The sequence below is a fragment of the Mycobacteroides immunogenum genome, assembly GCF_001605725.1.
GTDB classification, from domain to species: domain Bacteria; phylum Actinomycetota; class Actinomycetes; order Mycobacteriales; family Mycobacteriaceae; genus Mycobacterium; species Mycobacterium immunogenum.
In genome coordinates this window covers 1,998,590-2,225,058 of record NZ_CP011530.1, presented here as the reverse complement: position 1 = coordinate 2,225,058, position 226,469 = coordinate 1,998,590, and the positions used below count along the sequence as shown (strand labels likewise).

The 226,469-nt window shown below is 65.0% G+C and carries 220 protein-coding genes, 1 tRNA gene, 1 other RNA gene, 4 pseudogenes and 1 riboswitch (2 of these 227 running past the window's edge); of the genes and pseudogenes, 92 read left to right on the top strand and 134 right to left on the bottom strand.

The genetic code is table 11. The features are described 5' to 3' along the window. The 6 genes from ABG82_RS11090 to ABG82_RS11060 form a co-directional block, all read right to left on the bottom strand. Window positions 1-1,023 carry the 5' portion of a ThiF family adenylyltransferase gene (locus ABG82_RS11090; protein WP_011768281.1) on the bottom strand. The gene continues 753 nt to the left of window position 1, outside the view, so 1,023 of the gene's 1,776 nt are visible here — the first part of the coding sequence; the start codon lies at window positions 1,021-1,023; the stop codon falls past the left edge of the window. Beyond that, a complete protein-coding gene (locus tag ABG82_RS11085) occupies window positions 1,020-2,033 on the bottom strand; it encodes an SMODS domain-containing nucleotidyltransferase (protein ID WP_005110610.1) in 1,014 nt (337 codons plus the stop codon). The genes ABG82_RS11090 and ABG82_RS11085 overlap by 4 nt, the downstream gene beginning before the upstream one ends. Further along, window positions 2,020-3,135, bottom strand: a complete 1,116-nt coding sequence (locus ABG82_RS11080; RefSeq protein WP_011560565.1) for a CBASS cGAMP-activated phospholipase — start codon at window positions 3,133-3,135, stop codon at window positions 2,020-2,022. The genes ABG82_RS11085 and ABG82_RS11080 overlap by 14 nt, the downstream gene beginning before the upstream one ends. A 177-nt stretch (window positions 3,136-3,312) precedes the next feature. After that, complete coding sequence (locus ABG82_RS11075; RefSeq protein WP_011560566.1) at window positions 3,313-4,056, bottom strand: nucleotidyl transferase AbiEii/AbiGii toxin family protein; 744 nt, start codon at window positions 4,054-4,056, stop codon at window positions 3,313-3,315. Beyond that, window positions 4,053-4,964, bottom strand: coding sequence for a hypothetical protein (locus ABG82_RS28720; RefSeq protein WP_017205323.1), 912 nt, complete (start codon window positions 4,962-4,964; stop codon window positions 4,053-4,055). The genes ABG82_RS11075 and ABG82_RS28720 overlap by 4 nt, the downstream gene beginning before the upstream one ends. Before the next feature lie 614 nt (window positions 4,965-5,578). Next, window positions 5,579-6,741, bottom strand: a protein-coding gene (locus ABG82_RS11060; protein WP_225323256.1) for an IS3 family transposase whose coding sequence is annotated in 2 segments (ribosomal slippage) — window positions 5,579-6,454 and window positions 6,457-6,741 — 1,161 coding nt in all. Because the reading frame shifts where the segments join, the coding sequence is not laid out codon by codon here. A 68-nt stretch (window positions 6,742-6,809) separates the two neighbouring features. Here ABG82_RS11060 and ABG82_RS11050 point away from each other — a divergent pair. Continuing rightward, window positions 6,810-7,253, top strand: a pseudogene (locus tag ABG82_RS11050) (DDE-type integrase/transposase/recombinase); the annotation flags it as partial. A 40-nt stretch (window positions 7,254-7,293) separates the two neighbouring features. Here the strand turns inward: ABG82_RS11050 and ABG82_RS11045 are convergent. The 16 genes and pseudogenes from ABG82_RS11045 to ABG82_RS10970 all read right to left on the bottom strand — a co-directional run bounded on the left by ABG82_RS11045 (window position 7,294) and on the right by ABG82_RS10970 (window position 25,381). Continuing rightward, the gene (locus ABG82_RS11045; protein WP_011856018.1) at window positions 7,294-8,493 is read right to left on the bottom strand and encodes an acyl-CoA dehydrogenase family protein; all 1,200 of its coding nucleotides are present in this window, start codon (window positions 8,491-8,493) and stop codon (window positions 7,294-7,296) included. A gap of 160 nt (window positions 8,494-8,653) precedes the next feature. Continuing rightward, a complete protein-coding gene (locus ABG82_RS11040; protein WP_011560572.1) occupies window positions 8,654-9,760 on the bottom strand; it encodes an NDMA-dependent alcohol dehydrogenase in 1,107 nt (368 codons plus the stop codon). Between the two features lie 148 nt (window positions 9,761-9,908). Continuing rightward, window positions 9,909-10,319, bottom strand: coding sequence for an SCP2 sterol-binding domain-containing protein (locus ABG82_RS11035; RefSeq protein WP_005110592.1), 411 nt, complete (start codon window positions 10,317-10,319; stop codon window positions 9,909-9,911). Window positions 10,320-10,410: 91 nt separating this feature from the next. Further along, window positions 10,411-11,469, bottom strand: coding sequence for a BtrH N-terminal domain-containing protein (locus ABG82_RS11030; protein WP_005086581.1), 1,059 nt, complete (start codon window positions 11,467-11,469; stop codon window positions 10,411-10,413). A gap of 49 nt (window positions 11,470-11,518) precedes the next feature. Then, a complete protein-coding gene (locus ABG82_RS11025) occupies window positions 11,519-12,664 on the bottom strand; it encodes an acyl-CoA dehydrogenase family protein (RefSeq protein ID WP_005086582.1) in 1,146 nt (381 codons plus the stop codon). Between the two features lie 38 nt (window positions 12,665-12,702). Further along, window positions 12,703-14,322: a fatty acid--CoA ligase gene (locus tag ABG82_RS11020; RefSeq protein WP_017205326.1), complete on the bottom strand. Its 1,620-nt coding sequence runs from the start codon at window positions 14,320-14,322 to the stop codon at window positions 12,703-12,705. 26 nt (window positions 14,323-14,348) lie between these two features. Further along, window positions 14,349-15,002, bottom strand: coding sequence for a transglutaminase-like domain-containing protein (locus ABG82_RS11015; protein WP_011560574.1), 654 nt, complete (start codon window positions 15,000-15,002; stop codon window positions 14,349-14,351). Next, window positions 14,999-16,051, bottom strand: a pseudogene (locus ABG82_RS11010) (cytochrome P450); the annotation flags it as partial. The gene ABG82_RS11015 and the pseudogene ABG82_RS11010, both read right to left, overlap by 4 nt. A gap of 30 nt (window positions 16,052-16,081) precedes the next feature. Beyond that, a complete protein-coding gene (locus ABG82_RS11005) occupies window positions 16,082-17,320 on the bottom strand; it encodes an ISL3 family transposase (RefSeq protein ID WP_043080596.1) in 1,239 nt (412 codons plus the stop codon). 123 nt (window positions 17,321-17,443) lie between these two features. Beyond that, window positions 17,444-17,854, bottom strand: a pseudogene (locus ABG82_RS28255) (cytochrome P450); the annotation flags it as partial. 145 nt (window positions 17,855-17,999) lie between these two features. After that, on the bottom strand, window positions 18,000-19,499 hold the full coding sequence (locus tag ABG82_RS10995) for a flavin-containing monooxygenase (RefSeq protein ID WP_017205328.1): 1,500 nt from the start codon (window positions 19,497-19,499) through the stop codon (window positions 18,000-18,002). 76 nt (window positions 19,500-19,575) lie between these two features. Then, a complete protein-coding gene (locus ABG82_RS10990) occupies window positions 19,576-20,541 on the bottom strand; it encodes an alpha/beta hydrolase (RefSeq protein ID WP_012296509.1) in 966 nt (321 codons plus the stop codon). Then, window positions 20,538-22,055: a flavin-containing monooxygenase gene (locus tag ABG82_RS10985; RefSeq protein ID WP_011560579.1), complete on the bottom strand. Its 1,518-nt coding sequence runs from the start codon at window positions 22,053-22,055 to the stop codon at window positions 20,538-20,540. The genes ABG82_RS10990 and ABG82_RS10985 overlap by 4 nt, the downstream gene beginning before the upstream one ends. 44 nt (window positions 22,056-22,099) lie before the next feature. Next, entirely contained in the window at window positions 22,100-23,593 is a 1,494-nt protein-coding gene (locus tag ABG82_RS10980) for a flavin-containing monooxygenase (protein WP_011560580.1), read from the bottom strand. Next, window positions 23,590-24,513 carry a hypothetical protein gene (locus ABG82_RS10975; protein WP_005086594.1) on the bottom strand — a complete coding sequence of 308 codons (924 nt, stop codon included), beginning with the start codon at window positions 24,511-24,513 and terminating at the stop codon, window positions 23,590-23,592. The genes ABG82_RS10980 and ABG82_RS10975 overlap by 4 nt, the downstream gene beginning before the upstream one ends. 13 nt (window positions 24,514-24,526) lie before the next feature. Continuing rightward, window positions 24,527-25,381, bottom strand: coding sequence for an SDR family NAD(P)-dependent oxidoreductase (locus ABG82_RS10970; RefSeq protein ID WP_011560581.1), 855 nt, complete (start codon window positions 25,379-25,381; stop codon window positions 24,527-24,529). 197 nt (window positions 25,382-25,578) lie between these two features. On the opposite strand from ABG82_RS10970, the gene ABG82_RS10965 reads away from it, so the two are divergent. Further along, window positions 25,579-26,142: a TetR/AcrR family transcriptional regulator gene (locus ABG82_RS10965; protein ID WP_005131302.1), complete on the top strand. Its 564-nt coding sequence runs from the start codon at window positions 25,579-25,581 to the stop codon at window positions 26,140-26,142. 181 nt (window positions 26,143-26,323) lie between these two features. Here the strand turns inward: ABG82_RS10965 and ABG82_RS10960 are convergent, their stop codons facing one another. Next, window positions 26,324-27,193: a metal-dependent hydrolase gene (locus tag ABG82_RS10960; RefSeq protein ID WP_011560583.1), complete on the bottom strand. Its 870-nt coding sequence runs from the start codon at window positions 27,191-27,193 to the stop codon at window positions 26,324-26,326. Window positions 27,194-27,262: 69 nt separating this feature from the next. Here ABG82_RS10960 and ABG82_RS10955 point away from each other — a divergent pair, with 69 nt between their 5' ends. The 6 genes from ABG82_RS10955 (at window position 27,263) to ABG82_RS10930 (ending at window position 35,529) form a co-directional block, all read left to right on the top strand. Beyond that, entirely contained in the window at window positions 27,263-27,937 is a 675-nt protein-coding gene (locus ABG82_RS10955; RefSeq protein ID WP_011560584.1) for a TetR/AcrR family transcriptional regulator, read from the top strand. Window positions 27,938-28,280: 343 nt separating this feature from the next. Continuing rightward, entirely contained in the window at window positions 28,281-29,882 is a 1,602-nt protein-coding gene (locus ABG82_RS10950; protein WP_011560585.1) for an acyl-CoA carboxylase subunit beta, read from the top strand. 5 nt (window positions 29,883-29,887) lie between these two features. Further along, window positions 29,888-31,921: an ATP-binding protein gene (locus ABG82_RS10945; RefSeq protein WP_005116476.1), complete on the top strand. Its 2,034-nt coding sequence runs from the start codon at window positions 29,888-29,890 to the stop codon at window positions 31,919-31,921. A gap of 54 nt (window positions 31,922-31,975) precedes the next feature. Beyond that, entirely contained in the window at window positions 31,976-33,136 is a 1,161-nt protein-coding gene (locus tag ABG82_RS10940; RefSeq protein ID WP_062826686.1) for an acyl-CoA dehydrogenase family protein, read from the top strand. 26 nt (window positions 33,137-33,162) lie between these two features. After that, on the top strand, window positions 33,163-34,716 hold the full coding sequence (locus tag ABG82_RS10935; RefSeq protein WP_011560587.1) for an acyl-CoA synthetase: 1,554 nt from the start codon (window positions 33,163-33,165) through the stop codon (window positions 34,714-34,716). 219 nt (window positions 34,717-34,935) lie between these two features. Beyond that, entirely contained in the window at window positions 34,936-35,529 is a 594-nt protein-coding gene (locus ABG82_RS10930; RefSeq protein WP_011560588.1) for a TetR/AcrR family transcriptional regulator, read from the top strand. Here ABG82_RS10930 and ABG82_RS10925 read toward each other — a convergent pair. From ABG82_RS10925 to ABG82_RS10875, 11 genes are all read right to left on the bottom strand, one after another. Then, complete coding sequence (locus tag ABG82_RS10925) at window positions 35,526-37,250, bottom strand: acyclic terpene utilization AtuA family protein (RefSeq protein WP_011560589.1); 1,725 nt, start codon at window positions 37,248-37,250, stop codon at window positions 35,526-35,528. The genes ABG82_RS10930 and ABG82_RS10925 overlap by 4 nt on opposite strands. Beyond that, window positions 37,247-38,059: a TIGR03084 family metal-binding protein gene (locus ABG82_RS10920; RefSeq protein ID WP_011560590.1), complete on the bottom strand. Its 813-nt coding sequence runs from the start codon at window positions 38,057-38,059 to the stop codon at window positions 37,247-37,249. The genes ABG82_RS10925 and ABG82_RS10920 overlap by 4 nt, the downstream gene beginning before the upstream one ends. Window position 38,060: 1 nt before the next feature. After that, window positions 38,061-38,828, bottom strand: a complete 768-nt coding sequence (locus tag ABG82_RS10915) for an enoyl-CoA hydratase/isomerase family protein (RefSeq protein WP_011560591.1) — start codon at window positions 38,826-38,828, stop codon at window positions 38,061-38,063. 43 nt (window positions 38,829-38,871) lie between these two features. Further along, window positions 38,872-39,342 carry a hotdog family protein gene (locus ABG82_RS10910; protein WP_011560592.1) on the bottom strand — a complete coding sequence of 157 codons (471 nt, stop codon included), beginning with the start codon at window positions 39,340-39,342 and terminating at the stop codon, window positions 38,872-38,874. Beyond that, a complete protein-coding gene (locus ABG82_RS10905) occupies window positions 39,339-39,830 on the bottom strand; it encodes an FAS1-like dehydratase domain-containing protein (RefSeq protein ID WP_017205330.1) in 492 nt (163 codons plus the stop codon). Before ABG82_RS10905 ends, ABG82_RS10910 begins: the two co-directional genes overlap by 4 nt. Window positions 39,831-39,862: 32 nt before the next feature. Then, the gene (locus tag ABG82_RS10900; RefSeq protein WP_011560594.1) at window positions 39,863-40,288 is read right to left on the bottom strand and encodes a dihydroxy-acid dehydratase; all 426 of its coding nucleotides are present in this window, start codon (window positions 40,286-40,288) and stop codon (window positions 39,863-39,865) included. Next, complete coding sequence (locus ABG82_RS10895; RefSeq protein ID WP_011560595.1) at window positions 40,285-40,743, bottom strand: FAS1-like dehydratase domain-containing protein; 459 nt, start codon at window positions 40,741-40,743, stop codon at window positions 40,285-40,287. The genes ABG82_RS10900 and ABG82_RS10895 overlap by 4 nt, the downstream gene beginning before the upstream one ends. Continuing rightward, window positions 40,736-41,779, bottom strand: a complete 1,044-nt coding sequence (locus ABG82_RS10890) for an LLM class flavin-dependent oxidoreductase (RefSeq protein ID WP_014382413.1) — start codon at window positions 41,777-41,779, stop codon at window positions 40,736-40,738. Before ABG82_RS10890 ends, ABG82_RS10895 begins: the two co-directional genes overlap by 8 nt. Continuing rightward, entirely contained in the window at window positions 41,776-42,213 is a 438-nt protein-coding gene (locus ABG82_RS10885) for a Zn-ribbon domain-containing OB-fold protein (protein ID WP_011560597.1), read from the bottom strand. Before ABG82_RS10885 ends, ABG82_RS10890 begins: the two co-directional genes overlap by 4 nt. Further along, window positions 42,210-43,376: a thiolase family protein gene (locus ABG82_RS10880; RefSeq protein WP_011560598.1), complete on the bottom strand. Its 1,167-nt coding sequence runs from the start codon at window positions 43,374-43,376 to the stop codon at window positions 42,210-42,212. Before ABG82_RS10880 ends, ABG82_RS10885 begins: the two co-directional genes overlap by 4 nt. A gap of 280 nt (window positions 43,377-43,656) precedes the next feature. Beyond that, window positions 43,657-44,661, bottom strand: a complete 1,005-nt coding sequence (locus ABG82_RS10875) for a helix-turn-helix domain-containing protein (protein WP_011560599.1) — start codon at window positions 44,659-44,661, stop codon at window positions 43,657-43,659. Between the two features lie 114 nt (window positions 44,662-44,775). Here ABG82_RS10875 and ABG82_RS10870 point away from each other — a divergent pair, with 114 nt between their 5' ends. Genes ABG82_RS10870 through ABG82_RS10860 form a run of 3 tightly spaced genes read left to right on the top strand, consistent with a single transcriptional unit; the run spans window position 44,776 to window position 47,711 of the window. Next, the gene (locus ABG82_RS10870) at window positions 44,776-45,096 is read left to right on the top strand and encodes a 2Fe-2S iron-sulfur cluster-binding protein (protein ID WP_011560600.1); all 321 of its coding nucleotides are present in this window, start codon (window positions 44,776-44,778) and stop codon (window positions 45,094-45,096) included. Between the two features lie 30 nt (window positions 45,097-45,126). Beyond that, complete coding sequence (locus ABG82_RS10865) at window positions 45,127-46,515, top strand: cytochrome P450 (RefSeq protein ID WP_017205331.1); 1,389 nt, start codon at window positions 45,127-45,129, stop codon at window positions 46,513-46,515. Further along, window positions 46,512-47,711, top strand: a complete 1,200-nt coding sequence (locus ABG82_RS10860; protein ID WP_011560602.1) for an NAD(P)/FAD-dependent oxidoreductase — start codon at window positions 46,512-46,514, stop codon at window positions 47,709-47,711. Before ABG82_RS10865 ends, ABG82_RS10860 begins: the two co-directional genes overlap by 4 nt. A 16-nt stretch (window positions 47,712-47,727) precedes the next feature. Here the strand turns inward: ABG82_RS10860 and ABG82_RS10855 are convergent, their stop codons facing one another. The 4 genes from ABG82_RS10855 to ABG82_RS10840 all read right to left on the bottom strand — a co-directional run bounded on the left by ABG82_RS10855 (window position 47,728) and on the right by ABG82_RS10840 (window position 50,480). Continuing rightward, the gene (locus ABG82_RS10855; protein WP_005110548.1) at window positions 47,728-48,309 is read right to left on the bottom strand and encodes a TetR/AcrR family transcriptional regulator; all 582 of its coding nucleotides are present in this window, start codon (window positions 48,307-48,309) and stop codon (window positions 47,728-47,730) included. A gap of 90 nt (window positions 48,310-48,399) precedes the next feature. After that, window positions 48,400-49,311 (bottom strand): alpha/beta fold hydrolase, encoded by a 912-nt coding sequence (locus ABG82_RS10850; RefSeq protein ID WP_011560604.1) that lies wholly within the window; start codon window positions 49,309-49,311, stop codon window positions 48,400-48,402. Further along, complete coding sequence (locus ABG82_RS10845; RefSeq protein ID WP_011560605.1) at window positions 49,311-49,748, bottom strand: PaaI family thioesterase; 438 nt, start codon at window positions 49,746-49,748, stop codon at window positions 49,311-49,313. The genes ABG82_RS10850 and ABG82_RS10845 overlap by 1 nt, the downstream gene beginning before the upstream one ends. Window positions 49,749-49,793: 45 nt before the next feature. After that, window positions 49,794-50,480 carry a TetR/AcrR family transcriptional regulator gene (locus tag ABG82_RS10840; protein ID WP_011560606.1) on the bottom strand — a complete coding sequence of 229 codons (687 nt, stop codon included), beginning with the start codon at window positions 50,478-50,480 and terminating at the stop codon, window positions 49,794-49,796. A gap of 51 nt (window positions 50,481-50,531) precedes the next feature. On the opposite strand from ABG82_RS10840, the gene ABG82_RS10835 reads away from it, so the two are divergent. Genes ABG82_RS10835 through ABG82_RS10825 form a run of 3 tightly spaced genes read left to right on the top strand, consistent with a single transcriptional unit; the run spans window position 50,532 to window position 53,736 of the window. Beyond that, window positions 50,532-52,025, top strand: coding sequence for an acetyl-CoA acetyltransferase (locus tag ABG82_RS10835; RefSeq protein WP_024445489.1), 1,494 nt, complete (start codon window positions 50,532-50,534; stop codon window positions 52,023-52,025). Continuing rightward, window positions 52,022-53,122, top strand: coding sequence for a zinc-dependent alcohol dehydrogenase (locus ABG82_RS10830; protein ID WP_017205332.1), 1,101 nt, complete (start codon window positions 52,022-52,024; stop codon window positions 53,120-53,122). Before ABG82_RS10835 ends, ABG82_RS10830 begins: the two co-directional genes overlap by 4 nt. Before the next feature lie 35 nt (window positions 53,123-53,157). Next, window positions 53,158-53,736, top strand: a complete 579-nt coding sequence (locus ABG82_RS10825) for a carboxymuconolactone decarboxylase family protein (RefSeq protein ID WP_014382408.1) — start codon at window positions 53,158-53,160, stop codon at window positions 53,734-53,736. A 192-nt stretch (window positions 53,737-53,928) separates the two neighbouring features. Here ABG82_RS10825 and ABG82_RS29240 read toward each other — a convergent pair whose 3' ends face one another. The 5 genes from ABG82_RS29240 to ABG82_RS10800 all read right to left on the bottom strand — a co-directional run bounded on the left by ABG82_RS29240 (window position 53,929) and on the right by ABG82_RS10800 (window position 58,183). Then, a complete protein-coding gene (locus tag ABG82_RS29240) occupies window positions 53,929-55,560 on the bottom strand; it encodes a PPE family protein (protein WP_043077614.1) in 1,632 nt (543 codons plus the stop codon). Window positions 55,561-55,726: 166 nt separating this feature from the next. Continuing rightward, window positions 55,727-56,323 (bottom strand): M15 family metallopeptidase, encoded by a 597-nt coding sequence (locus tag ABG82_RS10815; protein WP_043077615.1) that lies wholly within the window; start codon window positions 56,321-56,323, stop codon window positions 55,727-55,729. Window positions 56,324-56,340: 17 nt separating this feature from the next. Then, window positions 56,341-56,787, bottom strand: a complete 447-nt coding sequence (locus ABG82_RS10810) for a hypothetical protein (RefSeq protein WP_043077560.1) — start codon at window positions 56,785-56,787, stop codon at window positions 56,341-56,343. Window positions 56,788-56,832: 45 nt separating this feature from the next. Then, window positions 56,833-57,660, bottom strand: a complete 828-nt coding sequence (gene wag31 / locus ABG82_RS10805; protein ID WP_043077561.1) for a DivIVA-like cell division protein Wag31 — start codon at window positions 57,658-57,660, stop codon at window positions 56,833-56,835. 229 nt (window positions 57,661-57,889) lie between these two features. Continuing rightward, complete coding sequence (locus ABG82_RS10800) at window positions 57,890-58,183, bottom strand: YggT family protein (RefSeq protein ID WP_043077616.1); 294 nt, start codon at window positions 58,181-58,183, stop codon at window positions 57,890-57,892. A 209-nt stretch (window positions 58,184-58,392) separates the two neighbouring features. On the opposite strand from ABG82_RS10800, the gene ABG82_RS10795 reads away from it, so the two are divergent. From ABG82_RS10795 to ABG82_RS10785, 3 genes are read left to right on the top strand one after another with little or no spacing between them, the layout of a single operon-like run. Next, a complete protein-coding gene (locus tag ABG82_RS10795; RefSeq protein ID WP_043077562.1) occupies window positions 58,393-58,857 on the top strand; it encodes an SRPBCC family protein in 465 nt (154 codons plus the stop codon). After that, window positions 58,854-59,195: an ArsR/SmtB family transcription factor gene (locus tag ABG82_RS10790; RefSeq protein ID WP_043077563.1), complete on the top strand. Its 342-nt coding sequence runs from the start codon at window positions 58,854-58,856 to the stop codon at window positions 59,193-59,195. Before ABG82_RS10795 ends, ABG82_RS10790 begins: the two co-directional genes overlap by 4 nt. A 23-nt stretch (window positions 59,196-59,218) precedes the next feature. Next, window positions 59,219-59,953 carry a DUF899 domain-containing protein gene (locus ABG82_RS10785; RefSeq protein ID WP_043077564.1) on the top strand — a complete coding sequence of 245 codons (735 nt, stop codon included), beginning with the start codon at window positions 59,219-59,221 and terminating at the stop codon, window positions 59,951-59,953. Window positions 59,954-60,017: 64 nt separating this feature from the next. Here the strand turns inward: ABG82_RS10785 and ABG82_RS10780 are convergent, their stop codons facing one another. From ABG82_RS10780 to ABG82_RS10700, 17 genes are all read right to left on the bottom strand, one after another. Then, window positions 60,018-60,659 (bottom strand): cell division protein SepF, encoded by a 642-nt coding sequence (locus ABG82_RS10780; protein ID WP_043077565.1) that lies wholly within the window; start codon window positions 60,657-60,659, stop codon window positions 60,018-60,020. Between the two features lie 88 nt (window positions 60,660-60,747). After that, entirely contained in the window at window positions 60,748-61,467 is a 720-nt protein-coding gene (locus ABG82_RS10775; RefSeq protein ID WP_043077566.1) for a YggS family pyridoxal phosphate-dependent enzyme, read from the bottom strand. Further along, window positions 61,467-62,174, bottom strand: coding sequence for a peptidoglycan editing factor PgeF (pgeF, locus tag ABG82_RS10770; RefSeq protein WP_043077567.1), 708 nt, complete (start codon window positions 62,172-62,174; stop codon window positions 61,467-61,469). Before pgeF ends, ABG82_RS10775 begins: the two co-directional genes overlap by 1 nt. A gap of 23 nt (window positions 62,175-62,197) precedes the next feature. Beyond that, a complete protein-coding gene (gene ftsZ / locus ABG82_RS10765; protein WP_043077568.1) occupies window positions 62,198-63,361 on the bottom strand; it encodes a cell division protein FtsZ in 1,164 nt (387 codons plus the stop codon). Between the two features lie 209 nt (window positions 63,362-63,570). Continuing rightward, window positions 63,571-64,500 (bottom strand): cell division protein FtsQ/DivIB, encoded by a 930-nt coding sequence (locus tag ABG82_RS10760; RefSeq protein ID WP_043077569.1) that lies wholly within the window; start codon window positions 64,498-64,500, stop codon window positions 63,571-63,573. Then, window positions 64,497-65,969: a UDP-N-acetylmuramate--L-alanine ligase gene (gene murC, locus ABG82_RS10755; protein WP_043077570.1), complete on the bottom strand. Its 1,473-nt coding sequence runs from the start codon at window positions 65,967-65,969 to the stop codon at window positions 64,497-64,499. The genes ABG82_RS10760 and murC overlap by 4 nt, the downstream gene beginning before the upstream one ends. Next, window positions 65,966-67,087 carry an undecaprenyldiphospho-muramoylpentapeptide beta-N-acetylglucosaminyltransferase gene (murG, locus tag ABG82_RS10750; RefSeq protein ID WP_043077571.1) on the bottom strand — a complete coding sequence of 374 codons (1,122 nt, stop codon included), beginning with the start codon at window positions 67,085-67,087 and terminating at the stop codon, window positions 65,966-65,968. The genes murC and murG overlap by 4 nt, the downstream gene beginning before the upstream one ends. Window positions 67,088-67,159: 72 nt before the next feature. Continuing rightward, a complete protein-coding gene (gene ftsW, locus ABG82_RS10745) occupies window positions 67,160-68,755 on the bottom strand; it encodes a putative lipid II flippase FtsW (protein ID WP_043077572.1) in 1,596 nt (531 codons plus the stop codon). Window positions 68,756-68,766: 11 nt separating this feature from the next. Continuing rightward, window positions 68,767-70,224: a UDP-N-acetylmuramoyl-L-alanine--D-glutamate ligase gene (murD, locus tag ABG82_RS10740; protein ID WP_043077573.1), complete on the bottom strand. Its 1,458-nt coding sequence runs from the start codon at window positions 70,222-70,224 to the stop codon at window positions 68,767-68,769. Window positions 70,225-70,230: 6 nt separating this feature from the next. After that, complete coding sequence (mraY, locus tag ABG82_RS10735; RefSeq protein ID WP_043077574.1) at window positions 70,231-71,310, bottom strand: phospho-N-acetylmuramoyl-pentapeptide-transferase; 1,080 nt, start codon at window positions 71,308-71,310, stop codon at window positions 70,231-70,233. Beyond that, window positions 71,307-72,791 carry a UDP-N-acetylmuramoyl-tripeptide--D-alanyl-D-alanine ligase gene (locus ABG82_RS10730; protein WP_043077575.1) on the bottom strand — a complete coding sequence of 495 codons (1,485 nt, stop codon included), beginning with the start codon at window positions 72,789-72,791 and terminating at the stop codon, window positions 71,307-71,309. The genes mraY and ABG82_RS10730 overlap by 4 nt, the downstream gene beginning before the upstream one ends. Continuing rightward, complete coding sequence (locus ABG82_RS10725; RefSeq protein WP_043077576.1) at window positions 72,784-74,334, bottom strand: UDP-N-acetylmuramoyl-L-alanyl-D-glutamate--2,6-diaminopimelate ligase; 1,551 nt, start codon at window positions 74,332-74,334, stop codon at window positions 72,784-72,786. The genes ABG82_RS10730 and ABG82_RS10725 overlap by 8 nt, the downstream gene beginning before the upstream one ends. Window positions 74,335-74,432: 98 nt before the next feature. After that, window positions 74,433-76,361 (bottom strand): peptidoglycan D,D-transpeptidase FtsI family protein, encoded by a 1,929-nt coding sequence (locus ABG82_RS10720; RefSeq protein ID WP_078343470.1) that lies wholly within the window; start codon window positions 76,359-76,361, stop codon window positions 74,433-74,435. Continuing rightward, window positions 76,358-77,350, bottom strand: a complete 993-nt coding sequence (locus ABG82_RS10715; RefSeq protein WP_043077577.1) for a hypothetical protein — start codon at window positions 77,348-77,350, stop codon at window positions 76,358-76,360. The genes ABG82_RS10720 and ABG82_RS10715 overlap by 4 nt, the downstream gene beginning before the upstream one ends. Continuing rightward, window positions 77,347-78,342: a 16S rRNA (cytosine(1402)-N(4))-methyltransferase RsmH gene (rsmH, locus tag ABG82_RS10710; protein WP_043077578.1), complete on the bottom strand. Its 996-nt coding sequence runs from the start codon at window positions 78,340-78,342 to the stop codon at window positions 77,347-77,349. Before rsmH ends, ABG82_RS10715 begins: the two co-directional genes overlap by 4 nt. A 145-nt stretch (window positions 78,343-78,487) precedes the next feature. Then, window positions 78,488-78,919, bottom strand: a complete 432-nt coding sequence (mraZ, locus tag ABG82_RS10705; protein WP_043077579.1) for a division/cell wall cluster transcriptional repressor MraZ — start codon at window positions 78,917-78,919, stop codon at window positions 78,488-78,490. 359 nt (window positions 78,920-79,278) lie between these two features. Continuing rightward, complete coding sequence (locus ABG82_RS10700) at window positions 79,279-79,683, bottom strand: DUF3040 domain-containing protein (protein WP_043077580.1); 405 nt, start codon at window positions 79,681-79,683, stop codon at window positions 79,279-79,281. A gap of 281 nt (window positions 79,684-79,964) precedes the next feature. Between ABG82_RS10700 and ABG82_RS10695 the strand changes: the two genes are divergently transcribed. Both ABG82_RS10695 and ABG82_RS10690 read left to right on the top strand, forming a co-directional pair. Continuing rightward, entirely contained in the window at window positions 79,965-80,627 is a 663-nt protein-coding gene (locus ABG82_RS10695; RefSeq protein WP_043077581.1) for a GNAT family N-acetyltransferase, read from the top strand. A 14-nt stretch (window positions 80,628-80,641) separates the two neighbouring features. Continuing rightward, entirely contained in the window at window positions 80,642-81,304 is a 663-nt protein-coding gene (locus ABG82_RS10690) for an LppM family (lipo)protein (protein ID WP_043077618.1), read from the top strand. Here the strand turns inward: ABG82_RS10690 and metF are convergent. Continuing rightward, on the bottom strand, window positions 81,279-82,259 hold the full coding sequence (gene metF, locus ABG82_RS10685; protein WP_043077582.1) for a methylenetetrahydrofolate reductase [NAD(P)H]: 981 nt from the start codon (window positions 82,257-82,259) through the stop codon (window positions 81,279-81,281). The two genes, ABG82_RS10690 and metF, sit on opposite strands and share 26 nt — an antisense overlap. Window positions 82,260-82,400: 141 nt before the next feature. On the opposite strand from metF, the gene ABG82_RS10680 reads away from it, so the two are divergent. After that, window positions 82,401-83,444 (top strand): polyprenyl synthetase family protein, encoded by a 1,044-nt coding sequence (locus tag ABG82_RS10680; RefSeq protein WP_162269192.1) that lies wholly within the window; start codon window positions 82,401-82,403, stop codon window positions 83,442-83,444. 4 nt (window positions 83,445-83,448) lie between these two features. Next, window positions 83,449-85,002, top strand: coding sequence for an alpha-(1->6)-mannopyranosyltransferase A (locus ABG82_RS10675; protein ID WP_078343472.1), 1,554 nt, complete (start codon window positions 83,449-83,451; stop codon window positions 85,000-85,002). On the opposite strand, the gene ABG82_RS10670 is transcribed toward ABG82_RS10675, so the two are convergent. Then, window positions 84,999-85,403: an Rv2175c family DNA-binding protein gene (locus ABG82_RS10670; protein WP_043077584.1), complete on the bottom strand. Its 405-nt coding sequence runs from the start codon at window positions 85,401-85,403 to the stop codon at window positions 84,999-85,001. The two genes, ABG82_RS10675 and ABG82_RS10670, sit on opposite strands and share 4 nt — an antisense overlap. A gap of 82 nt (window positions 85,404-85,485) precedes the next feature. Here ABG82_RS10670 and ABG82_RS10665 point away from each other — a divergent pair, with 82 nt between their 5' ends. Both ABG82_RS10665 and ABG82_RS10660 read left to right on the top strand, forming a co-directional pair. Then, entirely contained in the window at window positions 85,486-85,926 is a 441-nt protein-coding gene (locus ABG82_RS10665; protein WP_043077585.1) for an SRPBCC family protein, read from the top strand. Between the two features lie 39 nt (window positions 85,927-85,965). Further along, a complete protein-coding gene (locus ABG82_RS10660) occupies window positions 85,966-87,297 on the top strand; it encodes a protein kinase domain-containing protein (RefSeq protein WP_078343473.1) in 1,332 nt (443 codons plus the stop codon). Between the two features lie 8 nt (window positions 87,298-87,305). Here the strand turns inward: ABG82_RS10660 and ABG82_RS10655 are convergent, their stop codons facing one another. The 7 genes from ABG82_RS10655 to ABG82_RS10625 all read right to left on the bottom strand — a co-directional run bounded on the left by ABG82_RS10655 (window position 87,306) and on the right by ABG82_RS10625 (window position 93,654). Next, window positions 87,306-88,694: a class II 3-deoxy-7-phosphoheptulonate synthase gene (locus ABG82_RS10655; protein ID WP_043077586.1), complete on the bottom strand. Its 1,389-nt coding sequence runs from the start codon at window positions 88,692-88,694 to the stop codon at window positions 87,306-87,308. A gap of 19 nt (window positions 88,695-88,713) precedes the next feature. Next, window positions 88,714-89,217 carry a polyadenylate-specific 3'-exoribonuclease AS gene (locus ABG82_RS10650; protein ID WP_043077587.1) on the bottom strand — a complete coding sequence of 168 codons (504 nt, stop codon included), beginning with the start codon at window positions 89,215-89,217 and terminating at the stop codon, window positions 88,714-88,716. Between the two features lie 8 nt (window positions 89,218-89,225). Next, window positions 89,226-90,524, bottom strand: a complete 1,299-nt coding sequence (locus ABG82_RS10645; protein ID WP_043077588.1) for a glycosyltransferase 87 family protein — start codon at window positions 90,522-90,524, stop codon at window positions 89,226-89,228. A 123-nt stretch (window positions 90,525-90,647) separates the two neighbouring features. Further along, on the bottom strand, window positions 90,648-91,391 hold the full coding sequence (locus ABG82_RS10640; RefSeq protein WP_043077621.1) for a lysophospholipid acyltransferase family protein: 744 nt from the start codon (window positions 91,389-91,391) through the stop codon (window positions 90,648-90,650). A gap of 142 nt (window positions 91,392-91,533) precedes the next feature. Next, on the bottom strand, window positions 91,534-91,926 hold the full coding sequence (locus tag ABG82_RS10635) for a hypothetical protein (protein WP_043077622.1): 393 nt from the start codon (window positions 91,924-91,926) through the stop codon (window positions 91,534-91,536). Further along, on the bottom strand, window positions 91,923-93,194 hold the full coding sequence (locus ABG82_RS10630) for an ArsA family ATPase (RefSeq protein WP_043077589.1): 1,272 nt from the start codon (window positions 93,192-93,194) through the stop codon (window positions 91,923-91,925). The genes ABG82_RS10635 and ABG82_RS10630 overlap by 4 nt, the downstream gene beginning before the upstream one ends. Window positions 93,195-93,213: 19 nt before the next feature. After that, window positions 93,214-93,654 carry an SRPBCC family protein gene (locus tag ABG82_RS10625; protein ID WP_043077590.1) on the bottom strand — a complete coding sequence of 147 codons (441 nt, stop codon included), beginning with the start codon at window positions 93,652-93,654 and terminating at the stop codon, window positions 93,214-93,216. 130 nt (window positions 93,655-93,784) lie between these two features. Here ABG82_RS10625 and ABG82_RS10620 point away from each other — a divergent pair. Further along, window positions 93,785-93,992 (top strand): annotated as a pseudogene (locus ABG82_RS10620) (nitroreductase/quinone reductase family protein). 11 nt (window positions 93,993-94,003) lie between these two features. Here ABG82_RS10620 and ABG82_RS10615 read toward each other — a convergent pair. Beyond that, window positions 94,004-94,399, bottom strand: a complete 396-nt coding sequence (locus ABG82_RS10615; RefSeq protein WP_043077591.1) for a polyketide cyclase / dehydrase and lipid transport — start codon at window positions 94,397-94,399, stop codon at window positions 94,004-94,006. Window positions 94,400-94,480: 81 nt separating this feature from the next. Between ABG82_RS10615 and ABG82_RS10610 the strand changes: the two genes are divergently transcribed. Further along, window positions 94,481-96,292: an AMP-dependent synthetase/ligase gene (locus ABG82_RS10610; protein WP_043077592.1), complete on the top strand. Its 1,812-nt coding sequence runs from the start codon at window positions 94,481-94,483 to the stop codon at window positions 96,290-96,292. Here ABG82_RS10610 and ABG82_RS10605 read toward each other — a convergent pair. From ABG82_RS10605 to ABG82_RS10585, 5 genes are all read right to left on the bottom strand, one after another. After that, window positions 96,271-97,005 (bottom strand): class I SAM-dependent methyltransferase, encoded by a 735-nt coding sequence (locus tag ABG82_RS10605; RefSeq protein ID WP_043077593.1) that lies wholly within the window; start codon window positions 97,003-97,005, stop codon window positions 96,271-96,273. The genes ABG82_RS10610 and ABG82_RS10605 overlap by 22 nt on opposite strands. Window positions 97,006-97,014: 9 nt before the next feature. Further along, a complete protein-coding gene (locus ABG82_RS10600) occupies window positions 97,015-98,172 on the bottom strand; it encodes a glycosyltransferase family 4 protein (protein ID WP_043077594.1) in 1,158 nt (385 codons plus the stop codon). Between the two features lie 19 nt (window positions 98,173-98,191). Next, a complete protein-coding gene (locus ABG82_RS10595) occupies window positions 98,192-99,358 on the bottom strand; it encodes a hypothetical protein (RefSeq protein WP_043077595.1) in 1,167 nt (388 codons plus the stop codon). Between the two features lie 23 nt (window positions 99,359-99,381). Next, a complete protein-coding gene (ripC, locus tag ABG82_RS10590) occupies window positions 99,382-100,458 on the bottom strand; it encodes a peptidoglycan hydrolase RipC (RefSeq protein ID WP_043077596.1) in 1,077 nt (358 codons plus the stop codon). 248 nt (window positions 100,459-100,706) lie between these two features. Beyond that, a complete protein-coding gene (locus ABG82_RS10585) occupies window positions 100,707-100,928 on the bottom strand; it encodes a hypothetical protein (RefSeq protein ID WP_043077597.1) in 222 nt (73 codons plus the stop codon). 113 nt (window positions 100,929-101,041) lie between these two features. Here ABG82_RS10585 and ABG82_RS10580 point away from each other — a divergent pair, with 113 nt between their 5' ends. Both ABG82_RS10580 and ABG82_RS10575 read left to right on the top strand, forming a co-directional pair. Further along, window positions 101,042-101,773: a class I SAM-dependent methyltransferase gene (locus ABG82_RS10580; protein ID WP_052510983.1), complete on the top strand. Its 732-nt coding sequence runs from the start codon at window positions 101,042-101,044 to the stop codon at window positions 101,771-101,773. A 37-nt stretch (window positions 101,774-101,810) separates the two neighbouring features. Then, window positions 101,811-103,613, top strand: coding sequence for a DEDD exonuclease domain-containing protein (locus ABG82_RS10575; protein WP_043077599.1), 1,803 nt, complete (start codon window positions 101,811-101,813; stop codon window positions 103,611-103,613). Here the strand turns inward: ABG82_RS10575 and trpD are convergent. Beyond that, window positions 103,582-104,667, bottom strand: coding sequence for an anthranilate phosphoribosyltransferase (gene trpD / locus ABG82_RS10570; RefSeq protein ID WP_407661878.1), 1,086 nt, complete (start codon window positions 104,665-104,667; stop codon window positions 103,582-103,584). The genes ABG82_RS10575 and trpD overlap by 32 nt on opposite strands. 259 nt (window positions 104,668-104,926) lie before the next feature. On the opposite strand from trpD, the gene ctaE reads away from it, so the two are divergent. From ctaE to ABG82_RS10545, 5 genes are all read left to right on the top strand, one after another. After that, window positions 104,927-105,469 carry an aa3-type cytochrome oxidase subunit III gene (gene ctaE / locus ABG82_RS10565; protein ID WP_043077601.1) on the top strand — a complete coding sequence of 181 codons (543 nt, stop codon included), beginning with the start codon at window positions 104,927-104,929 and terminating at the stop codon, window positions 105,467-105,469. A 32-nt stretch (window positions 105,470-105,501) separates the two neighbouring features. After that, window positions 105,502-106,338, top strand: coding sequence for a cytochrome bc1 complex diheme cytochrome c subunit (gene qcrC, locus ABG82_RS10560; protein ID WP_043077623.1), 837 nt, complete (start codon window positions 105,502-105,504; stop codon window positions 106,336-106,338). A 2-nt stretch (window positions 106,339-106,340) separates the two neighbouring features. Continuing rightward, window positions 106,341-107,510: a cytochrome bc1 complex Rieske iron-sulfur subunit gene (gene qcrA, locus ABG82_RS10555; protein ID WP_043077602.1), complete on the top strand. Its 1,170-nt coding sequence runs from the start codon at window positions 106,341-106,343 to the stop codon at window positions 107,508-107,510. Beyond that, window positions 107,507-109,156: a cytochrome bc1 complex cytochrome b subunit gene (gene qcrB / locus ABG82_RS10550; protein WP_054173162.1), complete on the top strand. Its 1,650-nt coding sequence runs from the start codon at window positions 107,507-107,509 to the stop codon at window positions 109,154-109,156. Before qcrA ends, qcrB begins: the two co-directional genes overlap by 4 nt. A 103-nt stretch (window positions 109,157-109,259) precedes the next feature. Then, window positions 109,260-109,700: a PPOX class F420-dependent oxidoreductase gene (locus tag ABG82_RS10545; protein WP_043080588.1), complete on the top strand. Its 441-nt coding sequence runs from the start codon at window positions 109,260-109,262 to the stop codon at window positions 109,698-109,700. A gap of 69 nt (window positions 109,701-109,769) precedes the next feature. Here the strand turns inward: ABG82_RS10545 and ABG82_RS10540 are convergent, their stop codons facing one another. The 4 genes from ABG82_RS10540 to ctaC all read right to left on the bottom strand — a co-directional run bounded on the left by ABG82_RS10540 (window position 109,770) and on the right by ctaC (window position 112,962). Then, window positions 109,770-110,489, bottom strand: a complete 720-nt coding sequence (locus ABG82_RS10540) for a DUF2561 family protein (RefSeq protein ID WP_043080587.1) — start codon at window positions 110,487-110,489, stop codon at window positions 109,770-109,772. Continuing rightward, complete coding sequence (locus ABG82_RS10535) at window positions 110,489-111,241, bottom strand: MmpS family transport accessory protein (protein WP_062826684.1); 753 nt, start codon at window positions 111,239-111,241, stop codon at window positions 110,489-110,491. The genes ABG82_RS10540 and ABG82_RS10535 overlap by 1 nt, the downstream gene beginning before the upstream one ends. Before the next feature lie 236 nt (window positions 111,242-111,477). Then, window positions 111,478-111,897, bottom strand: coding sequence for a cytochrome c oxidase subunit 4 (locus ABG82_RS10530; RefSeq protein WP_043080318.1), 420 nt, complete (start codon window positions 111,895-111,897; stop codon window positions 111,478-111,480). Between the two features lie 15 nt (window positions 111,898-111,912). Beyond that, window positions 111,913-112,962, bottom strand: coding sequence for an aa3-type cytochrome oxidase subunit II (gene ctaC / locus ABG82_RS10525; protein WP_043080319.1), 1,050 nt, complete (start codon window positions 112,960-112,962; stop codon window positions 111,913-111,915). A gap of 160 nt (window positions 112,963-113,122) precedes the next feature. Between ctaC and asnB the strand changes: the two genes are divergently transcribed. Then, complete coding sequence (asnB, locus tag ABG82_RS10520) at window positions 113,123-115,051, top strand: asparagine synthase (glutamine-hydrolyzing) (protein WP_043080320.1); 1,929 nt, start codon at window positions 113,123-113,125, stop codon at window positions 115,049-115,051. On the opposite strand, the gene ABG82_RS10515 is transcribed toward asnB, so the two are convergent. Next, a complete protein-coding gene (locus tag ABG82_RS10515) occupies window positions 115,048-116,019 on the bottom strand; it encodes a carbohydrate kinase family protein (protein ID WP_043080321.1) in 972 nt (323 codons plus the stop codon). The genes asnB and ABG82_RS10515 overlap by 4 nt on opposite strands. A gap of 150 nt (window positions 116,020-116,169) precedes the next feature. On the opposite strand from ABG82_RS10515, the gene ABG82_RS10510 reads away from it, so the two are divergent. After that, window positions 116,170-116,712 (top strand): Rv0361 family membrane protein, encoded by a 543-nt coding sequence (locus ABG82_RS10510; RefSeq protein ID WP_043080322.1) that lies wholly within the window; start codon window positions 116,170-116,172, stop codon window positions 116,710-116,712. A 14-nt stretch (window positions 116,713-116,726) separates the two neighbouring features. Here the strand turns inward: ABG82_RS10510 and ABG82_RS10505 are convergent, their stop codons facing one another. Beyond that, on the bottom strand, window positions 116,727-117,098 hold the full coding sequence (locus tag ABG82_RS10505; protein ID WP_043080323.1) for a HesB/IscA family protein: 372 nt from the start codon (window positions 117,096-117,098) through the stop codon (window positions 116,727-116,729). 90 nt (window positions 117,099-117,188) lie between these two features. Beyond that, on the bottom strand, window positions 117,189-118,250 hold the full coding sequence (locus tag ABG82_RS10500; protein WP_043080324.1) for a glycerate kinase family protein: 1,062 nt from the start codon (window positions 118,248-118,250) through the stop codon (window positions 117,189-117,191). A gap of 22 nt (window positions 118,251-118,272) precedes the next feature. Between ABG82_RS10500 and ABG82_RS10495 the strand changes: the two genes are divergently transcribed. The 5 genes from ABG82_RS10495 to ABG82_RS10475 all read left to right on the top strand — a co-directional run bounded on the left by ABG82_RS10495 (window position 118,273) and on the right by ABG82_RS10475 (window position 123,053). Next, window positions 118,273-118,938 carry a DUF3043 domain-containing protein gene (locus ABG82_RS10495; RefSeq protein ID WP_043080325.1) on the top strand — a complete coding sequence of 222 codons (666 nt, stop codon included), beginning with the start codon at window positions 118,273-118,275 and terminating at the stop codon, window positions 118,936-118,938. Window positions 118,939-118,944: 6 nt separating this feature from the next. Then, window positions 118,945-119,478 carry a bifunctional adenosylcobinamide kinase/adenosylcobinamide-phosphate guanylyltransferase gene (locus tag ABG82_RS10490; protein ID WP_043080326.1) on the top strand — a complete coding sequence of 178 codons (534 nt, stop codon included), beginning with the start codon at window positions 118,945-118,947 and terminating at the stop codon, window positions 119,476-119,478. Further along, on the top strand, window positions 119,475-120,497 hold the full coding sequence (cobT, locus tag ABG82_RS10485; protein WP_043080327.1) for a nicotinate-nucleotide--dimethylbenzimidazole phosphoribosyltransferase: 1,023 nt from the start codon (window positions 119,475-119,477) through the stop codon (window positions 120,495-120,497). The genes ABG82_RS10490 and cobT overlap by 4 nt, the downstream gene beginning before the upstream one ends. Beyond that, window positions 120,494-121,252, top strand: coding sequence for an adenosylcobinamide-GDP ribazoletransferase (locus ABG82_RS10480; RefSeq protein WP_043080328.1), 759 nt, complete (start codon window positions 120,494-120,496; stop codon window positions 121,250-121,252). Before cobT ends, ABG82_RS10480 begins: the two co-directional genes overlap by 4 nt. An 88-nt stretch (window positions 121,253-121,340) precedes the next feature. Then, window positions 121,341-123,053: a metallophosphoesterase gene (locus tag ABG82_RS10475; RefSeq protein ID WP_043080329.1), complete on the top strand. Its 1,713-nt coding sequence runs from the start codon at window positions 121,341-121,343 to the stop codon at window positions 123,051-123,053. On the opposite strand, the gene ABG82_RS10470 is transcribed toward ABG82_RS10475, so the two are convergent. Both ABG82_RS10470 and gcvT read right to left on the bottom strand, forming a co-directional pair. Then, window positions 123,050-124,153 (bottom strand): branched-chain amino acid aminotransferase, encoded by a 1,104-nt coding sequence (locus ABG82_RS10470; RefSeq protein WP_043080330.1) that lies wholly within the window; start codon window positions 124,151-124,153, stop codon window positions 123,050-123,052. The genes ABG82_RS10475 and ABG82_RS10470 overlap by 4 nt on opposite strands. Before the next feature lie 42 nt (window positions 124,154-124,195). Then, on the bottom strand, window positions 124,196-125,299 hold the full coding sequence (gene gcvT, locus ABG82_RS10465) for a glycine cleavage system aminomethyltransferase GcvT (protein ID WP_043080351.1): 1,104 nt from the start codon (window positions 125,297-125,299) through the stop codon (window positions 124,196-124,198). Between the two features lie 83 nt (window positions 125,300-125,382). Between gcvT and ABG82_RS10460 the strand changes: the two genes are divergently transcribed. Next, the gene (locus ABG82_RS10460) at window positions 125,383-126,891 is read left to right on the top strand and encodes a leucyl aminopeptidase (protein WP_043080331.1); all 1,509 of its coding nucleotides are present in this window, start codon (window positions 125,383-125,385) and stop codon (window positions 126,889-126,891) included. Window positions 126,892-126,897: 6 nt separating this feature from the next. On the opposite strand, the gene ABG82_RS10455 is transcribed toward ABG82_RS10460, so the two are convergent. Next, entirely contained in the window at window positions 126,898-127,239 is a 342-nt protein-coding gene (locus tag ABG82_RS10455) for a hypothetical protein (protein WP_043080332.1), read from the bottom strand. 36 nt (window positions 127,240-127,275) lie between these two features. Then, a complete protein-coding gene (locus ABG82_RS10450) occupies window positions 127,276-127,506 on the bottom strand; it encodes a DUF167 domain-containing protein (RefSeq protein ID WP_043080333.1) in 231 nt (76 codons plus the stop codon). 137 nt (window positions 127,507-127,643) lie between these two features. Between ABG82_RS10450 and sucB the strand changes: the two genes are divergently transcribed. Genes sucB through ABG82_RS10425 form a run of 5 tightly spaced genes read left to right on the top strand, consistent with a single transcriptional unit; the run spans window position 127,644 to window position 132,765 of the window. Further along, window positions 127,644-129,392 (top strand): 2-oxoglutarate dehydrogenase, E2 component, dihydrolipoamide succinyltransferase, encoded by a 1,749-nt coding sequence (gene sucB / locus ABG82_RS10445; RefSeq protein WP_043080352.1) that lies wholly within the window; start codon window positions 127,644-127,646, stop codon window positions 129,390-129,392. Between the two features lie 3 nt (window positions 129,393-129,395). Continuing rightward, window positions 129,396-130,298, top strand: coding sequence for a TIGR01777 family oxidoreductase (locus tag ABG82_RS28715; protein ID WP_043080334.1), 903 nt, complete (start codon window positions 129,396-129,398; stop codon window positions 130,296-130,298). 4 nt (window positions 130,299-130,302) lie between these two features. Then, on the top strand, window positions 130,303-130,995 hold the full coding sequence (gene lipB, locus ABG82_RS10435; protein ID WP_043080335.1) for a lipoyl(octanoyl) transferase LipB: 693 nt from the start codon (window positions 130,303-130,305) through the stop codon (window positions 130,993-130,995). Then, window positions 130,992-131,981, top strand: coding sequence for a lipoyl synthase (gene lipA / locus ABG82_RS10430; RefSeq protein ID WP_043080336.1), 990 nt, complete (start codon window positions 130,992-130,994; stop codon window positions 131,979-131,981). Before lipB ends, lipA begins: the two co-directional genes overlap by 4 nt. Before the next feature lie 34 nt (window positions 131,982-132,015). Beyond that, the gene (locus ABG82_RS10425; RefSeq protein ID WP_043080337.1) at window positions 132,016-132,765 is read left to right on the top strand and encodes a DUF4191 domain-containing protein; all 750 of its coding nucleotides are present in this window, start codon (window positions 132,016-132,018) and stop codon (window positions 132,763-132,765) included. Here ABG82_RS10425 and ABG82_RS10420 read toward each other — a convergent pair. Next, on the bottom strand, window positions 132,752-133,972 hold the full coding sequence (locus ABG82_RS10420; RefSeq protein WP_043080338.1) for a cytochrome P450: 1,221 nt from the start codon (window positions 133,970-133,972) through the stop codon (window positions 132,752-132,754). The two genes, ABG82_RS10425 and ABG82_RS10420, sit on opposite strands and share 14 nt — an antisense overlap. Window positions 133,973-134,140: 168 nt before the next feature. Between ABG82_RS10420 and ABG82_RS27665 the strand changes: the two genes are divergently transcribed. After that, the gene (locus ABG82_RS27665; protein ID WP_109475908.1) at window positions 134,141-134,785 is read left to right on the top strand and encodes a TetR/AcrR family transcriptional regulator; all 645 of its coding nucleotides are present in this window, start codon (window positions 134,141-134,143) and stop codon (window positions 134,783-134,785) included. On the opposite strand, the gene ABG82_RS10410 is transcribed toward ABG82_RS27665, so the two are convergent. The 4 genes from ABG82_RS10410 to ABG82_RS10395 form a co-directional block, all read right to left on the bottom strand. Then, on the bottom strand, window positions 134,668-135,930 hold the full coding sequence (locus ABG82_RS10410; RefSeq protein ID WP_043080340.1) for a lysine N(6)-hydroxylase/L-ornithine N(5)-oxygenase family protein: 1,263 nt from the start codon (window positions 135,928-135,930) through the stop codon (window positions 134,668-134,670). The two genes, ABG82_RS27665 and ABG82_RS10410, sit on opposite strands and share 118 nt — an antisense overlap. Window positions 135,931-135,946: 16 nt before the next feature. Then, a complete protein-coding gene (locus ABG82_RS10405) occupies window positions 135,947-136,783 on the bottom strand; it encodes a GNAT family N-acetyltransferase (protein WP_043080341.1) in 837 nt (278 codons plus the stop codon). Window positions 136,784-136,874: 91 nt separating this feature from the next. Beyond that, entirely contained in the window at window positions 136,875-138,269 is a 1,395-nt protein-coding gene (locus tag ABG82_RS10400; protein ID WP_043080342.1) for an MFS transporter, read from the bottom strand. Next, window positions 138,270-138,734 carry an RDD family protein gene (locus tag ABG82_RS10395; protein WP_043080343.1) on the bottom strand — a complete coding sequence of 155 codons (465 nt, stop codon included), beginning with the start codon at window positions 138,732-138,734 and terminating at the stop codon, window positions 138,270-138,272. A 144-nt stretch (window positions 138,735-138,878) separates the two neighbouring features. Between ABG82_RS10395 and glnA (ABG82_RS10390) the strand changes: the two genes are divergently transcribed. The 3 genes from glnA (ABG82_RS10390) to ABG82_RS10380 all read left to right on the top strand — a co-directional run bounded on the left by glnA (ABG82_RS10390) (window position 138,879) and on the right by ABG82_RS10380 (window position 141,425). Continuing rightward, the gene (glnA, locus tag ABG82_RS10390) at window positions 138,879-140,315 is read left to right on the top strand and encodes a type I glutamate--ammonia ligase (RefSeq protein WP_043080344.1); all 1,437 of its coding nucleotides are present in this window, start codon (window positions 138,879-138,881) and stop codon (window positions 140,313-140,315) included. A 239-nt stretch (window positions 140,316-140,554) separates the two neighbouring features. Then, window positions 140,555-140,965 carry a DoxX family protein gene (locus ABG82_RS10385; protein ID WP_043080345.1) on the top strand — a complete coding sequence of 137 codons (411 nt, stop codon included), beginning with the start codon at window positions 140,555-140,557 and terminating at the stop codon, window positions 140,963-140,965. 34 nt (window positions 140,966-140,999) lie between these two features. Next, window positions 141,000-141,425 carry a DoxX family protein gene (locus ABG82_RS10380; protein ID WP_043080346.1) on the top strand — a complete coding sequence of 142 codons (426 nt, stop codon included), beginning with the start codon at window positions 141,000-141,002 and terminating at the stop codon, window positions 141,423-141,425. Here the strand turns inward: ABG82_RS10380 and ABG82_RS10375 are convergent. Beyond that, window positions 141,409-142,350 (bottom strand): endonuclease/exonuclease/phosphatase family protein, encoded by a 942-nt coding sequence (locus ABG82_RS10375; RefSeq protein WP_043080353.1) that lies wholly within the window; start codon window positions 142,348-142,350, stop codon window positions 141,409-141,411. The two genes, ABG82_RS10380 and ABG82_RS10375, sit on opposite strands and share 17 nt — an antisense overlap. A gap of 41 nt (window positions 142,351-142,391) precedes the next feature. Between ABG82_RS10375 and ABG82_RS10370 the strand changes: the two genes are divergently transcribed. After that, the gene (locus ABG82_RS10370; RefSeq protein ID WP_043080354.1) at window positions 142,392-142,895 is read left to right on the top strand and encodes a nuclear transport factor 2 family protein; all 504 of its coding nucleotides are present in this window, start codon (window positions 142,392-142,394) and stop codon (window positions 142,893-142,895) included. 10 nt (window positions 142,896-142,905) lie between these two features. Here ABG82_RS10370 and ABG82_RS10365 read toward each other — a convergent pair whose 3' ends face one another. The 4 genes from ABG82_RS10365 to ABG82_RS10350 all read right to left on the bottom strand — a co-directional run bounded on the left by ABG82_RS10365 (window position 142,906) and on the right by ABG82_RS10350 (window position 145,981). Next, window positions 142,906-144,195, bottom strand: a complete 1,290-nt coding sequence (locus tag ABG82_RS10365) for a sensor histidine kinase (RefSeq protein ID WP_043080347.1) — start codon at window positions 144,193-144,195, stop codon at window positions 142,906-142,908. Then, on the bottom strand, window positions 144,192-144,872 hold the full coding sequence (locus tag ABG82_RS10360) for a response regulator transcription factor (RefSeq protein WP_272937557.1): 681 nt from the start codon (window positions 144,870-144,872) through the stop codon (window positions 144,192-144,194). Before ABG82_RS10360 ends, ABG82_RS10365 begins: the two co-directional genes overlap by 4 nt. Window positions 144,873-144,939: 67 nt before the next feature. Continuing rightward, entirely contained in the window at window positions 144,940-145,503 is a 564-nt protein-coding gene (locus ABG82_RS10355; RefSeq protein WP_043080349.1) for a hemophore-related protein, read from the bottom strand. A 145-nt stretch (window positions 145,504-145,648) separates the two neighbouring features. Next, window positions 145,649-145,981: a hemophore-related protein gene (locus ABG82_RS10350; RefSeq protein ID WP_043080350.1), complete on the bottom strand. Its 333-nt coding sequence runs from the start codon at window positions 145,979-145,981 to the stop codon at window positions 145,649-145,651. 337 nt (window positions 145,982-146,318) lie between these two features. Between ABG82_RS10350 and ABG82_RS10345 the strand changes: the two genes are divergently transcribed. Continuing rightward, complete coding sequence (locus tag ABG82_RS10345) at window positions 146,319-146,534, top strand: DUF1883 domain-containing protein (protein WP_054173182.1); 216 nt, start codon at window positions 146,319-146,321, stop codon at window positions 146,532-146,534. A gap of 618 nt (window positions 146,535-147,152) precedes the next feature. Here ABG82_RS10345 and ABG82_RS10340 read toward each other — a convergent pair. Genes ABG82_RS10340 through ABG82_RS10320 form a run of 5 tightly spaced genes read right to left on the bottom strand, consistent with a single transcriptional unit; the run spans window position 147,153 to window position 155,979 of the window. After that, window positions 147,153-150,131: a bifunctional [glutamine synthetase] adenylyltransferase/[glutamine synthetase]-adenylyl-L-tyrosine phosphorylase gene (locus ABG82_RS10340; protein WP_043079917.1), complete on the bottom strand. Its 2,979-nt coding sequence runs from the start codon at window positions 150,129-150,131 to the stop codon at window positions 147,153-147,155. After that, a complete protein-coding gene (gene glnA / locus ABG82_RS10335; RefSeq protein ID WP_043079916.1) occupies window positions 150,128-151,468 on the bottom strand; it encodes a type I glutamate--ammonia ligase in 1,341 nt (446 codons plus the stop codon). Before glnA (ABG82_RS10335) ends, ABG82_RS10340 begins: the two co-directional genes overlap by 4 nt. Before the next feature lie 19 nt (window positions 151,469-151,487). After that, window positions 151,488-153,017, bottom strand: a complete 1,530-nt coding sequence (locus ABG82_RS10330) for an alpha/beta hydrolase (protein ID WP_043079915.1) — start codon at window positions 153,015-153,017, stop codon at window positions 151,488-151,490. 35 nt (window positions 153,018-153,052) lie between these two features. Continuing rightward, window positions 153,053-154,582 carry an alpha/beta hydrolase gene (locus ABG82_RS10325; RefSeq protein WP_043079914.1) on the bottom strand — a complete coding sequence of 510 codons (1,530 nt, stop codon included), beginning with the start codon at window positions 154,580-154,582 and terminating at the stop codon, window positions 153,053-153,055. Window positions 154,583-154,605: 23 nt separating this feature from the next. Continuing rightward, on the bottom strand, window positions 154,606-155,979 hold the full coding sequence (locus ABG82_RS10320; RefSeq protein ID WP_043079913.1) for a WS/DGAT/MGAT family O-acyltransferase: 1,374 nt from the start codon (window positions 155,977-155,979) through the stop codon (window positions 154,606-154,608). A 180-nt stretch (window positions 155,980-156,159) separates the two neighbouring features. Between ABG82_RS10320 and panB the strand changes: the two genes are divergently transcribed. Then, the gene (gene panB, locus ABG82_RS10315; protein ID WP_043079912.1) at window positions 156,160-157,005 is read left to right on the top strand and encodes a 3-methyl-2-oxobutanoate hydroxymethyltransferase; all 846 of its coding nucleotides are present in this window, start codon (window positions 156,160-156,162) and stop codon (window positions 157,003-157,005) included. Between the two features lie 10 nt (window positions 157,006-157,015). On the opposite strand, the gene ABG82_RS10310 is transcribed toward panB, so the two are convergent. Continuing rightward, a complete protein-coding gene (locus ABG82_RS10310) occupies window positions 157,016-158,818 on the bottom strand; it encodes an AMP-binding protein (protein WP_043079911.1) in 1,803 nt (600 codons plus the stop codon). A gap of 260 nt (window positions 158,819-159,078) precedes the next feature. On the opposite strand from ABG82_RS10310, the gene ABG82_RS10305 reads away from it, so the two are divergent. Next, window positions 159,079-160,530, top strand: a complete 1,452-nt coding sequence (locus ABG82_RS10305) for a CYTH and CHAD domain-containing protein (protein ID WP_043079910.1) — start codon at window positions 159,079-159,081, stop codon at window positions 160,528-160,530. Here the strand turns inward: ABG82_RS10305 and ABG82_RS10300 are convergent, their stop codons facing one another. Together ABG82_RS10300 and rnpB are read right to left on the bottom strand one after the other, a co-directional pair. Then, window positions 160,531-161,955: an RNB domain-containing ribonuclease gene (locus ABG82_RS10300; RefSeq protein ID WP_078343498.1), complete on the bottom strand. Its 1,425-nt coding sequence runs from the start codon at window positions 161,953-161,955 to the stop codon at window positions 160,531-160,533. A 17-nt stretch (window positions 161,956-161,972) separates the two neighbouring features. Beyond that, an RNA gene (rnpB, locus tag ABG82_RS10295) (RNase P RNA component class A) lies at window positions 161,973-162,377 on the bottom strand. 37 nt (window positions 162,378-162,414) lie between these two features. On the opposite strand from rnpB, the gene ABG82_RS10290 reads away from it, so the two are divergent. Then, window positions 162,415-162,798, top strand: coding sequence for a VOC family protein (locus tag ABG82_RS10290; RefSeq protein WP_043079909.1), 384 nt, complete (start codon window positions 162,415-162,417; stop codon window positions 162,796-162,798). Here the strand turns inward: ABG82_RS10290 and mgtA are convergent. Further along, window positions 162,764-165,388 carry a magnesium-translocating P-type ATPase gene (mgtA, locus tag ABG82_RS10285; RefSeq protein ID WP_234708108.1) on the bottom strand — a complete coding sequence of 875 codons (2,625 nt, stop codon included), beginning with the start codon at window positions 165,386-165,388 and terminating at the stop codon, window positions 162,764-162,766. The two genes, ABG82_RS10290 and mgtA, sit on opposite strands and share 35 nt — an antisense overlap. 22 nt (window positions 165,389-165,410) lie before the next feature. Next, window positions 165,411-166,415 carry a VWA domain-containing protein gene (locus ABG82_RS10280; RefSeq protein ID WP_043079907.1) on the bottom strand — a complete coding sequence of 335 codons (1,005 nt, stop codon included), beginning with the start codon at window positions 166,413-166,415 and terminating at the stop codon, window positions 165,411-165,413. 220 nt (window positions 166,416-166,635) lie between these two features. Beyond that, window positions 166,636-166,808, bottom strand: a riboswitch (M-box (ykoK) riboswitch). 86 nt (window positions 166,809-166,894) lie between these two features. Here ABG82_RS10280 and ABG82_RS10275 point away from each other — a divergent pair. From ABG82_RS10275 to ABG82_RS10255, 5 genes are read left to right on the top strand one after another with little or no spacing between them, the layout of a single operon-like run. Then, entirely contained in the window at window positions 166,895-167,812 is a 918-nt protein-coding gene (locus tag ABG82_RS10275) for a DUF4129 domain-containing protein (protein WP_043079906.1), read from the top strand. Beyond that, the gene (locus tag ABG82_RS10270; RefSeq protein ID WP_043079905.1) at window positions 167,809-168,294 is read left to right on the top strand and encodes a hypothetical protein; all 486 of its coding nucleotides are present in this window, start codon (window positions 167,809-167,811) and stop codon (window positions 168,292-168,294) included. The genes ABG82_RS10275 and ABG82_RS10270 overlap by 4 nt, the downstream gene beginning before the upstream one ends. Continuing rightward, the gene (locus ABG82_RS10265) at window positions 168,291-169,253 is read left to right on the top strand and encodes an AAA family ATPase (protein WP_043079904.1); all 963 of its coding nucleotides are present in this window, start codon (window positions 168,291-168,293) and stop codon (window positions 169,251-169,253) included. Before ABG82_RS10270 ends, ABG82_RS10265 begins: the two co-directional genes overlap by 4 nt. Then, window positions 169,250-170,479, top strand: a complete 1,230-nt coding sequence (locus tag ABG82_RS10260; RefSeq protein WP_043079903.1) for a DUF58 domain-containing protein — start codon at window positions 169,250-169,252, stop codon at window positions 170,477-170,479. Before ABG82_RS10265 ends, ABG82_RS10260 begins: the two co-directional genes overlap by 4 nt. Then, window positions 170,476-170,922, top strand: a complete 447-nt coding sequence (locus ABG82_RS10255) for a hypothetical protein (RefSeq protein WP_043079902.1) — start codon at window positions 170,476-170,478, stop codon at window positions 170,920-170,922. Before ABG82_RS10260 ends, ABG82_RS10255 begins: the two co-directional genes overlap by 4 nt. On the opposite strand, the gene ABG82_RS10250 is transcribed toward ABG82_RS10255, so the two are convergent. From ABG82_RS10250 to cobC, 6 genes are all read right to left on the bottom strand, one after another. Beyond that, window positions 170,892-172,088 carry an HNH endonuclease gene (locus tag ABG82_RS10250; RefSeq protein ID WP_043079901.1) on the bottom strand — a complete coding sequence of 399 codons (1,197 nt, stop codon included), beginning with the start codon at window positions 172,086-172,088 and terminating at the stop codon, window positions 170,892-170,894. The genes ABG82_RS10255 and ABG82_RS10250 overlap by 31 nt on opposite strands. 124 nt (window positions 172,089-172,212) lie before the next feature. Then, window positions 172,213-173,016, bottom strand: a complete 804-nt coding sequence (locus ABG82_RS10245) for a HugZ family pyridoxamine 5'-phosphate oxidase (protein WP_043079900.1) — start codon at window positions 173,014-173,016, stop codon at window positions 172,213-172,215. Between the two features lie 9 nt (window positions 173,017-173,025). Next, window positions 173,026-174,129: a bifunctional RNase H/acid phosphatase gene (locus ABG82_RS10240; protein WP_043079926.1), complete on the bottom strand. Its 1,104-nt coding sequence runs from the start codon at window positions 174,127-174,129 to the stop codon at window positions 173,026-173,028. Continuing rightward, entirely contained in the window at window positions 174,126-174,848 is a 723-nt protein-coding gene (locus ABG82_RS10235; protein ID WP_043079899.1) for a zinc ribbon domain-containing protein, read from the bottom strand. Before ABG82_RS10235 ends, ABG82_RS10240 begins: the two co-directional genes overlap by 4 nt. Beyond that, window positions 174,845-175,984, bottom strand: coding sequence for a Nif3-like dinuclear metal center hexameric protein (locus ABG82_RS10230; protein ID WP_043079898.1), 1,140 nt, complete (start codon window positions 175,982-175,984; stop codon window positions 174,845-174,847). Before ABG82_RS10230 ends, ABG82_RS10235 begins: the two co-directional genes overlap by 4 nt. After that, window positions 175,984-177,003: an Rv2231c family pyridoxal phosphate-dependent protein CobC gene (gene cobC / locus ABG82_RS10225; RefSeq protein ID WP_043079897.1), complete on the bottom strand. Its 1,020-nt coding sequence runs from the start codon at window positions 177,001-177,003 to the stop codon at window positions 175,984-175,986. Before cobC ends, ABG82_RS10230 begins: the two co-directional genes overlap by 1 nt. 34 nt (window positions 177,004-177,037) lie before the next feature. On the opposite strand from cobC, the gene ABG82_RS10220 reads away from it, so the two are divergent. Genes ABG82_RS10220 through ABG82_RS10210 form a run of 3 tightly spaced genes read left to right on the top strand, consistent with a single transcriptional unit; the run spans window position 177,038 to window position 178,984 of the window. Further along, the gene (locus tag ABG82_RS10220) at window positions 177,038-177,688 is read left to right on the top strand and encodes an HAD-IA family hydrolase (RefSeq protein ID WP_054173185.1); all 651 of its coding nucleotides are present in this window, start codon (window positions 177,038-177,040) and stop codon (window positions 177,686-177,688) included. After that, window positions 177,681-178,169 carry a low molecular weight protein-tyrosine-phosphatase gene (locus ABG82_RS10215; protein WP_043079896.1) on the top strand — a complete coding sequence of 163 codons (489 nt, stop codon included), beginning with the start codon at window positions 177,681-177,683 and terminating at the stop codon, window positions 178,167-178,169. The genes ABG82_RS10220 and ABG82_RS10215 overlap by 8 nt, the downstream gene beginning before the upstream one ends. Further along, window positions 178,169-178,984 (top strand): SURF1 family cytochrome oxidase biogenesis protein, encoded by an 816-nt coding sequence (locus ABG82_RS10210; RefSeq protein ID WP_043079895.1) that lies wholly within the window; start codon window positions 178,169-178,171, stop codon window positions 178,982-178,984. The genes ABG82_RS10215 and ABG82_RS10210 overlap by 1 nt, the downstream gene beginning before the upstream one ends. Here the strand turns inward: ABG82_RS10210 and ABG82_RS10205 are convergent. Next, complete coding sequence (locus ABG82_RS10205; protein ID WP_043079894.1) at window positions 178,969-179,913, bottom strand: cobalamin biosynthesis protein; 945 nt, start codon at window positions 179,911-179,913, stop codon at window positions 178,969-178,971. The genes ABG82_RS10210 and ABG82_RS10205 overlap by 16 nt on opposite strands. 28 nt (window positions 179,914-179,941) lie before the next feature. Here ABG82_RS10205 and ABG82_RS10200 point away from each other — a divergent pair, with 28 nt between their 5' ends. The 6 genes from ABG82_RS10200 (at window position 179,942) to ABG82_RS10180 (ending at window position 185,411) form a co-directional block, all read left to right on the top strand. Next, window positions 179,942-180,754 carry an oxygenase MpaB family protein gene (locus ABG82_RS10200; RefSeq protein WP_043079893.1) on the top strand — a complete coding sequence of 271 codons (813 nt, stop codon included), beginning with the start codon at window positions 179,942-179,944 and terminating at the stop codon, window positions 180,752-180,754. 37 nt (window positions 180,755-180,791) lie between these two features. Next, a complete protein-coding gene (gene nicT / locus ABG82_RS10195; RefSeq protein ID WP_196770505.1) occupies window positions 180,792-181,835 on the top strand; it encodes a Nickel transporter NicT in 1,044 nt (347 codons plus the stop codon). A 118-nt stretch (window positions 181,836-181,953) separates the two neighbouring features. Further along, window positions 181,954-182,322 carry a hypothetical protein gene (locus ABG82_RS10190; protein ID WP_043079892.1) on the top strand — a complete coding sequence of 123 codons (369 nt, stop codon included), beginning with the start codon at window positions 181,954-181,956 and terminating at the stop codon, window positions 182,320-182,322. Between the two features lie 8 nt (window positions 182,323-182,330). Further along, window positions 182,331-182,888 carry a DUF3558 domain-containing protein gene (locus tag ABG82_RS27660; protein WP_078343478.1) on the top strand — a complete coding sequence of 186 codons (558 nt, stop codon included), beginning with the start codon at window positions 182,331-182,333 and terminating at the stop codon, window positions 182,886-182,888. Between the two features lie 88 nt (window positions 182,889-182,976). After that, window positions 182,977-184,329, top strand: coding sequence for a hypothetical protein (locus ABG82_RS10185; protein ID WP_043079891.1), 1,353 nt, complete (start codon window positions 182,977-182,979; stop codon window positions 184,327-184,329). A gap of 11 nt (window positions 184,330-184,340) precedes the next feature. Then, entirely contained in the window at window positions 184,341-185,411 is a 1,071-nt protein-coding gene (locus ABG82_RS10180) for a DUF2235 domain-containing protein (RefSeq protein ID WP_043079890.1), read from the top strand. On the opposite strand, the gene ABG82_RS10175 is transcribed toward ABG82_RS10180, so the two are convergent. The 3 genes from ABG82_RS10175 to ABG82_RS10165 form a co-directional block, all read right to left on the bottom strand. Beyond that, window positions 185,389-185,985, bottom strand: a complete 597-nt coding sequence (locus tag ABG82_RS10175; protein ID WP_043079923.1) for an LpqN/LpqT family lipoprotein — start codon at window positions 185,983-185,985, stop codon at window positions 185,389-185,391. The genes ABG82_RS10180 and ABG82_RS10175 overlap by 23 nt on opposite strands. 123 nt (window positions 185,986-186,108) lie before the next feature. After that, window positions 186,109-187,386, bottom strand: coding sequence for a hypothetical protein (locus ABG82_RS10170; protein WP_043079889.1), 1,278 nt, complete (start codon window positions 187,384-187,386; stop codon window positions 186,109-186,111). Continuing rightward, entirely contained in the window at window positions 187,386-188,126 is a 741-nt protein-coding gene (locus tag ABG82_RS10165; RefSeq protein WP_043079888.1) for an MspA family porin, read from the bottom strand. The genes ABG82_RS10170 and ABG82_RS10165 overlap by 1 nt, the downstream gene beginning before the upstream one ends. Before the next feature lie 539 nt (window positions 188,127-188,665). On the opposite strand from ABG82_RS10165, the gene ABG82_RS10160 reads away from it, so the two are divergent. Both ABG82_RS10160 and ABG82_RS28245 read left to right on the top strand, forming a co-directional pair. Next, entirely contained in the window at window positions 188,666-189,052 is a 387-nt protein-coding gene (locus tag ABG82_RS10160) for a DUF6319 family protein (protein WP_234708107.1), read from the top strand. Window positions 189,053-189,403: 351 nt separating this feature from the next. Continuing rightward, complete coding sequence (locus ABG82_RS28245) at window positions 189,404-189,925, top strand: hypothetical protein (protein ID WP_054429077.1); 522 nt, start codon at window positions 189,404-189,406, stop codon at window positions 189,923-189,925. Between the two features lie 35 nt (window positions 189,926-189,960). On the opposite strand, the gene ABG82_RS10150 is transcribed toward ABG82_RS28245, so the two are convergent. The 4 genes from ABG82_RS10150 to ABG82_RS10135 all read right to left on the bottom strand — a co-directional run bounded on the left by ABG82_RS10150 (window position 189,961) and on the right by ABG82_RS10135 (window position 191,602). Next, window positions 189,961-190,035 (bottom strand) — tRNA-Val (locus ABG82_RS10150). Window positions 190,036-190,066: 31 nt separating this feature from the next. Further along, a complete protein-coding gene (locus ABG82_RS10145) occupies window positions 190,067-190,528 on the bottom strand; it encodes a peroxiredoxin (RefSeq protein ID WP_043080038.1) in 462 nt (153 codons plus the stop codon). After that, window positions 190,528-190,953: a DUF3052 domain-containing protein gene (locus tag ABG82_RS10140; protein WP_043080039.1), complete on the bottom strand. Its 426-nt coding sequence runs from the start codon at window positions 190,951-190,953 to the stop codon at window positions 190,528-190,530. The genes ABG82_RS10145 and ABG82_RS10140 overlap by 1 nt, the downstream gene beginning before the upstream one ends. A gap of 91 nt (window positions 190,954-191,044) precedes the next feature. Next, window positions 191,045-191,602: a hypothetical protein gene (locus tag ABG82_RS10135; RefSeq protein WP_043080040.1), complete on the bottom strand. Its 558-nt coding sequence runs from the start codon at window positions 191,600-191,602 to the stop codon at window positions 191,045-191,047. Window positions 191,603-191,753: 151 nt separating this feature from the next. Here ABG82_RS10135 and aceE point away from each other — a divergent pair, with 151 nt between their 5' ends. The 9 genes from aceE (at window position 191,754) to ABG82_RS10090 (ending at window position 201,772) form a co-directional block, all read left to right on the top strand. After that, the gene (aceE, locus tag ABG82_RS10130; RefSeq protein ID WP_043080041.1) at window positions 191,754-194,543 is read left to right on the top strand and encodes a pyruvate dehydrogenase (acetyl-transferring), homodimeric type; all 2,790 of its coding nucleotides are present in this window, start codon (window positions 191,754-191,756) and stop codon (window positions 194,541-194,543) included. A gap of 146 nt (window positions 194,544-194,689) precedes the next feature. Beyond that, window positions 194,690-195,130 (top strand): DM13 domain-containing protein, encoded by a 441-nt coding sequence (locus tag ABG82_RS10125; RefSeq protein ID WP_043080042.1) that lies wholly within the window; start codon window positions 194,690-194,692, stop codon window positions 195,128-195,130. Next, entirely contained in the window at window positions 195,127-195,609 is a 483-nt protein-coding gene (locus ABG82_RS10120) for a MauE/DoxX family redox-associated membrane protein (RefSeq protein ID WP_043080043.1), read from the top strand. The genes ABG82_RS10125 and ABG82_RS10120 overlap by 4 nt, the downstream gene beginning before the upstream one ends. After that, window positions 195,599-196,228 (top strand): TetR/AcrR family transcriptional regulator, encoded by a 630-nt coding sequence (locus ABG82_RS10115; protein WP_043080044.1) that lies wholly within the window; start codon window positions 195,599-195,601, stop codon window positions 196,226-196,228. Before ABG82_RS10120 ends, ABG82_RS10115 begins: the two co-directional genes overlap by 11 nt. A gap of 48 nt (window positions 196,229-196,276) precedes the next feature. Beyond that, entirely contained in the window at window positions 196,277-197,557 is a 1,281-nt protein-coding gene (locus tag ABG82_RS10110) for a PucR family transcriptional regulator (RefSeq protein ID WP_043080045.1), read from the top strand. Between the two features lie 159 nt (window positions 197,558-197,716). Then, window positions 197,717-198,637 carry an ACP S-malonyltransferase gene (locus ABG82_RS10105; protein WP_078343482.1) on the top strand — a complete coding sequence of 307 codons (921 nt, stop codon included), beginning with the start codon at window positions 197,717-197,719 and terminating at the stop codon, window positions 198,635-198,637. 124 nt (window positions 198,638-198,761) lie between these two features. Further along, window positions 198,762-199,061, top strand: a complete 300-nt coding sequence (gene acpM / locus ABG82_RS10100; RefSeq protein WP_030095371.1) for a meromycolate extension acyl carrier protein AcpM — start codon at window positions 198,762-198,764, stop codon at window positions 199,059-199,061. A gap of 5 nt (window positions 199,062-199,066) precedes the next feature. Next, window positions 199,067-200,320 (top strand): 3-oxoacyl-ACP synthase KasA, encoded by a 1,254-nt coding sequence (gene kasA / locus ABG82_RS10095; RefSeq protein WP_043080046.1) that lies wholly within the window; start codon window positions 199,067-199,069, stop codon window positions 200,318-200,320. Window positions 200,321-200,350: 30 nt separating this feature from the next. After that, window positions 200,351-201,772 carry an acyl-CoA carboxylase subunit beta gene (locus ABG82_RS10090; protein WP_043080047.1) on the top strand — a complete coding sequence of 474 codons (1,422 nt, stop codon included), beginning with the start codon at window positions 200,351-200,353 and terminating at the stop codon, window positions 201,770-201,772. 27 nt (window positions 201,773-201,799) lie between these two features. On the opposite strand, the gene ABG82_RS10085 is transcribed toward ABG82_RS10090, so the two are convergent. Further along, complete coding sequence (locus tag ABG82_RS10085; protein WP_043080048.1) at window positions 201,800-202,090, bottom strand: hypothetical protein; 291 nt, start codon at window positions 202,088-202,090, stop codon at window positions 201,800-201,802. Between the two features lie 185 nt (window positions 202,091-202,275). Between ABG82_RS10085 and ABG82_RS10080 the strand changes: the two genes are divergently transcribed. From ABG82_RS10080 to ABG82_RS10070, 3 genes are all read left to right on the top strand, one after another. Beyond that, the gene (locus ABG82_RS10080; protein WP_054173184.1) at window positions 202,276-202,518 is read left to right on the top strand and encodes a CsbD family protein; all 243 of its coding nucleotides are present in this window, start codon (window positions 202,276-202,278) and stop codon (window positions 202,516-202,518) included. Between the two features lie 200 nt (window positions 202,519-202,718). Beyond that, entirely contained in the window at window positions 202,719-203,555 is an 837-nt protein-coding gene (locus tag ABG82_RS10075) for an alpha/beta fold hydrolase (RefSeq protein ID WP_043080050.1), read from the top strand. A 59-nt stretch (window positions 203,556-203,614) separates the two neighbouring features. Continuing rightward, a complete protein-coding gene (locus tag ABG82_RS10070; RefSeq protein ID WP_043080051.1) occupies window positions 203,615-204,001 on the top strand; it encodes a DoxX family protein in 387 nt (128 codons plus the stop codon). A 7-nt stretch (window positions 204,002-204,008) separates the two neighbouring features. Here ABG82_RS10070 and ABG82_RS10065 read toward each other — a convergent pair whose 3' ends face one another. Beyond that, the gene (locus ABG82_RS10065; protein ID WP_043080052.1) at window positions 204,009-204,542 is read right to left on the bottom strand and encodes a DUF3145 domain-containing protein; all 534 of its coding nucleotides are present in this window, start codon (window positions 204,540-204,542) and stop codon (window positions 204,009-204,011) included. A 182-nt stretch (window positions 204,543-204,724) separates the two neighbouring features. Next, entirely contained in the window at window positions 204,725-205,543 is an 819-nt protein-coding gene (locus ABG82_RS10060; RefSeq protein ID WP_043080053.1) for a serine hydrolase domain-containing protein, read from the bottom strand. 24 nt (window positions 205,544-205,567) lie between these two features. On the opposite strand from ABG82_RS10060, the gene ABG82_RS10055 reads away from it, so the two are divergent. Then, window positions 205,568-206,656 (top strand): S-(hydroxymethyl)mycothiol dehydrogenase, encoded by a 1,089-nt coding sequence (locus tag ABG82_RS10055; protein ID WP_043080077.1) that lies wholly within the window; start codon window positions 205,568-205,570, stop codon window positions 206,654-206,656. A 12-nt stretch (window positions 206,657-206,668) separates the two neighbouring features. Then, on the top strand, window positions 206,669-208,417 hold the full coding sequence (locus ABG82_RS10050; protein ID WP_043080054.1) for an amidohydrolase: 1,749 nt from the start codon (window positions 206,669-206,671) through the stop codon (window positions 208,415-208,417). A gap of 10 nt (window positions 208,418-208,427) precedes the next feature. On the opposite strand, the gene ABG82_RS10045 is transcribed toward ABG82_RS10050, so the two are convergent. Beyond that, a complete protein-coding gene (locus tag ABG82_RS10045; protein WP_043080055.1) occupies window positions 208,428-209,492 on the bottom strand; it encodes a GGDEF domain-containing protein in 1,065 nt (354 codons plus the stop codon). A 75-nt stretch (window positions 209,493-209,567) separates the two neighbouring features. Here ABG82_RS10045 and ABG82_RS10040 point away from each other — a divergent pair, with 75 nt between their 5' ends. After that, window positions 209,568-210,941 (top strand): styrene monooxygenase/indole monooxygenase family protein, encoded by a 1,374-nt coding sequence (locus ABG82_RS10040; RefSeq protein ID WP_043080056.1) that lies wholly within the window; start codon window positions 209,568-209,570, stop codon window positions 210,939-210,941. Here the strand turns inward: ABG82_RS10040 and ABG82_RS10035 are convergent. Next, window positions 210,938-212,146, bottom strand: a complete 1,209-nt coding sequence (locus ABG82_RS10035) for a lipid-transfer protein (RefSeq protein ID WP_043080057.1) — start codon at window positions 212,144-212,146, stop codon at window positions 210,938-210,940. The genes ABG82_RS10040 and ABG82_RS10035 overlap by 4 nt on opposite strands. Before the next feature lie 22 nt (window positions 212,147-212,168). After that, on the bottom strand, window positions 212,169-213,329 hold the full coding sequence (locus ABG82_RS10030) for an acyl-CoA dehydrogenase family protein (RefSeq protein ID WP_043080058.1): 1,161 nt from the start codon (window positions 213,327-213,329) through the stop codon (window positions 212,169-212,171). An 82-nt stretch (window positions 213,330-213,411) separates the two neighbouring features. Here ABG82_RS10030 and ABG82_RS10025 point away from each other — a divergent pair, with 82 nt between their 5' ends. After that, window positions 213,412-213,996 carry a TetR/AcrR family transcriptional regulator gene (locus tag ABG82_RS10025; protein WP_043080078.1) on the top strand — a complete coding sequence of 195 codons (585 nt, stop codon included), beginning with the start codon at window positions 213,412-213,414 and terminating at the stop codon, window positions 213,994-213,996. Window positions 213,997-214,003: 7 nt separating this feature from the next. Here the strand turns inward: ABG82_RS10025 and ABG82_RS10020 are convergent, their stop codons facing one another. Beyond that, a complete protein-coding gene (locus tag ABG82_RS10020) occupies window positions 214,004-214,516 on the bottom strand; it encodes a MarR family winged helix-turn-helix transcriptional regulator (RefSeq protein ID WP_043080079.1) in 513 nt (170 codons plus the stop codon). 91 nt (window positions 214,517-214,607) lie between these two features. On the opposite strand from ABG82_RS10020, the gene ABG82_RS10015 reads away from it, so the two are divergent. Genes ABG82_RS10015 through ABG82_RS10000 form a run of 4 tightly spaced genes read left to right on the top strand, consistent with a single transcriptional unit; the run spans window position 214,608 to window position 219,446 of the window. Continuing rightward, window positions 214,608-215,585 carry a quinone oxidoreductase family protein gene (locus tag ABG82_RS10015; RefSeq protein ID WP_043080080.1) on the top strand — a complete coding sequence of 326 codons (978 nt, stop codon included), beginning with the start codon at window positions 214,608-214,610 and terminating at the stop codon, window positions 215,583-215,585. A gap of 57 nt (window positions 215,586-215,642) precedes the next feature. After that, complete coding sequence (locus ABG82_RS10010; protein ID WP_043080059.1) at window positions 215,643-218,126, top strand: glycogen/starch/alpha-glucan phosphorylase; 2,484 nt, start codon at window positions 215,643-215,645, stop codon at window positions 218,124-218,126. Between the two features lie 46 nt (window positions 218,127-218,172). After that, a complete protein-coding gene (locus ABG82_RS10005) occupies window positions 218,173-218,799 on the top strand; it encodes a TIGR03086 family metal-binding protein (protein ID WP_043080060.1) in 627 nt (208 codons plus the stop codon). Continuing rightward, window positions 218,796-219,446, top strand: a complete 651-nt coding sequence (locus ABG82_RS10000; RefSeq protein ID WP_043080061.1) for a cysteine hydrolase family protein — start codon at window positions 218,796-218,798, stop codon at window positions 219,444-219,446. The genes ABG82_RS10005 and ABG82_RS10000 overlap by 4 nt, the downstream gene beginning before the upstream one ends. Here ABG82_RS10000 and ABG82_RS09995 read toward each other — a convergent pair. Continuing rightward, the gene (locus ABG82_RS09995; protein ID WP_043080062.1) at window positions 219,420-220,559 is read right to left on the bottom strand and encodes an acyl-CoA dehydrogenase family protein; all 1,140 of its coding nucleotides are present in this window, start codon (window positions 220,557-220,559) and stop codon (window positions 219,420-219,422) included. The two genes, ABG82_RS10000 and ABG82_RS09995, sit on opposite strands and share 27 nt — an antisense overlap. A gap of 99 nt (window positions 220,560-220,658) precedes the next feature. Here ABG82_RS09995 and ABG82_RS09990 point away from each other — a divergent pair, with 99 nt between their 5' ends. Further along, entirely contained in the window at window positions 220,659-220,976 is a 318-nt protein-coding gene (locus ABG82_RS09990) for a hypothetical protein (protein ID WP_043080063.1), read from the top strand. Here ABG82_RS09990 and ABG82_RS09985 read toward each other — a convergent pair. The 4 genes from ABG82_RS09985 to ABG82_RS09970 all read right to left on the bottom strand — a co-directional run bounded on the left by ABG82_RS09985 (window position 220,973) and on the right by ABG82_RS09970 (window position 225,074). Beyond that, entirely contained in the window at window positions 220,973-222,013 is a 1,041-nt protein-coding gene (locus ABG82_RS09985) for a M4 family metallopeptidase (protein WP_043080064.1), read from the bottom strand. The genes ABG82_RS09990 and ABG82_RS09985 overlap by 4 nt on opposite strands. 71 nt (window positions 222,014-222,084) lie before the next feature. Further along, complete coding sequence (locus tag ABG82_RS09980; protein ID WP_043080065.1) at window positions 222,085-222,348, bottom strand: protealysin inhibitor emfourin; 264 nt, start codon at window positions 222,346-222,348, stop codon at window positions 222,085-222,087. Between the two features lie 10 nt (window positions 222,349-222,358). Beyond that, window positions 222,359-223,393 (bottom strand): M4 family metallopeptidase, encoded by a 1,035-nt coding sequence (locus ABG82_RS09975; RefSeq protein ID WP_043080081.1) that lies wholly within the window; start codon window positions 223,391-223,393, stop codon window positions 222,359-222,361. 94 nt (window positions 223,394-223,487) lie between these two features. Further along, window positions 223,488-225,074 (bottom strand): ABC-F family ATP-binding cassette domain-containing protein, encoded by a 1,587-nt coding sequence (locus ABG82_RS09970; protein WP_043080066.1) that lies wholly within the window; start codon window positions 225,072-225,074, stop codon window positions 223,488-223,490. A 189-nt stretch (window positions 225,075-225,263) separates the two neighbouring features. On the opposite strand from ABG82_RS09970, the gene ABG82_RS09965 reads away from it, so the two are divergent. After that, window positions 225,264-226,154, top strand: a complete 891-nt coding sequence (locus ABG82_RS09965) for a hypothetical protein (protein ID WP_043080067.1) — start codon at window positions 225,264-225,266, stop codon at window positions 226,152-226,154. 2 nt (window positions 226,155-226,156) lie between these two features. Here ABG82_RS09965 and ABG82_RS09960 read toward each other — a convergent pair whose 3' ends face one another. Then, window positions 226,157-226,469 carry the 3' end of a hypothetical protein gene (locus tag ABG82_RS09960; RefSeq protein ID WP_043080068.1) on the bottom strand. The gene runs 359 nt beyond the window's last position, so 313 of the gene's 672 nt are visible here — the last part of the coding sequence; the start codon falls outside the window, past its right edge — the gene reads right to left on this strand; its stop codon occupies window positions 226,157-226,159.

Here is a 226,469-nt window from a genome sequence, read left to right as displayed (position 1 = left end):
TTGAAATCCGTTCACGGGGCGGCCGTCGTCGCGGCGGGTTGTCACTTCGGGTCGTTCGTCGGACATCCTGCACCACTCAATCGGGATTTCAGTGTTGATCTTCGCGGGGTCGAGAACAACCCCCACACCCCGTTGCTGCGCGACCTCGCGGAGCGCATTCGCCGTTGGGGTGGGGAGCCGTCCGCCCAAGAGGTGGGGTGGGCCTCCAGCGGGGTGCGGCACGGCGAGGACGAAGTATTGCTCGGCGTCGTGGTGATTTCGTAACGCACTCGCCAGGAGGGCGGTGAGGAACGCCGGCGATTGCGGTGCGATCCGGGGAGCCCGTCCTTCGAGGCGGTCAAGGTAGGGGTCGTCCAGGAGAGCAAGCAGTAGCGCGAATGTGGATGCGGCACCGAACGGCAGCGCGGTGGCCAGGGTAATTACCGGTACGCGATGCCCGGCAGCTCCAGGCGAGTACGTCAGGTCGTATCGGTGCGTTGACCGGGCGATCAGGTGAGCCGTTTGGTGGCGCTTCGCCGGTCCGGGTTCTCGGGTAACGATCGTCGGTGTGTCATGTGCCTGATGCGGCACTCCGCCAACAGCGTGGTACATGGCGGTGGCGGCGTCGAAGTTTCCGGCGGCCGCGTCGACGAGCCAGTCCCAAAGGCGGGTGAGTAGGCCGGCCACACCAAGCGTCGGCTGCCATTCCCGTGAAGGATCCAAATAGATGCATAGTCGTTGACCCGCGAGCACATGGGGGTAGCCGAGAAACCGAGTGTGATCAACGTCGATAGCCGGTAGCGAGTACGAAGAGGGGCGAAGCTGAAGGATGAACTCCTCGGTCTCTTGAAGTTGCAGGCCACCCGGATGATGCGGGATGGCGGCCGTGCGTAGCGAGATGCGGAGCGACGCCTCGCCGCTAGCGTCGAGCGTGGGTCTTCCTCGGACCTGGATTTCGTTGGGACGTTGTTGCGCTAGCGCTTTGAGTTCGGCGAGGAGATGCTTCTGCCAGCCCGTCAGCGTGGGCTGGTGGCGTCTGGTCACCCTGCCCGACCAGAGCGCCCCACTGTTGAGTCCGCGGCAGAGGTGGCTGCTGGAAACTTCGCGCTAGCGGTTGTTGTGGCCGGCGCCTTGAATCCGTCGCCGAAGATGTTCTGCCACAGCTGGACACTGCGGTCTTTGTCTTTCTCCTCGTAGGCCGCTTCGATGTCGGCGGCATGCACGTGGATTCGGTCACGGAAGTAGCTGTAGGTCGCCTGAGCGCTCTCGGGGTCTGGTCCCCACCGGTGGTCGAACGTCACGCCGGAACCGGACGGGTCGGCGATGGAGGGCTTGATCGGGTTCGCTTGCAACCAGGTGTCGAGGTCTTGCACGACATGAAGAAGAGTTGTGGGGACGTTGCTGTAGTAACTCGGGTCCAGGAGCTTGCGCAAGTCTGTTACCTGCTCCCCCAGCATGGTGGTCAGCAGGACTGAACGTGTGCCGGTGAACGAATTCTTGTGATCACGAAGGTATTTCATGAGTCTGATCACTTTGCGTAAGTTCCCGCTGGCGATAGAGTCCTGTTTCTTCATCCAATCGGTGAAACCCTGCGGGTTCGTCAGCTCCCACTCGTTGTCGTCGCGGTTGACGATGACCTCTCGACCGTCGGCCAGGTTGAGGTGAGGGACGATGTCGACGTGCATGGAGTTGGCGTAGACGAGCCGCGCGCAGCGGCACTTACGTGAGTGCGGCATGGTGCCGTAGGTGCTGTGCCGATGCAGGGCTGCGTAGACCTCATCGATGTAGGTCTTGGGGTTGTCGGCCCAGTCCGGGTTCTGGCTCATGTCGAGCATGAAGTCGGCGTCGAACTCGTTGTCACCGACGGGGTTGATGATCGTGCGGTGTGCCCAGGAGCCTTGCGGCGTCTTGCCGGTGATCAGCGCACCGATTTCGACGTCGGCTTTGAGTGCCTTGTAGATGGCTTCGACGCGCTGGTTGAGTAGGTCCAGTTTGAACTGGCTGAGATTGACCGTGTCTTTCAGCAAGACGTTGAAGTGGTCAGCGAGTTGCATTGGGGGCCTCCGTGTGTGAAATGCTGCCCGGATCGTCGCGGTGTCGGCGTCCGTTCACCGGTGTGTATGCGGGCGCCTGGTGGTCAGCGAATTTCGCGGTGTAGCTAGGGCTGAGTTCTCGGCTGACTGAGGCAGCGAGGCCGGCCACGTCCTTTGGGTCCGCCGAGTCCAGTGCGTAGAGGCCGCCGGGCACTAGAGCGTCGAAGCGCGTGTAGTTGGATTTGCCGATCAAGTGTTCGGCGAGGCCCTGTCCGCCACGGCTGCTGGCGTTAAGGATCAGCGGGGCAATCGGTCTTGCCCAGTGTAAGAGTCCGCCGCGGTCCAAGCGCTTGGGGTGATCGGTCAGCTGATCAATGGTGCCGACGTTGAGGACGGTAATCGCGTCGAGAGGAACACCGAGCATGCTGACGGCCTCGGCGATCGCGACGACAGCCGGGTTGTTGGCCCATACTCCGCCGTCAATGAGCCTGTGTCCGTCGACGTACGCCGCGGGGAAGTACAGCGGCGCCGCCGAGGTCGCCAGTGCAACGTCCACCATCGGTATGCGCCAGTCGCGGGTCAGCCGTGTGTGGTGCGGAGTCTTGAAGATGTGCACGGCCCCGCGTTGTACATCCCACGCGGGAATGACGAGTCGCTTCGTGCTGTCGCCAAGGAGTCGGGCTCCGAGGACGCCGGTCAACGCTTGCCGCAGCGCCTCTGCGTCATAGATGGGCGATCTCAGCTGCCGTGGTCGGCGCCATCCTCGCCGCCTCGACGCCGGAAAGACTTTCTCGACCAGTTCTTCGTAGTGGGAGACAATCTCCTTCGGCGTGAGGCCCGCACCGAGACCCAGTGCGACGATGCCGCCCGCCGACGTGCCAGCAATGAGGTCGAAGGAATCGGTGATCCTAACGCCCAGATCCTGCTCCAGACGTGCAAGCACATGCGCAGTGAACAACGCCTTGGCGCCCCCTCCATCGAGAGCGAGGACCTGGAAGCGCTCGGGGCGCGGGCCAGCCGCCTCGCGCTCGGCTGCTGGATAGACCTGCGCGGCGAATTCGCCAGGTCCCGGCGAGGACGTACCATTATCAAGGTTGGCAGGCGTCGCGGGAACTACATCCATGTAACTAGACTACGCCGCTCCGCCGACAACGACCTAGCCGTTATTGCCACCGGCGTGGGGACCCGCGCAGCCAGCAGCCATGTCAATGCTCCGGCTCAGCATTTGCCGGCTCCGTCGAGACCGAAACCGTTTCGCTCGGCGTAGCCGCACGGAAACGAACGACTGTCTGCTGGTGCGTCATCGCGACACGATGGCGACATGGCGCCGGAGCAGCGCCCGCACTCTGGCCGGCACCCTCGTCGGCGGACTGGAGATCATCTGCGCTGCCACACGCGCAGCGTCGCCGCGCTCGCCGGCCTTTGTGATCTTGGGGTCGCCCAGGCGCCACGGCGAAGCGTGGTAATCGGGTTGTGACGCGACGATCTCCAGTAGTGTCTCGATATCCTGGAGGTCACGTTCGGAGTCGCGAACGGTACGTGCCAGCATCTTCAACACGAATGCTGCCTCGACGTCGGGAACCGGAATTTCGAACTCAACCGTGTCGCCGTCGGTGAGTCGGGCTGTGACGGCGACTTCGATCGGCGGTAGGGCGAGCGCCAACCGCAGCCCTGGCGCTCCGTCGAAGGCTCGTTCGCCGATGATCCGCTTGCCTGGTTTGGCTGCGGTGGGAACTAAGAGGTCGACCGCTTGCTCACCCCGCTCGTAGCGGTTGCCGCACTCAGCGGTGTACCCCAGTGCGGTGAGTCGATCGTGGAGGTTCCCGGTGGACGCCACGTTGACGTCGATCCCGGTGTCTGCGTCGGAGGTCAGTCGCGGTATGCCCGACACGTTGTAGACGTGCCGCAGCAGTCGCACCATGTGACCGCCGATGACGCGGTACTCGATGTCGGCAGTGACTGCGGCCACGTCACGCAGTGCACGCATTCCGTTGTCGTCGGCCACCGCAGTGCAGGCGATTTGCACCGATGCTGTTCCGGTCACCGGTGCACGATCCAGTCGCTGAGATGCTGCGGTGCACCGTCGCCAAGATCGGCACCGCCGCTGAGGTCCTGAAGCGCAATCACTGGATCCACAGTGATGATGTCGGAACGCTGCGTATCACGAACCCGCCGCCACCAGGCCGCGGTCGTCCAGACGGTCGGGTCGGCGGGAACCCGCACAGTCAAGGTCGCTTCCTCGGCGGTGGCCTCCACCAAACCGAACTCGGAGAGGTCGACCAGTTCTTTGGCATAGACCAGACCTCTGGTTGGTACCTGCCACGGTCGCAGGACGTCGGCGGCGACCTCGCCGCCAGCAAGGATCGGCACGGTGAGCTCGGCGCCGAGTCGGGTCGCACTGCGCACCTGCTCCACTACCGGATCCATTCCATACCAGTACGTTTCGACAAGTCCGCTGTCCGCAGGTACCAATGCCAGTTTCACCAGGAGCTCCCGGCGCGCAGCCTCGGTCATCGGCGTGTCCGGCAGCGGATCCTTCTCGGTCATTTTGGACACCGCCTGCTGGCTAACTCCGATGGCCGCGGCAATGTCGCGTTGGCGGAGGTGACCGCGCGTAAGCACACAGACCCGTTCAGCCGCCCGCCGCCGCCAGCTGCGCTCGCTGGCGGCGCGGGGCGGCCGTCCTGGTGTTGGCGTTCGGTAGGTTCGCCCGGAGAGCACCAGTTCGCCGGTGCTGCCGACGCTGAGATCCACGTCAGCCTGAGCCAGGAGCGCTGAACGTGCCTCATCTGAGATGGTCTCGCACACCACGAATACGCGGCGGCCTGGATGGCGGCGCACACGACTAAGGACTGCGGCCGGAGATGGCACACGTTCTGCCAGAACCAGGTCCGCTACTACGGCGCGGCCATCGATTCGGTATGTGATGCTGTGTGCATCACCAGTCACCATCCGCACGCCTGCGTCGACCAAGCGGGCAGGAATCGAAGCAGAGAGCACGTCTGTTACTCTACTCAGTGACTACTTGTCAAACAACCTATTGTCGATAAATAGCGTTCTGGTTGTTTGACTTCGACCAACCAGTGGCGTACAAACCGTCCATTGATCCGTCATACGCTGGTGGAGTTTAACGGGCCTAGCGTCGAGGAACCTGAGCAGATAGAGCTACTCTGACGTTTTCGCGGCGACGCCGGTAGCCCAGGCATCGCTGACAGCCGCTGACTCTTAATCAGCGGGTCTGGGGTTCGAAACCCTGACGGCGCACCATGCAAACGCAATGCTCAGGCAGGGTTGTTGTCGTTTCGGAGTGTTTGCTGCCTGTGACAGATGTGACCGATGTGACCGAAAGGTCTCCATATTGTCCCCGCGCTGCGGAAGCAGACCCACCACAGCAAACGGCGCGTCGGCGTGACATGTGAGACCGCCGTCCTAAGGTCGTGCCGTGTCTAATATGCCTCCCGACCCCGATGCATCTGACTCACGCGAGGACGGTGCACCTACCAAAGAGGCCTGTGCCAAGCTCTATCAGGAAGTGGGTCTGCTGCACGATCAGGTGACAATTTCGGTCACGCGGCCTGACTGGCCGTCGTGGTCATGATGGCTTCGTATTCGACGGGGGTCAACCGGCCGAGGGCGCCTTGGCGGCGACGTCGGTGGTAGGTGCGTTCGATCCAAGTGACGATGGCGATCCGCAGCTCCTCTCGGGTGGCCCAGCGGCGGCGGTCGAGGACGTTCTTCTGCAGCAGGCTGAAGAAGCTCTCCATCGCCGCGTTGTCGCCGGCCGCGCCGACACGTCCCATTGAGCCGACCATGCCGTGATGGTGCAGGGCCTGGACGAACTTTCGACTTCGAAACTGCGACCCTCTGTCCGTGTGAACCACGCAGCCGGCGACCACCCCACGGCGGCCGACCGCGTTGCGCAGCGCGGCGGTCGCCAGGCGTGACTTCATTCGGGAGTCGATCGAATAACCCACGATGCGGTTGGAGAATGCATCCTTGATCGCGCAGAGGTAGAGCTTGCCCTCGCCGGTATAATGCTCAGTTATGTCGCTGAGCCACAACATGTTTGGCGTTTCAGCGGTGAAGTCGCGCTGGACCAGATCGTCGTGCACCGGCGGTCCTGGTTTGCCGTTCTTGCCGCGCTTCTTGCCGAACACGCTCCACAACTGCTGCTGTGAGCAGATGCGCCAGGCGGTGCGCTCGGCCATCGGCTCGCCGGCCTCACGGGCCTCCTCGACGAGGTAGCGGTAGCCGAACTCGGGGTCCTCGCCGTGCGCGTCGAACAGGGCGTTGGCGCGGTATGCCTCGACGAGTTCGGCATTGGTGATGGGATTTGCCCGCCAGCGGTAGTAGGGCTGGCGGGCGAGCTTGAGTACCCGGCGCGTCACCGCGACGGGAATCCCGTCGGCGGCGAGCTCACTTACGAGCGGGTAGACCCTTTTCCCGGCAGATTGGCCTGCGACAAGTACGCCGCTGCCCGCCGTAAGACTTCATTCTCTTGTTCCAACAACCGATTTCGGCGTCGTAGCTCGCGCAGATCAGCGGAGTCATTGGTGCTCTTACCTGGCTTGGCGCCCTCGTCGACGTCGGCTTGGCGCATCCACTTGGTCAACGTCATCGGGTGCACGCCGAAATCGGTGGCGATCTGCTCGATCGTCACCCCGTCGTCGCGGTTACGGGCAACGCGGACGACGTCGTCGCGAAATTCACGGGGGTAGGGCCTAGGCACACTGACATCCTTCCAGCCCGCCCGCTTTGGGCAAGCCAACTCAGATGTCACCTATTGGTGCAGCAGACCCGATGATCGTGGGCTGGCGGGTAGCGTCGCACATGCGTACCACCATGGTGCTGGATGCGTTGGAGATGGCTCGTTGGTCACGCGGAAACACATTGCCGGGCTTGACATGTCACTCCGATGCCGGATCGCAATTCACCTCTATCCGCTATGGCGAACGGCTCGCCGAGATCGGAGCGGTCCGCTCGATCGGCACGATCGGAGACAGCTACGATAATGCCCTGGAGACGGTGAACGGCTACTACAAGGCGGAGCTGATCTACGGGCCAGTCCGCACCAGGCCGTGGAAGACCGTCGAGGACGTCGAACTCGCGACCCTGAGCTGGGTGTACTGGCACAACACCAGCCGCTTACACAGCTACCTTAATGACATCCCACCCACCGAGTTCGAAGCCGCGTTCCACGATGCACATGGGACCGACCAACCCCTGGCCGGAATCCAATAACCCGAGCCTCCGGGAAAGTCAGGGCGATTCAATCAAGTAGCTAGAGTCCGATACGTTTGGCGATGACCTCGTTCATGATTTCGTTGGTGCCGCCGCCTATTCCGAGAATTCGGCAATCTCGATAGTGTCTCTCGATCTCAGACTCACGCATGTAGCCCATCCCACCGAAGATCTGAACCGCCTCATTGACCACGTAGTCGCACGCATACACAGCGGTGTTCTTGGCCATCGACACCTCGGCAACGACATCCTCCCCCGCTAGCCACCTCTGCATGACCGCACGGGTGTAGGTGCACGCCACGTCGACCTGTCGAGCCATCTCCGCAAGCTTATGGCGAATGATCTGGCGCCCCGTCAAGGGTCTACCGAACGTTTCACGTTCCCGCGCCCAACTCTTGGCAAGGTCGAGAGCCCGACCCGCCGTCGCGTACGCCTGGACGGCGATGCCGAGCCGTTCAGCCTGAAATTGCTGCATGATCTGCAAAAACCCACTGTTCTCTGCCCCCACCAGGTTGTCAGCCGGTACGCGAACGTCGACGAAAGACAACTCGGCGGTGTCGCTACATCGCCACCCCATCTTGTCTAACCGGCGGGACACTTCGAATCCAGGCGAATTCTTGTCGATCACAAGCAATGAAACTCCACCGTAACCCGGTCCGCCGGTGCGTACCGCCGTAGTAACGAAGTCCGCTCGAACTCCGCTGGTGATGAACGTCTTTGCTCCGTTGACCACGTAGGTGTCCCCCTCGCGCACCGCGCGTGTGCGCAGATTCGCGACATCTGAGCCTGCCCCAGGCTCGGTAACGCCCAGCGAGCCGATCATCTTTCCTGCGAGCGTAGGACGGACATATCGTTGAATCAGGGCGTCGGAGCCATTGGCGGCAATGTGGGGAAGGGCAATGCCATGGGTGAACAAGGCGGCGCAGACGCCAGTGGACCCGCCTGCGGCCAGGATGGCCTCAGTGACCAGTGCAGAGTCAATCGCATTGCCGCCGCTGCCGCCGACTTCTTCCGGGAACCCGATTCTGAGAAGCCCCACCTCGGCAGCATTGAGATGCAGGTCGCGCGGAATCTCACCCACGTGCTCCCATTCCGCTAGCTTCGGCGCGATTTCACGTTCCGAGAAAGACCGCGCCATTTGGCTCAGCGCTCGTCGCTCCGGCGTGGTCCACACCTCCGGGGCGATAGCGAAACGAGCAGCCCCATCCCTGCTTGCCGTGGTCGTGCCAGCGTCCGTCATCTCAGCCTCCCAGAGAATGTGATAGATGATCGATGAGGTGTCTGATGCTTGCCGTCCTCACGACGGGAAAGAAGGACCCGACGCCAACCACCCAAGGGGCCCGGCCGCATGATCTGCAGCAACGCAAGGACATGGAGACCAGCAGTGGGCATGATGCTCTTCAGAACCGGACCAGCCCTCGGATATTTTTTCCTGAACGCATATCCTGGTAGCCCTCATTAATTTGGTCGAGGGAGTATTCGCGGGTGACCAACTCATCGAGCTTCAACAACCCAGCGGAGTACAGCTCGACCAGTCGCGGAATATCGTGCGGCGCATTGGATGAGCCATACAAAGCGCCACGAATCTGCTTCTCGTAAAGCGTCATTTCAAGCAGTGATCCTGAGATCGATGAGTCGTCGGGGTGCCCGATGGCCGTGACCACGACGCGCCCGCGCTTTCCGACCAAGGCCAGCGCTTCCGCGGTGTAGGAGGCCTCAGCCACATCGGTGGTGAGGATGCAGACATCAGCCAGCTTGCCCAGCGTCATATCGCTGACCAGCGACCAAGCTTCATCCATCGAGGCCGCGGTGTGCGTCGCACCGAACCCGCTCGCTTGCTCTCGCTTGAACTTCACCGGATCGACCGCCACAATCGCCAGCGCTCCCGCGATTCGCGCGCCCTGAATCGCATTCATTCCGATTCCGCCCGCTCCCACTACCACGACGGTGTCCCCGGCGCGCACCTCCCCAGTCCGCACCGCAGATCCGTAACCGGTCGTGACGCCGCAACCGATCAAGGCTGCCCGATCCAGGGGGATTCCGCCGTCAATCTTGACCACGGACGCCTGCGGCACCACTGTGTACTCGGAAAACGTCCCGAGCAAACACATCTGCCCGACGTCCTCGCCTCGTGCGTGAAAGCGATAGGTGCCGTCGATCTGCGGTCCCATCATGAGCGCCGCTCCCAACTCACAGAGATTGCCCATGCCGCGCGCGCAGTACGAGCAGCGCCCACACGAGGGAAGGAAGGTCAAGATGACAGAATCACCTTCGGACAGTTCCTCAACCCCTTCGCCGCACTCCACGACTGTGCCAGCACCCTCATGACCCCCCACTACCGGCAATGGGATCGGGAGGTCGCCGGTCACCAGATGTTCGTCGGAATGGCACAAGCCGGTGGCCGCCAGCCGCACGAGGACCTCCCCGGGACCTGGCGGATCCAAATCGACTTCTTCGACCTCCCACTTCTGCTCCAAGCCCCACAAAACAGCCGCACGTGTCTTCATGTTGAAGTCCCTTCTATCGAATTACGCTTCTCGAGTAGTTATCCCGACCGCGCACGGTGGTCGCGCGAACTGTCCTGGATGATCTCCGGGCACATCGCCCAGAGGCCCGCGCCGCTCACCCGGGCCCGGGCGCGGTACCGCACCGACATCACACATTGAGCAGGTCGTGACGCTTGTCGGCCTCAAGGATTGCCCGGTATTCCGGAAAGAGGTTCTTTGCCTGCGGTATGAGCTTGATCAGTTTGGTGACAGGACCTTTCGCTCGTACAGTTCCTTTCGCCATCGCCATGGTCAAGTTCACCTTCCCCAACCAGAACCTGTTGCCGGTATCCGCGGACATGAACAATTCGACATTCGGTGTAACGCCACTGTCCGCGCCGGTCTCTACGACCTTCTCCGGCATATCCACGGTTACTACCGCATCCGGATCGGTGTAGTGGATCCGTAACACCACCCCGGACCCGGCAAGTCTGTTCGCAAGGTCTTCGTTCTCCAAACCTCGTCGAAAGATGCCGGCGAGGTAGCGGTAAACCTCTTCCGCATCAGCGAAGACAGCCATCGTGATTCTCCCTTCCTATGACACAATTCAAAGCGCTCAAATAAATCTGCTGGGTCGCAACCAGTTCGGCTTGCTCCGAAGCAATCAGAACTCATAGGAGTAGATCTCCTGCCTCCCTCAGCGCCTCCGCGAGTCGACGTTCGGCTGTCGGCAATTGCGCAGCCACGGACGCGGCGCCGCTCGCTCTTCGGTGCGGATCTGCACCGCGGTCATAAGCGGCGTGCGCAACCGCGGTCCACAACTCAGATGCGGTCTTTGCAGCCTCCGCTGCTTTAAACGCAGGTTCGAAACTCAACTCTTCAGCGACGCGCCGACATCCACGTGCTTGCAGATCTCGGAACAGACCGCCTCCGGTTCCGGCTTTTTCGATGAAGGCGCTCAGCGCAAACAAGGCTCCGTCGAGGGTGTCGTCGTCAAAGATCTTCGGCCACCGCTTGAGATCCTCCACAAAAGTCGATACCCCTGGTAGCCCACGCACCTGAATTTCACAATCGGAGTCCTCGGTGATCGGCGCGCTCACACACGAACCCTGCATCGCGTCCGCGGACCTACGGAAGGCCGACCGGGCAGCATTGCCGAGATCTGGTGCCGCGCCGGGCCACTCGACTACGTAGGTGGTGTGCCGCGTGGGGACGGGAAATCCCGTCGATGCCCGCGCCTTCCGTAGATTCTCGTAAGGCACGGCTTGAGGTGTATCGCGATCGTTATCGACCACGAAGGCGAGTTCCTCGTCGTCGTCGTACCCTACGATCACGACATCGTGCCGGCTCATACTCAGACGCGTTCTCAGATAGGGCAATTCGGCGATGTCAGTCCACACCATGACCGGCGTACCGGCATCGATCTGTTCGGTCACCCATTTCCACCCGAGATCGGGGTCGTCTGTCGAACGACACTCGAAGCGCGCGCCCAACCGGGTCAAGTATTCGTCTTCGAGGTCCGCGCTGCGTCCAACGAGGTAGATCGGTGGACGTAGGTGGGCCGAGCGAACATACGAGAAGTCGAGGGCCCCGCCGAGAGCAAACACGATGCCTTCGTCCGGGGTGTCATCACCCCAACGGATCCCGGCCCATTCGGTCAAATCCCGAAGAGCCCCCGATCCGCAGTGGCCGCCCATGTCGTGGCGATACGGCACCACCATCGATGCCATCAGTCCTCCTCCTCTAGATGACTAACGTGCGGGCGGCAACTCCTCTGAGTCATAGGGAACGCGAGATGATTTCCTTCATCACCTCGTTCGTGCCGGCATAGATTTTTTGCACGCGCTGATCCACCCACAACCTCGAGATGGGGTACTCGGTCATGTAGCCATATCCGCCGTGAAGCTGCATACAGTCATCGAGTACCTTCATCGCTCGCTCAGTGGTCCACCACTTCGCCATGGCGACGGTCTGCACGTCGAGTTGACCCGCAAGGTGCAGGTCGATGCAGTAGTCGAGGAACACTCGTGCGATGCGCGTTTCTGTCGCGGCTTCAGCCAGCGTGAACTTGGTGTTCTGAAAGCCAAAGACAGGCCGACCGAACGCCTCCCGCTCACGCGTGTACTTGAGCGTCTGCTCCAGGGCAAGTTCCATCGCTGCGACAGCCCCCACCGCGACGATGAGTCGCTCTTGTGGCAGCTGCGTCATCAGCTGAATGAAGCCCTGTCCCTCAGACTGGCCCAGTAGATGCGAGCGCGGAACTCTCACTTCATCGAAGAACAACTCGGAGGTGTCCTGGCCGCGCTGGCCGATTTTGTCGAGAACCTTGCCGCGCCGGAATCCCGCCCGGTCAGCCTCGACAACGATCAAAGAGATGCCCGCAGCGCCCTGGCTCGGATCTGTCTTGGCAACAACGATGATGAGGTCGGCCTGTTGGCCGTTGGTGATGAAAGTCTTGGAGCCGGTGATCACGTACTCGTCACCGTCCAGGAGGGCTTTTGTCTTGACGCTCTGCAGATCGGACCCGGTCCCCGGTTCTGTCATGGCGATCGCCCCGATCATTTCACCGGACGCCATCTTGGGAAGCCACTGCGCGCGCAGCTCTTCAGTCGCGTACTGCAGGATGTAGTGGGCGACGATTCCGCTGTGCAGTCCCGCGCCCCATGAGCTGTCACCTATGCGGGCCTGCTCTTCAAGCACGACCGCTTCGTGCGCGAAAGTGCCACCGCCTCCGCCGTATTCCTCAGGTATAGACATGCAGAGCAGGCCCAGCTCGCCTGCTCGGTTCCACAGTTCTCGGTCGACGTGGTGCTGGTCTGCAAAGCGGTTCGCATGCGGCGCCAATTCGGCCGAGAAGAACTTCGCAGCGAGGTCACGAAGCTCGAGTAATTCGGCATTCATCCAGGGAGAGATTGGTGAGGACATGATTACCTTCCGACTGTTGGAATTCCAGGGATTTGACGTTATGACGTTTCGATTTCGATGAGGTATTCGCCGGCAGAGTGGCGCGCACGGATGACCTTTTTGTCGTACTTTCCGACGCTCGTCCTCGGAATATCGGACACGAAGCTCCATCGCTCGGGAATCCACCATTTGGCGACTTTGTCCGCAAGGAACGATCGGAGTTGGTCAATGTCAACGTCGGTTCCGGGGTGGACGACGACAAGCGCCAACGGCCTTTCCTGCCATTTATCGTCCGCGACGCCGACTACCGCCGCTTCGTACACGGCAGGGTGGCCGATCAGCGTGTTTTCCAGCTCCACCGAGGAGATCCATTCGCCACCTGACTTGATGACGTCTTTCGAGCGGTCGGTCAGTGTCAGATAGCCCTCGGCGTCGATCTTGCCCACATCACCGGTACGCAGCCATCCTTCGTCGAACTTCTCCGTATCGTTGTTTCCGAAATAGGACCCGGTGATCCAGGGACCGCGCGCCTGGATCTCCCCAACTGATTGCCCGTCCCACGGCACGTCTTTCCCGTCGTCGTCCCGCAACCGGATTTCGACACCGCAGATCGGTCGGCCCTGGGATGCGCGCAGCTCCCAGCGCCGCGTCGCGTCGGCTCTGTGAGCCGGACGTGCAACGGTCGCCAACGGAGAGGTTTCGGTCATACCCCAGGCCTGCACAATGGGCACGTCGTACTTCTCTTCGAATGCCCGCATCAACGAAAGCGGAACAGCAGACCCCCCGCACGCGACCAGCCGTAACGAAGAAATGTCCCGCTCAGGGTGCGAATCCAGATATCGGTCGACATCGTTCCAGATCGTCGGCACTGCACCGGCCAAGGTCGGTCTGGTGTCTTCGATGATCGACACCAACGGTTCGGCTTGGAGATACCGGTCAGGCAGTACCAGATCCGCACCGGACATCAACGCTGCGTAAATAAGCCCCCACGCATTGGCGTGAAACATTGGGACGATGGCCAGCACACGGTCGGCCTCGCTGACTGACAAAGCGTTAGCTGTGCAGGCGGTCAGGGAGTGAAGGTACGTCGAACGGTGGCTGTAGACGACGCCTTTGGGATCTCCGGTGGTACCGCTCGTATAACACATGGCCGCGGCGGACAGCTCGTCGAGCTCAGGCCAGTCAAATGATTCTTCTTGGCCGGCAAGCACTTCCTCGTAACGCAGAACGGTCTTCCCGCATCCCTGGAGCGGGGCAAGGTCGCCCTCTCCGGTGACGATGACGGTGTGCACCGACGCCATCGCTGGGAGCGCGCGCGCCAACAACGGGGCAACCGAAGCGTCGACTAGGACGATCTGATCGCTCGCGTGATTGGCGATGTACGCCAGTTGCTCTGGGGCCAAACGAATGTTGAGCGTGTGCAGGACCGCGCCCATGGAGGGAATCGCACAGTAGGCCTCCAGATGTTCCTGGTTGCTCCACTGGAAGGTGGCCACGCGTTGGTCTGCCGTGACGCCAAGACTGCGCAGCGCATTGGCAAGGCGAGCCACTCGCGCCAGCACAATGCGGTAAGGCGTTCTCCGATATCCATTTCCGGTCGGAGTGACGACCTCGCTGTCACCGTGTATGGCTGCCGCATGCTGGACGATCGCCGACACCGTGAGCGGAACATTTTGCATTGTGCTTTGCATCGTGTAGTGCCCTTTCAGGCGAAGAGGTCGGGACGGCTGTTCGGCTGATCGATGAATGTGCCGTAATGCGTTCTCAGTGCTTGCAGGATGTCTGCTAGGGGTAGATCGTCGTAGGCTCCCCGGTCGCGCAGATACTCCATGTGCTGGGTGCCGTCAGCGGTGAAACCATGGAGTAGCGCGTCGCTACGGCCGTCGAATTCGATCGGCGAGACACCGAAGCGTGCGCACAGCTCGCGATTGAACGCCGGGGTGGCCTTTACCCACGCACCGTTGAGGAACATGAGACTGTAGCCGTGGTAGACGAAAACGTCGCTACCACCCATCCGCTCGCGCAATGCCTTGGTCTGGAGGTGGTTTCGGACGTCGGCGAACCCCAGCCGCGCCGGGATTCCCGCCGCTCGGCACGCTGCAGTCAAGAGCACGGCCTTCGGGACGCAGTAGGCCCGTTCTGCGGTCGCGACGGTGCTGGCGCGATACGCGTGCGGGTTGTCGGTCACCGTGTAGGGGTCGTACCAAATGGAGTCACGGACCGCGGTGAAGATGGCGATGGCCTTCTCGGTGTCGCCGCAGGCACCACGGATCGCCGATGACACGAAGTCACGTACCGAATCTTGTTGCCAGTCAAGAAACTCCGTGGGTTCGAGGTAGGGGCTGTGGTCGACGGTCATCGGCGCTTCATCTCCAACGGAAGTCCGTCCACCGGAATGGGCAGCGAGGTGTTGTCCCATCGGACGTGATAGTTCTCCGGAACCTTCCAAGTGAACGAACGCAGCATCCTGTGCAGGATTGCTTTGACTTCGAGCGTCCCGAATTGCATGCCGATGCACTTGTGCGCTCCACCTCCGAACGGAACCCAGGCGAATCGGTGGTGTTGGTCTTCGCGCCGAGGCTCGTCGAAACGTGAGGGATCGAACCGCTCCGGATCACTCCAGATCGTTCGATCGAAGTGATTCACGGCAGGCGTTATAGCGCATAACGTGTTCGAGGGGATGTGATATCCATCGATGGCGACATCTCGAACCGTCTTGCGCATCACCAGCGGAACAGGTGCAAGCAGTCTGAGCGCTTCCTTGATCACGAGGTCGATGACCGTCATCTTCTCCAGGGCCTCGATGTCCGGCAACCCGTCACCGATGGCCGCGGCTTCCGCAGCCGCAGCCTCCTGCCACTGCGGATACTTGGCAAGGAAATAGGTGACCGCTGTGGTGGTGATCGTCGAGGTGTCGTGGGCCGCCATCATCAAGAAGATCATGTGATTCACCACATCCTCGTCGGAAAACCGCTCCCCGTCTTCGGTCGTGGCTTGACAGAGAGCAGCGAACAGATCCTCCGTTTCACCGGCTCGCGCGGCCGGCAGATGCCGGAAGAAGTAGTCCTCCAAAACGCGCCGCCCTTGCACACCAGCGCGGAATCTGGTTCCCGGAAGCGGAGCACGCACAAGGGAACTCGCCGCCCGGACCGTAGCGACGAACGCCTTGTTGACAGCATCGCTCTCGTCCTTGCCGCGGCCGCCCATGAAGACGTCGGTAGCGATGTCGAGGGTGAGTTCCTTCAACAGTGGGTAGATTCGAACCGACGGGCCCACCGGCCACGCAGGCACTGCCGAGCGAACGCATGGCGTTACCTGTTCGACGTATCCGGTCAGGCGCGGACGCGTAAACGCCTCCTGCATGATGCGCCGGTGCATCAAGTGCTCGTCGAAGCTCATGAGCATCAAACGGCTCTATTGCCATGAATGTGGATGACCTCATGTGTGGTATGGGAGTTCGAGGGTCACCGGTCCGCAGACGAGCATGATCATGGCGAGCGCGTTCTCGGCGTTGTGGAAGCCGTAGGCCCTGCGGATGATCAACCGGACCTTGTTGTTGAGCCCTTCGTGGCGGCCGTTGGCCAGTCCGCGCTCCACCGCGGCTTGGATGCCATCGAGGTGTTTGTTGATGGTTCGGCCGACCTTGACGAACTGCGGGATCCGGCACCGCTGCGCCCATGAGCACCATTTCCCGAGCATGTCGGTGACGGTGTCGGCGTCAAGATCCCCGGCGAACACCGCCCGCAGCGATTCCTTCAGTTCGTAGGCGCGGACCAGTGCGCCGCCCTCGCGTTTGAGCTGGGCGAGGGTGGCTTTCTGTGTGTCGGTGAGGGATTCGGGGTTCTTCAGCAGCGCCCAGCGGGCTCCCTTGTAGGTTTTGGCGATCTGCTTGTCCGACAGTTTGCGCGCGGACTGCCATACCTGACGGCGAACGTCGTCGAGGGCGTCGGTGGCTAGTTTGACGACATGGAACGGATCGAAGCAGATCACCGCCTGCGGGGCATGTGCGCGAACGGATTTCGCGAATGCCGGCCCGAGGTCCATCGACACGGCCTCGATCTTCTTCGCGCCATCGGCGGGTAGGGCCGCGGTGAAGAACGCGTCGAGAGTGGCTGCCTTCTTGCCCGGCGCACCCCACACGATTGTGCCGGTGTCGTGGTCGGACACCAAAGTCAAATACTTGTGGTGCTTGCGCCAGGAGATCTCATCGACGCCGATGTCGACCAGCCCGGCCAGCCGGTCGGGGTCCAGTTTCTCGGCCACGACGCGCGAACACATCGCCCCGACGGTGCGCCACGTGACGCGGCAGAACGTCGACACCGTCTTCTTGTCACACTTGGCGGCCAGCCAGACCGCAAGGTCCTCGAAGTCGCGGGTGAACCCCGATCCCGGCCGCGCGAACGGCACTGACTCGGCCAGGACACCGTGCTCGGGGCAGCGCAACCGACGTCGCCGCAGTTTGAGCACACATACCCGCCCACTGAGGTCCAGGTGCCGCCACGCCGAATCCACCATCCGTGTGTCGTAGCGGTGCCGGGTACGGAAATCGCAATGCGGACAGGACATCACCCGCTGTTGCGGGCGCACCCACACCGTCACCTTGTCGCCGCACTCGACGTCGCGGACCGTGGTCTTCGGCAGGTCGAGGACACGGTTGAGTAAAGTGGTCGCGCGCACGGGCAAGCTCCTTGGTACGAGGTGTAGGAGCTTTCGAACCTATGAGCTACCCGTGCGCCCAGACCACTCCGCCACGCGAGACATAGCACACCCCACCCGACCCACATTCATGGCAATAGAGCCCATCAAACCGCGATGGAAGAAGGCGTCGATCAGGAAGGACCAGCCATCCTGAGAGAATGCTTTCGCTTCGCTCGTGAACGCCTCTCGAGTGGCGTCAGGGCCGGCGATGACCACCATCTTGGTGCCGAACGCGCCCATCCACGACACCGAACCCAGACGGTCGTAGCGCTCTCGACTGAAATCCGAGCCGAATCGGATGTAGTCGAGCGTGTGACCTACGAAGGGCAGTCCGGCATCCCCCCGGACGGCTTTCAATCCACTGCCCGCGGGTGCCGGTGCCAGTTCACGAACCGGCCAGTCCCGGCTCCATCGACGCCATCTGTCGTCGACGGCGTGAGGCGCGGGGACCATGATCACAGAGGACAACCGCTCCTTCACGTGGTGCGCAGGTGCGAGAAGGTGATTCGTCATGGTTCCTCCTGGACGCTGGGCCGCTTTGACGGCGTCCACCAGTCTTTACAAAGATGCCATTGATGTCAATATCTAGACATTATTGGCCTAGCGGTTAAGTGCGCGTCTCGTGCCCTTAGTCGGCCAGGCTCGGTTCTGCAGGGTCTCAGACCTTTAGACGCCCGACGTTTCTCAAGACGTAATCGCCGCTGTGCGGCTTCCGGGTAAGGAGTCGATAAACCAAGGTAGGCCCCGGCCAGTTCGTCGGGATTTCCCCGCTCGAGGTTCGATACCAGCTCGCACACAGCGCCCACACCGACCTCCGTAGTCGCCTTCTCAAGCGCGTGTTGTAGCGTTGCGCGCTCTCCGTCCTGACATCGATCGCATGACCCGGATGAGCAGCCACGGCTTTGATGAGCGTTGCGATGTGACGGACTTGTGACTCGATCATGTAGAGGATCGACCCCGAGCCCACATTCGTGTTGGGACCATAAAGCAGGAACAGGTTCGGGAACATGGGGACAGTGATGCCCAGATATGCGTACGCCTGGGTCTTCCACACCTCGGCCAAGGAGACTCCGCGAGAGCCGCGCACGGACATCGGGGCGAGAAAATCGGTGGCGCGAAACCCGGTTCCGTAGATCACGACATCTGCAGGACGAAACTCTCCATCCACGGTCTTGACACCGTTGTCGCAGAGCTCTGCGATAGCCTTCGGCACCAACGACACGCGATCACTCGCGATTGCTGGATAGTAATCATTCGAGAACAGCACTCGCTTGCACCCTGGCGCGTCCGAAGGCATCAATTGCTCGCGCAAAGATGGGCTAGCAACCTGCCGATGTAGGTGGCGGCGCGCGATCGCACCGAGGACGCGTGAGAGGGGCTTCGCGTCGACTAGCGTCACAGCGAGCAACTCGAAAATTAGCCATACCGCGAAACGCTCGAGGCGCAGCGCCATCGGCAATAACTCGCTCACCCTGTCGTGAAGGACTCCATACCTGCTGTCCCACTTCGGCAAGATCCACGGAGCCGTGCGCTGATATAGCGTGACATGCTCCGCCTCCTGGGCGATGTGTGGCACGAATTGGATGGCACTAGCTCCTGTGCCGATGACGGCTACTTGCTTGCCGCGAAGCGAAACCGATCGGTCCCAACGCGCCGAATGAAAGCGCGGCCCCTGGAAGGTGTCTGCGTCGGCAATAACGGGTACGTGGGGCAAGGAGAGCTGACCCACGGCCGAGACGACGACATCGCAGGTTATTGTCTCGTTCGAGTTCGTAACCAGGGTCCAACGCCCTAGCTGGTCATCGAAGGTCATTGCGACAACTTCGGTCTGGGTACGCAGATGCGCGGCCAGTCCGCCACTCTCCACGAGTTGTTGGAGGTACTTGAGTATCTCGGGTTGCTCGGCATATCGCCGTGACCAACGAGGATTGGGCTTGTACGAGAGTGAGTACAACGCTGACGGCACGTCGCAGGCCGCTCCCGGATAGGTGTTGTCACGCCAAACACCCCCGATGTCTGCAGCCTTTTCCAGGATCGTGAAGTTCGTGAACCCGTCCTTCTTCAGCCGGTGGGCCATCGCAACCCCGGCGAAGCCGGCCCCGATGATCACGATCGACGGATCGTATGCGCGACAGGCCGTCGCGAAGTTGCTGCTCATGAGGCAGAGACGACTGACTTCACGCTGCGGCGGTCGAGGTGGTGTAGGTGTAGGAGCATTGCCTGTTCGGACACTTTCACCTGACTTCCGAGGCTTCAAGGAAGCGTCCCGCTCGATGAATCGCGTCTCGGGCTTCGGGAAGAATCCGGAACATAGCCTGGAATACATGGATCTGTCCCCGGTATACCTGGATCTCGACGTGGGATCCAGCTGATTGAAGTCGCTCGGCGAGACGGCGCGAGTCATCGATCAACATTTCTCTCCCGCCCACCTGAATGAGGATCGGCGGCATCGAGGTGAGGTCCGCGTCAAGCACGCTGAGGCGCGGATCTCCGCGATCTGCGCCACCTACGTAGAGGTCAAGAGCGCGCGCCGCTGATTGAGCGGAGGCAAAAGGATCCCGGCGGCGAATTTCACGCGCTCTGGCAAGTTCGCACCTGAGATCCAGGACGGGAGACATCAGCAGCATCGCATCAGGGAGCGGCAATCCAACTGCACGTGCGCCCAAGGCCGTGGCCATCGTGAGCTGACCGCCCGCTGAATCGCCGGCAACCGCGACGGTGCGCTGACAAGAACCCGGGGACCCTCCGCTGGTAAGCCAGCGATACGCATTCAGCGCATCGTCCGCGGCTGCGGGATAGGGATACCGCGGGGCAAGACGATACTTCACTGCGAAGATGGGGCGCCCGCTCGCCGAGGCGAGTTCACCAAGAAGACCGCGGTGCGTCTCCGGCGAGCACATAGAATAGGCGCCGCCGTGGATGTACAGCAAAGGGTTGGCATGCGGATTAATGGCAGGCGTGGTGATCCAGTCCCCACGAACCGGGCCTCCGGCGAATACAGTGTCAACCTTGCGCACTGTGACGCCGCGCCGAGGCCGTGAGGCTACGAGCGCTGTTCGAAGCACGCGATCCATCACCGCAAGTCCGTAGGCGTTTGATGGCATCAGCTGCGCCAGTGGCCGCAGCGTGGTTCGCGAGGACATCGCGACGAGATGACTGGCAAGACTGGGCTGCCAGTCAGGGGCATCCATTCTGGTCACCGGGGACACACCTCTTCGGGCCGATTCTCGAATCGGTAGTCCGAGAGGCGAAAGGTGCGGCTCCGCCAATAGGTCTCCAGAGTCGTTGATGGACGGAGTGGAACGTCACCGTGCCTGTCGAAGTAGTAGCTGTTGGCATTGGAACAGCTCGGCTGCCAGAAAACCTGTCTGTGACGCCGCCTTAGCACTTCGGCGAAATAACGGTCGTTCGCCTCCTTCTTGACCTCCACGCAGTTAGCACCCAGCGCCCGCGCGCGACGAAGACACCGGACGATGTGCCGACTCTGCGCCTCGATGAGCGTGAAGTACGAGGAACCGTTGTAGCCGTACGGGCCGAAGATGTTGAAATGATTCGGAAATCCCGGGACGCTCACCCCTTCGAAGGCCTGCAGTCGATGCTCGTCCCACCATGTAGCCTGCTCCAGCCCGCCGCGTCCCTTCAATACGTAAGTTGGCATGTTGCCCGACTCCATCACTTTGAAGCCGGTGGCCAGGATCAAGACGTCAATGGGATGAGCTTTGCCGTCTCGAGTATGGACGGATGCATGGTCGATATGGGTTATGCCGCTCGTCTCGAGCGAAACGTTGGACCGGTTGTACGTTGCGAGATAGGAATTGTGGAAGCTGGGTCGTTTACAGCCCAACGAGTAGCGCGGAATGAGTTGTTCTCTCGTCGTCGGGTCATGGACCTCACGCCGCATGTACCGCTTTGCGGCGCTCTCCATGACATCGGCGAACGGTATCACCGTATGAAAGTGAGCGGCGATTGGGAAAGTGATTTCCACGAACGCCTGGCTGGCGGTCCGGGTCGCCAATTGTGCCCCCGGCAGGAAATGTAGAAGCCTTCCACCCCACGTCGGTATGGGGAAGTCTGGCTTCGGCAGACAATAAATTGGAGTTCGCTGAAATACCGTCAGACTCTCTGCTTTCTTTGCGACTTCGGGTATCAGTTGCACCGCCGATGCACCGGTACCGATTACTGCAACCCTCTTCCCGCTGAGATCTTTGGCATTGTCCCATCTAGCCGTGTGGAGCGTAACGCCGGCGAAATCTCGCACCCCCTTGATTTCAGGCCACTTTGGCCGACTGAGAACGCCGGAGCAATTTATCACGAAGCGTGCCGTGAACTCCTCACCATTGGCACTGGTCAAATGCCACCGTGTTGCGTTCTCGTCGAAACAAGCCTCGGTAATGGTTGTGTTGAAACGAATATGGTCCCAGAGCCGATACTTTTCAACACATCGCTCGGCATAGGCTTTGAGCTCATTGCCGTGGGCGTACGTGCGCGACCAAGAGGGCCGCATTTCGTATGAGAATTGATAACTGAACGACGGTATATCGACAGCGATACCCGGGTAGGTGTTCCAGTGCCACGTACCACCTACGCCATCGGCGTCATCAACCATCAAGAAGTCGGTAAATCCCGCCTTCATCAAGCTAATGCCAGACCCGATGCCGGAAAATCCAGCTCCTATGATAATTATCTCGTAATTACGGTCGGACTTGCGATCCATTCCTGTATTTCACCGTTCTGACGGTCAGCCCTGCAAACTTGTATTCAGAGTGATTGCGTCAGCTCGACGTGTGTATCGTCGCGCCGGGTTATCACGTAATCATGAGGATCCAAGCGGGATAGTTCTCTCATAAACTGGGTCGCGAAACCTGGGTACATCGTGCCGTTGTAGCCGTCCTCGGTCAAATACCAACTGCTGCACCCCGAATTCCAAGTCGTTCGTCGAAGGCGGCGCTGAATTTCGGAGTGATAGCGGTCCTGACGATCCTCCCTCACATCCAAAGTGCCGATGTCATTTTGCTGAAGGAGCTTGATCGCCTTGACTATATAGTCAATTGCAGCCTCCATATATACGAGCGCCGAGTTGTGGCCTGGCCCGGAATTCGGTCCGAAAGTGAAGAATAAGTTCGGATACCCGGCCACGCTCACGCTCTTGAAGGCAAATGTCCCCTGAGACCATTCATCGCCGAGCTTCCGACCGCCGAGGCCGCTAATCGGGAACGGGGTGCCACGTTTGGCCACATCGAAGCCAGTGGCAAATACGATACAGTCCACTTCGTGCTCGACACCGTCGGCGGTCCGAACACCGTTGGGTGACAATGTGGCGATCGGCCAGCTGATCAGCTTGCAGTTATCCGCCTGTAGCGCAGGGTAATAATCACTGGTCATGAGCATGCGCTTGCATCCAGGCCTGAAATGGGGCGTCAACTGACGTCTCAACCAGGAGTCTTTCACCTGCCGACGGAGATGAGCCTTGGCCGCCAGCTGTATCGCGGACGTCGCGGCGGTGTTCCAGACCATACCCACTGCCATCACTTCGTGGGCCCAAAACCACGCGTCGCGGAGCGCTTGTTCGCTCACCGGCAGGTGTGTGAAGGTCGAACGCGCCCAGGCCGGATGCCTGAAGTTCACCCTGGGCAACACCCAGCCGGGCGTTCTCTGGAAGACTTTGACCGAGGCAGCCGACTTTACGAGCTCGGGAATGATCTGAACCGCGCTCGCGCCTGTCCCGATGACTGCAACCCTCTTACCGCCGAGATCGTAGCCATGGTCCCATCGAGCGCTGTGGATCTTTTTTCCACCGTACGAGTCAATACCCCGAATATCGGGAAAGCTGGCGTTGGCAAGTGGTCCACTGGCCATCACAACTGACCGGGTGTGATACCGCTTTCCATCTGCCGTGTCGGCCATCCAGATGCCGGCACTCTCATCGAATTCCAAGGCAGTCACGTCGGTATCAAACTGGATGAACCGGGCAAGATCGTACTTGTCGACCATATCGTCGATATATTCGAGGATCTCAGCGCTCCCCGAGTAGGTACGAGTCCAGCCCGGATTCGGCTCGAACGAGTAGGAGTAGAGAAGCGAGGGAATATCGCAGGCCGCACCGGGATAAGTATTGTCTCGCCAGGTGCCTCCGACGCGATCTGACCGTTCCAGGATGACGAAGTCATCCGTGCCCTCTTGAAGCAGTCTGATCGCCGCACCGATACCTGCGAACCCGGCGCCGACGATCAACGTCGTCGTGGTGCCTGTCATTTGGCAACCGGTTCGTAGGTCAGTTCGTCCGTCCAGGATGGCGGCCGACCGAAAATCTGAACAGGGAAAACATCGATCGCATTGCCAAGGCGCTGAGACACGAAGTGCAGAGGCTGGGACCGCTTGATGGACGACGACATGTGCGCCTTCAAGATGTGATAGCCGGGCACCCTCCGCGTATGCTCACTGCGATCGCCGACATTGGCATACCGCGTCACTGCGTTGTATAACTTCTCCTCGGACAGACCCATAGCGTTGAGATTCATCAACATGCGCGTCAGGAGCGGGATATACAGCAACGCGCCGGTGAGAATGCGCGGGTCGACAAGAGCACCCGCAGTTTGAATGGCGTGGATTCGCATCGGGCTGGCGCCCAGGTCATTCAAGACCTGGAAGCCAACCGCGAGATGCCTTGATTCGTCGCTGTTGACCTTGTTGAACACCTCCCCGCATACAGGGTCGTCAACCTCATCGAGGAGAAACTTCAGCAGCGCTCCATCGAGCGCAGTCTCCAGTGCCGGAATCGCGGCCCCGATGACGGTCAGGGGCAGGGCTTCCGCATAACGGTCCAGCCATTCGATGACCAGCCGAATATTCTTGTTCGGGACCGGTTTCTCGCCTTCCTCGAGCATGCCCCAGCGACGCATCAAGGCAAGTTCGGCATTGGCGTGACGCTGCTCCTCGGCGTGAAAGTAACGGTAAATGTCTCCGAGCGCTTCGAATGGCGCCTTTGGAGCCATCGCGGCGAAGGCACGTGCTCCAACATGCTCAATCCACACCACGTCGGACATGAATTGCTTGAGTTTGGGACGCTGTTCATCGGTGATCAGTTCCGCGCCAGGGGCGTTCCAATCGATATCGGCAAGAGCCCATTGCTTGTTTTTGATTGTCTCGAGCATGTCACTGTATGCGAAAGCCATTTTCCCTGCTCCTCTACTCGGCTGAATCGTTCCATGAGGCCATGCGCTCCACGAGGCCCAGCGTGCGAGTAAAGGGGCCGGGTAGGGCTCTCTTGAGTTGCCACAAGACTTTGGCATCGAGTTGGGGTACTACATAAATTTGTCCGCGATCGTGCGCGTTCAACGTCGTTCGAGCAACGTGCTGTGGCGAAATGCCGGTCCATTTCATCAGGTTGGCCGCGAGTCTTGCAGCCGCCTCGTCGATTTGAGGATTGTTGACGATGTTCGTCTTCACGAAGGTGGGGCAAAGCACTGTGACGTTGATGTCAGTACCGCTCAGTTCGGCCGCCAATGTCTCCGACAGAGCGAGCACCCCGGCCTTGCTCACGTTGTAAGCCGCCATCCGAGGGGCCGAGCCAAAGCTCGCTGCCGACGCCACATTGATGACTCCGCCATGCCCATTGCTGCGGAGCCGAGGCACAAAAGTCTCGCAGCCGTAGATAACGCCCCAGAGGTTGACAGAAATCGCCGCGTTCCAGTCCTCGATCGACGTCGCGCCGATGCGGTTGCCGCCCGCACCGATTCCGGCGTTGTTGATGACGAGGCTCGCAGCCTTCTCGAACCAGTCTTCGCTCACATCAGCGAGGTTGCGGACCTGCTCAAGATCGGTGACATCGCATTCGATGTCGAAGCCCTCGCCGCCAGCCTGCCTCACCAACTCTGCCGACTCTTTTGCAGTGACGGGATCTTTGTCGGCGCACACCACGCGTCCACCTCGGCGCGCAAGCTCCACGGCGAATGCGCGGCCGATACCGCTTCCTGCGCCCGTGACGACTGCATCGGCGCGGTGCGTTCTGCCTGGTGCGCCGCCGAAGGGCAGCAATCTCATCCGTCTGCCTTTCGGGTCGCGACATGGACGTCTGCTGTGGGGAAACTCTCATCTGGGGGCACCAGCCACCATTGGTGTCGCATGCCACCAGTTTGGTGGTGGAACGAGCACCTTGTCAAGATGGAGAGGTGCGGTCGAGAAACAAGCGCTGGGGTGGTCGGACCGGGGCCGAGCGTCGTGCCGAGCGACGGCAGCAATTGATCGAGGCCGCAACCGAGATTTGGAGTGAGAGCGGTTGGGCCGCGGTCACTATGCGCGGCGTATGCGCCCGCACAGGGCTGAACGATCGATACTTCTACGAGGGCTTCAAGACGCGCGATGAGCTGCTCGTTGCTGCGTGGGATGGCGTCCGCAATGACATGCTCGGCGAGGTCGCCGCGCTCTTCAACGAGCGTGCGAATCGGCCGCCGATCGAAACCATCACCGCGGCGATCACCATCGTGGTCGACCGGATCGCACGCGATCCCGGCCGGGCACGCATCCTCCTCGCTCAGCATGTCGGTAGCTCACCGCTACAAGACCGCCGCGCCGTGGCGCTACAGGAAGCAACGCAGTTGGTCGTTGAGGCAAGCCGGCCACACCTCCGACAAGATGCCGACGAGATAGCCCTTCGCATGGACACCCTGATCGCTGTCGGGGGATTCGTCGAAGTCATCACCGCCTGGCACTCCGGTTTGCTTGCGGTGACCGAGAAAGAAGTGGTCGCGCACACCAGCAGACTTGCTGAAACCCTGGCTCAACGCTATGTCATCAGCGACTGATCGAGGCTCACAACAGGCCAGCCAGCCCCGTGGCGATCGCTGCGAACCGCATTTGCGGGTCCGACCGCCACCTTCACCGGCCACCGAGCACCGAATCCGTGAGTCACCGACGCGTCGCACCCTGTTCGGAAGGAGCGACGCAGGAACGGTGCTCCTGCGTCGCCGCACTTCCGCATCTTTGCTATCCCGACGAAGCGATAACTCGCTGTGAACCGTCTTGGTCGAACAGTTCTTTGCTCCAATGCTCCAGGACCGCGGCGCTGTCCCAATCATCAGGATGGAAACCCGGGCGATTGTAGGAACGGAAACGCCGCAGCGCATCGGCGGTGAACATCGGGGTGCGACTAAAGCGGTACAGACTGCGCACCAGGGTGACCGGGTTATATGAGGCTCTATCAGCGGCCATAGACAAGGCAGTCTGCAGAATGAGCTCGCCGAACAGAATTACTGAAGCGATCCGCATGCCCCGTACACGGGTGCGCTCGGTTGCTCCCACCAGCCGATAGACATCAAAGGCAACCGCTTTGTGCTCCGACTCCTCGAAGGCATGCCACAGCAGAATCGGTCGAACCTCTGTCTGGCCGATGAGCTTCTGGGCGTCTTCGCTGGTAAGAATGATTTCTGCCAGCGTAGCGGTGTAGTGCTCCAACGCGGAGGTCATGGACAGCCGCATTTCCGGCGAAAAGCGCCGTTCCAATCGCTTGATCAAGCGTCCGACATGACGGTCGATTCGCGCGGTCGGATAACCCATGACCTGGAGTCGCTCGTTTAGGAGACGATGCTGGTGTCGATGTGTGGCCTCTTGTCCGATGAAACCCTTGACCGCTGTCTCTAGTTGGGGATCGTCGATGGAACTCTGGAAGTTCCTGACCGAGCGGATGAAGAAATCCTCGCCTTCCGGGAACGTCGCAGAAAGCACCGAGATGAAATGGCTCATCACCAGGTCGCCATCGACAAAATGTTGCCGCTTCGTGGAGGTCGGCATCGGAAACCGAACGCGCCTGGGTTTTGGCAGCACCCGGGTCGGGGTCGGGGCTTGATCGTCCGACATTTGAGGTCCTTCCTCGAAGTTTGGATCTGACTTTATGCCTTGTCAGATAAGACTGCCAGACTGTAGGACATGAGTCCAGCACGTGTCTATGGCGGGCTGTCCGCAACTCAACGCGATGCACAGCGTCGCGTGATGTTGATTGATGCCGCGGTCTCAATCATGGGCACCCACGGAGCTACCGCGTGCACCGTGACCGCCGTGTGTGCGAAATCAGGAGTGACGAGCCGGTACTTCTACCAACAGTTTCGCGATCGAGACGCGCTCTTGCGTGCGGTATTTGCCAAGATCTCCACTACCTTCCAAGCGGTGATAACCAGCGCCATTCCGGACGACACGGTTGCTCCTCAAGAACTGGCTTACGCTCCGATCAAGGCCCTGGTTCAGGTGATCGAGAACGATCCCCGCATGGCCCGCATACTGTTTGTCGAGTCGGGCGCAGAACCCCTCCTTCGGCAGCTGCGAAGCGATCTGATGACCGATTTTGCGGAGCTGGTGCTCAGAGAGGCCCGCTTGCACCTCGATATACCCAGCGATGTGCTCCAAGTCGCAGATCTCGCCGCTACCTACGGTGTCGGGGGCCTGTTCGAGATACTCCGTCGCTGGATAGATGGACAACTGAACCTCTCGACTGAAATGCTCATCGAGCACTGTGCGGGTTTTCTCGGCATTCTCGGCCTGTATACCCTCGGACAGGCGCCTGATCAGGCCGCTCCGCCGCTGGCCAAAGCCGAGGAGACCCGATAGATTCTGGCCGACCGGCGTTATGCACTACTCGGTTGGCTGAAGGGCATGGCGCGACACTGACAATCGCTGCGGGTGTTCACCCGAGATCGCGAACCGTAGACTCCACGCGCGCCGGACGAGGAACTCGATACGACCTCGCACGGGCCCTGTGTGCCGTCCCTCCCCAGTCAATTCCTTCGATCGCTCGATCTGCAGCGAACGCACCGCTTCGATCCTCGCCATTCGACGGAACCACGGCGCGGAACAAATCCGACGCCCGCCTGCGCCGTTGTCACCTGATGTTAATTGCGGCTAACATCAGCGCCTAGTAGATCGACGTCGATGCTCGCCCGGAAGGAAAACTTTGGTACAGGTCCTGCCCGATCGGGTCGACGACACCGCGCCCGGCTATCTCAAGAACCGCGAAGGACTGAGCGCGCAACTCGACACCATCGCGGAGCAACTGGCGCTGGTCAACGGCGGCGGCGGCGCGAAATACGTTGCGCGCCACCGTAAGCGGGGCAAGCTGCTTGTCCGCGAGCGCATCGAGCTGATGCTCGACCCCGACACGGCGTTCCTCGAACTATGCCCCTTCGCCGCCTGGGGCAGTAAGTTCCCCGTCGGCGGTAGCGTGGTGGTAGGCATCGGCGTGGTCGAGGGCATCGAGTCGATGATCATCGCCCACGACCCCACCGTCCGCGGCGGCGCATCGAACCCTTATACCTTCCGCAAGGTGTTCCGCGGCATGGCCATCGCGCGGGAGAACCGACTGCCCATCATCAACATCGTCGAATCTGGCGGCGCCGACCTGCCCACACAGGCAGAGATCTTCGTGCCCGGCGGACAGCTGTTCCACGACTTGACCCAGCACAGCGCAGCGGGGCTGCCGACACTGGCCCTGGTCTTCGGCAACTCGACCGCGGGAGGTGCGTACGTCCCGGGCATGTGCGACTACGTCGTGATGGTGCGCAACCGTTCCAAGGTGTTCCTCGGCGGTCCGCCGCTGGTCAAGATGGCCACGGGCGAGGTCTCCGATGACGAGTCGCTCGGCGGCGCCGACATGCACGCCCGCACCTCGGGGCTGGCCGATTACATGGCCGAGGACGAGCAGGATGCGATCCGCATCGGCCGTCGCATCATGGCGCGGCTCAACTGGCGGAAGAACGGCCCCGGACCCACCACGCCGCCGCACCCACCGGTGCACGACCCCGATCAGCTGCTCGGCATCGCGTCGGTCGATCCGAAGGTGCCCTTCGACCCCCGCGACGTCATCGCCCGAGTGGTCGACGGCTCGGCCTTCGACGAGTTCAAACCTCTCTACGGCACGTCACTCGTCACCGGCTGGGCCTCGATCCACGGCTTCCCGGTCGGCATCCTCGCAAACGCACGGGGCATCCTGTTCAGTGAGGAGGCCGAGAAAGGTTCGCAGTTCATCCAACTGGCAAATCAGATCGACACCCCCCTCATCTTCCTGCAGAACACCACCGGTTTCATGGTCGGTGCCGAGTACGAACAGGGCGGCATCATCAAGGACGGCGCCAAGATGATCAACGCCGTATCAAACAGCACGGTCCCCCACGTGACCATCACCATGGGTGCGTCCTACGGTGCCGGGAACTACGGCATGTGCGGGCGATCGTACTCACCGCGTTTCCTATTCGCTTGGCCTAACTCGAAGTCGGCCGTGATGGGTCCGGCGCAACTGGCCGGAGTGCTGTCCATCGTGGCGCGCGAGTCCGCCGCCGACCGCGGGCTGCCCTTCGACGAGCAGGCCGACGCCCAGATGCGCGCCGCCGTCGAGGAACAGATCGAGCGCGAATCCGTCGCACTGGCCAACAGCGGCCGACTTTACGACGACGGGATCATCGATCCCCGCGATACGCGGACCGTTCTCGGGTTCTGCCTGTCGGTGATCCACAACGGCGAGGTCCGTGGCCAGCGTGGCTACGGCGTGTTCCGGATGTGATGGCGATGCCCAAGATCCGCAAGGTCCTGGTCGCCAACCGTGGCGAGATCGCGCGGCGGGTGTTCCGCACTTGCCGCGATCTCGGGATCGCCACCGTCGCGGTCTATTCCGACGCCGACGCCGACGCGTGGCACGTCGCCGACGCCGACGAGGCCGTGCACCTTCCCGGCTCGTCTGCCGCCGAGACCTACCTCGACATCCACCGGATCATCGCCGCTGCCTCGCTCACCGGCGCGGACGCAGTACACCCCGGCTACGGCTTCCTTTCGGAAAACGCCGGGTTCGCGCGCGCCTGTGCCGCCGCCGACCTCGTCTTCATCGGTCCGCCGCCCGGGGCGATCGACGCGATGGGCTCGAAGCTGCAGGCCAAGAAGACGATGTCCGACGCGGGGGTGCCTGTGCTGCCCGGTGGCGACACGACGGGGCTATCGGCCGAGCAGCTGGCGAAGCTGGCCGCCGACGTCGGCTACCCCGTGCTGGTCAAGGCCAGCGCCGGCGGCGGTGGCCGAGGCATGCGCATTGTCGCGTCGCCGGACGAGCTCGACGAAGCGGTCACCTCCGCTTCGCGTGAGGCCGCCGCCGCGTTCGCCGACGGCACCGTCTTCCTCGAGCGTTACGTCCAGCGCCCACGCCACGTCGAGATCCAGATCATGGCCGACACGCACGGAAACGTCGTCTCTCTGTTCGAGCGCGAGTGCTCCGTGCAGCGTCGACACCAGAAGGTGATCGAGGAGGCGCCGTCACCGGTCGTCGACGACGCGTTGCGCGCTCGGATGAGCGAGGCCGCCATCGCCGCCGCGCGCGCCGTCGGCTACGTAGGCGCCGGGACGGTCGAGTTCGTCTACGACGCCGCTCAGGATGGCAAAGCCGACTCCTTCGCCTTCCTAGAGATGAACACCCGGCTGCAGGTCGAGCACCCGGTTACCGAGCTGATCACCGGCCTCGACCTGGTGCGTGCCCAGCTGCTCGTAGCCATGGGCCGCCCGCTGCCTGAGGAGATGCACAACCCGCGAATTCGCGGTCACGCGGTCGAGGCCCGGCTGTGCGCCGAGGATCCGGCCGATGACTACCGGCCCTGTACCGGCACCCTGCGCACCTTGGATGTCCCGGCGCTTGCCGGCGTGCGGGTTGACTCGGGTTTTCGTGCCGGTTCGGTCATCAGTCATTACTACGATTCGCTGCTGGCCAAGGTCATCGCGTGGGCACCAACGCGCGACGAGGCACTTGCCAGCCTCTCGGCGGCGCTGGCCGGCGCCCGTATTCACGGCGTGACCACCAATCGCAACCTGCTTGTTCGCGTCCTGCGCCATGACGAGTTCGCCGGGCGGGGCACCGACACTGGGTTCCTTGACCGACACGACGTCGCCCAACTCGGCGCTGCCCTCCCAGACACGCAGTCCGAGCGCCTGCACGCCGTCGCGGCGACCGTGGCCGGGGTGGCCGCGCGGCGTGCCGTCGCAACTCTGCAGGCCACGTTGCCCGCCGGCTGGCGCAACAACCCTTCGCAGCCGCAGACCACAACCTGGCAGACCCAGGGCGGGCGCGAAGTGCGCGTCGGGTACACGTTAGGTTCGACAGGGACCTGCCTGCAGGTCGACGACGAGCCGTTGGCCGACGTCGAGGTTGTCGAGGGCAGTAGCGAGCGGGTGGTGCTGCGCGTCGACGGGGTGCGCCGCACTTATGATGTCGTCCTCGACGGCGATGTTGCCCACCTCGACTCGGTCGCCGGCTACTCCGCCCTGCGGCTGGCGCCACGCTTCGTCGACCCGAGCACTCTGAACCCGCCCGGGTCGCTCACCGCGCCGATGCCGGGCTCGGTGATCCGACTACCGGTCGCCGAGGGCGAGACGGTGTCAGCCGGTCAAACGCTCGTCGTCCTGGAGGCGATGAAGATGGAGCACACCGTCGCGAGCCCGATCGACGGGGTGCTGAGCGCCCTGCCGGTCCAGGTCGGCCATCAGGTCTCGAGCGGTGACGTCCTCGCCGTGGTCGAGGCGGTGGACGGCGGTGAAGTGGCGTCGGACGCCACGGAGCTCTAATGAAGCCGGCGCGCTCCCGATCGGTGGCGCGTCGATACCGATGTGAGGAGTGTCATGGAATTGCACGAGACAGAGGAACGTCAGGACCTGCGCAAGGCGGTCGCCGAGATCGCCAAGGACTTCGGACACGAGTACTACCTGGAAAAGTCGCTGGCCGGCGGGAAGAGCACCGAGCTGTGGCAGGCCGTGGGCAAACAGGGCTTCCTCGGGGTGAACCTTTCCGAGCAGTACGGCGGCGGCGGCGGCGGCGGCGGCATCTACGACATGCAGATCGTCGGTGAGGAGCTCGCCGCGGCGGGCTGCCCGCTGCTGATGACCGTCGTCTCGCCGACCATCTGCGGCACGATCATCCAGGCATTCGGCAGTGAGGAACTCAAGCAGCAGTGGCTGCCGGGCATCGCCAGCGGCGAGACGATCATGGCATTCGCGATCACCGAGCCGGACGCGGGCTCGAACTCGCACAACATCTCCACGACCGCGAAACGCGACGGCGACGACTGGGTCATCAACGGCACCAAGTACTACATTTCTGGTGTCGACGAAGCCGAAGCGATCCTGGTCGTCACCCGAACGTCTACCAACGACAGTGGTCGCGGACTACTCAGCTTGCTCGTCGTGCCCACCGATGTCCCCGGGCTCACCAAGTCACTCATCCCGGTGCAGGCGGTCACTCCAGAGAAGCAGTTCACTCTATTCTTCGATGACGTCCGCGTGCCGGCCGCCAACCTTATCGGCGCGGAGAACGAGGGCCTGCGCCAGGTCTTCATGGGCCTGAACCCGGAGCGAATCATGGGGGCGGCGCTCGGCAACGGCATCGGTCGCTACGCGCTGGATAAAGCCGCCGATTACGCCCGCAACCGCCACGTGTGGGGAACGCCGATCGGCTCGCACCAAGGCGTATCGCACCCGCTCGCCCACGCCAAGATCCAGGTTGAGCTGGCCCGGTTGATGACTCAGCGTGCCGCCTCCCTGCACGACGCCGGCGATCCGGGGTCGGGTGAGGCGTCGAACATGGCGAAATATGCCGCAGCCGAGGCGGGCATCCTGGCGCTCGACCAGGCGATTCAAACCCACGGCGGCAACGGCATGGCCACCGAGTACGGCCTCGCCACGTTGTGGGGTCCGGCCCGGCTCATGCGCACCGCGCCGATCAGCCGCGAAATGATCCTCAACTTCGTGGCGCAGCACAGCCTGAAACTGCCCGCGTCCTACTGAGTCGCCGCGGAATGAAAGGGAATCGAATGCAACTCGGCATCGGTCAGTGGGTGAGCCGGCGCGCCTTCCTCAACGGCGGGCGCACCGCGTTGATCAGCAACGGCGCGCACATCACCTACGCCGACCTCGATCGGCGCACCAACCAGGTCGCCGCCGCACTCATCGCCCTCGGCGTGCGCAAGGGCGATCGGGTCGCGATGCTGCTGGTCAATTCGACCGAGTTCATCGAGGTGCTGCTGGGCTGCGCCAAAATCGGCGCACTTGCAGTTCCGCTCAACGTGCGCCTTGCCGGACCCGAGATCGGCTACATCCTGGCCGACTCAGGCGCCGATGTTCTGGTCTTCCACGAGCCGTTCGCCGCGCAGGCCAGGAGCGCCGTCACCGAGTCCGGAGTCCGCGTGCGCCATGTCGTGCGCGCCGGTGGGGTGCCGGCGCCGGGCGAGCTCGGCTACGAAGACGTCGTCTCGGGCGCCGCGCCCGAACCGCTCAACGGTGACGTCGACGGCCGCGACCCCGCGTTCATCATGTACACGTCGGGGACGACGGGCCGACCCAAGGGCGCGATCCTCACCCACGACAACCTGCTATGGAACGCGATCAACGTCCTCGGCACCGACATCGGCCTGCGGGGCGAGGACGTCACCGTCGCGGTGGCGCCGATGTTCCACATCGGCGGGCTGGGAGTACACACCCTGCCGCTGTTGTACGTCGGCGGCACCAGCGTGATCATGCCGTCCTTCGAGCCGCGAGCGACGTTACAGGCGATGGCCGACCACCACGTCACGGTCCAGTTCATGGTGCCGGCCATGTGGACCGCACTCACACAGGTGCCCGACTTCGACTCCTTCAACCTGTCTGCGCTGCGTTTCGCCATGGGCGGCGGGTCGCCCGTCCCCCTCACGGTCATCGACTTCATGCGCGAGCGAGGCGTGCCCTTCACCGAGGGCTTCGGCATGACCGAGACCGCTCCCTTGGTGACCGTCCTCGACGCCGAGAACGTCAGCACGCGGGCCGGGTCGATCGGCCGCGTCGCAATGCATGTCGACGCCCGCATCGTCGACGACGACGACCGCGACGTCGCGACCGACACCGTGGGCGAACTGATCGTGCGCGGCCCGAATGTGTTCACCGGCTACTGGATGAAGGCCGAGGCGAGCGCCGAGGCGTTACGCGGGGGCTGGTTCCACACGGGCGACCTCGGGCGCATGGACGCCGAGGGCTTCATCACCCTCGTCGACCGCAAGAAGGACATGATCATCTCCGGCGGCGAGAACGTCTACCCGATCGAGGTCGAGCAGGTTCTCTTCCGCCACCCGGCGGTGTTCGACGCCGCCGTGATCGGCGGTAAGGACGCGAAGTGGGGCGAACGCGTCGTCGCGGTCGTGGTCGCCGACCCGGCGACACAGGCGCCGAGCGCCGAGGAGATCGTAGCGTGGTGCCGGGAGCGGCTGGCACACTTCAAGTGTCCGCGTGACGTGCACTTCGTCGCCGAACTGCCGCGCAATGCCACCGGCAAGCTGCTCAAGACCGAGCTGCGCGCGCAGTTCACGGGCATCGAGGGCGGAGTCGTTTTGCGCTGAGTCGTGCCGCTGCACATCGCGGGTTCGAAGCAGGGCCCCTAAATCATGAACTGAGAAGAGGATGCGACAGCATCGGCGGGGGCTAGCGGTTTCGTTCACCTCCCTTGATTTGGTGCGGCGGGTGCCGACGCAGGCAACCCCAGCGCCGGTAGGATCCCAGCCCGGCCCAGCGGATCGGACGGCGAACAACGTAACCACAAATCGACAGGAGGCCTGAAAGTGGCCGGTTTGCGCCGCAAACTGCTCCTCGAGGCCGCCGCCGACCTGTTCGCGCGGCAAGGCTTTCACGCCGTGGGCATCGACGACATCGGTGCCGCAGCAGGGGTGAGCGGGCCGGCCGTCTACCGGCACTTTCAGAACAAGGACGCGATCCTGCGCGAGTTATGCGACGCCGCCATGACTGAGCTGCTGGCCGGCGCCCGGCGCGCCACCAACGCCGGCACACCGACGGAGGTCCTGCACGCCCTTGTCGACCTACACGCGGCCTTCGGCGCGCGACGACGCGGCCTGTTGGCCGTCTACGCCCGCGAGCACCGCTCGCTGTCGCCGCTGGCGACCCGTGCCCTGCGACGCCGACAGCACAGGTACGAGTCCTTCTGGGTCGACGCGCTCGTACGAGCACGGGGCGATCTGGACCGTGAGCGCGCACAGGGCCTGGTCGCCGCCGTGCTGTCATTGCTCAACGCGTCCGCGTACATGCCGGCGTCGCTGGACGACGCGACGATTGAGGCGATGCTGGCCGCCGCGGCCGTTGCGGCGCTGTTCAGCCGCGCGGTTACACAGCAGGTAGACGGCGCCCCGCACCGGATTTAGTGTGTGTCGAGCAGCGATTCGGGAACGTCCACCACTCGGGATCGCACGTACTCCCCGAGCCCCTTGGCCTGCGCGTCCGGCCGGGTCGAGGAGGCCACCCCGTCACCGAGCAAGCCGTGCACCACCACGTTGAGCGCGCGCAGGTTCGGCAGTTCGAAGCGCTCGATGCGCAGGTGCGCCGTCTCCGGCCCGAGCAGTGTGCGCAGCCGCTCGACGCTCAGGTACTCGCGCGCCCACGCGTAACCGGGGTCGTCGCGTGCCCACAGTCCGAGGTTGGCGTTGCCGCCCTTATCTCCGGACCGCGCACCGAGTACCGACCCGAGCGGCGCGAGCCGCGTCGGCCCGGATGGCGCCGGCAGCTTCGCGGGCGGGGCGATCCCAGCCGGCGGGACCGCACCGGTCGGCGGGTCAGGGATCACGTGCCGATTGCCGTCGGCGTCGACGAGCACGTGCGTGAGGGCCGAGCGCGGAACGTAGGCCGGCCGGTAGACGCCGAACGCGGTCTCCGAGGACGGTGGCGTGGTGGTGTGGAAGCCGGCGAAACCAGCCAGGGCGATCTCCATGACCCCGCCGGAGAAGGCTCGGCCCACCTTTCGCGGGTCGGCGTCCTTCACCGTCACACGCAGGTGCGCGCAGGCTTGCTCGTTCGTCGGCGCATCGGAGACGTCGAAACGCAACAGTCGCACGTCGACTTCGTCGAAGGCGTCGCGTCCGCCGAGAACGTCGAAGAGCTGCTGTTCGGCGAAGGCCGCCTTGGCCTCGATGTCGAGGCCGGTGAGCACCATGGTCATCGTGTTGCGGAAGCCGCCCACCTCGTTCAGCGCCACCTTCAACGTGTCCGGCGGCGGACTGCCTTTCGTACCGCTGATCGCGACACGGTGCTCACCCTGTTGAGCCAGGCGAATGGTGTCGAAGTGGGCGACGACGTCGGGGCCGAGGTAGGCAGGTTCAGCGATCTCGTAGAGCAGCTGGGCGGTGACCGTGCCGACTGAGACCAGTCCCCCGGTGCCGGGATGCTTCGTGATCACCGAAGAGCCGTCCTCGGCGACCTCGGCGATCGGAAACCCCGGGTAGCGGCGGTCGGTGATCTCGTCGAGGAACGCGTAGTTGCCGCCCGTCGCCTGAGGGCCGCACTCGATCACGTGCCCGGCGACGACCGCACCCGCGAGCCGATCCCAGTCGGCGCGTGCCCAGGCGTGCCACCAGGCCGCGGGACCGACCACGAGGGATGCGTCGGTGACCCGGCCGGTCACGACGACGTCGGCGCCCGAATGCAGCGCCTCGGTGATGCCCCAGGCGCCGAGGTAGGCGTTGGCCGACACCGGTTTGATGTCGCCGACGGGCGGCGTGATTGCGTGGAGGTCGCCACGTAGGTCGTCGCCCTCGACGTGCGCGACGCGCGCGGTGAGGCCGAGACGTGCGGACAGCTCGCGCAACGCGGCGGCCAAGCCGGCGGGATTCAGCCCGCCCGCGTTCGCGACGACCTTGATGCCACGATCGAGACAGGTGCCCAGCACCTGTTCCATTTGGGTGAGGAAAGTCCGCGCGTACCCGCCGGACGGGTCTTTGGCCTGGGCCTTGGCCAGGATGAGCATGGTCAGCTCGGCCAGATAGTCACCGCACAGGACGTCGATCGGTCCGCCCTCGACCATCTCGCGGGCTGCGGCGATGCGGTCGCCGTAAAAGCCGGAGCAGTTGCCGATGCGGACCGGGACGCTCACCGCTGACCCCCTGCGAACTGGCCCGCCACGCGCCCGCCGCCAGGGGGCCCCGCGAAGGCCTGGGCGATCGCGAGCCACTGGTCGGCCAGCGGTCCGTCGGCGACCAAAGCGGTGTCGTCGCGGTGGCGGCGTTGGGTCACCAACAGGCAAAAGTCCAGCGCCGGCCCGCTCACGCGGTTGGCGGCGTCGGCTGGCCCCCACGTCCAGACGCTGCCGTCCGGAGCGGTCAGCTCGACGCGTACCGGGTCCGCGGGGAGGTCCAGACCGTTGGCCAGGTAGCTGAAAGCGCGCGCACCCACCCCGATGTGGGCCACGTGCCGCAGCCGTGCCGTGGCCTCGCGGGTCGCGCCGAGCGCGTCGACGATGTCCTGGCCGTGCGCCCAGGTCTCCATGAGTCGCGCTGTCAGCGACGAGACCGCGCTCATCGTCGGCCCGAACCACGGCAGGCGGGTCGCCGGGGCAATGTCCGCGAACGCCGCAACGAGGGCTGCACGCGACGTGTCGAACCACGCGAGCAGGTCGGCAGCCGGCATTTGACGGTAGCGCTCAGCGATGACGTCGGGTGAGATGCTTCCGTCGGCCATCATCGGCAGGTAGTCGCTGCTGAAACCGTCGGGGTCGGTGGCCGAGCGCACCGCCACGTCGTCGAAGAACGCCAGATGGCTGATCTGGTCGCGGATCGCCCAGCCCACGGCCGGAGTCGGCGCGTCCCAGCCGCGCGGACCTTCGGGCAGCGGTGCGATGAGTTCGCGCAACGCGGCCGTTTCGGCTTCGATGTCGGCGATTACCGACTGCATGGTCACCGCCATGTCAGCGTCCCTTCCACTGTGGTGCGCGCTTCTCGCGGAACGCCGTCGGGCCTTCCTGCGCGTCGTCGCTCAGATAGACCGGCTCCCATATCTCGTCGGCCAGGTCGTAGGCGGCGGCGAGGTGGTGCTGTGCCGAGAGGTACACGGTGCGCTTGGACGCAAGCACCGATAGCGGTGCGTTCGCGGCGATGCTGAGCGCCAACTGCCGGGTACGCTCGCGCAACTGATCGGCCGGCACCACCTCATTGACTAAGCCGACCTGGTGGGCGCGCTCGGCGGTGATCGGGTCGCCGGTCAGCAGGATCTGCATGGCAACGCGTGGGGGCACCAGCCACGATAGCGGTGCCGCCCACGGCGACCCGCGGCCGACTTTGACCTCGCTGACGGCGAAGGTCGCGTGTTCGGCAGCCACGACCAGGTCGCACTGCTGCGCGAGCAGGAAGCCCCCGGCGAACGCGACACCGTTGACGGCCGCGATCGTCGGCTTCGCGACATCGATGTTGCGGCCGAACTGCGGAGCGAAGTCCTTCGGGGGCACCTTGAGCGCGTTCTGCGCCATCTCCTTCAAGTCCCCGCCGGCGCAGAACGCCTTATCGCCCACGCCGGTGAGGACGAGCACCTTCGCCGCGTCGTCGTCATTGAAGCGGCGTACCGCGTCGAAAAGCCCCGTGCGCACAGCGTTGTTCAGCGCGTTGCGCGCCTCGGGCCGGTTGATCGTCAGCCAGGCCACGCTGTCGACGACCTCGTAGCGAACCGGTTGCTCGGCCACCGAGCCTCCGTCCCTCACCGTCGCCTCGCATGTGAGTGGCAGCTCACCCCGGCACCTCGACAAACGGGTCGGCCAGCTCAACGGTGGCTTCACTCGGCACGCACGGACCATCTTCGCTCGAGACGAGCAACTCGAGGTCGACGAGGCGCCGTCCGCCATCGTCGCGTTTGGCCACGACCTTGCCGCTCAGGGTTGCGGTCTGGCCCGGATAGATCGACCGGATCATTGAGATTCTGCGGCGCCGGATGAGCGCGTCGGGTCCGGCCCATTCGTTGAGGCCGCGGTCGATGAAGCCATGGAAGAAGAGGGTTGACAGGTAGATCGTGCGCTGGCCCTGGCTGCGCGCGTAGTCGGGGTCGTGGTGACCGGGGAACCAGTCCCATGTCGAAGCCGCGTTCATGCAGATGCGCTTGTAGCTGATCTCGATCGAGACGGGCGTCAGGGTGTCGCCGACGGCGATGTCCTCGAACCGCACGGGGACGCGGACCATGCTGCGCTCGGTGGAGTCGTTCATGATGCGCCTTCACTATCGGCGGTGTCGTATCGGAAGAGCACGTTGGTGTTGCGGCCGATGACCTCACCGTGCTGGTCGGAGAAGGTGCTCACCGTGGTGATGAACACACCGGTGCCCACCCGCGTCGTCTTGGGCTCGGAGATCGAGGCGATCTCCTCCACGATCGACACGTGATCGCCTACCCGGGGCCGGCGTTCGAACTCCGTCGTCGTCGAGGCGTTGATGATGTGGTGGCCCGGCAACGGGACGCTGAGCGCGAACATCATGTCGGCACGCGCTAGGTACCCGGGCACCCACTGCGGCGCGAAGCCGAGGCTCATCAGCAGCCCGGGCGGGCAGTCCTCACCCTCCCAGTAACGGGGGTTCGCGTCCTCGACGAGCGAGCAGTAGTACAACACCATCGAGCGGTCGATCGGGAACCACGCATGCCGCGGTTCGGAGCGATGACCGACCCACGCCCGGCCTTCGTCGAAGGTCCCGAACGTCATCCCGAGGCCGGTGACGTCGCTCGTTGGCGCGCTCACCGGGTCACCTGCACGACGGCGCTCCCCTTTATCGCGGGTTCGCCGGTCTGGCGCGTGACCACGAGTTCGAGGTCTGCCACCTGCTGCCCTCCGGCCTCGCGCACGCCGGTGACCCTGCCGCCGAAGCTGAGCAGGTCACCGGGCCATACCTGACCGGTGAACCGGATGCGGAACGAGCGGATGTTGGCCAGCCCCACCCAGGCGGTCAGCCGCTGCGCGAGCACACCGCCGTGCAGCAGTCCCATGCCGAACACACCGGGCATGCCGGCCGCGCGGGCGAACTCTTCGTCGTGGTGGATCGGGTTGAAGTCGCCGCCGGAGCCGGCGTAGCGAACGATGTGCGAGCGCGTCAGCGGGCCGAACTGTGAGGTCGGCATCTCGTCGCCGATGGCCAACGCCACCGGCGCGGGGGATGTCGTCATTGGGTGGAGCCTCCGGTTTCGATCAAGACGTCGGTCTGGCGCACGACGAGTTCGTCGCGCTGGTTGGTGAAGTCGGTCTCGATCGTCACGATTGTCATGATGCCGCCGCGCTTCCCCTCGCGGCTGGTCACGTTCGACACCCGACGAGTCTCGGTGAGCTCGTCGCCGACGAACACCGGCGCGAAATACTCCCAGCCGCACTCACCGTGCAGTACGCGTCGCAGGTCGAGCCCGAGGGCGCCGAACATGTCGTCGTCGGCGCGCCAGTGAGCCGAGGAGACGACGAAGGTCGGAGGAGCGGGGATCGCGCCGAAGCCGGCGGCGCGGGCGGCCGCGACGTCCTGGTAGATCGGGTCGCGGTCGCCGAGCGAAAGTGCGAACTCGCGCACTTTGGACCGGTCGACGGGAAACGTGGTCCTCCCGAGTTGCGTCCCGATGAGCGATGCGTCAGCCACTCTGGTCACCTTTCCCGCCGGCGAAGGCCGGCGCACAATCGCGAATGAGGCTGCCGAGGTTCTCGGCGATGCGCTCGGGCGCGAGACCAATCGAGGGTGAGTAGAGAACGATGTGGTCCAGCACGCCCTCGTAGCGGCGCAGCCCTTCTCGGACCTCGGCGGCGGTGCCGGCCACCGCCATCGCGTCGATCATGTCGTCGGTGACCGCGGCGAACATGGCCGGCAGGTCACGCCGTGCGAACGCGTCGCGGATGGCCGCTGCCTGCCTGGCGAAACCGCTGACGTCGAGCACGTGCTCGTAGGTCTTCACCGAGGAGTAGAACGCGATCTGCTGCGCGGCCTCACGACGTGCGATCTGTGGGTCGTCGTGCACCGCGCAGATGACCATCGAGACGATCTCAATGTCGGCGGGATCGCGTCCGGCCCGCTCCGCACCGCGCACGACGGCTGGGCGGGCGACCTCCTCGACGTAAGTCGTGGTGAACAGCGGATGACCAGCCAACCCGTCGGCTACGCGCCCTGCCACCTCGCACATCCGCGGACGCACGCCCGCGGTGATGATCGGGATCGCTCGCTTCGGCGGCGCGACGTCGCCGGTTGGGACGAGATTCATCCGGTAGAAGCGCCCCTCATGGCGCACGGGGCCCTCGTGCAGGTTCCAGATCCGACGCACGAGCGGGACCAGCTCCTCCATGCGCAGAGCGGGAGCGGAGGTGTCCTCCACGCCGTGCCAGTCGCTCATCATGCGGCGTGTACCGTTGCCGAGCCCGAGTACGACGCGCCCGCCTGAAAGCTCGTCGAGGTCACGCGCCTCGGTGGCGAGCACGAGCGGGCTGCGCCCGACGCCATACAGGATCGACGACCCGATGCGGCAGCGCTTTGTGCGCGCGGCCATCGCGGCCATCGAGATCGAGCCGGAGCGCGAGTAGAACTCCGAGGCCCAGGCGGCGTCGAAGCCGGCGAGGTCGGTAGCCTCGGCGGTCTCGACAAGGGTGGCCAAGTCCGCGCCGAGCACCGAGACCCCGTACGTGGTCACGACGCCGCCAGCCTGAATCGGACCAGCCCAAGGTCCTCGTTCACCCGCTCGAACACTGCGCGCACTCTCGCCCCGATCGCAACTTCATCTGGGGCCACGCCCTCGAGACTGGCCAACAACTGCGGCCCCTCGTCCAGACGAACGAGCACGACGACGTACGGCTCGCTGCGCGGGAACGAGTCCCACGGGGGGCGGTACACCGGCGCGAAACTGACGATCTCACCAGTACCCGCCGCGGTCTCCCAGGCCAACTCACCGTCATGGCAGACGGGACACACCAGCCGCGGGTAGAGGAAAGGGTGGTCGTTCGCGCACCGCTGGAAGACGAGTACACCGCGGGCCGCTGCTGCGAAGTAGGGACGGTTGACATCGGTCAGCGGCGGCAGCGCCTCAGGATCGTGCAGACCGTCGAGAGAACTCGAAGCTGCGGTCATGACGCTCCCTCCATCACCATGCTGACGTGACTGCACAGCATCGAGCCGTAGCTGTGCACGAACGCGGTATCCGCCCCGGGCACCTGACGGCCCTCGGCGCGACCGGACAACTGCCAGTAACCCTCAAGGATCTGCGAAATGCCAGAGGAGGTCCCGGTGTGCCCGAACCGGATTAGGCCGCCGTCGGTGTTCACCGGAAGGTCGCCCCCCGGATCGGCGCAGCCGTCACGGTAGAAATCGCCTGCCCCACCGGGCTTCACGAAACCCGCCTCCTCAAGGATCATCGCCGGGTTGGAGGCGAAGGCGTCGTAGAGCAAAGCGATGTCGACGTCGGCCGGCGCCCGTCCGGAGCGCTCAAAGGCCATCGGACCCGAACGGGCGGCCCCGGTACGACCCGGCCGGGCCAGCGAGGTCAGAAAACCGTGGGTGTGACCCTCTCCAAAGCCCAGCAAATGCACCGGCCGGTGCTTGCCCGCGCGAGCCCGGCGGGCCGAGCCCAGCACCAGCGCGCCACCGCCCTCGCAGGGAATCGAGCAGTGGTAGAAGTGGAACGGCCCGGCGATCGGCCGGGACGCCAGCACGTCCTCCACAGTCAGGCGTTGAGCGCCGTGCGCGATAGCCGCGGGGTTCAGTGCGGCCCAACGGTCCTGCGACACGGTGACCTCGGCGATGTCCGCCTTGCCCTGTCCCGTCTCGTGCATCCAGGCCTGCGCGATCAAACCGTAGAGCGCCGGCACGGACGGTCCATAGGGCATCTCGAACGCGTGGTCACACACCAGCGCCATCAGTTCGCGCCCGCCATCGCGGATCGGTGGAAACTTGCCCGCCGACACGACCAGCACCGTCTCGGCCTCGCCCCGGGCGATGACGTTACTCGCCATGCGCGTCATGGCGAGATGGGTCCCGCCGCCAAGCTGACAGGTCATCTGAAGTTTCAGATTGTGCAGCCCGAGATAGTCCATGAGGTCCTCGGACAGGAAGATCGAACCCTCGTTCGTCATCGGCCCGGCGCACACCAGACCGTCGACCTCGTCTGGGACCACCCCTGCGTCGGCGAGAGCCGCGACCGCGGCGCGCACATGCAATTCAGTGGAGGTGTACGGAACGTTTCTCCCTGGAGCGAGTTCGGCGGCACCGATGATGGCCGGCTGGTCGTGTGGCATCCGGACTCCTCTCGACCACGCGTCCAACGCCGGTCCCGACGTGAACGACGGTTAGCATAGCGTGCCTAGAGGTCCGCGTCACCCCCGCCCGCACCCGCCGCTAGCGCGGTATGGATTCTCTGGAATGTCCTTGCGCCTCTTCCCAAGAGGGTGCTGCGATGACCGAAACCCGCGCCGATCGTGTCGTTTCTCGACGATGTCCAGGTGACAGATGAGGCCGATCGTGAAGCCCGCTGGTTCCGATGGTCGCCCGGCACACGCCGGGGCGGATCTATAGCCCTCAGTCGCGCGTTTTTCTGAAGTGGCGCGGTGAACGACCGGTCCACCGTTTGAAGGCATGTGTGAAGTTCGTGAGCTCCGCGTACCCGAGTTCTGCCGCGATCTCGCTTACAGACAACGATCTGTCGAGAAGTCGCAGAATTGCTCGCTCCCGCAAGAACGACTGACGCAATTCGCGAAAGGTGGTCCCCTCTTCGCGGAGGCGCCGCTTCAACGTGCTCGGGGATATCGAAAGCTCGCCCGCCGTCCGGCTGATGTTCGTTTTTCCGGGATCTTTTTCGAGCAGGTCCCTTACTTTTTCGGAGACCGACGTGTCACGTCGTTGATCGAGAGTTCGCTGCAAATCGGTGACGGCAATCCGGTACGCCACAGGATCGGAGAATCGACAGACCTCCTCGAGCGAAGCCGCGGGAACGTGGACGAACGAGCTGGGGGCGTCGAAGAAGATCCGACCCGCCAACACTTCGTCATGAAGAACCCACGACTCCGGCGCTGAATGACTTAAATGCAGTTCAATATTCGGTACGGCACCCGCGAGCATGTCGAGCAGACGCAACAGCGCCAGCCCACCGTAGGTGACGGCCAGGCAGTTCAGGCCCGCGTCACCGGTGCGACCGGTGAGCCCGATCGTGAGGCCGCGTTCCGTCGAATGGAACGTCGGGCTGAGGGCTGTGGTGATCACCGGCAGATAAGCAAGCAACTCGACAACCTCGGCTACCGAGCCCGCGCTGACCAAGGGAACACTGAGTGCCCCAAAGGACGTCAGTTTGGCGTGTTCAGCGAACGCGAAACCCAGACGGGTTCCCTGATCACAATCGAAATCGGAATATATCTCCCTGAACCACCGTAAGGGGACCTGCGCGTCGCGACCCACCAACATCGACTCGGTAACGTGCTCGCGAACCATGATGCTGCGGAGCGCAATGCTGGCGTCATGCCCCAGCGCCTCACTGTCCAGCATCTGCAGGAAAGCCAGCGCTGGCATACCCGAGTCGTCGAGTTTCACGTGCCTCCCTGCGCGTGAGCTAAAAACACAACTTTTTGACTCCTGCGAGCCTAGCGACGCTGGTCACGCGCGACAACGCTAAATAGAGGAGTTCCAAATTGAGGAGAGTTAATCATGGCAGTCGTCACCTTCGTCTCTCACGACGGCGAGAAGTACGAAGCCCCCTTGGCCGAAGGGCAGTCCTTGATGCAGGTTGCGGTCAACAACGCGGTGCCCGGCATCGACGGCGATTGTGGAGGGGAAGCCGCATGCGGAACGTGCCACGTGATCGTCGCTCCCGAGTGGTCGGACACGGTGGGACTCTGCGGCGCCAACGAAGAGGAGATGCTCGCGATGAACCCCGAGCGTCAGCGGACGTCGAGGCTGTCTTGCCAGATGTCCGCCTCCGAGGCATGGGATGGCTTGACGGTCGAGCTACCTGAGTTCCAGCTCTGAAACAACGTCATGGATTTGGAGGAAACAATAATGAGTATTCCCGCGGCAGTGGCCGCCAAAGCCCAGTCTGCCGTGCCTCTGGAGCTGCAAATCCGCGGCGCACACCTCTACGACAAGACACGCCGGTGGGTAACCGGAACCAATGGTAAGAAGATCTTCACCGAGACGCCCATTCCTCCGGTCGAGGACGTTGATATCGCCGACATCGATCTCAGCAACCCGTTCCTCTACCGCCAAGGCCGCTGGAAGTCCTACTTCGAACGCGTGCGCAACGAGGCGCCGGTGCACTACCAGGCTCACAGTGCGTTCGGCCCGTTCTGGTCGGTGACCCGCCACGCGGACATCATCGCCGTCGACAAGAACCACGAGGCTTTCTCCGCAGAGCCGTTCATCATCATCGGGAGACCGCCCCGCTTCATGGACATCGCCATGTTCATCGCGATGGATCCGCCACAACACGACTTGCAGCGCGCTTCCGTCCAAGGGGTTGTCGCGCCGAAGAACCTGCGCGAGATGGAGGGGCTGATCCGCTCGCGTGTCCAGGAAGTGCTGGACGATCTACCGGTGGATCAGCCGTTCAATTGGGTGCACCACGTCTCCATCGAACTGACAGCGCGCATGCTCGCGACCCTGCTGGACTTCCCGTACGAGCAGCGGCACAAGCTCGTGGAATGGTCGGACCTCGCCACCTCCATGGAGCAAGCCAATGGTGGTCCTTCCGACAACGACAGAGTGTTTCGTGGCATGGTCGACATGGCGAAGGGTCTCAGCGCTCTCTGGCATGACAAGTGGGCCCGTACCGCCAACGGGGAGCGACCGGGCTTCGATCTGATCACGATGCTGCAGGCCAACGAGGACACTAAGGATCTCATCGACCGCCCGATGGAATTCCTCGGCAATTTGGTACTGCTGATCGTCGGGGGAAACGACACGACTCGCAACTCGATGAGCGGAGGGGTTCTCGCCTTGAACCAGTTCCCCGATCAGTTCGAGAAGTTGAAGGCGAACCCTGACCTGATTCCCAACATGGTATCCGAGATCATTCGCTGGCAGACCCCGTTGGCGTACATGCGCCGAGTCGCGAAAAAAGACATCATGTTGAACGGGCAATTCATCCGCAAGGGCGACAAGGTCGTGATGTGGTACGCCTCTGGTAACCGCGATGAGCGTGTCTTCGAGCGGGCCGATGAGTTGATCATCGATAGGAGCAACGCCCGCAATCACATCTCGTTCGGGTTCGGCGTGCACAGGTGCATGGGAAACCGACTTGCTGAGTTGCAGCTTCGAATCCTGTGGGAGGAATTGCTCCCTCGCTTTGAGAACATCGAGGTGGTCGGCGAACCCGAGTATGTGCAATCGAATTTCGTCAGGGGTATCAGCAAGCTGATGGTTCGCCTCACTCCCAGGCCAAGTGCGTGACTCCCGAACGAGCGGTGATCGTCGGCGCGAGCCACGCCGGCGCGCAGTTGGCAGCTAATCTTCGAAGGGAGGGGTGGTCTGGGGAGGTCGTGCTCATCGGCGACGAGGGGGGACTGCCCTACCACCGGCCTCCGTTGTCGAAGGGATACCTGGCCGGCAAGAACGGCCTCGACGACCTCCTGATTCGCGGCGCTGATTTCTACGAAAAGCAGCACATTCGACTCTTGAATGCGACCGTGGAGGCGATCCACCGGAGTGCCAAGCGTGTGTCTCTGAGCACCGGCGACACGCTGACGTACACCAAGCTCGCGTTGTGCACCGGCGCAAGGGCCAGACGACTCCCCACACCAGGGGTGGATCTTCCCGGAATTCACTACCTGCGTACCGCTGCAGACGTCGAGTTGATCCGTGCCGCCGCTACACCGGGTCGGAGGGTTGTGATCGTGGGCGGCGGTTACATCGGGTTGGAAACGGCGGCCTCGCTGTGTTCGCTCGGCATGAACGTCACCGTCCTCGAGGCAACCGAGCGTGTACTCGAACGGGTCACCGCGCCGGAGGTTTCCGCGTTTTACACCCGAATCCACAACGGCGAGGGAGTGGAGATCCGAACACACGCTCTCGTCGAAGCCTTCTCCGGCAACGGCAGAGTGCAGGAGGTCGTGCTGGCAGGCGGCGAACCGATCCCCGCCGACTTGGTCATCGTCGGCGTCGGTGTGGTGCCGAACACCGAGCTCGCCTCGGCCGCAGGATTATCCGTCGACAACGGCATCGTGATCGACGACCAGGCCCGCACCAGCGACCCCGACATCGTGGCCGCCGGCGACTGCACCAGCCACACCATGGCTCGATACGGCTCGCGTATTCGTTTGGAATCCGTATCGAGCGCCGGCGAGCAGGCCAAGATCGCTGCGGCGACAATCTGCGGAAAACACAGCGCAATCGCTGCGCTTCCGTGGTTCTGGTCCGACCAGTACGATCTCAAACTCCAGATCGCCGGTCTCAACACCGGATACGACGAAGTGGTCTTCAGCGGCGACCCGTCGCGTGACCGTGACTTCAGCTGCTTCTACTTCCGCGATCGTGAACTCATCGCCGCCGACTGCGTCAACCGTCCTCGCGATTTCATGTTCAGTAAGCGGGCCATCAGCCAGCAGCTCCGAGTTGACCGCTCAGAGCTCCTCGCCGGCTCGATCTGACACGAGAGCTTGCTAGTTACAAACTGTGGACAACTCCCAGGTACCTGAGTGCTACGCGGGAGATCCGCTCACCGGTGGTGGCGATGTCCGCGGCTGGGAGTACAACATGACTCACTGTCAGTCGCACCAGAACATCTGCGACCTCCTCAACGTCTTCGGGATCGAGATCGTCGAAGTGGTCGTTAAACCACGTGATCAGAGCCGCGGAGCAGAGCTGAAGCAGGGAAGCCGACGTCGGCAGAAGAGGTAGGACTCCAGTAGACGACGAGCCACCGCGATCATTCCCCGAAGGGTTGGACGTCAGAACTGCCTTGAGGAGCGGGCTGTCTTCTGCTTCACAGAGGGTGAATTGCACCGCTGCGGTGATGCCGCCCCGCACGTCGCCCACGTGTTCGGCAAGGACGGCAAGAATGCCTTCCATAAAGCGCTGGCCCTCCGACACCACAAGCGCGTCGCCGAGCCCCTGTTTGTCGCCGAACTCTTTGTACAACGTCGGGCGGGAGACGCCGACCGATTCGGCAACCTCGCTCATCCGGACCTGATCCCAGCCCTTCTCGATGGCGAGTTCTCGTGTCGCCCTCAAAACCTTTTCGCGCACATGCCGGCGGAAAGACACCCGCGCTGGTTCAGTTGGCATAGGAGCAGGATAGGCGCCAGCCCTACATGGGCAGTCAACCGACAGCAGGGTTCATGTGGTCCTGTCGAGGAATTCGACGACCGCCGTCGAGAATGCGTCGTTGTTGTCGCCGGCAATCATGTGTCCCGCGCCCGATACGTCAACGGTTTGCGCGTGCGGAACGACGGTCAGGAAATGCTTTACTGTCTCTTCGGAGACCATGTCAGATAGTAGGCCCCGGACCAGCAGCGTTGGCGCGGACACCTGCCTCGCACCATCAAGAAGGAACGCGCTCATCATGTCGAAGTCTTTAGCGCCTTCGTCTGGATCACCCTGCAGGAACTGGAAATTCGACGTCACGAAAGCTGGATCCCATCGCCAGGCCCAGCGACCGTCTTCGCGACGGGCGAGGACTTTTCGGAGGCCGTCGAGGTTTTCGGGGCGAGGGCGGTGCGGGTTGTAGGCGGCGATCACGTCAGCGGCCGACTCTAGGCTGTCGAAACCTTCGGGGTGTGCCGACATGAACGCTACGACTCGTCGGGCGCCTTCCATCTCCATTCGCGGAGTGACGTCAACCAGGACGACGGCCTGCCATAGGTCCGGCGGGGCGAGCAAGTGTGTTCCGAGAATGGTCAAGCCGCCCAGAGAGGCGCCGATCGCGGCGACGGGGCGGCCGGAATCGGCGTATGAGCGCACGGCCAATAGGTCGGATCCAAGCCGGTCCCCGTCGTAGCGTCCGTCGGGGTCCCAGTCGCTGTCCCCGTGTCCCCTGGTGTCGTACGCGGCCACCGTGTAGCCCCGCTGGTGCAGGCGTTGGGCGGTGACGTCCCAGGCGTGTCGGCTTTGACCTCCGCCGTGAAGGAGCAACACGACCGCCCGCGGCGCATCACAGCGGTAGAGGTCGACCGCCAGCGTCAGCCCGTCCGCCGTGGGCACGCGCTCGACCACAGGAGCCGACGAATCGCCTGTTCTCTTTGCCGACATCAGGAGCTCGTCTTCGGTGCGACGACGGTGACGGTTCCCTGGGCCGCACACACCGCTCTGCCGTCGTTGCAGATGTCGATACGCGCCACACCGCTGGTTCTGCCCAGCGAGATGATCTCGGCTGTGGCTACACAGGTGCCGCTAGAGACCGGACGAAGCAGATTCAGTTTGAACTCCGTTGTCGCGACCCAAGATCCCAGTGGAATCACGGGATAAAACACCACTCCGAGGCAGTGGTCGACCATGGCCGATAAGCAGCCCCCATGCAGGTTCCCGAAAGGCGTCTTCAGGTCGTCGCGTGCGTCCATCTCCGCGACGAGCCGTCCCGCAGTGAATTCGGTGTGACGGAAGCCGAGGTAACCGGCCAACCCGCCCGTGGTTTCTGCTGCGCTCTTTAGTTGCTCAGCGACCTGTTCGTTGAACGTGGTGAATTGCACAGGCCCTCCTACCTCATCTGCCGTCGAGACATTACGCCATAGATGTCACATCGGTCGAGCGTGGTCACCCGCCAGGATCGCCGGAAGGAGAAACCTCGACAGAAACGCCCGGAGTCCGTCACGACTGCGCTCCCGCGGCCCTCGAACAGTCAGCAGGCTCAATATCGTGCGGACAACCCACTCGGCGGCGTCGTCGACGGAGACGCCCGGTTCCACGCAACTCCAGTGTCTGGTGAAGATGGGACGCAGAAATTCGGTGACGATTTCGAAGAGGGACGTCGAGGTCCCCGCCGCGAGACCCACGCCGGCGAGTTCCTCGTCGCTGCCGAACAACAATCCGATGATCTCTTCGCGGCGCGCGGCCTCAACCGTGTATTCCACGAAATCGACGAGCGCGGAGCCCAGGTCGGCGTGCGCCGCGATCCGCGGGCTGATGCGGTCGAGATAGCGCTCGGCGGCGCGAATGATGACACCCGACATCACCGCCTCCCGACTGGGGAAGTAGCGATACACCGTTGCCCTGGACACACCCGCTGTTCTGCCGATGTCCTCCATGGTCGTGCCCACCACACCGCAACTCTCGAGGCACCGCTCGGCAGCATCGAGCAACCGGTCGCGAGCGGACCCACGATCTGTCGGCGCGGCGGCGCCCCATCTCAACAACCTCGTCGACACACAGCCAGTATGCCGCGAGCGCACACCATTGTGACTTGCCCACGCACATGACACCATCGCAGTTATGTCTCAAGTCAGCCCCGTGGCCCTGAGCGGATGCCGATGCCGATGTTGGTAGAAGCGCGTACCCCGGTTGTCGTCGGCGTGGGCGAAGTTACCCATCGCGGGAACGACTTCGTGGACCCGATCGACTTGGCGGTAGAAGCCGCACGCCGCGCGGTCAAAGACGCAAGTCGCCCGGTCGAGCGGCGCATCGACACCGTCGCGACTCCGGGCATCCTGGTCATACCGCGCGACAATCCCGCCAGCAGGATCGCCGAAGCGATGCACATCAGTCCCGCCCGCCGCATCAGCTGTCCCGTCGGCGGAAACACCCCGCAGTATCTCGTCGAAGTGTTGGGTGGCGAAATAGGCGAAGGCCGTGCAGATGTCGTCCTGGTCGTCGGGGCGGAGAGCGGGCATTCCGCACGCAAGCTTCAGGGCGGGGCACTTCTCGACTCGCCGCCCCCACCCCGCTCCGACGACGAATCCCTGGGCGACGCCCGCCCCGGGCTGAGTCAAGCCGAATTGTCGGTGGGTCTGAGTTGGCCGCACGAGGTGTATCCCATCTTCGAGTCCGCGATCGCCGCGCGCCACGGCCGCGACTTCGATGCTCAACGGGAGTGGCTGGGCACGCTGATGGCCCCGTTCACAGCCGAGGCGGCACGCCATCCGGAACAGGCCTGGTTCCCACGCGCACGAAGTGCCACCGAACTCAGCGAAGTCACCGCGGAAAACCGCATGGTCTGCTTGCCCTATCCCAAGCTGCTCAACAGCATCATGTCCGTCGACATGGCTGCCGCCTTCATTCTCATGGCGGCCGAGGTGGCGGACGAATTAGGCGTCGCGCGCGATCGTTGGGTCTTTCCCTGGTCAGCAGCGACTTGCAACGACGTGTACTTCCCCGTGGAACGGCCGGACCTCAGCCGCTCATCGGGTATCGAGGTAGCGGCACGGAAGGCTCTCGATGCGGGCCGGTTGACCACCGACGACATCCGGTGGTTCGACCTCTACTCCTGCTTCCCGTCGGCAATTGAGATGGCTGCCGAGGCTCTCGACTTGGACCCCCTCGACGACAGAGGCCTCACAGTAACCGGAGGCCTGCCTTATCACGGCGGTCCCGGAAACAATTACGTCAGCCACTCGATCGTGGAGATGGTCCGACGGTGCCGACGCGACCCAACCGATGCCGGACTCGTCACCGGCCTCGGGTGGTATTCGACGAAGCATTCGGTCGGTGTGTGGTCGGCCACCCCGCCACCAGCCGGGTGGCGACTGCTCGACACGGCGGTCGAACAAGCTCAAATCGATTCATCGCGGCTGGCCGTCGCAGGCGCCGACGAGGCGACCGGTTGCGCGACAGTCGACGGATACACCGTCGTCTACGACCGAGACGGCCAACCTCGATGGACTCCGATCATCGCGCACCTGTCCGACGGGCAAAGAGTCGTCGCACGCAGCGACGATCCGCAGATCGCCGAGGCGATGGGCGCGGAAATGTACGTAGGTAAAACGGTGTGCCTCCGAAACACAGGGTCGTTCACCGGGTTCGAGCTTCCATGATCGCCGAGGCGATGGTGCTGACCGGACCGCGGAGTCTGCAGCGGCGCCAGATGACCATCCCCGACGTCGGCGACCGGGGTGCGATCCTGCGAGTTGAAGCATGCGGTCTGTGCGGAACAGATCACGAACAATTCACCGGACACCTGCCTGCCGGCTTCTCATTCGTTCCAGGGCACGAAATCGTCGGCATCGTCGAACATGTTGGCGCTGCGGCTGGCCAACGCTGGGGTGTACAAGCCGGCCAGCGCGTGGCCGTTGAGGTGTTCCGGTCCTGCCGAGACTGCCCCGAGTGCCGCCGCGGCGAATACCGGCGGTGCGCGGTGAACGGCATCGCCACCATGTTCGGGTTTGTCGACGTGGAGGTCGGCGCGGGCTTATGGGGCGGATACGCCACCCATGTGGAGCTTCCGTGGGACGCGATGCTGCTCCCGATTGCCGAAGACATGGACCCCGTTCTCGCCACGTTGTTCAACCCTCTCGGGGCCGGTATCCAGTGGGGGGCGACTCTTCCCGACACCAAGGCCGGGGACGTCGTAGCGATCCTGGGGCCCGGCATCCGCGGAATCTGTGCGGCGGTGGCGGCCAAAGAGGCGGGAGCCGCGTTCGTCGCGATGACCGGCGTAGGCCCACGCGACGAACAACGACTGGCCATAGCCAGATCATTCGGTGTCGACCTGCCCATCGATGTATCGCAGGACGATGCAGTGACCGCGCTCCAGCGTGAGACAGGCGGACGGCTTGCCGACGTGGTCGTCGACGTCACCGCTAAAGCACCCTCCGCGTTCGCCGATGCCGTCGGCCTTGCCAGGCCCGGCGGCACAATTGTGGTGGCCGGCACCCGTGGAGGAGGCGGCACGCCCCGGTTTGAACCAGACTTGTTGGTCTATAAAGAATTACACGTCGTAGGCGCACTCGGCGTGGAGTATCCCGCCCACCGGGCAGCCCTCGAGATTCTCGCCCTGGGCCGCTGGCCGTTCGACCGGATCACCAGAGAATCAACCGGATTCGCTGGGCTCGCGCAGCTGCTCACTTCGCTTGCAGATGAAAGTGCCCGATCAAGTGGGGCGCTGCACAACGTCTTTTTGCCCACGCCCTAACGGCGTGGGCAGAGGTTCAACAGAGAGGGCCACCCGTGACCATGGCGGAACGCGTACCGATGCTCGACCGTGAGCAGGCCCAGCTGCGAGCTGCCGAATGTGGGTTGCCCGAAGAGTTGGCAGACCTGTCGGTATTCCGCGTGGCACTTCATCAGCCGCGTGTGGCGGTTGCGCTGTATGGGCTGCTAGACGCGTTACTCTTCCGCGGTTCCCTTGACGCGCGGCTACGCGAGCTGGTCATCATGCGCATCGGCTGGATTACTGGCTCCGAATACGAATGGACTCAACATTGGCGAATCGCCACACTGCTCGGCGTGCCTGAGCATGATCTCCTGGCGGTGCGCGACTGGCAGAATTCCGAAAGCCTCGGGCCAGTCGAGCGTGCGGTCCTCGCAGCGACCGATGATGTGGTACGCGACGGGGTCATCTCCGAGGAAAACTGGGCTGGGTGCCAGAAGGCATTCAATAGCGATCACGCCGTTTTGGTCGAACTTGTCGGAGCAATCGCCAATTGGCGGCTCTTTTCGATCCTGCTTCGATCTCTGAATATTCCGCTTGAGTCCGGTACCGACGGCTGGCCGCCCGATGGGCGAGCTCCTCAGGGTTGCGATTGAGCGAAAAACGTGGACCGGTGCTTGACCGAAGCGGTCAGCGCCCCAATCGCCAGACCACGACCCGTGTCGTAGACGGACAAGTCCCCCCTCGGACACTCAGTGCGACACGACTTAGGTCGGTAGTCGCCGTCACCGGAAGACCGGCGGGCCCTAGTCGGCCCGCGAGGCCGAGGATCGCGTACGTCCCGCCGCTCAGTTTCCCGGCGGGTCCTGTGGAGTCCCCCAGTTACTCGGTAACAGCGGGCTGGTAGTTCCGCTACTCAGCTCGCTGCGATCCCGGCTGTGCATGCCTACCGCGTCCGCGGCATCCTTCTTGATCTCGGTTCCGGTAAAGCCTTGGTGCACACCGGCATCGACCCTGAGTCGAGCGCCCGAATCCGAGGCCGTGACGACGTCCTTCGGGGCCGGTTCCGGAGCAGAACCGCCGCCGTCCATGTCCATGTACTCGTTGCCGTACCCACGTTCGATCAACTTCTTGCGCTGACGACGGCGCGACCGTGTCTTATCGCGGGCAGCAGCTTGTGCGGCAGCCACCGCCGAGGCAGCGATACCGGCGGCGGGTGCCTTGGCACCGGTCGTGTCGTTCAATGTGGGACCGAAGCCCTCTTCGGGGTAGTCACCGCGCACCGCATAGCCGGCAAATTCAGCGGCACCGACCGGTGTGGTGGGTGCCGGGGCCGGCGCTGGTGCGGGCGCGGGGGCGCTGGTGGGCGCGGGCGCAGGGGCAGACGCAGAGGTTGGCGACATGCCAGTCAGCGGATAACTGTGGTCGACACGCTGAACGTGTTCCGCGACCTGATCACCGGGTACCTCCCCAGCCGGATCGTTTTGGCCCAGGGCCTCCAATCCCAACAATCCCAAGGTTCCCAGACTGGCAAACGGCAGCCATAACGGCGAACTCAAGATGACCGACCAGGTGCCCCAGCCGACCGGCTGGAAAATCGCCTGATACAGCGTAAAGAGGATGATGGGGAAGGTGTTCGTCAGGAACCCGGCGGGGTTGGTGAACAGGCCGTTGGTTCCATTCAGCCAGTTGTAGAGGGTGTCCACCGGGTACTGGATCAAGTTCGCCAGGTCCTGAACCCCAGGCACTGAATCCCCCTGGGCGCGCAAGAATTCGGCCAGCAATTTGGTGATCGGGTTATCCGACCACCAGCTGGGGGTCATCTCCCCCATCTGGACATCCGAGCCCGCGTCCGCGGCATCCAGGTTGGCGCCGGACTCCGCGGCAGACGCCGAGGCTCCCGCGCTACCCACGTTAGCGGCCAACGTCGCGGCTTCACCGGCAGGCTTGAGCACGGGCTGCGCCGGCTGCGACGTTGGTACCGCGGCCACCGCGGTATTGGCTAGCGCCTCGTATGTGGTCATCGCCAGCGCGGCCTGAATCCACATACGCACGTACTCGGCCTCATTGAGCGCAATCGGAATCGTGTTGATACCAAAGAAGTTCGTGCCGATAAGCGCTGCGTGGGCGGCATGATTAGCGGCCAGCTCAGCCAGCGTGGGCGTCGTCGCCAGTGCGGTGCTGTAGGCGGCGGCGGCCACTCCGTGCTCAGCGGCGGTCACTGCGGCGTTGTCGCTGGCCTGTGCCAGCCACGCCAAGTAGGGACCATGCGCGGCCACATACCGTTCAGAGCTCAACCCCTGCCACGATGCCTGTGACGCACTCAGCGTTGAGGTCAATTCAGCTGCCGCAGAGGCGTATTGCGCACTCAGCGCGCTCCACGCATCGGCGGCGGCCAGCATCGCGCCCGGCCCCGGGCCGGCGGAAAGCATGGTTGCGGTGACCTCGGGAGAAAAGGCCATCCAGATCGGAGCGGTCATCTCGGCACCCTTTGCAATCACCCGCCAACAGTGCTGTCTCTGACGCACATCACTTATCGTCCACCACGCTACTGAAAAAGCTGGGCGCGCATGTAGCTACCCCGGCCGCACAGCGATGACTCACGTCACACCGCGGCACTGTCGATGGCGATCAAGCCCATCGCTTTCAGCCTGCCGCGTTGGTACGCAGCGGCGGGCACTGACCTTCGGCGTCGGCGGTGAGTTCGTAGTGCCATTTCTCATTGGCGAAGACCTGGCACAAACCAAATTGCGTACTGTGGGCCAACATCCAGCCGTAGGCCGCCGCAGGACCGATGTCGACCGCCTTGCCCAGCACATGGTGCGATTCATCCGGGGTGGCCACCCACTGCCGGGCGACCGCCAGGCTTCCATACGTCTGCACCGCATCATCGAGTAACTGCTGCTGAAAGGCGCGCGACCGCCAGCCCGACGTAATCAGAAGTGTCACACCGTCTGCCGCCGCACTGTTGGCCGCGTCCTGCACCGCGCGCAGCAGCGGCGGGTCCAGCCTGATAACCGCCAAGGAAGTCGTGTCGAACGGGCTGACCGGAGCCGCCAGTGCGCCACCGTCCGGCTCCTCGCCCACGGTGCTGGGCGTCGACGGCGGTGGGACCGTTGTCTGGGCCGTCACCAGCACAATGGTGGCTTCCGGCCGGCCGCCCGTGGCCGGTGCCGCGGATTGGCATGCGGAAAGGGCGAGCGCCGCGACGGCGGCCACGCCCACAAGTGCACTACGCGACATCTGGCGAGAGCCCTCCATCAAGACCGATGGGGCTCGTCGTCGTCCTCGTCGTCAACATCGAACTGCTCGTAAGTCTCTTCGGCCGACGGGTGGTGAGCCGCGGTGGCTGCCTCCTTGAGGCTGACTGCGGCGGCGGGAGCTGACTGCTCCGACACCCGCGGGATCACCGACGTCTCGGTTGGATCAGCCTGCGCCGCATCATCTTTCGCGTCGACCTCGACGGGCCCGTCGGCGACCAGGGCCTCCGGCTCCGCCTCGTCGGACTCACCCTCGTCCGCGTCAGACTCCTCATCGGACTCCAGGGCACCCGCATGCCGGTCCCGAATCGCGTCGATGATCATCAACACCACGCCGACGGCGGCCGCCGCGATACATACGAAGGCAAGAACCTCATTACTGGTGACCACTGCCGTCACCAGAGCCGCCAAACCGACGGCGGCCAACACCAATGCGACGATCAGCATCGCGAATCACTCCTCATACGTGCCGCGAGCATAGACCGATCTAAATCAGTAGTTGTTCCCACGGTTGAACTGGCCGAAACCGGCTTCCTTGGATGCGTTTTCATTCGAAGCGCCCGCGTCGACGGGTGCCGCGGAGCCGCGCTGGCCAAGTTCCTCGAGCTGAGACTCGAGGTATGTCTTGAGCCGGGTGCGGTACTCGCGCTCGAATGTACGCAACTGCTCCAGACGCCCCTCCAGCACCGTGCGCTGCTGGTTGATGGTGCCCATGATCTCCGAGTGCTTGCGCTCGGCATCGGATTGCAGGGCATCGGCCTTCTCCTGCGCCTGGCGCAGCTGGGTCTCGGAACGGGTCTGAGCATCCGACAGTAGCGCCTCGGCCTTGGTCCGTGCCTCGGTGACCGTCTTGTCCGCGGTGGCACGTGCCTCGCTGACAATCTGGTCCGCGTTTGCGCGAGCATCGGCGAGCATCTTTTCCGACTCGGACTTGGCGTTCCCGGTGAGCCGGTCCGCGGTGTCCTGTGCCAGACCCAGGATCTTGGCCGCGCGGACGTGATGTTCCTCGGTCGAGGCTCCGGCCGGGGCCGCCGCCACCACGGGCGCCGGGGTGGGCTCGGGCTTAGCGGGCTCGGGCTTCTTCTCGGGCTTGGGGGCCTCGTAGACGGGCGCGGCACCGCCGCCCTTACGGGCCTCGGCCAGCTCCTGATCCAGCTCCTGAACCCGCTGACGCAGATCCGAGTTCTCCTCGATCAGGCGGGCCAGCTCGTTCTCCACCAGGTCGAGGAAGGCATCGACCTCGTCCTCGTTGTATCCACGCTTACCGATGGGTGGCTTACTGAACGCGACGTTGTGTACATCAGCTGGTGTAAGCGGCATTGCCTGCCCCTATCAAGTCTCGACGTCCGGAATCGTATTGCAGTGTAAAACGAACATGCGGTCTCACTGTAACTGGCGTCCATCCTGTCACATCAGACCCGCCGGTCGCAGCAGAGCGTGTTAAGTATCCCTCTGACGTGCATAAAAATACTCTGAGGCTTTGCATATGACGCGCATTCGTATCCAGATCGATGTGAGTTGAATACCGAAATTATGCGTCGCTGGCGGCTTAGCCAGCCGCCATCACGAAGGCCACCTTCATGCCAAAGAATCCGACCAAAAGCAGCAAAGTAATGGACAAATCGAATCGCACCGCACCAAGCGAGAGCGGCGGAATGAGACGACGCAATAACCGCACGGGCGGGTCGGTGATGGTGAAGATGAGCTCCAAAATGACCACCGTGACACCGCGTGGGTGCCAGTCACGGCTAATGGACTGAATAGTCTCGATCACTATGCGCGCGAACAGCAGCAAACAGAAGAGCAAAAGCGCGTAACCAATGATCTCAAAGAACAGAGTCAACGGACCCCTCACCTGCCAAGCGTGAACAATCACGCGCGGGCTTCTGATAACAGCACCATCAGCCTACCGGCAGGCCGATCTGGCAGCCTGCCGCACAGCGAATCCCCAGCACCGCGCCATATCCCCACACTTTGCGCAACCAACAGTTGCATGTGGTGCCCGGCGGCGCTACCGTGAAGCGCAACCGATTGTTGCGAGTTGGGAGAGACATGTCATACGAACGGATCGAGCGGGAGCTGCACATCGAGGCGGCCCCGGAAGTCGTCTTCTCCGTCATCAGCCGGCCCGAACATATGAAGCAGTGGTGGCCCGACGAGGCCGAGTTCGCCCCGGTACCCGGCGCGACCGGTGCGATCTCCTTCGACGGCGAGGAGCCCGGCCAGATCCATGTCTTCGGGCTCACTCTCGTCGACGTGGATCCGCCACGGCGGTTCTCGTTCCGTTGGTGTTATCCGGAAGGGCACACCGCGAACCCTGAAAATTCGCTGCTGGTGACATTTGAGCTCACTCCGGAGGGCACCGGAACCCGGGTACGCATGATCGAGGCCGGATTCCGCGATCAGGGCCGCACCGATGACGAGATCGTCGAGCAGTACGAGGCACACGAGGAGGGCTGGGCGCGGCACCTCCCCCGCCTCGCGCCGTGTGTGGACGCGCTGGCGAGCCGGTCATGACAGCGGTCATCGACGACGACCTGTGGGCCGCGGTCGGCGACCCCACCCGTCGGCGGGTATTCGACCTCATCCTCACCGACGGAATGGCGACCGCCACCACATTGAGCGATCGCCTTCCTGTGACGCGCCAGGCCGTCACCAAACACCTCGCGGTCCTCGACAAGGCCGGCCTGGTCCATGCCACCGCCAGCGGACGGGAGAAGCAATACCGCGCCAATACCGAGCAGGTCGCCCGTATCGCCGAGCAGCTCACCGCGGTGGGTGCCGCGTGGGACCGGCGACTGGCGCGGATCAAGCAGATCGCCGAGAGCCTGCAAGGCATCGAAAAGACCGAATAGACCGAACAGATAGGAGGAAAACCATGAAGACACCCGCGATCGTGTCGGCACAGGAATGGGAGACCGCACACCGGGCGATGCTCGTGGAGGAGAAAGCATTCACCCGGGCCCGCGACGCGTTGGCCGCCAAACGCCGCCGCATGCCGTGGACCGAGGTGGACACCTCCTATCGATTCGCGGGCCCCGAGGGTCCGGTGAACCTACTCGATCTTTTCCGGGGACGCCGCCAGCTCATCGTGTACCGCGCGTTCGTCGACCCGGGCACCGGCGACTGGCCCGAACACGGATGCGTCGGCTGCTCGCTGATGGCGGACCACATCGGCAACCTGGCCCACCTCAACGCCCGTGACACCACCCTGGTGTACGTCTCGCGCGGGTCCCAGCCCGACCTGGCGCGCATCAAAAGCCGCATGGGATGGCAGATCCCTTGGTACACCATGGTTCCCGAGAGCACCTTCGACACCGATTTCGGTGTACACGACTGGCACGGGCACAACGCGTTCATCCGGGACGGCGACCGCGCCTATCGCACCTATTTCATCAACAATCGCGGCGACGAGGCCTTCAACAACACCTGGACGTTCCTGGATATGACGGCGCTGGGCCGCCAGGAGATGTGGGAGGACTCGCCGGAGGGTTACCCGCAGTCCCCCGCATACGAATGGTGGGACTGGCACGACCAATACGGCGCACACCAGCCGTCACGATGGTTCGGCGACCCGGATCCCGACGACCCGCACGATCCACGGCCCCACTAAACGCGATTTGGGTGCACGAGGGTGCGTTTTCCGCACCCTCCTGCACCCAAATCGCTGGGGAGAGCTATTGGTAGGAGTAGAAGCCGCTCTCGGCGATCCGGCGGCGTTCCTCGGCGCTGACGTCGATATCGGCTGGTGACAACAGGAATACCTTCGTGGCGACCTTGTCGAACGAACCGCGCAGCGCGAAGGCCAGACCGGCCGCGAAGTCCACGACCCGCTTGGCGTCGGCGTTGTCCATCGACACCAGGTCCATGATCACCGGGGTGCCGTCGCGGAAGCGCTCACCAATGGTGCGGGCCTCGCTGTAGTCCTTGGGGCGCAGCGTGGTGATCTTCGACAGCGGGCTGCCCTCATCGAAGATCGCGGCGCGGCGCGGGTCCATGGCAAGCGCGCCACGGGTCGGGGCGCTGCCCCGCAGGGAGCCCAGACGCGGTGCCGGACGGTCGAATTCACGCGACGGCGCATGACGGGAGACGAAGCGATCCTCGTCCGCGTACCCGCTCGGGCCGCCCGCGCGGTAGCCGGGCTCGTCGTAGCCGTACTCGGCATCGTCGGCGAACCGCTCGCCACGACGCGGGTACCGGCGGTCCTCGACGGGCGCACGGCGAGGCGCGGGAGCGTCGACGTCGTCGTAGTACTCGTCGTCGTAGTCGTCCATTGGAGCCATGCCGAAGTAGGCCTTGACCTTGTGCAGCGTGCTCATCGCGTGACCTTCCGTGCTTGGGCTAAATGGAGTTCAGTTGTTCGCTCGGTCTCTACAGCTGTGTTGCAAATGTGACTGGAGTGACGATCTACCGTGACGTTAGCGGTCGTTGCCCCATCAACGCCGTTCCGACACGCACACAAGTGGACCCATATTTAATGGCGGCCTCCAGGTCGTTGGACATTCCCGCCGATAAACGACGCGCCTGCGGATAGCGCTGCCGGACGCGCTCATGTTCTTGCTGGAGCCGACGAAAGGCCTGGTCGGGATCTGCCTCCCGAGGCGGCAGCGCCATCAGTCCGGCAAGCTCCACGTGCTCGCTGGCGACCACCTCCGCGCACAGTCGGTCGATCTCGGCGACATCGGCGATATCCACTCCGCCCCGCACGGTGTCGCCGTCCAGGCTGAGCTGGAGATACACCTGCAGCGGCGCGCTCTCCTCCGCTGCCCGGCGTGCACTGTCCAACGCGGACAGCAGCCGCGAGTTGTCCACCGAGTGCACCGAATACGCCCAGTTGGCAACCGATTTCGCCTTGTTGCGCTGCAGATTCCCCACCATGTGCCAGCGAATATCGGTGTGCCCGGCCTGATTCAACTGGGCCACCTTTGCCGCGGCTTCCTGATCCCGGGATTCCCCGAACTCCCGGCAGCCCAACCGGTACAGCTCCTCGACATCGCTGGCGGGGAAAAACTTGGTAATCGGCAGCAATTGGATCTCGTCCGGGTCGCGGCCGACCGCGGCCGCCGCGGCCCGGATCCGTTCCCGCACTGAGGTCAGTGCCGCACTCAATTCCTCGGTGCGCGTCATCAGCCGAGCCAGATAACCGATGCCAGTCGGCCGGTGCGCGGCTGCCGCCGGTAACTGAACAGATCGGCGTCTTCCACCGTGCATCGCGGGTCGATATCGATCGCGGTCACGCCCAATCCGGAGAGCTGCCGGGCGATTCCGGCACGCAGGTCCAGGCCGGGGGTACCCGCCGCGGTGGTGGTACGACTACCCGGCAGTGCCTGCTCAACATCGGCAGCCATGTCCGCGGGCACCTCGTAGTGGCGACCACTGACCGCGGGCCCGAGGAAGGCCGAGATGCGCTCCACCTGAGCCCCGGCCGCCACCATGGCATCAATGGTCCGAGCCACGATGCCGAGCTTGGCGCCCACTCGGCCGGCATGCGCACCGGCGACGACACCCGCGGCCGCGTCGGCGAACAACACAGGAACACAATCGGCGGTCAACACCGCCAGCGCGATACCCGGCTCGGTGGTCACCAGCGCGTCCGTCTCCGGAATCACCTCCGTGCCGGGGCCCTCGACACGATGCACGTGGTCACCGTGGACCTGCTGCATCCAGATCACGTGATCGTCGGGCACTCCCAGCGCACCGGCGAGCCGTGACCGGTTCGCCGCCACCGCGTCGGGATCGTCTCCGACGTGATCGCCGAGGTTGAAGCTGTCAAACGGCGCACGCGACACTCCGCCACGGCGAGTGGTGGTGACGCGCCGAACTCGAAAACCCATACGTCAAAGGGTAGTTCGTTCGCTTATCGCCGCATGAACGGAGGCACGTCGACATCGTCCTCGTCGCCACCGCCGAGCGTCACCGTGGAACCGTTGGTGTCCCTGGGCAGGCTCTGCGCGTCGATGGTGTCGAAGATGCTGGTGCCATTGGAGTGCCCACCGTTGACCGTTCCCGCCTTGCCGGGGGCCACCGTGCCAGGTGCCGCGGCCCCACCCGGGGTGATCGGCTTGCGGCTGGGACCACCCGCGTCAAACCCGGCGGCGATGACGGTGACCCGCACCTCGTCGCCGAGAGAGTCGTCGATGACGGTTCCGAAGATGATGTTCGCCTCGGGGTGCGCCGACTCCTGCACCAACGACGCGGCCTCATTGATCTCGAACAGGCCCAGGTCGCTGCCACCGGCGATGGACATCAGCACGCCCTGAGCGCCCTCCATGGAGGCCTCCAGCAGCGGCGAATTAATGGCGGTCTCAGCGGCTTTGAGCGCGCGACCATCACCGCGCGACGAGCCGATACCCATCAGGGCGCTGCCCGCCCCGGACATGACACTCTTGACGTCGGCGAAGTCGACGTTGATCAGTCCCGGCGTGGTGATCAGATCGGTGATGCCCTGGACACCGTTGAGCAGAACCTCGTCGGCGCTGCGGAACGCGTCCATGAGAGAAACCGCGGCGTCGCCCATCTGCAGCAGGCGGTCGTTGGGGATCACGATCAGGGTGTCGCAGCTTTCGCGCAGCGAGGTGATGCCCAGTTCGGCCTGGCCGCTGCGACGCTTGCCCTCGAAGGAGAACGGCCGGGTGACCACACCGATGGTCAGCGCACCGAGCTTGCGCGCGATGCTGGCGACCACGGGCGCGCCACCGGTACCGGTACCACCGCCCTCACCCGCCGTGACGAAGACCATGTCGGCGCCCTTGAGCAGCTCCTCGATCTCATCCTTGGCGTCCTCGGCGGCCTTGCGGCCCACATCGGGGTCGGCACCGGCGCCCAGACCGCGTGTGGAATCGCGGCCGACGTCCAGCTTGACGTCGGCGTCGCTCATCAACAACGCCTGCGCGTCGGTGTTGATCGCGATGAACTCGACCCCCTTGAGGCCGTGCTCGATCATGCGGTTGACGGCGTTGACGCCGCCGCCTCCGATGCCGACGACCTTGATCACCGCGAGGTAGTTGTGTGGAGGCGTCATGGTCGCCTTCCTCCCTGGTTGCTGCTGTGGTCTAGGTAGCTGGGCCCCTCTGCAAACTCTCAACCTCTACCTCAGGCTTAGAGTTATGTCAGGTTGTCCCGCTGAAACAGAACGGTAGGGGGCTCGGTTGACAGCGCCCGGGAGGCGCGCCGAAGGATGCCGGGATTTTCGTGTGGCTATTTCTAGAACCCGCGAGCAGCGAGCAACGTCTACTTGACGGTGGGCAGGTCAGGGCTGGACACGTCGTACATCCGGCCGGGCTGTGTCAGCAGCGCCCCCAGCTTCTCGGCCTTTTCCGCGGTACGTTCCGTGGTCCCCCACACGATGGTGCGCCCGTCATCCAGGGTGAGGGTGATAGAGGACACCGACGGCGCCGCGACCTTGGCGACTTGCCGGGCCAGATCGGGCGCCAGTGAGATCAACACCTGCAGCGCCGCCTTGGTGGTCGGGTCCTGCGGGCTCGGCGCCACCACGTCCAGCGCCGGGATGCCCGGCGGTGGTGGCTCGTTGGCGAAGTCCACCCCGTCACGATCGATGAGGTGTGTGCCGTCGGCGCCCGTCCACGCCGCCACCGGGACGCGCTCGACAATCGTGACGCGCAGGGTCGACGGGTACTCGCATTGCACCCGGGCGCTGGCCACCCGGCGGATACTGGCCACCCGGTCCGCGGCCGCGGCGGTGTCGATCTGCAACAGCCGGGTGCCCTTCGCGATGTTCAGCGCACCAAGAACATCCTCTTGGGTAACCACCCCGGTACCGGTCACCACTGTCTGGCGCACCGACATCAGCGGCGTGAAGTACAGGATCGCCCCCAGGCCCACCGTGATCAGCGTCAGCAGCACCACCAGCAGCAGCGACTGCAGGCCCTGGACCTTGCCGCGGCCGGCACCCTTGCCCGCATCGACGTGCTTGCCCTTGGCCGCTGCCTTCGCCTCCTGCCGGGCCTGTTCCAACGCGATCGCGCGCCGCTGTGCCTCGCGGCGTTCCATCCGCTCGCGTCTGGCCCGCATCCGTGGCCCCTCGGCCGAATCGTCGTCCGCGGAATTCTCGGCGCCGCCCGGCTCGGTATCGGGCTCCTCGTGCTCGGCCGGTACCGCCGCGTCCTCGTCACCCTCGGCGGCGTGCTCGGGCTCGCTCATCGACCGTTCCCCGGCGGCGGCCAGTCATCGGCACGCGCACGCAACGCGCGCACAATCTCCTTGCCCTGCAACGTGACATCACCCGCACCCATGGTGATCACCAGGTCACCGGGTGCGGTGGCCGCCGCGACCTGCTGGGCCACCGTCGACAGATCGGGCAGGTAGTGCACCGGTACCCCGGCGATCTGCTCCACAATCAACGCGCCGGTGACACCCGGCAATGGCGCCTCCCTGGCCCCGTAGACATCAAGCACGAACACCAGGTCGGCAAGGCTCAGTGCCTCGGCGAATTCCGTCGCGAAAGCCGCTGTGCGCGAATAGAGATGCGGCTGGAACACCACCACCGAGCGGCCAAACCCCTGCTGCGCCACGATTCCGGAGACCGCCTGCAGCACCGTGCGCACCTCGGTCGGATGGTGCGCATAGTCATCGAAAACCCGCACCGATTCCACCGCGCCCACCAGTTCGAACCGGCGGCGCACACCCTCAAATCCGGCCAACCCGTCGAGCACGTCGTCGACGGAGGCCCCGATCTCGCGCGCCGCCACCACGGCGGCCAACGCGTTCAGCGCCATGTGCCGGCCCGGCACCGACAACCGCATGGTGCGTGGGGCGCTCTCCCCCACCAGCTGGATCTGCGCGGTGGCCCCGGTGTCCTTGAACTGCCAATCCCGTAGCCACCCGGCAACCGGGACATCGCCCGCCTCCGCCTGCTCGACGCTGCCGTAACCCCGCACCCGGATACCGCGCTCATGAGCCCGGCGCGCCAGCGCCGCCGCGCCCGGATCGTCCAGGCACACCACCAGAACCCCTTCGGAGCCCAGGGTTTCGGCGAACTCATCGAACACCGCGGTGTAAGCCTCGACGCTGCCGAAATGGTCCAGATGATCGGCTTCGATATTGGTGACGATGATCAGGTTGGGCCGGTATTGCAGCAGGGAGCCATCGCTTTCATCCGCCTCGGCCACGAAGACGTCTCCGCTGCCATGGTGGGCATTGGTGCCGGCTTCGTTGAGCTCGCCACCGACCGCGAACGACGGGTCGTACCCGCAATGTTGCAGCGCCACAATAAGCATGGACGTGGTGCTGGTCTTGCCATGGGTGCCGGTAACCATCAGGGTGCGGTATCCGGTCATCAAATCGGCCAGCACGACGGGACGCAACAGCACCGGTATCCCCCGCCGATTCGCCTCCACCAGTTCGGGATTGGTCTTGGGAATGGCGGCGTGGGTGGTCACGACCACAGACGGCCCGCCCGGCAGCAGATCCAGGGCGTCGCCGTCATGGCCAATGTTCACGAGGGCCCCACGAGCCCGTAATGCCAGCACCCCGCGGGACTCCTTGGCGTCGGAGCCCGACACCTGCGCTCCCCGATCCAGCAGAATCCGGGCGATACCGGACATGCCGGCGCCACCGATGCCGACCATGTGTACGCGGCGCAGGTGCTCCGGCAGTGGGCCGACGCTCATCGGCGCGCGTCCCGTCCCTGAGAACGTCGCTCACGGGCGACATCCAAAGCCACCTGAGCCACCTGCCGTGCGGCTTCCGGATGCCCGGAAAGAGCGGCGGCCGACGTCATCTCGGCCAGCTTGGCAGGATCTGACACTATCTCAATCACCATGCGCGCCAATGTCTCCGGAGTAAGGTCGCGATCCGCGACAAGGACACCGCCACCGGCGTCGACGATCGGCAGCGCATTGAGCCGCTGTTCGCCGTTGCCGATCGGCAGCGGTACGTAGACGGCGGGCAATCCCACCGCCGAGACTTCCGCGACGGTCATCGCACCGGAGCGGCACACCGCGATGTCGGCCGCGGCGTACGCCAGGTCCATCCGGTCCAGGTAGGGCAACGCCACATACCTAGGTGCGCCCGCAACGGGTTCGGGCAGCTCGATCGTGTTCTTCGGTCCATGTGCGTGCAGCACCGAAACACCTGCGGCAGCAAGATCGTTGGCGGCAGCAGAGACGGCGTTGTTGAGCGAGACCGCCCCTTGCGAACCACCGAACACCAATAACACCAGGGCGTCGTCGTCAAATCCGTAATGCGCACGTGCCTCGTGCCGCAACGCGGCGCGGTCCAGTGCGGTGATCGACCCGCGCACCGGTACCCCTACCACCTCCGCATGGCGCAGACCCGAGTCCGAGACCGCCGACAGCACCCGTTGCGCCCGGCGCGCCCCCACCCGGTTGGCAAGGCCGGCACGGGCATTCGCCTCATGGATGACGACAGGGACGCGGGGACGGCGCAGCGGTCCACGGCGTGCGGCCAGATAGGCGGGCAGGGCCACATAGCCGCCGAAACCGATCACCACGTCGGCCTGGACGCTGTCGAACACCGCGCGCGTCTGCCGGACCGCCCGGCGCACCCGCAGCGGCAAGCGCACCAGGTCGCCGGTGAGGCGCCGCGGCAGCGGCACCGGGACGATCAGCTCCAGGTCGTACCCGCGGTCGGGAACCAGCCGTGTCTCGAGGCCGCGCTCGGTGCCCAGCGCGGTGATCCGTACCGACGGATCGATCTCACGCAACGCATCGGCAACCGCCATGGCCGGCTCAACGTGTCCGGCGGTACCGCCACCGGCCAGCACCACCGAAAGTGGCCGAGTATCCGAACTCACCCGGAGAGCATCCTTTCACCTCTGGCAACGATCACATGTCAGCGGCTAACGATAGCTTCGGGCGCGTGAGCCCCCGGCGCGTGACTGGTCACGAGACCTGCCACTCGCACGCGTGGCCGAGCCCCGGCGCACCTGCTGTACCTGCCTATGATGCCCTGCCTCGCTCTCGGCGCGTGCACGCGGCTTGCGCTTGGGAGCAGGTGCGGGCTCGGACTGCCGCCTGCGCTCGGGCTGCGGTTTGACCGCCGCGGCACTCTGCGCGGACGACTTGGCACGAAGCCGGTCGCGGGCGGCATCGATGCGCGGCGGCACGTAGGGCTCCGGCAACGGCAGCCGCAGCAGCCGGTTCATCCGGTCACCGGAACCCGCGCGCAGGGCGGCCACCGCCTCCGGCTCATGACGGGCCGCGTTGGCTATCAAACCTATGAAGAACAGGGCGGTGGCCGTCGCGGTTCCACCGGAGGAAATGAGCGGCAGCTGAATACCGGTAACCGGCAGCAGACCGATGACGTAGCCGATGTTGATGAAGGACTGCCCGATCATCCACAGCCCCGCCGTGGCGGTGATCATGCGCAGGAAGGGGTCAGCGCTGCGCCGGGCGATCCGCATGGCGGTGTAGGCGAAGACACCGAACAGCGCAAGCACCCCGATGCAGCCGACGAATCCGAGCTCCTCGCCGATGATGGCGAAGATGAAGTCGTTGTGGGCGTTGGGCAGGTAATGCCATTTGGCCGATCCCTGACCCAGGCCCTGACCGAAGAAACCGCCCTGTGCGAGCGCGAATCGCGCCTGCCGCGACTGATATCCCGTCGCTTGCGGGTCGGCGGAGGGATCCAGCCACGCCTTCACGCGGTCGGAGCGGTATCCGGCCGACACCGCCAGGATGGCCGCGGCCAGTACGGCGGCCACCACCGAACTCAGAAAGACTTTCAGCGGCAGACCCGCGTACCACAGCAGGGCCAACAGGATGATGCTCAACGACACAGTTTGGCCCAGGTCGGGCTGAATGACGATCAGCACCAGTGCGATCATCGCCGCGGGCACCAGCGGGACCAACATCTCGCGCATGGTGGCCTGCTCCATGCGGCGGGAGGCCAGCAGGTGCGCGCCCCAGATCGCGAACGCGACCTTGGTCAGCTCCGAGGGCTGCATGGACAGTCCGGCGTAGACGAACCAACCACGAGAACCGTTGGAGTACGTGCCGATTCCGGGGATCAGCACCAGCGTGATCAGGATGACCGTGACGACGAACACCGGGAATGAGTATTTGCGCATCACCCATACCGGGGTGCGCAGCGCGATGTAGAAGCCGATCAGACCCACGCAGACCCACAGCACCTGCTTGCCGAAGATCGTCCACGCGGATCCGTCGTCGTAGTACGACTCGACGCCGGAGGCGGACAGCACCATGATCAGCCCGAGTGTGGTGAGCAACGCGGCGGTCGCCACCACGAGGTGAAAGGAGGTCATCGGCCGGTTCAGCCAAGCACCCAGGCGAGTGCGGGCGATCAGCCCGTCATTCTTGGCCTTGGCGCCGGACTTCGTGGCCGGCTTGGCAGCGGACTTTGAGTTGGAGGTCTTTGATTCGTGGCGCTTCCCAGAGCGGAAAATCCTGGCGAATGGAGCAGTCAGGGCAGACACGGCGCAATCACCTAACCGGTAAGTGCGTGCACCGCCGTGGCGAATCGCTCGCCACGCTCGGAGTACCCGCTGAATTGGTCGAAGGACGCGCCGGCCGGGGCCAGCAGCACGGTGTCGCCAGGCTGGGCCAACGTACTGGCGTGCCGGACGGCCGCGGCCATGACTCGGGTACCCAAATCTGCGCCACCCCCATCCGCCTCACTAGTCACATAAGCCACATTTGCCTCTTGCACCCCAGCATCCTCGCGCGTCACAACCGCAACTACGGGTACATCCGGCGCGTGTCGCGCCAAAGCCTCAGCAATCAACCCCCGATCCCGGCCGATCAGCACAACCGCACCTAGCCGCTCGGCACAATCGCGCACCAGATCATCGACCGCGGCCCCCTTGAGCAACCCCCCGGCAATCCAGACCACACGCCGATACGCCGCGATGGACGCCGCGGCGGCATGCGGATTGGTGGCCTTGGAGTCATCCACATAAGCGACATCGGCGACATGGGCCACCAGCTCGGCGCGATGCCGCCCCACCTGAAACGCCCGTAGTGCGCCGGCGATATCCGCGGCGGGCGTGCCCACCGCACGGGCCAACGCGGCGGCCGCCAGCGCATTGAGCACACCGATCGGGCCTGCCACCGGAAGCTTCGACACCTCGATGAGCGGCGTTTGGGGACCGAAGGCCCGATCCACCAGCCAACCGTCATGCACCCCGAGCTCACCGGCAGCGGGCTCGCCGGTGCGAAATCCCGCCTTGACGGGCGCCGCGGCCCCGGACAACAGCCCGCCGGCGACCATGTCGTCCAGACCCACGACGGCGACCTCGCCGTCGAGCGCGCGGGCTTTGTCCCGGGTGTAGCCCTCCATGCCCCCGTGCCAATCGAGGTGATCCTCGGCCACATTGAGCACCGCGCCGGCCGCGGGCCGCACCGAGGGCGCCCAGTGCAGCTGAAAGCTCGACAACTCGACGGCCAGGAACTCGACATCGCGATCCAGCACATTGAGCACCGGGTCGCCGATGTTCCCGCACAGCGCACTGGTGCGGCCCGCCGCCGTCAGCATGTCGTGCACCATCGCCGTGGTGGTGGTTTTCCCGTTGGTTCCGGTGACCACCACCCACCGTTTGGGAGGTCCGTAGCGGCCGGAAGCGTCCAGGCGCCAAGCCAACTCGACATCGCCCCAGATGGGCAGCCCGGCCTGTACCGCCGCCAGCACCACCGGTGAGGACGGGCCGAATCCGGGGCTGACGATCACCAGGTCCTGATCGGTCATGTGGTGTTGCGCTTCGGCGGTGGTCAGCGCCCCACGCCCGGCGTCGCGATGGCGCCGCAGCGCGTCCTCATTGTCGTCGCAGACGGTGATCAGGACATCGAATCCGGCTAGCGCCGCCACCACGGCGTCGCCGGTGACCCGCGCGCCACACACCAGGACCCTTGCCCCACTGGTCAATTCGGAGACTTCAGCAGCGGTCATGGTCGCCTAGTCACCGATCGTGGCGAGCCACTCGCCGTAGAACAGCGCCAGACCCAAACCGCAGGCGATGGCCGTCAGTAGCCAGAACCGGATGATGACGGTGGTCTCCGCCCAACCCATCAGTTCGAAATGGTGATGGAACGGCGCCATCCGGAACACCCGGCGGCCCGTAGTGCGGAACGCCGCGATCTGCAGCACGACCGACACAATCTCCGCGACGAACAGCGCGCCCAGCACCACGGCGAGCAACTCGGTCCGGGTGGTCACCGACAGACCGGCGATGACACCGCCCAGCGCCAGCGATCCGGTATCGCCCATGAAGATCTTGGCGGGCGCGGCGTTCCACCACAGGAACCCGATGCACGCACCCGCGGTGGACGCGGCGATCACGGCGAGGTCCAGCGGATCACGCACGTTGTAACAGGCGATGCCCGGATGCGTGGAGCACGCGTTGCGGTACTGCCAGAAGGTGACGATCACGTAGGCGCCCGTCACCATCGCCATACAGCCACCGGCCAGACCATCCAGACCATCGGTGAAGTTGACGGCATTGGACCAGGACATGACCAGGATCACGCAGAAGAGCACGAAGATCGCGGCCGGCATCACGACGGTGGCGATCTCACGCACGTAGGACAGCTGCGGGCTGCCCGGGGCCAGCCCGTCGGTGTTGCGGAACTGCAGCACCAAAACACCGAAGACGAGCGCCGAGAGGATCTGGCCGACCGTCTTGGAGGTCTTGTTCAGACCGAGGTTGCGCGCCTTGCGGATCTTGATGAAGTCGTCGATGAACCCGACTCCCCCGAGCATGGTCGCCAGCGCCAGCACCAGCAGACCCGAGGCAGAAGGGCCGTCGGACCCGAAGGCGATGCCGATGAGGTGCGAGCCGAAATACCCGGCCCACATGCCGGCCAGGATCGCCACGCCACCCATGGACGGCGTGCCCCGCTTCTTCTGATGATGCTGCGGGCCGTCATCACGAATCTCCTGGCCGAAGCCCTGCCGCGAGAACACCCGGATGAGTACCGGGGTGAGCATGATCGAGACCAGGATGGCGATACCGGCGGCAATGATGATCTGCCTCATGCGTCGCCCGCCTTCAGCAGCTCATCGGCCACGACCCACAGCCCGGCCGACTGCGATGCCTTGACCAGCACCACATCGTCTGCGGCCAGCTCGCCGGCCAGCAGTGTGGCGGCTGCCGCAGGATCGTCCACCAGCACCGCCTCGGACCCCCACGACCCCTCCATCACCGCACCCGCATGCATTGCCCGCTGTGACCTCCCAGTCCCGACGACTACCAATCGACTGACATCTAATCGCACGGCGGCCCGTCCGATGCGGTCGTGCTCGGATATCGCATCGGGTCCCAGCTCGGCCATCTCCCCCAGCACCGCCCAGCTGCGACGGGGCTGCGCACCGTGGCGGGCCATCGACACCAGGGCTTTCAGGCCCGCCATCATCGAATCCGGGTTGGCGTTGTACGCGTCGTTGATGACGGTGACGCCGTCATCGCGGGTGCTGACCTCCATACGGCGCCGGGAGACGGGACCGGCCTCGGCGAGCGCGTTGCTGACCTGCTCGAGGGTGGCCCCGCATTCCAGCGCCACCGCCGCGGCGGCCAGCGCGTTACTCACCTGATGCTCACCGTGCACCGCCAGCCGCACCGGCACAGAGCCTGCCGCGGTATGCAGTGTGAATCGGGCCCGCGCCAGGTCGTCGACGCTGACCTCGGTCGCCCAGACATCGGCGGGACTGTGCACGCTGGTGCGCACCACCCGGGCCGAGGTCTTGCCGGCCATCGCGGCCACGGCAGAGTCATCGGCGTTCAGCACGGCCACGCCGTCATCGGAAAGTGATTGCGGCAACTCACCTTTGGTATCGGCGATGGCCTGCCGCGAGCCGAACTCGCCCAAATGCGCGGTACCGACGTTCAGCACCACACCGACGGACGGTGGCGCGATGGCCGCCAGCTCCGCGATATTGCCGGGGCGCCGGGCCGAAAGCTCCAACACCAGGAACTGGGTGGATTCGGTGGCCCGCAGCACGGTCCAGGGATGGCCGAGTTCGTTGTTGAAGGATCCCGGAGGAGCGATCACCTCGCCCAGCGGGCTGAGCACCGCGGCGATGAGATCCTTCGTCGAGGTCTTGCCCGACGAGCCAGTCACACCGACGATGCGCAGCCCCCGCGCCGCCAGCCGGCGGGCCACCTCCGCCGCCAGCGCGGCCGTAGCGGCCAGCACCGCGGCACCGGATCCATCGGAGTCATGTTCCAGCGCAGAGACTTCGGTACGTGCCACCCCGGTCGGCGGCACCACGATGGCGGGCACGCCCACCGGCCTGGCGGCCAGCACCGCAACCGCCCCGGCGGCCACCGCCCCCTCGGCATGATCGTGACCATCCACCCGGGCGCCCGGCAGCGCCAGAAACAGTCCGCCAGGACCCACGTTGCGGGAATCGAATTCAACGGTGCCGGTGACGCGTGTCCGCGCCGCGTCCTGCGCGCTGATCCCGTCGAGGCGCCCACCGACGATCTCGGCGATCTCGGCGACGGTCATCTCAATCATTCAGGCTCCCAAGCGCTTCGAGGGCGGATCGCAACTCGACACGGTCATCGAAGGGCACCGTCACATCGCCCGTCTTCTGACCGCTCTCATGCCCCTTACCGGCAACAAGTACGGTGTCCCCCTCCCGCGCCCACAGCGCGGCAAAGTCAATCGCGGCCCTGCGGTCGCCTATCTCAATCACCTGCGCGTCCGAACCCGCAGTGCCGGCGATGATCTCGGCGCGGATTGCCCCCGGTTCCTCGTTGCGCGGATTGTCATCGGTGACCACCACCAGATCTGCCAGCTCCGCGGCGACCATGCCCATATCGGCGCGCTTGCCGCGGTCACGATTGCCGCCGGCGCCGAACACCACGGCCAGGCGGCCCGCACGATGACTGCGCAGACTCTCCAGCACCGCACGCAACGCACCGGGCTTGTGGGCATAGTCGACAACTGCCAGGAACGGCTGGCCCGCCGCCACCGCCTCCATGCGGCCGGGCACACCGGCGGTCGCGATTCCCGGCGCCGCGGTCGCGGCCGAAACTCCCAATATGTCCAGGATAGCCACGGCCACAAGGCAATTGGCTACATTGTAATGACCGGGCAACGCGATGGCGAGTTCGCTGCTGCCCGCCGGGCCATTCGCGACAAACCGCTGGCCGCCGTCGCGACCCGCCGCAACGCCCGAGCAGGTCCAGTCCGCGGCGCCGCCGGCATGCGAACTCACCGCGACGACGCCGGGTCCCGCGTCACGCGCCAGCTGCGCCATGGCACGCCCGGCATCGTCATCGACACAGATGACACTGCGCTGCGCCCGCTGTGGCGAGTCCCGCTGGAACAGCCGGGCCTTGGTGGCGAAGTAATCCTCCATGTCGGAATGAAAATCGAGGTGGTCGCGAGAAAGGTTGGTGAACGCCCCCACCGCGAAGTAGGTGCCATCCACACGATTGAGGGCCAACGCGTGACTGGATACCTCCATGACCACGGTGTCCACCCCACGCTGGACCATCTCGGCCAGCAGTTCCTGTAGCGCCGGCGCCTCCGGGGTGGTCAGCGCGCTCGGTACGTCTTCGCCGTCGATCCGCACCCCGACGGTGCCGATGAGACCGACCCGTTTGCCTGCGGCCCGCAGCCCGGCCTCGACCAGATAGGTGGTCGTGGTCTTGCCGGAGGTGCCGGTGACACCAACCACCCGCAGCCGGCGGGAGGGCTCACCATAGACGGTTGCCGCCAGCTCGCCGAGCACCGAGCGCGGGACAGGGTGAACCAGGATCGCGATATCGAGCGCCTGCTTCGCGATCAGCTGGGCCCCGGCGGCGTCGGTGAGCACGGCCACGGCGCCCGCGGCAATCGCCTCGGAGGCGAACTGCGCACCGTGGGTGCTGGTGCCGGGCAACGCGGCGAACAGGTCGCCCGGGCGGGCATCCTGTGCTCTGAGGGTGACTCCGCTGACCGTCGTGGTGGCGCATGGCCCCAGCGACTCGGCCGCGACTAAGGAGGCGAGTTCGGAGACCGGGTGCGGGTTCGTCCGGGGAAGGAACCGATGGGTTCCGGATGCCGCCACCTGCGATCACCTCCTGCCGTATTTCTGTCGCCCCTACCCTCGGGCGTCAAACGACACTACCGGGCGTGCCGTGGTCTCCCGCTCAGGCGAGGACGGGCTCAGGTCGCCTGCAGGATCAGGGGTGGCCCGGGATCGGGCGAGAGCGGCACGTTTTCACGCCGCATCAGCCAGGACGCGATGTTGTGGAACAACGGCGCGGCGGTCATGTGCGGACTGCCGTCCGAACCGCGTTTCGGCGCGTTCATCTCGATACCGATGACGTACCGGGGATCGTCCGTGGTGGCGATACCGGCGAACGTGATCCAGTACACGTCGTCGAAGTAGCAGCCACAGGCCGGATTGATCTGCTGGGCCGTACCGGTCTTGCCGCTGAGCTGGTATCCGTCAACCGCGCCGGATGCGCCGGTTCCGTTCTGAATCTGCCGCGCGTCGGGCTGCAGCACCGCGCGCAGCATGTTCCGGACGGTGCGCGCGGTGCCCGCGTTGACCACCTGCACGGGCGCCGGACGCGGCTCCTCTTTCCGGGAGCCGTCGGGCGCGGTGATGCTCTTGACGATGCGCGGTGGAATGCGCACGCCATCATTGGCGATGGCCTGATACATACCGGACATCTGCAGCAGTGTCATCGACAAACCCTGACCGATGGGCAGGTTGGAGAACGTGCTGCCCGACCACTGCTCGATCGGCGGCACGATACCGGCGCTCTCGCCGGGCAAGCCGACACCAGTGCGCTGTCCCAGACCGAACTTGTCCACCAGATCCATGAATCGCTCCGGACCGACCCGCTGGGCAAGCATCAGCGTGCCGACGTTCGAGGACTTTCCGAAGACACCGGTGGTGGTGAATGGCACGGTCCCGTGTGGCCACGCGTCCCGCACGGTGACCCCACCCATGTTGATGGAACCCGGAACTTGCAGCACTTCATCGGGATTGGACAGATCGTTCTCGATCACCGCCGAGGCGGTGATGACCTTGTTGACCGATCCCGGCTCGAACGGCGACGAGACCGAAAGATTGCCCATCTCACGGTTCCCCTGCTTACCGAGATTCTGCGATGGGTCGAAGGTGTTGTCATTGGCCATCGCCAGAACTTCACCGGTCTTGGAATCCAGTACCACCGCGGACACGCTGCGTGCCTCGGACAGATCCTTGGCCTGCTGCACCTGCTGCTGCACGTAGAACTGAATGTCGTTGTCCAGCGTGAGTTCCACAGTGGAACCGTTGACGGCATTGTGACGATCCCGATAGCTACCGGGAATCACCGCGCCATCGGACCCACGGTCGTAGGTGAGTGATCCGTCCTTGCCCGCCAGCGCGCTGTCCAGCGAATCCTCCAGCCCGAGCAGCCCGTAACCCTCCCAGTCGATACTGCCGACGATGTTGGCGGCCAGGGATCCACCGGGGTACTGACGGATGTCTTGCCGCTCGGCGCCGACCTCCGGGAACTCCTTGGTGATCTCGGCGGCGATGCCCGGGTCGACCGAGCGCGCCAGATAGGCGAAGGTGTCATCACTGCGGATCTTCTTCAGCAGGCTCTTGGCATCCGGCTTGTTGCCCAGCTTGGCCGACACCCCGTTGGCAATGTCCTGCAGCCGGCGCTCGGGCTCAACGGAACGGATTTTCGCCGCCGCGGCCTTATCGGCGTCACTCTTACCGGGGTCATCGAGGATGGCCTTGCTTTTCTCCCAGGCCTTGTTGAGTTGTTCGCGAATCTTCTTCGGCTGGAAGGTAAGAGCACGCGCCTCGATGGTGAATGCCAGCTTGTTGCCCGCGCGGTCGACAATCGTGCCGCGTAGCGCCTTTTCCGTCTCGGTGACCTTCAGCTGGCCCGAAGCCTCCGCGCGCAGCCCCGCGGCGCGCGGCCCCTGCAGAGTGAACAGCTGGATGGCCGCGACGGCCAGTACCAGGAAAATGATGATGTTGCCCGTGCGGTGCCGAAACGCGAATCCTGCCGTCCGCGACACGGCGGCGGCCGGCCGCCGGGTGCGACGAGCGCCGACCGGCCGGGACCGATCCTGCCGGTTCACGCCGCCGGGTGGGGACTCGTTGTTGCCACGGGATTGAATTGTTCCCCGGTTACTGGATAATTCGCGATATTTGTTGCTTGCGGCGCGTCGGCCACGGGGGGCGGTACATCGGCCGCCGGCGCCGGGACCGGAACCACCGGTGGCACAGCCGCGGGATCCTGTCCGGCCGGGGCTTCGACCACAGGCGCAGGCGGCGCGGCGACAGGAGGAGCCATGTGCGGTACGACGGCCACCGCCGGGGGTACCGGAGGCAGCTGCACGGGAACCTCGACCGAATTACCGGCCTTCGGCACCGCGTCGGCGTCATCGGGAATCACCGCGTTCAGCGGTGCCGGCGCCACCCCTTCGGCGGGCTTGGGAGCGCCCACCAGCAGCCAGTTGCCCTGCGGGTCACGCACCAGATGGGCGATATCCCGCGACGGGATCATGCCGAGATCACGCGCCGAATCTGCCAGCGCAGGTGCCGATTCCGCGCGCAGCACGTCGCGCTCCAACGCCTCCTTGCGCTGTAGCAGCTGCTCGTTGGTACGCCGCTGCGTGCCCAGCTGGTAGGAGCGTTCCGCGGCATCGGTCGACAACCACAGCGTGATGGCCAGCCCGACACCGAGAGCGCCGATGACGAAGACGACGAAGGGGACCTTGGTGATCCAGACATGCGGCCGCAGATCCACCCGGGACAGGCGGGTCAGAACTCGCTCGCGGAGCGGTATCCGAATAACCTTGGGCGCCTTGGCCTTACGTGCTTTTGCGCGCGCTTTGGCCTGTCGCGTACTGGTCGCCGGGCGAATCTTCTCCGGTGCCTGACGTTGCACCGGGATCGGCATGGTCTGCGGGGCAGAACGCCGCGGCCGCGCGGAGGGGCCGGCCGCGGTTGTCTTCAGTGCGCTGCTGCGACGTTTGGCAGGTTTTGCGGATTTGGTGGGTGTTGCGGATTTCGGGGGCTTGGCCGGCTTGGGCGCCTCGCCTGCTTTCTTGCGCACACCGATCATGCGTTCCTCCTATCCGCAACTCGTTCGACTGCCCGTAACCGCACTGGCGCACTACGTGGATTGACTTCTATTTCCGTTTCGCCGGCCCGCTCCGCTCCACGCGTTATCGCCGTGAATTCCGGTGCGTCACCAGGCAGTTCGACCGGCAGATCGATCGGCGACCGGGACGCGGTCGCGGCGGTGAATTCCGCCTTGACGATCTTGTCCTCCAACGACTGGTAGGCCATGACCGCGACCCTGCCGCCGGGCCGTAACGCCGCCATCGCCGCGGGTATCGCCGCCGCAAGGGATTCCAGCTCGGCGTTGACCGCGATCCGGAGCGCCTGGAAGGTCCGTTTCGCGGGGTGCCCGCCGGTACGGCGGGTGGCCGCGGGAATGGTCGCGTACAGCAATTCGACCAGTTGTCCACTGCGCGTGAAGGGTTCATTGGCCCGGCGCCGGACGATCTCGTCGGCAATGCGGCGCGCGAACCGCTCCTCGCCGAATCTGCTGAGCACCCGGGACAGCTCCGCCGCCGAGTAGGTGTTAAGGATATCGGCCGCGGTCAGCGAGTCATGAGCGTTCATCCGCATGTCCAGCGGAGCGTCCACGGAATAGGCGAATCCACGCTCGGCCTGATCGAGCTGCATGGACGAGACACCCAGATCGAAAAGCACGCCATCAACCGAAGAGGTTGTGCGGTAACCCAATCCAGCAAGCGCGTCGGCGAGGCCGTCGTAACGGGTGTGCACCCCGACGAATCGCGCTCCGAAGGGCGCCAGCCGCGCCCGGGCGATGTCAAGGGCATTGGTGTCCCGATCGAGGCCGATGACCGTCAGACCGGGCAGCATGGTGAGGAAGTGTTCGGTATGTCCACCGGCACCCAGCGTCGCGTCGACCAGAACCGCGCCCGACCCATCGGCGGCGCCGACGGTCAGCGCCGGAGCGAGCAGTTCATAGCAGCGCTCGAGCATGACCGGAACGTGGCCAAACCTAGAATCGTTGTCAGACATCGCAACACCCCTCCGGGAGCGGGTACGGGAGCGCCGGCAAGTGCAGCGAACCCGCGCCGCCCGGTCCCTGCCCGATGGTGCGGACCTGGCGTCGGGGAAGTACGCCAGGGCCGTATCGGACAGAGGCCGCGCTTCGCGGGTCTGCTCAGAAAATGCCATTGAGAGATTCATCGCTGGCCGTCGAGAAGTTCTCTTCGTGTTCGTCCAGGTATTGCTGCCACTTCGCAGCATCCCAAATCTCTAGGTAGTCAACGGATCCGATGACCACGCAATCCTTGGACAGGTCCGCGTACCGCCGGTGGTCGGCGGACAGGGTGATGCGGCCCTGCGCGTCCGGATGCTGCTCATCGGTGGCCGCCGCCAGGTTACGCAGGAAGGCACGAGCCTCCGGGTTGCTCCGAGAAGCCGCGGCGGCCTTACGTGCCAGCTGCTCGAACTCAGCCCGTGGATACACCGCGAGGCTGTGGTCCTGGCTTTTGGTAACCATCAACCCTCCCGCTAGTGCGTCCCGGAACTTGGCGGGCAATGTCAGTCGCCCTTTGTCATCGAGCTTGGGCGTGTAGGTACCGAGAAACATCCCGACACCTCCCTGCCCAAACCCTTCGGAGCTACCCTTCCCTCCGATATGCGCCACTTTACCCCACAATCCCCCACTTTGAATCTGATTTGCCGCGTGTCTCCCCACCATGCACCCACGCCAGGGCTGGCGTAGGGCATCCATGAGTTGTTTTCGCAGGTAAAACCGGTGGGGGCGAGTGGGGCGCCGGTATCTAGACGAGTTGATAACGATTTGGCCTGCCCGGCCGAACGCGCTTGCGCGCGGCTAGCTCACGGCACCCGGTAGTGGAGCCGACAGGCTCCGGCAGCAACACAAAAAGCAACAGACCCGCGCGGACTGCGCGGGTCTGTGAGGTGAGCCGGACTCGCCGACGCCGGTCAGTTGTCGAAGCGGCGGCGGAATCGCTCTTCCATGCGCTGCGCGAACGAGCCGGCGGTGCGCGGCTTGCGGGCGCGACCACCAGCCCCACCCGGTCCTTGACCGACCGGGCTGGACTCCGAGCGCCGGCTTCCGATGATCGCGAAGACCGCCGCACCGAACATGACGACGAATCCGATAACGCTCAGGACCGGGAAGTTTCCGATCTGCGTGGCGGGTACCGCCACACCGATCACCAACATGGCCAATCCGATGCAAAACAGCGCCGCACCCTGCAAGCGGCGACGGCCGGAGGTCGCACCCAGTCGTCCTCCGCGCACGCTCGACGCAAACTTGGGGTCCTCCGCGTACAGCGCGCTCTCAATCTGGTCGAGCATGCGCTGCTCGTGCTCGGAGAGTGGCATCGGTCCCTCCCTCTGGCGCACCGCAACCGGTTGTCTATGACGTGAAGTGTATCTATCAAGGGTGCCGTGGTTACAACACCCTCACGTTCATAATACGAGGTGAATACCCGCCATACCACCCGCTTCACTCATCAATCTGCCAGCGACTCCCTGCGGGCAACACATAACGCGGCGCGCCGACGGACCCGGTGAAAGCCGGGACTGCGCCCAGGAATCAGCCGGGCGTGATAAACCCGGGCAGTACACACCAAGCCCGCCACCGGAACCCCAGAGGACGCACGTTGACGACATTTCTGGCCGACCTGTCGCAACGCGATATGCAGCGCCGGCTCAGCGAAGCCCTCCGTGTCTATGTCATCGCCATGGGCTACCCCCACGGCACCGAGGATCAGCGCGCGCCCATGTGGCTGGAGCACAGCCGCAGGCCCGGATGGCAGGCTGCCGCCATCTTTGATTCCCCGGTCGCTCCCCCGTCCGATACCACCGGACCCGCCGAGGAGCTGCTGGAACAGGCCCGCATCGTGGGCATTGCCTATGGGTATCGCGGAGCCGCCGATCAATGGTGGCATCAGCAGGTCAGCCAGGGTCTGCGCAAGACTGGGCTGCCGCGCGACCGGATAAGTGCCCTGCTCGACCAATACTTCGAACTGACCGAACTGCACGTCGACCCCGGGTTACAGGGGCACGGGTATGGCGAGGCCCTGGCGCGGCGGCTACTGGCGGGCCGCACTGAGTCCCATGTCCTGCTGTCCACCCCCGAAATCAGTGGCGAATCCAACCGCGCCTGGCGGCTGTATCGCCGGCTCGGCTTCACCGATGTGATCCGGCAGCACCAGTTCGCAGGAGATCCACGCCAATTCGCGGTGCTCGGCCGCCCTTTGCCGCTGGAGCCCGGATATCGGCAGCCGGGCATAACGGCCGTCTGGCACGATAAACCGCGATGACTAGACGAGGGCGGCTGGCGCGGATCACCGCCGTGTTGTTGTTGACGACACTTCCGCTGCTCGCGGGGTGCGTACGCGTCAAGGCCTCGATGACCGTCACCACCGACGATCACGTATCCGGCCAGCTGATCGCCGTCGCCAAACCGCAGGGCAAGAACGACAAGGGCCCCCAGCTCGATCGCAATATGTCCTTCGCCCAGAAGGTTCAGGTGAGCGAGTACGAAGAGAACGGCATGGTGGGGTCGCGGGCTATCTTCAACGACCTCACGTTCTCCGAGGTGCCGCAGCTTGCCGGTATGAACAAGAACGCCGCCGGATTCGACCTGACCCTGCGCCGCAACGGCGATGTGGTGGTGCTGGAAGGCCGGGCCGACCTGACCGCGCTGGGCGACAACTCAAATGCCGATGTCTCGCTGGCGGTCTCCTTCCCCGGCGATATCGAATCCACCAACGGCGAAACGCTCGGCTCCGATTCCGTGCAGTGGAAGCTCAATCCCGGCGTGGTCAGCACCTTCACCGCCACCGCGCGCTACACCGACCCCAGTACCCGCTCATTCAACGGTGCCGCGATCTTCGTGTCGATCGCCGCGCTGCTGGTCGGCGCCCTGGTCGCCTCTATGGCGTGGCTGGACCGCGATCAATCGCCGCGGTTCACGCCCGACCAGTTCCCGGAGTGACGCGCACCCCCAGGTTCTCCAAGACCTCGGAGGTGGCCCGCGCGAAGTTGAGGGTCATGAAGTGCAGGCAGGGCACTCCCTCGGCCAGCAGCCGGGAGGCCATCGCGGTGGTGACCTCGACGCCGACCTTGCGGACCTCATCGCGATTCTCGTCCGGGCCGTCTCCCGCGGCCTTGAGCAGCCGCTCCTCCAACGCGGTGGGTAGCGTCGATGAGGAGAGCTCGACCTGCCGCCGCACCGAACGCAGCGAGGTGATGGGCATGAGGCCGGGAACGATGGGCTTGGCTCCCTGCTCCGGGTCGGCCGCGACCACCCGGTCGCGCAGCCGCAGGTAGTCGTCGACATCGAAGAACATCTGAGTGATGGAGTACTCGGCCCCCGCACGGAGCTTGTTCACCAGGTTCGCGGTGTCGCTGTCCAGATCGCTCGCCTGCGGGTGGCCCTCCGGGAAGGACGCCACCCCGACGTGGAAATCACCCAGATCGCGAACCAGACGCACCAGTTCTTCCGCATAGGTCAGCCCGCCGGGATGCGGCACCCACGGCGCGTTCACGTCACCGGCCGGATCGCCGCGCAGGGCAAGGATATTGGTGATACCGCGGTCGACGTAGGCGCCCACCATGGCACGCAACTCGTCGACGGTGTGCCCGACGGCGGTCAGGTGCGCGACCGGCAACAACGTGGTGTTCGCGGCGAGTTCTCCGGTCACCCGCACCGTGCGATCGCGGGTGGAACCTCCCGCGCCGTAGGTAACCGAGACGAACACCGGCTGATATCGCTCGAAAACTCGTGCCGCCCGCCACAACCGAGCCTCGGCCGCCTCGTCGCGGGGCGGCATGAACTCGACAGAGAAGGCGACCTCGCCAGGCTGAACCGCGGCGAGCCGATCGGCGATCGACCCCGGATCCTGCAGCTCGGCGACCGGTCCATCACGGTCGAGCGGGTTGGTTGTCACCTGTTCAGGATAGGTGGGATTAGGCTGAGTTCACTCTCGGAGACCCTGCAAGCATCCGGGACCCCACTTACCGCACCCTGAAAGGACGCACCGCTGAGTGTCAATGTAGCCGCTGCCAGCGCCCGGCACCTGACCGATGCGGTGAGCGACCAACTGAGCCAGTTCCTGACCGAATGCCGTGAGCACACCGCGCACATCGGACAGAACTACGAGCACGCCATCACCGCGCTCGACCGCTTCGTGCTGCGCGGCGGCAAGAGGCTGCGCCCCGCATTCGCCTATTGGGGCTGGCGCGCGGTGACGACTGATCCGGATCCATGGAACCCCGAAGTGCTGCGGGTATGCGCCGCCCTGGAGCTGTTGCACACCTGCGCGCTCATCCACGACGACGTCATCGACAGCTCGGCCACCCGGCGCGGTGAACCCACCATCCATGTGGAGTTCGCCGCCCTGCACCGCGAAAACGGATGGTCGGGCTCCCCCGATCAGTTCGGGATATCCGCCGCGATCCTTCTCGGCGATCTGGCACTCACCTGGGCCGACGACATGGTGGCCGGTGCCCGGCTTTCCCCACAGACGCACGCGCGGGTGCGGGGTGTCTGGTCGATTCTGCGCAGCGAGGTGCTCGGCGGCCAATACCTGGACATTCTGTCCGAATCCTCCGGTGACGAGTCAGTCGAAACCGCCCTGCGGGTGATCCGATTCAAGACCGCCGGATACACCGTGCAGCGGCCCTTGCAGCTGGGTGTGGCGATCGCCGCCGAAAACCCGGAAATCTCACGGCTGCTCGGTGATGTCGGGCTCGATATCGGCGTCGCGTTCCAACTGCGCGACGATGTGCTCGGGGTGTTCGGAGACCCGAAGGTGACGGGCAAACCTGCCGGAGATGACCTTCGCTCCGGAAAGCGCACCGTGCTGCTGGCTGAAGCGCTGCGGCTGGCCCGCCAGCGCGACAACGCTGCCGAGGATCTGCTGCACTCCTGGATCGGCACTCCACTCACCGACCAGCAGATCGCCGAAATGTGTTCACTCATAGTCGACTTGGGCGCACTCGCGGCGGTGGAATCCCGCATCGAGGAGCACACGCATCGCGCCCTGGACCAATTGGCGAGCGCCGATATCGCCGACGACGCCCGCGCGGCGTTGTCCGACCTGGTCCGATTGGTGTCCAACCGGAGCGCATGATCACGTGAGCACATCGTCAAAGGCCCTGGAGCCGTCCCAGCAGAGTGCGGGTTGGACGTCCTCCTTCCTGCGGTCCCCCGCCGGTCGCGCGGCCATCACCGGATTCGGCGGCGCGATCCTCGTTGCCATCGGCGGGCTAGGGGCGGGCAGCACCCGCCAGCACGACCCGCTGCTGGAGTCGGCAGGGCTGTCCTGGCTGCGCTTCGGGCACGGCCTGGTGGTGTCCTCGATTTGTATGTGGCTCGGAGTGGTCTTGATGCTGCTGGCCTGGCTGGGGCTTGGGCGGCACGTCATCGCGGGCAAGGTGCCCAAAGAGTCGTTGATGGTCGTCGTCCCGTGCTGGCTGTTGCCGCTGCTGACCTCGGTTCCGGTGTTCAGCCGGGATGCCTATTCCTATCTGGCGCAGGGCGCGCTGCTGCGCGACGGATTCGACCCGTACCTGGTGGGTCCGGTTGAGAATCCGAATGCATTGCTGGAGAACGTCAGTCCGATCTGGACCACCACCACCGCGCCCTACGGCCCGCTGTTCTTGTTGATCGCGAGATTCGTCACCCAGATCGTCGGTGACGATGTGGTGGCCGGGACCATGCTGTTGAGGTTGTGCATGCTGCCCGGCCTGGCGCTGCTGGTGTGGGCCGCACCCCGGGTTGCCAAGTTCTTCTCGGCCAGCCCCAGCAAGGCGTTGTGGATCTGCGTCCTCAACCCCCTGGTGATCATCCACCTGATGGGTGGGGTGCACAACGAGATGCTGATGGTCGGCCTCATGATGGCCGGTATCGCGCTCACCCTTGAGCGACATCATGTTTCGGGCATCGCGGTGGTAGCGCTCGGGGTGATGGTCAAGGCCAGCGCCGGCCTGGCGCTGCCCTTCCTGGTATGGATCTGGATGCGCCGCTTGGCTTCCGATCACGCAGATGGCGCTCCGGCGCGTCACCCACTGACCGCATTCGCCCTCGCGTCGTGTGGATCGGTGGCGATCTCCCTGACGACATTCGCCCTGATGTCCTGGATCACCGGCGTCGGCTTCGGATGGATGACCGCGTTCGCGGGTTCCGCCGTCAAGATCATCAACTGGTTGACCATCCCGACCGCGGTCGCCAACGTCATCAATGTCGTGGCCGGCCTGTTCGTCACCGTCAATTTCGATGCCGTGCTTGAGGTCATGCGCATCATCGGTGTGCTGGTCATCGCGGTCAGCCTGCCAGTGGTGTGGTGGCGGCACCGGCACAACGAACGCGACGCGATGTTCGGAATTCTGTGGTCGATGACGATCGTGGTGCTCATGGCACCGGCCGCGCTGCCCTGGTATTACAGCTGGCCGTTGGCCATCGCGGCTCCGCTGCTGCAATCACGCGCCGCCATCGCCGCCATCGCCGGGTTCTCCACCTGGATCATGGTGATCTTCAAACCCGATGGCTCCCATGGCATGTACGTGTGGATCCATGTGCTGATCGCCGCGACCTGCGCGGCCATCGCCTGGCGGATGATCAACACCGCGCCGGAACCAGACGACCCGCGACCGGCGGCGCCGGCACCTTCTGTGGCACCGGCCGCCTAGTACGCCATCGCTTGCGCCCGGCGCAGCACCTCACGTGCCTGATGGCCATGTAGCGCGTCCACCGGGCGGGCCGCCTGAATCTGTTCCGTGGTGCCGTCGCGGCTCACCGTGAGCGACTCATCGCCCGCGAACAGCCAGCGCATGATTTCGGGCTCGTGAAAACCCCCGTCGCGCAACACGGACAGCAGCCCGAACAAATGCTTCACCACGGGACCCTCGGGGCTGAAAAATATGACGGGAACCTTGATTTCGCCATCACGTTTGACCGCGATCAGCTCTCCGTCGCGCAAATATTGCTGAACCTTGCTCACCGGCACTCGCAGACGCGAGGCCACCTCCTTGAGCGAGAACAGCGGCTCATCGGCCTCAAGGGTGTCGGCGACGTACGGAATTGCGCTCATAGGCAATGACGCTAGTCGCCCCGCACGCCACCGTCGCCGAAAAGTGTCCTCCGGGTGTGGTGACGCGCGTAACCTTCGGACGGTGACGAGTTCCGGCGATCCGACATCGATCACCCACAGCGAGTACTACCCCTACCCTGTCGAAAAGGTCTGGGATGTGCTGGTCTCCCTTGAGCTCACCGCCTCACAGGTGAAAGAGGTCAGTGACGCGCCGGTCGAGGTCGGCGCGACCCGCGTCATCGTCACCCATCCCCAACCCACGGTCGGATTCGACGGTGTGGTGTGCACCACCTACACCAGCGTGGTGCCCTACGAGCACATCGAGCAGGTGTTGACCGCGCCCGGCATCGAGGTGACCTCCCGGTGGAATCTGCTGCCCGAGCCCGGTGGCACCCGGCTCCGCGTCACCTACAGCAGGTTCGATCCATCCATTCCGCTGCACCGTCAGTGGCGGACGATGCTGTTCTCCGGGGCCGGCCCGATCCTCAACTCGCTGCGCGAAATGCTTGATAAGCGGCATTGACGGCCGGGGGCACCCGTATCACTCGATACGATCGATGCGATGACATCGCCCAAGTCCCCGACCGGCCGCCTCGATCCGATGATCGGTGCGGTGCTCGATGGCCGGTATCGCATCGAGGCTCCTATCGCGACAGGCGGTATGTCAACCGTGTACCGCGGGCTGGACACCAGGCTGGACCGCCCGGTGGCCGTCAAGGTGATGGACAGCCGGTACGCCTCCGACAGCGGATTTCTCGCCCGCTTCCGGCTCGAGGCGCGCGCGGTGGCACGGCTGCGCCATCCGGGCCTGGTGGCGGTCTTCGACCAGGGTATGGACGGCAGGCATCCCTTCCTGGTGATGGAGCTGATCGACGGCGGCACCCTGCGCGAGCTGCTGCGCGAACGCGGGCCGATGCCGCCGCACGCGGTGGCCGCGGTGTTCAATCCGCTGCTGGGCGGTTTGGCGGTGGCGCATCGGTCCGGCCTGGTACACCGCGACGTCAAGCCCGAGAACGTACTGATCTCCGATGACGGCGAGGTCAAACTCGCCGACTTCGGGCTGGTCCGGGCCGTGGCCGAAGCCGGTATCACCTCCACCAGTGTGATCTTGGGCACCGCGGCGTACCTCTCTCCCGAGCAGGTGCGCACCGGATCGGCCGGCCCACGCAGCGATGTCTACTCGGCGGGCATCCTGATGTACGAATTGCTCACCGGGTCAACACCATTCACGGGCGACACACCGCTGGCACTGGCCTATCAACGCATTGATCGCGATGTTCCGGCGCCCAGCGACGCGATCGACGGCGTTCCCGAGGAATTCGACGAACTGGTACTGCGCGCCACCTCCCGCGACCCGGACGGCCGCTACGCCGACGCCGCGCAGTTCGGCGCCGAATTGGACGCCATCTCCGCCGAGCTGCGGCTGCCGCCGTTCCGGGTGCCTGCGCCCAAGGACTCCAAACAACATGTCGCTGAACAGCTATACCGCAGCCGGCTGATCGATTCGGGCCGCAGCACCACCGGCGACCTCAGCGGCCCCGGACCGGCCGATGCCGCCGACGCCGCGTCGGCCGCGGCCGCCCTGGGCGTTTCGGCGCGCCCAACCACCTCGCCCCGCCCCAGCACGCCCGCGCGGCCCAGGGTGCCCAATCCCACGCGGATGATGGACCCGGTACCTGCCTACGACCCCGGATACGACGAATACGATCGTGAATTCGACAGCGAGCCAGATGGATCGGCGTTCTTCGCCGATATCGACGACTCGGACTACCGATACGAACGCCAACAGAGCCGGCGCGCGATCTTCATCTGGCTGGTGATCGTGCTGATCCTCACCAGCTCGGTGGCGGCGGGATGTTGGTCGCTGGGCGCCAACATCACCAACCTGCTGTAACCGCCGCCCTAGTCCCTGAGCATCTCCGCGACAAGGAACGCCAGCTCCAGGGACTGCTGGGTGTTCAGGCGCGGGTCGCAGGCCGTCTCGTACCGGCCGGCAAGGTCGTCATCGGAAATATCCTGTGCGCCACCGAGACACTCGGTGACGTTCTCACCGGTGATCTCGACGTGAATGCCGCCCGGATGGGTACCCAGAGCGTTGTGCACCTCGAAGTAGCCCTGCACCTCGTCGACGATCCGATCGAAATGCCGTGTCTTGTAACCGCTCGGCGACTCATGGGTGTTGCCATGCATCGGGTCGCACTGCCAGACCACGTGGTGCCCGGTCGCCTGCACCTTCTCGATGATGGGCGGGAGCAGATCGCGCACCTTCGAGTTGCCCATGCGGGAAACGAAGGTCAGTCGACCCGGTTTGTTGTGCGGGTCAAGGCGTTCCACGTACTCGACGGCCTGATCGGGTGTGGTGCTCGGGCCGATCTTCATACCGATCGGGTTGGCGATGATCTCGGCGAACGCGACATGCGCGTGATCCAGCTGCCGGGTGCGGTCGCCGATCCACAGGTAGTGGGCCGACAGGTCGTACAGAGCGGGCTGCCCGTTCTCGTCCTCGGCCAGGCGCAGCATCGCACGCTCGTAGTCCAGCACCAGTGCCTCGTGGCTGGCGTAGATCTCGGCGGTATCGAGATTCGAATCCGCGACACCGCAGGCACTCATGAACTTCAGGCCACGGTCGATCTCGGAAGCCAGCGCCTCGTAGCGCGCACCCGCTGGCGACGTGCGGACGAACTCGCGGTTCCAGTCGTGCACCTGTGCCAGCGAGGCCATGCCCGACGCGGTCACCGCACGCACCAGGTTCATCGCGGCACTGGCGTTGGCGTAGGCACGCACCAGCCGCGACGGGTCGTGCTCGCGCAGCGCGGCATCGGGGGCGAAGCCGTTCACCATGTCGCCCCGGTAGGACTTGAGGCCCAGCGCATCGGTATCCGAGCTGCGCGGCTTGGCGTACTGGCCGGCGATACGGGCCAGCTTCACCACCGGCATGCTCGCCCCATAGGTGAGCACCACGGCCATCTGCAGTAGGGCCCGGATGTTGGCCCGGATGTGCGGCTCGGTGTTGTCGGCGAAGGTCTCGGCGCAGTCGCCACCCTGCAGCAGGAATGCCTCACCACGCGCCACCTGAGCCAGCTGACGCTGCAAACGCTGGATCTCCGCGGGAACGGTGATCGGGGGCACGCTTTCCAGCACGGTACGCATCGCGGCGGCCTGATTGGCCGGCCAGCTCGGCTGCTGAGCAGCAGGTTTGGCCAAGGCGGTATCCAGGCGGTCGCGCAGATCCGCCGGCAGCGGCGGCAGCTCCGGCAATTGGTCGATGGGGACGTCGACTGTCCAGTTCACGGAACCATCTTAACCGGCTTTAACCAGCGGATTTTTCCCCGACCATCGCGCGGTAGCGAGCCAGGTTGAACCGGGCATCGACCAGCGCGTCGTGGGAGTCGGCGGGACGTTTCGGCATCGGCGGCCGGCCCAGGTCATTCCACAATTGCTTGAGTTCCAGAGTGAACCGCGGCACCGGCTGCGGTAGCCCGGTCATGGGCCCCCACAGCTGACAGAGCGCCACGTGGTCGTAGGCCCCCACCCAGGCCCACAGTTCAATCGGGTCGGCGGCACCGCCACCCCCGTTCAGGCCCATGAACTCGGCGAGCTCATCGCGGATCTGCCCGCGAGAGCGCCATAGCGGAGACGACAACGCCGGCAGCTTGGGCAGCACGTGCTGGCGCACCCAGGGGCCCGCCAACTGTGGGTCGAACGCCGTGGAGACGGCGTAGTACTCGCGGCCGTCTTCGCTCACCATCCCGATCGAGATGAGTTCGATGGTGCGGCCGTCGTCGATGAACTCGGTGTCGTAGAAGTAGCGCACGCGGCCGCCTAGTTGTGCGCCGGCGACGCCGGCGCCAGCTCATCGGCCTGTGGCGAATCATCTTCGCGCACTGCACTTTTCACTTCCGGCGTATCGCGCCGCAGCCATATCCAGCTGGCCGCTAGCACCCCGAGATGCACAAACACGTACAGACTGGGGATCACTTCGTTCAGCACGCCCCCCGGCCGCAACGTCAGCGCCCCGGAGTCCGGTGTCTTTCCGCTCAGGCTGGTGAACCAGGCCGCGAACACCACACAGAACGCCCACATGGTGATCGCGGAGGCCCGCTTGCCCAGGACGTATCCGCGATACCCCAGGTGCACGACCAAAGGCACGAACCACACCCAATGATGGCTCCAGCTGAACGGCGAGGCCGCCGCTGAGGCCATACCCACGATGGAAATCGCCAGCAACAGCTGGTTTCGCCGGTATGCCAACGTCGCGACCACCAGACTCACCACGATCACCAGCACCGACAGGGCCGTGGCGGTCCCGGCGGACAAGTTCAGCCGCAGGAACAGCCCGCTGATGCTGGTGCTCGCGGTGGGGTCGCGGGTGATGCGACTGATCTTCTCGAAGGAGCGGTCGACCCAGTAGTAGTGCGAAGCCGTCGGCAGGAAGATGAAGCCCAGACCGATGGTGGCGATCAGGGTGACGGTGGCCACGACGGCCGCTCGAATCCGTCCCACCACGAAGAGGAAGACGATGAAGATCATCGGGGTCAGCTTGATCCCGGCGACGATGCCGATACCGATACCGGCCAGTTTCCACCGTTTGGGGGCCAGGATGTCCGTCACCACCAGGGCGAGGATGAGCAGATTGATCTGGCCCAGCTGAATGGAGAGCCGCACCGGCTCAAGCCACGAGACCAACCCGACCAGCAGCGCCAGCAACCCCCAGAGCCCTGCCTTGACGGACACGTTCAGCCAGCTCAGCATGCGCCACACCGAATAGACCAGTAGTGCCGGGAACACCAAGAGGGACAGCACCTGCGCGGTGAAGTCGGTGATGAAGGCCAGTGGAGTGAAGACCAGCGCCGCGAACGGGGTGTAGGTGAACAGCAGGTCGTCGATCTCGCCGTTGCGCCCGATCGAGTACAGGTCCAGCCCGTCGAGCACCCGCGTGCCGCCAAATCGGTACACCAACACGTCGATCTGCAGCGCGTAGGTCGGCCAATGGATGAAGACCACGGCGTGTAACAACAGGGCGATCGCGAGGACGAGCGGGCCACCCCACCTAATCCATCGGGCGACTCGACGAGCGGAGCCGCCGTCCGCGATGGTGGTTTCGTCTATTGAATTCGGCACGGCCCTCGCATCTCTCAGTTCTCCCGCCGGTGGGTCAAGAGTAGCGGTACCGGCACGGATAGCTGACCAACGCCCCACGACGGGCTGGCACCTCAGATGCAGGGACGATGCGCAGACACCGAATTAACCGGCAGCGCTCTCCGGCATGCGGTCGGGCTGCTGCGGAGATTCCGCGGGCCTGTCTGCGGCTTCGGCGGGCTTGTCCTTGAGCGAGGCGGCGTAGATATCGACGTACTCCTGGCCGGACAGCTGCATAAGCTCGTACATCACCTCGTCGATGACCGCACGTTCGATGAACCGGTTACCGGCCATCCCGTCGAATCGCGAGAAATCCAGCGGCTTGCCGATTTTTACGGTGACCTTGGAGAAGTGCCAGCGCGCGGTTCCCGGCGGGTTCATGACATTGGTGCCGACCATGGCGATGGGGATGACCGGCACCCCGGTCGCCAATGCCATCCGCGCCAGTCCGGTCTTGCCCTTGTAGAGGCGTCCGTCGGGTGAGCGGGTGCCCTCGGGGTAGATGCCCAACAGCTTGCCCTCACCGAGCAGCCGCTTGGCGGTGCTCAGCGCGTTCTCGGCAGCGTCGGCACTGGTTCGATCGATTGGCACCTGTCCGGATCCGCCGAAGAAGACCTTCTTGAGCCAGCCCTTGAAACCGGGCTCGGTGAAGTACTCGCTCTTCGCCAGGAACGTCACCCGGCGCGGGGAAACCAGCGGAAGAAAGAAGCTGTCCACCACCGCGAGATGGTTTCCCGCCAGGATCGCCGGTCCGGACGACGGGATGTTCTCCAGACCTTCCACCTTCGGCCGGCCCATCAGCTGCAGGATCGGCCCCATGAAGATGTACTTCAGCAGCCAATAGAACATCGCGCGCATCCTCTCCCGTTCCCCATTCCGGACTCCCATGGGGCTGGCGCCGAGCTTACCCTTGGCGACCGCGAAACTCCGTGGACTGATTAAGGTCCCGGAAATATGGGACGCCAGGTCCCATCATGAGTACGCGCGCTCATCACTCCTCGATATCAACCGGAATCGGTTGATAGCCAGCCGATTGCGAGCTGGGCGCGGGCGGGAAGGGGCTGTGATACTGCGGCCCTGCCCCACCGCCGTCGGGGTCGTCGGGGCCGCCCGAGTCGCCGGCGCTCTCCGCGTCCAGCATTGCCCGCACCACCATCACCAGCGCCAGGCTGTGTTCGGCGATCGTGGCCAACAACGGATGATGCTCACCTTCGACTAGCGCCGCCAGCGCACACACCGGGCAGAACAGCTGGTTGCATTTCCCGGCGGCCCCACCGTCCGTCGCCGCACGCGCGGCCTGACGCAAGGCGGGGTCGAGCTTGTCGAGGATCGAGGCGGCCAATGCCCGCAGCTCGGGGCCGAGCTCCGGATGGGTACCCGTCACGTAGGCCACACCTCCGGATCCGCTCTAAACCGTATGGTCAGCTCGCCACCGACGAGCCGGGCGTCGACAACCACACAGCGCCGCAGCACGGAGGCCAGCCGGACCCGCCGGCGCATCCCGTTCGCGCCGATGACCAGGTCATCTCCCACCCGGCCGAGGCTTAACGTGGCCGGGTCGATCTGCGGTAACTCTAGCCGCAACCGATAGACGGTGTCCGCCCCGGATCCGGATTCGTGTTCGACGACGGTGCCCAGCGGCGCGGGGGGTTTGGCACCGTCGCGGCGCCGCACCGACTCGGCCAGTTCTCCCAGTGCGTCCGGCCCGATGGGTTCGCGGGGCAGATGCGGCACCAGCAGCATCTCGACGTCCCCGATCGCCTCCCCCATCTCGTCCAGAACGGCGGACTGATCGGTGATGCGTTGCATGTACCAATCGAAGGCGGGATGGTCGGGAAGATTGTGATATTCGTACGAATCATCCTGAATGAGAACCTGATTGACGATCACTCGTTCAATGCGCACCCCCATCAGCGCCAGCGCCCCCACGGTGCGAATGGCCTCGGCCACCACTACCCGCTCCGGGGTCAGCACCAGATGGGCCCCCACCTGTTCGGCGTCGGAGAGCCAGCCCGCGAGCCGATCTGCCGATGCCGCAACGCGTTCCAACAACTCGGCCAGCATGAGCGCACGTGGCGTACCGACACCACCGAGCCTGCGATGCCGGGGCCAGGCCCGTTCCAGATACATCGCGAACGTTCCGGGCAGGGTCAGCATCCGCAAGGCGTCGGCCGTCGAGGCGCAGTCGACCACCACCACGTCCCAATCACCCGTCTCGGCAAGCTGCTGCACCTCATGCAGCCCAAGCATCTCCTGGACGCCAGGCAATGCGGAAAGCTCTTCTGGGGCAAGCGATCCGATATCCGATTCGGGATACTGTGCGGCGATGGTGCCGGCGATGTCGCCCCACCGACGTTCCAGCAGGCCCAGGGTATCCAGGGCCATCACGTCGAGCTGCCCGCCGAACGGGTCCTCGATCACCCGTACACAATGAGCGCCCGGAGACGGATCGACCCGCACACCGAAGACGTCCCCCAGAGAATGTGCCTGGTCGGTGGAAACCGCCAGTACCCGCTGCCCGGCGCGTGCATAACGCACGGCGGTGGCGCCCGCCAGCGTCGACTTGCCCACGCCCCCCTTGCCGACGAAGAGACCGATGGTGGCTGTCAACGGTGCGTGGACTTCGGGGGCGGCGCCTTCGGGACGGGACACAAGTTCCTCCCCGACGTCGCTAGCGGTCAGATTCGACTCGCTTCTTCAGATCCTTGAGCGCGGAATCTGTGATCTTGCGTTCGGCCTTGCGCTTCAGCATTCCGATCATCGGAATTTGAAGGTCGACCGCCAGCTCGTAGGTCACCTCGGTTCCAGAGCCCTTGGCCGCCAAAAGGTATGTGCCCTCCAGCGAACGCAGCAGGGAACTTTCCGCCAGGGTCCAGGTGACCTTGCGGCCGTCTGGAGACCACACGTACTCCAGGACCTGGGTGTCCTTGAGGACACCTGCGTCCAACACCAACCGGGCGCGTTTGACCCTGCCCTCCGCGTCGGTGTCGAGCACCTCGGTTTCCTTGTACTCCGACACCCATTCCGGGTAGGCGCCGATATCGGCGATCACCGCCATCACCTTGCCTGGCTCGGCATCGATGGCAATCGTTTGGGTAGTCTTCTCAGCCACCTGACAGACGCTACCCTTCTCGCTGGCGCTCGGATACTCCCATCCTGGCAATTCGCTGCGGTCTCACGAAGAAGGGACATCCATGAGCCGACTGGTGGCCAAGGTGCTCGGCGTGCACCAGCGCATCTAGATCGCCTCGAAAGGCTATCTGGGTCATCACGTTCCGGGGATGGCGCCCAGCCTGCTACTGACCTCGATCGGCGCCAGGAGCGGGGCCCGGCGACGCGGACTACGAGCAACTGTGGATGTTGGCCGATACCAATAACTCTGGCCACTACAGCGCCTACCAGCGAGCGACATCCCGGCCCATCCCGGTGGTCGTGCTCGCCCCCGCGTGATCAGGACTCGATCAGGCGCTGGGCACCCGCGACTCACCGATAGGCCGGCCGGCCTCGAGTTGCTGCTTGACCTCGAAAGCGAACCGCTTCCCGGCGACCCGGCGGGCATGATTGAGTTGGGCCAGGTTCAGCTTGGCGGCCTGCGCGGGGCTGGCACCGGTGGGCTCGGCGTGCAGAAAGTAGTGCACGATGGCCCCGTCCAGAGCCGGTTCAAGCCATACCTCCATGGTTCCGGTGACGGGTCCGGCCACCGTCCAGCGGATACCCTTCTCACCGCGCTCCTCGACAACATTGAGCTGCAGGTCAGGCCACCAACGGCGCCAATCCGCCGGGCGGGAGATGACACGGCCGATGTCCGCGGGATCTGCCGCGATAAAGGTCTGGTCGGCGACCTGAATGCTGTTCATCGCGCACCAGCTTAAGCCTCGCCGCCGAAGGAAACGCGGCAACGTCTTCGGCGATCTTGAGACCCCGACTAGTCTAGGCGGGTGCGAGAGTTCAGCGTTCCTGCCCCGTTCACCGTCGAGGACAACGCATCGGTGGTTCGTGCCGTCTACGACTACGAGCGTGAAGACCCCAACCAGGTGGCATTCTCCCGGCTCATCGGCGACGCCTGGACGCCGGTCACCTACGCCGAAGCCGCGGCACAGATCCGGGCGGTGGCCAATGGCCTGATCGCCAAGGGTGTGGCGCCCGGCGACCGGGTGGCCTTGATCTCGGCGACACGGTACGAGTGGACCATCATCGACTACGCGGTGCTCTCGATCGGTGCCATCACCGTGCCGATCTACGAGACCTCCTCGGCCGATCAGGTCCGATGGGTGCTGCAAGATTCGGCGGCAGTGGCGCTGTTCGTGGAATCCGATGCCCACGCCAAGATCGCCGAAGAACTCGCACCGGAGCTGCCGAGCCTGCGCACCGTGTTCCACATTGCCGGCTCCAGCGCACCCGCCGCCCTCGACGAGCTCGCCGAGGCGGGCACCGGGGTGGACCCCGCCGAACTCGAGGGCCGGCTGGCCGCGATCAAGGCGACCGATCCCGCCACCCTCATCTACACCTCCGGCACCACCGGACGCCCCAAGGGCTGCCAGCTCACCCACTCCAACTTGGTGTACGAAACACGCGGTGCGCGTGCCGTTTTCCCCGACTACCTACAAAAGGGCAGCCGGACACTGATCTTCCTGCCGCTGGCGCACGTGCTGGCACGCGGTATCGCGATGGCCTGCTTCCAGTCCAAGGTCAGCGTCGGATTCACCAGCGACATCAAGACACTGGTGCCCACCTTCGGGATCTTCAAGCCGACCTTCATCGTCTCGGTCCCGCGCATCTTTGAGAAGGTGTACAACACCGCCCGCCAGAACGCCCAGAACGACGGCAAGGGAAAGATTTTCGACGCCGCCGCGGACACCGCCATCGAGTACAGCGAGGCACTGGACAAGGGCGGCCCGGGCATCGTGCTGCGCGCCAAGCGCGCCGCCTTCGACAAGCTGGTGTACGGCAAGCTGCGTGCGGCGCTCGGTGGCGAGTGCGTGGCCTCGATTTCCGGTGGAGCCCCGCTGGGTGCCCGTCTGGGCCACTTCTACCGCGGTGTCGGCCTGACCATCTATGAGGGCTACGGCCTCACCGAGACCACAGCCGCCTGTGCCGTCAATGTCATCGGTGGTCTCAAGATCGGCAGTGTCGGACGGCCGTTGCCCGGTAACGCGGTGAAGATCGCCGATGACGGCGAGCTACTGGTCTCCGGTGGCGTGGTGTTCAGCGGCTACTGGAACAACGAGACCGCCACCAACGAATCGATCGTGGACGGCTGGTTCCACACCGGCGACCTGGGCGCGATCGACGAAGACGGATTCGTCACGATCACCGGGCGCAAGAAGGAAATCATCGTCACCGCCGGCGGCAAGAACGTCGCACCCGCGGTGCTGGAGGACCAGCTGCGCGCTCACCCGTTGATCAGCCAGGCCATGGCGGTCGGCGACAAGCAACCGTTCATCGGCGCCCTCATCACCATCGACCCCGAGGCCATCGACGGCTGGAAGCAGCGCAACGGTAAGCCTGCCGACGCCACCGTCGCCGACCTGGTCGAGGATCCCGACCTGCTCGCGGAGATCGGGACCGCGGTGAAAGCGGCCAATCAGGTTGTCTCCCATGCCGAAGCCATCAAGAAATTCCGGATCCTGCCGGTCGACTTCACCGAGGCCACCGGCGAGATGACACCGACGCTCAAGGTGAAGCGCAACGTGGTGGCCGAAAAATTCGCCGCGGACATCGACGCGATCTACTCGGGGACTTCCGAGTAACGAAGTCGGTAGACGATGAAGCTGGGCACGTCGACCACGTTCTGTAGCTCCGTGGGGAAGCGCCGCATCGCTTCAGCGGATGGGCGTGGTTCTGCGATCCGTTCGATGAGAAAGCCGGCCTCGGCGAAAGCGTCAGCCACCTGACCAAGCGGACGTCTCCAAAAGTGCTGAGTCACTTCGACATCCGCTTTGGTCCAGGTGTCGCTGACCAACTGTGACTGAAAGTATCCGTCCCGCTGATCGGGTAACGGGGCGCCGAACGGATGATCCAGCGAAATGACCGCCCAACCCCCGGGACGCAGGATTCGCGCGAACGATGCCAGCGGCACCCGCCAATCACGCAGATAGTGCAGGGTAAGCGAGCACGTCACCCCGTCGAACCACCGCGCTTCAAACGGCAGAGGTTCGGCCAGATCGGCGACCATCAACGTGGCCGCCGAACCGCAGCGCCCGCGCGCCTGGTCAACCATCGCCGGGCTCAGATCCACACCGGTGACATCGGCGCCCTCGCCGAGCAGCCAAGCACACTGAGCGCCGGAACCACATCCGGCGTCCAGCACCGTGCGACCGGTCAGCGGGCGCGGGATCAGCGAGCGCAGCGCCGGTCGTTCCAGCATCCCGTTGAAGGGGCCATCGTCGGTCGTGGCCGACCAAACCGGAGCGAGCCTGTCGTACACCTCACGCGTGTGCCGCGCATGTTCTGCTGGGTCCACCAACCCAGGTTAGGCGGACCCGCTGACCAGTTCGGCGAACCGGGCGGCGTGATGGTCCCAGCGCCAGTAGTCGGTCACCCAGCTGCGCCCCGCCGCCCCCATCGCGGCGGCACGTACCGGGTCGGACAAGATCTGGACAATCGCGTCGGTGATCGCGGAGACCGATCTGCCGTCGACGACGATTCCCGTTTCGCCGTCACGCACCGTCTCGGGCGCACCTCCTGAGTTGCCGGCGACCACCGGCACACCGCTGGCCGAGGCCTCCAGGAACACGATCCCCAGCCCCTCGACATCGAGACCGGCCCCACGCGTGCGGCACGGCATCGCGAAAACATCGCCCATCGCGTGGTGCGCGGGAAGCTCCTCCCACGGCACTCCCCCGGTGAAGACCACGTGATCATCAACCCCGAGGCGATTTGCCAATGCCCGCAACGGTTCTGCATAGGGGCCGCCGCCCACGATCACCAGGGCCGCGCCGCTCACCCGCTCTCTGATCGCGGGCAACGCCTCGATGAGCATGTCCTGTCCCTTGCGGGGAACGAGCCGGGAGACACACACGATGGTTGGCCGATCGCCGAGCCCATAGCGGTCGCGCAGCTCCGCGCGGGCCGCCGGATCGGGACGGAATCTGGTGGTGTCGACGCCCGACGGTAAGTATTCGAGCGCCGCGCGCGGACCGAATGCCGAGGCGAAGCGCCCCCGGGTGTAGCGGCTGACATAGGTGATCACATCGGTGCTCTCCCCGATCTGCCGCAGCGCGGATCGCGCCACCGGCAACATCGACCAGCCCACCTCGTGCCCATGCGTGCTGGCGGCCGTCACGGCGGCGCCCGCCGCCTTCGCCGATGAGGACAGCAGCGCCAGCGGAGCCGCCGCGCCGAACCACACCACCTCGGAACGCTGCGCGCGGATGAGGTCCACCATGCGCTGGCGAACACCGGGACCGGGCAGCATCAGCGAGGTCGGGTGCCGTACCACCTGGTATTCGGCGGCCGCGTCGTAGCGCTCGCACCCCTTCCAACGCGGCGCGTAGACGGTGACCTCATGCGATCCGGAAAGCCGCGCCACCATCTCCTGCAGATACGACTGGATGCCACCAGGCCTGGGAGGAAAATCGTTGGTGACCAACAGGATCCGTTGCCGCCGGCCGCCAAGATGAAATGTCACAGCACCTACCGTACTGGGCCTACCGCAGTGCACGAGAGGCGAGCCAGCCCTGCCACTGCCGCACCAACGTCACCTCGTCGATGCCCAGCGTCCGCTGAATCGCCGACCCGGCCGGCGCCGTCCCTGCCCCGTCCCGATACAACCGCGCCAGCGTGGGCTCACCGAACGCGTCGGCGACGTATTGCGCCACCGACCAGGCCTCCTCGTAAGCCTGGGTGCGGCGCGGGCCCGGATTATCGATCTCTTCGTCGGTGGGTAGATGATCTGGAATGCGCCCGGCCGCAAGGCTATTCGCCAAAGTGGGCGCCGCGTTCCGGAACGGGGTGCCGCTACCGCGCCGCCCGTTGTAGTCGGCAACGCCCTCCACCAGCCACAGCGGCGCATGATCACCGGTGACGGTGCGGGCAGCGGCGTGAAAGAGCTCGTGACGCAACACCACGCGGAACTGATCGGCCGGTAACGCCGCGGCACCGGGGGCCACGATCACCCGCTGGCCTACCGCGATTCCGCCGTCGACCCGGTCAACGACCGCCGCGGCGGCGATTCCCTCGGTATGTTCGCCACCGACAAGGGCGGCGAACTCCGCGTCGGTGCCCGCCGCGACGAACAGCATCCCCGGATAGCCTTGCGACCCCCAGAACTCGGACAGGGACGTCATGGCGCCATCTATCTCGCCGACGATTCGCGTGGCGACCTGCGCGCCGGGATGCCCGAGCACCACCACGTCCCGGTCGCCTATGCGTTTCCGTGTCTCAACCACCGGACCGAACTGCCAGGGTACGGCGACCTCGCTGGTGTCGAACAGCCGCCAGGAGCCGCTGTCGCGCTGCACCCCGATGGTGACGGGACGCCGGACGGCAACCTTGTCCACGCCGCTGACCGCATAGGACAGTTCCGCATCGAGCTTCCATTGTTGTTGCGCGGCAATGGGATCGGCAGGAACGTCAGCAGCGGTCCGGTATTCGAACGTATCGGTCGTGAGCTGTGCGAGATTGGCTTGCAGGCGCAGCTGCGCCGCGATGAACGATGGGCTGCCCGGGTCGAGCACGGCGCGCAATGCGACGGCGTCGTTGCTACGCAGCGCCCTGGAGTAGCTGTTCAGCAGTGCTTGGATGGATGTGCGGGCATCGCCTGCCGGCGTGGCGGGCCGCGCCACACAACCCCCGCACAGCAGGAGAAGGACCACCGCGAAAAGCGGTGTGCTGCGAATCAGTAGCGGCGCGCGTTGTAGATCGGGCCGGAGGACGTGATCGGCACGACCGCGACCGGAACACCGTAGGTGGAGGCGTGCACCATCATGCCGTTGCCGACATAGATACCCGTGTGCGAAGCGTCGCCGTAGAAGTTGATGATGTCGCCCGGCTGCAATTCACTCAGCGCAACCGGCGTACCGCCACGGGCCAGCGCCTGGCTGGAGTGCGGCAGCGAAACACCCTGCTGACCGTAGGCCCACATGACCAGACCCGAGCAGTCGAAGGCGTTGGGGCCGGAACCGCCCCACGAGTACGGGGCACCGATGCGGGTCAGTGCCGCGGCGACGGCACCAGCGCCTGCCGGGGATCCGCCACCGCCGATGGCGGCTTCCGGTGCGGGTGCCGCGGCGGCGGCCTGCATCAGCGGCTCGGGGGCATCGGCGGCCTCGCCGGGCTCCACGGGCGGCGGGGGCACCGGGGCCGGCGCGGCCAGTTGAGCACGCTGCCCGGGGCTCAGGGTGTTGTACTGCGACTTGACGACGGCGATCTGAACCTGCAACTGGCTCTGCTTGGCCTGCAGAGAAGCGCGCACGTTCTTGGCTTGCTCGGCGGCCACCCGCGCCGCTTCGACGGCGTCACGGGAGCGCTGCTCGGCCTGGTCCGCGGAGGCCTGAGCGGCGCGGTAGCTGTCCATCCGGCTGCGCATCTCGCCGCCGACCGTGCGCTGCACAGACAGCTGATCGATGAGGTTCTGCGGCGAGTTGGAGGTCAGCACGGCGCCGTAGCCGCTGGTGGTACCGCCCATGTAGGCAGCGACCATCGCCTTGTTGACGTCGACCTGATAGGTGGAGACCGCCATGCGCGCGGCCTTGGCGACGGCCTCGTCAGCCAGAACACTCTTCTCGGCGTCCCGCTGTGCCGCGAGCTTGGCATCGAGGTCGATCTTCGCCGTGTTAGCTGCCTCGGAGGTCGCCTCGGCCTGGCGAGAGAGCTCGTTGAGCTTCTTCACGGCGTCGTTGTTGGGATCGGCGGTAGCGGTCTGCCCTCCCGCAAATACCCCGCCGACCAGGGCGGCAGCAGTCACAGCGAGCATCGTGCGCCGGAGTGGAGAGGGCGTCAGTCGATCCGAGTGATTTCGAAGAAGACGCCCGACACTCAACTGACTACATCCCTTTACTGCAATATGATCGCCGCGAACTACGGCGCCGATAGGTCTCAGATAGGTTACGAAATGGCATCGGCGTTGTCCACCGCAGTGTGGAATGACGTCAACGTCGCGTAAGCGCCGGTTCCCCTCCCCGTTTCCGGGGTAGGCCATCACGTACCTCTTTCGAGTGTGCCTTATGCGACTCCGGCATCGGGCGTCTTCGCCGAAACAGGCGTGTCGTAGGTGCGCTGAATCGGCACCAGGCGCAGCCTGGGTGCCATCCCCGCGTCGGCCAGAACGGCCAGTGCGGCGCGCTCGTCCTCGGCGAGTGTCTGGGGCACCCCGAGCAGCACGCTGACCACACAGTCGTCGCATCCCGGGCCGCGCATCGCGCAATCGTCGCAATCAATGAGCATGGCTCCTCCTATCCCTTGAGTCGTTCTTTCGGGTTCGAGCGGACGGTAACCGCGGCCACCGACAAGTAGCCGTTCCCTGGCACGCTGAGGACATGACGGATCAGCAACAACCTGTGCACACCGACCGCCGCCGCGCCGAATCGTTCGGCGGCTCCGCCGACGCGTACGACCGTCACCGTCCCCGCTATCCGCAGCCACTCATCGCTGAACTCATGTCGGGAGGTCCGGTGCGTGTCCTGGACGTCGGCGCGGGTACCGGGATCGCGGCGGCACAGCTGCGCGCGGCCGGCGCCCAGGTGCTCGCCGTCGAACCGGATGCCCGGATGGCGCGGATGGCCGCCGAGAAGGGCATCGATGTCGAGGTCGCCGGCTTCGAGGATTGGCAGCCGGCGGACCGGACCTTCGATCTGGTGCTGTTCGCGCAGTCCTTCCACTGGGTGGAACCCCGCGCCGCGCTGCGGAAGGTGCTGACGGTGCTGAATCCCGCCGGCCGCCTCGCCCTGGTGTGGAACCGCATCGAACCCACCGCGCCCACCCAGAGCGATCTGGACACCGTCTATGCCGATTTCATGGCCACCGCGAGACGTCCGTCCATCAACACCGAGGACACGGTGTCCCCCATCATCGAGAAGTCCGGGTATCGCGTGCAGCACCTGCGATTCGCGGAACAGAAGCACTTCTCCACCCAGGCGTACCTGGACATGGTGTTCACCTACTCCAATCACCTCACGCTCGATCCCGCCGACCGCAGCGCGTTGCGCGCCCGGCTGGAAGAGCTGATCGGCGCGGGCGGTGTCGACACCAAGAACGACGCACTCGCCTTGATCTGCACTCCCGTGACGTAAGACCCGGGATGTCGGTCCTGGGCTTTACGTTCGGGTCATGACGCGGCTTGATGCTCATCACGCGGGCGGCTCATCGCAGCTGACCTTCGACCAGGTGGGCACGCTGCACGACACCACCTTCGTGGTGGTGGACCTGGAGACGACCGGCGGCAGCGCGGAAAACGACGCCATCACCGAGATCGGCGCGGTCAAGGTGCGTGGCGGCGAGGTGCTCGGCGAGCTGGCCACCCTGGTCGATCCGAAACGATCGTTGCCGCCACAGATCGTCCGCCTCACCGGCATCACCTCGGCGATGCTGGTCGACGCACCACCGATTGAGCAGGTGCTGCCGACTTTTCTCGAATTCGCCCGTGGCGCAGTCCTCGTCGCCCACAACGCCGGCTTCGATATCGGTTTTCTGAAGGCGGCCGCTCGACAATGCGGCATCGACTGGCCCCAGCCCTCCGTCGTATGCACGGTCCGGCTGGCTCGCCGGGTGCTGTCCCGCGATGAGGCGCCGCGCGTCAGCCTGAGCGCACTGGCACAGCTGCTCGGCGCGTCCACCACCCCCAATCACCGGGCGCTCGACGATGCGCGAGCCACTGTCGATGTCCTGCACGCGCTGATCGCCCGGGTCGGTAATCAGGGCGTGGACACCATGGGCGAGCTGCGGCGATACCGCACCCAGGTGCCCAACGCACTGCGCGGAAAGCGCGCCCTGGCCGATGGAATGCCTTATACCCCAGGTGTTTACCTGTTTCGCGGACCTTCCGGTGAGGTGCTTTATGTAGGCACCGCGGTCAATCTGCGCCGACGGGTCCAGCAGTACTTCACCGGCGCGGACCCCCGTGGCCGGATGCGTGAGATGGTCACCATCGCCACCGCGGTGGACCATGTGCCCTGTGCGCATCCGCTGGAGGCCGCGGTGCGCGAACTGCGGTTGTTGGGTGCGCACGCACCGCCGTACAACCGCAAGTCCCGGTTTCCGCACCGCTGGTGGTGGGTGGTGCTCACCGAAGAACCGTTTCCCCGGTTCGCCGTGGTCCGCAGCACGAACGGACGGCCGATGCTCGGCCCTTTTCGCATGCGCGGCGAGGCGACGACGGCCGCACTGACCCTCGCCCGGTTCACCGGTGTGCGCACCTGCACCACACGCATCGGATCTGGCGGCACGCACGGCCCCGCCTGTGACGGCCAGTCGTACCCGCATGGCACCGCCTCGCCGTGTCCCGCCGCTGCCGGGATGGATGCGCCCGAATACCGCGACGGACTGGACACCGCCCTCGCCGTCATCGCCGGCACTCAGGGAGCACCGCTGCATGCCATGTGCGACAGGGTCGCCGAGCTGGGCGCCCTGCGGCGTTACGAAACCGCGGCGCGGCAACGGGATGCGACAGCCGCGCTCATCGAGGCATTGGCCCGCCAGCACCGCCTGGACGCCCTGGCCCGTATCGAGGAACTGATCGCCGCGCGCCCCGACGGCGAGGGCGGATGGCAGATCGCGGTGGTGCGGCACGGGCAGCTGGCCGGGGCCGCGGTGGCCCGAAAAGGTGTCCCGCCGATGCCTGTGGTGCAGGTGGCGTCGGCGTCGGCGCAGGTGGTGCTACCCACGCCGGAACCGTTTGGCGGGGCCGCTCCGGAGGAAACCGGGCTGATCACCCGTTGGCTGGCCGAACCCGGGATACGGATCGTGTCATCGACCGACGGCTATGCGGAGTCGACCGGATGCGCCGCGGCGCTGCGGGACTGGGCGATGACCGCGCGCAGTGCCCGCATGGCCCAGACCGTGCACCAGGACGACCGGGGAATGGCCGAGCTACTCAGAGTCGCTACCCCTGCTGCGACCCCAGCCGCTGGCTGACGGCTATCCAGTTGTCCAGAAGCGCCGCCGCCGCGCCCGAGTCGATGGCGGTGGATACCCGGGCGAGCGCGCTCTCCCATGCGGGCAGCCACTGGGCGTCGCTGGCCAGTCCGGCATGCGCGACCATGGCACCCGCGGCGTTGAGTAGCACCGCGTCCCGAACCGCGCCGGTACCGCCGGCCAGCACCGCGCGCACCTCGGCGGCATTGAACTCCGGATCACCGCCGACCAATTCCTCCAGCCGGGCGCGCGCGAAGCCGAAGGCGGCGGGATCGAACCGCAGCGTGTCGACGGTGCCTGCCTGAACCCGCCAGATGGTGCTGGTCGTGGTGGTGGTCAGTTCGTCGAGCCCGTCATCGCCGTGCACCACCAGCACGCTGGACCCGCGGCCCGCGAACACACCCGCCGTCACCTCGGCCAGGTCGGCGAACGCACAACCGATCAGGCCTGCCCGGGGACGGGCCGGGTTCGTCAGTGGCCCAAGCAGATTGAAGACCGTCGGGACGCCGATCTCGCGGCGCACCGCCGAGGCGTACCGGTACGAGGGATGGAAATGCGGTGCGAAACAGAATCCGATGCCCACCTCGGCGACGCTGCGCATCACCTGCTCGGGTCCCAGGTCGATGCGCACACCCAGCTTCTCCAGGGTGTCCGCACCCCCGGCCAGCGAGGACGCCGCCCGGTTGCCGTGCTTGACGACTGGCACCCCGCACGCCGCCACCACGATGGATGCCATCGTGGACAGGTTCACCGTGTTGGCGCCGTCGCCTCCGGTGCCGACGATGTCGACGGCGTTGGCACCGATCAGCTCGCCCTGAGAATCCCCGGGGAACGCGATCGCGTGCGACAGCATGGTGTCGGCCAGCTCCCCCACCTCATCGGAGGTCGGGCGCTTCATGCGCATCGAGACCCCGAAGGCCGCGATCTGCGCCGGAGTGGCCGCGCCCGTCATGATCTGGTCCATGGCCCAGGCCGCCTGCCCCGCCGTCAGGTCGCGGCGGTTGGTCAGCTCTCCCAGTACCTGGGGCCAGGAATGTTCCAGCACGCCGCAAATGCTCCCATGGCGGCGGCGCTGACAACAAAGGACTAAATGCCTTCCGGGCCAGCCGCGACACGCCGGGCGCAGGTCACCGGCACTACTCTCGGCAGAGGCCACACGCATTGTGGAGAGTCGGTCACAAATCAATGTCGGACCCGAGTGGCTCTCGACAACTACAAAGCGTCATACTTACGGCGTGACGACCGCAGCAGCCCCAGGATCGCCGGCGGGAACCGCCATTACCCAGCGGGTTCATTCACTGAACCGGCCCAACATGGTGAGTGTTGGCACCATCGTCTGGCTTTCCAGTGAATTGATGTTCTTTGCTGGACTCTTCGCCTTCTACTTCACCGCCCGGGCTCAGTCCGGCGGTAATTGGCCCCCGGAGCCCACCGAGCTGAACCTTGGCCTGGCCATCCCGGTGACCGCGGTGCTGGTCGCCTCCTCGTTCACCTGTCAGATGGGCGTGTTCGCCGCCGAGCGCGGTGACGTCTTCGGGCTGCGTCGCTGGTACGTCATCACCCTCATCATGGGTACTTTCTTCGTGCTCGGCCAGGGCTACGAGTACATGAACCTCGTACGCGAGGGCACCACCATTGCCGGCAGCGCCTACGGTTCAACCTTCTACTTGGCCACCGGCTTTCACGGCCTGCACGTCATCGGCGGTCTCGTCGCCTTCATCTATCTGCTGATTCGCACCCGGATGAGTAAGTTCACTCCGGCCCAGGCGACCTCCGCGATCGTGGTGTCCTACTACTGGCACTTCGTCGACATCGTGTGGATCGCATTGTTCGCCACCATCTACTTCGTCCGTTGAACCAGCCCAGCCCGGTGAAGGGAGCACAACAGGTGAGCGTGGAGCCCGCAAAGGACACAGCCGCCAAGAATCGCGCACGCCGCAAATTCCGCCGTCGCGTCTCAGCAGGTTTGCTGCTGCTGATCGCGCTGGTGGTTGCCGGCGGCTTGGCCTCGACCTTCACGCCCACCCCGCAGGTCGCGGTGGCCGACGAGGACAAGTCGGCTCTGCTGCGCACCGGCAAGCAGCTGTACGAGACCTCGTGCATCACCTGCCACGGCGCGAACCTGCAGGGTGTGCCCGACCGCGGCCCCAGCCTGATCGGCGTGGGCGAGGCGGCCGTCTACTTCCAGGTCTCCACCGGCCGCATGCCGGCCATGCGCAACGAGGCTCAGGCCCAGCGCAAGGACCCGATCTTCGACGAAGAGCAGACCGACGCCCTCGGCGCCTACATCCAGGCCAACGGCGGCGGCCCTCAGGTGATCCGCGACCGTGACGGCGCGGTGGCCCAGGAGTCGCTGCGGGGTAACAACATCGCCCGCGGTGGTGACCTGTTCCGCCTCAACTGCGCGTCGTGCCACAACTTCACCGGCCGCGGCGGCGCGCTGTCGTCGGGCAAGTTCGCTCCCGAGCTGGACCCGGCCACCGAACAGCAGATTTACACCGCGATGCTGACCGGACCGCAGAACATGCCGAAGTTCTCGGATCGTCAGCTCACCCTCGATGAGAAGAAGGACATCATCGCCTACGTCCGCGCCTCGAGTGAGACACCGGATCCCGGTGGCTACGGGCTGGGCGGCTTCGGACCGACCTCCGAAGGTATGGCCATGTGGATCATCGGCATCGTCGCCGCCATCGCCGCGGCATTGTGGATTGGAGCACGCGCGTGAGCGTGAGTGACGCTGACAAGCCAGAGATCCCGAGTGATGAGCAGCTCGCGAGCATGAGCCGCGACGAGCTGGTCAAGCTCGGCACCAACCTCGACGGCGTCGAGATTGTGTACCGCGAACCGCGCTGGCCCGTCGAGGGCACCAAGGCCGAGAAGCGTGCTGAGCGCCTGGTGGCGCTGTGGTTCGCCCTCGGCGGTGTGTTCGGCCTGGCCCTGCTCGGGGTGTTCCTGTTCTGGCCGTGGGAGTACAAGCCCTTCGGCGACCCGGGGAACGCGCTGTACAACCTGGCGACCCCGCTGTACGGCCTGACTCTTGGCTTGTCGGTGCTGTCGCTGGGTATCGGCGCCGTGCTGTACACCAAGAAGTTCATCCCGCAGGAGATCTCCATCCAGGACCGTCACGACGGCCCGGGTTCGGCCGAGGTGGACCGCAAGACCATCGTCGCCCAGCTGCAGGACACTCTGGACACCTCGACCCTGCCGCGCCGCAAGATGATCGTGCGGGCGCTGGGCTTCGGTGTCGGCGCCATGGGTGCCGGTACCGCCGTCGCGTTCATCGGCGGCATGATCAAGAACCCGTGGGCCAAGGTGGTCCCCACCGCCAACGGCAAGCAGCCGGTGCTGCTCACCAGCGGCTGGACCCCGCGCTACCACGGTGAAACCGTCTACCTGGGCCGGGCCGTCGGCAGCAGCTCCAACGTGCTGCTGAAGATCCGCCCCGAGGACATCGACGCCGGCGGCATGGAAACCGTGTTCCCGTGGCGCGAGTCCGATGGCGACGGCACCACCGTCGAATCGCACGAGAAGCTGTCGCACATCCAGATGGGCATCCGTAACCCGGTGATGCTGATCCGCGTGCGTCCCACCGATATGCCCAAGGTGGTCAAGCGCAAGGGCCAGGAGAACTTCAACTACGGAGATCTCTTCGCCTACACCAAGATCTGCTCGCACCTGGGTTGCCCCACATCACTTTTCGAGCAGCAGACCTACCGCATTCTGTGCCCGTGCCACCAGTCGCAGTTCGACGCTCTGCACTTCGCCAAGCCCATCTTCGGGCCCGCGGCGCGTGCGCTGGCACAGCTGCCCCTCACCGTCGACAAGGACGGATACCTCGTCGCCAACGGCGACTTCGTTGAACCCGTCGGACCCGCATTCTGGGAGCGCAAATCATGAGCGATACAGCCCAAAAGCCCTCGCGCGCAGCCAAACAAGCCGAGGCGATTGATTCGCGGTATCACCTCGCCGCCGGAGTGAAGCGGCAGATCAACAAGGTCTTCCCCACCCACTGGTCGTTCATGCTCGGCGAGATCGCGCTGTACAGCTTTATCGTGCTGCTGCTCTCGGGTGTGTACCTGACCCTGTTCTTCGACCCGTCGATGTCCGAGGTCACCTACAACGGCATCTACCAGCCGCTGCGCGGCGTGCAGATGTCCAAGGCCTATGAGACCACCCTGAACATCAGCTTCGAGGTGCGCGGCGGTCTGTTCGTGCGGCAGATCCACCACTGGGCCGCCCTGATGTTCGCGGCGTCGATCATGGTGCACATGGCCCGCATCTTCTTCACGGGCGCGTTCCGGCGTCCTCGCGAGGCCAACTGGGTCATCGGCGCGCTGCTGTTCATCCTGGCCATGTTCGAAGGGTTCTTCGGATACTCGCTGCCCGACGATCTGCTCTCGGGCACCGGTATCCGCGCGGCGCTCTCGGGTATCACCATGGGTCTTCCGCTCATCGGTACCTGGATGCACTGGGCGCTGTTCGGCGGCGACTTCCCCGGCAACATCCTGATCCCCCGCCTGTACGCCATGCACATCCTGCTGATCCCGGCGATCATCCTGGCGCTCATCGGTATTCACCTGGCCCTGGTCTGGTACCAGAAGCACACCCAGTTCCCCGGCCCCGGCGCCACCGAGAAGAACGTGGTGGGTGTGCGCATCCTCCCGGTGTTCGCCCTCAAGGGTGGATCCTTCTTCGCCTTCACCACCGCCATCCTGGCGCTGATGAGTGGTCTGCTGCAGATCAACCCGATCTGGGTGCTGGGTCCGTACAAGCCCTCGCAGATCTCCGCGGGTAGCCAGCCGGACTTCTACATGATGTGGACCGACGGCCTGCTGCGCATCATCCCGGCCTGGGAGATCTACCCGTTCGGGCACACCATCCCGCAGGCGGTGTGGGTTGCCGTCGGCATGGGCGTGGTGTTCGGTCTGCTGATCGCGTACCCGTTCCTGGAGAAGAAGCTCACCGGCGACGACGCTCACCACAACCTGCTGCAGCGTCCGCGTGACGCTCCGGTCAGGACGGCCATCGGCTCGGCGGCGATCTCGCTCTACATGCTGTTCACGCTCATGTGCATGAACGACATCATCGCGCTGAAGTTCCACATCTCGCTGAACGCGACCACGTGGATCGGCCGTATCGGCATGGTCATCTTGCCCGCGGTGGTCTACTACATCGCCTACCGGTGGGCCATCGGCCTGCAGCGCAGCGACCGCGCGGTCCTGGAGCACGGCATCGAGACCGGCATCATCAAGCGCCTGCCGCACGGCGAGTACATCGAAATCCACCAGCCGCTGGCCGGTGTCGATGAGCACGGCCACGCGATCCCGCTGGAATACCAGGGCGCACCGGTGCCCCAGCGCATGAACAAGCTGGGCTCCGCCGGTGCACCCGGCACCGGCTCGTTCTTGTTCGCCGACCCCACCGACGAACAACACGCACTGGCCGAAGCCGAGCACGAGGCGCACCACAAGTCGCTGCTCGCCCTCAAGGAGTACCAGGACGGCGAGCCGGCGACCAACGGGTCGAACGGCCACGGCCACTAAGGAAGTCAGCACTACAGTTGAGTCCCGCATGCGAAAGCATGCGGGACTCAACTGTTTTAGGGGTGGGCTGCTCACTCCCCCATCGACCGGCTAGCGTGGCCGTATGCACGAGATGAGCCGTCAGGAATGGTGGGCCTTCGCCTCGGCGGGAACCCGCACCGGAATGCTCGGCCTGGTGCGCGCCAACGGCGCGCCCGTCGTCACGCCCGTCTGGTTCGTGCTGCACGAGGGTCCCACCGGCGACGAACTGATCTTCACAACGGGGACGGACACGTTGAAAGGCAAGGCGATCCGGCGGGACCCCCGTATTTCGCTGGCGGTCGATGATCAGCGACCGCCGTTCTCCTACGTGCAGTTCACCGCCGAGGCCCGGCTGACGAACGACTACGACGAGATGCTCACCTGGGCGACCAAAATCGGCGGCCGCTACATGGGGGCCGAGCAAGCCGAGCAGTTCGGCCGGCGCAACGCGGTTCCCGAGGAGTCACTTGTCCGGGCAAGGATCACCAAGGTGATCGCCCGCGCCGGCATCGCCGACTTCTAGCGTCGAGATCGACGTTTTGCAGTGAAAGCGCAAGTGCGGTCCTGCGAAAAGCAACTTTGGGAGAAGTGACTATGCGGCCGAAGACCCTGATGAACGGAGCTCACGCAGCTTCTTGAGCGTCAGCCACGGGATCGCTCCCATCGCGCAGGTGATCACCCCAGCGAATGCAAACGCGACGATGGCCGCGGTATCGCTGTCCACCGCCAGTAGATAGGTACCGGTGACCACCGCCAGCAGCGCGAGGCCGATCGCACCGGCGATACCCACCGTGGCCCGCAGCCACAGACGATCCACCACCGCGGTCTTGGCGGCTGCCTCGCTGGCCGCCCGGTACGCCGGGGAGCCGGGACCGCTGTAGTCCTTCGGTACGTGGCTCACATGATCCGCGAGACCGCCGAAGGTCTTGAGCTTCTCGGTCGAGGCCTCCGCCGGCTGCGGACCAGATATGGCCGCCGCCCCACCGGAGGTGTTGGCGCCCTTGGATTTGGACGTACCACGTGCCGAGCGCTGAGCAGCAGTCTTTCGGGCGCGCAGCAGCAGCGGCACCGCACCGACGATGACGGCCAGACATACGCCGATGACGATGTAGATCCCCCAGGACGAGCCAGAAGATCCCGAGTCCTGCCCCATGCCCGCGATCACCACGATGGCGCCGACCAGCATTCCGACGAACGCCAACCAGATGACCCCGCACAACCCGATCAGCATCCGATCGACGGACTCGGGCGATGACCGCCGCAGCGGACCCGCAAGTGCCTCCAGTGGCTTGGCCAATCGACCTGCTGGCATCAGCAGGTGGCCTGCGCCGAATTGTTGTTGTTAGAGGACAACACCTGGCCATCGCTGGTGGTGATCGTGCAGTTGAGCTGGCTCAGCCGCAGGAAACTGCTCGCCGAGACCGAGCCGATCTCCGAGTTCGAGATGGGTGTGACGGTAATCGACCACGGGATGTACACGTTCGGGTTCACCCGGGTACGCCCGGAGCCGTCGGTCCAGGTGATCGAGATGCGATCAAGCGGAGCCTTGGAACCGGTCACCGAGTACGTGATCTGCCGCGGCCCGGCCGGCGTGGTGGTTGTCGGGGGCGGTGGCGGCGGGGGCGGCGGCTCGGTGGTCGGCGGCGGAGGCGGAGGGGGCGGCGGAGGTGTCGTGGTGGTGATGATCTCGTTCCACGGTGTGGTGCTCGGCGTCGGTGTGACAGAGCTGCTCTTGGCGGCGCCATTCGTCTCGTCCGAACGCCCGGCCACCAGGAGTGCCACGGACGCGACCAGAGTGATCGCGGCGATGATCGCCGCGACTCCGACTACCCACGGCCACCGCGGCGGTGGCGGCTCCTCGCCGTCGACCAATTGGGTCTCGTACTCGTCGTACGGCACATACGGGCTGGTGAATTGCTCGGATTCGGGCGCAGAGTACGCCTGAGAATGAAAGGCGGCAGAGTCCGCCCCGGACGACTCGGGAGCCGCGTCATCCCCGCTCGGACCGTCCAGATCCGGAACCTCCCCGGGATTCCCCGACCCTGGGTTGTCCGTCCCACTCATCTACACAAGTTCCTTTTCGTCACTTCCCGCTCCCCGGCGGGCCACCTGCCTGAGGGGCCATGGCAACGATAGCCAAAGCAATCCGGGGCGACGAATCCCGACGGTCCTAAAAACCAAACTGACCACCGGATTGTTATCGAAAACGTGATAGTGCACACGCCGACGTCACACCAGTCACGACTGCCCCGCCGCAAAGTACGGGTATCGCCTTGGGTGACGGCAAAACGCTCGATGAGCTAGTGCTTCTCCGCGCCGATGTGGTACTCGAAGACCAAGCCGGCGACCGCGCTGAGGACGAACACCCCGCCCGCGGCAATCAGCCACGGGAGCCACAGCGCCACACCCACCGCGGTGGTGGCGGCAGCCAGGGCGATCATGATGGGCCACCAGCTGTGCGGGCTGTAGAAGCCCAGTTCTCCGGCGCCGTCCGCGATCTCGGCATCCTCGTAGTCCTCGGGCCGGGTGTCCAGACGGCGAGCCACGAAGCGGAAGAACGTGGAGATGATCAGCGACAGTCCGGTGGTCATCGCCATTGCGGTGGTGCCGGCCCATTCGACGCCGCCGTTGGCGTACATGGCGGTCAAGACCGCGTACACCACGGTGGCCAGGGCGAAGAATCCGGTGAGGATCTCGAAGAGTCGGGCTTCGATATGCATGCTGCGCTCCCTCGCCTAGTTCTTGGCCGCGTTGTTGTCTGCCGGCGCGAGTTCGCCGCGACGGCCATCGAACGGCCTGGTGGTGATCGAGACCGGTGACTGACCGATGGAGGCGAGCGCCTCGGCGTTGGTCTTACCCGCCTTGCGTGCGTCCAGATAGAACTTGAAGTCGTTGGGGCTGACCACGCGCAGCTCGAAAGCCATCATCGAGTGATAGGTGCCGCACATCTCAACGCAGCGCCCCACGAACGCGCCTTCCTTCAGGATCTTGCTGACCTGGAAGACGTTGTCGGAGTTGTTGGCCTTGGGCTCGGGCATCACGTCGCGAGTGAACAGGAACGGCACCACCCGGAACGAGTGGATGACATCGGCCGAGGCCAGCTGGAATTCGATGCTCTTGCCGCTGGGCAGCACCAACACCGGGATCTCCGAAGAGGTTCCGACGGTCTCGATCTTGTCGAAGTTCAGGTAGGTGCGGTCCTCACGGTTCAGGCCGCGCACCGGGCCGACGAGCTCCTTACCGTGCGCGTCCTTGCCCTCAGGCTTGGAGGTCATCGCCTTCTTGCGCTCTGGGTCGGCGCCCTCGTAGTTGAGGCTTCCGTCCTTGAACGCGACCTTCTGGTAGCCGAACTTCCAGTTCCATTGGAAGGCCGTGACATCGACGACGACCTCGGGGTTCGGGTCCTTGTGCATGACCTTGTTCTGCACCACGACGGTGAAGTAGAAGAGCACCGCGATGATCAGGAAGGGCACCACCGTCAGGACCAGCTCCAGCGGCAGGTTGTAGCCGAACTGGCGCGGGAATTCGGTGTCGCCCGGCTTGTGACGGTGGAACGCGACGGTCCAGAAGGTCAGGCCCCAGACAATGACGCCGACGACCAGCGAAGCGACGACTGCCCAGGTCCACAAGGGGGCCATGTAGTCGTGTGCTTCGGGGGTGATGCCCTCGGGCCAGCCGAACCGCAGCACTTCTTGGACGCTACAACCGCTGAGCAGGAAGCTCGCCGCGCCCAACAGCACCACAGTGGCCAGCAGGGACGACCGTGAGCCGGACCGTGACGTCACGTTTTTAGCCTCCTGTTTCGCCTGCAAAATCTATCGCTGACCAGTGGCAGCAATCGAATACTACGCAGCGTAGACCACGCCGTCGCATCAGGGATGCGACGGGGCCGGTATCGGGACCTAGGTCCTGAGACACCCCCCGGGATGTTGCATACTTGGCCGCGTGTGTGGACTGGTGGCGTGGCTGGGCCCGCCCGGGTCTTCCCTCGAATCTCATAGCCCCGCGGTGGATGCGGCGATGGTGCATATGCGCCATCGCGGCCCCGATGAGCCGGGCATTTGGCATGAGGGAAACGTGCTCTTCGGCTTCAACCGGCTGTCGATCATCGACATCGCGCATTCGCACCAGCCGCTGCGTTGGGGACCCGCGGACGCGCCGAGCCGGTATGTGTTGGTCTTCAACGGTGAGATCTACAACTACCTAGAACTCCGCGACGTGCTCCGGTCCGAATATGGCGCCGTTTTCGCCACGGAGGGCGACGGTGAGGCCATCCTGGCTGCGTACCACTTCTGGGGTCCGGACGCGCTGCACCGGCTGCGCGGCATGTTCGCTTTCGCGATCTGGGACACCGTCGAGCGGGAGTTGTTCTGCGCACGCGATCCTTTCGGCATCAAGCCGCTGTTCATGGCGACGGGCCCGGGCGGTACCGCGCTGGGCAGCGAGAAGAAATGCCTGCTGGACCTCGTCGAGCAGCTGGGCATCGGCACCGAGCTGGATCTGCGCGCGCTGCAGCACTACACCACGCTGCAGTACGTCCCGGAACCCGAGAGCCTGCACACCGAGATCCGCCGTCTGGAATCCGGCTCGTACGCCCGCATCACGCCCGGACAGGAGCCGCGGGTGACGCGCTACTTCCCGGCCCGGTTCGAGGTGACGCCCTTTACCCGCGCCACCCGCCAGTCGCGCTATGACGAGATCACCGAGGTGCTCTCCGATTCGGTGGCCAAGCACATGCGCGCCGACGTCACGGTCGGCTCTTTCCTCTCGGGCGGTATCGACTCGACGGCCATCGCCGCACTGGCGATCCGGCACAACCCGAACCTCATCACGTTCACGACAGGCTTTGAGCGACAGGGCTATTCGGAAGTCGATGTGGCCGTGGAGTCGGCACAGGCGATCGGCGCCCGGCATGTCGTGAAGGTGGTCAGCCAGGAGGAGTTCGTCTCCGCGCTGCCGGAAATCGTTTGGTACTTGGATGATCCGGTGGCGGACCCGTCGCTGGTGCCGTTGTTCTTCGTGGCCCGTGAGGCGCGCAAGCACGTCAAGGTGGTGCTCTCGGGCGAGGGCGCCGACGAGCTGTTCGGCGGTTACACGATCTACCGGGAACCCTTGTCACTCAAGCCCTTCGACTATCTGCCGGGTGCGCTGCGGCGCGGCGCGGCGCGGTTGTCGGCCGCCATCCCGGATGGGGTGCGTGGCAAGAGCCTGCTGCATCGCGGGTCGATGACACTGGAGCAGCGCTACTACGGGAACGCCCGCAGCTTCGACGATGAGCAGCTGCGCGCGGTGCTCCCCCACTACCGCCCGGAATGGGGCCATCAGGACGTCACGGCAGCCCTCTACGAGCGGTGCGCGGGCTGGGATCCGGTGGCCCGCATGCAGTATGTGGATCTGTTCACCTGGCTGCGCGGCGACATCTTGGTCAAGGCCGACAAGATGACGATGGCGAACTCGCTGGAACTGCGGGTGCCGTTCCTCGATCCCGAGGTGTTCAAGGTGGCCTCCCGGCTGCCCTATCAGGAAAAGATCACCCGCGAGACCACCAAATACGCCCTTCGCAAGGCATTGGAACCCATTGTGCCGGCGCATGTTCTGCACCGGACCAAGCTGGGCTTCCCGGTGCCCATCCGGCATTGGTTTGTCGACGGGCTACTGCACGAATGGGCCCGCGAGATGCTTGCCACCACGCAAGCAGGGCACCTCATCGACGTGCCCGCGGTCGGACGCATGCTCACCGAGCACGCGGCGGGCGTCAGCGATCACAGCCGCAGGCTGTGGACGGTGCTGATCTTCATGCTGTGGCACGCGATCTTCGTCGAGCAGTCAGTGCGGCCCCAGATTCAGGAGCCGCACTACCCGGTGCAGCTCTAGAGAGCCGCGCCGATCTCTTCGGCAGCATCGGGGCCGTACGCGTCCGCAAGACGGGCCAGTGCCTCGTCGCGCTCCCACAACCATTCCTGGGTGCCAACGGTCTCCAGCACCAGCGTGGCCACCAGCGATCCCAGCTGTGCCGAACGCTCCAGGTTCAGGCCGGCGCTACGGGCGCTGAGGAATCCGGCGCGCCAGGCGTCGCCGACTCCGGTGGGGTCGACCTGACCCTTCTCCGGGACCACACCCACCTTGAGGGATGTGCCGTCCTTTTCGACGATCTCGACGCCGTCGGCACCGAGGGTGGTGATGCGCAGCTCGACGCGCTCACGCACATCGGCCTCGGTCCACCCCGTCTTGGACAGCAGCAGATCCCACTCGTAGTCGTTGGTGAACAGGTAGGTGGCACCACCGACGAGTTCACGTGCCTGCTCACCGGACAACCGGGCCAGCTGCTGTGATGGATCGGCGGCGAACGGCAGCCCAAGGCTGCGGCATTCCTCGGTGTGCCGGAACATCGCGTCGGGGTCATTTGCCCCGACGATCACCAATTCCGGTGTGCCGGTGCGCGATACAACATCGGCCAGCGAGATGTCGCGGGCTTCGGACATCGCGCCCGGGTAGAACGACGCGATCTGGGCCATGTCTTGGTCGGTGGTGCACACGAAACGCGCGGTGTGGGCGGTCTCGGAGATCAACACGGCGTCGCAGTTGACGCCGTGGTTCTCGAGCCATGAGCGGTACTCGGCGAAGTCCGCGCCCACCGCACCCACCAGGGCGGGCTTGCCGCCGAGCACACCGATGGCGAACGCGATGTTCCCTGCCACGCCACCGCGGCGGATCTCCAGGTCGTCCACCAGGAAGCTGAGGGACACCTTCTGCAGGTGTTCGACCAGCAGCTGCTCGGAGAACTTGCCGGGGAAGTTCATGAGGTGGTCGGTCGCAATGGATCCGGTGACGATGATGGACACGCGTGAGACCCTTCGTTGGATTCGGGCGGTTGGGCAAGTCGACAGACAGGCCCCAGAAGCTTACCTAACGTAACTGTTCCGGGGTTGTGGCCGATTGCTAGCCTGGTTTGTTGGGGAGTGAGATCGGGGACACGATTTTCAGGAGAATCAATGGCTGAACCAGGTTATTCGACGGTGCCCTACCCTGGTTTACCGCCCATGCCGCCGCCGGTCGACTACCCCGAACGCAAGCGCAAGGTGCCCGGTTGGGTCGCCCCCGCCGCAGTGGTGGGTGCGCTGCTGGTGCTGGCGCTGCTGCTGGGGTTCTTGACCAAGAATTCTGGCGTGTCCCAGCGGCCCAGTGAGGCGAAGATCGAGCAGACCATCCAGGCCTACCTGGATGCCATGTCCAGGCTCGACACCGTGACGCTGGCACGTAATGCCGGCTGCGGACTGTACGACGCGGTGCGCGACAAGGACACCGACGACACGATTGTGCGCGCCAACGCCCAGCAGTTTGTGGCCACCTTCGGTACCGCGACGGTGAAGTCGATCGACAAGATCGTGTACTTCTCCCAGTACCAGCTCAAGGTGCTGTTCACCGCGACGAGCCAGAAGCGTAAGGATGCCCCGCAAGGTCAGGCAGAGCTGCTGCTCAACGAGGGCAAGATCTACGTCTGCTCCGCCTACATGCGCGGAGCCAACGCGTACTGATCAGGCGGTGCTGATCAGTTGAAGGAGTCGCCGCAGGCGCAGGAGCCGGTGGCGTTCGGGTTGTCGATCGTGAAGCCCTGCTTCTCGATGGTGTCGACGAAGTCGATGGAGGCGCCCTGGATGTACGGGGCGCTCATCCGGTCCACGGTGAGCTTCACGCCGTCGAACTCGGTAACGAGGTCACCGTCGAGGGTGCGGTCGTCGAAGAAGAGCTGGTAGCGCAGACCGGCGCAGCCACCCGGCTGGACGGCGATACGCAGCGACAGATCGTCGCGGCCTTCCTGATCCAGCAGCGCCTTGGCCTTGGCGGCGGCAGCATCGGTCAAGACGGCGCCATGCGTGCCCTCGTCGGTGCTGGTGGCGGTCGATTCGTCTTGAACAGTCATGGTGGGATCTCCCCTGGGTCGAAGCTCGCGGGTGGACGTCCATTTCAGCGACGTCTTCTGACCTCAACGGTACCTCGTGTGCGGCTATTCCTACAGCTGTGCCCACTCGCGCGCGACCCGCGCCGCCAAACCGGCGAGTTGACCGGCCGCGTCCTCCATGGCGCGCCGCACAGAGCCCGCGAACTGGGAGATCGATTCCGCGCGGGCGATACCTGCCCGCTCATACTCACCGGCGGCCAGCGCCACCTGGCCCGCCAAGACCAGCACCGGGGTGCCGGAGGCCGCGGCGCGGGCCGCGACCGCTCCCGCCACCTTGCCGTGCAGGGTCTGGTCGTCGAACTTGCCCTCTCCGGTGATCACCAGGTCGGCCCGGGAGATCGCCGCCTCCAGGCCGGTGTGCTCGGCCACGATGCGTGCCCCCGATTCGCGACGGCCCCCGAGTGCGAGCAGCGCGGCCCCGATGCCGCCCGCGGCCCCGGCTCCGGCCACGTCCCGCACGCCGCGCCCGGTTCCCGCCTCCAACGCCGTCGCCCAGTCGGTGAGTCTGGCCTCGAGGCGCTGGACGGTGTCGGGGTCGGCTCCCTTCTGCGGCCCGAACACCACGGCCGCGCCGCGCGGCCCCAGCAGCGGATGCTCGACATCGCTGGCCACCACCAGTTCGGTTGTGGCCAACCGGCGTTGCGCCTGCTCGATCCCGCCAAGGCCCGCGATGAGTCCCGCACCCCCGTCGGTACAACTGCTGCCGCCCAGGCCGACCACGACACGTGTCGCCCCGGACTCCAGCGCGGCGGAGATCAGCTGTCCCACCCCCGTGCTGTGTGCGCGCCAGGCGGTATCGACGGATGGTGCCTGGCGCAGCAGCGGCAGCCCGCAGGCCTGTGCGCATTCGATATAGGCGGTCGCCGCGTCCAAGAGCCAGACCGCGTCGACGTCCTCCTCGAGGGGGCCACGCACCCGCAGCGCGTGCCGCCGCGCCGCGGGCAGCTGCGCGGCGAGCACGTCCACGAACCCCGGTCCGCCGTCGGATTGCGGGCTGAGCACGACCACGTCGTCCGGGCGGGTACGGTGCCAGCCGTCCGCGATGACACCGGCGGCCTCGGTGGCCGTGAGCGTGTCACCGAAGCTGTCGGGCGCCACCAGAATCTGACTCATTCGCGCAGGATAATCTGGGCGTGTGAATCTGCTCGGCCGAAAGAAATCCGCCCCCGAAGACAACGCCTCGACTCCCGAATCCGGTGAGACGAGCGTCACAGATTCTGCCGGGTCGGCGCAGGCCGGAAAGGGCCGCCCCACACCCAAGCGGGACGCCGGTAAGCGCCGCGGACCGATCGCTCCGGCACCGTTGACCAGCGCCGAGGCTCGTCAGCGCCGCAAGGCCCTGCGCGGGCCGAAGCTCTCGCGCGCCGAACGCAAGGTGGAGAGCGCCGAGCGGCGCGCCCGCATGGCCGACAACCGCGAAAAGATGATGGCCGGCGACGAGGCGTACTTGTTGCCTCGCGACAAGGGCCCGGTGCGCGCCTTCGCGCGTGACATCGTCGACTCGCGCCGCAATGTGCTGGGTCTGTTCATGCCGCTGGCACTCTTTTTGATCTTCACCATGTTCGCGGTGCCGTCGGTGCAGGTCCAGATGTGGATGACCCCGGCCATGCTGGTGCTGATGCTCGTCATGATCGTGGACGGAATCTTCGTGGGCCGGCTGGTGAACAAACGTGTCTACGAACGCTTCCCGACCAGCGACGAGGCCGGCTTCAAGCTCGGCTGGTATGCCGCGAGCCGCGCGTCACAGCTGCGCAGGATGCGTGCGCCACGTCCCCGGGTAAATCGCGGCGAGCCGGTCTAGCCTCACGTGGCTACCACGCTGGTTCTTGGTGGAATTCGTTCGGGAAAGTCGCGTTTCGCCGAGTCGCTGCTACCCGCCGAAGGCCCGGCGCGGTATTTGGCCACCGGGTCGTCACTGGCCGGGGACGAGGCCTGGGCCACCCGGGTCGCCGCGCACCGGTCCCGCCGTCCGTCGCACTGGACGACGGCCGAAACCACGGATATCGCGACCGAGTTGCGCACCCGCGCACCGCTGCCGACGCTCGTCGATGATCTTGGGGGCTGGCTTACCGCGGCGATGGACGCCCGGGGCGCCTGGGATGCCGGGGCCGACGCGGTCACCGCGGATATCGGCGCGCTGGTCGAGGCCGTCGCCGCCTACTCCGTCGACTTGGTGATCGTGAGCCCGGAAGTCGGCCTGACCGTGGTGCCTGCCACCGCTGCCGGGAGGCTCTTCGCGGACGCACTCGGCACGCTGAATCAGGCGGTCGCGGCGCACTGCGATCGGGTACTGCTAGTGGTGGCGGGCCAGCCGCTGGCCATCAAGGGAGCACACACGTGACGCAGGCCGAACCACCTCAGGCGCCGCGATTCGCACCGGTGACGGCGCCCAATCCGGATATCGCCGACGCCGCTCGAGCGCGACAGCAGCGCCTCACCAAGCCCGCGGGCGCGCTGGGACGGCTGGAGGAGCTGTCCATCTGGGCATCGGCCTGCCAAAATCAGTGCCCCCCTACAACATTCCAGCGGCCGCGAGTGGTGGTCTTCGCCGGTGACCATGGCGTGGCGGCCGGCGGGGTATCCGCCTATCCCCCATCGGTCACCGCCCAGATGGTGCGCAACATGGATGCCGGTGGCGCCGCCGTCAACGTACTGGCGGCGTTGACCGGGGCCAGCGTGCGGGTGGCCGATATGGCGGTCGGCCGGCCCAGCGGCAACATCGCGGTCGAGGACGCTCTCACCACCGAGCAGACGCACGCGGCACTCGCGACAGGCATCGCACTGGCCGACGCCGAGATCGACAGCGGAGCCGACCTGCTCATCGCCGGGGATATGGGCATCGGAAACACCACACCCGCAACGGTGTTGGTGGCCGCCCTCACCGGCAGTGAGCCCGTAGCGGTGGTGGGCCGCGGCACCGGGGTCGATGACGCCGGGTGGATGCGCAAGACCGCCGCCATCCGCGACGCGCTGCGCCGCACCAAGGATGTGCGCACCGATCCGGTGGCGCTGCTGGGCGTGGCGGGCGGCGCCGATCTCGCGGCCATGGCCGGCTTCCTGGCACAGGCGGCAGTGCGGCGCACTCCCGTGCTGCTGGACGGAGTGGTGGTGACAGCCGCCGCGCTGGTGGCCGAGCAGCTGGCGCCGGGGGCGCGCCAGTGGTGGCTCGCCGGACATCGCTCCACCGAGCCCGCACATTCCCTTGCCCTGCAACGCCTACGACTGGAACCTGTGCTCGATCTGCAGATGCGGCTGGGCGAGGGTTCCGGTGCACTCGTTGCGCTTCCGGTGCTGCAAGCCGCCGTCGGCACACTGGCCCAGATGGCGACCTTCGACGAGGCCGGGGTGGACAGCGCATGAACGCGCTGCTGCGGATCCTGCGGCCGGTCGGTGGCGCCTTCGAATTCGCCACCGTGGCACCGGTTCCCGCGCGGCTCGCAGGATCACTTTCCGGGCCGGTGCTGGGCGCTCTGCCGGTGGTGGGCGCGGCGTTGGGCGTGCTCGCCGCCTTCGTCGCCTGGATCATGCATTTCGCCTACATGGCACCGCTGGCTGGGCTGGCGGCGGTCACGGCGACGATTCTCGCCACCCGGGGCCTGCATATCGACGGGCTGTCCGATACCGCCGACGCACTGGGCTGCTACGGGCCGCCGGAGCGCGCACTGGCAGTGATGCGCGATGGCTCGGCCGGGCCGTTCGGGGTGGTGGCGCTAATCATCTCTGTTCTGACACAAGCATTGTCGTTCGGCGTACTGGCTTCCCGGCAAGAATGGCTGGCCATCGCGCTGGCCATCGCGGTGGGACGGGTCAGCGCGGTGGTGGCTTGCCGGCGTGGTGTGCCCGGAGCCGCACAGAGCGGCTTCGGCACCCGGGTCGCTGGCTCTCAGCCGCTGTGGCTGGCAGGCATCTGGGTGCTCGCGGCGGTGGCCGTGGGAGTTCTGGCTCAGCCCTGGCGGCCGTGGCAGGGGCCGGCGGCGGTGCTGGTGGCCCTGCTGGCTGGAGCGCTCCTGGTACGTCATTGCGTCCGCAGGTTCGGCGGAATCACCGGCGACGTGTTGGGTGGGAGCGTCGAGGTGACCACCACGCTGGCCGCACTCGGTTTCGCGGCGTATTGATGCCACCCAAAAAGATTCACCAGGATTTCGCGGCCACATCGGCCTGTGCGGTCGCGTTACCTGCCGCCGTGGTCCACCATTCGAACCTATGCCACGCAATCCGTTGAACCCCGCCGGTGAAACACCGGACATGGGCGTCCCGCCGTCGATCGCCGGATCGATGTCGATGGCCGAACAATACGAGTGGCATCGCGGATATCTGCGCCGTCACGCGGTCTCACGCCGCAACTTCCTGCGGGGTTCGGCGGCGGCCGCCGCGGTGGCGGCGCTGGGGGTGTCGCCGTTCGGCCGGCGCGCGTATGCGGACGAGGCACAGCTGGGAGTCGCGGGCAGGCGCGTCGGGTACGGCGCGGACTCCGCCAGCCAGCTCAGCTTCTCCGGCCAGCTGTCCAGGAATCCGCACGGCACCAAGATCTTTCTCGATCATGGACCCACACCCGAACTCGGCGCCTCCCTGGAGGCCGAGGTTCGTAACCTGGTCACCCAGATACCGTCCAGCGACCACGGCGTGCTGGCGGCCGAGCAGTTCTATGTCCATGCGCCCGTGCATGGACTTCCCGGCGGCACCGAGCATTTCTACCGCTGGCGTACCGCGGACGGATTTCTCACCGATGTCCGGTCCGCCGCGACGGCGGTACCGTCCGCACGAAACGCGCTCGCACCCTTCCGTTTCACCATGATGGGCGACCAGGGCACCGACGAGACCCCCACCCAACCGCCGGGCCTGAAGCCCGGCGAGTACGACGACAACGGCTATGGCGCGGACAATGATCCGGCGGTGCCGCACACGCTCAACGTTATGAACCAGATTGTGGCGAGCCGACCCGACTTTCACATCCTGGCCGGCGATATCGCGTACGCCGATCCGTCGGGGATGGGGAAAAAGCCTCAGTTTGTGTCCTCGGGCGCCAAGGCTCCCTCGGGATTCGACAAGTACAACCCCTTCGTCTGGGATGTGTATCTGACCTCTATCGAATCCAGCGCCTCGACCACACCGTGGATGTTCGCCACGGGTAATCACGATATGGAGGCCGCATACGGCACCCACGGTTACGGCGGCCACCTGGCCCGCCTCGGGTTCCCCGGTAACGGCCCCACCGGCTGCCCGTCGGCATATTCGTTCAGCTACGGCAATGTGGCTGTGTTGTCCCTGGACGCCAACGACGTGTCGTATGAGATCCGGGCCAACACCGGCTATTCGGGGGGCGCCCAAACCGGCTGGGTGGGAAGAACTTTAGCGGCGTATCGGGCTAACCCGAACATCGACTTCATTGTGTGCTTCTTCCATCACTGCGCCTATTCCACCACGCTGTCGCATGCCAGCGACGGCGGCGTACGTGACGCGTGGTGTGCGCTGTTTGATCGCTATCAGGTGGATCTGGTGCTGCAGGGGCATAACCACGTCTTCGAGCGCACCGATCCCATCCGTGCGGGCCAGCCGACCCGAGAAGCCGGCGACAACTCCACCGTGGACCCGGAAACCGATGGCACGGTGTATTACACGGTCGGCTCCGCGGGGCGGCCCCGCTACGACTTTCAGCCGGGCGAACCCGAGGGATACCGGGGCCGCGAGCTTTCAGACACCCTGGTGCCCAACAGCTTTGTCTGGGCGTCCGATGGCAGCAAGCATGCCGAAGCGGTGACGTGGTCGCGGGTGCGCTATCGCAATTACGCCTTCATCCGCGTTGACGTGCGCCCGGGCACCTTGCTCAGCGAGATGGACGTCACGGCCGTCGATGAATACGGCCGTGAGTTCGACAAGGTGACCTACCGGCGCCGGGTGCGCACCGGAGCGTCCTAGCCGAGCTTGGTGATCCAGCCGTGCGTATCGGCGAAGGTGCCGCGCTGGATACCGGTCAGCGTGTCACGCAAGGCCATGGTCACCTCGCCCGGTTCCCCTTCGCCGATGGTGAATTCGCCGCCCGAGTGCTTGACGCGCCCCACCGGCGTGATGACCGCCGCGGTGCCACAGGCGAACACCTCGGTGATCTCCCCGGAGGCCGCCTTCTTCTCCAATTCATCGACATCGATCTTGCGTTCCTCGATGGCGAAACCGGCGTCAGAGGCCAGCTGCAGCAAGGATTTCCGCGTGACACCCGGCAGCAGCGAACCGGACAGCTCGGGGGTCACCAGGCGCGCCTCGCCATCACGCCCGAACACGAAGAACAGGTTCATTCCGCCCATTTCTTCGATGTACCGGCGTTCGATGGCGTCGAGCCACACCACCTGATCGCAGCCTTCCTCGGCGGCCTGCGCCTGCGCGACGAGCGAGGCGGCATAGTTGCCGCCTGTCTTGGCCGCACCGATCCCGCCCGGCGCGGCGCGCACGTACTCGTGCGAGAGCCACACACTCACCGGCTTGATGCCCTTGGAGAAGTAGGCGCCCGCCGGCGAGGCGATGAGCAGGTACCGGTACTCGGCGGCGGGCCGCACCCCGAGACCGGCCTCGGTGGCGATGATGAACGGCCGCAGGTACAGCGATTCCTCACCACCGCCCGGCGGCACCCAGTCGGCGTCGACCGCGATGAGCTGGCGTAGCGAATCGATGAACAGCTCCACCGGCAGCTCGGGGATCGCGATGCGGTGGCACGACTGGATCAATCGCTCGCCGTTAGCCTCGGGGCGAAAAGCGGCGATGGTTCCGTCGGGCTGCCGGTAGGCCTTGAGTCCCTCGAACACCTCTTGCGCGTAGTGCAACACAATGGCCGAGGGGTCGAGTGTGATGGGGCCGTAGGGCACCACTTGCGCGTTGTGCCATCCGTTTTCGGTGTTCCAGTCGATGGACACCATGTGGTCGGTGAAGTACTTCCCGAATCCCGGCGCCGCGAGTACCTCAGCCCGACGCGCCGGGCTGGCCGGTGACGGGTTGAGTTGCCGGGTGAACTCGAGAAGCGGATTCATGCTCGGCAGTCTAACCGTCCGCCGTCACCGAATCCGAACCCATTATCCGACGTTGACGTCCACGAATGGCGGCTTGACGACCTCGCATTCGATCTCGCGCCCGCGCACGTCGACGACCACGGTCGCGCCATCCGGGATCTGGGCCGCGGTATCCAGCAGCGCCAGCGCGATTCCGGTCTTGAGTGTCGGCGAGAAGGTTCCCGAGGTGGTGACCCCGACCGGCTGGCCGCCGGAGAGCACCGTGAGGTCGGGGCGCAGCACACCCCGGCCGGTCGCGCGCAGGCCGCGCAGCGTCCGAACGGGTCCTGCGCTCTTTTCGCGAACGAGCGCCTCGCGCCCCCAGAACTCGTCCTTCTTCCAGCCCACGGCCCATCCCGCGCGGGCCTGGACCGGGCTGATATCGGCGGAAAGCTCGTGGCCGTGCAGCGGGTAACCCATCTCGGTGCGCAAGGTGTCACGTGCGCCCAGCCCGGCCAGCTGCCCACCCGCCTCGACGATCGCCGGTAGCAGGGCGTCGAACACCGCGCCGGCGTCGTTCCAGGACGGCAGCAGCTCGTAGCCGTGCTCGCCCGTGTATCCGGTACGGCACACCCGCACCGGCACTCCGTCGAGTGTCGCGTCGGCGTAGGCCATGTATTCCATATCCGTTGGCAGACCCAGCCGTTTCAGCACATCCGCGGATTTGGGCCCCTGCACGGCCAGCACCGCGTAATCGCGGTGCTGATTGGTGATGGTGATCCCCTCGGGCGCCTTGTCCTGCAGGGCAGCGACCACGGCGGCGGTGTTGGCGGCGTTGGGCACCAGGAAGATCTCATCGTCGGACACGTAGTAGGCGATGAGGTCATCAATGACACCGGCCACATCGCCCGATTCCTGGCAGCACAACGTGTACTGCGCCTTGCCCGGCCCAACCTTGTTGAGGTCGTTGGTGAAACACGCATTGACGAAGGCCGCCGCGCCCGGTCCGCGTACCAGCGCCTTGCCCAGATGACTCACGTCGAACAGACCGACCGCCTCGCGCGTGGCGGTGTGCTCCCCCACGGTGCCTGCGTACGACACCGGCATGTTCCAGCCGCCGAACTCAGCGAAGGTGGCGCCCTGTGCGGCGTGCCGATCATGGAGTGGTCCGAGCAAAAGGTCCGTCATGGCGTTCACCCTAGCCACTTGGCCTTCGCGCCAGCGGCTCATCCTGGTTGGTACCTCATCGGCCTTCACTAGGCTGTGAGCTCATGAGCGCATACACCGCACCTTCGTTCACCTTGGCCACGTCCATTCCGCAGCGCGGGGTCTCCGCCGCGGTGCTGCTGGTGGGTGTACGTCCCAGCGAGAAAGAGTCCGACAAGGGGCCGAAGGTGGTCGACGCGCAGCTGCTGGACAAGGCAGCGGTCAAGTCCATCGAGGCCGCGCTCAAGGCGGTCGGTGCCAGCGGTTCGGCCGATCAGCTCACCCGGGTGGTGGTGGACGGGTTGCCGGTGGCCAGCGTGCTTGCCGTCGGGCTGGGTAAGTCCGACAGCGCCGAGGCGATCCGGCGGGCCGCCGGGGTGGCCGCCCGCTCGCTGGACAATGTCGAAATCCTGGTGACCACGTTGTCCGAGCGCGATGTGGACGCGACTGTTCAGGGCGTGGTGCTGGGCGGGTACCGCTTCGCGGAATTCCGTAGCGCCAAGACCGCCCCCAAGGACGCTGGGCTGCAGAAGGTTACGTTGCTCGTCGGCGACAAGGGCCGTGCGCAGAAGGATGCCATGGAGCGCGGCGCGGCGGTTGCCACCGCTGTGACGACCGCCCGCGATTTTGTGAACACCCCGCCCAGCCATCTGTTCCCGGCCGAGTTCGCCAAGCGCGCAAAGGCTTTGGCCACGGCGGAGGGTATCGAGGTCGAGGTGCTCGACGAGAAGGAGCTGGCCAAGGCCGGTTACGGCGGCATCGTGGGCGTCGGCAAGGGCTCCTCGCGCCCGCCGCGGCTGGTGCGGTTGACGTACCGCGGCGCCAAGGGCAAGAAGGCCAAGACTGTCGCATTGGTGGGCAAGGGCATCACCTTCGACACCGGCGGTATCTCGATCAAGCCGGCCGGCGGTATGGAGAACATGACCTCCGATATGGGCGGTGCCGCAGCGGTTATCGCCGTCGCCCTGCTGGCCGCCCGCCGGCAGCTGCCGATCGACGTGATCGCAACGGTGCCGATGGCCGAGAACATGCCGTCGGCGACGGCTCAACGTCCGGGTGACGTGCTGACCCACCTGGACGGCACCACCGTCGAGGTGATCAACACCGACGCCGAGGGCCGACTGATCCTGGCCGACGCGATCGTGCGGGCATGCCAGGACGAGCCGGATTATCTGATCGACACCGCGACGCTGACCGGTGCGCAGTTGGTGGCGCTGGGCACCCGCACCCCAGGCGTGATGGGCACCGACGAGTTCCGCGACCGGGTGTCGGCGATCTCGCAGTCGGTCGGCGAGAACGGCTGGGCCATGCCCCTGCCCGAGGAGCTGCGCGACGACCTGAAGTCGAAGGTGGCGGATCTGGCCAACGTCACCAATCACCGCAATGGCGGCATGCTTGCCGCCGGACACTATCTGCGCGAATTTGTTGCCGACGGGGTCCAGTGGGCCCATATCGACGTCGCGGGCCCGGCGTACAACACCGGCGGACCGTGGGGTTACACGCCCAAGGGCGGCACCGGAGTCCCGGTGCGGACCATCTTCGGGGTGTTGGAGGACATCGCCGAGAACGGGTGATCCCCGTCAGACACCGTCTTGCGCGGCCCGGCGTTTGAGGATCTTCTGCCGGGCGTCATAGTCGCGCTTGCGTTGCGGGTAGCCGGTCCGGTGTACGTCGTACACCGGGATCTTCAGCCTCTCGGAGATCCGCCGCGCGCCCGCGACCCCGCCGACGCGCCGGCGGGTCCATTCGCCGTCCCCTGCGATGAGAATCACTGTGACGTCGGAGAAGTTGGTTTGCGGCTCGACGTAGGCCTCTACGCCCCGGCGGGCGGCCGACCAGGCGGCAAGGTAGCGCAGGTCGTCATTGGTGCCCTGCGGGGTTCGCCCCTGGCGCCGGCCGCGAAAGGCGTCGATCCATGCCATAGCGCCATGGTGTCAGCTAATTCTGAGAACATCCTGTTATCCGACCGTGAATCGTTTCAGTCTGCTGGTCCGCCCCGCGACCAGCCGTACCGCCGATTTCGGCACGTCCAGGTGTTCCGCCAGCAGTGCGATCGCCGCGTCGTTGGCCTTGCCGTCGACCGCCGGCGCGCGCACGTACAGCGTCAGGGAACCATCGCCGGCAACCTCTACGGCTGGCCCCTTACGGCTTCCCGGCTTGATAACGCAGACGACTGTGCGCTGGCTCACTCCACGATCATGGACCCGGGCAGGCGCGTCGTTCCACACAGTGACAGGATTAACCCGGCTCACCCGAAGCTGTGGTAAGCCATGAAGAGTCCGCATTGTTAGAGCTGCTGTCCGAACCGTTTTCAGGAGTGGAAACCATGGCCTTCTCCGTCCAGATGCCCGCCCTCGGTGAGAGCGTGACCGAAGGGACGGTGACACGGTGGCTCAAACAAGAGGGCGACACGGTCGAAGTCGACGAGCCATTGCTCGAGGTATCCACCGACAAGGTGGATACCGAGATCCCAGCTCCCACTTCGGGTGTGTTGACGAAGATCGTCGCCCGTGAGGACGACACCGTCGAGATCGGCGGCGAGCTCGGCGTGATCAGCGAGGCCGGCGAGGCTGCTCCGGCTGCCGCCGCGCCCGCACCTGAAGCCGCTCCGGCTCCGGAACCCACACCCACACCTGAAGCCGCGCCGGCCCCTGCCGCCGCACCCGCACCCGCGCCGGCCGCTGCCCCTGCCCCGGCCGGTTCGGGCACCTCGGTCAAGATGCCCGAGCTCGGCGAGTCCGTCACCGAAGGCACCGTGACACGCTGGCTCAAGAAGGTCGGCGATGAGGTCGGCGTGGATGAGCCGCTCGTGGAGGTGTCCACGGACAAGGTCGACACCGAGATCCCGTCACCGGTCGCCGGTGTGCTGCTGAGCATCTCGGCCAATGAGGACGACACCGTGGCCGTGGGCGGCGAGCTCGCCGTCGTCGGGGCGGCCGGTGCTGCCCCCGCCGCCGCGCCTGCGCCTGCGCCCACACCTGCTCCGGCGGCGGCTCCTGCCGCGCCTCCGGCTCCCCCGGCTCCGCCTGCCGCACCGGCACCGGCACCGGCCGCACCCGCCGCACCGGCGCCCGCACCTGCCGCACCCCCGGCTCCTGCTGCCGCCGCACCGGCGCCCGCCGCCAACGGCGCCGCGGGCGACAATCCGTACGTCACCCCGCTGGTCCGCAAGCTCGCGGCCGAGAACAACGTGGATCTTTCCGCGCTGACCGGTAGCGGTGTGGGTGGGCGCATTCGCAAGCAGGACGTCCTGGCTGCCGCTGAGGCCGCCAAGGCCCCCGCACCTGCAGCAGCGGCAGCTCCCACGGCTGCGGCGCCATCGGCTCCTGCAGCTCCTGCTGCGCTGGCACACCTGCGCGGAACCACGCAGAAGGCCAACCGGATTCGCCAGATCACCGCCAAGAAGACGCGCGAGTCGCTGCAGGAGACCGCACAGCTGACGCAGACCCATGAGGTCGACGTCACCAAGATCGCGGCCCTGCGGGCCCGCGCCAAGGCGACCTTCGCAGAACGTGAGGGCGTCAACCTCACCTTCCTGCCGTTCTTCGCCAAGGCTGCGGTCGAAGCGCTCAAGACGCACCCGAATGTCAACGCGAGCTACGACGAGGACTCCAAGGAGATCACCTACTTCGACGCCGAGCACCTGGGCATCGCGGTCGACACCGAGCAGGGCCTGCTGTCCCCGGTGATCCACAACGCCGGCGATCTGTCGCTGGCCGGGCTGGCACGCGCCATCGCCGATATCGCGGCACGGGCCCGTTCCGGGAACCTCAAGCCCGACGAGCTGGCCGGTGGCACCTTCACCATCACCAACATCGGCAGCCAGGGCGCATTGTTCGACACACCGATCTTGGTGCCGCCGCAGGCCGCCATGCTGGGCACTGGCGCGATCGTGAAGCGCCCCAGGGTTATTCGTGACGACGCGGGCAACGAGTCGATCGGTATCCGCTCGGTCTGCTACCTGCCACTGACCTACGATCATCGCCTGATCGACGGAGCCGACGCGGGGCGGTTCCTCACCACCATCAGACACCGTCTGGAAGAGGGGGCTTTCGAGGCGGACCTGGGTCTGTAACCCATGCGTGTCGTCATCGCCGGATCTTCGGGGGTGATTGGGTCGGCGCTTGTCGCGTCGCTGCGTGCGGCGGATCACACCGTGATCCGCCTGGTGCGCCGCGACCCGCTGGGCCCCGACGAACGACGCTGGGATCCGGCGAGCGGACAGATCGAGCCCGGCACACTCGACGGCGCCGACGCCGTCGTCAACATGTGTGGCGTCGGTGTCGGTGACAAGCGGTGGTCAGGCGCCTACAAGCAAGAGATCTACGACAGCCGCATCATCCCGACGGAAGTGTTGTCCGACGCCGTCGCCGACGCCAGGGTGCCGGTCTTGATCAACGCCTCGGCGGTGGGCTTCTACGGCGACAGCGGAGACCGCGTTATCGATGAAACCGCCTCTAGCGGTACAGGTTTCCTTGCTCGGGTGTGCGTCGATTGGGAGACCGCGACGGCGGAGGCGGTGCGGGCCGGCACCCGGGTGGTGATCGTGCGGACCGGACTGGTGCTGGCTCCGGCCGGCGGGCTGTTCGGCCGGACACGGCCACTGTTCTCTCTGGGCCTGGGCGCGCGGCTGGGCAATGGTCGCTGGTATATGCCCTGGATAAGCCTCGAGGACCATATCCGCGCCCTCGAATTCGCACTCTCCGAACCGACCCTGTCGGGCCCGGTCAACCTGACCGGACCGGCGCCGGTGACCAATGCCGAATTCACCGCCGCGCTCGGCAGGACGCTGCATCGCCCCACGCTGCTGGTGGCTCCCCAATTCGCGCTGCGCGCGATCCTCGGGGAGTTCGCCGATGCCGAATTGACACGCAGCATGCGTGTCATCCCCGCCGTGCTGGAACAGCACGGGTTCGAGTTCGAGCATCACACCATCGGCGAGGCGCTGGCCTACGCCAATAACACCCAACCGATGAAGTGAGATAATGGAACCCGTGCACCGCTCTCATGGATCCATCCGGTCCAGCGCAGATCCCGTCGAGGTACGCGATCTGGGCATGATCGACTATGAGGCGGCGTGGGAGCTGCAGCGCGATCTCGTCGAGGCGCGCGTGGCCGGTGGACCCGACACCTTGCTCACCTTGCAGCATCCGGCCGTCTACACCGCCGGGCGGCGCACCGAGCCGCAGGAACGCCCGATCAACGGCGCCCCGGTCATCGACACCGACCGCGGCGGCAAGATCACCTGGCACGGTCCCGGTCAGTTGGTCGGCTATCCGATAGTGCAACTCGCCGAACCCATTGATGTGGTGAACTACGTTCGGCGCGTTGAGGAATCGATCATCGCCGTGTGTGCACAGCTAGGTGTGCACACCAAGCGGGTCGACGGCCGCTCGGGTGTGTGGCTGGCGGCGGGCGGCGGCAAGCCCGAACGCAAGATCGCCGCGATCGGCGTGCGCGTGCAGCGCGGCGTCACCATGCACGGGTTCTCCCTCAACTGCAACAACAGCCTGGACGCCTACCTGCCGATCGTGGCGTGCGGCATCACCGATGCCGGGGTGACAACCTTGTCCGCCGAATTGGGCCGCGATGTCACCATCGACGAGGTGCGTGAGCAGGTGGTTGCCTCCGTTGTCGACGCGCTTGAGGGACGGCTTCCGGTCGGGGCGACGGTATGACCGAACCACGCAAGCTGCTGCGGCTGGAAGTCCGCAACGCCCAGACCCCGATCGAGCGCAAGCCGGACTGGATCCGTACCCGCGCCAAGATGGGCCCCGAGTACAAGGAACTCAAGTCGCTGGTGCGCTCCGGCGGCCTACACACCGTGTGTGAAGAGGCCGGATGCCCCAACATCTTCGAATGCTGGGAAGACCGTGAGGCCACCTTCCTCATCGGTGGTGAGCAGTGCACGCGCCGCTGCGATTTCTGCCAGATCGACACCGGTAAGCCCGCTGACCTGGACCGCGATGAGCCGCGCCGGGTGGCCGAGAGCGTACAGACCATGGGCCTGCGGTACTCGACGGTCACCGGAGTGGCCCGCGATGATCTGCCCGATGGCGGCGCCTGGCTGTACGCGGAAACCGTGCGATACATCAAGGAGCTCAATCCGGCCACAGGTGTGGAGCTGCTCATCCCCGACTTCAACGCCAATCCAGAACAGTTGAGCGAAGTGTTCAGCAGCCGTCCCGAGGTGCTGGCGCACAACCTGGAGACGGTGCCCCGGGTGTTCCGCCGGATCCGGCCCGCATTCAGCTATGAGCGAAGCCTGTCAGTGATCACCGCCGCGCGTGAGGCCCAGCTGGTGACCAAGAGCAACCTGATTCTCGGCATGGGCGAGACCAACGACGAGATTCGTGAGGCGCTTGTCGCGTTGCACGAGGCGGGCTGCGACATCATCACCATCACGCAGTACCTGCGCCCGTCGCCGCGGCACCATCCGGTGGATCGCTGGGTCAAACCGCAGGAATTCGTGGAACTTTCGGAGTTCGCCGAGGGGCTGGGTTTCGCCGGTATGATGGCCGGGCCGCTGGTGCGCTCCTCCTACCGGGCCGGGCGGCTGTACGCGCAGGCGATGGCCCACCACGGACGTCCGCTGCCGGCTGCCCTGGAGCACCTGGCGTCGGCGGGTTCGGCCCGTCAGGAAGCCATCAACCTCATCGGATGACGGGCACGTTGCGACCGGGCGATATTCTCTTGCCATGCCTAAATCACTGAGTCCCGCCGAAGCCAAGGCCGCCAAGGCCGAGGCAAAGGCGCGCCGCAAGGCCGAATCGAAGGCGCGCCGCGCCCAGATGTGGCAGGCCTTCCAGATTCAGCGCAAGGAAGACAAGCGCCTGCTGCCGTACATGATCGGCGCGTTCGTGCTGATCGTGGCTGTGTTCTCGGTCGCCGGGTACTTCTCCGGCGGCATCAGCACCTTCCTGTTCCCGATCCTGGGTGTGGTGCTAGGTGTGCTGGTGGGGTTCATCATCTTCGGCCGTCGCGTGCAGAAGTCGGTGTTCACCAAGGCCGAGGGCCAGAAGGGTGCGGCAGGCTGGGCGCTGGACAACATGCGCGGGCGGTGGCGGGTCACCACCGCGGTCGCCGGCACCACGCAGCTCGATGTCGTGCACCGCGTCATCGGCCGTCCGGGCGTCATCTTCGTCGCCGAAGGCGCCCCCGGCCGGCTCGGGCCGCTCCTTGCGCAGGAGAAGAAGCGCACCGCACGTCTGGTCGGAGACACCCCGATCTACGACGTCATCGTCGGCAATGAGGACGGCCAGGTGCCGCTGTCCAAGCTGGAACGCCACCTCACCAAGCTCCCCGCCAACATCACCGCCAAGCAGATGGACTCCCTGGAGTCGCGGCTGGCGGCACTGGGTTCGCGCGCCGCGGCCATGCCCAAGGGCCCGATGCCCGGTCAGGCGAAGTCACGCGGCGGGATGCAGCGCACCATCAGGCGCCGGTAGCAACCCGGCCGAGTTCCAGTTCCAGCCTCTGGTGCCGACGCACCATGATGCTCGGAACCCACTGCGCCCCATTGGGTTTGATGGCGAACTCGCGCGTGCGGTCCAGTAGCAGGTTGATCGCGGTGCGTGCCTCCAGCCGGGCCAGCGCCGCACCGACGCAGAAGTGCAGCCCCTTGCCAAAGCTGATGTGGCCGCGCGGGCTGGGCCGGTCGAGGCGCAACATGTCGGGATCCTCGAAGATCGCCGGATCACGGTTGGCCGCGCCCCAGAGCAGCGTGAGGTGACTTCCGGCGGGCAGCTCTACCCCGCCGAGCGTGGTGTCGGCCAGCACATGGCGGTGATGCCCACGGAACGGCGATTCCAGCCGCAGCACCTCCTCGAGGAACGTCGGTATCAACGCCCGGTCATCACGGATGCGCTGTTGTAGGTCCAGGTTCTCGCCGAGGATGCGTACGGCATTGCCCATCAAGCCCGCTGTCGACTCGCCGCCCGCACCAACCAACTGCACCAGGATCATCACGCCGATGTCCAGGGAGACATCTCCCCTGTTGCACGCCTGCGCCAGGTATCCGAGCAGATCATGGCCCGGCGCCGCCTGCTCCTTCTGCAGGTGCTCGCGCAGGTACAGAACCAGGTACATGGTGTCCGTGACCACCTCGGCCTGCCGCTGCGGAGTGTTGAGCCCGCCCAGCATTTCGGTGCTCGAATAGCCCCACCGCACCAGTTGCGGTACGTCCTCCTCTGGCAGGCCGATCAGCCGGGCCACCATCGCCATCGGTAGTGCGTCACCCATCGCGGCCATCCAGTCGATGCCGTCACCCGCCACTCCCCGCTCCCACAGTCGCGAGCCGGTCTCAGCCATGGCGGGTTCCAGCGCGGCGATCCGCTTGGCCACCAAGGTGGGCAGCACCAGCTTGCGGTGGGCCTGATGGATCGGGTCATCGCCGGTGGCCAGCACGTGCGTGGGGTCGGCCGGCGGCCCCATCGCCGCGACTGTCGGCCCCTCGCTGGATGCCATCAGTGCGGCGGTCAGGTTGGACGAGAAATCCTCGGTGCGTTCGGTGGCCTCCACCACCAGGTCCCAGCGCGAGACGAAGTAGAAGCCGGAGTCCGCGACGGGCCATACCGGCGCCGTCTCACGTAGCCGCCGATAGAACGGATACGGATCTTGCAGAACCTGCGGGTCGAACAATTCAACGGTGCTCATCACCAACGAGGCTGACAGACCCTAAAACCGCACGTCAAGGCATTCAGCAAAGTGAGAAAGGCCTGTTCAGACGCATGATCCGCGGTGTCTCAGTGCGCTGTTCTCACCTGCGCGAATACTGAGAATATTTGACGCTTTCGTCTCATCTTGAGATAAATTTCTCGGACAATGTCGCCCTCTACCGACTGGCTACACGGAGCCGATCGTCACACCATCGCCGCCGATCGGATCATTTCGGTCGCCGCCGGCCGGATCGCGCGCCACGGACTGGACCGGCTGAACCTCGACGAGGTGGCTCGTGAGGCGGGATGTTCCCGCGCCACGGTGTACCGGCATGTCGGCGGTAAGGCCGCCATTGTCGACGCCGTCTTGGCGCGGAACATCGCGAAAGTCACCTCGGACATTCAGCGCGCGGTCCAGACGGCGGATGCCCAGCGGCGTGCCGTCGTCGCCATCACCGCGTCGCTGGCCGCCATCCGCAACGACCCCGTCGTCAGCGCGATGATCGCGACCATGCCACCCGCCTCACTCGGGTCCTATCTCAGCGCGTCCTCGGAGATCCCCCGCTCGGCGGCCGCGTTCACCGGACTAGCCGACGAAACTGCCGCGCAGTGGATTTCGCGTGTGGTGATGGCATTCCTGTTCTGGCCCACCACGGATCCCGCACAAGAATCGGAGATGATCGAGCGGTTTGTCTATCCGGTCTTGAAGGAGGCCACCGCTTCGCGGGTCTCGGCCTCGGCCACAAGCGAATCCACGATCTCGCCGGCCCGCACCGCGACATTGGACAACAGCGAGGAAGACAGACCGTGACTGTGCTCCACCGACCCATTGAGGTAGATGTCCCCGGGGGCGTCCGCACGCGGCCGTAGCCGGTAGTCGCGGTCCACCACCGGTAGGCCCGCGGCGTCGAACTCGTAACACGAGGCCAGCGCACCCAGGAACGCGCGCACGTCCAACGGCCGGTATCCGGTGGCGTACACCACCACATCGCAGTCCAGCAGTTCGGTCGACGACGACGGCAGGTGGGCGATCGCGAGGCGCACCCGTTCCGGCGTCTCGTCAACGGCGGCGATCCTGGACGCGTTGTGCATCCACAGTCGCCGCTGCCCGCTGACTCGTTCCCGGTACTCGCGGTCGTAGAGGTCGGCGATCAGCGGGGAATCGACTGCCGCATAGTTGGTGTCGCGGTGGTAGTCCACCAGCTGACGCTGGATGTCGGCGGGCGCGCCGTAGAAGTCGTCGACGGCAGCGGGGTCGAAGATCCGGTTGGCGTAGGGGCTGTCGTCGGCCGGGCTGTAGCCGTAGCGGGCAAAAATCGCGTGTACCTGGGCCTCGGGATACTGGCTGTGCAGATAGGCCACCGCCTCGGCGGCGCTCTGCCCAGCACCTACCACCGCGATACGAACGGGCGGGCTGTCCAGCGCTTCGAGCCGGTGCAGCAGCTGACTGCTGTGCCATTGCCGGGCGGTGGGATTGATGCCGGCAGGCATGGCCGGGAATGTGCCACAGCCCAGCACGAGGGCTCGTGCATGCGTCACACGATCCGGCCGCGAGCCGGAGGTGTCCTGCAGCCGCACCTCGAACCCGTCGGGGGCGGCCTGTATTCCGGTCATTCTCGATGAGTAGCTGACGGCCGGCTCAAGCGCCTGCTGCGCCCAGTCCAGATAGTCATGGAACTCTTGCCGAGTCGGAAAGAAACTCTGCTGATTGATAAAGTCCGGCAGCCTGCCGCGTTCCGTCAGATAGTTGACAAAGGTGTAGTGACTCTTGGGGTTCCGCAGCGTCACCAGGTCTTTGAGGAAGGCAACCTGCATTCGCGCACCGGGAATGAGCATGCCGCGGTGCCACCCGAATCGCGATTGCGCGTCCACGAACTGCGCCGAGAGCGGATGCGGGTGCTCGGACAGCGCTATCGCCAGGGCAAGGTTCGACGGCCCGAATCCAATGCCGAGCACGTCATGATAAGCATGACTATCCGAGAGCAAGGGACCGCTCCAGACGCTCTAAATAGCGTTGCCGGGCAGTGTCTTTGGTGACCAGCACCAGGAAGTCCGCCATATCGAACTCCGGGTCGAAAGACGGCGGTCCGCAGATACGCCCGCCGATGCGCAGGCATCCGTGCAGCAGCGGTGGGATCTTCGCCTTCTCCTGTGGCGGGATGTCTTCGAGCGGTACCCCGTCGACCACGACCGGGTTTCTCGGCACCACGCGATACTCATCGGGGGCCGCGAAGCGCTGCGCGAAGTCGTGCACCGAGCGCACCAACGATCCGCGCGGGCCGCCGTCCTCCATCCGGACGGACAAACAACCAATCGCGTATTGATGCTCGGTCAGCTGCTGATAGCGGAAGATCCCGGCCCACAGAATCCCCATCACCGCACCGTTGCGATGCTCGGGGGCGACGGTGACGCGGCCGATCTCAACCAGCTTGGGCCGCAACGGGTCCAGCGCCGAGGCGTCGAACATCGAATCGGTGAACGTCTCCCCCGCCGCCTGGTATCCCTCCGGAGGCAACAACCGGCAACAGCCGATGATGGCGCCGGTGTCCTCGTCGCGAGCCAGCAGGTGATCGCAGAATGGATCCAGCTTGTCCATGTCGATCATCTCGCCCGTCAGCGGGCCGCGCACAGCATGTGGCAGCGGCGCACCCATTTCATCGGCGAATGCCTGGTATCGAAGTCGTTGGGCGGCTTCAATTTCAGCCGGATCTGACGACAACACAATGCTGTACCGCGGCCGCGGGTTCGCGTCCGTCCCCCGATCGGAACCGACACCGGGCGCCGCGATGAGAACCGCCGCGCTCTCCATGATCGAAAGCTACTCCCTCTGTCTACGGCGCACGACCGCAATGCACAAATCCCTGTGGGCATCCGTACTGGCAGGCGCTCTTCACCGATGGCTAGATAGCTAGCGACTCTCCGGTGGCCGGATCGTGCGAGCGACTCATCGTAGCGACACCGAGCAGAATCAGCGAAACGAACGCCGCGCACGCCGCGGCAAGGGCTCCCAGCGACAGCACGCTGTTGATGGCGGCAGCGCCGGCGGCCCGGGCACCGGACTGGCCCGCGGCGGCATGACCGAACGCCACACCCATGCCTGCCACGCCCAAAAGAATGCCGATCTGACGGCCGGTACTCACCGATCCGGTGGCCATTCCGGCACCGTCGAGCGGCACGAACTGCAGGGCAGCATCGGATGTCACCGCCGAGAGCGCGCCGAGCCCCAGGCCTGCCAACGCGGAACCGATGATGAAGTGGGTCCAGGCCGTGTCCGCGTGGGCCCCGGTCGCAGCCCACAACCCGACAGCCACCAGTGCCACGCCCCCGGGAATGGTCGCCATGGTGGGCAGCCTCTTGCCCGCCAGAATCCCCAAGGGCGCCCCGACGATGGTGGCCAGTGTCAGCGGTCCAGCACGCAGACCGGTTTCAAAGGCGTTGTAACCCAAGGTGTTCATGAAATACAGCGCCAGATAGTTGGTGGCACCGATGAGCGTGCCCGAGGCAGCGGCCGCGGCCACCCACACTCCGGCGAATCCGGGCGAGGCAACCAGCCGCAGGCTCAGCATCGGGGCCGGTGCACGCCCCTCCCACCACAGGAACAGCGCGAGCGCCACCACCGCGCACGCTGCCAGGGACGCGGACGCACGGGCGCCAATCCCGCCGTCGTGCAGCGAGATCACCGCGAAAACTCCGGTCAGCAGCCCGAACGTGAGCAGCACCGTACCCACCCAGTCCACCGGCCGCATCTGCTCGGCCCGGGTCTCGGGCAGGTGGCGGGCCGCGATCACCCATGCGAGCACACCCACCGGAAGGTTCACCAGAAAGATCGACTGCCATCCGAAGTGGGTGACAAGGAAGCCGCCCAGCAGCGGACCCGCCGCGCTACCCGCGCCCATGACCGCACCGTAGATCGCGATGGGGCCGCCACGGCGCTCTTGCGGGTACGCGGCAGCGATGATCGGCAGCGACACCGCGAGCAGGATCGCACCGCCGATCCCCTGTACGGCACGCACCCCGATCAGCATGGCCGCACTGCCCGACAGCGCACAGCCCAGCGAGGCCGTCGTGAAGACGACCATGCCCAACAGATAGAGCCGCCTGCGCCCCAGCCGGTCACCGAGAGTGGCGGCGGTGAGCAACAAACCGGCCATCGGCAGCGCATAGGCGTCGATCACCCATTGCAAATCGGAAAGATCGGCCCCCAGCGAGTTCTGCAGGTCCGCGAGCGCGCTGGACACAATCGTCATGTCGAGCAGCAGCATGAACACCGCCATGCAGACGGCGAGCAGGATCATCTAGCGGGATCGAATCACGACGGTGCGGGTCACCCGGTCATGCAGGCCGCGGCCGTCGATATCGGTGATCAACGGCGGGACAATCAAGGCGATCAACAGATTTCTGATGAACGCCCGGCCGATACCGATCGAATGGGTTCCGTCGGCGGGCGCCACCTGCAAGCCCGCCATGTACTGCCCAGGGGTGAATCGCCACAGCCGTACCGCCACCACACCGATGACGAGCCAGGTGAGCAACTGCGCCGAAGAAAGCGTCTGCGACAACAGGTTTCCCTTGACAAAGAACAACGCCAGCCCACCGGCGATCAGCCAGTCGATCAGCAGTGCCAGCAGCCGCCGCGACAGCGGCGCGGCTGATCCGGGCCCGCTTTCGGGCAGGCCAAGATGCTCCCCCGGATACCGAGAGTTGCCCGCGCCCTCTACCGAGCCGGGCCCCGACAACCATGAACCCAGGTCTCGCGCCATACTCACAGCGTAAATGCCAACCGATCCGTGGTTACGCGTAACATCCGCGCAACATATGGTTGACCGGCGGGCAACACCGGCTCCATAGGTTCAGTCGCGCGGTCATGGTTTCAGTGGACCCAAGAGGAAAAAACAAGGAGAAGCATGACGTTCAGTAGCCCCGAGGAAGTATTCAAGTTCATTGCCGACGAGAAGGTCGAGTACGTGGACGTCAGGTTCTGTGACCTGCCGGGCGTCGTGCAGCACTTCTCCATCCCGGCTTCGGCTTTCGACCAGAGCGTCTTCGAAGATGGTTTGGGCTTCGACGGGTCCTCGGTTCGCGGGTTCCAGTCCATCCACGAGTCGGACATGCTGCTGCTTCCCGATATTTCGACGGCCAAGCTCGACCCGTTCCGTGCCGCCAAGACGCTGAACGTCAACTTCTTCGTGCACGACCCGTTCACCCGCGAGGCCTACTCGCGTGACCCGCGCAACGTGGCCCGCAAGGCCGAGCAGTACCTGATCAGCACCGGTATCGCCGACACCTGTTACTTCGGCGCCGAGGCAGAGTTCTACATCTTCGACTCGGTGAGCTTCGACTCGAAGATCAACGGCACCTTCTATGAGATCGACTCCGAGGCCGGCTGGTGGAACACCGGCGAGCCTTACGAAGAGGATGGCAGCCCCAACCGCGGCTACAAGGTCCGTCCGAAGGGCGGCTACTTCCCCGTAGCCCCGTACGACCACTTCGTCGACCTGCGCGACGAGATGACCACCAACCTGATCAACGCCGGGTTCACCCTGGAGCGCGGTCACCACGAGGTGGGCACCGGCGGGCAGGCCGAGATCAACTACAAGTTCAACACGCTGTTGGCCGCGGCCGACGATGTGCTGCTGTTCAAATACATCATCAAGAACACCGCCTGGGCCAACGGCAAGACCGTCACGTTCATGCCGAAGCCGCTGTTCGGTGACAACGGGTCCGGTATGCACGCCCACATGTCCCTGTGGAAGGACGGCAAGCCGCTGTTCCACGATGAGGCCGGATACGCCGGGCTCTCGGACGTGGCCCGTCACTACATCGGCGGCATCCTGCACCACGCACCGTCGCTGCTGGCGTTCACCAACCCCACGGTGAACTCCTACAAGCGTCTGGTGCCGGGCTACGAGGCCCCGATCAACCTGGTGTACAGCCAGCGCAACCGCTCCGCCTGCGTGCGCATCCCGATCACCGGCAACAACCCGAAGGCCAAGCGCCTCGAGTTCCGCTGCCCGGACAGCTCGGGCAACCCGTACCTGGCGTTCGCGGCCATGTTGATGGCCGGTATCGACGGCATCAAGAACAAGATCGAGCCGCTCGCGCCGGTCGACAAGGACCTCTACGAGCTGCCTCCGGAGGAGGCCGCCAACATTCCGCAGGCCCCGACCAACTTGGCTACCGTGATCGACAACCTGGAGAAGGATCACGAGTACCTCACCGAGGGTGGCGTTTTCACCTCGGATCTGATCGAGACCTGGATCGCGTTCAAGCGCGAGAACGAGATCGAGCCGATCAACATCCGTCCTCACCCGTACGAGGTAGCGCTCTACTTCGACGTGTAAGTCGCCTCTATGACAAGGCCCCCGGGAAACCTCCCGGGGGCCTTGTTGTTTCCCCGGCGGTGTGCCATGGCCCCGACGCCCTCGACACCGGCGTAAATATCGAAATCGGTTACATTTCAGGAAAAATGCCCTGGCTGGTGGGCGAGAAACCTGAGACTACTGGCCGCCGAGACCCTGGTAGAGGCGGTCTCCTGACGGTCGACAGGAATAAAGCGGACCATGGTCCTATTGTTAGGCGCATGGCTCTCACTGAACTCGAAAACAAGCTCACCGGTCTGACTCCGATCGCGCTGTCGGCCTTCCGGATCGTGGTGGGATTTCTGTTCTTCCTGCACGGCACGTCACACCTGTTCGGGTGGCCCCTGGCCTCCTATCTACAGCCGGTCGGCGCGCTGCCGTGGTGGGCCGGAATCATCGAATTCGTTGGCGGAGGGGCGATCTTCCTCGGCATTGGCACCAGATTGGCCGCCTTCGTGACATCTGGCGCGATGGCGGTCGCCTACTTCACCTACCACCAGCCGCAGGGCCTCTTGCCCATCCAGAACAGCGGCGAGGCCGCCGCGCTGTACAGCTGGATCTTCTTCCTGCTGGTGTTCACCGGGGGCGGATCGTTCTCCCTGGACCGATTCGTTACCCGCGCTAAGCGCTAAGTCGTTACGTACGAATTGGTTTAGCATCCTGGCCATGGCCTCTTCCAGCACGTCCAACTCGGTCGCCAAGCTCGACGGCGCCACACCCGTTGCCCTGTCCCTGTTTCGTATCGTCTTCGGATTCCTGTTCACCATTCACGGCACCGCGATCCTGTTCCGCTGGCCCGAATTGACGCCTCCGATGCCGGTATCCGAATCGTGGTCGCTGGGCTGGTGGGCGGGTGCCCTCGAGTTCCTCACCGGCGTCGCGATTCTGTTCGGTGCCGGTACCCGCGCGGCGGCGTTCCTGGCCTCGGGCACCATGGCGGTCGCCTACTTCACCCAGCACCAGCCCACCGGGCTGCTACCGATTCAAAACAACGGCGAGCTGGCCGCCTTGTTCTGCTGGGGCTTTTTCCTGCTGATTTTCACCGGCGGCGGATCGCTGTCCATCGACGCGGCGCTCAAGAAGAAGAATTAGGCACCACCACCGTGGCGATCAGCGCCCGGTGGTCGGTGCCATAGATCTCCTCGGTGCTCACCGCGGTAGCGGTCGCGCCCCGGGTCAGCACATGGTCGATACCGATCAGCCTTGTGTACCAGCGCCCTTCGCGCCAGGTAGGCAGCCACCCGCCGCCGGCCTGGTCCACCGCGTCGGCGAATCCACCGGTAAGGATCTGCCGGAACGCGAAATGGTCGTAGGTGGCGTTAAAATCGCCGCCGACAATGACTTTCACGTCGGAACGTAGCGCATGCAGTTGGCGCCCCATGGTGTCCAATTCGGTGAGCCAGCCCGGTGAGCTCATGTCCTTCTCCGGCGGGCGGGTGTGCGCCGCGACCAGTATGACGGAGCCCACGCCCGGAATCTCCGCCTCTGCCCAAATCTGCCGCATCGCGAAACCCTGATCGTCTTGGTGCACCGGGGTCAACGGATACCGACTCCAGATCCCGGTGCCCAGGGCCAACGGTTCGGCGACGGTGTACGAATACGGAAGGACCGAATCAATACCCGCGGCAACGAGTTTGGTTCGCGCTTCCGGGGTGAGCTCATTAACCGTCACCACGCCTACGTCGTGTTCACGAATCGCGGCCACCACCGCCCCCGCATCGCCGGCACCCACCCGTAGGTTGGTCTGCAGCACCGTCACCGCGGTTCCCTCGGCGGCGCTGTCGGGCAAGTACATCGGCGCGATGGCCAGCGCCTGCAACGCGATCAGCACGACGGCGGTGAGCACACCCCACCACTGCCGCACCGCAAGGAACAGCAACAGCCCTAGCGCCATCAGTAGACAGGTGGGCGGAAAACCGGCGGTCAGCGCGATCAGGGGCGACCAGCTGGACCGCACCCACCGCGAGGCAATTGCCAGGATGGCGAGGATGGACAGCAGCCAGCCCAATGCCCCCACGGCGGTCCGTCCTCGCACCTCAGGGACGGTACCTTATGTTGATGCCATCATTCAGTCGCGCCGAGCTCGAAGAAGCGTTCGCGCAACACCAGGCCACCGTCCATCGCTGCATCGAAACCGGCGATTGGAACCCCTACGCCGAGATGTACACCGAGGACGCCCTCTACATCGAGCACGTGGTGGGCCGACTACACGGCAAAGAGGCGATTCGGCGCTACATCACCGCGGTCATGGCGGAGTTCCCCGGGAACCACATGCCCAGCCTGCCCGCCACCTGGACGGTGTTTGATCCCGAAAAGGGTTGGGTGGTCTGCGAAATCGACAATGTCATGAGCGATCCGGGCGATGGTCAGCACTGGGGCGAGCCGAATTTGACGGTACTGCACTACGCCGGGGACGGGCTGTGGTCGCAGCAGGAGGACGCCTACAACCCCGCCAACATGGTCAAGATGGTGCGGCGCTGGTGCAAGGCGGCCGAGACCTCCGGCAATCTGCCCCAAGAGGCTCGTGAGTGGCTCACCAAATACGGGTCACGCAAAAACTGACTGTCGCTTCTTATTTTGCGGCGATGGTCAGCGTCGCGCGCAGACCACCCAGTGGACTTGAGGACAGCACCACGTCTCCGCCGTGCAACGCGGCCTGCTGCGCGACGAGTGCCAGTCCCAGGCCCAGCCCGCCGGGCTTGGCACCGGGTCCGCGTTCGAATCGCCCGAGCACCCGCTCCCGATCGGCCTCAGGCAGGCCGGTGCCGTCGTCGTCGACCACGATGACCAGCCGGTCATCATGGCGGTTTGCCGACAGCACAATATGTTTGGCGTCGCCGTGGTTGATGGCGTTGCGTACCAGGTTGTCCACGGCCAGCCGCAGCCCGTCCGGCCAGCCCAGCACCACACCGCCGTCGTCGACATTCACGGTGATGTCCGGTGCATCGGTGCGGTGCATCAACGCGTCCCCGGCCACCCGATCCAATAGGTCGGCGATATCTACCAGTTCGCGGTCCTCAAGCCGGGCAAGGTCACCGGAGGCCAACTGGCCGAGCGCGGTGATGGTGGCCTCGACGCGTCGCTGCGCGCGCTGTAGATCTCCGATCACCTCGACGCGCTCATCGTCCGAAAGGTCGTGTGCGCGCAGAGTGTCCAGGTCAGCGCGCATCGCAGTGAGCGGCGTGCGCAGCTCGTGCGCCGCACTGGCGGCGAAATCGCGGGCTGCCAAAAGGGATTTGGTGGTTTCGGACTGCGCCGCCGACACTCGGCCAAGCATGGCGGCCATGGCCTCGGCAAGCTCCTCGGATTCACGGGCGCCGCGCACCGCGGCGACCTGCAGGCCGTCGGTGTCCAACTGGCGGGTCTGGTCGGTGAGCTGGTGCAGCGGCCGCACCGCACGCCCAGCGAACAGCCAGGCGAATCCGCCGGCCAGCAGCATCGACAGCACGCCTAAAGCGATGAACACCGGAATGCCGCGGTGATTGACCAGCACCGTGTCTGAGCGTGTCCCCAGTGAAATCACCGTCTGTTCTTCGGGGTTCTCGATGGTCCGTACCCGGTAGTTCACATCACCGACGGTCACGTTCCTGGTCCCCAACGGCAGGCGGGGTAGTTCGACTCCGCGGAAGATGACCAGCCCGCCGCTCTTGGTGTCCCGCACCGTCAGCACGAAGGTGGTTTCGCCATGGCGGGTGGTGGCCTGTACCGCGTCGGTCAGCATGTCGAGGCGCCGATCAAGTTGTCGAGTATCGTTGCGCACCAAGGCAATCCCGGCGACAATGCCAATCAGGGCAACCACTAGTCCGGCGGCGAGAAACGCCGCGACCGCGACGCGGGTGCGCAGGGACAGCGAGCGTTTCACGGCTCTTCCCGCATCACGTACCCGACTCCCCGGACGGTGTGGATGACCCGGGAGGCTCCCCCGGCTTCCAATTTGCGGCGCAGGTAGCTCACGAAGACATCGGCCACGTTGGTCTCGACGTCAAAGTCGTACCCCCACACCAATTCCAGCAGCCGGGTGCGGCTCAGCACCACGCCGGTGTTCTCGGCCAGCACCACCAGCAGGTCGAACTCGCGCTTGCTGAGTTCGACGCGCTCTCCGTTGACAAAGACCAGCCGGCGCGACGCGTCCACGGTGATCTGTCCGACGGTGATGGCGGACACCGCCATGCCGCCCGCGCCGGCACCGCGACGGCGCAGCAGTGCGCGCAGGCGGGCCACCAGCTCGCCAAGATCGAAGGGTTTCGTCAGATAGTCGTCCGCGCCGGCCTCTAGACCGGCGATCCGATCGTTGACGGTGTCGCGTGCGCTGAGCACGCAGATCGGAATGTCGTTACCGAGGGCCCGTAGTGCGGTAACCACCGCCACGCCGTCGAGCTCGGGCATCTGCACATCGAGCACCAGGGCGTCGGGCTCATCGGCCGCGAGCTGGGTAAGCGCATCGCGGCCATCGACAGCGACCCGGACGTCGAAACCCGAGTGGCGTAGCCCGCGGGCTACCGAGTTCCGAACGTCCGGGTCGTCATCGACCATCAACACCTTGTGACGGGCGGCAGTTTCCTGTGTCATCGCTCCATAAGGCTAAGCCGCCCACCTATGAGTGTTGTTAGACGTCCTGCTGATCAACCACTGCGGCCACGTTCGGCGTGGCCGGCTTGGCCGGGGCGGCCTGCTGGGTGTTGGCAGTTTCGGTGGCCTCCTGGGCCGGCTGCTGCTGCGGCGCGAAGGGGTTCCACGGCTGCTGCGGCTGCTCGGCGGGAGCGTTCTCGGTGGCGGGCTGCTCGGCGGGCACCTGACCTGTCAGTGCGGCGGGAGCGGCCGGGGCGGCGTCATCGGTGTCCGCGCCGCAGCTGTTCTTCAGGCTGGTCAGCGGCTGGCGGATCTTGTCCAGCTCGGCCTTGGCGGCGGGCTGGCCGTCCAGGTAGGTCTTGATGGCCTCGTGACGCTGACCCTCGGGAGCGCCCTTGGCGGCGTTGGTGATTCCGTCGTTGATGGTCGGGTTCTTGTCCAGGTAGCTCGCGACCTGGCTCGACACGGTTGAGTGGGTGCGGGCGAACTCAGCGGCGGTGCACTTGCTCGGAGCCGCGTCGGCAGCGCCGGCGAATGCCAGGGCGCTGGCCACCGCGCCGGCGCCAACGACACCACTGATGACAGCAGAGGTGAACTTCATGGAGTAACTCCTTGTTCAGCGTTACAGCCGACGACGTGCCGGCCCGCCCGGGACGCTATCGAGCGTTGGTTGGACCGTCATGGCCTGAACGTTAAGAAACCATGAGAAGCGTGGGAGGAACTACAGCGATGTAATTCCGCTGCTCCTAGCCCTGCGGCCAGCAGCGATTCTTGAAGTCCTGCACGGGCTGACGGATCGCATCCAGATCGGCCTTGGCCGCCGGATTCGTATCGAGGTAGGCCTGCACGGCCTGGTGCTTGGCCTCTCCGTCCCCAGGGGTGTTCTTGAGAGCATTGCTCATCCCAGCGTTGACGTCCGGATGACGCTCCAGATATTCGGCCCGCTTGGTGTCCGCCACGGCGTCGAGTCGGGCTTCCTCAGAGACGGTGCAATCACCTGGCTTCGCCTGAGCCGGTACCGCGACGCCAAGCGCACCGACGACAACACCGAGACTCAGGACGATCGATGCGTACTTCATGAGTACTCCTTGCAGATCGAATCAGCAGAGACGGATCTTGATCCGCACAGTATGGGACTGACATCCGTGAGCTGTCCTGAACTTCGCGCCGACCGATCGCACAAGCCAAATCACGCCCCTGGTGTGTCTGGTGTGGGGTTCGTAGACTCGGTTTCGCAGCAGCACAACTGTGCCCACATTCGGGACGGGGTGCTGTTTTTTCATGCCGCCCCCCGCTTCGCGGGCGTGCCCTATCTGCCCGCCTCCGCGCGACAAACCCTGACCCGCCACCTCCTTGACGCGCGGGCCATTTCCATTGCGTCATTGCGTCGATCACTAACCACAAGGAGTATTTGTCATGAAAGTTCCATACATGAACCTGGGACAACAACCGGAGGGGACGGTTGTCGAAGTCATCATGCAAGGGGGTGAAGCATTCGTGGAAGTACTCGACGACAACAACCTGGGCCTGCTCACCGACGGACAAGTCCACACCTACTTCGGCCAAAACCTCAACGCAGAACCCCCGTACAACCCTGAAACTCACGTAACTCGGCTCATAATTCAACATTGATAGGCACTGCAATGAAATTTGTTATTGCAATAGCGTGCACAGCAAGTATGCTTTGCGTAATTCCAAACTTCGCACATGCGGATCCTGGTACAGTAGATTTCAACTCTTACTCGTCTGTGCCGGTAGAAAAGTTTTTTAGATACACCCCAAAAAGCGCAGCTCGCACTATTAGCTTCTCAACCCCATACGAAATAAAATGTGTAGTCAGCGCACCGGAAACCACTCTAACCATCAATCAGGGAATTCAATGTTCCGGGCATATCCCTGGCTTGGATAGCGCCCGGGGCTCCGGCCCTGGCGAAGATGCGTGCCTGATTGGGTCCGTGTACCCCCGAGGGCCTCAGTATGAAATTAGCAAGCAAGGGTTCGGCTGCAATTGGAGCTACGAGCACGGAGAAATGCTTAACGTCGGCGAAAAAGTGGCATTTCAAAACGCGACATGCGCCGTGGGCGTTGAGCCGCTGCTTGCATGCACAGACACCACCAGCGGCCCACATGGCTTCGTGCTGCAAGCATCGGGTAGCTACGCCTTTTAGTCGCCTTGTTTGAGCAGCTCGGTACGAGGCGCTGGGCAGGCGGGTGGCTCGGTCCCGGTGGATCCCGCTGTAGCGGTAGCCACTACTCCCCAAACACCCTCTGCACCACGGCCTTTGCCCGCCTAGTCACCCGCAAATAGTTGTCCAGGAACTCGCCGCCGTCGTTGTCGGGCCAACCGGCAGCCGCGGCCACGGTGTTGAGCAGCCGTCCGGGGCCGGGCAGCTGGTCGGTCGGCTTGCCGCGCGCCAGCACCAGCGCGTTGCGCGCGTTGGTCGCGGTCAGCCAGGCCTGGCGCAGCAGCTCGGCATCGTCGGCCTCGATGAGCCCGGCTTCCGCCGCGGCCCGCAGCGTTTGCAGGGTCGAGGTGCTGTGCAGCGACTGGTGCTCGTGTGCGTAACGCAGCTGCAGCAGCTGCACGGTCCATTCCACGTCGGCCAGGCCGCCACGCCCCAGCTTGGTATTGGTATTCGGGTCCGCGCCGCGCGGCAGCCGCTCGGCATCCACCCTCGCCTTGATCCGGCGGATCTCGCGCACCGCGTCCAGGCCGATACCGCCGGCCGGATACCGCGTCTTGTCGATCATGTGCAGGAACCGCAGCCCCAGATCTGCATCTCCGGCGACGCTGTGCGCCCGCAGCAGCGCTTGCACCTCCCATGGCTGCGCCCACTGCGCGTAGTACGCCTCGTAGGCGGCCAGGGTGCGCACCAGCGGTCCGTTGCGACCTTCCGGCCGCAGCCCGGTGTCCACCTGCAGCGGCGGGTCGGTGCTGGGCGCGCCGAGCAGCTTGCCCACCTTCTCGGCAACGGTCGCCGACCACCGGACCGCCTCAGCGTCGGAGGCATCGCCGCGCGCCTCACACACGTAGAGGACATCCGCATCGGACCCGTAACCGAGCTCTCCGCCGCCCAGCCGGCCCATTCCGATGACGGAGATGACGGCGGGCGCCTCCTCCCCCGCCACAATGCTCGCCTTGATCACCGCGTCCAGTGCCGCCTGCAGCACCGCCACCCACACCGAGGTGAGCGCACCACAAACCTCCACCACATCCAGCAGGCCCAGCAGATCCGCCGAGGCCACCCGCGCCAGCTCCCGGCGCCGCAATGACCGTGCCGCCGCGATGGCCCGCTCGGGATCGGCGTGCCGCGCCGATGACGCGATGAGCGCCTTGGCTACCGAAGCTGGATCTGCCTCAAGGAGTTTGGGGCCGTTGGGTCCGTCCGCATACAGCTGGATCACTTCCGGTGCGCGCATGATGAGATCGGGCACATACGCCGAGGTGCCCAAGATCTGCATCAACCGCTTGGCCACCGCGCCCTCATCACGCAGGGTGCGCAGGTACCAGGTTTGGTCGACCAGCGCCTCGCTCACCCGGCGGTAGGCCAGCAGCCCAGCGTCCGGGTCGGGGGTATCCGCCAGCCAGTCCAAAAGCGTTGGCAGCAGGATGGATTGGATACGTCCACGCCGCCCACCCTCTTTGGTCAGCGCAGAGAGGTGACTGAGGGCGTGCTGCGGCTGCTGGTATCCCAGGGCGGCGAGCTGACGCACCGCCGCCTCGTTGGACAGCCCCAGCGCTTCCTTGTCGAACTCGGTCACCGATTCCAGCAGCGGTTGGTAGAACAACTTTGCGTGCAGACGCGACACCCGCAACGCTTGCCGCTTGATCTCGGCGCGCAACACTCCGAGAGCATCGTTTTGCCCGTCGGGACGTACATGCGCCGCCCGGGCCAGCCAGCGCATTGCCTCGGTGTCCTCTGGTGCGGGCAGGGTGTGTGTGCGCTTGAGGCGCTGCAGCTGCAGTCGATGCTCCAGCAGCCGCAAAAATTCATAGGACGCAGTGAGATTGGCGCCGTCGTCACGACCGATGTAGCCCCCGGCCGACAGCACGCTCAGCGCGTCGACAGTCGATGCCACATGCAGCGACTCGTCAGCGCGGCCATGCACCAGCTGCAGCAGCTGCACCGCGAATTCGACGTCACGCAGACCACCGGTGCCCAGTTTGATCTCACGCTCGCGCAGATCGGCGGGCACCAGTGATTCCACCCGGCGGCGCATGGCCTGCACCTCGGGTACGAAATCCTCACGCTCACAAGCGGTCCACACCATGGGCATGAGCGCGTCGATGTACGCCTTACCCAGGTCGGAATCGCCGACGGCGGGACGCGCCTTGAGTAGCGCCTGAAATTCCCAGGTCTTGGCCCAACGGCGGTAGTACGCGACATGCGACTCCAGGGTGCGGACCAGCGCCCCGGCCTTGCCCTCCGGGCGAAGCGCCGCGTCCACCTCGAAGAAGGTGCTGGACCCCACCCGCATCATCTCGCCGGCGACGCGGGTGGTCAGCGAGTCGGCTTCCTCCGCGACAAAGATGACATCGACATCGCTGACGTAATTGAGTTCGCGTGCACCACATTTGCCCATCGCGATGACCGCGAGCCGGGGCGGGGCCTGCCCCTCGGGAACCACAAGTGACACCGCTACTGCCAGCGCCGCCGTCAGCGCGGCATCGGCCAGATCTGACAGGTGCTGTCCCACCACCGGGAACGGCAGCACCGGTTCGTTTTCGACGGTGGCCGCCAGATCAAGCGCGGCCAGCACCAGCAGCCGGTCGCGATAGGCGTCCCGCAGCGCCGAGATGGCGGCGCCCTCCGAGACCGAGGCCCGCCCGTCGACGGCCCCGACTGCTGCCAAAAAGCGTTCTTGCAGAGCCGATTTCGACTCCAGCTGGATGTCTCCGACCAATAGCTGCCAACGATCGGGACGGGCCACCAGATGATCACCGAGTGCCAGCGACGACCCGAGCACCGCCAGCAGCCGCCCCCGCAGCGAGGTGTCGGTGCTCAGCTCCCGATCCAGTGCGGCCCACTGTGGGCCCATCTCCTCGCGCAGCCGGATCAGGGTGAGCAGCGCGGCATCTGCGTCGGGAGAACGCGAGAGCGACCACAGCAGCGGAACGTGCGCCTCGGTGGTCCAACCCAGCTCTTCGAGCAGTGCCGCGGCCCGCGCGTCGACAAGGCCCAGTCGCCCGACGCCGGGGACCTTTGAACGCTCAGAAGATCGAGTCACAGCCCCAAATAGGCCCGCAGCTCGAACGGGGTCACATTACTGCGGTAGCGCGCCCACTCGGCTCTCTTGTTACGCAGGAAGAAGTCGAAGACGTGCTCCCCCAAGGCCTCTGCCACCAGTTCGGAGCCCTCCATGGCGATGAGGGCATTCTCCAGGGTGCTGGGTAGCTCCTTATATCCCATGGCCCGGCGCTCGGCGGCGGTCAGCTGCCACACATCGTCCTCGGCCTCGGGTCCCAGGGTGTAGCCCTGCTCGACGCCGCGCAAACCGGCGGCCAGCAGCACCGCGTAGGTCAGGTACGGGTTGCAGGCCGAATCTGGGCTGCGGACCTCGATACGGCGCGAAGACGACTTGTTGGGCGTGTACATCGGAACCCGCACCAGCGCCGAGCGGTTGGCCGCGCCCCACGATGCCGCCGTGGGCGCCTCGCCGCCCTGCACCAGCCGCTTGTAGGAGTTCACCCACTGGTTGGTGACGGCACTGATCTCGTTGGCGTGCTCCAGGATTCCCGCGATGAACGACTTGCCGACATCGGACAGCTGCAGCGGATCGTCGGGATTGTGGAAGGCGTTGGTGTCGCCCTCGAACAGACTCATGTGGGTGTGCATGGCACTACCGGGGTGGTCGCTGAACGGCTTGGGCATGAACGTGGCATGCACGCCGTCGATGATGGCCACTTCCTTGACCACGTTGCGGAACGTCATCACGTTATCCGCCATGGACAGCGCGTCGGCGTACCGCAGGTCGATCTCCTGCTGGCCGGGTGCGCCCTCATGATGGCTGAATTCCACGGAGATGCCCATGGATTCGAGTGCGTCGATGGCGTGCCGGCGGAAGTTCGGCGCTGCTTCGTGCACGGCCTGGTCGAAGTACCCGGCGTCGTCGGCAGGGATCGGCGCCGAACCATCGTCGGGCATGTTCTTCAGCAAGAAGAACTCGATCTCCGGGTGCACGTAGCAGGAAAAGCCCAAATCGCTTGCCTTGGCGAGCTGGCGGCGCAGCACGTGCCGTGGATCCGACCACGACGGCGATCCGTCGGGCAGCTTGATATCGCAGAACATGCGCGCCGAGTGATGCTTGCCGGCGCTGGTGGTCCAGGGCAGCACCTGGAACGTGGACGGGTCAGGATGCGCCACGGTGTCCGACTCAGAGACACGGGCGAAGCCTTCGATGGACGAGCCGTCGAAGCCGATGCCTTCCTCGAACGCGCCCTCCAGCTCAGCGGGCGCGATGGACACGCTCTTGAGGTAGCCGAGCACGTCGGTGAACCACAGCCGGACAAAACGGATATCGCGTTCTTCCAGCGTGCGCAGCACGAATTCCTTCTGACGATCCATGGGGAGAGTATGCCGCAGGTCAGCAGCGAACGTCTTTAGGAGGCACGGTCCCGTCAACGAAGTAGCGCGTCACCACGTCATCGACGCACGCTTCACCATTGAAGGCGACGGTGTGCTGGGTGCCCTCGTAGCTGATGAGCGATCCGCCCAACTGCCGGGCCAGCGCCACACCCGCCTCGTAGGGCGTCGCCGGGTCATGGGTGGTGGAGATGACGACCACCGGCGGCAGACCGGGTGTCGACGGGGTGTGCGGGGTCGATGTCGGGGGCACCGGCCAGAAGGCGCACAGGTCGCGCGGGGCGTAGCCGGTGAACTGACCGTAACTCGAGAACGGCGCCTGCTCACGCAGCGTCTTGTCGGCCGCCACCCACGGCGCGGAATCCTTCGGCGTGGGTCCGTCGACGCACCGAATCGAATTGAAGGCGTCCTGCAGGTTGTCGTAACGCCCGTGGTCGTCGCGCTCCTGATACTGGTCGGCCAGCCACAGCAGGTCGTCGGGACCGCTGCCATCAACCAATCCGGCCAAGCCCGACGTCAAGTACTTCCAATACCGCGGCGTGTACATCGCCTGGATGGTGCCGGTGATGGCGTCCTGGTAGCTCAGTCCGCGCGGATCGTTGGTCTTGGCCGGCTTGGTCACCAGCGGATCGACCAGCTGGTGGAAGCGCTTCACTGCCTGCGACGGGTCGGCGCCCAGCGGGCACTTGGGGTCCTTGGCGCAATCGGCCGCGTAGTCGTTGAAGGCCACCTGGAATCCGGTCATCTGGCGGACGTTGGACTCCACCGGATCGATTGTCGGATCGATCGCACCGTCCAGGACCATGGTGCGCACGTTCTGCGGGAAGTACTCGGCGTACTGGGTGCCCAGCTCGGTGCCGTAGGAGTACCCCAGGTAGTTCAGCTTGCTGTCGCCGACCACGGCCCTAACGATATCCATATCCCTTGCCGCCGAGGCAGTTCCGGCGTTGGCGAGGAAGTCCAGCCCCATCCGGTTCGCGCATTCGTTGACGTACTGGCGATACACATCCTCGATGTGCGCCACGCCGGCCTGGCTGTAGTCGGCGAGCGGTTCCTTGCGGAAGGCGTCGAACTGCGCGTCGGTCCGGCAGCGCAGGGTCGGCGTGGAGCCGCCGACACCACGCGGGTCGAACCCGACGATGTCGAAGCTCTGCCCTATCGCCGAGTCACCGAGCTTGGCGCCCATGCCGGCGGCCAGATCCACACCCGAACCGCCCGGGCCACCGGGGTTGACCAATAGTGCGCCGACCCGCTTTCCGGAGGCGGGCACCTTGAGCACGGCGAGTTCGGCCACCGTGCCCATCAGCTTGTCGTAGCTGACGGGCACCTTGACCTTGGCGCAGCGCGCGGTCGGGATGCGGCTGGTGTCGGTGACGAAGCCGTCGCAGCCGCCCCAGACCACCTTTTGGTCGTAGAACGCCTGCAGCGACGGGCTCGGAGCGGGCAGCGGCGCGGCGGCCGCCGGGATGGCTGGGACGGCCGCCGTCAACATCAAGAAGATCACTGGCAACGCCCGGCGCATCCGCATCATGGGCCACATCGTGCCATGTCGCGCCCCAAAAGGGATCAGCAGCGGGCGCCTTCGGGCGGAGTCGTGACCTTGATGAGATAGTCCTCGGCCGCCTTGTCGACGCACTGGTTGCCGTCGAACACGATGGTGTGCTTGGTCCCGTCGTAGGTCAGCAAGCCTCCGCCGAGCTGTTTGGCCAGCTCAACACCCGCCTGGTACGGAGTCGCCGGGTCATAGGTGGTGGAAACCACCAGCAGCTTGGGCAGACCCGCGACGTGGATGGGGTGGGGCTTACTGGTCGGCGGTACCGGCCAGAACGCGCACACGCCCAGCGGGGCGTTGCCGGTGAATTCGCCGTAATCCTGGAAGGGCGCCACCTCACGGATGCGGCGGTCTTTCTCGACGGCCTTGGCCCGGTCCTTCTCCGGCGGTTCGTCCACGCAGTTGATGGCGGTCTGCGCGTCCTGCGCGTGGCTGTAGTGACCGTCCTCGTCGCGCTTCATGTAGGCATCGGCGAGCAGCTGCAGGATGTCGCCCGATCCCTCACTGAGCTGACGCAACGCCTTGGTGAAGGCCTCCCACAGCGTGGGCGAGTACATCACCATGATGGTGCCGATGATCGCGTCGCTGTGCGAAAGACCACGACCGTCCTTGGTCTTGGCGGGGTGATCGACCAGCGGGTCGATCATGGCCCGGTAGCGGGCTGTGGCCTGTGCGGGGTCGGTCCCCAGCGGGCAGCTTGGGCTCTTGGCGCAGTCGGCCGCGTAGTTGTCGAAAGCCTTTTGGAATCCCGCGATCTGGTCGATATCGGCCTGCGTGGGATCGGCATTCGGATCGATCACACCGTCGAGGATCAGGGCCCGCACATTCTTGGGGAACTCCTCGGCGTAGGTGGTACCGATCCGGGTTCCGTACGAGTAGCCCAGGTAGGTCAGCTTCTCGTCACCCAGCGCGGCGCGCAGCCGGTCCATGTCCTTGGCGACGTTCACCGTGCCGACATTGGCCAGGAACTCCAGCCCCACCTTGTCGACGCAGCGCTTCACGAAGTCCTTGGAGTCCTGCTCCATGCGGGCCACGCCCTCAGGGCTGTAGTCGGTGTCGTTCTGCGCCCGCAGCCGATCGACGTCCTTGTCCGAGTTGCACTCGATCGCCGGAGTGGAGGCCCCGACACCGCGCGGATCGAATCCGATGAAGTCGAAGCGGTCGCGGATCTCCTTGGGCACCTGCTTGACGATCGCGGTCGCCGCCTCGATACCGGACTGGCCCGGGCCACCGGGGTTCATCAACAGCGACCCGATCCGCTGTCCCTTGGCCGGGTACTTGATGATGGCCAGCCGCGCCTTGGCGCCGTCGGGCTTGGTGTAGTCGACGGGAACCTCCAGTTCCGAGCACACCGTGCTGGCCGGAACCGTGACGTTCTCGGGTGTGAGGCCGTCGCAGTCACCCCAATTGAGGGAGGTTTCCGACGGCCGTGCCGCCATCGCCTCACCCTCGACCGACCGCACACAACCAGAGACGACGGCTACCACCGAGGCAAGAGCCAGTAGCGGCAACAGCCCAGGGCGACCAGGCCCACGCAACATCATGTCAGCCATGTTGCCATGTGAACTCAGATAAGGGCCTTTAGCTCCTGCAGCGCCGCGCCGAAATCGTCGGTCAGGGTGGAAAGGTCCGGCATCAGATCGGGGCACGAAATCAGGCCGACATTGAGCTTGCCGTCCAATGACATCACCGTGACGGTGAGCGCGGCACCGTGAAAGATCGGGCCCAACGGATACATGCTGATCACCTGCGCGCCCAAAAAGTACAGGGGCACTTGCGGTCCCGGCACATTGGAAACCACCAGGTTGTGGATGACCGGGTGCCGGTCGGCGAGCCGGATGCGCGAGTAGACCCGCATCGCGGTGCCGAAAACCGCCGGCGCCGCGAATTGGCTCCAGTCCTGCAGCAGGGTGGCGCCCAGCACCGCCGTGTGATCCTTGGCGATGTTGTTTGCCGCAGCGATGGCTCGAAGCCGCGTCACTGGATCATCAACATTGGTCTCCAGCCGAGAGAACATGCCGGACACCTGGTTTCGGCCGGGGCGATCCGATTTCTCGTGCACCGACACCGGAACCATGGCAACCAAGGAGTTGTCCGGCAGCTCGCCGCGGTCGTCCAGATACTTGCGCAGCGCACCGGCACAGATCGCCATGACGACATCGTTGACCTTGACGCCGAAGTGGTCCTTGACCGCACGGACATCACCCAGATCAAGCTGTGCGTATCCGACGTTGCGACGGCTGGTGATCGTGGAGTTGAACGAGGTGCGCGGCGCCGAGAAGGGTGCCGACATGGCCTCGCCACGCTTGGAGCGCTCCAGCCAGGCCGGAATCACCCCAATCGTCGCGGGCAGCAGCTTGGCGAATTTCAGTGGCCGCGACGCCCATTTGAGGGCTCCCGTCACCGCGATCTCGATGCTGTTGGCGCCGCCGACCCCCGGCGCGGGCTCGGGCGCCTCGGCATCGGGTTCCAGGCCGCACAGTGCCGACATCAGGTTGGCGCCGGTGACACCGTCGACCGACGCGTGATGCATCTTGGTCATGACCACCAGCCGGTTGGTGTCCCCTGTTTCGATGACCCACATCTCCCAGAGTGGCCGCGCACGATCCAGCGGCAGCGAGGCGATGTGCCCGCACATGTCCGCGATCTCGGCCTTGCCGCCGGGCGCGGGCAGACCAACATGGTGCAGGTGGCGGTCGATGTCGAAGTCGTCGTCGTCAACCCACACCGGATGGTCCAGGTTCAGTCGGCTGTCGGCGAGCTTTTCCTTGAAGGACGGGATGCCCTCGACGCGCTCGGCCAGCTTGGATCGCAGTTTTTCGAACGAGTAGCCACCAGGAATGGTTGTGGTGTCTAATTCCAATATCCCGCAGACATGCATGGGCTGAGTGGGTGTTTCCAAGTACAGGAAACTGGCGTCCAGTCCGGAAAGTCGCTGCATGCCGCAGATGCTAGGCGAGCCGGGTAGTGCGGCGTGCCCAAATGCGGGGACTGCCGATGTGACCAAGTCCACGTGTTCGGATATTCATCTCACCGCCACGCGGTGGCAGACTGAACATCGTTAGAAACCCAGGGACCCGGATGGGCCTTGAGGAAATTCGACAGAAAAAGAGACTGCGATATGTCTGAAACCGCCTTGTATGGCGCTGCTTCCGAGACTTCCACGAAGCCTCGTACCAAGACCCGCGTGCACCACTTGCAGAAGTGGAAGGCCGAGGGCCACAAGTGGTCGATGCTCACCGCGTACGACTACTCCACCGCCCGGGTGTTCAACGATGCCGGGATTCCCGTTCTGCTGGTCGGAGATTCGGCCGCGAACGTGGTCTACGGGTACGACACCACCGTGCCGATCACCATCGACGAGCTGATTCCGTTGGTGCGCGGCGTTGTTCGCGGCGCCCCCGAGGCGCTGGTAGTTGCCGATCTGCCCTTCGGTTCCTATGAGGGCGGGGCCGCGCAGGCCCTCGCCAGCGCCACCCGATTCATGAAGGAAGCGGGCGCGCACGCCATCAAACTCGAAGGCGGAGAACGCGTTACCGAACAGATCGCCACGCTCACCGCTTCCGGTATTCCGGTGGTGGCACACATCGGGTTCACCCCGCAGAGCGTTAACGGCCTTGGCGGGTACCGCGTTCAGGGCCGTGATGACGCAGCCGCACAGCTCATCCACGACGCCATCGCTGTCCAGGAGGCCGGAGCCGTCGCCGTGGTGATGGAAATGGTGCCCGCCGAACTGGCCACGCAGATCACCGGCAAGCTCACCATCCCCACCGTCGGTATCGGCGCGGGCCGGGAATGCGACGCTCAGGTGCTGGTGTGGCAGGACATGGCCGGCATGACGGGCGGAAAGACCGCCAAGTTCGTGAAGCAGTTCGGCCAGGTCGGCGCGGAACTGCGCAAGGCCGCCGCGGACTACGCCGACGAGGTGGCGCGCGGGGTGTTCCCCGCTCCCGAGCACTCGTACTAAATCGAGATCGTCAGGAACGCACGCCGAGCTTGTTGTCCAGGTATTCCTGGCGGCAGGCTCGGCGTGCGAGCTTTCCGCTGGTGGTGCGCGGAATCGCGCCCGCCTGAACCAGCTGTACGTCGGCGATGGGCAGGTTGTGACGCCGTGAGACGGCCGCCCGAATGGCATCGATGATGGGCTCCGGCTCGGCGCGGCCCGCACCGGCGGCACGTTCGGACACGATGACCAGCTGCTCCCCAGATCCTTCTGCGGGCACCGAGAATGCCGCCACGAAACCACGGCGCACCGCGGGCGAGGCCTCCTCGACGGTGGCCTCGATGTCCTGCGGGTAGTGGTTGCGGCCGTCGACGATCACCAGGTCCTTGACCCGGCCGGTGATGTAGATCTCGCCGTCGAGGTAGACACCCAGGTCTCCGGTGCGGAACCAGATGGCACCGGGCTCGGTGCCGGTGGCGTGACTGCCGTGGTCGAGCCGGGCCTGCAGTTTGTTACGGAACGAGAAATCCGTTTCCTTGGGCCGGCCCCAGTAACCGCGGCCGATGTTGTCACCGTGCAGCCAGATCTCGCCGACTTCACCGTCGGCCAGCTCGGAATCGGCGTTCGGGTTGACGATCACCGCCCACTGACTGCGCGCGATCTTCCCGCACGACACCTGCGGAACCGCGTTCTCGTCGTCGGCCGCGACACGCACCGCGCGTCCATTGCCCAGCTCGCGGCGGTCCAGATACACCACGGAAGCCTCGGCGTCGGAGGGAATGGTGGAGACGAACAGCGTGGCCTCGGCCATTCCGTAGGACGGCTTGATGGTGGTCGGCGGCAGCCCGTACGGCCCGAAGGCGTCGTTGAACTTGCGGATCGAGGAGATGCTGACGGGTTCGGAGCCGTTGATCAAGCCCGCGACATTGCTCAGATCGAGCTCGTCGCCGTCCTTCGGCAGGCCCCGCTCGGCGGCCAGTTCGAACGCGAAATTCGGTGCGGCGGCAAAGGTTCGGCCCAGATGCCCTTCGGAGGCGAGCTCCCTGATCCACCGACCCGGCCGTCGCACGAACGACACCGGGGACATCAGGGTGATCCGTCCGCCGCACAGCGGGAACAGGATCATCAGCAGGCCCATGTCGTGGTAGAGCGGCAGCCAGCTCACGCTGCGGATGCTGTCGTCCAAACCGACCGAGATGATCATCTGCAGAACATTGGTCATCACCGCGCGGTGAGTGATCTCGACGCCCGCGGGCACCCGGGTCGATCCCGAGGTGTACTGCAAGTAGGCGATGTCATCGGTATCAGGCGTCACCTTGACATAGGTGGCGGCCACCGAATCGGGGACGCTGTCGACGGCAACCACGCGGGGACGGCGGTCACGGGGCAGCCCGCGGACAAATCGGCTGACGGATTCGGCGGCGGCGTTGTTGGTCAGCACGACCGTCGGCTGCGCATCGGTGAGCACCGCGTCGAGCCGTTCGGAATGACCGGGCAGCTCCGGAGCAAACAAGGGGACGGCTATGTTCCCGGCCTCGATGGCGGCGAAGAAACCCACCACATAATCAAGGCCTTGCGGGGCCAGAATGGCCACCCTGTCACCGGGCTTCGTTACTTGCTGGAGCCGTGCCGCCACCGCGCGGGAGCGCTGGCCAAGCTGGGTCCAGTTGAGATCGTTGGGTTCGCCGTCGGAGTTGGTGTTGAAGTCGAGGTAGCGATAGGCGAACGTATCGCCCAACTCTTCGACAACACGTTCGAGGTAGTAGTTGACGGTATAGCCATCGGGCAGGACGATGGCGCCCTTGCCGTTCAGGTACTCCTCAACACGTAACTTCATGGTGACCTCGGTCTAGCTGTGAACACGACTGGCGTCCCATAGGGGGACAATACCGACCAGGCAACACCGACACTCGGCACCACACGCGGTGCGAAGCGAATATCGCGTCCCTATCCGATACCCCGACCTTATGAGAACCCTAAGAGAATCTTAGATTACCCCGTGACAAGTTGTGACCATTGTTTACCTGAATGTGGCACCGTGTCGCGTGCTTGCGCAGCTCAGCATCCCGTCCCTTCGACCGTCAGGGCACATATCTCATGCCATCTCAACACGTCGAGGTCGAGCGGAAGTTCGATGTCACCGACGCGACGATCAACCCCTCCTTCGATGGAATATCCGCCGTCGCGCGCGTGGAACAGCAGCCACAGCAAAATTTGGATGCCGTGTACTTCGACACCCCCGATCAGCGGCTGGCGCAGCACCGCATCACGTTGCGGCGGCGCACCGGTGGCACCGACGCCGGATGGCATCTGAAACTTCCCGCGGGACCGGACACCCGGACCGAGCTGCGTCTCCCCCTCAGCGAGGGCGATGACGCGGTCCCCGAAGAACTGCGGGACACGGTGCTGGCGGTGGTCCGCGAGGACGAACTCGCGCCGGTCGCGCGGATCAGCACCGTGCGCACGGTGTCGCTGCTGATCGGCGCCCAGGGCGAAGAACTCGCGGAATTCTGCGACGACCGCGTCACCTCGGGAGATCTGAGCTGGCGAGAATGGGAGCTGGAGCTGTCGGCACCGGGCCCGGACGGCCCCGATATCGCGCTGTTCGACCGGATCACTGCCCGCCTGCTCGACGCCGGGGCCGCTCACGCCGGACACGGGTCCAAACTGGCCCGGGTTCTGGACGTACCCGAACGGGAGCGCCCCAAGGGCAAGGACTCCATTCAGCGCGCGCTACTCGAACAGCTGGAACAGCTGCAGGGCTGGGATAGGGCGGTCCGGGTGGATACCTATGACTCGGTGCACCAGATGCGCGTCACCATTCGGCGTATCCGCAGCCTGCTGCAGTCCAATCCTGAACGCTTCGGTCTGGACACCAATCAGGAACCACTCGACGAACTCCGACTACTGGCCAACATCCTGGGTGTGGCGCGTGATGCCGAAGTGCTCGCGCAGCGGTATGACGTGGCACTGGCCGAGCTGCCCGAGGCGCTTATCCGCGGCCCGGTGCATGAAAGGCTCGTGGACGCCGCCAAGCAGCGGTACGACGGCGGACTGCGGCGCTCACTGGCGGCGATGCGCAGCCATCGATACTTCCGGCTACTCAATACTCTGGACGAGTTGGTCGCGACGGCCGGACCGGCGTCGGACACCCATCACTCGGACGAGGGCGGGACGCTTGATGCCGCGTACCGCAAGGTGCGCCGTGCGGCACGGGCCGCGGCGCGCGCCGAGGGCGAATATCGCGACGAGGCCCTGCACCGCATCCGCAAGTCGGCCAAGCGGCTGCGCTACGTGGCCAGCGCCGAGGGGGCCAAGAAGATATCCCAGGCGGCCAGGGACATTCAGGAACTACTCGGCGAACATCAGGACAGCACGGTCAGCCGCACCTATCTGGGCACGCAGGCCATCGAGGCACACAGCGCCGGAGAGGACACCTTTACCTACGGGGTGCTGTACCAGCGTGAACATGATGCGGCAGAGGCCACCCGCCGCCAGGTGGAGGCGACGCTCAAGGCCCTCCGCAGGGCAGTGCGCCACAAGAAGTGATCAGCTGCCGTCGGCCGGGAATCCGAACAGCACGGTCCGGGTTTCCGGATTCGCTTCACGCAGCGTGAGTTTGGCGCGCTGACCTTCGGGCGGATCACCTTCACACCGGGCAAGGATCGGCGGATCGGTCACGAAGACCTCCGCCGCCCGCTTCTTCTCGGCGCCCCGCAGCACCGCGGAATCGAAGGTCTGCCCCTGCTGTGGTGCCAGGATGGTGGCCTCGGTGAGATCCACACACGCCTGTTCCACCTTGTTGGCCAACGCATTCGATGTCAGCAATGACGATCTGACGTCGGCCAGGGCCGAGCGTGCCCATTGCGGCACCGGGGTACCGGCGGACAGCGCCAGGCAGATTTCGGTGACAAACCTGTCCCCCAGCCTGCGCAGCGGCGCGGTCACATGCGCATAGGGTGCGGCGATACCGGCATGCAGCGCGGCCTGATCATCGGGGCGTTCACCGTCGAAAACCAGATACGAGGCACCCCGCAGCAGCGTGGTGGCCTGCGTCATCATCGCCAATGTTGTGGTGGCGCAGGGGTCGAGCGCGGCAAGCTGCGCCCCGATTGGAGTGTCGTTCGCCCAGGGCAGTCCGAGGGCCTCGGCGGTGCGGCGCATCCAGCGGCGCACGTCGCCATCCGCCGAGGGCAACGTGCGCAGCATGCCGACGCCGCCGTCGAGCATGATCCGCGCCGCGCAGATCCCGGTGAGCAGTGATATCTGCGCGTTCCAGCCGTCGGTTTCGGTGCGCGCTTCGATGACCAGCTCCCAGTCGCCACCGGCGCCGCGCACCACATCCTGTTCGGGCAGATTCAGTTCGATAGCGCCCCGGGCCAATCCGAGATCTCTTCTCTTGCGGCCAAATTCAGGTAGCGCCGCGATGGCGGGGTGCGGGCGGCCGGCATCCGCCGCGTCTTGGGCCTCCCGGTATGTCAGCTGCCGCACGGACTTGACCAGAGCGCGCTGAACGCTCCAGGTCACCGGGTTCGCGTCGTGGTCGGTTTCGATGCGCCACAGGGCGGCGGGCCGGATCTCGTTGGGCAGCAGGCTCGCCGATCCTTCCGAGAACGCCAGCGGATGCAGCGGCACCGAACCGTCGGGCAGATAGATGGTCTCGCCACGTTCGCGTGCTTCGATGTCCAGCGCGCTGCCGGGTTCGATCTGCGCCGCGACATCGGCGATGGCGTAGTGCAGCAGGTATCCGCCCGCCGTGCGCTCGAGGTGCAGGGCCTGATCGAGATCACGTGATCCGGGCGGATCGATGGTCACCAATCCCAGATCGGTGCGATCGACACGCTCGGCGCGATGGCGATCGACTGCCTGGGCAGCATCGCGCTGGGCCCCCGGACTGAAGTCGGTGGGCAACCCGAACTCCGCACGAATGCCGTCGAAACTGAGGTCGCGAGCAACCAGCCGCTTCAGCGTCACCGGTTCAGGGTAAGAGGCGGGCGAGTTGGCCTGTAAGCCGGATCCTGTTCCGCACAGCCACGGGCTAGCCGCGGCCACGCAGCGGCGACCATCCATCTGGGCACACCGTCACCGGGTACCTCAAGCGGCCTACCCGGAAGCTCGGGCGAGCAGCCCTCGAACACTTCCGCAGCTGTGCACGCACAGCCTTTTGGCCTTGCTTCGGGTGGGGTTTACCGAGCCGAACCGGTCACCCGGTCCGCTGGTGCGCTCTTACCGCACCGTTTCACCCTTACCACCACAAGTGGTGGCGGTTTGTTTTCTGTGGCACTGTCCCGCGAGTTACCTCGGATTGCCGTTAGCAATCACCCTGCTCTGTGAAGTCCGGACTTTCCTCGAACCACGGGATTTCTCCCGTAGCCCGCGGCCGCCCGGCCAACTCGTCCGCGCGGTCATCCTACTCGTGACAAGCTCGTCTCTATGACGACAAAGGCTCGACTCGGCGCGATATCGATCGACTGTGCGGATCCGGCAGCACTGGCCAGGTTTTATCAGCAGGTCCTTGACCTGGAGATATTGTTCGAAAGCGAGCAATTTACCGCGCTGAAGGGCGCCGCCGTGCTGCTCACTTTCCAGCGGGTGGCAGACCATCAACCGCCGCAGTGGCCAGAAGGTGCGGTACCGAAACAGCTGCACCTCGAGCTGGCCGCGGCCGACCTGGATGCCGAAGAGGCTCGCATCCTCGGGTTGGGGGCGACCAAGGCCGAGACGCAGCCGAACCCGAGCGGATGGCGGGTACTGGTCGACCCGGCCGGTCACCCGTTCTGCATCACCAACATGATTCCTGAGGGCACCTATTCGTGACTCGGCGGCGTAGATACCACCGCTTCACCACATACGCCGCGGCCGCGTAAGCGGTTACCACGACGGCAAGCCACAGCAGATAAGCCACTGGCGGAGCCGTCATCTGGAGGGGTTCCGCCAACGGACAGAACGGCAACAGAGCGCCGACAATGGCTACGGCCATCGCGCTGAGCACGACAACCGGGGCCGGTCGCGGCCTGCGCCAGGGCAGGGTGCGTGACCGCAAGACGAGTACGACTGCCAGCTGCGTGAGCAATCCCTCGACAAACCAACCGGTTTGAAACACTGACGGCGAATCGCTACCGCCACATGCCCACCACAGCACGGCGAAAGTAACCAGGTCGAACAGCGAACTGAGCGCACCAAAGATCAGCATGAACGGGACCATGCCGCTGGACTGCCAGCGCCGCGGGCGGCGCAGGTACTCGGGATCTACTCGGTCCCACGGCAGCGCGAGCTGGGCGATGTCATAGAGCAAGTTTTGCATCATCAGCTGGCCGGGCAGCATCGGCAGAAACGGCAAGAGCACGCTGGCGGCCATGACGGACAAGACATTGCCGAAGTTTGAGCTGGCGGTGATCGTGACGTATTTCATGGTGTTGGCCAGCGTGCGCCGCCCCTCGATGACTGCGCGTGCGATCACCGACAGATCCTTGTCCAGCAGGATGAGATCGGCAGCCTGCTTGGCCGCGCCGGTCGCGGTATCGGGGGCAATGCTGGCATCGGCAAGGCGCAGGGCCGCAACGTCATTGACCCCATCACCGAGGAAGCCGACGGCACATCCCGCTTCCCGCAGCGCGGCGACGATACGCGCCTTGTGCCCGGGAGTCAGCTCGGCGAACACATCTGTCTGCGTCGCGACCGCCTGCAGGCGGGTGTCACCGAGTTTGTCGATCTGTTTTCCGCGGATGACGCGGTCACAGGCCACTCCGACCTGCGTCGCCACCTGCGCAGCGACGTGTCCGTCGTCGCCGGTCAAGATTTTCACCCGGACGCCGTGCCGCGACAAGCTCGTCACCGCGCAGGACGCGCTGGCGCGAACCGGGTCGACGAACCCCACGAAACCCACTAGGACAAGGTCGTTTTCGTCCGTCACCTGATACTGCCCCGTGCGCGCCGGGCGGCTCCTGGCCGCCACGGCCATCACTTGCATCCCACGCTTTCGATACGCGCAGATCAGGTCGCGAGCTTCGGATTTCAACTCATCGTGAAAGCCGACGACGTCGTCGCCCACCCGGGCCCGGGTGCAGTACGGCAGTACCTCATCGGGGTGACCCTTGCAGAGCAGGATGTGCTCACCGTGCAGGCGGGAGACGACCACTGTCTGTTTCCGGCGCGACCGCTCCGGGGCGATCTCGGCGAACCCGGTGTACGCCGCTTCCGCGACGACCCCCATCTGTTCCTCGTCCGCCCACTGCGCGATGGCCCGGTCGAGTCGGCTGTGGGGTCCGGCCTGAAAGTGCGTGGCAAGGTAGGCCAACTCACTGGCGGTTTCATCGATATGCCCGGTCACATCCACGCTGTGCGCGTAGACAACCCGGTCCTCGGTCAGGGTTCCGGTTTTGTCGATACACAGCACATCCATCGCTCCAAGATCTTGAATTGCGTTGAGGCGACGAATAACTACTCGTTCGCGCGCCAGCAGCACGGCGCCGCGCGCCAGATTGGTGGTGACGATCACCGGTAACATTTCCGGCGTCAAACCAACCGCAACCGCCACCGCGAACATGGCGGCCTGCCCCCAGGCGCCGCTCACCACTCCGTTCACCGCGAACACAATGGGCACCATCACCAGCATGAAACGAATGAGCGTCCAGCTGACCGCCCGAACCCCTTGATCGAAGCTGGATTCCGACCGCGGGTCAGCAGCGTGGCTAGCCAGCGCGCCGGCGTAGGTGCGAATCCCGGTGGCGACGACAACCCCGGTAGCCGCTCCCGCCACCACTGTCGTGCCGCACAGGCACAGGTTCGCGGAATCGACGACCGCGGCCACCCCTCGCACACGGCGCTGTCTCGCAGTGGCGTCCTTGTATACCGGCAGCGATTCGCCCGTCATCGCCGATTGGTCGATCACCAGGTCGGTCGCCGACACGATCCGTACATCTGCCGCCACCACATCACCGGGGCCAAGTATCACCACATCTCCTGGGACCAGCTCGGCAACCGGGACTTCGCACGCGACAGATGGCGCCTGCTCATCGGCCCGCCGGCACACCGTTGCCGTCGCCGTCACCAACTCACGCACACCTCGGATCGCCCGCATCGAACGGGTCCGCTGCCATAGGCGCAGCGCGACCGCCAGCACGATCATTGCCGCGATGGTCGCGGCCGCCTTGCGATCTCCGACGAGCACGAAGACCACACACAAACCAGCCAGCAGCGCCAGGAATGGACTCCGCAAGGATGCGCGAAGGCCCGCCACGAACCCTTCCTCGGAAGCAGAAGTCTGGCGGTTATCCCCGAAGTGGTGGAGGCGGTCGGCGGCCTCCCTCTCGGTAAGACCATCCGGAGATCCAGAGATCTCGTCAAAAACTGTGGGTAATGGCGCAGTGCTCAACTCTCGCAGGCGCCCGCAGCCATCACTGATCATCATGTCCTCGTTACGCATCTGGCTAGTTGGGAAGGCGGCGGTTGAGGAGCAGCCCGGTAAAAGCCGCTGCCAGTATGAGCAATCCTTCGAGTCGCACCCAGCTTGCACTGGCGTCGCCCTTGATGGTCTCGTATCCGATCTGCTGTTGCAGTGATGCGTACACCTGTTTGAGCTCACCCACCGATGAGGCCGAGTAGGTTTCGCCACCGGACAGCTCGGCGACCTTGGCCATCATGTCCGGCGCCCACGGCACCGGTTGGCGTTGCCCATTGATGTCGACGGTGCCGTCGGCGGTTCCGAAGGCAATGGTCGAGATCGGCACGCCTTGTTCTTTCGCGGTTCGGGCGGCGGTGTAGCAGCCCTTGGGGTTGTCCGGATTGGACGGCACGGTTTCCTTACCGTCAGACATCAGGACAATGCGCGCGGGTGCCTTGTTGTCGCCCCCTATCACCGCTCCCACGGTGGCTATTGCTTGAAGTGCCGTGAAGATAGCCTCACCGGTGCCGGTGCGTTCGATGAATTGCAGCTTCCCGATGGCGTCCACGGTCGCCCCATGATTGGTGGTGGGCGATACCAATATCGTCGACGTACCACCAAAAGCTATCAGTCCCAGGTTAATTCCAGAGGTGAGGTTCTGGGCGAACCCTTTGGCGGCCTCTTGGGCGGCAGCCAACCGCGTGGGCGTGACATCGGTGGATTGCATGGACGGCGAGACATCGATCACCAACATGACGACGGCCCGGTTGCGAGGAATTCGTACATCGTGGGTCGGCCCGGCCAGCGCAATGGTGAGAACGATCAACCCGGTCAGCAGTAGTGCCGCGGAGGTGTGGCGCCACAGACGTGGACGTTGTGGGGCCACCGAATCGAGCAGCTCGGTGTTGGCGAATCGCAGCACCCGTTTGTGACGTAGTCGTTGTGCCGCAACGTATAACGCGCCCAATGTGAGGACCAGTAGCAGTACCAGGAAGAACCACGGATGGGTGAAACCCGATAGCGTCATCGGCCCGAAAAACGGGATGTTCATGGCAAGGCTGCTTTCTCACACGAAATCCAGCCTCGCAAACCGGTTACGAACTACGCCGGGTCCAGGAGGCTGTTGGGAAATAAGTACTGTGATATGGACTTCCGCCGGACGTCATACCGTCCCCTCACCTCCTTCACGCCAGGACGCATCGCGCCGTCTTCATCACATCACCAGGCGTGCCCGCGAAAAGAAGGAAACCGATCTCATAACTGAGAACCGGCTTACACCTCTCTCGTCAGAGCTTCGGCACTACGCGACGTAATCCGGCTACACCGGAAGCCACTTCGGATCACCCCTTAGGCCGGGGAGATCTGTCCTAACCCTGGGCGTCTCTCGACGTCGTCGGATCAGTGGCCTATGTTCGCGCAGGAGCCTCGCCTAGCGAGGTGCTAACAGCCGAACTGTAAGCCACACACGTATCACGGTCAAGGTTGGCCAATGGTGGAGCGCACAACCCCGTCATCGTGCAACCATGAGGCATGAACAGTGCCGACAAACTGTTCTTGCGAGCGGCCGGGCTGATCGCCTTGGTCGTGCTCTCCGTTGCGGCGCTACGCAGCTATTTACCGGAGGTCGCGGCACTTCCCCCGCCCGAGAAACCTCGACCTCAACCTCATTCCATTGCCCTTCAGCTCGTGCTGTGCGGTGCGATATCCATCGTCATACTGTTGAGTCTTCGCCGCAGACGGCCCAAACTGCCGCTGCCGCAAGAAAGCCCGCCGTATCTACGGCTACGGGGCCTGACTCGCCGCGAAGCCCTCATCGCCGCCGCCACCGTGCTTGTTTTGGTGGGCACGGTGTGGACATCGCTCCATCTCATCGGCCCGGCAGGGCACGGTCCGCCGCCCGAGCCCGCCTCCCGCAGTTCCGAACCACGAGCGCCGGAAGCCGAATCGCATACCCCGGGCGCAGTTTCGCCGCGGCAGGACCCTGCCCTGCCGATGGTGGCGCTCGGGCTGGCGTTGGGAGGCATTGCCGTCGCGGTATTCGTGCTCAGACGCCGAGATCCGGACGACACCGATGCTGAGACCGACCCATCCGCAGAGCCAGGGGCCGCGGCCGGAACGTCCCGATCCCTTGCCCACCTGGTGGAACTCGGCCTCGCGGAGGTCGCCGAACCAGGCCGTGATCCGCGCGCATCGATCATTGCCTGTTATGCGGCGATGGAGCAGGGACTTACCGCGGCCCCCGAGGCCGCTCCGCTGGCCTCGGACACGCCATCGGAGGTTCTGCAGCGCGCTGTGCACATCGGCGCTCTCCAATCGGCGGCGGGCACCCGGCTCGTTTCGTTGTTCTCGGAAGCCCGCTTCAGCCCGCATGAGATGACACAGGCCGATCGCCAGGCCGCGGCGCGATGGCTGCAGGCCGTGTTGGACGATCTTCGGAGCCGACAATGAAATGGCTTGCCCCGGCGATGTTGCTGATGGTCGTCTTGACCGAAGCGGGTGTGGCGACCAGCCCATTGCGGGCATACACGCTGCCGATCACCGCCGTAGTAGTCGCTGTCGCGCTGTGTCTGCTCTGGCGATACCTGCACAGTCCACGTGAACCGAAGCCGTCCCCACCCACAAGCCTGCCCGCCGATGAGAGCCTGCACCGGTGGCATGCCCGCGCCGAGGCCAGAATCAGCTGGGCCGAACGCACTCGAGGCGATTGGGACCGCCAGCTTCGTCCGCTGATCGCAGCCGATTTCGAGACGGCCGCCGGGCACCGGCAGGCACGGAACCGCGCCGTGCTCACCGCGACCGGTCGTATGACCTTCGGTCCCGAGCTTTGGCGCTGGGTCGACCCCAACGGCGCCTCGGATGCAGACCGCGGGGAGCCCGCCCCCGGCCGCGCGGTGCTGCAATCAATTCTCGAACGATTGGAGCGGATGTGACATCGGTTCCGGTTTCCGTCGCAAGTCAGCACGCCGACACGGTGCTCACCGAGATCGAACGTGTTGTTGTCGGCAAACGCGATGCGCTGCAACTCATTCTGCTCACCATATTGGCGCGCGGGCACGTTCTGATCGAGGACCTGCCGGGACTCGGCAAAACATTGATCGCCCGGTCCTTCGCGGCCGCGCTGGGACTTGAATTCGCACGGGTGCAGTTCACACCCGATCTGCTGCCCGCCGATCTCTTGGGCTCCACAATCTACGACATGTCGTCCGGGTTGTTCGAGTTCCGGACCGGGCCCATCTTCACCAATCTCCTTCTGGCAGATGAGATCAACCGGACCCCACCCAAAACTCAGTCCGCGCTGCTGGAGGCCATGGCGGAGGGCCAGGTCAGCATCGACGGTCAAACACGCATGCTGCCATCACCATTTGTGGTGTTGGCGACGGACAACCCGATCGAATACGAGGGAACCTATCCGCTGCCGGAGGCCCAGCTGGACCGGTTCGCGGCGCGGCTGCAGCTGGGATACCTGCCCGAAGATCTTGAGATCGAAATGCTGCAACGACGTTTGAACCGGGGATCGGCACCGCCGATGGTTTCGCAGGTGATCACCACCGACGACCTCATCGCGATGCGCGAAGCGGTGGAACAGGTTTCGGTGCACCCGGACGTCCTGCGCTATATCGTGGCGCTGGCGGCCGCGACACGCAGCCATTCTCATGTCGAGGTCGGGGCCAGTCCGCGCGCCGAACTTGATCTGGTGCAGATGTCGCGAGCGAGAGCCATGCTGCTCGGCCGCGATTTCGTGATCCCCGAGGACGTCAAAGCGCTGGCGGTGCCTGCGGTGGCTCACCGGATCAGTCTGCGCCCGGAGATGTGGGTGCGCCGCATCACCGGGGCACACGTGGTCGACGAGCTGCTGCATCGGCTGCCGGTGCCGAGGGCATCGGGATGATCACCTGGCGCGCTTCTCCGCTGATATCGACACTTGCCGCGTGCGCCGGTGTCGCGCTGGTGATCGCGGTGGCGACGGGACGCTGGCAGCTGATCGTGTTCGCGGCGCCGTTCATCGGCGTGCTCGTCGGTGCGGCGCGGCCGCCGTCAGATGCCCGGGTGTGGATTGCCGATGAGCCGGAACCGTTACGGTGCCTGGAATCTGAGACAGTCAGCATTGCCGCATCGGTACACGCCACGGATCCTGCGGTGGTGTACGGGCTACGGCCAGCACACGTCGAGGGTCTGCGGATCGATGCGGACAAGCGCGGAACGGCCCACCAGCTGACGATGCGGGTGTGTGCTCAGCGATGGGGCCGCTACACCATTCCCGTTGAGGTCCAGACGGTGTCGACGTCCGGCCTGTGGATTGGCGCCCCGATGCGGTTGCCCGCGGCGGAGGTGCGCGTGTACCCGTTGGCAGATCCGGACGATGTCGCGCTGCCACCTGCCGATCTGCCCGACCGGATTGGCACGCACCTGACGCGGCATCATGGACCGGGGGTCGAGTACGCCGATATCCGCGAATACGTCCCGGGTGACTCACTGCGCACGGTCAATTGGCGGGTCAGCGCGCGGCGGGGGCGCCTGCACGTCACAGACCGGCTCACCGATCGCGCCGCCGATGTGGTCGTGTTGATCGACACCTACCCGCAACCATCTGGTCCGGCGACCACGGCAACCGAGCGGTCCGCACGAGGTGCGGCCCAGCTCGTCCAGTCGGTGTTGCAGCGCGGTGACCGCGCGGGCGTCGTCGTGCTGGGCAGTGCTGCGCGGTGGCTCAACCCGGACATCGGCCGTCATCAATTCTATCGGCTTCTTGACGCCATTCTTGATGCCGGAGAATGGCATTCGCAGAGCATCAGCGCTCTCGCCCCACGTGCCGCAGTACCTGCCAACGCGATTGTGGTGGCCTTCTCCACTCTTCTGAATGCGGACTTTGGACTGGCCCTCACCGATCTGCGGCGGCGTGGACATCCGGTCCTGGTGGTCGATGTGCTGGACCGGCTGCCCTTCCGCGACGAACCCGATCCCATCGTTGCCCGGTGGTGGCGTCTGGAACGCGCTCGGATGTACCGCAATATCGCCATCACGGGCGTCGATGTAGTCGGCTGGAATCACGACTCCGGGCTGAACCACACCATGCATCTGTTGCCGAGGCGCCCCCGGAGAGGACGGCACCGATGAGTACACGCGTGCTGTTGGCGGCGGTCTTCGGGCTACTGATGGCGTTGGCGGCCGCCGACGAGCTTGTGGTCTTGGCCTGTACGGCGGTACTGGTTGTCGTTGGCCTTCGGATTCGTGCGCTCGCAGTGCTGGCTGTGCTCGCCGTCATCGGCATCCTCGCTTTCACTGAACCCTCTCCTGCGTTGACGATGCTCTGCGGGCTGGCCGCGGTGTTGTACTTGCTTGCCGCCTACCCTCTGCGCTGGCCACCGCAGGTCAACGCCCTCAGATATGAGGTGATCGTGCCCGCGCTGGTATTCGGTTGCGTGGCCCTACTGGCAGCGGCGATCCCCGTAGCACGATCGTCGTGGCTACCCTTGGCTGCGCCGGTCGCGGTAGTCCTGATCTATGTGCTGGCCCTTCGCCCATTCACTCAGGGCAGTGGCGGCGCGGTGGAACGGTAGACGGTTCCCGTTGGCGTCGTGATCTCGACGGTATGCCGATCCGTGCCGGGCACCGGCACCGCGTTCCATCCCGGCGCCTCCTTGGCGTAATTGCATCGCTCGCACAGGCCCTGGCCGTTGTCCAGTGAGGTCGCACCGCCACTCGCATTGGCCACGACGTGGTCATGATGACGGATCGAGGCGTCGCAATACGGTGTCCTGCATGTCTGATCACGTAGATCGATCAGCTCAGCCAATCCCTTGGGAAACAATCGACTTCGCGACTCCACGCCGACGAGCGCGCCGGTGCCACAGCGGCGATAGAGCCGCCGCGTGAGAACTTTCGCTCCCGAGCTGACAGCACCCGATATGAGCCGTCGCGCCACTGCGGCCGGGACAGGTCCATGACCCGCGACGGCGGCGGGCTCGTCGCCCGCACCCAGCAGTGCCTCGTCGGAGATCGTGATGTTCACACCGATGGGCACCGCCTCGGCGACCGACACTCCCGTCACCCGTTCCACCAAAGTGTCAGCCATGATCTGTCCTTGGCCACGAACCGGATCCATCGATGTGTCGGCAGCGCGTTTGAGCGCGGCATAGACGGCCACACCCTGCTTCATCGGAAGCAATGCCGTCAGATACGTCATGGTGTCCGGCGCCGGACGGATGGATACCCGGCGTTCATTCTCCGCCCGGCGCGCCCGCCGCACCACGGCCTCCGCATCCAGTCGATATGCCAAGCGCTTCGCGTCCGCAGCGAGCCGGGCATCACCCAAGCCACGGAGCGGAGACGGATCGGCACACATCTCGACATCGACCTTCTGTCGGTCTTCGACTGCAAGACATGCGGTTTCACGTACCAGAATAGTTGCACGCCATTCGCTCAGCGCACCGCACTGCAGCGCGGCAAGAGTGTGTGGCATCTCGTTCACCAGAGCCTTCGCGAAGCCGAGATGACGACCGCCGCGCGCCGGCGAATCCTGTCGCGCCAAGGCGACCTCCGCCGCGACCCCCGTCCCCTGCCGCCGCAGCGGCACCCCGTTGGCGGCCTCGTCCTCGCGGCGCGCCCGGTCAAGCAACACCGCGGCACGAGCCTGCTCCGCGGCGGCCGTAGCCTTCACGCGCTCCAGCTCGCCGATTCGTTCGACGAGCCGGGCCGCGCGGACGGCGGGATCGGTCTCTGACACACCACCGACGCTACTCGCACATCAGTTCGATGTGGTCCAGCTTTCGTTGTTATCCACAACCATTCGGATACTGGGCAAGTTATCCACAATCTTGCCGATCAGTGGACATCGACATCTCAACGCGCTAAGCGCGCGGATCAGCGAGCCGCGCCAACTGCACCGTGGCCGCCCGGAGCTGATCAATCGCGTCGATCGGCTCCACATAGCCGACTCGCGTCACCGACCAGCCCCGCGGCGTGCCGACCCGGACATCCAGCCCATAGCGGTCCGCGCCTTCACAACGTGCGTCCGTGGCATCCGGATATCCGCCCAACTGCTGAGCCATGGCGAGCAGCGCCTGCCCGTGATCATCGTTGAGATGTTTGATCGCGCCAGCCGCGTGGGGCGAAACCGGATCGGGTTCGGCGGCATCGTATTCGGCACCTGTGGCCGAATCCATGCGGCCGTAGCCGCCCACCCAGCGCACCCGCTCGACGTCCAGGATCCAGACAGAGAAATCGCTGTAGTCGATATAGAAGCGCGCGGCAGGCACCCCGGCGATGTGGGCCGCACGCGCGGCCGGCAACTCATCGGGGCCGGGTCGGCGGACCCTGCCCGCAAGAGTGATCCGGGTGTTGGCCAGCGGGTCCTCGGGCGGGTTGGGCGCCACGATGGACACGCTGGCCCGGGCGTCACGCAACAGGTTGCGTCCATGTTCGGCCATCTGCGAGACGCACAACACCGGTGCACCGTCCAACAGTCCATAGGTGACCAACGAGGCCCATGGGTCGCCGTCGGCAGACAGGCTTGCCAGCGTCGCGGTATTCGTGGACGCGGCGACCGTCCTGGCCTCCTCCGCGGCAGACGGCCGGGCCGAGTTGGCCACCTCTGTCAGGGGTGGAGCGATGGTGGGTGCATCGCCAGGATCACCGTGATCGCGAGAAGCCATAGCGACATCCTAAGTCAGATAGGAGGTTTCGTTGACAAGTCGTACCGATGCCGGTCCGTCCGAATAGAACTCGGCAATGCTCAGCGAGGCCAGATCCAGGTGCAGTCGGTACAGCAGCCCGGGTCCGGCATCGAGCGCCAAGCGCAGCAGCGTCTTGATGGGTGTGACATGCGAGACCACCAAAACCGTTGCGCCGCCGAATTCGGCGATGATTCGGTTGCGCGCGCGCCGTACCCGGTGATGCACGGTGTCGAAGCTCTCGCCCTCCGGCGGAGTCACCGAAGTATCGCTGAGCCACTGGCGGTGCAGCTCAGGATCGCGCGCGGCAGCCTCGGAGAATGTCAAACCTTCCCACTTACCGAAGTCGGTCTCGATCAGATCGTCGTCGACCGTCAACGGGACGCCCAGCGCGGCAGCAGCCGCCCCCGCGGTCTCCTTGGCCCGGCTCAGCGGCGAGCTGATCACCGCCGCGATACCACCGCGGCTCGCCAGGTAGCGTGCCGCCCGCGCGGCCTGTTCGCGGCCCAGTTCGGTCAGTTCCGGGTTGCCGCGTCCGGAGTAACGGCGCTGCACCGAAAGTTCGGTCTGCCCATGGCGCAGCAACAACATCCGGGTGGGCTTGCCCCGGGCCCCGGTCCAGCCCGGCGCGGTATCGGCCGGCTTGTTTTCCTTGGCCTCTTTGGGCTTCTTCGGCTCCTTGGGCTCGATACCGCTGGCCCGGTCCATTGCCTCATTGGCCAGCCGATCGGCATGCTTGTTGCGTTCCCGGGGAATCCATCTGTAGTCGACGGAATCGAATTGCATTGCCGCGGTAACAGCCTGCTGGTACAGCGTGATCAGGTCAGGATGCTTGACCTTCCATCTGCCGGACATCTGCTCAACGACCAGTTTGGAATCCATCGAGACGCTCACCTCCGTGGCGCCCACACGCGCCGCCTCGGCCAGTCCCGCTATCAAACCCCGATATTCGGCGACGTTGTTGGTGGCATGACCAATGGCCTCACAGGCCTCCCCCAGCACCGTCTGGCGGTCGGGAGAAAACACCACCGCGCCGTATCCAGCCAATCCGGGGTTGCCACGTGAACCACCATCGGCCTCGACAAGAACCTTCACGGGCGCACCAGGATCGCGCTGCATTCGGGGCACCGCAACACCTCGTCGGCGGCGGCGGCCGAAATCCTGGACAGTTCACCACGGTCCAGCTCGATGCGGCATGCGCCGCACTTGTTGCCCTGCAGCAGCCCCGCACCTGGACCACCCGAACGACGCTGGCGTTCATAGGCTTCCAACAGAACCCCGTCGATGGATGACGACAACCCATCGCGGCGCTGCCGGATCCGGTTCTCCTCGGCATCGGTATCGATAGCGACCGCCCGCTGGATCCGTTCGATCTCCGCCAGCCGCTCGGCGACCTTGTCGGCGTTGGCTTGCGCCGACGCCTGTTGCTTCTGCAGCTCTTCGCGGCGCTCCATCAGCTCCAGTTCGGAATCCTCCAAGCTGGACTGACGGCGCTCCAGGGTATCCAGCTCATGCTGAATCTCGGTGAGTTCCTTGGGGTTGGTGCTCGCCGAGGCGAGCAGGGACCGGTCACGGTCTTCCCGCTGCCGCACGGCGGTCACCTCCGCGTCCAATTTGGCAACCTGCTCGTCCAGGTCTTCCAGAGCGATGGCAAGGGCGCCCACCTCGTCGAGAATGGTGCGCTGCTGCACCTGCAGTTCCCCATGTTCCTGACGCTCGGGCGGGTTCGCGCGCCGGTGCGCCACCCGTGTCAGTTCGGCGTCTACCGACGCCAGGTCGACCAGTAGACGTTGTTGCGCTACTTCGGCTTTCATGCGTTGTCTTCTTTCTCTGGGCCGCCCAGCGTCCACGGGTCGGTACGAACGGGAGAGATACGGGTCGGCAGCTTCTCCCCGAACTCGTTATCGAGCACACGCGCCGCCTGCGCGCACCATGGGAATTCACTGGCCCAGTGCGCGACGTCGACAAGAGCGACGCTACTTGTCCGGACATGCTCGTCGGCAGGATGGTGCCGAAGATCCGCGGTGACGTAGGCGTCGACACCTGATTTCACCGCCGCGCCCAGCAGCGAGTCACCCGCGCCGCCACATACCGCGACAGTCTGGATCAGCGCGTCCTGGTCGCCGGCCGCCCGGGTCCCCCACACCGTCTCGGGCAGCGCGGCACGTACCCGGGATACAAAGTCCCGCAAGGGCTCCGGCTCAGTCAGTACGCCCACCCGGCCCAGGCCGGTGCCGGAAGGGACAGGCGCCATGGGTAACACGTCGACGGCCGGGACCTCGTACGGGTGGGCGGTGTGGATCGCCGCGAACAGCTCACGACGCAACCGCGCCGGGGCCACCATCTCCACGCGGTCCTCGACCACCCGTTCCACCACACCGTGCGCACCAATGGAGGGGTCGGAACCCTCCAGCGGACGGAACTGGCCGGTGCCGGTGACACTCCACGAGCAGTCCGAGTACGCGCCGAGATGCCCGGCGCCCGCCTCGAACATGGCGCCGCGCACGGCCTCCACGGAATCGGTGGGCACATACACCACCCACTTGTCGAAGTCGGCGAACTGCGGTTCCAGCACCGAAGTCACTGTCAGTCCAAGGGATTCGGCCAACGCGTCAGAAACTCCGGGGCTTGCCGAATCGGCGTTGGTATGCGCGGTGAACAGCGCGCCGCCCGAGCGGATGAGCCGATGAATCAGCGCTCCCTTGGGCGTGCTGGCCGCCACCGTGTCCACACCACGAAGCAGCAGTGGATGATGCGCCAGCAGAAGATGCGAACCTGCGCTATCCATCTCGTCAAGCACCGCGGCAGTCGCATCGACGGCGACGGTCACCGTGTCGATCTGCTGGTCTGGGTCACCACACACCAACCCCACCGAATCCCACGATTCGGCCAGGGCCGGCGGATACGCCACGTCAAGCGCGCCGATGATGTCCGCGAGCCGCACACCCACTACAAGATCTCCTTCATCGCTTGCACCAGCTCCGGCCATTCGGGCCGCACCGCCACCCTCAGATAATCCGCGTCCAGCCCCACAAAGGTGTCGCAACGCCGGACGGCAATATTTTTGACCTCCAGGTGTTTTCGCATCAAATCGGCGTTGGGAACCGCCACCAGCAGGAACGGGGCCGCACCAGCGGTGACCGACAAACCCAACCCGCGCAGCGCATCGGCCTGCTGGTGCCGCGTCTCGACAAGCCGTTGCGCGTCCCGGGCCGCGCTCGCCACCGCTTCCTGGGTGTTGCAGGCCGCGAGTGCTTCCAGTTGCAGTGTGCCCAAAGGCCAATGCGCGCGCCCGCGCGCAAGAACGTGCAGCACCTCCGGGTCGCCGACGGCGTAGCCCGCGCGCAGCCCGGCGAGCGCCCAGGTCTTGGTGAGGCTGCGCAGTACCACCAACCCGGGCAGGCTCAGTGCGGCCACCGACTCCGGCTCGCCCGGCACCGCGTCGATGAAGGCCTCGTCAACCACCACGATCCGTCCGGGCCTGCGCAACGCCAGCAGTTGCGCACGGCTGTGCAGCACGCCGGTCGGATTGGTGGGGTTACCGACGACGACCAGATCGGCGTCCTCAGGTACCCGCGCCGCGTCGTCGAAAGTGAACGGAGGCGGCAACACCACATGGTCGATGGGGACACCCGCCTCAGCAAGGACCGCCTCGGGCTCGGTGAATCCCGGCGCCAGCACCGCCGCCCGGCGCGGACCCAGCCGTGGCAGCATCGCGAAGCCTTCCGCGGCACCGGCCAGCAGCAGCACCTCCTCGCGCGCGCGGCCGTGCCGACCGGCAATGGCGCCGACGGCGCGTTCCTCGTCGGCGCGGCGCGGATAGCTGCCCAGCTCGTCGAGCCGGGAGGCGAGCCGGTCCCGCAACCATGGTGGTGGCGCCGCGGCACGCACGTTCACAGCAAAGTCCAGGACGCCGGGTGCCAGCGCCTGGTCGCCGTGGTAGCGCACTCCCTTTCGCGGCCCAGTCATGTCTCGACACTAATGTAGGGGGGTGGCTCCTCCGATGCTGGTGATCTTCGATCTCGACGGCACCCTGACCGATTCCGCGCCGGGGATCGTCTCCAGTTTTCGCCACGCCCTCAGCCACGTCGGCGCCCCCGAACCCACCGGGGACATCGCATCGCGAGTGGTCGGGCCACCCATGCACATCACACTCGGCTCCATGGGCCTCGGCGACCGCGCCGATGACGCGATAGCGGCCTACCGTGCCGACTACGGCGAACGCGGCTGGGCCGTCAACGAGATGTTTGACGGCATCCGCGACGTGCTGGCCCGGCTGCGTGATGCCGGGGTACCCATGGTGGTCGCGACGTCGAAGTCCGAGCCGATCGCGGCGCGCATTCTGAAGCATTTCGGGCTCGCCGAGTTTTTCCAGGTTATTGCCGGTGCGAGCCCCGACGGTGTGCGGTCCAGCAAGGCCGATGTGATCGAGCACGCGCTGTCTCAGCTGGAGGATGTTCCCTCGACCGGTGTGGTGATGGTCGGAGACCGGGTGCACGACGTGGAAGGCGCGGCCGCACACGGAATCGGCACGGTCGTCGTCGACTGGGGCTATGGAGCAACCGATTTCGACGGCGATCCCGGCGAGTTGGCCGAGTGGATCATCGGACGCGTGGGGACCCCGGAGCAGCTGCTAGAGGAGCTTCATGTCTGAGCTGCATGTCACCTTCGTGTGCACCGGAAACATCTGTCGTTCCCCCATCGCCGAAAAGATGCTTGCCCACCAGCTGGCCGAACGCGGGCTGGGCGATCGGGTCCGGGTGACCAGCGCCGGCACCGGCGATTGGCATGCCGGGCAACCCGCCGATGAACGCGCGGCCAGTGTGCTTGCCGAGCACGGGTATCCGACGGCGCACCGCGCCGCCCAGGTGGACGAGGACCATCTGAGCGCCGATCTGATCATCGCCTTGGCGCGCAATCACTCCCGAATGCTGCTGCATCTGGGGGCCGACCCCGAGCGGGTGCGGCTACTGCGATCCTTCGATCCGCGAGCCGGCCGTGCCGCGATGGACGTCGAGGACCCGTACTACGGCGACCGCAAGGATTTCGTCGAAGCGCTCGAGGTCATCGAAGCGGCGATGCCGGGCCTGCACGAGTGGGTCGACCAGGCCCTCGCGGAGCGTGAGAACAGCTGATGCGGCGGCTCGCGTTTCTGCTGCGCCCGGGCTGGATCGCCCTGGCGCTGGTGGTGGTCGCGTTCGCGTACCTGTGCTTCACAGTGCTGGCCCCCTGGCAGCTGGGCAAGAACACCAAGACTTCGCGCGAGAACAACCGCATTGCCCAATCGGTGAGCGCCGATCCGGTGCCGTTGAAAGACGAGCTGCGGCCCGATCACTCGATGCCCGAGGATTCGGAGTGGCGGCGGGTGACGGCGACGGGTCACTATCTGCCGGATCAGCAGGTACTGGCGCGGCTACGCGTGGTCGACGCGAAACCCGCATATGAGGCGCTGACGGTGTTCCAGGTAGACGGTGGTCCCGCGATTCTGGTGGACCGGGGCTATGTGCGGCCCGAGCAGGGCACCAGCGTTCCGCCGGTGCCCCCCGCCCCGGCAGGGCAGGTCACCATCAACGCGCGGCTACGAGAACCCGAGCAGCAGTCGGAGAAGGCGCCGTTCCTGGAGAACGGTCAATACCAGGTGTATTCGATTGTTCCGCTTCAAGTTTCGACACTGCTGAAAACACCGCTGGCCGGACCCTACCTACAGCTTGCCGAGGGGCAGCCCGGCGGTCTGGGCGCGATCCCGCTGCCCCAGCTCGACGCCGGACCGTTTCTTTCGTACGGCATTCAGTGGATCGCCTTCGGGATTCTGGCGCCAATTGGCTTGGGGTACTTCGTGTTCTCGGAGATCAGGCAGCGCCGGGCCGCGGCCGCCGCCGTGAAAGCCGTGAAGCCGGGGACACCGCAGACCACCGAAGAGCGGTTGGCCGACCGTTACGGACGGCGCTGATGCAGCGCCGCGAGCACCGCGAGAACGGCCGTGACGTTCTGCACCGCACGCGACAGCAGCACCGCCTCATACATGTCCCCGACCCGCGGGGGTTCACCGTCGCCGAGCACGGGGCGCACTTCCTCGCCGTACGGGTAGCGAAGCGGGCCGCCCAGCTTCACCCCGAGCGCCCCCGCGAAGGCGGCTTCCGCAACCCCGGCGTTGGGACTGGGATGGCTACGCCCGTCACGCAGACACACGCGCGTCGCGGCTACCACCGAGCCCCCTAGGAAGGGGGCGACTACCGCGGTCGCCAGAGCGGTGATCCTGGCCGGCAGCAGGTTCATCAGGTCATCCAACCGTGCTGCCGCCCAACCGAATCGCAAGTACCGGGCTGATTTGTGTCCGATCATCGCATCGAGGGTGTTGACCGCGCGGTAGGCAAGCACCCCGGGAACCCCGGCGACCGCAGCCCAGACCAGCGGCCCCGTATGCGCGTCGGAGGTGTTCTCCGCCAAGGACTCCGTGGTGGCGCGGGCTATGCCACCCACGTCGAGCAGGTCTGGATCGCGGCCGCATAGCGAGGGCAGCAGCGTGCGGGCACTGTCGACGTCGCCGGAGTAGAGATGGTCGGACATATCAGCACCCACCCGGACCAGGGACGTCCCACCCAGCGTGGCCCAGGTCGCGGCGGCGGTCACGACCACAGTGGCGGCCGCGGAGCGTCGTGTGGCACGTTCGGCGGCCCATCCGGCGGCAGTGACGGCGGCCAGCAGTGCCGCGGTGTGGGCAGTGCCGGCGAGCTTGGAGTCACGGTAGGTGTACGCCTCTACGGCGGCGGCTAGCTGGCCGAATCCCGCCACCGGATGGAACCGCTGCGGGTCGGCGAAGCAGCGATCCAGGGCGTAACCGAGGGCAATACCCGCGGCGCGGAATCCTCGGCGCGACACAACGTAACCCTATAGAATTTGCTGCGCAATGAAGCACTCCCCTGCCAGGCTCGTCGACCTGGTCAACCCCGCTTCGCTGTTGTTGCCTGCCTCGAACGTGATCATGCAGCTGTCCCATCCGGGCGTCGGATATGGCGTGCTGGAGAGCCCTGTCGACAGCGGCAACGTCTATAAGCATCCGTTCAAGCGGGCTCGCACCACCGGGATGTTCCTGGCGGTCGCCACGATGGGCAGCCGCCGAGATCGCGAGGTCATGAGGCGAGGTGTCGACGCGGTGCATCGGCAGGTGCGCTCGACACCCCAAAGCCCGGTGAAATACAGCGCCTTCGATCCCGAATTGCAGCTGTGGGTGGCGGCGTGCCTGTACCAGTACTACGTGCAGGCGTACGAGTCGCTGCACGGTCCCCTCGATGATGCGGCGGCCGATGAGATCTACCGTGACGCATCGCGAATCGGCACGGCGCTGCAGGTGCGTGCCGAGGCCTGGCCCCCGGACCGGGATGCGTTCGACGACTACTGGAAGCGCTCGTTGGACGAGCTGCGCATCGACGAGCCGGTACGCGAACATCTGCTGGGCGTGGCCTCGTTCAAAATGCTGCCGTGGCCGCTGAACCTGGCTGGGCGGTTCAATCTGTTTGCGACCAAAGGGTTTCTGCCTCCGCGGTTCCGGGAGCTGCTGCAGGTTTCCTGGACCGGCCGTGATCAACGGCGCTTCGACGCGCTGCTCAGCGCGCTGCGGGCGGTCGACCGAGTGGTGCCCGGGCCGCTGTGGACGTTGTCCTATGCCGTGTTGATCTGGGACATGCGGTTACGCGAGCGGCTGGGTAAGCCGGTCGTCTAGGCTCGCAGACGTGCCGTTACTCAGCGCTTGGCGTCGTTTGGATGTGGGTCAGCGGCGCAGCGTCATCGGAATGACCGTCGCGGTGATCGCTCTGCACGTTCTCGGCTGGGGCATGCTGGTCTTCCTGGTTGCGCCCGCACATTTCACAGTGCAGGGCAGCGTTTTCGGGGTCGGGTTGGGTGTCACCGCGTACACACTGGGCATGCGTCATGCCTTCGATGCCGACCACATCGCGGCCATCGACAACACCACCCGCAAGCTGGTGGCCGATGGCCGACGACCGATGTCCGTGGGTTTCTGGTTCTCGCTGGGGCACTCGTCGATTGTGTTCATCATGGTTGGACTGTTGGCTTTTGGCGTTAAGGCATTGGCGGCCAACGTTTCCGATGAACACTCGTCGCTGCAGCAATGGACCGGCGTATTCGGCACAGCGGTGTCGGGCACGTTTCTGCTGCTGATCGGATTGCTCAATCTGGTGTCACTGATCGGGATCTACCGGATTGCCAAGCGGATGCGCGGCGGCGAGGTGGACGAGGCCGCGCTGGAGCGCGAGCTGTCCAATCGCGGTGGACTGAACCGGCTTTTCGGTCCGTTAATGGCGACGATTCGCAAACCGTGGCAGATGTACCCGGTGGGGCTGCTGTTCGGGTTGGGGTTCGACACGGTGACCGAGGTATCGCTGTTGGTGATCGCCGGTGGTGCCGCGGTGACCGGATTGCCCTGGTACGCGATCTTGGTGCTGCCCGTCCTATTCAGTGCGGGGATGTCGCTGTTCGATTCACTGGACGGTTCGCTGATGAACTTCGCTTACGACTGGGCGTTCCAGGAACCGGCGCGCAAGATCTACTACAACCTGGTGGTTACCGGGCTGTCTGTGGCGGTTGCCGTGCTGATCGGGTCGCAGGAGATCATCTCGATCCTCACCGAGAAACTGGACATCACGTCGGGACCGCTGGCAGCAGTCGGCGATCTGGATCTGGCCGCCATGGGCTACGTGATCGTGGCGCTGTTCATCGTGACGTGGGCGGTGGCTGCGCTGGGCTGGCGATACACCGGAGTGCGTCGACGCTGGGGCGGATAGTGATTGACGTGCGGAAACAGCGATCCAAATTCGATGGAACCGATCCAGGACTCTCAACGTCCTATACACATACGATGAATCTCACCTGGCCAACCCGGCCGTGACCTGAGGGGGCTTTATGTCGTTGGACAACCTGAAGCAGAGCGCCGCGAACGGAAGCCTGGTGCTGCATCTCGACGGCGACGTCATCGACCAAGTCATCAGAGCATGTGACGCATACATTGGCGCGCTCAAAGATCTCAAACGGGATGCGCAAGATCTCGCCACGTATCAGTTGGGATTCGCTGAGCTGAAACTTGAGTCAGGAAGGGCCCTTGCCAACGCGTACCAGCTGAAAGCTGACAGAGGGCATTCCAGCGCAGCAGATGCGTTCGAGTCACACAAGCAGCAAGTAGAAGAAATGAAGTCGCTCTTTGTTGCGATCCGCAAAGACTACCGGGGTACAGAAGCAAACAACGCTAGCAACTTCGGACAGTTCACGAAGTAGCGGTCAAAATGTCTCGTATGCTCGTCGGCGTAGTCTTCGCCCTCGTTCTAACTAGCTGCTCAACTCAAGTTCCAGGCGCGCCAGTCACATCGTCGAAACCCACCACAACCTCGCAATTGCCCACCAATGCGAACGGGCGTGTCCATATCACGTTCGATCCGTGTAAGGACATACCGGCAGCAGCAATCCAACAACTGCAGCTCGATGCTAAACCGCCGCGATCGGACACTCAGTCCGACGGCGATATTGAAAACGTGTTCTGCAAGTACTACCCGCGCGGCGAGTACCTACTTACTCTGGCTGCATCAAATTACACCCTGGAAATGTTGCGACAGTCCAACAACGAATGGGGTTACCAGGATCTCGAAATCGGCGGCAGAAAAGCACTGTTCGGGTACCGATCCGTACAACCAAAAACTGATTCCTGCGCTCTCAACATATCAGCATCAACCGGCGTATACGGCGTCCTCATTAGCTCGTCACCTGGCGAGTTCGCTCCGTACCCGGACTGCCTAACTGCGGCCCGTAAGAACGCAGAGGGACTCGTCCCGTATCTCCCACTTTGAAATCTTCCGAAAAGATGGAACCAATCCACTACCGAGTGCGTCTCATCCGTAAAGAGCTAGTTGCACGTCAAGACACGAAGGAGCGGCCATGAGCGAGGACAAGTGGACTCAAGGCAACCGCGAACGCGAGGTGGTCTACGCGAAGCAGCGCTTACACGGCTCGAACATCGATGGCGGAACCGAGTCCGTCGGCGTCCCTACCGAGGACTTCAACAGCTGGTCCCACGAGAGAATCAAGGCAGCGTCAGATGCCTTTGATTCCGGCAAAGCGATCGAAGTCTCGAAGGACTGGGAAAAACTGGCTACCGGTTTCAGCAAGGCCCTGGACGACTTCAAGCGGTCCTTCGACGTCGCCGTCGGCGCCCAGTGGACCGGAGAAGGCGCCGAAGCCGCCAAGCAAGGTATCGCTGATTACAAGAGTCACGCCGAGAAGGTCAGCGACGGCCTCTCGCTCATGGCCACCAAGCCCGCCGAGGTCGAGACGGCGATGACACAGATCAAGGGCCTGATGCCTGAGGTCGTCAAAGTCGAACAACCTCAGGAACGTACCCAGGCTGCCTACGAGCATTACTACGCACAGCAGGCCCTCGCCAATCAGAAGCAAGACGAAGCCCGCATGATCATGCGCAACGTCTGGTCACCCGTCTCACAACAGGCCGGCTCCGGGCTCCCCGCTCTCCCACCGGCTCCGCAGTTTGCCGACGCTGCAGCTGCTGCCGTCAAGACCGCGTCGTCGCTATCAGGCTTGGGCATCGGCAAGGACATCAAGGCCGATCAGATCAAGCCCATCGACGAAGCCGCGGTCCGCGCGGCCGCAGCGGCGGCTTTGGCTGACCCCACGCAGGCAACCACCTCGGGTGGCGCCGGTGCGGCGGGTGCCGCGGCGGGTGCGGCGGGTGGCGCCTCCGGAGCGGGTGCTGGCGGTCCCGCTGCCGCGGCAGCCGCCGCTGCTGGTGCGGGCGCTGGCACTCGACCGTCATCCGGTGGCAGCACCACCGCGACCGGCCCCAACACTGGATCAGTCCCCGGCACCTACGGCATCGGGCGATGGGGTAAACCGACCGTCAACAAGGACGACAAGAAGGACGAGAAGGTTGACATCAGTCCTCTCGCCGCGGGGCCGATCATCGCCGGCTCGTACACCGCGAGCGCGGGCATGGGGCTGTCGGCACCACCGGCTGCTTCACCGATGTCGGGCATGGGCATTGCCCAGCCCCCGACCATGATGACTGCCGGCGCCGCAGGCCAGCATCACCAGGAAGACGAGGATCAGCACTTCACCCCCGAGTTCCTGGTAAGCCTCGACAACGGCAATGAGCTTGTCGGCCCGCTTCCTAAGGTGTCCCCCGCTGTCATCGGCGTGTGGAACGAAGAGCATGTCGACTATCAGAATCCGCATGCCTCTCCATATGACCCGAAGCCGTACGACGGCGAGGACTAAACCGAACGGCGATGGCCAAGAACATCGTCATCTGCTTCGACGGCACCGGTAATCAGATCGGGGCTTCGGGAAACACGAACGTGGTCCGCGGCTACGACATGGTGGTCCACGATCTGACCGACCGTCAGATCTCGTATTACGACCCCGGTGTTGGCACCGATCCCGTCGTCGGTACCTACACACCGGGGGGCCAGTTCGTTGCGCGCGTTCTGGGTATCGCATTCGGCATTGGCTTGCGCGCTAAACTCGCTCAGGCCTACACGTATCTGATCGACAGGTGGGAGCCCGGCGACCGTATCTTCATCTTCGGATTCAGCCGAGGCGCATTCTGCGCGAGAGGGCTTGCGGGACTACTCAACTCGGTCGGAATGCTGCGCCCTGGTTCGCAAAACCTCGTCCCCTATGCGGTGAGTCTGTACGCACAGTCGTGCGCAACTTGGTCTGCCGAGCGATGGGACCAGCTGCACTCGTTCTCACGCACCGTGGCACGCCGCGAGGACGGCAAGTTTTCCATTCCCGTCGCCTACCTCGGCCTCTGGGACACAGTCAGCGCACCCGGAATCTTCAAGCGGAGCATGCAATGGCCTTATGCACCAAGTGTTCCCAACGCCCTGGCGGGGCGACATGCGGTAGCTATCGATGAAAAACGCCGACCCTACCGCGAGTACCTCATCAAGTTCTTGGGCGATCAACGACTGGTCGACGAGGCGTGGTTCGCGGGCATTCACTCCGACATTGGCGGCGATTACGCCGACGACGACAGACTCTCCGATATCGCACTCAAATGGGTGATCGACGGCGCGGCCCAACAGGGGTTACTGCTCAATACCGAGAAATACCAACGGTATTGCTCCGTTACGCCTGCCTATGCGGAGGGCAGGATTCACCGAGTCAGCTGGCTCTGGGCGCTGTTGCTATTTCGTCGCCGCCGCATTCCCGACGGCGCGTGGATCCACGCTAGCGTCGCCGATCGGATGGCCGACGATAGCAGCTACCGGCCAGCCCTACCGGAGCACACCACCGTGATTGATGCCCAATGGGCTACTCACGCAGGTGATATCAGGGCGCAGCAGGCGGACTGACCTGCAGTCCTGCCAGAATCGTTTCCCGCGCGCTGTCAAAGCCACGGACAGTGTCGTCCAAAGCCTGAACCGATACCCCGACGGTAAACATCTTGGTGTTGTTCTTGACCGCCACAATCGTGGTCGTGACCCGGTGGGCAGGGATGTTACCGAGTCCCATGTTGTAGGTCAGAGTCTTAGAGGGGTAGCCGCAGATGGTGCCCTGCGCCTCAATCAGATCGGTAACACCGAAGGACTCCAGCCCAGCTCGCTCCGTGGCGAATGCAGCATCCTCGGTCGACGCCTTGCCTGACAGGTTTGCGATGGCCACCGTGGCATTCGGGACAAAACCGTTGGCCTGCAGATCGGGTGCGGCGAGATAGACCCGCACCACGCCGCTCTCGAACCGGTTGATGCGTTCCCAGCCGGAAGGCTGCGGAACCTCGACCCTTGGCTCGGAGTCGTTGTCCAACGGCACCTCCAGCAGCGGCACCGTTACCGAGCTGCACTTCGGATTGGTAAGTCGCTTGCCCTCCTCGCCGGGAGTGGCAACCGCGTCACCGTCGATGACGGCCGTGCAGCCCGACGCCAGCAGCGTCGTAGCGCACACCGCAGCTAGCGTCCAGCGAGATGCTCGAATCACCAGCTCAGACTAAGGCAATGAACGCGCGCAAACAGTGAACCGGCACCATGGATGTCTGCAACTCGCCCCGCTCAATCAGCTACTGCAATAGCGGTTGTTGTTCGAGGGCAAGAATTTGGTGTTTGTCCCCGGCCCCACGGGCTGACACAGTCCCCCGCCCAGCAGGTTCTCCTTGGACCAAGCCGCATGTCCGTTGGCGACGTTCAGGCATGCCTCGTAGTCGGGTCCGGTCTGCCCAAAAATGGCGGTGCACTGGGCCGACATGTTGGCGAATGCCTGGTTCTTGCATACGTCCGCCGACATCTGCGCCGGCGTGACATCTAGGCACATCGCCTGCCGCTGGCATGAACTCAAGAAGTCGGCCGTCCGGCCGTCCTCCGAGCGGAATTCATTGGGGCCCGACAAGCAGTGATCAGCATGCCGTTGTGCGTACAGCACCGGATCAACATTCGCGGGCCGATGCGTGCCACCCGGATCGACAACGTAATCCCCTGGTGCACCAATGATTTGGGCAGCCTTCCTTGCCTCCGGCGGACCTCCGCCCTCGGGTAGACCTTCCCAGTCGCTGGCCAGCTGTCCGCTCGCCGGAATGGAGGAAGCACGGTACGAGAGCGTGATCGTCACCGGGAAGGCGAAGATGTCCGCGGGTCCAAGGTCCAGCGCAAGGTTGGACTGCTGATACATGTAGTCGCCGTGGATAACCGGAGTCACCTGTACCGGATTGCCCTTGGCGTCCCGCGCGACGGGCACAGACAAGGTTGCGATCGTGGTGGCGGGCAGACCTGGCGCCGCGTCGGATTCGACCAACACCACATTGCTGCCCTGACGTACATGAGTCCCCTCGGGAACCCGTAGACCAAACGTGAAGTTCTCCGGCGTGAAGATCGTGCGGCGAATGACGTTCACATCGACACCGCCACCGGCGAACGGCGAGATCCGGTAATCGGTGTCGCGAGAAGTAAAGGTGGCCGATCCGCCATCGCCCCACTGCGCCGGCGTCAAGTCCCGCTCCTGCGGCAGATGCAGGACAACATCTTTGCCTGCGATGGCCGTCGGTAGATGCGTGCCGTCGGTGGCCGACGGCGAGATGGTGGCGTTGGAGCGTTCGCGACCCGCTGCCAACGGCCGACCGGTACCCGGTCCCAGACCCAACGGGGTGTTGGTCTTGACCTGCGCCCCGCCTATCGGGGATATACGTGGGAGATCATCCGGCTGCGCCACCGGATACGGAATCGGCTTCGGCGGGGGCGGCTGCACAGGATCTGCGAAAACCCTTGGTACAGAGCCCATTATGATTGCAGAAACGAATACCAGCGCGGCCAATAACGCTGCGCTACGAGTGCGGGCGGTCATCAGAGGTCCTTGGGCTCGCCGTAGATGGTCTGGGTGTCGTTGCCGTTCTCGGTGCGGATCCGGAAGGTCGCAAAAGACTGGATCTTCACCTGCCCACCGCATCCGTCGGCCTCGACGTTCTGGTTACGCACCTGCGAAACCGCGCGCATGTTCCGGAAATTGATCCGGTCCATCGGCAACTGGGCCAAGCCGCCCGGCTTGAGCAACACACGCATGTAACCGCCGATATGCTCCTGCGCTCCGAGTGATCCACCGGCCGACGCGCCACCAAAACCGCCACCCTGACCACCACCGCCCCCCGAGCCACCTTGACCACCGCCGTATCCGCCGGCATAACCCTGGCCAAACACCTGCTGGGACAACGTCAAACCCAGGTCGCCGCCCAACTCCACCCCAGACGACGAGTCGGTGCGACAACCCACGAAGTACCCGGTCTCCAGCTGCGCATCCTGAATGACAGCCGAGCCCGAACCCGTAATCGTGGCCTCGGCCCGGTACGACACCCGCGCCTGCCAGGAGTTGCTCGCGCCCGCAATGTTGTCGATGTGATCAATGACCTCATTCGTCAGCGTCAACCCAACCGTCCAGCCATCATCGGTCACAAACTGCTGATACTGATCCGGCATCCCCTGCGGATCAGCAACCGCGCCCGCGGCCCCCATCAAGATCCCCGCCGCAACTGTTGATGATGTTGCGATTGCAGCGATGCAGCTTCGACGTGCCATGCATGGCAACTTCATGAAACCGAACCCCTCCGTGTCTCGTCCTGGCCATACCGACCGGACCCCCGTTCGCTTGCCTACCGCGTAGACAATGCCACTGAATGCTTTTTCCTGCATAAATGCTTCATATGGCAATGTCGGAGAATCTAAGGCCGAGATCTTCTCTTGTCAACACAGAGACCGTTTCGTCACCACGCGTGTCGCATGGTCGCGAACTTTTACAAGATTCCTGTGAGCCCTGAAGAGGGATGCAGCCATCGCAGTAGGAAACATTTGCAATAGCATCCACATGGACATAGACAGCCAGAACGGACATGCCGCCCAGGCGCCAGGCCGTACCCCGATGCCAGATCCGCGAAGACAGAGGCGTGATCGCCGAGCCTGCGAGCCCAACGAAGGTCGCGCGCTCCCGGAAAGATTGCTGGAAAGCAATGCCGAGACGTTTGCCAGCCGTGCACGGCCCCCAACATGGCGGCGAACGATGATCGCGATCGCGTCGAACGTGTGTTCTAATGACAGTCGCCGCCCGCATTGCGAGAACCGAGAAGGAGTTCCCCGTGACGACGACCCTAGACACCCCAGTAGTCGAGACATTGCCCTCAGAGACCGCGACTTTCGACGCGCCGACTTCGACGACTCCCATCGAGGAGAAGCCGAAGAAGGCCAGCGGCAAGCGGACCAAGACTCTGCAGCTGACTCTCACTGTCACCGGAACCGCAGATGGCGAATGGCACGCCGAACTCAAACAGGGCAGCTCCTACCTGGCCCGTAATCTCGCGGTCGCGGCAGCAGCGGTCTCGCGCGCGGCCAAAGAGCTACACGAAGACCTCGCCACTCCCATCGATGCGGTAATCGAGGAAGCACGATCCCAGCAGGCGGCCAAAGTCGCCGCACTCGAAGCCGAGCTTGAGGCCGCACGCAAGGCCCTCGCCGAACTGGATTGAGCGCCGCCGGCGAACCCACCGCCCGTGCATCGGAATTTTCAACAAGAAGGTTGATCAAAAACCGATAGCGGCAGCGCTTACCTGCGTATTCTCCCCTGATCTAACACTCCCGAAGCAAAGGGGGGTGACGACCATGGCCGCCATCATCGCAGTCGCTGTCTGGTTGGTACTAGCCGCGCTCACGGTCAATGTGTGGCGCAGAAATCGAGGCCATCCTCCGCCACCCGAAGACACCTGGTGGTGAGTCGACCTGCACTTCAGCCGCGCTTCTCCCGAGGCGGGTCCGTTTATGGTTGGCACGGGGAGTGAAATCGGCCTGGAAAGTACTCTTGTCACACACAGGGGGTTGCGATGACCGAGGGTAGATTTGTTCCATTCGTCCCATCCGAAGGGATTCGTGGATGGGCTAAGAAGCGTGGCGCCCGATGGATAACCCAGCAATGTGCCGGCGCGTTGACAGTCGGATTACTGGCGGTCGCGGCTGCCGCTACGAGTGACTTGGCCTTCAAAATTCTTGTCAGTTGTGCTTACGCGACAATGATCATCGACAGCCTGTGCCTGTACGAACCTGGGCACGGGCGGACACAGGCTCAGCGCGCACGGGAGCGTATGGAAGCCGATGGCGGGTGGAGCGAATGGATGATCGCCTTCTGGTCTGACATGCACTACTCGATCAAGTCCAACCACGCGAATTTTGTTCTGTGGCTGACAATCCAGACCATTTTGTTCCTTCCATTGGCACTTATGCCACAGGTAAGTACTCCAATATTCTTTGTCGCCATCATCATCCGGGAGCTGTTGGCTCGCATGGGGCCCTTCACAGCGGTGACCGCCGAGTATCGAGAATTCCAAGAGCGCGGCTACGCGAGTTAGGCGGTCGAGACGGCGCGCATCTGACCTGCACTTCTTGGTGGGCGCGGAGGGTTTCGAACCCCCGACCGCTGGTGTGTAAAACCAGAGCTCTACCACTGAGCTACACGCCCGGTCCACGTCGTCACCAACGTGGGAATCAGCTCACGAATGTAGCGCGGCCAGCGCCTGTACCCAACCCGCCTGGTCACGGGCCTGTCCGGGGTCCAGCATTTCGGCGAATCGGATGATTCCGTCGGCATCGACGACGAAAGTTCCGCGGTTCGGGTACCCGGCCTTCTCGTTGAGCACCCCGTACGCCTCCGCCACGGCCCCGTGCGGCCAGAAGTCGGACAGGATCGGGAAGGTGAAGCCGCTGTAGCTCGACCAGATCTTGTGGATCGGTCCGGCGCTCACCGACAGCGCGATGATCTGCACGTCGTCGTTCTCGAAGTCGCCGATGTGGTCGCGCACATGGTCCAACTCGCCCTGGCAGACGCCGGTGAACGCGAGCGGGAAGAACACCAGCAGCACGGCCTTCTTGCCCCGGAAATCGCTCAGGCTGACGGGCTGGTTGTTCTGGTTACGCAGGGTGAATTCGGGCGCGACAGCGCCAACAGGCAGCATTAGCGCCGTCCTCCACGCGAAGTCTTGGGCTGCACGAGCCGAGTCGCGCTCCAGTCCCCCAGGTTCAGTGACGATGTCTGCACCAGACCCGCCGTCGGCGCCGATTCGGCGATCTCGGAGGGCTGCACATGGCCTGACTTGCCGGTCTTGGGCGTCAATACCCAGATCACGCCGTCTTCAGCCAGTGGTGTGATGGCATCCATCAACGCGTCCACCAGGTCGCCGTCGTCATCTCGCCACCACAACAGGACCACATCGACCACGTCGTCGGAGTCCTCGTCAAGAAGCTCCGAACCGCACGTGTCCTCGATATCAGCCCGGATGTCGTCATCCGTGTCCTCATCCCAGCCCAGCTCCTGCACAAGCTGATCACGCTGGATGCCCAACTTGCGGGCATAGTTCGAGGCGTCAGCCGCCGCGACCACCGTTCGGCCCCTCCTTATTCACAGGTGCGTGCTTGCACACTTGGGATGAATGCTCACATCGTCGCATGCCGATGGCAATCCTCGTCAGGCACTATCGGCCTTTTGTCTGTAGAAGTGGCTCGCAGATCTTTCCGGCGCGATCCCGCGCGTCGTTGAAGGTCCGCACCACCGAGTTGAGAGTGCTGCTGCTCAGCCGATTGTCGAACGCACCGGCCAGTTTTCGAGATTGGTCTACGTATTGGGTCAGCGCATCGCGCAACTCATCCGTCTGAGCCTTCGCCTTCACGGAGTCGATTTGCCCGGCGCTGGTGTTCAGCGCGTTGATCACCGGACCCACCTTGGCCTCCGCGCTCGACCCGTAGCCGCCCTCGTCGTTCATCACGGAGATCAGGTCGTTACCTGCAGAAACAGCCGCGTTCGAGGTCATCGCGAACGTCTCACACGCATCTGCCTGGGCCTGCGCGCGCGAGGTCTCCTGCCGCTTGGACTCCTCGGAGCGTGATGCCTCGACCGACTGCGAGACGTAGGCGCGGTACTCCGATACCGACTCGCTGGGCGCCGATGCCTGCCCTCCGGTGGTCACGGTGCAGCCAGCCACGACCGCGGCACCGATGGCCGCCAACGCGATCAACAGCGCCGCCATACGCATGTAACGACGGTACCCGCTGCGTGGCCCCGCAGGCCGGTAGACCGCATGTTGAGAGACCAGACTCGCTAGTAGCAAGTGACTTGGGGCACGATGGGGATACCGATCTGATTGTGACTGAGATCTGCACCCCCACCCTTAAGGAGCAGAAAAGTTGACCACGGAGTTCGCTCGCCAGGATCTGGCCGGAAAATCAAGCGTGCCAAACCAATCCGAACGTGTCCGGGTGATCCGCGAAGGCGTCGCGTCGTATCTACCGGATATCGATCCCGACGAGACGGGCGAATGGCTGGAATCATTCGACGGCCTGCTCGCACGCTCGGGTCCGGCACGGGCCCGGTATCTGATGCTGCGGCTGCTTGAGCGGGCCAACGCCGGCCGCGTGGCCATCCCCGCGCTGACGTCCACCGATTACGTCAACACCATCCCCACCGAGAACGAACCATGGTTCCCCGGCGACGAGGACACCGAGCGCCGGTTCCGCGCCTGGATCCGCTGGAACGCCGCGATCATGGTGCACCGCGCGCAGCGGCCAGGCGTCGGTGTAGGCGGGCACATTTCGACCTATGCCTCCTCGGCGGCGCTCTACGAGGTCGGGTTCAACCACTTCTTCCGCGGTAACGCCCACCCGGGCGGCGGCGACCAGATATTCATCCAGGGCCACGCCTCCCCCGGCATCTACGCCCGCGCCTTCCTCGAGGGCCGGCTCACCACCGACCAGCTCGACGGGTTCCGCCAGGAGAAGAGCCACCCCGGCGGCGGCCTGCCCTCCTATCCGCACCCGCGGTTGATGCCCGATTTCTGGCAGTTCCCAACGGTTTCCATGGGCCTCGGGCCGATGAACGCCATCATGCAGGCGCGGTTCAACCACTACTTGCGCGACCGCGGCATCAAGGACACCTCCGATCAGCGGGTATGGGCATTCCTCGGCGACGGCGAGATGGACGAGCCCGAATCGCGCGGCCTGGCGCATATCGCCGCGACCGAGGGCCTGGACAACCTGACTTTCGTCATCAACTGCAACCTGCAGCGCCTCGACGGCCCGGTGCGCGGCAACGGCAAGATCATCCAGGAACTGGAGTCCTTCTTCCGGGGCGCGGGCTGGAACGTCATCAAGGTGGTGTGGGGCCGCGAATGGGACGCCCTGCTGCACGCCGACCGCGACGGCGCGCTGGTGAACCTGATGAACACCACCGCTGACGGCGACTACCAGACCTACAAGGCCAATGACGGCGCCTATGTGCGCGAGCACTTCTTCGGGCGTGATCCACGCACCAAGGAATTGGTGAAAGACCTTACCGACGATCAGGTTTGGAACCTCAAGCGCGGCGGCCACGACTACCGCAAGGTGTACGCCGCCTACCGCGCGGCCACCGAGCACAAGGGGCAGCCCACGGTCATCCTGGCCAAGACCATCAAGGGCTACACGCTGGGCAAGCATTTCGAGGGCCGCAACGCCACTCACCAGATGAAGAAGCTGACGCTGGATGACCTGAAGGACTTCCGCGACAAGCAGCGCATCCCGATCTCGGACGCGCAGCTCGAAGAGAACCCCTATCTGCCGCCGTACTACCACCCCGGCCCCGAGGCACCGGAAATCCGCTACATGCTGGACCGGCGCCGTGCCCTGGGCGGATTCGTGCCGTCGCGGCGCAACAAGTCGCGGCCGCTGACGCTGCCGGGCTCGGAGATCTACGACACGGTGAAGAAGGGCTCGGGCAAGCAAGAGGTCGCCACCACCATGGCGTTGGTGCGCACCTTCAAGGAACTGTTGCGCGACAAGAACATCGGCGGCCGCATCGTTCCGATCATCCCGGACGAGGCCCGCACCTTCGGCATGGACTCGTGGTTCCCGTCGCTGAAGATCTACAACCGCAATGGCCAGCTGTACACCTCGGTGGACGCCGAATTGATGTTGGCGTACAAGGAAAGTGCGCAGGGCCAGATCCTGCATGAGGGCATCAACGAGGCCGGATCCACCGCCTCGTTCACCGCGGTGGGCACGGCGTACTCGACCCACGACGAGCCGATGATCCCGCTGTTCATCTTCTATTCGATGTTCGGGTTCCAGCGCACCGGTGACGGTCTGTGGGCCGCGGCCGATCAGATGGCCCGCGGCTTCGTCCTGGGCGCGACGGCAGGGCGCACCACCCTGACCGGCGAGGGCCTGCAGCACGCCGACGGCCACTCGCTACTGCTGGCAAGCACCAACCCGGCTGTGGTGGCTTACGATCCGGCGTTCGGGTACGAGATCGCCCACATCGTCGAGCACGGGCTGCAGCGCATGTACGGCGAGAACAGCGAGAACGTGTACTTCTACATCACGCTGTACAACGAGCCGTACGTTCACCCGGCCGAACCGGAGAACGTGGACGCCGAGGGCATTCTGCGCGGTATCTACAAGCTCCGCGCGGCCCCCGAGGCGCGCAAGCATCAGGCCCACATCCTGTCCTCTGGCGTGTCGGTGCCCGAAGCGTTGCGGGCAGCGGACTTGCTGGCTGAGCAGTGGGACGTGGCCGCCGACGTGTGGTCCGTGACGTCGTGGGGCGAGCTCAACCGCGACGGCCTGGCGATCGACCACCAGGCGCTGCGCCACCCGGACCGCCCCAAGGGCGTGCCATACGTGACCAAGGCACTGGAGGGCGCACAGGGCCCGAAGGTGGCGGTGTCGGACTGGATGCACGCGGTGCCCGAGCAGATCCGGCCCTGGGTCCCAGGGACCTACCGGACACTGGGCACCGACGGGTTCGGTTTCTCCGATACCCGCCCCGCGGCGCGCCGGTTCTTCAACACCGATGCCGAGTCCGTCGTCGTCGCGGTGCTTGAGGCACTGGCCGACGATGGTGCCGTCGACCGTGAGCTCGCGGTCAAGGCCGCCGCCCAGTACAAGATCGATGACGTGTCGGCGGCCGACGTCTCCTATAAGGACACCGGCAGCGCCTAGCTCTCCCCCGCGCGAGCATGCTCGAATGTGCGGATTTCGAACCGATTTCCGCACATTTGGGCATGCTCGCGCTTTTTTGTCGACATCAATTGTACTAATCAGTACAGTCGAGGGCGTTCGCTCACATCCCCCGGAAGGAATCCACCATGCGGTTCACAGTTCTCACTGGCACAGCACTTCTGGGCATCGGGTTGACCGTTGCCGCCTGTAATGCGCCCGCCCCCGACTCCTCGCCCAGCACCCAATCTCCGCAGCCGGCCATGACGTCCCAGGCCATGGCCGGCAAGACGCGTACCGGCTCGTTCAACGGCATCGACGGTAAGCACGTCGCCGGCACCGCCACCGTTGCCAACGGGCAGCTCACGTTGACCGGGTTTTCTTCCGACAAAGGCCCGGACCTGCACATCTACCTGACGAAGGGTGCCGACCAGAACGCCGTGAGCACCGGTAAGGAGCTCGGCATGGTCGCCTCCGACAAAGCCGATCAGACGTTCACGCTCAGCGACACGGACGCGTCGATGTACGACACGGTCATGATCAATTGCGACAAGGCCAAGGAGGCCTTCGGCGCGGCAGCGTTGATGTGAGAACTCACGCAGAATGGATCGCTCGTGCCGCGCCGATCACCCTCGGCGCGGCACGGGTGGTGCTGGGCGTGCTGTGGTTGCACGAGGGAATCTTTAAGTACAGCGCGCATTTCGGACGCGCGGACATTCTGCTCATCGCCCACAGCGCACAGACCAATACCCGTGTGCCGCAGTACTTCACCGTCTTCTCGGACAATGTGCTGCGCGCATGGCCGGGCCTTTTCGGCGTCGCGGTACCGCTGGTGGAGGTAGCGCTAGGAGCGGTCCTGGTGTTGGGACTGCTTCCCCAGCCGGCGGCCATCATCTCGCTGTTGACGCTGCTCACGTATTGGAGCTCTGACCAGCTGATCACCCAATATCCGGTGATGGCCGTGCTCTCGGCGATCATCATCGCTTTCCCGGCGCCGAGCGGCCACTACTCGATAGCGCGATTCAGGCACGCCAGGGCCGCCACTAATGTTGTCCGGGATGGTAGGTAAGTCGTCACCACCGAGTGCCACCAAGCTGCCCGCGACCGCACACGGCCGCCGTACCCGCGCGGCCATCATCGATGCGGCCGCGCAGATGATGTACCAAAAGGGCGTCGCGGCAACCAGTCTCGACGACATCCTGGCCGCCTCCAACACCGGCAAATCGCAGCTGTATCACTACTTCAAGGACAGGTCCGAATTGGTGAAGGCGGTCGTGGAGCGTCAGACCGAGCTGGTCTTGGCGGCACAACCCACGCTCACCCAGATCGACTCGATGGACGGTGTCGAGCAATGGGCCCAGGCGATCCTGGCCAACCACGAGGTGCCGGGAGGCCCGTTCGGATGCCCGTTGGGCAGCATTGCCGCCGAACTCAAGAACGATCCGGCGTATCAGCCGGCGCTGGCCGCGGCGTTCGGACAGTGGCAGTCGTTGCTTGCCGACGGGTTGATCCGGATGCAGGATCGCGGTCACCTCGACCGGCACGAAGATCCACAGCGGCTCGCCGCGGCGGTTCTCGCGACATTGCAGGGCGGCATGCTGATGGGACGGGCCACCATGGACATCACCGTCTTGCGAGACAGCCTCGAGATCGCCCTCGACAGCATTCGACGCGCACTGCGCGACTAGCTCAGTATTTGGCGGTTTCTCACTAGGAATCGCGGGTATCTTTTAGACATGCCCGACAATCCGGCCACCTCTCCCCGCGGGTTTCGTGCCGCGCGCAAGCCCCGGGAGCGCGCCGAGGTCCCCGAGGCGCTGCTGCACCGGATCAAGCAGTACTCCGGGCGCCTGTCCACCGAGGCCGTGCACGTCATGGAGGACCGGCTGCCGTTCTTCACCGACCTGGAGGCCTCGCAGCGCTCCAGCGTCGCGCTGGTGGTTCAAACCGCGATCAACAACTTCGTCGAGTGGATCCGCGACCCGGAGGGCACCGTCGGCTTCACCATGCAGGCCTTTGAGGTGGTGCCGCAGGATCTGGCCAAGCGCATCGCGCTGCGCCACTCCGTCGACATGGTCCGCACCGCGATGGAGTTCTTCGAAGAGGTGCTGCCCCTGCTCGCCCGCAATGACGAGCAACTGGTGACGCTGACCGAAGGCATCCTGCGTTACAGCCGCGACCTGGCCTTTGGCGCCGCCAGCGCCTACGCGGAGGCCGCCGAGACGCGGGGCGCCTGGGATTCGCGCCTGGAGGCGACGGTGGTCGACGCGGTGGTGCGCGGTGACACCGGACCGGACATGCTGTCGCGGGCGGCGGCCCTGAACTGGGACACCACCGCACCGGCGACCGTCATTGTGGGGACTCCCCGGCCGGAAGTCATCGCCACCGCAACAACGTTGGTGCACGAGGTGGCGCAGCGGCACGGCCGCGCGGCGCTGGCCGTCATCCAGGGCACCCGGCTGTTGACCATCGTGTCGGGGCCCATCACCGCGCACGACAAGTTCCTGGCCGACCTGATCAAGGTCTTCTCCGACGGCCCCGTCGTGGTGGGCCCTACCGCCCGAACCCTGGGTGCGTCGCACACCAGCGCGGTGGAGGCGCTCTCCGGCATGGACGCGGTCTCGGGATGGCGCGGCGCGCCGCGTCCCGTCTCGTCGCGCGAGCTGTTGCCCGAGCGGGCCCTGTTGGGCGACAAGGCCGCCATCGCGGCGCTCAACACCGAAGTGATGCGCCCGCTGGCCGACGCCGGCCCGGCGCTCACAGAAACACTCGACGCGTACTTAGATTCCGGCGGCGCCATCGAGGCGTGCGCGCGGGCACTGTTTGTTCACCCGAACACCGTCCGTTATCGACTCAAGCGAATCACCGATTTCACCGGAAGGGACCCAACGTCCCCGCGTGATGCCTATGTGTTGCGAGTCGCGGCAACCGTCGGGAGACTGGCTCAGGACCATGCCGACGCCTTCACTCCTGAACCAGGAGTAACACCCGTCACGATTAATGTAATCAAGACTTAGAAAGGCTACCGGCCGGTCACCTGCGAGGTCCCACATTTCGGGACGGTATAGATCGGGTCGCATTGGATGCCTTTTTGTAGGCATCCCACAAATACTTAAGACAAGATTCATTTTCTCTTACACGGCGCGAAGGGCCCTTCACAGTGTTCTCTTAAACACGTGATTGCGCTGCTCGCTCCCGGACAGGGATCCCAGACTCCCGGCATGCTGACATCGTGGCTCGAACTGCCCGGTGTCAAGGATCAGGTTGAGCAGTGGTCGAAGGCCAGCGGACTCGATCTGGTGCGCCTCGGAACCACCGCCACCGCCGAGGAGATCACCGATACCTCCATCACCCAGCCGCTGGTGGTCGCACTGACCCTGCTGGCCTATGACGAGCTGACCAAGCGCGGCCACCTCAACGAGAAGACCGCCAGCGGCGAAGTCATCGTCGCCGGCCACTCGGTGGGCGAGATCGCCGCCTACGCCATCGCCGGGGTCATCTCCGCCGACGACGCCATCGTCCTGGCCGCCACCCGTGGCGCCGAAATGGCCAAGGCGTGCGCACTGGACCCCACCGGTATGGCCGCCGTACTGGGTGGCGACGAGGCCGAGGTGCTTGAGCGCCTGGAAGCCCTCGAGCTGATCCCCGCCAACCGCAACGCCGTCGGGCAGATCGTCGCCGCCGGCCGCGTCACGTCCCTGGAGAAGCTGGCCGAGGATCCCCCGGCCAAGGCGCGCGTGCGCCAGCTGGCCACCGCCGGCGCCTTCCACACCCACTTCATGGCCCCCGCGCAGGAGGCCTACGCCGCCGCTGCCGCCGCGATCCTGCCGGCCGAGCCGATCACCACCCTGTTGTCCAACTTCGATGGCACCCCCGTCACCTCCGGTGTCGACGCCATGGACAAGCTGGTCAACCAGCTCACCTCCCCGGTGCGCTGGGATCTGTGCACCGAGTACTTCAAGACCGCAGATGTACAAGCCGTTGTCGAACTGCCGCCCTCGGGCGCGCTGGCCGGCATCGCCAAGCGTGAGATGCGCGGCGTCACAAACCACGCCCTCAAGACCGTCGAAGACTTAGACGCCCTGGCCGAGCTGTAAGCGGCCAACACCAAAAAGTAGTACCCCGGATGGGCGGGCAAAGCCGCCCTCTCGTCCAGTTCCACAAAACAGAGTTCACCCCAGGGCTGCATCCGCAGTCCATAACACCGAAGGGAGCCACCGAGTGGCCACCGCAGAAGAAAAAGATCGCATCGTCGCCGGTCTCGCCGAGATCATCGAAGAGGTCACCGGTATCGAGCCTTCCGAGGTCACCCTCGAGAAGTCGTTCGTTGACGACCTGGACATCGACTCGCTGTCGATGGTTGAGATCGCGGTCCAGACCGAGGACAAGTACGGCGTGAAGATCCCCGACGAGGATCTGGCGGGCCTGCGCACCGTTGGTGACGTCGTGAACTACATCGAGAAGCTTGAGCAGGAAAACCCCGAGGCCGCAGCCAACATCCGCGCGCAGCTGGAGGGCTAGGACCAGTGACAACCCCTTCCACTGCCAACGGTGGCTTCCCCAATGTCGTTGTGACGGCTCTCGCCGCAACGACCTCTATCGCGCCTGACATCGAGGGCACGTGGAAGGGATTGATCGCCGGGGAGAGCGGTATCGAGGTTCTCGAGGACGAATTCGTCGAGAAGTTCGGTCTGCCCGTGTGGATCGGTGGGCACCTCAAGGAGCCCATCGACAACCACATGACCCGGTTGGAACTTCGCCGGATGGCCTACGTGCAGCGGATGGCGCTGCACGTAGGCCGTCAGGTGTGGCAGAACGCCGGCACGCCCGATGACATCGACAAGGACCGCCTTGGCGTCGTCATCGGTACCGGGCTCGGCGGTGGCGAGCGCATCGTCGAAACCTACGACACCATGAATGAGCATGGCATTCGCAAGGTTTCGCCCCTCGCCGTCCAGATGTGCATGCCCAACGGTGCCGCCGCGGTGGTGGGCCTGGAGATTGGCGCCCGCGCGGGCGTCATCACGCCGGTGTCGGCGTGTTCCTCCGGCTCCGAGGCCATCGCGCACGCGTGGCGCCAGATCGTCATGGGCGATGCCGACATGATCGTCTGCGGTGGTGTCGAGGGCATGATCGAAGCCCTGCCGATCGCCGCGTTCTCCATGATGCGTGCCATGTCGACGCGAAATGATGAGCCGGAGAAGGCTTCTCGCCCGTTCGACAAGGACCGTGACGGATTCGTGTTCGGCGAGGCCGGTGCCCTGATGGTCATCGAGACCGAGGAGCACGCCAAGGCCCGTGGCGCACAGATCATCGGCCGGGTGATGGGTGCCGGTATCACCTCCGACGCGTACCACATGGTGGCTCCTGGCCCCGACGGCGTTCGCGCCGGTGCGGCCATGACCCGCGCCATTCAGACAGCAGGCTTGTCCCCCAAGGACATTGACCACATCAACGCCCACGGCACGGCCACCCCGATCGGCGATGTCGCCGAGGCCAACGCGATTCACGTCGCCGGTGTGCAGCATGCCGCGGTCTACGCGCCCAAGTCAGCACTCGGCCACTCCATCGGTGCCGTCGGCGCGTTGGAGTCCGTGCTTACTGTGCTGGCTCTGCGTGACGGTGTTATCCCCCCGACGCTCAATCTTGACAACCTTGATCCCGAAATCGACCTGGATGTCGTTGCGGGCGAGCCTCGTCACGGGGATTTTAAGTATGCGATCAACAACTCGTTTGGATTCGGCGGGCACAATGTCGCGCTTGCCTTCGGTAAGTACTGAAGTCAAGTATCCGATTTAGAGAGGCTCAAGATGACGATCCTGGCTCCCGAGGCCATCGACGAATCGCTCGATCCGCGCGATCCGCTCCTACGGCTCAACACCTTCTTCGACGACGGCAGCGTCGAGCTACTGCACGAGCGTGACCGCTCGGGTGTGCTGGCCGCCGCCGGCACGGTCAACGGAGTCAGGACCGTGGCCTTCTGCACCGACGGCACCGTGATGGGCGGTGCCATGGGCGTCGAGGGTTGCCGCCACATCGTCAACGCCTACGACACCGCCATCGAGGAGCAGAGCCCCATCGTGGGTATCTGGCACTCCGGCGGTGCCCGTCTGGCCGAAGGGGTTTCGGCCCTGCACGCGGTCGGGCTGGTCTTCGAGGCCATGATCCGCGCCTCGGGTTACATCCCGCAGATCTCGGTCGTCGTCGGATTCGCCGCCGGCGGTGCCGCATACGGCCCGGCGCTGACCGACGTCATCATCATGGCGCCCGAGAGCCGCGTATTCGTCACCGGACCCGATGTGGTCCGCAGCGTCACCGGCGAGGACGTCGACATGGCCACCCTGGGTGGCCCCGAAGCCCACCACAAGAAGTCCGGTGTGTGCCACATCGTCGCCGACGATGAGCTGGACGCCTACGCCCGTGGCCGCAAGCTGGTCGGGTTCTTCTGCCAGCAGGGCGTTTTCGACCGCAACCGGGCCGAGGCCGATCACACCGATCTGCGTGCGCTGCTCCCGGAGTCGGCCAAGCGCGCCTACGACGTGCACCCGATCGTCAACGCGCTGCTCGACGGGGACGACCCGTTCGAGGAATTCCAGGGCAAGTGGGCCCCCTCCATGGTCATCGGCCTGGGCCGCCTGGCCGGCCGCACCGTCGGCGTGCTGGCCAACAACCCGCTGCGCCTGGGCGGCTGCCTGAACTCCGAAAGCGCCGAGAAGGCAGCACGTTTCGTGCGCCTGTGCAACGCCTTCGGCATCCCGCTGATCGTGCTCGTGGACGTGCCCGGCTACCTGCCCGGCGTGGGCCAGGAATGGGGCGGCGTGGTGCGCCGTGGTGCCAAACTGCTGCACGCGTTCGGTGAGGCCACCGTTCCGCGCGTCACGCTGGTGACCCGCAAGATCTACGGCGGCGCCTACATCGCCATGAACTCGCGCTCACTGGGCGCCACCAAGGTGTTCGCCTGGCCGGACGCCGAGGTCGCCGTAATGGGCGCCAAGGCCGCGGTCGGCATCCTGCACAAGAAGCAGCTGGCCGCCGCCGCCCCCGAGGAGCGCGAGGCGCTGCACGAGGAGCTGGCCCTTGAGCACGAGCGCATCGCCGGCGGTGTGGATCGCGCCATCGAGATCGGCGTGGTGGACGAGGAAATCGAGCCCTCGCAGACCCGCGCGGTGTTGACCCGCGCCCTGGCCGAGGCACCCTCGCGCCGCGGCCGTCACAAGAACATCCCGCTGTAAGCACCTCCAGCGGCGGGCTCGCCTCGGTCAGAGTTGCTCGTGGGAGTTCTGCTGATTCGTGTTGTTGTCGACGCTCTTGTACCGCGTGAAGAACGCGACCGACGTGATGGCCGCGACGGTACCGATCACACCCCACAACACGATCGGGAAGATCAGCGACCCGAAAACAAAGCTGTAAGTGGCCGACAGGTAGAGCGACCAGAACACGCGATAGATGGACCAGAACGCGACCAATCCCGAGCCGATGCCGAAGTACAGGCTCTGCTGACGGTCGATGCGATCAACGTGCTGCTGGATGGCTGCGGGCACAATCTTCATGTCCGTGATTTCCCTTCTTGAGTGCCGCCCCGATGGCGTCATCTGCATGCAAGTACAGAACGCCGTCGGCGCTACCGATCCCAAAAATCCCCGCGATTGCAGTGGTTGTGCCGAATCGACGCCTCCCCTGAGATGAAGTTCGGCAGAAGCCGCACAGTGGATCAGGGACCGAGAAGGGATAAGCAATGAGCGTCGAGAATAATGTCGCGAACAAGGCCGAAGAAGTGGTCGGCCAGGCCAAGGAAGCGGCGGGCGCAGCCCTCGGCGACGAGAATCTGCAGGCCGAGGGGCAGGCAGATCAGGCGGCTTCAAAGCTCAAGCAGGGCCTGGATGACGTTGCCGAGAAGGTGAAGCACACCGTCGAGGACGCGGCCGAGAAGGTCAAAGAGGCAGTGGAGTCCGTCAAGGAAAAGATCACCGGAGACTGACCGGCATGCTTCCTCACTGGCCCAACCGATGTCGGCGCGTGGCGCTTCGGGCCGCGCACTAGCTGGGCGGCCCGAAGCAGCCACGCTCTCCCCCCGCAAAGAAATGCGCACGCCACCAACGGAAACCGCTACGGTTTGACTATGTCCGAATCCGACATCGGCGACTTTGGCCGTCACAAGAACATCCCGTGGTAGACCGCATGGAGACACCGGGCAACACGGTTACCGTCGACGGACACCGGCTGGCATATCGCCAGTTCGGTTCCGGGGATCGCGTTGTGGTGCTATCCCACGCCTTCCTCACCTCGCACTACCTGGAACACGCGTGGGCCAAGGAGTTGGCCGCGCGCGGCTTCCGGGTGATCTGCCTGGATCTGTTGGGCACCACCGCCGATGAGCGCCCGCTGGAACCCGACCGGTACAACTCGCAGGCCTTGGGCCGGCAGGTCATCGGCGCCCTGGATGCCCTGGGCATCGAGCGCGCGGTGCTCGGCGGCACCTCGGTCGGCGCAAACATCTCCATCGAGGCCACGGCGCTGGCCCCCGAGCGTGTGGCGGGCCTGCTGCTGGAGGGGCCCTTCCTGGAGCACGGCATCGGCGCCGCCGGATATCTGTGGTCGGCAGGGCTCACCATCTTCACCCTCGGCCGTCCGCTGGTCTGGCTGGCCGGTGCGGTGGCCCGATCGTTCCCCGAGACCGAACAGCCCACGCTGGGCTTGATCCGCGCCTTCCTGACCGCGCCGCCGTCGCGATCGGCGGCATTCATGCGGGGCATGCTGGTGGGCCGGATGGCGCCGCCCCGCGCGGTGCGCCGTTCGGTGAATGTGCCGACCATGATTCTCTCGCTAACGGCGGACCCACTGCATCCAGCGGCCGACGCACACAGTCTGGCTGTCGATATCGTTGGTGCGCAGGTAGTTTCGGCAGGGACCCTGGCCACCCTGCGGTTCTGGCCGCGACGCGTCACGCCCGCGATCGTGAGCTTCCTGGTGGAGACGTTCGGTATCGACGTCACCGCGCGGCAAGCAGACGCCTAGCTATCCCCGTACTGTTACAGTGACGCTTCATTCACATAATTGACAAGGGAGTCTGGGGAATGGCACTTCGGCGTAAGAAGGCACTCAAGTTGCTTGTCGACGGTCAGCCGGCCGCGACGCTCGTGACGACAAAGGTCGGCCCGAGTCTTTTTGAGCGGCTTACGGTCCTCATCGCGAACCTGATCCGCCTCGGATTCCGGGCAGGCGGCGCGGGCCTGGCAGCGACGGGTGTCGCGCATTTCGTCGCACCCCAACCGTTCGAGTCCATCTCCAAGGTCGCCTTCCCGGAGGACACTCGCCGCTGGGTGTACCAAAACGGCTTCACCGAGCTGTTGCTCGGACTGGCGCTGGCGTTCCGGCGTACCCGCATCGTGGGCAGCCTCGGCGGCCTCGCCTACGTCGCGTTCCTCGTCAGCCGTGTGATCGGTAACGCCAACAAGAGCTGACGGGTTCTTAGCCGACTCCGCGCAGCCAGGTCACCTCGGCGCCGTCACCGCCGCTGCGGTACGGCTCCAGCGCGTCATCCCATGCGCTGCCGAGCATGTTGTCGAGCTCGGAGGTGATGCTGCCGGGGTCCGATTCCATCAGCCCGCGCAGACGCATCTCGCTGACCATGATGTCGCCGTTGGCGCTTGTCGCCCCGCTCCACATGCCCAGCTGTGGGACGTGGCTGAACCGCTGACCGTCCACGCCCTCGCTGGCATCCTCGGTGACCTCGAAACGCAGCACCGGCCATGAGCGCAGGGCGTTGGCCAGGCGTGCGCCGGTACCGACCGGGCCGACCCAGTTGGTGACGGCGCGCAGCTGTCCCGGCATGGCCGGTTGGGCCTGCCAGCGCAGCTTGAGCGTCTCCAGGCCACGGGCCGAAGGAGCCGACGTCAGCGTTGACGTTAAAGCCCACTCGACATGCGGGCATACCGCAGCCGGTGAGGCATGGATGTACACCACGCCGGTTGTCGAGTCGGCGAACTGAGGCGACGCGTGCATTCGTAGTGCTCCTTTGTCTTCGACGAGGACGTCTTCCCCAACGACTCGCGAAGCTTCCAGAGCGTGTTACCGAATTACATCAATGTGCCTTGTGACACCATTGTGCCCTGTGGTGCGCGTGTTGCGCCAGTCCTAGGGACGAATTTGAGGTAACGGCTTCCTGAGAGTTTGAGACCTGTTTCTCAGCCGAATTCGGCCAGCACGGCGTCCGATAGCTGCGGCCACACCTGGTTGGCCCAGCCGTCGAAGGGCCTATCGGTCAGCACAACGAGCGCCAGGTCAACGGCCGGATCCACCCAGATGAAGGTGCCGGCCTGACCAAAGTGGCCGTAGGTGGCAGGCGAGTTCTCGGCACCCGTCCAGTGCGGCAACTTGCTTCCTTTGATCTCGAAGCCCAGACCCCAGTCATTGGGACGCTGCACCCCGTACCCGGGTAGCACCCCATCCAGCCCGGGAAAGACGACGTGCGTCGCGCGCTCATGCGTCTCGGCGCTGACGATGCGCGGGCGCAGCAGGTCACCGGCGAAGGCCACCAGGTCCACGACTGTGGACCTGCCCCCGTACCCGGCCGTGTCGGCTCCCCCGGGCAGGGTGGTGCCGGTCATGCCCAGCGGTTCGAGCACCGCCTCGCGCAGGTATGTACCGAACTCGATGGTGGCACCCGCCTCGATCGTGTGCGCAAGAACAGCGAACCCGTAGTTGGAGTAGATCCGCCGGGCACCCGGCTTGGCCATCACGGCCTCGGAAAGCAGCGACAGACCCGACGCATGCGCCAGCAGGTGCTCGACGGTAGAGCCCGGGGGCCCCGCCGGAGTCGCGAGGTCGATGGCGCCTTCCTCCAACGCCACCTGTGCGGCGCGGGCAACGAGCGGCTTGGTCACCGACGCGAGGGCGAATTGCTGCGCCACAGGGCCTATTTGGGCCCTAATGCCCTCGGGTGACACCACTGCGGCAGCGACGGTGGATACCGGCCAGTCGGCGACGAGGTCGAGAGCACCCATGGTTGGGACTGTAGCGTCATGCGCATGTCTCAAACTGTGCGCGGTGTGATCGCTCGTTCGGTGAAGGCGCCCGTGGAATTGGTGGACATCATCGTCCCCGATCCAGGCCCCGGTGAGGTCGTGGTGAAGGTGCAGGCCTGCGGGGTATGCCACACCGACCTGACCTATCGCGAGGGCGGCATCAACGACGAGTTTCCGTTTCTGCTCGGCCACGAGGCCGCGGGAGTCGTGGAGACCGTCGGCGACGGTGTAACCACCGTCCAGCCGGGCGATTTCGTGATCCTGAATTGGCGGGCCGTGTGTGGCGTGTGCCGGGCGTGCAAACGCGGGCGCCCGCAGTACTGCTTTGACACCTTCAACGCCACCCAGAAGATGACGCTGACCGATGGCACCGAGCTGACCCCGGCCCTGGGTATCGGCGCGTTCATCGAGAAGACGCTGGTACATGCCGGGCAATGCACCAAGGTGGATCCGTCGGCCGACCCGGCCGTGGTGGGACTGCTGGGCTGCGGCGTGATGGCCGGGCTGGGCGCCGCGGTGAACACCGGCAATGTGGGCCGTGACGACACCGTCGCGGTGATCGGCTGTGGCGGGGTCGGCGATGCCGCGATCGCGGGTGCCAGGTTGGCAGGGGCACGCACGATCATCGCCATCGACACCGATGACACCAAGCTGGCCTGGGCCAAGGACTTCGGAGCCACCGACACCATCAATGCCCGCAAGGTCGATGATGTGGTCACCGCGGTCCAGGAACTCACCGACGAGTTCGGCGCCGACGTGGTCATCGACGCGGTGGGCCGGCCGGAAACCTGGAAGCAGGCCTTCTACGCACGCGATCTGGCCGGCACCGTGGTTTTGGTTGGCGTGCCCACCCCTGACATGACACTGGAGATGCCGCTGATCGACTTCTTCTCGCGCGGCGGGTCGTTGAAGTCGTCCTGGTACGGCGACTGCCTACCGGAACGCGACTTCCCCACCCTGGTGTCGCTCTACCAGCAGGGCCGGTTGCCGCTGGACCGCTTTGTCAGCGAACGCATCGGCATCGAGAACATCGAAGCCGCCTTCGAGAAGATGCATCACGGCGAGGTGCTGCGTTCCGTCGTGGTGTTGTAGCCAGGAATTGCGTTGTCGATCAATCGGAGGCAGTTCGTGGTCGGCGGTGCCGCCGCGGCCGCTGCCACAACGGGATTGGCCACGCTTGCCGCGTGCGGCGATGACGCCGGCGCCGGTGAAGGTGCCGATCTGATCTTTGTCGGCGGCCCGGTGGTGACGATCGACGGGCACGGCACCGTGGCCGAGGCGCTGGCCGTCACCGGAGGCAAGATCGCCGCCGTCGGTTCGCGGCGGGATGTGCTGGCGCTGCGCACCTCCGGCACGGAGGTGATCGAACTCGGCGGGCGCGCGCTACTGCCCGCGTTCGTGGAACCGCACAGCCATCCCCTGCAGGTCGCGCTGACCCTGGGCCCGCCGGCGATCGATGTGCGGCCGTTCGTGGTGCCGACCGGTGCGGAGGTGATGCGAAAGCTCACCGACGCGATTCAGGACGGTCCCGATGGCACTCAGGTGCTGCTGTACGGCATCGACGTCCTGCTTCAGCCCGATCTCCAATTGCCCACGCGCACACAGCTCGACAGGCTCGCCCCGAACAATCCGGTGATCATCATCGCCAACAGCGGGCATGCCGCCTATGCCAACACCGCCGCGTTCCGGCTCGCGGGTATCACCAACGACACCCCGAATCCGGTCGGCGCGGAATATGTTCGCGGCCCAGATGGTGAACTCACTGGCGAAGTGCGTGAGGCCGCGGCTTTGCAGACGCTGGCCATGCCTTATCTCTTGAAAGTCGCGCAGCCCAACGCATTCGAAAACATGCAGTGGGCGTTCGGGCAGCTGGCAGCCGCCGGTATCGCGACCTCCAGCGAGCACAGCTACACCGCCGCCCAACAAGGTGACCTGTATCGCAAGATGGCCGCGGACCCCGACGTCAAGCTCCGCATCCGCGCCTACGAGATCGGCACCCCGGATCTCGCCAAGGATCCGGGCCACGTGGCGGGCGCCCGGGCCGGCGCCGATCAGCTGTTCGCCCAGATCGGCATGAAGCTATGGGCGGACGGATCACCGTGGCAGGGAAACATTTTCACCTCGTTCCCCTACTTGGATACCGCGGCCACCCGCCGCATGGGGCTGGAACCGCACCACCACGGGGGCATGAATTACACCCCCGAGCAGATCACCGAGCTGGCCACGGGATTCATCAAACAGGGCTGGCAGCTGTCCTGCCACGTGCACGGCGACTCGGCGATCGATGTCGTTCTGGACTCCTACGAAAAGGCCCAATCCCCCGCCTCGGTGCGCTCGCGCCTCGAACATGTGGGCGCGATGACCCCCACACAGTTCCAGCGCGCGGCACGCCTGGGCGTGCATCCGAGCCTGTTCATCGAGCACGTCTACTTCTGGGGCGATCCGCTCATTGACGAACTGTTTGGCCAGGATCATGGCGCGCACTGGATGTCCGCGAAGTCGGCTCTCGATGCCGGGCTTCGGGTTTCGTTTCACAACGACGGCAACGTCTCACCCCCGGATCCGCTGGGCAACATCGCCACCGCCGTCACCCGCAAGGCCAACGGCTCGGGCCGAATCCTGGCGCCCGAACAACGGATCAGCGTCGCCCAGGCGGTGCGGGCGCAGACCATCGACGCGGCCTGGCAATTGCACCTGGACACCGAGATCGGCAGCCTGGAGCGGGGCAAGTATGCCGACCTGGTGGTGCTTTCGGCCGATCCGCACGCGGTGAATCCGGACGCCCTGCGAGATATCTCGGTGCAAGCCACCTACCTGGCTGGGCGGCAGACTTACGCCGCGCCAGAGAGCTAGATACTGCCGTTCATTGGCGCTGTTGCGACAGACCACGCGAGCTCTTGGCCCGGTACAGGTCCTCGTCCGCGCGCCGGATGAGGTGCTCGAAATCAAAACCTCCATCGACGGTGGACTGCCAGGCGGCACCAACGCTCAGGCTCCATGAATCGATCCCAGGGCGCGGAGTGCTGACCCGGCGGATGGTGTCGTGGATGCTCTCACGTCTGCCGGGAAATGCCACGACCAGGAACTCGTCACCACCAATGCGGGCGGCGATCTCACCGACGCGGGTGCTCGCCATCAGCATGTCGGCCACCGCTATCAGCGCCGCGTCTCCGGCGTCGTGACCACGTGCGTCATTGAGTTCCTTAAGGCCGTCCAGATCCAACAGCACGACGACGACCTCGACGGCATCAAGCCGTTTGTGGTGCAGGAGCTGCGTGGTGGTGGTGACCCCCCGCCGGTTCAGCAGGCCTGTCAGCGGATCACGGTTGGCGGCAACCGCCGATCCCAGGATCGAGTACGTAGTCCCTTCGATCACCGATTGCAGGAGGATCGGGACGATCATGACGGAGGTAAGAACCGGCAACACGTACATGATCTGGTCGAACCATGTCGAATTGCCGGAATGGACATTGAGCGTGACGAGCACGCCCAGGTTCACCAGCCCGAAACCGCAATGCGCCACCAGCCCGCGTCTCCCCAGAAAAAAGGCGGGGACCAGCCCAATAAGGCCTAGGTAGATAACCGCAAAAAGCCGGGCCATGGGATCGGAAAAGGTTCCTGTCCCGATCGCCACCGTCACGTCGGCCCACACCACGAAACAGACAATGACGCGTCGACTGGGCCACGGCAGAAGGAACCAGCACAGGCCGACGATCACCGCCGACCCCGCCGCGATGTTCAGGATCGTACGCGGCCAAAAACCCTGTGGTCCGAGAGAATTGAAGTTGCTGATCACACCGAGCAGTACCACCAACATGCACATCACGCCGATAGCGACCTGGAGCCGCCCCAGTTGCCCCGTATCTCGCAGGCCATTGGTGACCACGTTGTACTGGAAACCCGGTTCCAGCCGCTGCCGATTGCGCACGGGCCATTATTGCCCTTGCAATCACCGTGAGCGGGTGCCTTTCGCGCACAAGTTCACACATCGATAGTGGCGAACATGACGACGAAACATGGGCGCAAGGCCGCCATCATCGGCGCGGGCCAAACTGGCGTAACCGCCGCGCTGGGACTGCTGGACAAGGGTTTTGACGTCACTATCTATAGCGATCGTCACCAGCGGAGTCTGCGCGAGGACGTACCCGCGACGGGCACGGCGCTGATCTTCGGCGCGGCACAGCGCGCGGAGGCCAGCCTGGGGCTCACCAGCTACCTGGAGCCCGGCCCGACCTCGACGGGGCTCAGCGTGCGGCTTGTCGACGGCAGCGAACCTGCCCGCCCCGAGGTCATCGCCTTTGACGCCGACTTCGACGGCGGTACCCGCGGCGTCGCCGTCGACACCAGACTCAAGGCCGACGACCGGCTCACCAAGTTCCAGGAGCGCGGCGGGCGCTTTGTGGTGGAGCAGGTGCATCCGGAACGCCTCGACGGGATCGCCGCCGGGCACGATCTGACCCTAGTCGCGACCGGCCGCAGCGGGCTGTCCTCGTTGTTTCCGGTGGACGCCTCGCGCACCGTGTATGACCGCCCGCAGCGGCGGCTGTTGATGCTGACGGTGGCCGGCTTGGGGCATGGACCGGAGGTCTTCGCGCACCGGGGCTCCGCCGGTGGACGGCACAGCGCGTTCTCGTTCATCACCGACCAGGGTGAGGCCTGGTGGGGGCCCTACTTGCACAAGGACGCCGGGCCCGCGTGGTCATTCCTGACCTGGGCCAAGCCCGGTAGCGAATGGGAGCGGCGCTACGCCGAGGTCGACAGCGCGGCCTCCGCGCTCCAGGCGGTGACGGACGTACATCGCGAATACCTCGACTGGGACCTGCCGGAGGTGTTGGCGCTCAACGTCATCGAAGAGGATCCGCATTCGTGGATCACCGGAGCGGTGACGCAGCTGGTGCGGCACGGGGTGGGCCGCACCGCCGGCGGGCATCCCGTTGCCGCGCTGGGTGACACCGCGGTGGCGTACGACCCGATCGCCGGGCAGGGCGCGCAGGGCGGTCTGGTGCAGGCGGCCGCGCTGGTCCACAGGGCCGCCGCACATGACGGCCCCTTCGACACGGCGTGGCTCACCGCCGCGTACGAGGAGTTCTATGACCAGCGCGCCAGGTCCGCTCAATTGGTGACCAGGCTCTATCTGGGCGACGATGAGCTGCACGACTACGGCGACCTGTTCTTCGCTGCGGCCCACGTCCACGAGGGCTTCGCGTCCCGGTTGTTCAGCCTGCTCGACGACCCGAAACCCTTTGAACGGGTGACGTCGGTCGAGGCCGCCAAGGAACTGATCACCGACTGGGCGGGAGAACCTGCCGACGCCATTCTGGAGCGCTTCTCCCCCGCCGGCCGGTTCGCGCGGTCGGGCCTGGTGCGCGCCGCCTAACGCTGCGCGGGCCGGTAGGCGGTGACGACCACCGAACCGCCGAGCCCGATGTTGTGCTGCAGGGCCACCCCGTCCTTGGTCGCGGCGCCGGCGACCTGCCGCTTGTCGGCTTGCCCGCGCAGTTGCCAGTTCAGCTCCGCGCACTGGGCCAACCCGGTGGCACCGAGCGGGTGCCCCTTGGAGATGAGGCCGCCGGACGGATTGACCACCCATTTGCCTCCAAAGGTGGTGTCCTCGTTGTCGATCAGCTTGCCTGCCTCACCCCGCTCACACAGCCCCAACGCCTCGTACACCAGGATTTCGTTGGCGGAGAAGCAGTCGTGCAGTTCGATGACGTCGATGTCCTCGGGCCCGATCTGCGCCTGCTCGTAGACGGCTTGTACCGCGGCCTTGTTCATGTGCGCACCGACGATTCCGGCGGCGGTCCCGTCGAAGGTGTCGGCGCGGTCGGTGACGGTGGCTTGTCCGACGATCTCGACGGCCTGCTCGGCGAGTCCGTGCTTGTCGACGAATTCCTCGCTGGCCACGATGGCCGCGGCCGAACCGTCGGAGGTGGGTGAGCATTGCAGCTTGGTCAGCGGTGCCACGATGCTGCGTGAGGAGAGGATGTCCTCCAGCGAGTACTCGTCCTGAAACTGGCTGTAGGGGTTGTTGACCGAATGCTTGTGGTTCTTGTAACCGATCCAGGCGAGCTGCTCGGCGGTCAGGCCATACTCGCGCATGTATTCCTCCGCGGCCGCGGCGAACATCCATGCGGTCATGGGCATTTGCGGCGGCGTGAGCTCACCCAACCGGTTCAGCTGCGGCAGCAGCGGCGACTCGCGATCGGTGTACTTCATGCTGAGTGAGCCGCGTTCCATCTTCTCGAACCCGGCCGCCATCACCACATCGGACTGCCCACTACGAATGGCATTGGCGGCCATGAACAGTGCCGTCGACCCGGTCGAGCAGTTGCTGTTGACGTTGTAGATCGGGATGCCGGTGTGGCCCAGCTCGTAGAGCGCGCGGTGTCCGGAACACGAATCGCCGTAGACGTTCCCGATGAATGCCTGCTCGATCTGTTCGTACCGTATCCCAGCATCGTCGAGGGCCTTGGTTCCGCTTTCCTTGACCATCGCCGGGTAATCCCAGCCTTCCCGGCTCCCGGGTTTCTCGAACTTCGTCATGCCGACTCCGACGACGAATGCCTTGTTCTGCTGTCTCATGCTGGCTCCTTATCGTGGCCGGTCACAACGACCGAGAGATCAGTTCTTTCATGATTTCGCTTGTGCCGCCGTAGATTTTGTTCACGCGCGCGGCGGCATACGCGCGGGCGATCGGGTATTCCATCATGTAGCCGTAGCCGCCGAAGAACTGCACACACCGATCCACCACGGCGACCCCCTTGTCGGTGGCCACCAGCTTGGCAATGGACGCGGTGGCGGGATCGTTGGCGCCGTCGATGTAGTTCTGGATACACCAGTCGACGGTCGTCTTGATGGACAGCACTTCCGCCTTCAGCTCGGCAAGCTGGAATTTGGTGTTCTGAAACTTGATGAGCGGCTTGCCGAAAGCCTCGCGTTCCTTGGTGTACTCGATGGACTCAAGCACCGCGGCCTCGGCCATCCCCGCGTTTCCCGCGGCGATGATCAGGCGTTCACGCGCGAGCTGTGTCATCAGCTGGAAGAAGCCTTGTCCGTCTTCCTCACCGAGCCGATTGGCCACCGGTACGCGCATATCGGTGAAGAACAGTTCCCGGGTGTCCTGCCCGTGCTGGCCCACCTTTTGCAATACCCGGCCGCGTTCGAATCCTGGCAGATCTTTGGTTTCGGCGACGATCAGCGATATGCCTTTCGCGCCCTGCCCCGGATCGGTCTTGGCCACGATCACCAGCAGGTCGCAGTGAGTGCCGTTGGAAATGAACGTCTTCGAGCCGTTGACCACGTAGTGATCGCCGTCCCGGATGGCAGTGGTGCGCACCCCTTGCAGGTCCGAGCCGGTACCGGGCTCGGTCATCGCGATGGCCAACACCAGATCACCGCTGATGATGCCAGGCATCCAGCGGTCCTTCTGCTCGGTGTTGCCGTAGGTGTTGATGTAATGCGCGACGATCGGCGAGTGCACGGCCCAGCCCGTCGCGGTGTCCTGGGCCAGCGCTAGTTCCTCGGCCACCACCGCGGAGAACCCGAAATCGCCTCCGGCGCCGCCGTATTCCTCGGGCAGGTCCAGGCCGAGCAGGCCCGCGTCGCCCAGCTTGTTCCAGAATTCGCGGTCCACCTGATGCTGAGCGCTCCAGCGCTCCTGATGGGGTGTCGACTCCTTGCGGAGAAACTCCGCGGCGTGCTTGCGCAGGTCGCGGTGTGCGTCGGTCTCCCAGGACGCGTGATAAGCCGGGAACAGTGCAGACATCTTGTCAGTGACCTCCTCGTTGAGACGATACAAGCGTATCGTTTGAGATTCATTTGTAAAGGGCTGCGCTATGATGACGCCCATGGCAAACCCACGCGCGGCCGCCGAGGACCTCACCGCGAAGGCGCGTATTCGCAATACGGCACTGGATCTCTACGCGCAGTACGGCGAGGAGCGAATCTCATTGCGTGCGGTGGCATCCGAGGCAGGGGTAACCCTCGGGCTGGTGCAGCACCATTTCAAGACCAAGGCAGGACTCAGAGAGGCCGTCGATCAATTGGTGGTCGACTACTACATCGAGGCGTTGCGCTCGGCCGATCATGAGACCGACCCGCGCAAGCTCGCCGCAGCGCGCGACGCCGCGGTGACCGACATGCTCACGGCCAATCCCCCGGTGGTGAACTACGTGCGCCGGGCGGTGCTGGAGCCCTCGGTGGAACAGACCCACCTGCTCGACGCGCTGGTTGAACTGACCCGCGACGAGGTGGTCAACCTCCGAAAGGAGGGCATGGCGCCCACCGATCGGCCCGAATCGACGCAGATCGTCTCGGTGATGGTGCGCCAGATGGGCGCGCTGCTGCTGCAGCCGCTGATCGATACGGCGTGGGAACGGCTGGAGCATGGGGGCACTGCCAAACCCACGCTTTCCATCAAGGTGCGTGACTGAAATCGCGCTAGCGCGCGGCCGCCACGATACGCACGCCATCCTTTTCGGAGGCCAACAAATCCTGTAGGACTTTCTCGACAACCTGCAGATCGGCATTGCTGTAGCGCTGCAGGAAGTCATGCACGCCGCGATCCATTTCCTCATGGAGCTGGGCGTGCACGTCGACGACGGTACGTCCGTCGGCCGTCAGGATCAGCTCAATCTCCTTGCGGTTACCGGGAATCGGCGCGCGCTCAATCCAGCCCGCATCCACCAGCCGCTGCACGTGCTTGGACACCGTGCCCTTGAGCTGACCCGAGCGGCCGGCCAGACCCACCACGCTGACCGGCCCCTCAGCGACGGCCGCCAGCAGATGCAGCGACAGTGTCGGCAACGTGCTGATGAGCCGTTCCATCCGGCGCGGGCACCGCTGCGCCATGAAATCCCGTTCGGCGTCGGCATCCTCATCGGGTTCGAACTTGTCCCCCACCGCACTCACCAGCGTGTTGATGCTGGCGATCAGCGCCGACTTGGTTTTCATGGAAACCATATTGCCATCCCGCGGCGCGCGACGTACAGTGTTCACATGGTTTCGATGGAAACCATTTCTACAGAAACTTGAGGAGGACGCCATGAAGGCAGCGGTCGTTCATGAGTGGGGACAACAGCCCGCCTACACCGACTTCCCCGACCCCCAGCCCACCGACGGCGCCGAGGTCGCCACCGTGGAGGCGTCGGCCCTGACCAACCTCACCCGGGCCGTCATCTCCGGGAAGCATTACAGCAGCAAGGAAATCACTCCTCCGGCCATCGCCGGCGTGGACGGCGTGGCCCGGCTGGCCAACGGCAAGCGCGTGTACTCCGGATCGCTTGCACCGTACGGAATGATGGCTGAGCGCACCCTGGTGTACCCCGCCGGTGCCGTCGAGGTACCCGAGCACGTCGATTCGGTGACCGCCGCCGCGATCCCCAACCCGGGAATATCGGCCTGGTTGGCCCTGTCCCATGGTGCCGCCGTGCGGCCTGGCCAGCATGTGCTGGTGCTCGGGGCCACCGGGGTCACCGGCTCACTGGCCGTCCAGCTCGCCAAATCCGTGTTCGGCGCTGGACAGGTGACCGTCGCGGGACGCAACGCCGAGCGACTGGACTGGCTGCGCACGGTGGGTGCCGACGATGTGATCGCGTTGGGCAGCGATGACCTGGCCGAGGCCATCACCGTGCGGCATGCGGCGCACCCGTTCGACGCGGTGCTGGATTATCTGTGGGGCTCCCCCGCCGAGCAGACCCTGAACGCGCTGGCGGACAGCCACCCCTCGGCGCACTTCCACGCCACCCGGTTCGTACAGATCGGCGCGATGACCGGGGAAACGATCAGCGTGAACGCATCGACTTTGCGCAGCACCGGCATCACGTTGTCCGGTGTCGGCATCGGCAGCGTGCCGCCGGAGGCACTGTTGCAGGCACGTACCGAGGCACTGCCCAAGCTCTTCGCCATGGTCGACAGCGGCGACCTGCAGCTACAGACACTGGCCCGGCCGCTGGCCGATATCGAAACCGTCTGGGCGGCAAAGGAGCCGTCCGGGGTGCGGGTGGTGGTCACTCCCCAGTAACCTGCCGGTCGCCTGTTTCCGGTTTTCCCGTGGCCCATTCGATGGCACGGTGGTGACATGACGAACTTCGCCGAGCTCGAGCACGACGAGCATTCCCGCACCGGTTTGAATGCCGAGACCCTGCAGCGAGCCATCACCGACCATCTGCGGTACTCGATCGGGCGTCCGGCGAGTGTGCTGACCCCCGCCCACTACTACCGCGCATTGGCCCTGGCGACCCGAGATCGCATGCAGCAGCGCTGGATCGCTAGCATGCAGACCTACCTGGATCTGAGCCGCAAGGTGGCGGTGTACCTGTCGGCCGAGTTCCTGATGGGGCCGCAGCTAGGCAACAATCTGCTGAACCTGCAGATCGAGCAGCAGGCCCGTGATGCCCTTTCGGCGCTGGGCCAGGACCTTGACGAGGTGCTTGAGTGTGAGGAAGAGCCGGGCCTGGGCAATGGCGGCCTGGGCCGGCTCGCGGCGTGCTACCTGGACTCGCTGGCCACACTGGATCGTCCCGCGATCGGCTACGGCATCCGCTACGAGTACGGGATCTTCGATCAGGAGATCCGCGACGGGTGGCAGGTCGAGAAGACCGACAACTGGCTGGACAACGGAAATCCCTGGGAGATAGCCAAACCCGACCTCAACTTCATCGTCGGGTGGGGTGGCCACACCGAGCAGTATCTGGATGAGCACGGAAACTTCCGGGCGCGCTGGATTCCGCAGCGCTTCCTCAAGGGCATCCCCTACGACACTCCCATCCAGGGCTACGGCGTGAACACCTGCAACACGCTGACGCTGTGGAGTGCGCGCGCCGTGCAGTCCTTCGAACTGGACGCCTTCAACGCCGGTGACTACTACAAGGCCGTCGAGGACGAAGTCTCCTCCGAGACCGTCACCAAGGTGCTGTACCCGAATGACGAGCCCGAGGCCGGCAAGCGGTTGCGGCTGCTGCAGCAGCACTTCTTTGTGTCCTGCTCGCTGCAGCGGGTGCTGCACATCCTGGAGGACGTGGCCGAGCGCCCGGTCAACGAGCTGGCGGAGCAGTTCGCCCTGCAGCTCAACGACACTCACCCCTCTATCGGTGTCGCCGAATTGATGCGGCTGCTGATCGACGAGCGCGGACTGGGCTGGGACGAGGCCTGGGAGATCACCGTGACCGCCTTCGGCTACACCAACCACACCCTGCTGCCCGAGGCGCTGGAGACCTGGCCGCTGGGGCTGTTCGCCGAATCACTGCCCCGGCACCTGGAGATCATCTACGAGATCAACCGGCGTTTCCTGGACGAGGTCCGGTCGCGCTTCCCCGGCGATGACGCCCGGGTACGGCGGATGTCGCTCATCGGTGAGGATGGCGGCAAGAGCGTGCGGATGGCGCACCTGGCCACCGTCGGTAGCCACGCCATCAACGGTGTGGCCGCGCTGCATTCGGAGCTGCTCAAGGAGAGCGTGCTCAAGGATTTCTACGAGCTGTGGCCAGAGCGGTTCAGCAACAAGACGAACGGGGTGACGCCGCGCCGCTTCCTGGCGCTGGCCAACCCGGGGCTGCGCGAGCTGCTCGACGACGCCATCGGCGAGGGCTGGATCGCCGATCTGAACCGGCTGCGCGAGCTGGAGCCGTACGCCGAGGACTCGTCCTTCCGGATGCAGTGGCGAGAGGTCAAGCGCCTCAACAAGGCCCGGCTCGCCGAGTATGTGCTGGCGACCACCGGAGTGGACCTGGACCCCACCTGGATGTTCGACATCCAGGTCAAGCGGATTCATGAGTACAAGCGCCAGCACCTCAATGTGCTGCACATCGTCACGCTGTACCACCGGCTCAAGCAGAACCCGGAGCTGCGGATCGCGCCGCGCGCCTTCATCTTCGGCGGCAAGGCGGCACCCGGATACTTCATGGCCAAGCGCATTATCAAGCTCATCAACGCGGTGGCCGAGGCCGTCAACAACGACCCGCACGTCAGCCAGTTCATCAAGGTGGCGTTCCTGCCCAACTTCAACGTCAAGAGCGCGCACCTGATCTACCCGGCGGCCGATCTTTCGGAGCAGATTTCCACCGCGGGCAAGGAGGCGTCAGGCACCGGGAACATGAAATTCATGCTCAACGGGGCGCTGACCATCGGCACGCTCGACGGCGCCAATGTCGAGATGCGCGACGAAGCCGGCGCCGAGAACTTCTTCCTGTTCGGGCTGACCGTTGATGAGGTGGAGCGCCTGGTGCACGAGGGTTACCGGCCCGAGGACTTCGTCGAACTGAACGACGAGTTGCGCGCGGTGCTGGATCTGATTGCCAGTGGCCACTTCTCGGACGGCGACCCGTCAGTGTTCGCCCCGATTGTGGACTCGCTGCGCAGCCATGACCCGTTCCTGGTGCTGGCCGACTATTCCTCCTACATCGAATGCCAGCAGCGAGTGTCCGAGGCCTGGCATGACGTGACGGCCTGGACGCGGATGTCGATCCTCAACACCGCTCGCAGCGGCAAGTTCTCCTCGGACCGCGCCATCAGCGAGTACTGCGACGAGATCTGGGGCGTGCAGCCGGTCACCGTCCAGGTGTAGAGATATACACCTTGGCACATCATATGCGCGCGCATATGATGTGTGCATGAATACGCAAACTGATCTTCGAGACGTGCACAGAATCGCCGTGCTGGCGTCCGCCGATATCGTCGCGGCGATCAGCCGGGAGGACCTGCCGCGCCCGACTCCCTGCGCGGGATGGACGCTGTCCGACCTGCTGACCCATATGACCGTCCAGCACCATGGATTCGCGGCCGCCGCCCGCGGTAACGGCGGCGATCCCGCGGTGTGGGACCCCGCCAACGTCGCCGCCGCGGTGACTGCCGACCCAGCGGGCGCCTACCGGCGGGCGGTTGAGGACGTACTCGCGGCCTTCGCGGCTGACGGAGTGCTGGAGGCGACGTTCACACTCGGCGAGCTTGGTCCTGATGCCGTCTTTCCCGGCGCCACGGCCATCAGCTTTCATTTCATCGACTACGTGGTGCACGGCTGGGATGCGGCGCGCGGCATCGGCGCCCCGTTCGCGCTGCCCGATGACGTGATCGCCGCAGCCGTCCCGATCGCATTGGCGGTGCCCGACGGCGACTTCCGTGCTGCCGAGGGATCGGTATTCGCGCGCGCCCTGATCGGAACCGAGGGCCAGGACGATCTCGGCCTCATCCTGCGCCACCTGGGCCGGTCACCGGATTGGGCACCTAATGTTGGGGAGTGACTAGTTTCGTAGCTCCCGAGTGGGACAGCTCAGCCCTGGTGGTCATCGATGTGCAGGCCGAGTTTGTCTCAGGCGCAATGACAGTGCCGGGGACCGCGGATCGCATTCCGGCCCTCACCCGCCTGGTCTCGGCGTTCCGCGCGGCCGGCCGCCCAATCGTGCATGTGGTGCGGCTGTATGTGCCCGGTGGCAGCGACACCGATCTGCCGCGCCGTGCGGAGATTCTCGCGGGGCGCGAGGTCGCCGCGCCGGGCACCGACGGTTCACAGATCCCCGCCGAACTCTTGCCCGGCGGGGAGCAGCTCGATTCCGAGCTGCTGTTGGCCGGCGGATTCCAGCAAGTCGGACCCAGCGAGCACATTCTGTTCAAGCCGCGCTGGAGTGCCTTCTACCGGACGGAGCTGGAGCGGCATCTGCGTGACCACGATGTGTCCACCGTGGTGGTGGCGGGCTGCAATCTGCCGAACTGCCCGCGCGCCACCCTGTTCGACGCCTCCGAGCGGGACTACCGCGCGGTGGTCGTCGAGGACGCGACCTCGCAGGTGACGCCGGAGCGGCTGCACGATCTGACGCTCATCGGCGTGAACGTCACCGATGTGGCGTCGGTGGAAAAGGAACTCTCAGGAGAATCCGTCGATCTGCGATAGCACCCGCATCATCACCTCGTCGGCGCCGCCGCCGATGCTGAGCAGGCGCTGATCCCGGAAGAATCGCGAGGTCCAGGTCTCGGTCATGTAGCCCATGCCGCCGTGCACCTGCAGGCACCAATCGCCGGCCTCACGGACCAGCGGCCCGGCAGTCAGTTTGGCGATGGTGACCTTGCGGGTCACGTTCTCCCCCGCCATGTACCGGGCGGCGATGTCGCGGTTGTAGACCTCCAACATGTCGGCGCGCGCCGCCAGCCCCGCGTACTGGTAGGCCAGGTGCTGGTTCTTGGTGAGCGGCTTGCCAAACACCTGTCGCGCCAACGCGTATTCCTTGGTGCGGTGCAGCGCCCGGTTCACGCTGGCGGGGATGCCGTACGCCCCGAACATGCGCTCCATGACGAACTGCGACATCTGCTGCTGGAATCCACGCCCGATCTCGCCGATGGTGTTGGACACCGGCACCCGCACATCGTCGAAGGTGATCAGGCCGGTGTCGGAGGCGTGCATGCCCAGCTTGTCGAGCTTGCGCACCTGGTATCCGGGTGTCTTGGTCGGCACGATGATCTGGCTCATGCCCGCGTAGCCGCCCTCATCGGAGGTGCGTGCCAGCACGCACAGCCAGTCGGCCTGAACCGAGTTGGTGATGAACATCTTTGAGCCGTTGATCACCCAGTCGTCGCCGTCGCGCCGGGCATGGGTCTTGATGCCCGCCACATCGGACCCGGCGTCGGGCTCGGTCACCGCGATCGCGGCGATCTGCTCACCGGTGAGCGCTGGGGCCAGGAACTCGCGTTTGAGTGCGTCACTGCCGTGTTTGTGCAGCGACGGCGTGGCCATCGCGATGTGAACCCCGAAGGCCATCGGGAAGGAGCCGTGGTCCACTCGGCCGAGTTCTTCGGCGAGGACAAGCGTGAACAGATGATCGGCCCCCTGCCCACCGTACTCGGGGTCGTATTCCAGGCCGACGAATCCGAGCTTGGCCATATCGGAGATCACGTCGTGCAGCGGCATCATCTGCTCGCGTTCCCACTCGTCGACGCGGGGGTTGATCTTCTCTTCGATGTACCTGCGGATAGTGCTGCGAAAGTCGTCGTGTTCGGACGAGAACGTCATCGGTCTCTCCTCGTGTAGGTGTCGCAGGCCATCTTGCCTCAGCCGAGCGAGCTAACATGATGGAGGACGGCGATAGTCACTGTCCGTTGGAGGTATGCCATGGCATCACCCAGAGGCCGCATCGCGCTAATGCCGCTGTGGCTCGGCGCTATTGCCGTATCCCTGTCCTTCCCCGCCATCGCCGGGGCCGCCCCCGCGCTGCCGGTCGGTGGCGAATCGCCGTCGCAAACCATTTCTGATCTGGAGGACGAAGGATACGACGTCCAGATCAACTACGTGATGGGCAACAGCAATACCCCGCTGGACATGTGCCGGGTGCTGGCGGTCCACAACCCGAACCGTTCGGGCAAAGCGGTAGAAACCTTCACCACTGTCTACGTCGATATCTCCTGCCCCGACTTCTGGCAGGACGACTAAAGCCCTACCTCGGTCCACGCCTGGTCAATCGCCGTCTTGGGTGAGTCCGCCCCCGTACGGGCTGCGGCGAGCTGCCGGGTGAGCTTCGCGAACGCCTTGAACGTCATGTTCTTCTTCGCCTTCGGGCTGGTGAGCGCCTCGTACCAGATCGTGCCCACGGCCTCCCAAGAGTGCGCGCCGTATTTGGTGGCGGCGAGGTAGAACGCGTGATTGGGGATGCCGCTGCCCTCATGCGGGTCGCTACCCGGCACGTAGTCGCGGTAGTGAGCCGGTTGCGGCGAGAGGCAATGGGCGGCGGCCGGGTCGGCCATATCGCGCAGGCAGGTGTACCCCTTCTCGACGGCGCGCGGGCCCAGAATGTCCTTGCCGATCAGCCAATCGGCCTTGTCGACCGTCTGCTCCCCCTGCCACTGCCGAAACATCGATCCGAAGACATCCGAGACGCTCTCGTTCAGCGCGCCGGCCTCGTTCTCGTAGTTCAGACCGGCGGTGAATTGCGTAACCCCATGTGTCAGTTCGTGGCCGATCACATCGTTGGACTTGGTGAAGTCCAGAAAGACCTGACCGTCGCCGTCACCGTAGGCCATCTGCGAGCCGTTCCAGAACGCGTTGGAGTACTTCACGCCGTAGTGAATGGACGAGACCAGCGTCATCCCCGCGTTGTCAACGGAGTTGCGCCCAAAGCACTTCCGGTAGAACTGTGCGACCGCCGCCGTCTCGTTGAACGCCCGGTTGGCCGTGGCGTCCTCGGAGGCAGCGGGATCGGCCACGGCCACACCCGGCAATGAGGTGGTCTGCCGGCAATCGAACACCGGCGTCTCGGGAACTTTGGCCAGCCCGGCGGCGACCGCACCGATGGCGTCACGGCTTGCCACCAGGGTGGCCTGAGTGGCCCGGGTGTGCGCGTTACGCAAGGCACGCCAAGAAGATTCACAGGCAGCAGTGGCCGAGAGCGCCGCGCGCGAGTCTTCGGCAATGTCACCATCCTCAGCCAGTCGGGATAGTACGGCCGGAGGAATGATGAATCGCTGGCACATTCCAACCGACCCTACCCGCTGGCGCACATACTCGCTCTTCGCGCGTGCGGTGAAATGTCAAGTCCGGTTCGTCAGATCCGTTCTTGCACGCACTGCCGCACGGCATCGGGCAGCAGGCTCTCCGGGATGCTCCGGGTGGTCCGATCCGACCCGCTGACGCGAGTCACCGTGTACGTGAAACGGTCAGCGCCCGGGTCGCTCGGAAGCGACCCGGGGCTGTCCAACAATCCATCCAGTGCGCGTCGCGCGTCGGGGTCCAAGCTCTGGTCAGTAACCGTGCCGCTGGCCGGTAGCCCGGTGAATCCTCCCCGTCTGTCGATGAGGTACTCCACCATGTCGCCGACGCTACAGCCCGACCGCGGTCCACGCGTCGTCAATCGCCTTGTGCACCGACTCGGTGGCCGCGTTGGCCGCGGAGATCTCCCGGGTCAGGTTGGCGAAGGCCTTCATCTTCATGTTCGGACGTGCCTTGGGGCTGGTCAGCGCCTCGTACCAGACCGTCCCCACGCCCTGCCAGGAGTACGAACCGTGTTTGGTCGCCGCGAGGTAGAACGCGTAGTTGGGAATGCCGCTGCTCTCGTGGGGGTCACTGCCGGGGACGTAGTCGCGGTAGTGCGACGGCTGCGGCGCCAGGCAGTGGCGGGCACCCGGATCGGCCATATCGCGCAGGCAGGTGAAGCCCTTTGCTATGGCGCGCGGGCCCATGATGTCCTTGCCGATCAACCAGTCGGCCTGATCGACGGTCTGCCCGGCGCTCCATTGCCGGAACATCGATCCGAAGACATCCGACATGCTCTCGTTGAGTCCACCGGCCTCGTTCTTGTAGAGCAGGCCCGCCGTGTATTGGGTGACGCCGTGGGTCAGCTCGTGGCCGATCACGTCGTTGGATCCGGTGAAGTCGACAAAGATCTGCCCGTCGCCGTCCCCGTAGGTCATCTGCGAACCGTTCCAGAACGCGTTGGAGTAGTTGACGCTGTAGTGCACTGACGAAACCAGCGTCATGCCTTCGTCGTCTACCGAGTTGCGGCCGAAGCAGTCCTTGTAAAACTTTGCGACCGCCGCGGTTTCGGTGAAGGCGTGCTTGGCGGAGGTATCCGCGGAGCTACCCGGGTTGGGGATCGCGATACCGGGCAACGAGGTGGTGTGCTTGCAGTCGAACACCGGCGTCCCGGGAGCCTTGGCCAGCGCCTTGGCCACTCCGGCGAACGCGTCGGCACGCGCCAGCAGCGTGGCCTGGGTGGCCTCGGTGTGCGCGTCACGCAGTGTGCGCCAGGCCGTTTCGGAAGCGGCGGTGGCGGCCAGGGCGGTCCGCGAATCGTCGGCGACGCTGTCGTCGTCGGCCAATCGCAGCAGGACATCTTGGGGGATAATGAAACACATCGTGAGTCTCCTTGACATGGCCGCGCGTTCGCGGTCGTGGAACATGACGGGCTCAGTGTGTGTAGGGCGATGTCTGTCGGGCGTGCGTAGTGCACTACCCGATTACCGGCTGGGCCCTCCAGTCCGTCTCCCGGGCCCCGATATCCTGCAAAAACCCCAGGTCATGGCTGGCGACGAGCACCGCACCCCGGTACTCGGCGAGCGCGGAGACCAGCGCGTCGTAGGAGGCGAAGTCCAGGTTGTTGGTGGGTTCGTCGAGCAGCAGCAGCTGCGGCGCGGGGTCCGCCAACAGCACGGCGGCCAGCGTCGCCCGGAACCGCTCACCGCCGGAGAGCGCACCCACGAGCTTGTCGGCGGCATTGCCGCGGAACAGGAATCGCGCCAGCCTGGCCCGCACCGCATTGATATCGGCGTGCGGAGCGCGGCCAGCCACGTTGTCGGCGACACTGCGCGAATCGTCCAGCAGATCCAGGCGCTGCGGCAGCAGCCCCAGCGGAACATGCACCGTCACAGTGCCTTCTGCGGCCGGGATGCGCCCGGCGATCGTATGCAGCAGCGTGGTCTTGCCGGAGCCGTTGGGTCCCACCAGCCCGACGCGCTGCGGGCCGCGCAGATCCAGATGTGCGGGCACCCCGTGGCGCAACACCAGTTGTTCGGTGGTCAGCACGACGCGTCCGGAGGGAACCTCGGTGCCGGGCAAGTCGATACGGATGGAGCGGTCTGCGCGCAGCCGGGTCTGCGCCTCGTCCAGATTTTCGCGGGCCTTGTCCAGCCTGTCGGTCTGCGTCTGTTTAAGCGCTGCCGCCGATTCCTGCGCGGCCCGTTTGCGCAGCCCCATGACGATCTTGGGTTCACGCTTGTTGGCCTGCATCTTGGCGCCGTAGCGGCGCCGCTGCGCGATCACCCGTTCCGCTTCGGCGAGGTCGCGGCGCTCACGGCGCACCTCGGCCTTGGCGGTGGAGATCGCCTGGGCGGCGGCCTCCTGTTCGGCCGCGACCGCCGCCGCGTAATCGCTGTATCCGCCGCCGTACCAGGCCACCGCGCCATCGCGCAGGTCTCCGATGCGTTCCACGTGCTCCAACAGCTCGCGGTCGTGGCTGACCACCAGCAGCGTGCGCTGCCAGGTGGACACCACGTTGTAGAGGTGCTGGCGGGATTCGCCGTCGAGATTGTTGGTCGGCTCGTCGAGCAGCAGTACGTCCGGGCGGCGCAACAGCAACCGGGCCAGGCCGAGCCGGATGACCTCTCCTCCGGAGAGCTCGCCGAGCGTGCGGTCCAGCACCGCCGTCGGCAGACCAAGACGATCCAGTTCCGCACCCACCCGCTCGGCCAGATCCCAGTCATCGCCGACGGTATCGAAGTCGGCCTGGTCGGTGGAGCCACCCTCGATGGCCTCGATGGCGGCCAGCACCGGGGTCAGGCCCAGCAGGTCGGGCACCGACTGGTCGGCGCGGATCGTGAGATCTTGTGGCAGGTAACCGATCTCGCCCGAGGTGTGCACCGTTCCGGAGGTCGGCAGTAGCTCGCCGGCGATGAGTTTGAGCAGCGTGGACTTGCCGGAGCCATTGACACCTACCAGCCCAGAACGTCCCGCCGGGACCAGCATGTCGAGCCCGTCGAGTGCGACGGAACCGTCGGGATGGACGTAGGTGATTGTGCTGCAGGAGATGACAGCGGACATGGAAAGGACCTTCCTGTGAGGTGGGGTCGCCGAAATCGCGCGATGGCGCGCCGGCGGATTGCCAGACCTCACAGATCCATGTCGTACCTTTCGTCGGGAACGAGGACGCCAGCCAGGATAGGCGCAGCCGGGTTGAGCGGCAAGGGAATTTTCCACCCAGGTCAGGGCCGTCGCGCGTAGCATGCTGGCATGCCGGCCGAGACAGCGTCGGAGCACTCAGAGGATCCGGTGTCGATCCTTCGCCCCGTTATTGCCGTGATCACCACGGTGGGCACACCGTTGACCATGATCACCGCGCTGCTGCTGTATTTCGGCTGGGCGCGCAGCGACGCACAGTCCCAGTCGATGGGCGTCGAAGTGAGTCTGTTCCGCTTCACCACTCAGGACTATGTGCTGCGCAGCATCAGCACGCTGTATCTGCCGATCCTGGCGACGGCTGTCATCGGAATCGCTTGGCTGGCAGCACATCGCGCGGTAAGCGAGACGATCGAGCGCGACGGCATGACCGCCGGTGTCCGGCTGGTCTGCCGGGTGACGATGCTCGGCGGGCTGGTTATCGCGATCCTGGGCGTGGTGATGCCCGCGCTGACGCGCACGTGGGAGCCCGGGTCGGTGCTGTGGCCACTGATGATCGCGATCGGCACCGCGCTGGCGGTGTACGGCAGGCATCTGAGCCGTCAAGGCGCCGAACGCGCGCGGCCCCGCGCCGCCATTGCCCGGCCCCAGGATGTACTGGAGGCGGTGTTGGTCGGCATTGTGATTGCGGCAGCATTGTTCTGGGCGGTGCAGGGTTACGCCGATATCGTCGGGCGCGGATACGCACAGCGCTACGAGGACTCGGTGACCTCGCTGCCCCGCGCGACGGCGGTCAGCGAAAGCCCTTTGGGCATCGACTCACCCGTGGTGCACACCGAGCAGATCACCACCGGACCCAAGACGCTGTACCGCACCACCGGGCTACGGCTGCTTGCCGAATCCGGGGGCCGGTTGTTTCTGATGACCGAGGGCTGGACCGCCCGCAACGGCAGCATCATCGTGCTGGACGAGGACAATTCGGTGCACTGGCAGTTCTCCCACTGAGCTCACCGGCCCGGCGGGGTCGTTGTCGCCGTTGTCGTCGTGCTGGATGTGGTGGAACTGGTTGTGGAAGAACTGGTGTCGCCACTCTCATCCGGGGGCACAAAGCTGTTGTTGTCCTTCGAGCAGGCGGTGCGGCCGCCGGTCTGCGGGAAGGTCAGGGAAGGCTGTCGACCCGGGTTCTGCTCATGCCAGGCCAGGAGTTTGGAGACCATCGCCGCGATCGTGTCGTCCACGCACTGCGCCGGACCGATCTCGATCCCCGTCCCACGTGCCGCGAAGGCCTTTGCCGCAGTGCTCCATTGGTTCTCTTCGCCG

What these genes read in the sequence shown, in the direction of transcription:
- ABG82_RS11085 (WP_005110610.1), bottom strand. Translation starts at nt 2,033, where the DNA reads ATGCAACTCGCTGACCACTTCAACGTCTTGCTGAAAGACACGGTCAAT.
- ABG82_RS11080 (WP_011560565.1), bottom strand. Translation starts at nt 3,135, where the DNA reads ATGGATGTAGTTCCCGCGACGCCTGCCAACCTTGATAATGGTACGTCC.
- ABG82_RS28720 (WP_017205323.1), bottom strand. Translation starts at nt 4,964, where the DNA reads ATGGTGACTGGTGATGCACACAGCATCACATACCGAATCGATGGCCGC.
- ABG82_RS11045 (WP_011856018.1), bottom strand. Translation starts at nt 8,493, where the DNA reads ATGACGGACGCTGGCACGACCACGGCAAGCAGGGATGGGGCTGCTCGT.
- ABG82_RS11040 (WP_011560572.1), bottom strand. Translation starts at nt 9,760, where the DNA reads ATGAAGACACGTGCGGCTGTTTTGTGGGGCTTGGAGCAGAAGTGGGAG.
- ABG82_RS11035 (WP_005110592.1), bottom strand. Translation starts at nt 10,319, where the DNA reads ATGGCTGTCTTCGCTGATGCGGAAGAGGTTTACCGCTACCTCGCCGGC.
- ABG82_RS11030 (WP_005086581.1), bottom strand. Translation starts at nt 11,469, where the DNA reads ATGGCATCGATGGTGGTGCCGTATCGCCACGACATGGGCGGCCACTGC.
- ABG82_RS11025 (WP_005086582.1), bottom strand. Translation starts at nt 12,664, where the DNA reads ATGTCCTCACCAATCTCTCCCTGGATGAATGCCGAATTACTCGAGCTT.
- ABG82_RS11020 (WP_017205326.1), bottom strand. Translation starts at nt 14,322, where the DNA reads ATGCAAAATGTTCCGCTCACGGTGTCGGCGATCGTCCAGCATGCGGCA.
- ABG82_RS11015 (WP_011560574.1), bottom strand. Translation starts at nt 15,002, where the DNA reads ATGACCGTCGACCACAGCCCCTACCTCGAACCCACGGAGTTTCTTGAC.
- ABG82_RS10995 (WP_017205328.1), bottom strand. Translation starts at nt 19,499, where the DNA reads ATGAGCAGCAACTTCGCGACGGCCTGTCGCGCATACGATCCGTCGATC.
- ABG82_RS10985 (WP_011560579.1), bottom strand. Translation starts at nt 22,055, where the DNA reads ATGGATCGCAAGTCCGACCGTAATTACGAGATAATTATCATAGGAGCT.
- ABG82_RS10980 (WP_011560580.1), bottom strand. Translation starts at nt 23,593, where the DNA reads ATGACAGGCACCACGACGACGTTGATCGTCGGCGCCGGGTTCGCAGGT.
- ABG82_RS10975 (WP_005086594.1), bottom strand. Translation starts at nt 24,513, where the DNA reads ATGGCTTTCGCATACAGTGACATGCTCGAGACAATCAAAAACAAGCAA.
- ABG82_RS10970 (WP_011560581.1), bottom strand. Translation starts at nt 25,381, where the DNA reads ATGAGATTGCTGCCCTTCGGCGGCGCACCAGGCAGAACGCACCGCGCC.
- ABG82_RS10960 (WP_011560583.1), bottom strand. Translation starts at nt 27,193, where the DNA reads ATGTCGGACGATCAAGCCCCGACCCCGACCCGGGTGCTGCCAAAACCC.
- ABG82_RS10955 (WP_011560584.1), top strand. Translation starts at nt 27,263, where the DNA reads ATGAGTCCAGCACGTGTCTATGGCGGGCTGTCCGCAACTCAACGCGAT.
- ABG82_RS10945 (WP_005116476.1), top strand. Translation starts at nt 29,888, where the DNA reads ATGCCCAAGATCCGCAAGGTCCTGGTCGCCAACCGTGGCGAGATCGCG.
- ABG82_RS10940 (WP_062826686.1), top strand. Translation starts at nt 31,976, where the DNA reads ATGGAATTGCACGAGACAGAGGAACGTCAGGACCTGCGCAAGGCGGTC.
- ABG82_RS10935 (WP_011560587.1), top strand. Translation starts at nt 33,163, where the DNA reads ATGCAACTCGGCATCGGTCAGTGGGTGAGCCGGCGCGCCTTCCTCAAC.
- ABG82_RS10920 (WP_011560590.1), bottom strand. Translation starts at nt 38,059, where the DNA reads ATGGCGGTGACCATGCAGTCGGTAATCGCCGACATCGAAGCCGAAACG.
- ABG82_RS10910 (WP_011560592.1), bottom strand. Translation starts at nt 39,342, where the DNA reads ATGAACGACTCCACCGAGCGCAGCATGGTCCGCGTCCCCGTGCGGTTC.
- ABG82_RS10905 (WP_017205330.1), bottom strand. Translation starts at nt 39,830, where the DNA reads ATGACGTTCGGGACCTTCGACGAAGGCCGGGCGTGGGTCGGTCATCGC.
- ABG82_RS10900 (WP_011560594.1), bottom strand. Translation starts at nt 40,288, where the DNA reads ATGACGACATCCCCCGCGCCGGTGGCGTTGGCCATCGGCGACGAGATG.
- ABG82_RS10885 (WP_011560597.1), bottom strand. Translation starts at nt 42,213, where the DNA reads ATGACCGCAGCTTCGAGTTCTCTCGACGGTCTGCACGATCCTGAGGCG.
- ABG82_RS10880 (WP_011560598.1), bottom strand. Translation starts at nt 43,376, where the DNA reads ATGCCACACGACCAGCCGGCCATCATCGGTGCCGCCGAACTCGCTCCA.
- ABG82_RS10870 (WP_011560600.1), top strand. Translation starts at nt 44,776, where the DNA reads ATGGCAGTCGTCACCTTCGTCTCTCACGACGGCGAGAAGTACGAAGCC.
- ABG82_RS10865 (WP_017205331.1), top strand. Translation starts at nt 45,127, where the DNA reads ATGAGTATTCCCGCGGCAGTGGCCGCCAAAGCCCAGTCTGCCGTGCCT.
- ABG82_RS10850 (WP_011560604.1), bottom strand. Translation starts at nt 49,311, where the DNA reads ATGTCGGCAAAGAGAACAGGCGATTCGTCGGCTCCTGTGGTCGAGCGC.
- ABG82_RS10840 (WP_011560606.1), bottom strand. Translation starts at nt 50,480, where the DNA reads ATGGTGTCATGTGCGTGGGCAAGTCACAATGGTGTGCGCTCGCGGCAT.
- ABG82_RS10835 (WP_024445489.1), top strand. Translation starts at nt 50,532, where the DNA reads ATGTTGGTAGAAGCGCGTACCCCGGTTGTCGTCGGCGTGGGCGAAGTT.
- ABG82_RS10830 (WP_017205332.1), top strand. Translation starts at nt 52,022, where the DNA reads ATGATCGCCGAGGCGATGGTGCTGACCGGACCGCGGAGTCTGCAGCGG.
- ABG82_RS29240 (WP_043077614.1), bottom strand. Translation starts at nt 55,560, where the DNA reads ATGACCGCTCCGATCTGGATGGCCTTTTCTCCCGAGGTCACCGCAACC.
- ABG82_RS10815 (WP_043077615.1), bottom strand. Translation starts at nt 56,323, where the DNA reads ATGTCGCGTAGTGCACTTGTGGGCGTGGCCGCCGTCGCGGCGCTCGCC.
- ABG82_RS10810 (WP_043077560.1), bottom strand. Translation starts at nt 56,787, where the DNA reads ATGCTGATCGTCGCATTGGTGTTGGCCGCCGTCGGTTTGGCGGCTCTG.
- wag31 (WP_043077561.1), bottom strand. Translation starts at nt 57,660, where the DNA reads ATGCCGCTTACACCAGCTGATGTACACAACGTCGCGTTCAGTAAGCCA.
- ABG82_RS10795 (WP_043077562.1), top strand. Translation starts at nt 58,393, where the DNA reads ATGTCATACGAACGGATCGAGCGGGAGCTGCACATCGAGGCGGCCCCG.
- ABG82_RS10790 (WP_043077563.1), top strand. Translation starts at nt 58,854, where the DNA reads ATGACAGCGGTCATCGACGACGACCTGTGGGCCGCGGTCGGCGACCCC.
- ABG82_RS10785 (WP_043077564.1), top strand. Translation starts at nt 59,219, where the DNA reads ATGAAGACACCCGCGATCGTGTCGGCACAGGAATGGGAGACCGCACAC.
- ABG82_RS10780 (WP_043077565.1), bottom strand. Translation starts at nt 60,659, where the DNA reads ATGAGCACGCTGCACAAGGTCAAGGCCTACTTCGGCATGGCTCCAATG.
- ABG82_RS10775 (WP_043077566.1), bottom strand. Translation starts at nt 61,467, where the DNA reads ATGACGCGCACCGAGGAATTGAGTGCGGCACTGACCTCAGTGCGGGAA.
- pgeF (WP_043077567.1), bottom strand. Translation starts at nt 62,174, where the DNA reads ATGGGTTTTCGAGTTCGGCGCGTCACCACCACTCGCCGTGGCGGAGTG.
- ftsZ (WP_043077568.1), bottom strand. Translation starts at nt 63,361, where the DNA reads ATGACGCCTCCACACAACTACCTCGCGGTGATCAAGGTCGTCGGCATC.
- ABG82_RS10760 (WP_043077569.1), bottom strand. Translation starts at nt 64,500, where the DNA reads ATGAGCGAGCCCGAGCACGCCGCCGAGGGTGACGAGGACGCGGCGGTA.
- murC (WP_043077570.1), bottom strand. Translation starts at nt 65,969, where the DNA reads ATGAGCGTCGGCCCACTGCCGGAGCACCTGCGCCGCGTACACATGGTC.
- murD (WP_043077573.1), bottom strand. Translation starts at nt 70,224, where the DNA reads ATGACCGCTGCTGAAGTCTCCGAATTGACCAGTGGGGCAAGGGTCCTG.
- mraY (WP_043077574.1), bottom strand. Translation starts at nt 71,310, where the DNA reads ATGAGGCAGATCATCATTGCCGCCGGTATCGCCATCCTGGTCTCGATC.
- ABG82_RS10730 (WP_043077575.1), bottom strand. Translation starts at nt 72,791, where the DNA reads ATGATTGAGATGACCGTCGCCGAGATCGCCGAGATCGTCGGTGGGCGC.
- ABG82_RS10715 (WP_043077577.1), bottom strand. Translation starts at nt 77,350, where the DNA reads ATGATCGGTGTGCGCAAGAAAGCAGGCGAGGCGCCCAAGCCGGCCAAG.
- rsmH (WP_043077578.1), bottom strand. Translation starts at nt 78,342, where the DNA reads ATGTCTGACAACGATTCTAGGTTTGGCCACGTTCCGGTCATGCTCGAG.
- mraZ (WP_043077579.1), bottom strand. Translation starts at nt 78,919, where the DNA reads ATGTTTCTCGGTACCTACACGCCCAAGCTCGATGACAAAGGGCGACTG.
- ABG82_RS10700 (WP_043077580.1), bottom strand. Translation starts at nt 79,683, where the DNA reads ATGCCACTCTCCGAGCACGAGCAGCGCATGCTCGACCAGATTGAGAGC.
- ABG82_RS10670 (WP_043077584.1), bottom strand. Translation starts at nt 85,403, where the DNA reads ATGAGCGCAATTCCGTACGTCGCCGACACCCTTGAGGCCGATGAGCCG.
- ABG82_RS10660 (WP_078343473.1), top strand. Translation starts at nt 85,966, where the DNA reads ATGACATCGCCCAAGTCCCCGACCGGCCGCCTCGATCCGATGATCGGT.
- ABG82_RS10640 (WP_043077621.1), bottom strand. Translation starts at nt 91,391, where the DNA reads ATGTTCTATTGGCTGCTGAAGTACATCTTCATGGGGCCGATCCTGCAG.
- ABG82_RS10615 (WP_043077591.1), bottom strand. Translation starts at nt 94,399, where the DNA reads ATGAACAGCATTCAGGTCGCCGACCAGACCTTTATCGCGGCAGATCCC.
- ripC (WP_043077596.1), bottom strand. Translation starts at nt 100,458, where the DNA reads ATGCTCGCTGTGACTGCTGCCGCCCTGGTCGGCGGGGTATTTGCGGGA.
- ABG82_RS10585 (WP_043077597.1), bottom strand. Translation starts at nt 100,928, where the DNA reads ATGCTCATTGATTGCGACGATTGCGCGATGCGCGGCCCGGGATGCGAC.
- ABG82_RS10575 (WP_043077599.1), top strand. Translation starts at nt 101,811, where the DNA reads ATGACGCGGCTTGATGCTCATCACGCGGGCGGCTCATCGCAGCTGACC.
- ctaE (WP_043077601.1), top strand. Translation starts at nt 104,927, where the DNA reads ATGGTGAGTGTTGGCACCATCGTCTGGCTTTCCAGTGAATTGATGTTC.
- qcrB (WP_054173162.1), top strand. Translation starts at nt 107,507, where the DNA reads ATGAGCGATACAGCCCAAAAGCCCTCGCGCGCAGCCAAACAAGCCGAG.
- ABG82_RS10545 (WP_043080588.1), top strand. Translation starts at nt 109,260, where the DNA reads ATGCACGAGATGAGCCGTCAGGAATGGTGGGCCTTCGCCTCGGCGGGA.
- ABG82_RS10540 (WP_043080587.1), bottom strand. Translation starts at nt 110,489, where the DNA reads ATGCCAGCAGGTCGATTGGCCAAGCCACTGGAGGCACTTGCGGGTCCG.
- ABG82_RS10535 (WP_062826684.1), bottom strand. Translation starts at nt 111,241, where the DNA reads ATGAGTGGGACGGACAACCCAGGGTCGGGGAATCCCGGGGAGGTTCCG.
- ABG82_RS10530 (WP_043080318.1), bottom strand. Translation starts at nt 111,897, where the DNA reads ATGCATATCGAAGCCCGACTCTTCGAGATCCTCACCGGATTCTTCGCC.
- ABG82_RS10510 (WP_043080322.1), top strand. Translation starts at nt 116,170, where the DNA reads ATGGCTGAACCAGGTTATTCGACGGTGCCCTACCCTGGTTTACCGCCC.
- ABG82_RS10505 (WP_043080323.1), bottom strand. Translation starts at nt 117,098, where the DNA reads ATGACTGTTCAAGACGAATCGACCGCCACCAGCACCGACGAGGGCACG.
- ABG82_RS10500 (WP_043080324.1), bottom strand. Translation starts at nt 118,250, where the DNA reads ATGAGTCAGATTCTGGTGGCGCCCGACAGCTTCGGTGACACGCTCACG.
- ABG82_RS10480 (WP_043080328.1), top strand. Translation starts at nt 120,494, where the DNA reads ATGAACGCGCTGCTGCGGATCCTGCGGCCGGTCGGTGGCGCCTTCGAA.
- ABG82_RS10475 (WP_043080329.1), top strand. Translation starts at nt 121,341, where the DNA reads ATGCCACGCAATCCGTTGAACCCCGCCGGTGAAACACCGGACATGGGC.
- ABG82_RS10470 (WP_043080330.1), bottom strand. Translation starts at nt 124,153, where the DNA reads ATGAATCCGCTTCTCGAGTTCACCCGGCAACTCAACCCGTCACCGGCC.
- gcvT (WP_043080351.1), bottom strand. Translation starts at nt 125,299, where the DNA reads ATGACGGACCTTTTGCTCGGACCACTCCATGATCGGCACGCCGCACAG.
- ABG82_RS10460 (WP_043080331.1), top strand. Translation starts at nt 125,383, where the DNA reads ATGAGCGCATACACCGCACCTTCGTTCACCTTGGCCACGTCCATTCCG.
- ABG82_RS10455 (WP_043080332.1), bottom strand. Translation starts at nt 127,239, where the DNA reads ATGGCATGGATCGACGCCTTTCGCGGCCGGCGCCAGGGGCGAACCCCG.
- sucB (WP_043080352.1), top strand. Translation starts at nt 127,644, where the DNA reads ATGGCCTTCTCCGTCCAGATGCCCGCCCTCGGTGAGAGCGTGACCGAA.
- ABG82_RS28715 (WP_043080334.1), top strand. Translation starts at nt 129,396, where the DNA reads ATGCGTGTCGTCATCGCCGGATCTTCGGGGGTGATTGGGTCGGCGCTT.
- lipB (WP_043080335.1), top strand. Translation starts at nt 130,303, where the DNA reads ATGGAACCCGTGCACCGCTCTCATGGATCCATCCGGTCCAGCGCAGAT.
- lipA (WP_043080336.1), top strand. Translation starts at nt 130,992, where the DNA reads ATGACCGAACCACGCAAGCTGCTGCGGCTGGAAGTCCGCAACGCCCAG.
- ABG82_RS10425 (WP_043080337.1), top strand. Translation starts at nt 132,016, where the DNA reads ATGCCTAAATCACTGAGTCCCGCCGAAGCCAAGGCCGCCAAGGCCGAG.
- ABG82_RS10420 (WP_043080338.1), bottom strand. Translation starts at nt 133,972, where the DNA reads ATGAGCACCGTTGAATTGTTCGACCCGCAGGTTCTGCAAGATCCGTAT.
- ABG82_RS27665 (WP_109475908.1), top strand. Translation starts at nt 134,141, where the DNA reads ATGTCGCCCTCTACCGACTGGCTACACGGAGCCGATCGTCACACCATC.
- ABG82_RS10405 (WP_043080341.1), bottom strand. Translation starts at nt 136,783, where the DNA reads ATGGAGAGCGCGGCGGTTCTCATCGCGGCGCCCGGTGTCGGTTCCGAT.
- ABG82_RS10400 (WP_043080342.1), bottom strand. Translation starts at nt 138,269, where the DNA reads ATGATCCTGCTCGCCGTCTGCATGGCGGTGTTCATGCTGCTGCTCGAC.
- ABG82_RS10395 (WP_043080343.1), bottom strand. Translation starts at nt 138,734, where the DNA reads ATGGCGCGAGACCTGGGTTCATGGTTGTCGGGGCCCGGCTCGGTAGAG.
- glnA (WP_043080344.1), top strand. Translation starts at nt 138,879, where the DNA reads ATGACGTTCAGTAGCCCCGAGGAAGTATTCAAGTTCATTGCCGACGAG.
- ABG82_RS10385 (WP_043080345.1), top strand. Translation starts at nt 140,555, where the DNA reads ATGGCTCTCACTGAACTCGAAAACAAGCTCACCGGTCTGACTCCGATC.
- ABG82_RS10380 (WP_043080346.1), top strand. Translation starts at nt 141,000, where the DNA reads ATGGCCTCTTCCAGCACGTCCAACTCGGTCGCCAAGCTCGACGGCGCC.
- ABG82_RS10370 (WP_043080354.1), top strand. Translation starts at nt 142,392, where the DNA reads ATGCCATCATTCAGTCGCGCCGAGCTCGAAGAAGCGTTCGCGCAACAC.
- ABG82_RS10355 (WP_043080349.1), bottom strand. Translation starts at nt 145,503, where the DNA reads ATGAAGTTCACCTCTGCTGTCATCAGTGGTGTCGTTGGCGCCGGCGCG.
- ABG82_RS10350 (WP_043080350.1), bottom strand. Translation starts at nt 145,981, where the DNA reads ATGAAGTACGCATCGATCGTCCTGAGTCTCGGTGTTGTCGTCGGTGCG.
- ABG82_RS10345 (WP_054173182.1), top strand. Translation starts at nt 146,319, where the DNA reads ATGAAAGTTCCATACATGAACCTGGGACAACAACCGGAGGGGACGGTT.
- glnA (WP_043079916.1), bottom strand. Translation starts at nt 151,468, where the DNA reads ATGGATCGTCAGAAGGAATTCGTGCTGCGCACGCTGGAAGAACGCGAT.
- ABG82_RS10330 (WP_043079915.1), bottom strand. Translation starts at nt 153,017, where the DNA reads ATGATGCGGATGCGCCGGGCGTTGCCAGTGATCTTCTTGATGTTGACG.
- ABG82_RS10325 (WP_043079914.1), bottom strand. Translation starts at nt 154,582, where the DNA reads ATGATGTTGCGTGGGCCTGGTCGCCCTGGGCTGTTGCCGCTACTGGCT.
- ABG82_RS10320 (WP_043079913.1), bottom strand. Translation starts at nt 155,979, where the DNA reads ATGCAGCGACTTTCCGGACTGGACGCCAGTTTCCTGTACTTGGAAACA.
- panB (WP_043079912.1), top strand. Translation starts at nt 156,160, where the DNA reads ATGTCTGAAACCGCCTTGTATGGCGCTGCTTCCGAGACTTCCACGAAG.
- ABG82_RS10310 (WP_043079911.1), bottom strand. Translation starts at nt 158,818, where the DNA reads ATGAAGTTACGTGTTGAGGAGTACCTGAACGGCAAGGGCGCCATCGTC.
- ABG82_RS10305 (WP_043079910.1), top strand. Translation starts at nt 159,079, where the DNA reads ATGCCATCTCAACACGTCGAGGTCGAGCGGAAGTTCGATGTCACCGAC.
- ABG82_RS10290 (WP_043079909.1), top strand. Translation starts at nt 162,415, where the DNA reads ATGACGACAAAGGCTCGACTCGGCGCGATATCGATCGACTGTGCGGAT.
- mgtA (WP_234708108.1), bottom strand. Translation starts at nt 165,388, where the DNA reads ATGATCAGTGATGGCTGCGGGCGCCTGCGAGAGTTGAGCACTGCGCCA.
- ABG82_RS10280 (WP_043079907.1), bottom strand. Translation starts at nt 166,415, where the DNA reads ATGAACATCCCGTTTTTCGGGCCGATGACGCTATCGGGTTTCACCCAT.
- ABG82_RS10275 (WP_043079906.1), top strand. Translation starts at nt 166,895, where the DNA reads ATGAACAGTGCCGACAAACTGTTCTTGCGAGCGGCCGGGCTGATCGCC.
- ABG82_RS10270 (WP_043079905.1), top strand. Translation starts at nt 167,809, where the DNA reads ATGAAATGGCTTGCCCCGGCGATGTTGCTGATGGTCGTCTTGACCGAA.
- ABG82_RS10260 (WP_043079903.1), top strand. Translation starts at nt 169,250, where the DNA reads ATGATCACCTGGCGCGCTTCTCCGCTGATATCGACACTTGCCGCGTGC.
- ABG82_RS10255 (WP_043079902.1), top strand. Translation starts at nt 170,476, where the DNA reads ATGAGTACACGCGTGCTGTTGGCGGCGGTCTTCGGGCTACTGATGGCG.
- ABG82_RS10245 (WP_043079900.1), bottom strand. Translation starts at nt 173,016, where the DNA reads ATGGCTTCTCGCGATCACGGTGATCCTGGCGATGCACCCACCATCGCT.
- ABG82_RS10235 (WP_043079899.1), bottom strand. Translation starts at nt 174,848, where the DNA reads ATGAAAGCCGAAGTAGCGCAACAACGTCTACTGGTCGACCTGGCGTCG.
- cobC (WP_043079897.1), bottom strand. Translation starts at nt 177,003, where the DNA reads ATGACTGGGCCGCGAAAGGGAGTGCGCTACCACGGCGACCAGGCGCTG.
- ABG82_RS10220 (WP_054173185.1), top strand. Translation starts at nt 177,038, where the DNA reads ATGCTGGTGATCTTCGATCTCGACGGCACCCTGACCGATTCCGCGCCG.
- ABG82_RS10215 (WP_043079896.1), top strand. Translation starts at nt 177,681, where the DNA reads ATGTCTGAGCTGCATGTCACCTTCGTGTGCACCGGAAACATCTGTCGT.
- ABG82_RS10210 (WP_043079895.1), top strand. Translation starts at nt 178,169, where the DNA reads ATGCGGCGGCTCGCGTTTCTGCTGCGCCCGGGCTGGATCGCCCTGGCG.
- ABG82_RS10200 (WP_043079893.1), top strand. Translation starts at nt 179,942, where the DNA reads ATGAAGCACTCCCCTGCCAGGCTCGTCGACCTGGTCAACCCCGCTTCG.
- ABG82_RS10190 (WP_043079892.1), top strand. Translation starts at nt 181,954, where the DNA reads ATGTCGTTGGACAACCTGAAGCAGAGCGCCGCGAACGGAAGCCTGGTG.
- ABG82_RS27660 (WP_078343478.1), top strand. Translation starts at nt 182,331, where the DNA reads ATGTCTCGTATGCTCGTCGGCGTAGTCTTCGCCCTCGTTCTAACTAGC.
- ABG82_RS10185 (WP_043079891.1), top strand. Translation starts at nt 182,977, where the DNA reads ATGAGCGAGGACAAGTGGACTCAAGGCAACCGCGAACGCGAGGTGGTC.
- ABG82_RS10180 (WP_043079890.1), top strand. Translation starts at nt 184,341, where the DNA reads ATGGCCAAGAACATCGTCATCTGCTTCGACGGCACCGGTAATCAGATC.
- ABG82_RS10170 (WP_043079889.1), bottom strand. Translation starts at nt 187,386, where the DNA reads ATGACCGCCCGCACTCGTAGCGCAGCGTTATTGGCCGCGCTGGTATTC.
- ABG82_RS10165 (WP_043079888.1), bottom strand. Translation starts at nt 188,126, where the DNA reads ATGAAGTTGCCATGCATGGCACGTCGAAGCTGCATCGCTGCAATCGCA.
- ABG82_RS28245 (WP_054429077.1), top strand. Translation starts at nt 189,404, where the DNA reads ATGACCGAGGGTAGATTTGTTCCATTCGTCCCATCCGAAGGGATTCGT.
- ABG82_RS10145 (WP_043080038.1), bottom strand. Translation starts at nt 190,528, where the DNA reads ATGCTGCCTGTTGGCGCTGTCGCGCCCGAATTCACCCTGCGTAACCAG.
- ABG82_RS10135 (WP_043080040.1), bottom strand. Translation starts at nt 191,602, where the DNA reads ATGCGTATGGCGGCGCTGTTGATCGCGTTGGCGGCCATCGGTGCCGCG.
- ABG82_RS10125 (WP_043080042.1), top strand. Translation starts at nt 194,690, where the DNA reads ATGCGGTTCACAGTTCTCACTGGCACAGCACTTCTGGGCATCGGGTTG.
- ABG82_RS10115 (WP_043080044.1), top strand. Translation starts at nt 195,599, where the DNA reads ATGGTAGGTAAGTCGTCACCACCGAGTGCCACCAAGCTGCCCGCGACC.
- ABG82_RS10110 (WP_043080045.1), top strand. Translation starts at nt 196,277, where the DNA reads ATGCCCGACAATCCGGCCACCTCTCCCCGCGGGTTTCGTGCCGCGCGC.
- ABG82_RS10090 (WP_043080047.1), top strand. Translation starts at nt 200,351, where the DNA reads ATGACGATCCTGGCTCCCGAGGCCATCGACGAATCGCTCGATCCGCGC.
- ABG82_RS10085 (WP_043080048.1), bottom strand. Translation starts at nt 202,090, where the DNA reads ATGAAGATTGTGCCCGCAGCCATCCAGCAGCACGTTGATCGCATCGAC.
- ABG82_RS10080 (WP_054173184.1), top strand. Translation starts at nt 202,276, where the DNA reads ATGAGCGTCGAGAATAATGTCGCGAACAAGGCCGAAGAAGTGGTCGGC.
- ABG82_RS10075 (WP_043080050.1), top strand. Translation starts at nt 202,719, where the DNA reads ATGGAGACACCGGGCAACACGGTTACCGTCGACGGACACCGGCTGGCA.
- ABG82_RS10070 (WP_043080051.1), top strand. Translation starts at nt 203,615, where the DNA reads ATGGCACTTCGGCGTAAGAAGGCACTCAAGTTGCTTGTCGACGGTCAG.
- ABG82_RS10065 (WP_043080052.1), bottom strand. Translation starts at nt 204,542, where the DNA reads ATGCACGCGTCGCCTCAGTTCGCCGACTCGACAACCGGCGTGGTGTAC.
- ABG82_RS10060 (WP_043080053.1), bottom strand. Translation starts at nt 205,543, where the DNA reads ATGGGTGCTCTCGACCTCGTCGCCGACTGGCCGGTATCCACCGTCGCT.
- ABG82_RS10055 (WP_043080077.1), top strand. Translation starts at nt 205,568, where the DNA reads ATGTCTCAAACTGTGCGCGGTGTGATCGCTCGTTCGGTGAAGGCGCCC.
- ABG82_RS10040 (WP_043080056.1), top strand. Translation starts at nt 209,568, where the DNA reads ATGACGACGAAACATGGGCGCAAGGCCGCCATCATCGGCGCGGGCCAA.
- ABG82_RS10035 (WP_043080057.1), bottom strand. Translation starts at nt 212,146, where the DNA reads ATGAGACAGCAGAACAAGGCATTCGTCGTCGGAGTCGGCATGACGAAG.
- ABG82_RS10030 (WP_043080058.1), bottom strand. Translation starts at nt 213,329, where the DNA reads ATGTCTGCACTGTTCCCGGCTTATCACGCGTCCTGGGAGACCGACGCA.
- ABG82_RS10025 (WP_043080078.1), top strand. Translation starts at nt 213,412, where the DNA reads ATGGCAAACCCACGCGCGGCCGCCGAGGACCTCACCGCGAAGGCGCGT.
- ABG82_RS10020 (WP_043080079.1), bottom strand. Translation starts at nt 214,516, where the DNA reads ATGAAAACCAAGTCGGCGCTGATCGCCAGCATCAACACGCTGGTGAGT.
- ABG82_RS10015 (WP_043080080.1), top strand. Translation starts at nt 214,608, where the DNA reads ATGAAGGCAGCGGTCGTTCATGAGTGGGGACAACAGCCCGCCTACACC.
- ABG82_RS10010 (WP_043080059.1), top strand. Translation starts at nt 215,643, where the DNA reads ATGACGAACTTCGCCGAGCTCGAGCACGACGAGCATTCCCGCACCGGT.
- ABG82_RS10005 (WP_043080060.1), top strand. Translation starts at nt 218,173, where the DNA reads ATGAATACGCAAACTGATCTTCGAGACGTGCACAGAATCGCCGTGCTG.
- ABG82_RS09995 (WP_043080062.1), bottom strand. Translation starts at nt 220,559, where the DNA reads ATGACGTTCTCGTCCGAACACGACGACTTTCGCAGCACTATCCGCAGG.
- ABG82_RS09990 (WP_043080063.1), top strand. Translation starts at nt 220,659, where the DNA reads ATGGCATCACCCAGAGGCCGCATCGCGCTAATGCCGCTGTGGCTCGGC.
- ABG82_RS09985 (WP_043080064.1), bottom strand. Translation starts at nt 222,013, where the DNA reads ATGTGCCAGCGATTCATCATTCCTCCGGCCGTACTATCCCGACTGGCT.
- ABG82_RS09980 (WP_043080065.1), bottom strand. Translation starts at nt 222,348, where the DNA reads ATGGTGGAGTACCTCATCGACAGACGGGGAGGATTCACCGGGCTACCG.
- ABG82_RS09975 (WP_043080081.1), bottom strand. Translation starts at nt 223,393, where the DNA reads ATGTGTTTCATTATCCCCCAAGATGTCCTGCTGCGATTGGCCGACGAC.
- ABG82_RS09970 (WP_043080066.1), bottom strand. Translation starts at nt 225,074, where the DNA reads ATGTCCGCTGTCATCTCCTGCAGCACAATCACCTACGTCCATCCCGAC.
- ABG82_RS09965 (WP_043080067.1), top strand. Translation starts at nt 225,264, where the DNA reads ATGCCGGCCGAGACAGCGTCGGAGCACTCAGAGGATCCGGTGTCGATC.